The sequence below is a fragment of the bacterium genome, assembly GCA_020444325.1.
Lineage (GTDB): Bacteria > Bacteroidota > Ignavibacteria > SZUA-365 > SZUA-365 > BM516.
Window position 1 is genome coordinate 1 of sequence record JAHLLD010000007.1, and the last position, 225286, is coordinate 225286.

The following is a 225286-nucleotide window of genomic DNA, read 5'->3' on the forward strand; positions in this document are numbered from 1 at the left end:
TCTTCGTCTTCACGTCCGTCCCGCCGCAGAAGTTCACCAGCTGCAGCTCCACCGTGCGCATCCCGCCATCGGCGCAGTCGCGCTCGTAGGTGATCACGCACTCCTGGAAGCCCTGGAAGATAATCGTCGAAATCTCCTGGTAAATCGCCGCCAGCTGACCCGCGTTCGGCGTCTGGTAGTAGCGCCCGCCTGTCAGCAGCGCGATCATCTCGAGCTCGGTCGCGTTGATCGACGTTCCCAGGCCGATCGTAAACACGCGGATACGGTTGCGGTTGGCCAGCGAGATAATCTCCGCCGGTGTGCGTGTCGATGAGTTGTCCCCACCGTCGGTCATCACGATCACCGCACGGCACTGGTTGACGCCGTTGTTGATCAGCTCGATGATACCGGCATAACAGCCGTCCCAGACGGCCGTGCCGCCCCCGGCCGGAAGGCCGTCGACCGCCGAGTACAGCAACGGTTTGAGCGTGGTCATCTGCTGGGCGATGTTCACTGCCGTGTTGAACCAGATGATCGTCGCCTCATCGAGCACGCCGTCCATCAGATCCACAAACGCACGGCCCGCGGCTTTTGCACCCGCGTTCCCCGCCCCGCTCATCGAGCCCGAGGCATCGAATACCAGGGCGACCGAAATCGCGCAGCGCACCGTCGGATCGGGACACCACAGCGTGAAGTCCTTGACCTCAACGCCGTTTTCGAAAATCTTGAAATCCTGCTTTGCCATGTTGTAAGCAGGATTGCCGTTACAGCCGACCGAGAAATACAGCTCGATCGTCGGCCAGTTCACCGTGATGCGCTTGAAGTTCAGGTTCGGCTGCGCTTCTGCGGTCTGCGAGAGACCGAAGAAAGCGGCAAGCAGAATAATGAAGCTCCATGAACGCATGGTACGTACAGCAGTGACCATTGTATTCATTGCATACCTCGTGCTGGGAAAAATCTATTCTTAACTCTTCGTGTCGTTATTCAATGACTGTCAGCTCAACACGACGGTTGCGCTGGCGGCCCTGTGGTGTCTCATTATCGTCAATAGGCTGCGACTCACCATAGCCCTTGCTGATGATGATATCTTCCGGCACACCGTTTTCAACCAGATAGGTCTTGACGGCGGCTGCCCGGCGTTCGGAGAGATCCAGATTGTATTCTTCCGTGCCAAGTGCATCGGTGTGCGCAGAGATTTCAAAGCGACGTCCCGGGTTCTGCAGAATGAAGCGGATTGCGCGCTCGAGTTCGGGCTTGGATTCGGGACGCAGGGTCGCCTTGTCAAAGTCGAAGAGCACGGTCAGGTTCGTTTTCGGCGGAACCGTGATGATGGGCGGTATGGGTTCGAGTGCAATATTCTTTTCGAGTCGACGGTATGTGGTCAGTTCAGGAACTTCAAACACTTCCGATTTGAAGATGTAACCCTTCTGCTCCGCACTGATACGATACTCGCGACCGGCGGGAACGATGAACTGATACTGGCCGCTTTCGAGGCTCTGGAATTTGTTGATGATCTCGCCCGTGCCGTAATCCTCAATGGTGATCGGTGTGGATGCCAGCGGCTGACCGGTTTCAATGTCGGTCACCACACCGAAGATGTTCACGACGGCGTCAGGCGGGAAGGGCGGATCGAGAAGCAGATACAGATCGAATTCCCCGTAGCCACCCGGACGATTTGACGCGAAGTACAGGGTGTCACCGGAAAGGGTTGAGGAAATGAACACGTCATCGTTCACGGAATTGATCGGGTATCCGAGATTCATCGGACGGGACCAGCGGCTGCCCTGGTTGCGTGTGACGTACAGGTCCATACCACCGGCTGCCTTGGAATTCTCGCCGTCGGGGAAACCGTCGGAAGAGTAATAAAGGGTGCGGCCGTCGAAGGCGATAGAGGGTGTGCGCTCCTCGCCCTTGGTATTGACATCCGGCCCGAGATTTACCGGGCGTCCCCAGGTTCCGTCGAGCTGACGGCGGGACATCCAGAGATCCGTGCCACCGTAGCCGCCCGGACGATCCGAGGCGAAGTACAGCGTGCGTCCGTCCGGCGCGATGGAAGGCTGGGATTCCCAGTACGTCGTGTTGATCTGATCAAAGTTGTCCACGACAGGCTCCATGCGAAGGTCCTTGCCTTCGGGATTGTCGAGATTGCGGGCAGAGGACCACTCGGTGCCGCGGTCATTCCATTCCGCCATGTAGATGTCGCATTTGCCGAAGCCGTCAGGCTGGCGGCAAAGCGCAAGGAAAAGCGTACGCCCGTCGGGCGAGATGGAGATCGCACCCTGGGATTCCGGCGTGTTGATGACCTCGGAGAGGTACACGGGCTTTTCCCAGTCGCGTTCGATGTGGTTGACGCGATACACGTCATCCCAGTAATCCTGACGCTTGGGATTGGGACGACGGGAAGTGAAAAACAGTGTTCCGTTCGCAGTTACCGCCGGGGCGTAATCGTCCCACGCGGAATTAACATTTTCGCCGACGTTTTCCACAACACCGCCCGTAACCAATGCGATGTCGGCAGGCTCCGTACCGGAGCAGCCGCTCAGCAGAACCGCGACAAAAATGAGGCTAGTAATATAAGATGCGTACCGTTGCATGTAATCCAAACCCGCAATAGTGAGGGGGAATCGTGAATTGGAGATTAGAAGGCCTCGTACTTGAGCCCGATGGAGAACTGGACTGACATCACCTTCCAATCATCGAGGGCGATATCACGACCCCTGTCCGTTACGATGTCCGTGACTTTCGTCAGCGGATACCCGACACGGATTTCAGGGTTGATGTACCAGCGCGGTCGGACGATATAATCGTAGCCGAAACCGACCATCGCTTCGAGTCGAAGCGTTCCGTCGAATTCGCCAGTGGATACTTCACGACGCGTATCCAGCAGCTCACGATACGACAGCTCCGCATCAACGATTTCCTGATCATGACGAATGTTCGCGGCCATGGGAATACCGACGGCGGGACCCGCAAAAACGTACCAGCGGGCGAGACGCGGCTGCCAGCGGGCATAGAGTCCGACAGTCAGGTACGAGAGTGACACATCACCGATTTCCTCATACGTCACCGGATCGACCCGAACCTGAGACCCTGTGGAGATCGGCGTGTCGATGTCACGCTCATAGGATTCCATGGTGTGCTTGTTGTCATAAAAGATTTTTGCCATGACAGCCCAGGATGGTGACCAGGCGTACGTAATGTCCGCTCCGATCTGGGCGCCGATGTTCGCGAGGTTGAAACCGCCTTCGAAATTACAATCGCAATCGGTTCTGAACTCCCCCATGTTCGTGTTGTGATTCAACCCCAGAAAGCCGCTGACAAACACACGAGAGACGTCAGGGCTGTAGACGGTCTGTGCCATGCCAGCGCTTGACATGACCAGCAGGCTTGCGATCACAAAACAAGATCGCAGAAAGGGTAATCTCATAAGCACACCTGATATCAATGACCAATAAAAAAAAGACCTATTTACACGAAATATTGTATTAACAATACCGGACCGGAAAACAAAAGAGCGAACAGCTACGTAAATGAGCGAGCCGAATTCCCAGAAATCGTTGAAAACAGCCAACTTATGTGAAAAATATTCACACAAGAATATACGAATAATGATTTTAATGTCAATGACTTTCCCGACCCGTAACGGGGAAATATCAATGATGGGAATCCCATGTCTGTTGTGTTGAAGGGCATCAGACTCAGAGTAGCTTGTGCTGAGTGATCAGCTGTTGTTCCGCTTTGCGCCAGATCTTCTGGCAGGGAAAAGCGTTGGAATATAATGCTTCGTCCAGAATTATGGAATCGATTTTCCGGGGATAGAGGTTTTGCAGCAGTTTGAGATCCTTGTACTCCCGGACGGAGCCATTCAGCGTGACTGATAAGTTAGTCCTTTCAGCAAGCGAATGCAAGAAATCCGCGAAAGCTCCGGGCAGCGAAATCTGCATACTTGTTTCGGTAACGACGATACGCTGCAGACCCTGCTGTTTCCAGGCTGCGGCCATATCGGTAAACTGCTGCGCCGTGACGGAACCGCCGGAAATTATCTCCCTGCCGTCGAAGGAAAGATTCACGACGATCTTTCTCGGTCCGAATCGGGAGAGCAGGTTCTGCAGATCGAGTCCGTCACGGAGCTGCGCGACAGGAACGACCATGCGCGATGCGCCTGCTTCTTCGAGAACGGCGGCGATGTCGTCTTCCCCGCTGATTGCGGAGGAGAACTGAATGGGAATGTCCACGGCATCGACGACTGCCCGCAGTACGGAGATTTGCTTTGGGCGATCTTCTCCAGGCATGTCAAGACCGGCCACGTGCAGCGCCTTCGCATTTTCCCCACGCCAGAGTCGTGCGACATCCGCCGGATGCAGCGGATACTTTCCTTCTGTTCCGGCTTCGCCTTCGGCGGTGCGGGTACAACGTCCCTTGCGGATATGGAGTGCGGGAATAATGAGCATGCGTGCCGGTGCTCGTCAGTTGTCCAGTGTCGTGGGAGAATACGGTTCTATACGATCTTCAGTGTAGGCCTTCTGCGTCCACCAGAAGTTTTTTGCCTGCTCCGGAGCCAGTTCCTTGAGCTCGTCAGGGGGCTCGACATACATGCGCACATTGACATCCGTGCGAAGATTTCTGCGCTGCATGCGACCGTGCAACATATTGAACACCGTAATACCCCCTGCGGTTACATCGAAGGTGTCCATTGTTGCCATCCCCTGACCGGTATCGAAGGTTTTATCGCCTGTATAGCGTGAGCTGATATGCACTGCGATGTGCGCAACACGCCCTTTCGGCGAACTCACGATGTCCTTGACGGTATAGCGGGCGACATCTTCTTTCGCAAGATAGCCGAGCGTTTCGGGACGTACAATCTGCCAGGTCGAATCTTTTGCGACCGGGTGATCGGCAAGTTTCTGAAAGGCAAGCTGAAGGACCGCCTTCAGCTTGGCCACCGAAATCGCCTGCTTTATGCTTTCAATATCACTTTTTCTTGTCGTACCGTAATCATCGCGGAGATAATTTTTCACCACGCTGTCAAGCTTGCTGACGCTGCTGATCCGGCCATCCGGATCCACCGTGATCTCGAATGGTGCATCCACGGGAGCGTTGTGTTCGGCGAAGCGCTTTTCGACCTCGTAGCTGTTGTCCGCGTCCGAATCATAGTCGAGTTCGTTTTTGCCGTCCGGTGCCTCATAGCTTCCATGAAAGGTCACTCTGTCACAGGTAACACGCAGTCGCCCACCTCCGCCTTCCGCGGCCTCCAGTACCTCGAAGCGATACCAGTGGCGAATTTCCTGCCGGTTCTTTTCCGCGACGGAGTCCTTGTAGAGATTCACCTGCTGCAGCGAGGTGAACGCGTAACCGAACCTGTCTCCACGAGTGAAATGGTAGGTGAGCGAAACAGGCGCATCGAGAGCGATGGAAGCGCCTCTGTCATCTGCTGTCAGCATCTGTTCGCTTTCATCGCCGCCGCTGTCGGTGACGGATTTCACATCCATCTCGGCTTTTTTGTTTTCCTGCCCACAGCTGCAGAGAAGCATGGGAAACAGTACGAGAAGCAGCGCATTCCTCAACAGCATGGAAGTAAGCCTCGTGGATATGATTAGTGGTACAGGAGGTACGGCAGACTGACGCGGCGAAACGTTGCGATGTCTTCATCGATTGCCCCCCGCAGTGTCGCAGACAATGTTGTGCAAGGGCGAGCGATACCGGTCAATAGGGAAAGATACGACGTACAGCGCACTTTTCCATGATGCAGATGCCGTAGGACACGAAGAATTTCCACACCGCATCGCCATGCCGGAAAGCTGCGCGCATCCGTTATCTGCAGGCGAATGCCGCCGCAGCGTTCCCCTTCGTAACGGGGGTGGCGTGCTCCGGGACGAGACTCCGGTGTGAACGTTTCCTCCGAGAAACGTACGCCCGGCAGATGAAGTCCATTCAGCGCCGCGACTGCAGCGGCCCCGTCAACAAATGGGGCGCCGATGAGCAGGAACGGAATTGCGGTACCGCGACCCTCTGAAATGTTGCTGCCTTCAAACAGACAGGTGCCCACGTAGGCAAGCGCCGCCTCGGGCGAAATGATGTTGGGAGAGGGACGACGCCAGGGCAGACCTGTATCTTCGTAAACCATTTCCCGCTTCCATCCACGCATTGGGACGACGGTACAGAAAGGACGCACGCCACCACGCAGCCATCCCTCCCCAATGGCCATGCGCGCCAGTTCTCCTGCTGTCATCCCATGACGCACGGGAACGGGAAGATACGACACAAAGCTCTGCAGACTGTCGTCGCGGATGGGACCTTCCACCTGCACGCCACCAAGGGGATTGGGGCGGTCGAGTACAACAACCCTCGTACCCGTCTTCGCCGCTTCCTCGAGACAGAACATCATGGTCGTGATATAGGTATAGTATCGCGCGCCGACATCCTGCAAATCCATCAGCAGCACGTCGATACCGGAAAGCATTTCGTGTGTGGGACGCCGCGTATTCCCGTAAAGGGAGTATTGAGGAATGTCACCAATGCGGCCTGAAGAGACATGCAATCCCGCATCCGCACTTCCGGTGAAACCGTGCTCCGGTGTGAACACTGCTGCAAGTTCCACGGCATCGAGCTGGCGAAGGGTGTCGAATAACGCGACGCCGTTCGAAAGAAGCGACGTATGGTTGCACAGCAATCCCACCCTCTTGCCGTTGATCAAATGCAGTGAATCCGAAAGCAGCACTTCACATCCGAGCTTCACCGCAGGCGTAGGTCCCGCTGACATATCCCGTGGCAATGTGCCCCGCGCCATCCCGGTCCGGGGAAGCATCAGCATGCAGACGAGAAGCATGGTGAATGGAAGCGGGAAATACACCCTCCACCGGGAAACGGAATGCAGCATCACTTCTGCTCCCGCATACTGCGCAAGAGGCTCCATGTTGCAAGTGTCATGCCATCCCAGATGCGCCCGTCTTTCACCATCGCCGGAAATTCCTCGCTGCGCAAGGTGAGGATTTCAAATTCTTCGGTTTCATCAGGCGCTGCTGCACAGGCACGCAGTCCGCGGGCGAGATACACACTGCAGAGCTCGTCAGTCACGCCGTTGAAAGGATTGAATTGCCCGATCTCCTGCAGCTCGGCAGCCTCAAGCCCGGCTTCCTCCCGTAATTCCGCCCTTGCGGCCTGTTCCCTCCCCTGTCCCTCTTTGACACCCCCGGCCGGAAACTCCACACTCTCCCGATCGTTGAGGTAGCGATACTGCCGCACGAGCACGATGCGGCCATCCTCATGCTCGGGAATGACCATCACCGATCCGGGGGTGTGCACGAAATGATACTCCCCCCGGGATCCCGAGGGGAGTGTCACATCATCACGCCGGTATTCCCACCAGGGATTTCGCAGAAGGACTTCCCCGGCGCGCCGTGTCCAGCGTCCGAGAGACATCAGGCCTGATCGATCAGATCGCGTCCGGCAAAGAAATATCCGATCTCGATCGCGGCATTTTCATCGCTGTCGGATCCATGGACAATGTTCTCGCCCTTGCTGTCGGCATACAGCTTGCGCACGGTGCCATCTGCCGCCTCTGCGGGATCGGTGGCGCCGATGAGCGTGCGGAAGTCCGCAACGGCGTTGTCTTTCTCGAGAACGATGGGGACGCAGGGACCGGAAGACATGAAGGCAACGAGGTCGTTGAAGAAGGGGCGCTCGCGGTGCACTTCATAGAACCCGCCGGCGGTTTCAGCCGTCAGCCACACCATGCGCATGCCGCGTACGCGGAATCCGGCTTCGGTGATCTGCTTGATGACATCGCCGATCAGGTTTTTCCTGACGCAGTCGGGCTTGAGAATTGCAAGTGTTCGTTCCAAAGTATGTGTTCCTGTGTATGGTGAGTAAATGAAGTGATGTGTTCGTTTGTCGAAAAATAACGGGATCAGCGCGCTCTGCGCAAACGTGAGGGACGCCAGCCGCTGAGCACGGTGATGCCGGCGATGATTGCGGCCATGCCGAGGAAGGAGTAAATGGTCAGCGACTCGCCGAGCAGCAGCGAATACATGGTGGAAAGAAATATCACGAAGTAGTTCACGACCGTCGCCCGCGCAGCGCGCTCCAGCCGCAATCCCTTTGTCATCGAGACCTGCGCGATCTGTGTCGTCACACCAACACCGAGCAGAATCAACCACTCCATGCCGACGGGCATGCGCCAGCTCGTCGCAGCGAGCGGGGCGGCCAGGATAACAGCGATGAGAGGGAAATACATGACAATCGTCAACGGGTCCTCACCCTCCATACCGAGCTTACGCACAATGTTGTAGGCAAGTCCGCTGCACATGGCGCCTCCCAGACCGATCAGCGCCGGGAGCACGGCCGATACCGACGTTGGCTGTGCGATCAGCAGAACGCCGCCGAACGCGAGCAACCCCGCCAGCCATTCGCTCCCATGCGTTCGCTCCTTGAGAATGAAGGGCGCGAAGAGAGCCGTGAACAACGGATTGGTGTACTGTATTGTCACGGCCTCCGCGAGCGGCATCGCGTGAATGGTATAGAAGTAAGCCGAAAGACCGAGAAACCCGAAGAGACCGCGGAGGAAAAGCAGCCCCTTGTTTTTTCCCCAGAGCGATTTTCCCGCCCGGAGCAGAAGTGCGGCGGAGATGACGAGGCTTACCAGTGCACGAAACACGACCACTTCAAGGAACGGGATGTCGCGTACGAGACGGACAAACAACCCCATCATACTGAAGAACACCGCAGCGCTGATCATATAGCGCATGCCGGGCGTCAGAACGTTTCGTGCACGCAGGTCCATCCCTCAATATACGGAGTCCGGGAATATTCTCCAGACCGGGCTTTGCAGCAGCAGGGCCTCGTCAGGTCAGGCTGCGCAGAAGCAGAATATTCCAGTCGACCCAGTGCCTCTGAAATCGGAGATAGGATTCCTGCTCGTCGCGGGCCCATTCGGCGAATTCCTGCAACTGCGCATCATCGGGAGCCTCGCGCAGGCGGTCACTGATGGCTTTCCACTGCAGGCCCATGTACCGGTCCCATTCATCTGCGGTACTACGGAGGGTCATCAGCATTTCCATGCCACAGTCGTCGATCAGACGCATGAGGGTTTTTGAAGAAAATATCTCCCACCCGAATGCATCGAGATACTCCTGGTAGCGCCGTGGGAGGGGCGGTTCCGTGCTGGGCTCACCGATGATAATGTGGCCGGAATCCCGGAGTGCCGGATCAAGCTTCTGAAGCGCGGGCGCAAATCCACCGAAAACAGGTGCCGTCCCGAGACAGAGCACGAGGTCATACGTGTTCTCCTCGAGAAAAAAGGACGAGGCGTCGAGGCAATGAATTTCCGTCCTGTCCAGCAGACGCTCCTGCTCGAAGAGCTGTCGCGCCCGCGCCGTCCATTGTTCCGAAATATCCACCTGCGTACTGTGACAGCCGAACTCGCGGCACAGGAGCATGGAAGCCCACCCGTTGCCGCTGCCGATGTCGAGAATACGTGACTGTGCATCGAGACCGCATTGCCTGGCCAGGAAAAGAAGCCGGTCGTCCGCAAGCGGATTCATGATGCCATGCGCATCGTAGGCGATGTGATAATAATCGGCACTGTCGAGCTGGTCGCTCATTTCCTTGTTCCCGCGTTATTGCTGAAGTGCTGAAATTACAGCGCTCCGTGCCAAGGAACAATGTGAGCATCCGGCGCAGGGGTCAGGAAATATCGCGCGGCGCTTCCGCCACCGCTTCCTGGGGCATACTGTCGTGTGCAACAGCACTTTCATGTTTCCGTGGAACCATACGCATATTCTGCCCCCAGCGCATCTGCTCCTCCATTCGGCAGCTCCAGACAAGCTGATCATTCCAGACGGTGATGTCGGGACAGCCGTCGCACATGTTCACGGAACCGGAGTCGAGGACATCCGCGGGCTGGATGATCATGACGGACTGAAAGTGCAGACGTCTGAAAAACGCGGAAGGAGCGCGGAACAATGCCCTGAAGTAGTTTCGCATGATGCGCCGCAGTCCCCTGTCAAACGGGGCGAGGAGGAAATACAGCCGTCCCTTTCTCTGGAGACCGGGCGGTGCGTAGGCAAGATATTTCCCCGTCGTCAGATGTGTCCAGCTCTGCACGAGTTCCATGAAGCGTGGACCGACATACCCGAAGATTTTTTTCCTGTTTCCCATCCGTCCCGTAAGAAGCCATTTATACGTGTCAGGCTGCTCCGTCCCGTTGAGAAAGGCGCTCGGCATAAAGTCCGGATACATCTCACGGATGGTGTCCACAACTTCGGGCGAAGTGATATCCGTTCTGCGATCATCGTCATTTTTCGAGTACATCATGTCATCGAACTGCACCTGATGATCACCGACATAGAAATCAAAATCCTTGCCCAGTATGGCCATGCGATAATTGATAAAGACCATGACATGCACGCGGTCAATGTTCTGCTGTCCCCATTCGAGGATTGCAGGTACGTCGCGCAGGGTTTCGGGATACACCGTCGCATTGAACGAACAGGTCATACCCCCCACCTCATGCAGCATGTCAGCAAGCTGCTGCCTGAGCTGGTTGAGTTCGACTTCGGATTTATCCTGCCAGTGGGGGCGCTTCTGCCCACTGTCCACGTGAAAGGTAAATCCATCGCATCCCGCCCTCTTGAGCTCGCGCAGGAGCTCGCGCGAAAGCAGCGCCCCATTACTGTTGATGATGGCCTTCCACCCCTTGGCCTTTACCCTGCGCACGATCTCGACGATATCGGGATGCGTGAGCGGTTCCCCACCTGCGATCGAAACACCGTCACATTTCCGGAGACGTTCGAAAACGTCCAGCTCATGCTGCACCTCGTCGATCGGTTTGTGCGAGGAATTACGGTTTTCGCGATAACATCCGTCGCAGTAGAGATTGCATGTACTCGTTGGTTCAAGCCAGCTGATGGCGTTGTCCGCGAAGTTCCAGGGCAGCCTGTACAACGTCCGCGGAGAATAATCTGTGTTCATGATACGTGTTCCCCTGATCAGGCACACCGCCAGGTTCTTCGGTAATCTTGCGAGATACCGGTACCGGATGGCAGGCGGCGGCAGAACCTGCGGTGCCGTCGGCATCTTCGCATTTCATTGTCTTCAACACAGGATTTTACGAAAACTCCCGCCACCCGGCAAGTGAATTCAGCGTGCGGAATGCGTTCCCTCCCGAGAAGATTTCCGCGGGAAACAGGGACTGCGAGACTTCTGCAGCATTCAGGAGGGATTCAGTACGACGGGTGGAGGCGCTTCGACGGTTACCATTCCTTCTCCGGAAAGGGACGGGAAGCACAGTTTCCAGGAATGCAGATGATACCCGCAGTCACCCGGTACTGCCACGCTGCCATCCTCGCGGACAAGCGGCGTTCCCCCGATTCCGTAAAGAGGATCCCCCTGCAGAGGAAAACCCGCCGCCGCGCAGTGTATGCGAATCTGATGTGGCCGGCCGGTGGGGATACGAACCTCGAGTAGTGTGACATTTTGTGCGGCATCCCGGTGAAGGACCCGGCAATGACTGATCGAGGGTTTGCCGCCGGGCATCGCGGCGTACACGGCATGCAGTGTAGGATGGGGCACACGCCCGATGGCAATGTCGACTGTGAAACTGTCCTTCTCAGGGAGTCCGACAACCAGCGCGAGGTAGGTCTTTTCAATGCGACGCTCACGCATGGCAGCCGAAAGCATAGACGCGGCGGCATCGCTGTTCGTGAACAGCATGGCGCCGCTCGTGCCGCGGCCGAGCCGGTGCACAGGGGCAAGGTTCTCACCGAAACTTCGACGCAACAGACGCAGCATGGTGTTTTCGAGGAAACCGCCGCCGGGCAGTACGGGCAAGCCCGATGGCTTCGCGAACACCAGCCAGCCATCGCCCTCACTGAGCAGCGGGATCACCGTGGGGACATCCTCCTCATCCCATGCAGGTCGACTGTAACTGATGCGGTCTCCGGCCTGCAGCAGACTGACTTCAGAAAGTATTTCCTCTCCCCTGCGAATACGACCCTCATGGAAATGTGCACGCCACTCCTCCTCGCTCGAGTGATGATAATGGCGCAGATAATACTCCAACGCACTCAGTCCGGCGTCCGCCGTCGAAATATTATCTCTATATGTATACCCGCTGTTGTGCAGAACAATCGCCTTTTTCCAGTTGTCCGGGACTCCGTACAGCCACATTATGCAGAAACTGCATATCCACACGCAAACAAATATGCAGAAACTGCATATTTCAGGTGGAAACGAAGACTTGAAGACGCTACGAATCGAAGGGATCGCATGTAGAACCGCAATGGTGCAAAGGAGGGACAAAAGGATGGTTTGCACTATGGCGGAAAAGTTTTCTACTTTAATGGTCTTGCACTGAGAACTCTGAACCATTATTCATACTGGAGATCTAATTCTATGCGTTTCTTATCTATCCTCACCCTGGCCATGCTGCTCATGTCATGCCAGAATAACGCGCAGGAAAATGTTGACCTGAAAACGCGCAAAGACAGCGTCAGCTATGCAATCGGTTACAACATCGGCACAAACTTCAAGATGCAGAGCATCGATGTCGATCCGACCGTTGTCGCCGCAGCGATGCGTGATCTGATGAACGAGGGTGAGACCAAGATGACGGAAGAAGATGCCCAGCAAATCTGGATGTCATACCAGAAAGAGCTGATGGCCAAGCAGCAGGAAGAGCGTGCGGCCTCGGGCGCGAAGAACAAGGAAGAAGGCGACAAGTGGCTCGCCGAGAACAAGGAAAAGGAAGGCGTTGTCACCACCGAGAGTGGCCTGCAATACAAGGTTATCAAGATGGGTGACGGACCCAAGCCGCAGAAGACGGACAAGGTGCGCGTGAACTACCGCGGTACGCTGATTGACGGCACCGAATTCGACAGCAGTTACAAACGTGGTGAGCCGGCAGAGTTCGGTGTGGGGCAGGTGATTCCGGGATGGACCGAAGCACTGCAGCTGATGCCGGTGGGTTCGAAGTGGGAAGTGTATATCCCTGGCGAACTGGGCTACGGCGAGCGGGGTGCAGGACAGGATATCGGTCCGAATGCCACGCTCATCTTCGAAGTTGAATTGCTCGATATCGTGAAATAATTTTTTCACGGGTCGTTCCCAAACGATAAAACGTTACGGTCCCTCATCGCTCAGCGGTGAGGGACCGTCTGTTTATACCCAGATTGGCGGGACCGACGCTCAGGCGTCGGCGGTTTTGAGGACGCGGTCATGCAGGAACTGCAGAAGGTCCTGCGGTGCGACCGGTTTATCGAGGAAATGGTCTGCCTTAATCCACTGCTTTTCCTCATTGCTCTGGGTAGAGAAGCGGTATCCGGTGTCGTGTCCGGCCGATGTCAGGATTATCACCGGTGTGGTTTTCCCCGCAGGGAGTTCCTTGATGCGCTTGCACAGCGTGAACCCGCTGTCGAAATGTTCCATCGCGAGATCCACCACGGCAGCATCGGGCAGAAAGCTCTTGAACAATTCGAAGCCTGATGCACCATCGTGCGCGAAACGTACCTCATATCCCGCCTGTTCGAGCACGGCGCGGTACGTCTCGATGATGTCGACATCGTCGTCGACGAGCAGGATTTTCTGCATGGTTCTATCCTCAACTTGTGCTAAACGTATTGTAAACCTCCTGCAGCGACCAGAGGCCGGCTGCGCTTCCTCCCCGCGGAATTGCGGAGAGGAAGCGACAGACGCGGTGAGAGGAGGATGTCATATTCTCAGAATTCAATCTGCCTCACGCGCCACATAATGCGTGTGCAGAAGTTCGTGCGCGCGATGGCTTCCGGGCCTTTCAAGGAAATCCGCATACAGCTTCAGGACACTTTCATTGCGGTGACTGCAGCGGCGCGGCGATTCCCTGTCGAGCTGGTAGATGCTCTCGGTACGTAAACGCAGCTTTTCCGGTGTTGACGGAAGAGGCTGTCCTCCCCCGTTTACGCAGCCTCCGGGACAGGCCATCACTTCTATAAAATGGTAGGGTGATTTCCCGGCGCGGATTTCGTCAAGCAGCGGTTTGACATTCTTCAGTCCGCTGACAGCCGCAACGCGCAACGTAACGTCTCCGATACGCACTTCTGCCTGCTTGACACCATCGAGTCCCCGGATCGGCGCAAACGTCAGGGAACGCATATCCTCGCCCGTCAGCGCATGATGCGCGGTCCGGAGCGCAGCTTCCATCACCCCTCCGGCTGCACCGAAAATGGCACCGGCGCCTGTTGATTCACCCAACGGGTCATCAAAGCCTTCATTGGGCAGCTTGAAAAAATCGAGTCCGGCCACCCGTATCATGCGCGCCAGCTCACGGGTGGTGAGTACCGCATCGACATCCGGCGCATCCGCTCCCAGTTCGGGTCTCTGGGCCTCATATTTTTTCGCCGTGCAGGGCATGACCGATACGACAAAGAGCCTGGATGGATCCATACCGATGCTCGAGGCATAGTACGACTTCAGCAGTGCTCCGTGCATTTCATGCGGCGACTTGCAACTGCTCAGTCCATCGAGCAGGTCGGGATAGCAGTGTTCGATGAACTTGACCCAGCCGGGACTGCAGGACGTCATCATCGGCAGACGCCCGCCTTCCTGTATGCGTTGAAGCAGTTCGTGTGCTTCTTCAAGAATGGTGAGATCCGCGCTGAAGTTCGTGTCGAATACGCGGTCCGCTCCGAGTCTCCGCAGAGCAGCCACCGTTTTTCCCGTGACAACGGTACCCGGCTGCGCGCCGAATTCTTCACCGAGTGCGACGCGTACCGCAGGTGCAACCTGGAATACCACGAAACGATCGGGATCATTGATCGCTTCCCACACGGCTTTCTGATGGCTCTTCTCCGTGAGAGCGCCGACCGGACAATGCACGATGCATTGCCCGCATTCCACGCAGGTCACGGTGTTGAGACTGCGCTCGAGCGCAGGAGCGACGGCGCTGCGGAAGCCGCGGTGCACGAAATCGATGGCACCGACATGCTGCACTTCATGGCAGATGCGAACGCAGCGTCCACAGAGAATGCATTTCTCCGGGTCACGTTCCACTGCCGGACTCGCGATATCGATCCGTGCCTTTCGCCGTTCTCCGGCGTAGCGATGCGTGCGTACACCATATTCCTGTGTCAGCTTCTGCAGCTCGCAATTCCCGGAGCGCACGCAGTAAAGACAGTCCTGCGGATGATTCGCGATGAGCAGTTCAATAATGGTTTTCCGCGCACGACGCACGCGGGGACTGTTTGTCTGCACGTCCATACCTTCCTGCACGGGATATGCGCAGGCGGGCACGAGTGCACCGCTGCCGGCGACTTCCACGGTGCAGATACGGCAGGAGCCTGTCGGGGAAAATCCGCTCAGATGGCAGAGCGTAGGAATATTGATCCCTTCACGCCTGGCGACATCCAGGATGGTTTCACCAGGTTTTGCCCAGCAGGCACGTCCATTCAGTGTAATATGCATTGTCTCATTGCTCCCGGTCTCAGTTCACACAGATGGCATCGAAGTTGCAATTCACGCGGCACTGGTCGCAGCGAATGCACTTGTCGTCGATGATATAGTGGGCTTGCCTCTTGTTGCCTACGATGGCATCCTGAGGACATTTCCGCGCACAGACCCCGCAGCCGTTACAGATCTCTGTATCGATGGTGTACGTCAGAAGTTCGCGGCATGCGCCGGCCGCACAGTGGCGATCATAAAGATGTTCCTCGTATTCCTCCCTGAAATACTGCAGTGTACTCAAGACGGGATTGGCTGCCGTCTGTCCCAGTCCGCACAGCGAGGTATCCTTGATCACCGAAGCGAGTCGTTCGAGATACACCATTCCCTGGAAGCGCAGCAGCGCGTCTTCCTGCGAATGCTCGTCACGATGACTGCGGGAAAGCCGTTCAAGAATCTCCAGCAGCCGCTTCGTTCCTTCCCTGCAGGGAATGCACTTCCCGCAGGATTCGCTCTGGATGAAGGTCATGAAATACTTCGCGAGGTCGACCATGCAGGTGCTCTCGTCCATGACCACGAGTCCGCCTGACCCCATCATCGCACCGATTTCCTTCAGACTTTCATAGTCCACCGGCGTATCGATGACGGTTTCAGGCAGCGCTCCCCCTGACGGACCTCCGATCTGTACCGCCTTGAATTTCCGGCCGTTCGGAATGCCTCCGCCAATGTCGAACACGATTTCCCGCAGTGTGACGCCCATCGGCACTTCCACGAGTCCCACGTTGCAGACCTGACCCGACAGCGCAAAGATCTTCGTTCCCTTCGATGTTTCCGTTCCGATGCCCGCGTAGCTCTCGGCACCGTACTTGAACACCGTAGTCACATTGGCAAAGGTTTCGACATTGTTGATGACAGTCGGCTTTCCGAAGAGTCCGGCGGTTGCCGGGAATGGCGGACGCGGACGCGGCATGCCGCGCTGACCTTCAATTGATTGAATAAGCGCAGTCTCTTCGCCGCAGACAAAGGCCCCGGCTCCTTTCTTGATGCGCATTTCGAAATCGAATCCGCTTCCGAGGATGTTTTTCCCCAGCAGGCCGTAGGCACGGGCGGTTTCCAGGGTCTTTTCCAGACGACTGATGGCAAGTGGATACTCCGCTCTGCAGTAAATGTACCCGGCAGACGCGCCAATGGCATAGGCCGCCACGATCATTCCTTCAACCACGCGATGAGGATCGCCCTCAAGCAGTGCCCGATCCATGAACGCCCCGGGGTCCCCTTCGTCGGCATTGCAGATGAGATATTTTTTGTCTGCTTCCGTATCCCGGGCGAACTGCCACTTTTTCCCCGTCGGGAAGCCACCGCCACCACGGCCTCTGAGTCCCGCCATCAGCACATCGTCGATAACCTGCTGCGGGCTGCCTCGCTCAATGACATGAGCAAGCGCCCTGTACCCGCCACGAACGAGATACTGGTCGATATTTTCGGGGTCGGATATACCGCAATTTTCGAGATTGATTTTCATCTGTCGTGCGAAAAACGGCAGATCATGTAATTGCGTCAGTTGCTCCCAGCCCGGCTGCTCTCCCTGCCCGAACGCTCCGAGCAGCTTGTCCTCCAGCACCTCCCCCTCCAGGAGCGTACGTTCAACGATGCGCGGAATATCCGCGCCACGCACCTCACAGTAGCTGATGCGAGGATGTCCCGGCAGCTTGATATCCACGATGACTTCGCGTGCACAAAAGCCCACGCATCCCACGGGGATGATACGGGCCGGGATATCGCGCGCGTCACATTCCGCACGCAATGCTTCAAATACTTCCTGTGCGCCGTTGGCGAGTCCGCAGGTTCCCATACCGACGAACACGAAGGGGGAATCATGTTGTTCGAGACGCAGCTCACGGGTGTATTTCGCCAGGCGCTGCGCACTGACCTCTGCCCCTTCGCACTGCTGTCCCTCATGCACACAGCGTGCGAAATGCGGGCATGGATCGGTGGCGGTGTGATGGCATTGTTCAAAGATGTTCTGCGCGAATGTATTCATCGTTTTACCTCCGCCAATTCCTCCCCGCGGCGGTAATTCCGCAGAAGCTTCTGGAGGGATTTGGTCGTCAGTCCTCCATGAAAGGTGTCGTTGATCGCGATGACAGGAGCGATGCTGCAGGCTCCAATGCAGGCGACAGTTTCGATTGTGAATAGCAGATCTTTGGTGGTTTCTCCCGCACGTATCCCCAGTTCATGCTCGAGCGTCGTGAGTATTCCCTGCGAGCCCTGCACATGACACGCTGTTCCCCTGCAAACCTTGATCACGTATTTTCCCAGGGGCTGGAAGCGAAACTGATTGTAGAACGTCGCCACACCATACACGCGCGATACCGGAATATCAACGTGCCGGGCGACAAGCTGCATCTCCCGGTCCGGAAGATAGCCGCAGCACTCCTGTACATCCTGCAACAGGTCGATGAGACAGGCGGCGTCTTTTGCCGGATACCGCCCGAGAATTTCAATAATTTGCTGATCGGTTTGCGTCATTGCCTCTTTTCCAAGCCATTTTTCGAGAATTTTTTCTCGTTTAAAGCGGCCGCAATATATATTTCTGCGGCATTCAACGCAAATACAGCATGCATACCCGCAATTCACAATCGCCGCAACCCCTTATTAGATATATATTTCACGATTCAAAAAAATTACAAAAAAATCGATGCTGATACGCAGGGAGTATCAACATCGATATTTTCCGACATCAATCAGGGGCTGCAAGAGTCCCGACAGTGACTCCTGTCGTGGCGCAAACGGGGTTGCCAGCCGTGATCAGCCGAGCCAGGGGCTGCCAGCGAACTTCGCCAGCGGTTCCGCGAGTCCTGAATTGTGGATTACGCCTATAATTTCCGAGGCGTAGCTGATGAATGAAATGAGCCAACCTGCAAAAACGCAGGCAATCAGGATCATCACAGCGATGAAGACTTTGAAGAGGATAGCGAGCAATCGCTGTTTTTTCTCAATATCCTCGACGGTAAGCTGTTTTTCTTCCATGGTTGACATTCCGAAGCTCCTGCCGGACGCGGCAGCAGCCGGTGGTCACGTAGAACAAATGGACATCCTTTTCTCTATATACCTCTCGAATGGGTGGGGTGGACAAAATAAGTTGAAAAAAATGACGTTTTTTTTCTGTGATGTCACGGAAGCACGAGCAGCATCTGCTGTCGGTTTGTCTTCAGACCATCGATGTGCAGGATGTAATTGCCTGCGGGGATATTGGGAAGAAACAGCGGGATATGCTGCCTGCCGGAGGGACGCCACTGCTGCATGAGTGTGGCGACATTGCGGCCGAGCAGATCATAGAGTTCCACGCTCAGGTTACCGCTTTTCGCCATCTCGACGTCCAGCGTAATACTGCCGTGTGAAAGGGTTGTTGGCTGTGGTGAGACACTGTGCAGCGTCAGCTGCGATGGAACAGGTGCAACCGGGATGACGGCAGTAGCATTGTGAAGACGATTGATCGTATCCCACAGCGCACGTGCATTTGGCACGGAAGCCATGACATCGGAGGGTGAGTCCCCGGCAATGATGGCAAAGCCGACGACGATGCTGTCGCCGGGCTCGATATCCACGGGCCCCATGCCCAGCAGCTGCGAGACGTCGGTGACGCCGGCGATGGGCTGCACGATGCCGGACGATAGCGCTTTCCACTTCTCATCCTTGTCGAAACCGTTGTAGATCCCGATGCGCGTATCGTTGTCGTTGTCACGGTTGTTGATGCCCCAGTAGTTCGTGCCATATTCGGGTGACAGCAGCACGGTGCCGACAGTGACAGGGAACGGCGGGATACCGAGGGAGTCGTAGGTCAGACCCAGTTTCAGCGAATCGATGTATTTCGCCACATCCGCCTGGGAATTGGAGCTGACATCCCAGTCGAAAAAGAGTCCGGCATGGAAGTTCTCCTGCGTATTCGCGGAAATATTGCGGAAGGTATAGCGCAGGAATATCATGTTGCGTCCTTCGGGACGCGTAAACGCGTAGCTGTTGAGGGTAACCCGGGTCTGTATGCGACCGGAGAGCGGGGCGTTGGCATCCCAGAAATCGGCATAGCCTTGCTGCTCCGCAATTTTACCCGGGGTATCGATGTAGACCAGTCCCTCACCGGCAAAGTCTTTCTGCTGGGAATTCGCACCGGTGCGTGCGACGTCGACCACGACTGGCACCATGTTCACCTCAGCGCCGACAATGAGCGCACCCTCGAAAAGGACGTCCTCCTGTCCTTTATAGCGCAGGCCGGATCCGGTGACACCGGAAAGGTCATCATAACCGAGATTGCCGTCGTTGGTGAGTGTCAGACGAACGTCGTTGATATCGTGATCCCTGTACGTCGGCTGCTGGATGAAGAACACGCCGCCATAGTCCGTATACTCGTCATCCACCACCCGGTAAAAGAGGTTGACCTGATTGTTCGGTGAATAAACGTCATCGATGGTAAGGAGAAACGGTTGACTTTCATTGGTGACTTCACCGAAGGTCGGGATGGCTCCGGCGTTGAATACGGAGTCGTTGACCGTGACGTATTCATTCTCCGTTGACAGCGTGATCACCGCGTTCTGTGTCGCGTCGAGAAGGTTTTTCCAGCGCATGACAATTTCCAGCTTTTCTCCCTGCTCGGGGATGCCATCGCCATTGCCATAGGTTTCGTCGCTGAAGTACCAGTCGACCAGGCGCACCGCTGGGGAGGATTCGGTCAGCGCACGATATGCGTTGATGCGTCCTTTGCCGATTTTGTTCGTGTACCTGTTGTGCTGCAGGTGATCTATCGGATCGCTGGTCACACGAATCTGTTCGAATATCTGTTCCGGCGTGAGCGACGGCATATGGCTTTTGACCAGTCCCGCCAGTCCTGCGACATACGGCGAGGCCATCGACGTACCGCTGAATTCCTGATATGCCGCATCATTGTTGATCACGCAGCTCAGGATACTCGTGCCTGGAGCCGAAACGTCGACCCAGGAACCGTAGGTGGAGGAGGAAGCAATCCCGTCGGTTGAATTGGTGTTTGCGACGCTGAGCACATTCGGATAGGCTCCGGGTGTCGAGACGGTTTCCGTCCCGGTATTGCCGGCGGCTGCGACGACGATGGCGCCTTTCGAGATGGCGTAATCAATGCGCTCTTTCTGACTCTGCAGATAACCGCCACCTCCCCAGCTGCAGTTGATGACGTCGGCACCCATATCCGCAGCGTAAACGATACCGTCGTATCCACGGAGAATCGAGGGTGCGTAACGATCCGATCCGCATTTCACGGGAAGGATCTTGCAGTTGTATGCCAGTCCGGCGATACCCTTGCCGTTATCACCGCTGGCAGCGGCGATACCTGCCACATGCGTGCCGTGCGGATGCCCGAGACGCGTGGGATCAGGATTGTTGTCATAGTAGGCACCACCCATGACGAGTGAAGGGCCCACGAAATCGATGCCGATGATATCGTCGACATAGCCATTACCGTCATTGTCAATACTGTCGATGTCGGCTTCCGTATAGACGCCGTCACCATTGATATCCTCCCCGGGATTGACCCATATCTTATCCTTGAGATCCTCATGCGTGAGCAGCACACCGCTGTCTACGATGGCGATCACCACGTCTTCGGATCCTGTACTGATATCCCAGGCCTTTTCGGCTTCGACACGGCTGAGGGCATACTGGCTGCCGAGCCGCGGATCGTTCGGCCGGTACAGCAGGTGCTGCACCACCTCCGGTTCCGCGTACTCGACGTCCTCGAGCTTGGCAAATGCGGCGGCCACGAGGCGGGGATCGGCATCGTCGCTGTATTCGAGACGGTACATACGCTGCAGGGCAACTTCGGCGCCATCAGCGAGATAGACGGATTCGTGCCGCGGGTACATCTGCCGCATGTCATGCACGCCGTATCGTGCCAGCAGGGGAGAAATCGCAGCGATGTTCGCGGCCTCACGACGAAGTCGATGTTCTACGGAAGATCGAAACTTTACGATGATGCTGTGCGGAACGAGCTCTGCATCTTCGGGAATTTGATAACGCAATTTCTGCTTGAGAGGAAGAGTTTGGGAATGGAGAGGGGGTACAAAGCCGGTCAAGAATATGAGAGCGGCGATGAGAAGACACTTCATGGCAGTATGCTCCACATCAGGTAGGCAGGATTATTTTGAGCGGACGAGCTAACGTCAGTTCCTGTAACATACAAAAAAACCCCGGTGAATACCGGGGTTTCATGGATTCTTCTCGTTAATTATTGCCAGTCGGTCAGCATCTGCAAATCACCTTCGACAGGGATTTGTATGAGGCCGAGATTAAGTTCAGCGCTCTCCTGCATAAGCCGAATCTGTCCCGAGGGGTCATCGGAAAACCAGATATATACCGGGATGTCATTGTTCTGACCCAGAATGCTGATCCGGACGTTAATGCGCACTTTCCAGGTGCTGATGTCCTTCCCCTTGACGGGGAACGCCTCGCCCTGCTCGACGAAGGCACCTTCCATGGTAATGGTTGCGGAAATCAGTCCGAAGGAGATTTCAATTCCGTTCCCCTGCGTCACATTCCAGGTGCCACCCGGATCCAGCGGCGCACCACTCTCGTCATTGACTTTCGCCAGGTAGGTCCATTCCGGTGCCGGCAGCGTTGGCGGCTCAGGAAGCGTTCCTGAGTCAACCAGCTCACGCGTAAAGCGTTCCACCAGTGAATTGGCGAGCCCGTATACCTGGAGGTTGTTTGCCGCATCCGTGCGAGCAATGAGTGTATCCGACCGGCCACTCCGGCTGTCGGTGGAAATCATTCGATACCAGTCGGTTTCTCCGCCCATGGAGCTTCCGTCACCAGCCTCGAAATGCGAAGTGTACGTACTCTTTGTGGATTCAACAACCTCGTTGCTGGCATCGAGGCTCCAACGATCATATGTGAACTGTGCGCCATCAACGAACACAAAATTGAAGCCGCCGGGAGCCGTTATCTCGAATGACACGGTCGACCGATTTGATTCGTTTCCGGTGGAATCGAAGGCCTTGGCGGAAATTGCATACGCCCCGGGTTCAAGATCACTGATGTCGAGCGTGGTCGTCCACGGTTCGGCGGTCAGCGTGGAGACGGGGAACGGCGAATTACTGAGATACAGCTCCACCTTGACCACCCTGCGATTATCGTTCGCAATTATCTCAACCGCAAGCTGGTCGCCACTGACCTCCTGATCGGCCACAGGCTTGACGATCAGCACCGTTGGTTTTTCAGTGTCAGCTGTATTGTTGCCGTTCGGATCAACCGTCCCGTCATCATCGCTGCAGGCTGCAGCCACGACAAGCAGAGGCAGAACGAACAACAGAACACGCAAATACTTCATGGTATCTCCTTGAGTGTGATAGACGCTCATCAAATTCGGCGACGGTACAGTGGTACAGACTGCGATCACTGCGTGATCATCATACGCCGTGTGACCTGTGCTGTTCCCGAAGTGAGTGATACAAAATACGCACCGGACGGCAAACCTGCAGTATTAAAAACCGCCTGGTGGATACCCGCGTGCACGGTTCTGGCGGGATGCTGCCTGACCCGGTTCCCTGCGCTGTTGTAGAGCGCCAGCGTGACCGTGGCGCTGCGATCGGTGGCGTAACGCACGTGGACGCGTGGATCCGAAGCGGCGGCGGGATTCGGGAAAATACCGGTAATACGCAGATCTCCCGGTATGCCTTCAGGGAGATCAGACACATCAAGAAGCGGATTTGCTACAAGTTTCTGTACGATTCCACTCTTGCTGACGATCCAACCGGTGGCGGAATCCGCAAACACCGCGTCCTGCACGGGACCACAGGCGATGCTGACAGTTTTTGTCCAGTTGCTGCCCGCGTCGGGAGTCACCCACGCACCATCGTCGCTGATTATCCAGACGACCTGGCTCCCCTGCACGGCGCTGACGGCAGCGAGGCGCTCACCGCCCATGGGATAGAAGGCGGAACGCCAGTTCACGCCACCGTTGATGCTCCTTCGCACGAAGCCGGTCAGGTCATCAACGCAGAATCCGCGATCGCTGTCGAGGAAGGAAATTCCAGCGACATTCTGTGCCGAAACGCCGGTCGGCCTCCAGCTCGCCCCATTGTCGGAGCTGCGAAGAATGTCCGGCTCTTCCGGGGGAGATTTCGAAAGATTTGAAACCGCAAACCAGGCACGGGTATCACCGGCAAAAGTCAGTGTGTTGTCGATGGGAAAACGTGCAATGGTCTCCGCGGTTTCCGTCCAATGCTCCCCACCGTCACTCGTGACGTAGACATGTGCCAGATTATTGCGATCCGGATCATCCGTCACCGCCATGCCGTTCATTTCATCCCGGAAGGCAATATTGCCAATCCGCGCATTGACGTGACTGAACTGTATCGCCCAGCTGTTTCCGCCGTCCGTTGTTTTCAATATCTGTCCGCTTCGTGTCCCGACCACGGCCCGGTTCTCATCGAACGCGTGAATATCAATCACCTGCGCATTGGTTCCCGGCAGCGCCACCGTTTTCCAGGTCATCCCGCCATCGGGAGACAGCGTTACCAGCGCACTGTCGCGTCCCAGCCAGAGTGCATCATCTCCCCCAAGTGCCATAACGTTGACCGGAGTGGACAGTGGCTGCGATTGGACGATGCTCCAGTCCGCCTGGCTCTGCGGCAAACCGTTGACGATAAACTGCTGTGTTTGATTCCCTTCTGCGTTCTCCGCATAAAGGACGAAGGGTGTACTGTCATCGCGTACGATCCAGCGAACAATACCGAGAACGGAGTCAAACTCCACTCCCTGCGGAGCGGACTGCAGGGACATTGCCGGCAGCGGCCAGCCCTCGACCACGGGAGCATACACGAACAGCTGTCCATTCTCATACACGGCAGTATCGGGCGCGGAAACGAATTGCGGTGCCTTGGCCTCCGGCACCATCCACTGCAGGTCGTACATGCCACGTCCATGGGTGATGGCCCGGAGAATCCCCGTGCGTTCGTTGAAGACAAAACGCTGGACGGAAACCGAGGGCATACCATTCCCGAAGCGCTGCCAGTGCTGCCCAGCATCCTCGCTGATAAAGGCACCGACATCGGAAGCGACAATAATCTTCCCGTCCAGTTCGATAACATCGTTCAGCGGCACATCCGGCAAATCACCGTTGATGCTGCTCCAGTTGATGCCCATGTCGGTACTGCGCCAGATCTTGTCGATTCCGTACGTCGAATACGTCGCGAGTATGTTGCCCGGACTGAAGCTGCGGACCGAACTGCAGTACCCGGTTGGCAGGAGGGAATCCGCCACCGTATTCCATTCTTCACCGCCGTTGGTTGATATGGAAACCCCGCCACCCGTGCCGCCGCCGAACACGAGATTCCCGTCATACGGTGCCACGCTGACGGCACTGATATAGTAGCAGCCTCCGTTTGCCGGAATCAGGCAACTGTTTTTCAGTGACCAGCTCTCCCCACTGTTGGTGCTCTTGTAGAGCCGTGATGTCCCGAGATACAACACCTCGGGATCGTTCGGGTCCATGGCGAAATCGATATAGAACAGAGAGCGATCCAGTCCCAGGCCCTGCTGTTTCCTTGTCCACGTGGCTCCGAAATCCTCGGAACGATAAAACTTCAGCGTTTCCTTCGTGGTGAACATGACCTCGGGACGACGCGGATCGATGGCGCCGTTGCCGCCGTCCCCGTACAGGACGAGGTTGAAATCGGGCGCGTCGTCTGAGAGCAGTGTCCCGTTGTCCTGCGTGCCGCCGAACAGCACGGCATTACTGGCGGGGTGCATTGCGCCGCCAATGAACTGGGTGATGCTGAGTCCCCTGTCCCTCTTTTCCCACGCTGCCCCGTCACTGCTGCCAACGAAGAAACCGCCATCATTCCCGAGATAAACAATGGACGGATCGCTGCGGTTGAAATCTATGGCATGCTGGTCGACATGCACGATGCCACCGTACCCCTGATCCTTCACGCGCTCCCAGCTCTCGCCGCCGTCGCGTGTGAACACAATTTTCACGCCCCCGGCGTAAGCGATGTCTGGATTGGTGGGATGCACGCCCATAATGTTGTCGTACCACCCCTGCGATACCATGTAGTCGAAGGGGACATCGAGCCTGGTCCACTGCGCACCTGCATCCGTTGTCTTGAATACACCAATCAGATGCGTGCGATCGTCACCGGTCACTTCCGAAACCCCGATATAAAGCACATCCGGCTGCGCGTCACAGATACCGATACTCGTACGTCCCATCGTGGAATCCACTATCCCGACATCGAGCTGGAACCAGTTGTCCCCTCCGTCCGTGGTCTTCCACATCCCGTAGCGGTCAGCAGTGCCGCTGCCGAAAACCTTGCTTGAGGATGTATAGAGAATGTCAGGATTGATCGGGTTGATAACGATATCCGACATGCGTCCTGTCAGGACCAGTTCCCAGCTGTCGCCGGCATCCGTGCTGCGGTAAATACCGATCTGGCCGGCTTCGCGCGGACCATCAGGGATGGCCGCGTAAACAATGTCGGTGTTCATGGGATTGATCACCATATCACTCGCGCGCGAGTATGGTGGCAGCGTACCCACACCTATTTCTTCCCAGCTGTCTCCTCCATTGGTGGAACGAAACATGCCTCCACCATCAAAGGTGCGCTGCGCGTAACTGGCCTCCCCTGTCCCGGCATAAATCACTGCCGTGTCCTGCGGATTGATGACGAGCGCTCCCATCGCCTGCGTAGGCAACGATTCCGAAACGGGCTGCCAGTGCAGTCCTGCATCATAGCTTCTCCATATTCCCCCGCCGGCCGCACCTATATAGATGGTGGACGGGTTGAGGGGATTTGACGCGACGGTAATGATGCGCCCTCCGATGTTTGAAGGACCCACGTTGGTCCACGTCATCTCTGTCATCACCGTGCTTCCACCGCCGGGTGCGAACAGGGGAAGATTCTCCTGTGCCTTTTTCCATGCGCGGGCCCGCGCACCAACGGGGATGTGTCCCTCCGCGTTTGCGACACGATCGTGAAAATATGCGGCGCGTGCAGCGGGATTGGGAGGTTTGACGGCGGGAATTGCGCTGCCGTCATCGAACAGTGTCGCGGGCTGCGCGTAGGCGACAGTTCCGGAAATAAACAGCATGGCAGCAGCAAGAGCGAAACGAAAGCGGGGATTGCACATGGCAGGTACTCATGTGATGGTGACGGGGACTCAAACAGTAATATAAAGAAGGAAACGCCTCAGGGACAGTATCCCGGAGGCGTTTCAATAAATCGTTGTAAGCCGGATCCGCCTGCGATATGCCGGATCAGCGCGCGAGGACGAGGCGTCCGGTAAATGCCCTGTTGCCGGTCCGCATGGTCACGAAATAGACACCGTTACTGAATCCACGGGGGTCCCATACGCTCACGTGGTCCCCGGGCTGCATGCTGCGATCGAGCAGCGTTGCAACCTCCTGTCCTGCAGCGTTGCTGATTGTGATGCGCACGCTGCCCTCGGTGGACATGCGGAAGGGCAGCATCACGGCGTCCGTGACGGCCGTGACGGGATTGGGATAAGCACTGCCAAGAGCAGGATCCGCGGGCAGCGGTTGTCCGGCAACTGAAGTCACCAGCGGATTTCCGATCTGATGTTCGACGATACCGTTCTTCGTCACCGCCCAGCCCTGCAGGGAATCCGCAAACACGAGAGACTGCATGGCGCCTGCCGGGATGAGCGTCGTTTTCGTCCACGTTCCTCCCTCGTCGGCACTGACCCAAGCGTGCTGATCGCTCAGAATCCACACCACACGACTGACGGGATCAGCTGATACGCCGACGAGGCGTTCTCCGTTCATGGGGTAGAATGCGGAAACCCAGCGCTGTCCGCCCGCCACCGTGCGCTTGACACGCCGGGATATTTCATCAACGAACCATCCCTTCATGGGATCGAGGAAGGCGATATCCGAGACGTATCCGATTCCCGTACCCGCGCCCTTCAGTTCCCAGGTCCGCCCGCCGTCTGTAGTCCGCAGCACGTTTGCGTCGTCGTTTTCATACACGTTGGACGAGGCAAACCAGCCATTATCCCGGTCGGCGAAAGTCAGTGTGTTGTAAAGCGGGATGCGGGCGAGGGGACGCTCGGCCATGTGAGCCCAGCTGCCGCCGCCGTCGCTCGTGACAAAGACATCGGCACTGTCGCGCGCGCCCTGCGTCACGGCAATCCCTTCATTCGCATTCCAGAAATACAGGTTCCCGAAGCGTGAATCGATGCCGTAAAGCTGATCGGTCCAGCTCTGTCCTCCGTCCGTGGTTTTCCAGATATGGCCGCTGCCTGTATTGACAAGACTCTGCGGACCACCGGTCCCCACCCACGCGGTGTTCCGGTCGAGAGCGAATATACTGAGCACGGAAGCTTCTGTTTCAGGGAGCTCCATATGCGTCCACGTCTGTCCCGCATCTGTCGAAACGGAAATGCGCGAAGTATCGCGGGCCAGCCAGAGTGAGCGGTCTTCCGCGACGAACGCGTGATTGACCTGGGCGTCCAGTCTCTGCGGCTGGACGATTTCCCATTCCGTGGAAATGACATCCGCCGTCTGCAGCGAAAAGGTCTGCGTCGTGCTGCCTGCCACATTGGTGGCTTCGATGGTGAAGGTCGTGATCAGATCACTTGCCGTCCATCGCACGATACCGAGCACCGGATCGATGCTCGCACCCTGCGGTGCCTCGAGCAGTCGATAGGTAGGCTGAGGCCAGGCTTCCACGACCGGAGCGTAGACGAAGGGCTGAAACACCGCCAGCGTCGTGGTGTCGGGACGCGAACGGAACTCAGGAACTTTCTGCTCCGGTGTGACCCACTGCATGTCATACACCCCGCGTCCATGCGTAATGGCACGCACAATACCGGTTTCTTCCTGGAAGAGCAGGCGCTGCACCGAAACCGCGGGCATTCCATCGTTGAGGGGTGACCAGGTTGCGCCTTCGTCTTCACTGACAAAGACACCAAGATCGGAACCGATCAGCAGCGTGTTATCAATTTTCAGGACATCGTTCACGGGGACGTCCGGGAGGTTTCCGTTGATGCTCGTCCAGTTCGCGCCGCCGTCCGAGGACTTCCAGACTTTCTCAACTTCATAACGACTGAACGTTGCGTACATTTCGCCGGGATTGAATGTCCGGAACGCGCTGCAGGAGGCCACAGGCAACTGCCCGGAGTTCACGTTCCAGGTCAGTCCGCCATTCGTGGACACCGCGGTCTGTCCGGGTGCTGCGGCGAGAACCATGTTTGCATCGTAAGGTGCGATGTCGACAGCGGTGATATAATAGCAGCTCCCGCCTGCGTTGAAGAGACAGGTCTGCAGCTGCTGCCAGGTCTTCCCGCCATTCGAGGTCTTGTACATGCGGTAGGTCCCGAGATACAGCACGTCAGGGTTCGTCTTATCCATCGCATACGCGATGTAGAACAGGGACCCCTCGTTCGGAAGATCACCGATCGCCCAGGTCCATGTTCTGCCGAAATCTTCGGAGCGCCAGAGTTTGAGACGTTCCTGGGTGGTATACATGATGTTCGGCTGTGAAGGATTAATGTAGCCGTGTCCCCCGTCCCCGTAAAGAACCAGATCGAAATCCGGTGCGGGATCATCTGAGAGCAGCGTACCGTTATCCTGAGTTCCTCCCAGGACCAGGGCATCCGTGCCCGGATACATGTCGCCACCGATAAACTGTGTAATGGAAAGTCCGAGATCCCGCTTTTCCAGCGTTTTCCCCGCATCGGTCAGCAGGAACAGCCCGCCATCATTCCCGACGTACACGCGGTCCGGGTGCAGAGGATCGAACGTAATTTCATGCTGATCCACATGCAGAATACCACCTGCCAGCTGGTCGGCGATGCGCTCCCAGCTCTGACCGCCGTCGGAGGATCGGATCAGCTTGACACCGCCGGCATAAACAATGTCCGGGTTGCCGGGATGCACGCCGATGATATTGTCGAACCATCCCTGGGAAATCATATAGTCGAACGGCACGTCGAGCTTGTTCCAGCTGCCACCGGCATCCGTAGTTTTGAATACGCCGAGCAGCGGTGTTCTCCCGTCGCCGGTCACCTCCGAAACGCCAAGATACAGCACGTCAGGATTACTGTCACAGATACCGATGCCGGTCCTGCCGATCAATGAATCCGTGACACCGATATCCACCTGCATCCAGGTATCTCCGCCGTCGGTGGTTTTCTGCAATCCATAGCGGTCCGCTGTCAGCGAGCCGAATATTTTACTCGACACGGTATACAGCACGTCGGGGTTCTGGGGATTGATGACGATATCCGTCATGCGTCCCGTGAGTACGAGACTCCAGTCCATTCCCCCGTTCGTCGAACGCCAGATTCCCATCTGCGACGGATCACGAATACCATCCGGCACCGCAATGTACAGCATGTCGGGATTGAGGGGATTGATGGCCATATCGCTTGCCTTGGCATACTCAGGCAGACTTCCCTCCCCAACTTCGAACCAGCTGTCGCCACCATCGGTGCTCTTGAACACGCCGGCGCCGTCAAAAGAATGCGACCCGAAACTGGCATCACCTGTTGCAGCATAGATCACACTGGTATCGACAGGATTGATTACGATGGAACCCATCGACTGTGTCGGGAAGTCATCGGAAACGGATTCCCAGTGCAGACCGGCGTCGTATGACCGCCAGACGCCTCCGTCCGCAGCACCGACGAACATGGTTTCGGGACGCAGCGGATTGAGCGTGAGTGCGAAAATGCGTCCCCCGATGTTGTTCGGCCCGACATTCTCCCAGGTCAAATCTTCGGCGGAACGCTTGCGCAGCGAGGTGTTTGCCTCCGGTAAATACGCGGGCATGGACTGCATCTTCTCAAACGCTTTCGCGCGCGCGCCGACGGGGATGCTGCCATCCGGCCAGGTCAGCCTGTTATAGAAATACTCGAAGCGCGCCCGTGCGTTTTCCGTCTGTGCCTGCCGCTGCTCGTCACCTTCATGATGAATGAGCGAGCCCTGCGCAACGCCGACATACGATGGCAGAAGGAAAAGAGCCAGAAGCATGAATGAAAAAAGAATGGAACAACTGCGCATGGGTACCTCGCGGAGCTCTGTTAAAGTGCATGAACCGGGATGGAAAGGTATCGCGTGCCGGTAAAGTAGACAAAAACTACTGCAGGCCGGCAGGAATGTCAATGCAATGGGAAACGGTTTTCGTATTGGTGAAGGAGAATCTATTTTGAAGGGAGCAGCAGTTTTGCACAAAAAAAATATCGCACATGAACGAACACATCCCCTCCATTTTACGCACGGCGCGCACAATCGCCGTAGTCGGACTCTCTGACAAACCCCATCGAACAAGCTATGGCATCGCGGAAGGACTGCGGGCGCACGGGTATACGGTCATTCCCGTGAATCCGGCCATTGAGAGCTGGCAGGGTTTGCGATCGTACCCGGACCTCCACGCCGTGGAGGTTCCCATTGATATTGTCAATGTCTTCAGACGCTCTGAACATGTCAGCGATATCGTCGATGACGCTATCGCCGTCGGAGCAAAAGTATTGTGGACACAGCTCGGCGTGGTCGACTACGCTGCAGCGGAACGCGCAGAACGCGCCGGGATGCAGGTCGTTATGGACAGTTGCATCGCTGTTGAGCTTGCGCGCCTGCAACCGGCTGATACGGCTTCCGAATTATGAAATTCTTCAGCCCTCGGGTTCATTTTCGAGCGTGACCTTGCGGCTTTCGACATCGATACGAATATGGATGGTGTTGGGTCTGCAGCAGATCTGACAATCTTCGACATAGACCTGATCCTCCCCTGCAGACAGATCCACAAAGATCTCGTTGATCTCGAAGCACCAGGCACAACGGAAGGTCTTGCGCATGACGGCACTCCTTTGAATCAGGATAAAAGGTGTGCTTTCATAGTATCGAGGAAGTGCGGCAAAGTCAAGGGAGAATGGGCCCCGTCTCACTCTTTCAGGCTTTTTTCGTACTCCCTGGCGTAATTCTCAATGGCCGTGTAAAAAAGATTGGCCAGGTGCTGCTGCCCGTAACGCGTGGAAAGCAATTTTTCCTCGTTCGTATTCGAGAGGAAACCGGCTTCGATCAGCACGCTCGGCATGGATGCCCCGACGAGCACATAAAAACCCGCCTGTTTGACCCCTTTGCTGCGCAGCTGTTTGCTGTCCTGCACCTGCTCATGCAGCAGTTCGGCAAAGCGTTCGCTGAAGCGCGCGTACGCACTCTGCGCCATGTTTATCAGAATGAAACTTTCATTGGTAAGCTTCGCGTACCGCTCCTGATAATTCTTCTCGAGCTTGATCACGGAGTTTTCAAACTCTGCAATACGGATCGCTTCCTTGGTGCGACCGGGACGCAGAATGTATACCTCGAAACCTTTGGCCGACGAAGGGCGCTTTTCCGTTGAATTACAGTGAATGGAAATGAAGAGCTTTCCCTTGGCAGCGTTTGCAATCTGCCCGCGCTCGTCGAGGGGAATGAACGTATCGTCCTTTCGCGTGTATACCACTTTCACACCTGGCATCTTGCGTTCAATGAGTTTGCCGAGTTTGAGTGCGATCCCCAGGGTCACGTTCTTCTCCTTCAGGCCCGAGACACCGATGGCGCCCGGGTCTTTCCCTCCATGCCCCGCATCAATGACAATGCAGTCAAGTTTCCATTTGCTCCGTGAAGCATCCTGCTGTTTTTCTTCTTTCAGAATCTTGTTGACTTCCACCTTCTTGAAGAGAGCGATAAGCAGGTCCCCGGTTTTGACATCCCGGCTGATCTGGCTCGAAGTATAGGTGTCGTTGAGCGTGAAACTGATCCGGGCATTCCGCCCCAGCTGTTCGGCCTTCACTTCGGTGATTCCTTCTCCGTCGGTGGGTGTCTGCCGCAGCTCATTCGCATCGACGGAGGCGTTCTCCACCGTCACGGTCAGCGTATTGTCCTGGAGCTTCTCATCGTATTTCTTCAACGCCTTCTTTGTATGAAGACGAATAAGTGTGCCATTCTTCCTGGTGTCGACGCTGATACGTGAAATATCATACACGGAGGCTTTTTCCACAGCGATATCAGCCGGCGCCAGTTCGTCCGCTGTGTCAGTTTTTTCCGTCTGCGCAGTCCGGGCAACCGATTCCGATGGACTCGTCGTACCTGCGGTGGGTGTACCTGTGACGCGTGCAGTGGGACGTGAGGTCGTGGTGACCGTCAGCTGCGCACTGCTGCGATCGAGCAGCAGGCTTTTCCCCCAGACCCGGCTCAGCAGCGGGAGAATGGACGAAACCGGCATATAATACGCCACCTGCGTACGTACGACGTCCACAGGAAGCTGATACACTTCACTGATCACATTCTTGTTGTGATCTACGACGACAACGAAGGGATTGCCATCCGCCAGTTTGAGGCGGTACTCGCCGATGCGAACCTCCATCTTGTGCGTTTCGCTGTTGACATAGGTCTTCAGGGAAAACGTCGCAGCAAACTCGGTCAGCGAGGAATACAGGACGCCCTCATTGAGAAACGCGGGTATGGTTGCGCGTTTGCCGTCGTGTACGATGGTCATGGAGGTGACATCGGCGATCAGCGGACGCAGAAAAAGGGGAAGCAGCAGAAGCGGGAGGATATATCGCAGCATGATCAAATCAATAATTCGTGATGCATGAAAAATACGAGCTTGCAGAAGATTTTACCACAGACTTCGACGAACGAGGACGAACACCGCCAACAGGACGATACCTCCGGTCAGGAAGGGCCAGCTCGTACCGAAGGCATCGAATACGAAGGCCCCCCAGATCGGCCCGAGAACGCGGGCCAGTGCGCCCATGGCCTGGTTGATACCCAGGATGCCGCCCTGCTGTCGGGCGTCGGTATAACGGGAAATAAGGCTCAGACAGCTCGGGGTCATAATGCCGGTTCCCACCGAGAGTACCGCAAGTACGATCAGCAGCAGCGCGGTGCCATGGTAAAAAGGAATTGCCGCGAGTCCGATAGCGGCCAGAAGCGACCCGATGAGAAAGAGCCAGCGTTCCTCGAAACGGGCGGAGAGCTTGCGAATCAGGCCGCCCTGCGTCACTGCCCCGATTATTCCGATGAAGCCGAACAGGTAGCCAACGCCCTTGTCGCTATATCCGAATTCCCGCACGGAGATCAGCGGAAACGTGGCATAGATATTCGCATACCCGAACGTGATGAGAAAGAACAGCATCAGCAGCGCACCGACGCGTGGCTTGCGCAGCGCTGCGATGAGCATATCCCAACTGAACTCCGCCGAACGGTGTTCACCACGCGCCTCAGGCGACAGCGACTCCGGCAATGCGAAAATGGCTGTCACCAGCGCGGTAAGGGAAAGCAGCGCTGCCGCGAATCCCGGCACGTCATAGCCGTATTCAACCAGGACGCCGCCGAGAAACGGACCGAATACAAAGCCGAGTCCGAATGCCGCTCCGATCAATCCCATGCCTTTTGCACGCTCTTCGGGCCGGGTGACATCAGATATATACGCCTGTGCAGCGGAGATGTTCGCACCGCCAACGCCGCCGAGCAGGCGGGAGATGAACAGCGTGGCCAGTGAAGTTGCGAGACCGAAAAGGATATAGCTGATTACCGTGAGGGCGAGTCCCAGCAACAGAATGGGTCTGCGGCCGAATCTGTCCGACATCCTCCCCCACACGGGGGTAAAAAGCAGCTGCATGAAGGAGAATGCAGCCACGAGGAAGCCGATTGTCACGTCGCTGGCATCAAATGCACTGCCGGCATAGGATGGGATGATCGGTATGACAATCCCGAATCCCAGCAGGTCAATGAAGGTGATAATAAAGATGATCGCCAGGGGTGTCCGTTTCATCGGCACAAAGTATCCACCACTTGAGCGAATTCCAAAATGCCTCGTGTCCATCGCAAACCCGTATATTGCACGCGATACCTCTGTACCTGAATACCACCGTCCCACCCGAGTACCACCGTCGCATGCATAATTATCGCAGCCCCATCCTCATAATCGCACTCAGCGTCCTGCTCCTGCAATTCACCGCCTGTGATGATACCCCATCCTCTCCTCCCGACACGACGAACGATGCCGATACCGCCGTCGTGTACGATGCGGCAGATACACTCTGTGTCCTCTCCGATGAGCGCATCCTCGAACTCTCCGGGATTGCTGCATCCCGCCGTAGCGACGGAATCTACTGGCTGCACAATGACAGTGGTGACGAGGCGCGGCTATTTGCTGTCGACTCAGCTGGAAACACCCTCGCCGTCTGTCTCCTGTCCGGTGCCTCGCATGTGGACTGGGAAGACATCGCCAGCGTACAAAGAAACGATACAGCCTGGCTGTATGTCGGGGATATCGGCGATAATGCTGCGAACCGTTCGGACGTTCGCGTGATTCGTCTCGTCGAACCCGCGGTTGAACCGCAGTGGCGAAACCGCGAGATAAGCGCAGCATTCAGTGAGGCCGTATTCACGTATGAGGACGGTCCGCGTGACAGCGAGGCGCTGATGGTGGACAGCAGAGACGGCGCCGTGCTGCTTGTCGAAAAAACCACGGGGTTCGAAGCCGGGGTGTACCGTGCTGACTGGCCGGGCAGTGGGGGCAGCGGTCTGTGCCTGCGTCATGCCGTGGTCTCACTTCCATTCTCACTCGGTTTCCTGCGCCAGGTTACCGCGGCAGACTATCGTCCCGACCATGGCGCAATGCTGCTGCGCTGCTATGGTGGTGTCATCGAGCAGTACGGTCCCTCCGCCTCCACACTGCGTGAACTGCTCGCGGCCGACAGCAGCGTCACACTCACCTATCCTCCGCTCCCACAGTCCGAGGCTGTCTGTTACAGCAGGAACAGCCGTGCAGTACTTACCGGCAGTGAAGGGAACCACATGCCCCTGCTCATTCGCCGGCGCCGGTAGGGAGGGCATTTTTCCGGTACCTTCCTCCACAAGGGCCTGCCCCTGAAACTTGCGTTCCCTTCTCCCGTACCATCCAGCAGTACGTCATATTTCATTGACAGATTTTGTTGCCGGAGGTTTATCATGAAAGCCATCATCGCTTTGGCAGCGCTTTGCTTATTCTGCACGACACCGGTCCAGGCACAGTCCGGTCCCGCACCATTCTCTGAAAAGCAGCAGCAGCGCATTGCCGAAAACATTCTGCAGAATCTGCAGCATCGTATCCAGGATATCAGGGAAAACGCGCTGCAGCTCATCATCGATCTCAAGGAACTGCATCCGGAAATGGACCTGGGGTTTGCCCAGCTCCCGGTGATGCACATCCTGAAAAGTCACGACGACGAAGGGATGCGTATCCTTGCGGCCATGGCGCTCTATCATATCGGTGATCGCAGGGGACGCTTCGCGGTTGAGCGCCGCGTCATCTATGACGATTCCAAACGGGTCACACGAAACTGTGCACGCATCTCTGAATTCTGGGATGCAGATGAAGACACGCAGCCTCAAATCGCGCAGAATGACGAAACGGTTGTTTCAGACACTGCATCTGCGTTGTCACTCCCCGAATAGAATCCAAAAAATATTTTTTTTCGTATCACTGCAACTCTCGCCGCGGGACTGCGTACACATACCCGAGTCCAACATCAGACAACGTTTTGTGAAGGAGATGATAGAATGAAAGCAACACTTTCGGTGCTTACCCTTGTGCTCGTGCTCGCCACCACCTCGATGACCCAGGCCCAGGATGCCAAACCGCTCTCGGACCATCAGCAGGAAATGATCAAGAAAAATGTGCTCGCGAATCTCCACCACTCCTCACTGGATGTGCGCGCGGCGACAATGCAGCTGCTGATCGACATGAAGAAGACCTACCCCTCATACGACATGAGCTACGCTACCATCCCACTGATGGAAACGTTGAAGAATGACGAGAAACCGGAATTCCGCATCCTTGCCGCGCTGGCATTGTACCACCTCGATTCTGAACTGGGACGTTTCGCCGTAGAGCGCCGCGCCAAGTATGATTCGGATGAGCGTGTGGCCCGCCACTGCGCAACACTCGCGAAGAAGTGGGATTCGGACAGGCAGGATGACAGCTTCCTCGCCACGGTCCAGCGCGAACTCTGAGATCAGGTAAGTCCTCGCGCTCAGGTAATTCCTCGCGCTGCGCAACAAGAACTCAGCAACCAGTCAGACTTTACATAGATTTTCAGGAGTGGCCTCCCGCAGCTGTGGGAGGCTTTTCCTTTTCATACGCCCCCTTCGACATGCAGGCATCGCTCCTCATGCGATATGCACATATTGCATAATCCGGTGAAGTTGCGTACATAGGAAAAAAGGAGGCTCTGGTATGGCATTGACGTCTCGACGTGGTTTTCTCAGGAGTGTGGGCATTGGAAGCGCCGCGCTCGCACTGTCTTCCGCACCCCGCACGGCACGTGCTGCACTGATTGATGACGACACACCCGCAACAAACATCGAGGAAGCACTCAAGTACCCAAGGGTACCCGCTTCCATGCCCGGGAAATATCCCGGCAGCGTGGTCGAAGTGTTTGACCCAGCTGCGGTAAACGATACCGGGCATGATGCCGCACATTGCGACAGGATGCTGCGTGAAGCCATCTGCGCACTGACGGGTGAAAAGGACATCAACGCGGCATGGCGGCAGTTTGTCGCGCCGGGTGAGCGCATCGGACTCAAGGTCAATCCGGTAGCGGGAAAGCTGCTGTCAACCAGCACGGTTCTCGTGGCCGCATTGATTGCGCAACTCGAGTCTGCCGGCATGAAGCGCAGCGATATCATGATATGGGACCGCAGAGAGTTTCAGCTTGAGGATGCAGGCTTTACCGCTGACGCATTCCCGGGCATCAAGCTGCGCGGGACGGAATGCAAGGATGCAAACGGCAGTTTCCGCGATGCAGAGGGGAAGCTCTACAGTGAGCAGCGCATCGACAGAGAATGGTCGTACTGGGCCGATTGCGAGGATGCGTATGACGAGGAGACGTTGCCCTACATGGTCAATGAGGGACGCCATTCCTATTTCAGCAGCATCGTGACGAAAGAAGTGGATAAAATCATCAACCTCCCGGTGCTGAAAAACGCAGGAAGTTCGGTGACGCTGTGTCTCAAGAACCTTGCTTACGGGGCGGTGACCAATACCGGAAGGCTGCACAAACCGCTCTGGGCGGAGACCTGCGCGCAGGTCCCCTGTTTCCCGCCGCTGCGGGATAAGGTGGTGCTCAATATCGTCGACGGACTCACCGGCTGCTACCATGGTGGTCCGGGTGCGAATCCACAGTTCATCATACCCTATCATCGACTGCTGGCAGGGACTGACCCCGTTGCCGTCGACAGCATCGGACTCTCAATCGTCGAGGCCAAGCGGCTCGAAATGAAGGTGCAGGAATCCCCGTCAAAACGTGCCCGGCGCTTCCTCGAACTCGCCGAGGAATACGGCCTCGGCACTGCGACCACTGAACAGATCAATCACTCACGTATCGACCTCTCATGAGATTTTTTCTTCCCCTGATCTTTTTTCTTCATACTGTGACGCTCACTGCCGGGGGACCGCTGGTGATTGAACGGGATCTCCCGGGCTGGATCATAGGCGATCCCGACTTTTACAATGCCGGACAGCTCTATGGATACATCAATGGCGGTGCCGAGCTCTACCGTGAATTCGGTTTCCGGCAAGTCACAGCACAGCGCTGCAGCAAAGCCGATCATGAGATGCAGGTAGACGTCTACGAAATGCTGTCCCCACGCGCGGCATTCGGTATGTTTTCCGTTCTGCGTGGGACCTGTACGGGCACACTCGTCGCAAACGCACGCTGGAGCTGCGTCCGGCCCGAACAGATTCTCTTTGCTCGCGGCAAATACCTGATATCCGTCATCCCATACGATCGCAGCAAGGAAACCCGCCAGGCAGCACTCAAAGCGGCGAAAGCTCTTCTGAAGCGAGCGGGAGGAAAGGACTATCGCCCGAACGAACTGTTCCGTTCGGGACCGTTTTCCCCGGGACTCGAGAAGCTGCTGTACCTGCACGGTCCACTTGCGCTGCAGAGCGCACTGCCTGCATGGTCAGAATTTCTGGAGGGAATTGAGCGCTTCGACATGGAATACGCGCGGTTCGGAAAGACCGGAAGAGAAACAACCGCCGCGGTAATGACTTTCCGGTCGCACAGGGACATGGAGCAATTTCTTCGTCAGAGCGGACTGCAGGCCGCAACCGAAGCTTCGGAATGGTACGTCGATAGGAAGTCCGGCCGATCGGTCATTGTCAAGGGAGAGAAAACGCTGTACTATGTCTCCGGCCACGGGGCGGCCGGCATACGGAAACGCATCAAGTAACAGAACCACCGTGTATAGAAAAAAAGAGCTCCTTCATGGAGCTCTCTTCAATTCCGGCTGCTGGGACCGAAAAAAATCTGCAGATGTTCTCATCCGGCTGCTACTGCAATCCACACATCCCTCCGGCGCATGGACTCGAGGCAGCAGGGATGTCACAGGCACCGCTTTCACATGCGGATCCCGATGCACCGCTCCCGACGGAGGCGGAGAAAGAGGAAAACTGCTTCACCGCAGAACGCGATGCGCACGAGGGACATTGAATCCGCTCCGGATCCTCGGCCCCTTTGTGAAATACATCGAAACGGGTGGAACAATCCTGACAGGTATACTCGAAAACAGGCATGATAACGTCTTTCAGTTACGATTCATGTGAATTATTACTCTTACCCTCGAGGTTCTGATCCGCAGGGGCAGCATTTGAATCCGCTGACACAACATTCGAATCAGCTGACACAGCATTCGAATCCGCCGGGACAACCTTCTTTTTGCCGGGCAGCAGCCAGGAGGCCCCAACCAGTGTGCCGTAAAGCGTACTGGTATACCACTTCCCGGTAATGGGACAGCTGCCGTTGATGCAGCCGATAAAATACCAGTAAGCGAAGCCTGCGAGGGCGCCGAGTGCGAGAGGTAAAATTTTCTTTGCTATATGCATGGGCAATCTCTATCTGATCGTGTTGAGGTATGATGCAGAAGCTGTGCATTGGTTGCAGAGATTCCGGGGAACACATCACACGAGATAAATGCTGCGCTGCGGTTTCGAGAGGAATTTCGCTCCTTCAGCGGTGAGCCAAACGATTTCCTCAATTGTCGCTACGCCATACCCTTCAATAGGCAATCTCGGCTCAATTGTAAACACCTGACCAGTTTCCAGCTTTCCGAACGGCAGTTTTCCGTAGCGCTCCCATCGCGGAAGGAGTCCGACGCCCCCGTCATGCGCCGCGCGCCCCACCTGGTGTCCGAGGGCATGCGGATATTCGGGATATCCGTTCCCGGTGATGTGGTTTCTTGCGACGGCGTCAATTTTCCACGACACTGCGCCCGGATGCATCGCTTCAGCAGCGAGGCGAATGGAATCCTTGATGACGTTGAAGCCATGCAGGACTTCCGGCGGTGCCTGCTTCTCACCCTTTCGGCGGATATACCATGTACGCTGAAGATCTGAGCAATAGCCGTTGACCTTGACACCGAAATCAATATTGAGGACATGTCCCGCCCGGATCTTTCTTCGTGTCGGACCGTAATGCGCGCCGGCGTGATCGGGCCCCGTGAACACTGCAGGACAGTGGTCTCGATCCCACGCCAAATCGACCCCATGGTCCTTCACACGGCCGAGAATGAAATTTGCCACATCCTGCTCACTCTTGCCGGGAGCGAGAAAGCCGGTCACTTCATGGTAGATGTCCAGCGTCAGTCGAATCGCCTTGCGCATGTGGCGGATTTCCGCCTCCGTCTTCCTTCCCCGCAATGCCGATATGATTTCCTGCGCGGAGACAAGCCGTTTCGCGTAAGGCGTTCCCTCAAGCATCGATGTGAGCAGCAGGTACATGCCATGCGTCAATCCGTCAGACATCACGGAGTCCGTCGAATAATTGATCGCAATGCGGCGGGGTTTCTTCCGTCTGAGCACCGCGAGCAATTCATCCTTGATCCCCTGCACGTACGGAACCACGGTGCCATAGGCGGGATTGTCTTCTATTGATGCGATATCCAGGCTGCCCGCCACGGCAATGGTTTCACCGTCCCTGCAGATGATCCACGCTGTCTGCCACGTCGCATGCTGTCCGACAACCATATCAATGGCTGGATCGGGCATGCTGGAGCTTTCGCGAACGAAGGTGAGCCACATGTCGACCTTCTTTTCCTGCAGGATTTCTACCGCCTGCTGCACTTTGTTCTTGATCATCTGCATATTTACCTCAGACTTACATGGCACGTAAAGGCACAAGATACGGCATGCCGTGCTTGAATGCACTTACGGCGTTTTGGCGCACATGAGACGGTCGCATGTTCCTCTCATGGACCGTATATTACGGCTCGTTGCATCACGAGCCGGGTTTTCCCCTTCATGAAGATTATCATTATCGGAGCCGGCCTTGTCGGAAGCAGTCTCGCTGAGGCATTGCTGCGCCAGGGACACGACATCGCCGTCATCGAACAAAACGTTCAGCGTGGCGAGCAGATCGCAGACAAGCTCGATGTGCTGGTGGTCAATGGGTCCGGCAGCAATCCGCAGGATCTCGAGCATGCAGGCCTCCAGAACGCCGACATGATCATTGCCGCGACTCCCGTTGACGAGGTCAACCTCACCGCATGCATGATTGCGCGTCAGTATGAAGTGCCGCATCGAATCGCACGCATTCGCAACATGGATTTCATTGCCGGATCCGAGCGCCTCAAGCCGGAACAATTCGGGATCACAAAAGTGATCTATCCCGAGGAAAACACCCTGAGTGCGGTACTCAACTATATAGAAACCCCTTTTGCCATCGATGCGCAGGATTTCTCGCGCAGGTCGATCCTTCTGCGAAGCTACACGATCACCGAGACCATGCCCATTGCGAATCGCAGCTTGATAGAGCTTCGCAACGATCCCCGGGGCGGCTCTCTTCTGGTCGTTGCCATTATCCGTGACGACCAGGTAATTATTCCCCGTGGGGATACCATGGTCGCGCCCGGCGACAAGCCGCTGTTCATATTTCCACGCGAAGCCCGTACGGATTTTCTCACCCTGATGGGGGTCGATGCCGGAAGCAAGCAGAAGGCAATTGTGTTCGGGAACACGCTCACCTCCGTCAACATCGCTCTCGCATTGCAGAAAGAAATGGATCTGGTGACCTTCATCGATCCCGACCTTGAGCACGGAAATCTTGCAGCGGCGAAACTGCATGGCATCGACGTACTGCATGGTAATGGTGATGATGTCGACGTTCTCAAGGAAGCCAACGTGCGATTCGCGGATTTCTTCATCGCGGCGTCGGAGGGAAACGATGAGAACGTGCTCGCATGCCTGCTCGCAAAATCGGAAGGCGCACGCGAGGTCATCGCCATTGTCAACGACGACCAGCACACCGACCTCTTCCTCTCCATCGGCATCAATCACATTATCAATCCCCGTCAGCTGACCGCGAACGGAATTCTCAATGCGGTGCTCCCGGGATATGTCAGTTCCTCCCTGCATATACAGAAATCCGACATCGACGTACTCCGGCTCCGCGTGGAATCACATTCACAACTCGCGGGGAAACCGCTGAAAGAGAGCTGGCGCAAGGCTGTCGGGGTGTCCATTGTCGGTGCGGTGCTGCGCAACGATGTCATGATGATTCCGACGGGTGATACGGTACTCGAAGCCGGGGACCTGGTGATTGTCTTCACCCGCAGCGCGGGGATCCGCCGCGTCCGCAAGCTGTTTGGTACGAACGATACGGAACTGTAAGCGATGCACAAACGAACGGTACTGTACGGTGTCGCCCGCCTGCTGCAGGTCATGGGACTCGCGATGGTTCCACCGGCAATTATCGCCTGGTTCGACGTCAAGCACATGCCAGCCAGCGAACACTTCGTCGCGCCTGAGTTCGCCGGCTTCTGGATCGCCATCATTGCGGCCATTTTCTTCGGTACGCTGTTCGCCATTATCTACAAGAAGAACCGAAGTACGCAGACGGTGCGCGAGGGTTTCGCCATTGTCACGCTTGGATGGATCGTGCTGGCCATCTTCGGCAGTGTCCCATTCTTCATTCATTTCCTCTCACAGACCAGTGAATTCACTGCCTACAGCATTATGCACGCCTTTACCAACGGCGTGTTTGAAATCATGTCGGGCTTCACCACGACAGGCTCGACAATTCTCACCGACATTGAGGCGGTGCCCCGCGGATTGCTGTTCTGGCGCAGTCTCACCCACTGGCTGGGCGGCATGGGTATCGTCACGCTGGCCCTGGTCATCTTCCCCGCGCTCGGCGTATCCGGCTACCACATGTTCAAGGGCGAAGTACCGGGTCCCACCACCGAACGCCTGCAGCCGCGTCTGGCCGAAACCGCGAGCATACTCTGGGGTGTATACGCACTGCTTTCATTCGTGGAAACAGTGCTGCTGATGCTGGGCGGCATGGACTGGTTCGACGCACTCTGCCACACCTTCGGCACCATGGCCACAGGAGGATTCAGCACCAAGAATCTCTCCGTCGGCTATTACCAGAATGAATTCATCATCTGGGTGATCATCGTTTTCATGTTTCTCGCGGGTGTGAACTTCCTGCTGCACTACAACGTGCTGAGGGGAAATTACCGCGTGCTGAAAATCGACAGGGAGTTCCGCTTCTACGCCGTGGTCATCGTGGTCGGCATCATCCTCGCAACCGTGATGCTGTACGTGGAGGGACTGCCATCGGTGGATTATTCGCGGACACACTTCCGGCACGACCCGGTGCCCTATGAGGATTTCGCGGCGCACGTACATGGACAGGAAGAAAAAGTACAATCCCTCTACGGCAGTTTCCGGGAGTCCGCCTTCCAGGTCGTATCCATCACAACGACTACGGGGTTCGGAACGGCCGACTTCGACGTGTGGCCAACGACAGTGCGGCTTATGCTCGTGGTCCTGATGTTCTTCGGAGGGTGTGCCGGCAGTACTGGCGGGGGAATGAAAATGATACGCGTACTGATCAATCTGAAAGCCGCCTGGCGGGAGATCATTAAAATGGCGCGGCCCCGCATCATTCGTCCCGTCAAGGTCGGCGGCACCCCGATCGAGGAAGTGCGGGTTGGAAATATCGTCTCGTTCTTTATCCTGTTCCTCTCCCTTTCCATAGTCTCAGCACTGCTGATGACCTTCTTCGTCCCCGACCTTGTCACGGCATTCACCGCGGTCGTAGCCTGCCTGGCGAACATCGGTCCCGGACTCGCAGGTGTCGGTTCCATTGAAAACTTCAACTGGATTCCCATCCCCGGGAAATGGATACTCATCTTCAACATGCTGCTGGGACGGCTTGAGATTTTCACCGTCCTCGTTCTCCTCCGCTCCTCCATCTGGCGGTGACCCTCCCGCCGGCCAGACGTGCATCGGCAGCGTCATTCCCCGAAACGTTCTTCCAGCCAGTCGAATAGCATCTGGTTCAGCAGCGCAATGTTGCCGACGTGGTCATGTGCATCCGCCACATGAATCGATGGCACGCGAATGCTGTCTTTCACTTCCGACGTCACCCGTGATACAAACATGTCCGCCTGCTCCTCCAGCTCGGGATATGCCGCGTCACCATACAGGCAGAGCACCGGACAGTGAATGCGGTACAGCAAGTCCTCCACCGAATACTGACGTGTTGCCTGTATCAGCTCCTGAAGACGTGACACGCCGAAGCGGCGGCACATGTTGAGAACGAACAATTTCATCGTCGTAGGGAGAATACTGTCTGGAAGCTCATGGATATCGCTCAGCGAGACGTCTACTTTTGTCGCGCGCTGTCCGATCAGCGCGAGAAACACGCGATGAATATTGACGAAGGGTGGATTGACAATCAGGGCTTTGATACGTGAATCGAATGCAGCACAGCGCGACGCGAAGTACCCGCCCAGCCCGCTTCCCAGCATGACAAGCTGCTCGTTGTCCACGTCCGTCCTCGTTTCGAGATAATCGAGCGCATCCTTGAGCGGTACTTCAAAGTCATGCCGCAGGTGAGACTCCGCATTCATGCGCATCATGCCGTTCTGCCCGGGCCCCTGGAACACAAAGGCATTGAAACCTCTTCGCACTGCACTGATGGCTGCGTAGAAATACTGTTCTTCGCCGCTGCTTTCGATGCCGGGGACGAGAACAATAGTGGGACGCGCCTTACCACTGCTGTCAGGTGCAAAGAAGTAGCACGGGTAGCTATGCGTGTCGCCAGGGATCGATACGATTTCCGCATGATGCATGAGCAGCGGCATCGCCTTTTCAAAGCAATCCGCAGATTTCATACCTTCGCGCCGAAAATCCTCTCCTCCGATGAGAGCATAATATTCAGCGGCATGGTAATAGATGGTCGCACGAAGAAAAGACTCCTTCGCGCTGACCTCATGTCCCTTTGCAAGAGCCTCGTCGCCTGCCTTCTCAACAGTCTGGGCAAGTTCTTCCCACGACTGCACCCAGCCGGGAAGATTCCATTCCGTCATGGTAACGGCAACACTGTAGCACTCACCAAAGGTGGCACCACCATATGTGATCAACCCCAGCTGCCGCAGGAGCTTTGTTTCAAACGCAGAATTTTCAAGAATCGGAGGAGGGAACTGCTCGAAAGCACTATCATCTTGCATATTCGCTCTCTCAGGTGGAGTGAAATGCTGTAGCTCGCGACCATCTTATATCATGGGGCTAAAGACGGCGAACCTCGTGGATGCGAATACCCATGCAAAAACCAGGCCGATTCTGTCAGCACTGTAAACACTTGTTATGAGGGATTTTCCACACAAAAAACTGTGAAAATTCCGAACACAACGTGAATATTCTCCACGTCATTTCCGGCGTTTTCTCTTGAATTCGGAATGCATATGTACTGAAAATGTGATATAATGAAGGAAAGATCCTGTCTTTCAATCGGAGGTTTTCTATGCGCAAAGCTGCTACTCTGCTTGCTGTTGCCATTGCTGTACTCTTTACCACCTCACTGCAGGCCCAGATCGTCACCGCGGACAACGTGATCATGCGTATCCGTTCAGTGTGCAACCAGGGGCAGGGTGGTTCACTTGTGGCATCACTCGACATATACCCGCGATCGCACGCCTGGGCACCGCCCTACGGACGCATCGGCGGTTTTTCTTCTGTGTTCACGTTCACGAGTTCAAAGCTGGTGTTTCAGGGTGCATCACAGCGATACAATACCGGTTACTGGGGCGCTCCCTACCGCAGTCAGGCATTTGGCACATCGGCCTGGTTCAATCAGCACGCGCATACCGGCAACCCTGGGTCTGCTCTTCCTGTGACGGACCAGTACTTCACCGTGACGAAAGACTGTCAGGGAAATGACCTCAACGATGGGTTTTACGAGCTCATGCGCTATGAAATGACCATTCTCCCGACGGTGAATGGAACCGTGACCCTGGGTCTGTATGATGCGCGTCCCTACAAGACAATCAATTACCAGCAGAACGTGCAGATGTCCTGCATTTTCAATGCAGATCTGACGCTCAACGTCAACGACTCCGTCGAGATCGTGCAGGGGCTTGTCATCCCTGTGGATCTGAGTGCCTTCAACGTGACCGGCCGCGCCGACGGCAGCATGATGCTGAGCTGGCGCACGGAGACGGAGACCTCCAATCTCGGTTTCGAAATCGAACGAGGCGATGGAGTGAACTTTCAGCAGATCGGTTTCGTCCATGGGAATGGAACGACCACCGAAGCCAATACCTATACCTGGATTGATGAGAACCCGGTTGCAACCGGGAACAGTAATGTCGTGTACTACCGGCTGCGTCAGGTCGACACCGACGGCACGTCGATGTACAGCGAAATTCAGAGCGCCGAGATCCAGCCCAATATGGTAGCACTCGAGCAAACCTACCCCAGTCCGGTTCCCGTGGGCAAGGGCACAAACATTCCCTTCACCCTGGCAGTGCCGGGCACAGTTCATCTCGCGGTATATAATTCTCTCGGTCAGTGTGTCGCCACACTGCTCGACGGTGAATTACGTCAGGCAGGACGCCATGTCATAGAATGGAATACGCGTGGCAGCAACGGCGCAGCGCTGACGGCGGGCATGTACTTCGTGCGTTTCTCTACCAATATCGGCGGTGAGGAAATTAATGCGAGCCAGCAGCTGGCCGTGATTCGCTGATCTTTGTCAAATATCCTGATTCCCGGTGCGGCGGACTTCGGTCCGCCGCTTCTGTTTTCGGGATGCGCCAACATTTCGTATTTTGGTATTCCGGACACGAAGTTCCTTCACGATTGACGAGATATCCCATGTCGCATCTAGCATCCACTGATCCTCAGCTTCACGAAATCATTCAGCACGAAACCGAACGCCAGATCAACAAGCTGCAGCTCATCGCATCCGAGAACTACGCGAGTCCCTCGGTCATTGAGGCAACCGGCAGCGTACTGACCAACAAGTATGCCGAAGGGTACCCCGGCAAGCGGTATTACGGCGGCTGCGAGTACGTTGACCAGGCGGAAGACCTCGCCCGCGAACGCCTGTCAAAGCTGTTCGGTGCGGAATACACCAACGTGCAGCCGCATTCCGGCGCGTCGGCGAACCAGGCGATATACTTCACCTTCGTCAAGCCGGGCGACAAAGTACTTGGCATGGATCTGGCACACGGCGGACACCTGACGCACGGTTCTCCGGTGAACTTCTCCGGAAAACTCTACGACATCATTTCCTATGGCGTCGGCAAGGAAAGCGGCACCATCGATCTCAATGAGGTCGAAGACAAGGCGATGAAGGAGAAACCCAAGCTGATCATTGTCGGTGCGAGTTCCTATCCCCGCAACATCGACTACAAGGCTTTCCGTGAAATCGCCGATCGCGCGGGCGCCTATCTCTGGGCCGACATTGCACATCCTTCCGGATTGATTGCAGCCAGGCTGCTCAACGATCCGATGCCGCATTGCCATGTCGTCACATCGACAACGCACAAGACGCTGCGCGGTCCCCGTGGCGGTATCATCATGATGGGCAAGGATTGGGAAAACCCGTTCGGTATCGTCGCCCCGAAATCAGGTCGCACCAAGATGATGTCGGAAGTGCTCGACAGTGTTGTGATGCCGGGTATTCAGGGCGGACCGCTCATGCATGTGATTGCCGCCAAGGCCGTGGCATTCGGCGAGGCGCTGCAGCCTTCCTTCCTGACCTACCAGAAGCAGGTCAAGGCGAATGCCGCACGACTTGCGGAACTGATGGTCGGCAATGGTTTCAACCTGATCTCCGAGGGAACGGACAATCACCTCATGCTCATCGACCTCCACAACAAGGAAGTCACAGGCAAGGAAGCCGAAAACGCCGCTGAACGTGCCGGCATCACGCTCAACAAAAACATGGTACCGTTCGACGATCGCTCACCGTTCGTAACCAGTGGCATTCGCATCGGGACCGCAGCCATTACGACACGTGGCTTCCGTGAGAATGACATGGAATTCGTGGCCGACATGCTGAACACCGTCATCAGTAACATTAATGATGAAGCGGTACTCGACGGTGTGCGTGAGAAGGTGAAGGATTACTGCTCGAAGTTCCCCCTGTATACGGATCTGACGGACTGACGCATCCCGAACGCGTCCCGTCCCTTTCCATTTGTCGCCCTGTTCCGGCTTGCCCGGGACAGGGCGTTTTCTAATCCATGAGGTGAAGCGGTTTCCGCATCGCCATGCCGTATCCCCGCACATACCCGGTATTCGCATATCGTATCGACTGCAGTAGAGCGAGGAGAGCCAGTCCTGCCAGGGCCCAGGCGCGGCAGAGTCGGCGCCGCAATCCTTTCGCTTCCCGATAGCTGAGCTGGCGCATCGCGTAAACATACAGCGCCTGGGTGACCGTGCTGTTTTCACGGTTGCGCGGGTCGGGCACATGCGAATACCGGGCGGATGCAAGCAATCGCAGGCGTCCGCGCTGCGAGAGCTCGGAGGTAAACCATGCATCCTCACCGAAACAGCGTCCTGTCTCCAGATCGAGGGGACGCCCTGAAAACAGTGCGGGATCGAAGCGAATATCCCTCGCGGCTTCTGCGCGAAATGAGAGCACGGTTGAAGGCAGAATTCCGGCGTCGCCCGCGGCGGAAGCATGAATATTGAAGTCCGGAAATCCCGAACACAGGAAACGGTTTCGACCACGATCCGTCTGCAGCAGGAAAATCTTCCGGAACAGCAGTTCGAGCCCCTCCGACCGCGCTTCCATCTGTTGCACACCACCGATACCCACCACATCGACTTCGGCGGAAAATGCATCCAGGATCACCTCACAGTACTGCTTGTCGAGCACTGCGTCGTCGTCGAGAAATGTCAGAATGTCTCCGGTGGCGGATTCCAGCCCGAGGTTTCGCTGCACCGCCATCCCCGCGGTGCTCTGCAGTCGCTGTAACCGGAAGGGCCACGCTTCCCCTGTCTGCGGCTGGAAGCGATGTTCTCCTGCTTCGACAAGTATCACTTCGTCCGGCACCCTGTGTTGGCTGCGCAGCATCTCGAGAGCATGCCTGGCGGTCTGAGGTCGATTCATCGTGATGATAATAATGGAATGCGTCATCCCTGCCTGTCATCCTCGACGGCTTCTGCGAGCCAGCCGCCTGCGCGCACGTCATCCCAGAACGCGGGGTACGATTTGCTGACTGTCCACGGACGTGTAACGATAAGCGGCGTCTCGGCAGCGAGCGTAAGCAGCACCGCGGCCATGACCAGGCGATGATCCCCTTGTGTTTCAAACATTGACCCCGGCCGAATCGAATGGCCTGGATCAATCCGCAGCGCGGCCTCCTCAGCCACGGCATTGATGCCCACGGCGCGAAGCGACGCAGCAAGTCCGTCAAGCCTGTCCGATTCTTTGAAGCGAAGGTGAGCGACACCTGTAAAACGCACTGGATAGGCCACCGTCACGGCAGCGACAGCCAGAACGGGGAGCAGATCAGGAACCGCATGCAGATCAAGCTCCACAGGCTTCCTCCTCGCTTCGCGAAGCTGAGAAAGATATTGATCCACCTCGGAATCGGGCTGACGCGGGACGCGCGCCTTGCGCCCGGGCTCCGCGGGATGACCGAGAAAGTGTGCGACGCTCCACACCGCACGCGAACTCGCATCGCATTGAATATCCATCGTCAGTTTCTCTTCAAGCCGTGTTGTCGGATTCAATGCAATCAGGCTCTTCTTGCGAATGACATCTACACCGGCCTGCTCAAGCATCGCAAGGGTTAATTCGAAATATGCCGGCGAAACCGGCTCTCCCATCAACCGAAGCGTGAAAGGCCGTTCGGATCCGGCCGCCAGCAGCGCAATCGCGGAGGCATATTGGGAAGACTCCGCGACATCCACCGAGAAGGATGCAGGGAATTGCTCCCAACCCTGGACAACAAATCCCTGTCCCGACAGATCATCAAATCTCTCAATGGCGGCCCCGGCGCTGCGCAGGGAGTTGATGAGTGACTCATGGGGACGCCGCATCAGTGCCGGTGCGACAACGATTTTTGTCCTTGTCCTGCTCGTCGCGCAAAGTGCAAGCAGAAAGCGAAGCGTCGTACCGCCCTCACCGGCATGCACGGTACGCATATCGCTGGATGTCGCCTGGGATGAAGTACCCGCGGCACGGTCGGAGACAAAGCCTTTCTCCGACTCATCAAGCGGGTAGCCGAGCTGCTGCAGTGCGGCCGTCATACTGCGAACATCATCCGCTGCACTCTTGCCCACAACGGTGCTGCGTCCCTTCCGCTGCGCCGCGATGATGAGCGCACGGTTCAGTTCTGACTTGCTGGCGTCGAGCGTCTGTTCGAGATTGCGCGGACTGTTCAGCGACACACGAAGTGAAGAAGATTGAAATTGCCGCACTTCCTGCTCGAGTGCATCGATCCAGTCGTCAGCACTGATATCAGTATGGACATGCGGATCACCAGGTGCGTGAAGCAGTACGGATCGCAGTGTGCCGTGGCTGCGCTTCTTGTCCCGCAGCATTGCTGCATGGAGGACCTCCCGTGAAGGGAGCGTGCCAATTGGAACAAGCAGCGGCAGCAGCGTCGCGCGGCAATGCTGCATGTCTCGATCCGACATCCCGAAACGCTCGGAAAACCGGAGGGAGGCGGCCATGCCCCACGCCACGGAAGCACCATGACCGAGTCCCGTAACAAGCTCGAGCGCATGGCCCAGTGTGTGGCCGAGATTCAGCACCGTCCTCACCCCCTCTTCCTCGCGTGGATCTTCAGACACGATGCGATGTTTGATGGATACCGCCGTTTCGATCATGTTGCCGAGCTGCGCCGATATCGTGGACCAGGGTGCGAATACCACTTCCTGCATGATTTCCGTGTTCAGCGCGTGCACACTTCCGGCGTCGCCGAGCCATAGCGCCTTCAGTAGTTCGACCACCCCTTCGCGCCGCTGTCGTACCGGCAGGGACGACAGGAATTGCTCGACGATGAGAATGCGGCTTGCGGGATAGAAGGTACCGAGCTGGTTCTTGGCGGACCCGAGATTCACCGCCGTTTTCCCGCCATGGGCGGAATCTACCATCGCCAGCAGTGTGGTCGGTACCTGCCAGAGTGTTACACCACGCCAGAGTATGCTCGCCAGGAACCCGACGGCATCCCCGACGCTGCCTCCACCCACGGCGACAAGCGTCAGCGGCTTGCTGCTGCGCCTGCGCAGGACGGAGGTGGCCAGCTCCTCGATGCTGGCAAGAGATTTAAGCCGTTCTCCGGCTTCGACAAGGATTGGATCGGGAAACGCGCGCAGCACCGGTTCAGGCAACCTGCGATCCGCAACGACGACGGCATCGTGCGGAAAAGTGTCGGATTCAATCACTGCCATGCGCTGGATTTCAGGTGGCACGTATGCCGGAGATGACATTGTGGCCTCGCTGCGTCTGTTCGGTTGGTTGGGCAATATAAGAAAAAGGCGGTCCGCGGACCGCCTTTTTACCTGTTTTCAGCTGATATCAACGGAACATTTCTTCCACTGGAACGATGGAAATGTTCTCACGTGCGATGTCGAGCGGGTAGGCTTCGATGATCTTGTCCTCCTCGAGAACCTCCTCCGGTTTGGGGGTGTCATAGGTCACAGGACTCGGTGTATCAGCTGCCAGCTCATCCGCGAACTCCTGCGCTCCCATGGTCACCATGGCAATGCGGAGATTCTTGTATTGCAGGTGTTTGCGAATCGCGGCGTTGACCTCATCGAGCGTCAGTCCGGCGATGTGCCGGCGGAACATCTCGATATAGTCCCCGTCGATCCCGTAAAATTTGCTGTCGATGGCATACCCGAGACGGCCCATGGTTGTTGTCGCATAGTGCAATGCATATTTGTCGAGGAACTGCTGGGTAAGCGCAAACTCTTCCTGCGTCATGCCACTGTCTACCACATGCTGCAGTTCACGTATCGCCGCCCGCAGCGCGAAGTGTCGATGCTGATGCTGCACGGGACGCAGCCAGATTTCAAACAGCTGCTGCCTGCGGGCATGATTCGGTGCGGGCATGTGCCTGCTGCCGCCATTGGGAAAAATCTCGATATACGAGTAGTCTCCATAGTTCATGCCGCGCGCCTCGCGTATCACCTGGTAGAGATGCGAAGAAGAATTGCGGTGTTCGCCGAACCAGGAATTGAACAGCGCCAGCGCCCAGAAATCCTCGTCCCCGCGCAGCACATCGATCGGGAAACCGAAGCTGATGGCGGTGGCGTTGCATTCCTTTTCAACGAGAAGGACATGGCGTCCCTCGACAGGAATCGGCGCCGGTGCGCCCGGCTGCACGGTTTTCCCCTCGGGCAGCTGCATTTCGAAATCCCGTTCCAGGGTCGCGACCAGCGTATCTGCGTAGCCACCACCGAGCCCGATGACCACGTTGTCACGGGTAAACCAGGTGTTGTAAAAGGTGCGTACATCGTCGAGCGTGATGGCTTCGAGGCTGCTGACCGTGCCGAGATCAAGATGTCCATACGGCGTACCCTCGTAGACGAAGTTGTAGAACGCCGCCTTTCCGAGTTCCTCGTCGCTCGAATAGCGAAGAGACTTTTCGATACTGTTGATCATGTCGGTCTTGATGCGCGTAAAATCGTCTTCGGCAAACTTCGGGTGCAGCAGGGCATCGATGAAGTACGGATAGTAATCCTGGAGATTATCTTTGTGCACACGCCCGATAAATACCGTCATTTCCTTGTCAACAGTCACGTAATAGGATGCCGCCATCGGGTACAATGCCGAGAGAATGTCCTCATAGCTATGTTTCTCCGTTGCACCCTCGACCATCATGGATGCCGTGAGAGCGGCCAGTCCTTCCTTGCCGCCGGGATCGTTCTGGGATCCGGTCTTGAACCAGATTCGGAAAGAAATGGTCGGATCGTCCTTCACCGGGAGCAATACGGTGCTTTCGGAGGAGGGAACGCTGCAGGAAGTCATGAGCAGTCCGATAATGAAAATGGACAGAATTGAGATTGCTTGCAGTTGTTTCATGGTCATTTCCTCCCCTTCAACGTTGCGATGGTGCGCTTCTCGGGTGTCAGATACGTAGACACGGCCTGTCGAATATCGTCGGGCGTAATCTGGTCGTACGTCGCATACAGCGTATTGACCACATCGATGCCACCGGTGAGCGCAACGAACCGCGCGAGTCCGCCTGCCACCGCATCAGGCGTGTCCAGATCCATGAGGAAACTGTACTTGAGCCGCTTCTTGATATCGGTGAGCTGCTTCTCCGTCACCGGCGTGTCGCGAAATGCCGCGATAGTCTTGTCAATTTCCTGACGCACCATCTCGATATCCGACTCGTTCTTGATCATCGCATAGATGCTCCAGAGTTTGGGATCGCGGTTAAATCCGAAATCCGCCCCGATGAACTGGAGCTTCTGTTCCTTCAAAACCAGTTTTTTATAGATGTCGCTGCTTTCCCCGAAGAGCAGTTCACCGAGCATCGAGCCGGCGACCACGAGCCGGTTTCCGGCGTCGAGCGCGGGACTCTTGTAGGAAACCACCATGAGTGGCAGGGTCTTGCCGTCGTATCGGATATTGACGCTGCGCTCCCGTTTCTGCTCGGGTTCCGGGGTGATGTCCGGTTTCGCATACCCGGCTTTCCACTCTCCGTAATAACTGCGGATGAGCTTCATCGCATTCTCGCTGTTGAAGTCTCCCGCGAGCATGAGCACGACATTGTCCGGACGGTAATAGCGGGAAAAGAAATCCCTGCTGTACTGATACATGGTGGGCATTGCCTCGATATCGGCTTCGAAACCGATGGTTGTATGCCCGTACGTATGGCGGGTAAACGCCGTCTTCATCAGGTCTTCGAAGAGCACCGCCCAGGGATTGCTGCGGTTCTTCCGGTATTCACCATACACGGCACCGGCCTCTGTCTGAAATGCGGCTTCCTCATAATCGAGATGCTGGAAACGGTCGCTCTCGAGTTTGATGACGGTTTCCAGGTCTTCCGACGCAAACGACATATGGTAGCAGGTGTAATCATCCGTGGTATATGCGTTGGCATCCGCACCCATTTCAGTGACCATACGGTCGTAAACTTTCGCGGGATAGTTTTTCGTGCCGCGAAACATCATGTGTTCGAAAAAGTGCGCAAAACCCGTCTTTCCTTGTTCGTATTCATCCCGTGCACCTGTACGCACGACGCTGTAATACGACATGAGTCCGCCCGATTCCATGGGAATCATGATAACGGTCAGTCCGTTGTCCAGCGTTTCAACACGGTACTCGTACGGAAATGCGCCGTTTCCTCCCGCTTCAGCCATGAGCGGCGCCCCGCACAACAGCAGTACCGTCAATGAGAACAGTAGAAGTCTCACAGTGTGTCTCCATTGTTGGGAATAGTTTGTGACAGATCATAGATCATGTAATGTAACGATCCGCGGCCTGCTTCGGAAACATTCACATCATCAGCACGGCGGAGCTGAGCAGGCTGTTTCGGATCCCACCGGCTGTTTCGGAACCCGCGGGTTGCATTCTGGTGGGCATTTCTGTATACATGCATTTCCCGTCACCAGCAATAGAGACCACGCAGCAGGATCGCCATGCAACTGACGTCAGAACAGCGTGAAGCACTTCAGGAACTCCTTCGCAATCCCGCACTCGATGCCGAGCGGCAGCGCAACGCCCGCCTGCTTCTCATGTATGACGAGGGCAGGGTCACAAGGGAAATCGCCGCTGAGGTGGGATTATCCGAGAGCCGCACACGCTACTGGCGCAAGCAGTTCGAGCGCAGCGGCATGCACATGTTTGACGAAGACTACGTCCCGCCGCGTCGCGCGGGAACAGGTAAAGCGAAACAGACACACGAACCATTGCTGACATCCGAACAACAGGAGCATTTGCGCGCCCTTCGCGCCGGCGACATCGATGACGACATTGCGCGCCGCGTAGATATCCTGCTTTCATATGCAGACGGGAAGGAAACACGCAGCATCGCGGAAGAAGTCGGACTCTCTCCGAGCCGTACACGTTACTGGCGCAAGGCGTTTGAGCGCGATGGGATGTCAATAATCGCGGAGACTTCACCGTCGGTGCCGGAGAACGCACCCGAACGCGCGGGCTCGCAGAACGCAGCCGCCAGCGCGGGCTCGCAGAACGCAGCGACGGAGACAAAGAAGAAGAAAAAGCTACCGGGATTGCAGCGCTTCGACAGCTTTTCGGAGGCGGGACGCAAGGTGCTGCGCCTGCATTTCGAGGAGATGCTCGCACACGGGGGCAGCGAGGCACTGGGTGAAGATATTGAAATCGTCCACCGGATGCGTGTCGCAACACGGCGTATGCGCTCTGCCTTCGACGTATTCGACGGGGCATTCACCGAGAAGACCGTGCGCCGTTTCCGCAAGCCGCTCAAGCGGACCGGGAAAGTTCTCGGCAGTGTGCGCGATCTGGATGTGCTGCTCGAACATATGCGCACATACGCCGCCACGCTGAAAGAAAATGACGCTGCAGCCTTTCGTCCCCTGCTCCACGCCTGGGAAGAAGAGCGGCAGCGGCATCTCGCGACACTGCGTTCATACCTGGATTCAGACGCGTACCGCGATTTCTGCAGGGAGTTCGCCGCCTTCGCCGAAACCCCCGGCAAGGGCACTGTCGAACAGACTGAAATTGTCGCCGGGGTGCAGAAACGCATCGTGCATATTGCGCCTGTCCTCATCATGGAACGGCTGACCGACATCCTCGCTTTCGACCACGAGCTGGGAACCGCCAGTCTCGACCGGCTGCATGCTCTGCGCATACAGTGCAAGAAACTGCGCTACACGATGGAGTTCCTCCAGGAGCTGCTCGGAAATGATGTCAAAAAGCTTATCAAACATGTGACAGATATGCAGGACTATCTCGGACACCTGCAGGACGATCAGACAGCAGGACAGATGATCACCGCCTTTGTGCAGGACCTTGATCAGCGTCAGTCAGAGCTTCCCTTCGCAGAGCGGCTCAACGCTGCCCCTCTGCTCACCTACCTGGCGGACCGGCAGGCGCGCAAACATGACCTGTTGACAAATTTCCCTGCTGCATGGGAAGACTTCCTGGCCAGGGATTTTCGCAGCAAGCTTCTGAAGGCATTGCTGGCACTCTGAGCACCCCTGCAATGGCTGCTGGCATTCACGCGAAGGGAGCCATGGTCAGAGCAGCATCCAGGCAATGAGGACCAGGCCCGTCAGCAGCACCAGCCCGAATCCGGGAAGTGTGAATTTCCGCAGCGACGCCGCGCCCAGGGAGAACGCGATGGAAGCCTTCACTATGGTATTCACGACAACAGCGATGAGAATGGCCGTAGAAGCGGTCGCCTCCGAAACAGCGTCCTTCGCAAGATTGGCCATCGACAGCGTTATGGCGTCGACGTCCGTCAATCCCGCCAGTCCTGCCGCGAGAAACACTCCCCCACTTCCGAGATATTCCTGCGCCGCCTTTGAAACGAAAATGATCACTGCGAAAATCAAACCGAATTTTACGGCGGACATCAGTTCAAAAGGATTCTTAAGATCAACGTCGGAGCTGGCCTGTGACCGTTTCCGCATCAGGAGGAACAGGCTGGCCGCGACACCGCTTGCCGTGAGTATGGCAATCATGGGCCAGATAAAGGCGAGCAGTGACTGATTGACGACGGCGACCTCAACCAGGATGCGGGGGTACATGATTGTACAGGCGAGTATGATCGCTGACGCGAACGTATTGCCGAGTTCCGGCGCTTCTTTGCTTTTCTGGGAAAACGAGAGCGTCACGGCCGTGCTGGAAACGAGTCCCCCCATCATCCCCGTCAGAGACAATCCCTTCTTCGACCCGAACACTTTCACCAGTACATATCCCGCGAAGCTGATTCCCGCAATCAGCACGACCATATACCACACCTGGCGGGGATTGAGCACGTCGAGCGGTCCCATCGTCGTATCCGGCAGGATGGGGAGAACGATTGCCGTAATGATGGCGAACTTCAGCGCGGCGTAAATGTCCTCCTCCTGCACGCGTCCCACCAGTCGATGCAGCGGGTCCTTGAGCGAAAGAAAAAGGGTAAGGACAACACTGGAGGCAATCGCGACCGCGATCAGATCCAGGTGAATGAGCATGCCGAACACGAACACCAGCAGCGCCGCAACCTCGCTGGTCGCACCATGCGCACCCTGCTTCGCCTCGAGGTAATACGAAAGCGCGACGAGTACGATGAATCCGGCAGTCAGTACCGCCGTAAGCCAGGGTCCCATGACGGAGCCAAGCAGGGCTGCAAGAAAACCGAGCAGACCGATAAGCGGAAAAGTGCGAATACCCGCAAACAGGCGTTCGTCGTCGTTCCGTGCTCTCTCGCGTTCAACCCCGACCAGCAGTCCCACCAGCAGCGCAATGCCCGCTTTCTCGAAAATCATGGGCAGTGTCATGTCCGGGATCTGAGTCTGGAGCAGAAGGAGTGGCATCACGTTCATCTCATACCTTGCAGATGGATTTCTCTGAATATAGAAGGCTGACCGCGGAGAACAAACCCTGCCCGTATGCGAAGGGAACAATCCCGTCGCTGATGTGTCTCCTCCCTGTCACCAGCGAGAGGAGCCCCCCGTGAAAAAAATCCTGTATTGCATTCTTATTGGCATGCTTGCGCTGCCCTGCCATCTGGAGGCGGGACGCCTGTATGCGAGAGTCAGTGGAAAGGCCTCTCCGATCTACAACCTCGAGCAGACGGAGGTCCACACCGCCGTACGCATCGACGACAGGCTGGCCACCACGCATGTTGACGAACGCTTTTTCAACGATACCGGACTGGAGCTTGAAGGGTTCTATGTGTTTCAGCTTCCTGAAGGTGCACGGGTGGATGGACTCTGGATGTGGGTGGATGGCGAGCGATATGTATTCAAGGTCCGCCGTAAGGAAGAAGCCGAGGCCCTGTATGATTCGTTGAAAAATCAGGGCGTGGGTGATCCCGCCATACTCAGTTCCCTGGGAAGCAATCGATTCCAACTGCGCATTTTCCCACTTCGTCCCGGCGAAGTCCGGCGCATCGAACTCGAGTATTTCCAGCTGCTGCCCGTTGATGAGAGCGGCACGATTCGCTTTTTCTACCCGATGAACCAGAGCGGCTACCAGCACGCCCCTGTGGCGGTGCTCGACATGCACCTTGAGCTGACCATGCAGGCTCCAATCCTTGATCTGCAGAGCAATTTCGACGGAAATCCCACGATACAGACACGCACGGAATACAGTGACAGACATATCGCAGTTGATTTCGGGAGTGAAAATATTCTGATCGAGCAGGACTATGTTCTGACCTGGAAACTTGACGGTTGGGATAAAAAACTTTTCGTCCTTACCCATGGATCCGCCGCGGATCCAGACAGCAGCTTTTTCCTGGCGTGGTTTCCGGACCAACTTTCCGAGGAGGATATTATCCCGGTCGACTATATCCTTGCGCTTGACGCATCCGGCAGCATGTGCGGTCTGCGTGAGCAATTGCTGCGAGAGCTTCCCGCTCATATCATCCCGCGCATGCGTCCCATGGACCGGCTGCATATGATGCTGTTCAATCAGGAAGTCGCGCACTGGCCGTCGGATACGACACTGCAATTCCAGGATTCCATACTCCTCGCAAGCGTCAACCAGTTTCTCGGCCACCTGTATCGGCCGACGGGTATTACGGATTACGAACAGGTGCTGAGCAGCATTGCAACTCTGGCGCTGCGGGATGAAGCCATCACACGCTGCGTGTTCGTCAGTGATGGACTCGTGAATCGCGGGGCAAAGGGTTCACTGGACCTGCTGGCGGCACTGGCGGTGGAGAACCACAGTGTGATGTTTTCACCGGTGTGCATCTATACCGATCATATCGAAGCAATGTACGATCTCGCGCATCTTTCTTCCGGCGACATCTGCACTCTGGACCAGGGCATGGAGGTCGACGACATGTTCAAACGCTTCACGTATGCGTGGAGCACCGAGGCGGTGGTGGACCTGTCACTGCAGTTCCCGCAGGGGACGATGGACATCACACCCCGGCACCGGGATGTTGCCGTGCTGCAGGCCAGTGCTGCCACGGGCAGATTCACACACACGCTCTCGGGCGATGCCATTCTCCGCTACAGGCTGCAGGGCGACGACCAGCCTGTCGAAAAACGACGCTCCATGATCCTCTGGAGAGACACCACTTCCCAGGAACAGATTGCGAGGTACTGGGCGGCGGCGAGAATTGAGGAACTCTGTGACACTCTGCGCTATATGGAAGATTCAACATCGATACGGGAGGAGGTCATTCGGCTCAGTGAGAAATACAACGTCATCAGTCCCTTCACCGCATTCATCGTTTACAAGGATGTCGATCCAGGTGGTATGACGGCTCTGCACAGCGTCGCCGAACTGCATTCCCTGCGCCTCGATCAGAACTATCCGAATCCATTCAATCCCACAACAACCATATCCTTCTACCTGCCTGGCGCCGGACAACTCAGGCTGTGCGTCTATGACGCGTCAGGTCGCCTTGTTGACGTGCTCGCGGAAGGTTTTTTCCCGGCAGGTGATCATCGTGTCACATGGGACGGCAGAGACAGCCATGGCCGGATCCTTCCGTCAGGCAGTTACTACTGCGTGCTCTCGAGCGGCGGTGCACGGCGCGTGATCACCATGTCTTTTATCAAGTAGGGGTCTGAAATGCGCATACTCACCATACTCGCTTTTGCCGCTATGCTGTCGGGTCATGTACTCGCACAGACATCCTCCTGGGAAGCGATGAATCGCGGACTGCAGCATACGCTTGTCTACACTATTGCCATCGATCAGACCGATTCCCTGCTCATGTACTGTGGTACCGACTATGGCAGGCTGTACAAATCGACCGACGGCGGTTTCAACTGGGTGCTCAGTAACAACGGAATTCCGACGATTTTCAGCACCGCACGCCTCTCAGCGCTTACCATAGATCCGGGTAACCCGAACACCCTGTATGCCGGTTTCAGCTCCGGCGGAGAAGGCCAGCCGCTTTTCATCAGTACTGATGCCGCCGGCAGCTGGACACCGGTCGGGGATCCTTCTGCATGGCCCGGTGGAGGCATTCTGCACATCTATCGCTCCAATGGCACCGCTCCTGCACTCTATGCAGGTTCCGGGGACCGAAACGGAATATACCGGCGCAAGGACGGTTCTGATACCTGGGTAAGGGTTCTCGATGCGCTCGGTGTGCAATGCATCAGCGGACATCCGGCGAACCCATTCGTTCTCTTCGCCGGAGGAGCAACCAGTCCCGCACTCCTCCGCTCATCAGATGAAGGCAACCACTGGTCACCGGCAACGGAAGGACTCAGTGGACTGGAGGGGCAAACAGGGGTTAGGAGCCTCGCACACTCTCCGAGTGATCCGTCGGTCGTGTTCGCCGGTGTTACCGGTCCGGGACATGGCCTGTATAAATCCGTCGATGCCGGACTGCACTGGAAACGCATGAACGACGTTGACCAGATCTCGGAGATCAGTATTCATCCCCGCAATGAGAACATCATGTACATCTCCGCCATTCATACCGGCGTGCTGCGCTCACTCGATGGCGGAACGACATGGGAAGGAATCAATGACGGACTCCCGACTACCGACATCATGCGTGTCCGTATCGCACCCGGCTACCCGATTCGCGTTTTCGCAATGACACTTAAATACGGGATCTTCCGCATGGTCGATGAGGAACTCGGCGAGGAATGGCTGCAGTACTGATCAATCTCCCTCCACTTCGCTATTGACTGTGTCGACGCGAAGCAGTAACTTATTATCGAGAAAAAGGTCGATAATAGGTTATGGCAATTATCTTTTCAAAGGCATGTGAATACGGGATACAGGCGACGCTGTACATCGCCACCATCGGTGATCGTCGTGTCGGGATCAAGGAAATCGCTGCGGAGCTGAATATCCCCGTGCATTTCCTTGCGAAGATTCTCCAGTCGCTGAGCGAGAAAAACGTGCTGACCAGCTACAAGGGTGTGCAGGGCGGATATACGCTGCAGCGGCAGCCCGGGCAAATTCGCCTGATCGATGTGGTCGAGGCGATAGACGGACTCGGTTTTTTCGACAACTGCGTCCTGGGTTTCCCGGGCTGCGGCACCGGCAAACCCTGTCCGGTACATGACCGCTGGGGTGAAGTGCGTGACACAATACGCACGATGCTCTCGAGCGACAGTCTCGCGGACCTCATCCCCGTATCACGTGAAAAAATCAGCACCGTCCTTCAGGAGTACGGACGGGCGGACTGATATATTTTTTCACTTGAATGTAGACAAGAAAGTCGAGTTTTAAGCCATGAAGGCGATACAGCACATAGAGCGATGGAAGCCGCGCAGCGGACAGCAGCTGCGTTTCTGGATGCAGATGGCATTCATCCTGCTCTGCCTATGGATCGGAGTCGAATTCACGCTGTGGTTTACCTGGCATGATGGCAGCGGAAGTCTGTTCGTTTCGCGTCCCCCGGGAGTCGAAGGCTTCCTTCCCATCTCCGCGTTGATGAGTCTTTACTATCTCGTCCTTGGCGGTGGTGTACACCCCGTGCATCCGGCGGGACTCTTCATCCTTCTCGCATTCATCGTCATGTCCGTTCTGATGAAAAAGTCCTTCTGCAGCTGGCTCTGTCCCGTAGGCACACTCTCAGAGAATATCGGGGAATTCGGGAAAAAGCTCTTCGGCAGGAATTTCGGTGTGTGGCGATGGCTCGACTACCCCCTGCGGTCCATCAAGTATCTGCTCTTTGGTTTCCTTGTGTATGTGGTGTTTTTCCAGATGGACGTCCGTTCGCTCGGCATGTTCCTCGACAGTCCCTACAACAAGGTTGCCGACGTCAAGATGTTCCTGTTCTTCAAGGATATTTCCCGCTTTTCCCTGGTTGTCATCGGGGTGCTGATGGGGCTTTCGCTGTTCATCAGGAATTTCTGGTGCCGCTACCTCTGTCCATACGGCGCGCTGCTCGGTCTGGCGGGCCTCCTCAGTCCCTTCCGCATCACGCGCAACGCCGACTCGTGTATCGACTGCGCAAAGTGTGCGAAAGTCTGTCCCAACCGCATTGCAGTCGACAAACACCGTGTGGTCATGTCCGACGAATGCACAAGTTGCATGGCCTGCGTCGAAGCCTGTCCGGTAAAGGAAACCCTCCAGCTCAAGGCTGCCCCGAAAAGCCGTTTCACCTTGCGACCCACCTGGGTTGCCGCTGCCGTGGCGGGGATATTTCTCCTCGTCACCGGCCTGGCGATGCTGACGGGCAACTGGACAAGCAGCGTGCAGGAGACGGAATACTCGCGGCGCATCAGGGATATCAACAATCCGATATACAACCACAATCAGGGCAGCGCACCACAGGAACAGGCTTCTCGCTGATACGCATCGCTGCGGCGAAGCTGCGGCGCGGTGAACAAAAAAGCCCCTCTTCGGCGTGAAGAGGGGCTTTTATAATGGGGTGAGCGACGGGGGTCGAACCCGCGACCCTCAGAGCCACAATCTGATGCTCTACCAACTGAGCTACGCCCACCATTTCAGAGCATATAAATATACAGCGTTTTTCCTCCGAAGGCAATGGACACGGGGAGAAATCGTTTGCACCCTCCTGAATTTTTCCATAATTTGCATGACTTAGAGTGACCGGATATGAAATCGAAGCATAAACATATCCCCGTTCGCCTATCCGGTCTCACGGATGGCCAGCACCAGCTGCAGTACACGGTTGATCCCGGCAGCATCGAACTGCCCGCGGAATTCCGCACCCCGCTGAGTATCGACGTGACGCTGGACAAGGCAGAACACCAGATTGCACTGCGCATAAGCGTGCGCTCGGTCGCGCATTTGCCCTGCGATCGCTGTCTCGATGAAGTCGACGTTCCGGTCGAGACGGAATTTCTTCTGGTGTTCACGCATGATAATTCCGGCACTTCGTCGGAAGAAGATGATGTACGCGAGATTCCCGTGAACGATCCGACAGTGGATCTCGCAGAAGATGTTCGCGACGCAGCGATGCTCTGCATTCCCATGCGCGTCATCTGCGGTGAAGATGATAATGGAAAGTCGCTCTGCCGCAATCCTATACCGGATGCGCTGCGGGCGGAAAGACAGCAGCGGGAAGATCCCCGCTGGGATACGTTGAAATCATTGAAACTGGATCAATAAATACAATCACTGTTACTCCGGAGAGAGTCTCATGCCCAATCCTACTCATAAGCATTCAAAGGCCCGCACGGCAAAGCGCCGCACGCACTACAAGGCCAAGGCTTCTTCCACCGCAACCTGCGACAACTGCGGCGAGACCAAGCTGCAGCATCGCGTCTGCCCGAACTGCGGGTACTACAACGGCCGTTCGATCATCACCCCGAAACTCTGATCGCCGCCGCTGAGGCGGTCTGGATGAAAAGGCGCCTGGTGTGGTAACCATAGCAGTGGACGCAATGGGCGGGGATTTCGCCCCTGGCAATGTTGTCGAGGGAGCGCTTCTCTGTACCCGCGATCCTCGTTGCGATTTCCGCATTCTGCTTCTCGGCGACGAGGAAGCGATTCGGAAACACCTGCCAACCGACGCGCCAGATAATATCGCGGTACAGCATACCGATGAGGTTGTGGAAATGCACGACCCCATCGCTGTTGCGCTCAAGCAGAAAAAGCAGAGCTCGATGTACCGCGCACTTGAAATGCACCGGGAGGGGGAAGTCGACGGATTTATCAGTGCCGGCAACACGGCCGCGGTGATGGCGCTGTCGACATTGCTGCTCGGACGGCTTCCGGGCGTGGAGCGTCCCTCCATCGGCACCTTCCTCCCTTCGGAGCGGGGTCCGGTACTGCTGATCGACGCCGGCGCGAATGTCGACTCCAAGCCTTCCCATCTTATGCAGTTCGGCATCATGGGAAGTGTTTACACGGAACTGATCATGCGTCGCGAGCGTCCGCGGGTTGGATTGCTCAACGTCGGGGAGGAAGAAAAGAAAGGCAACGATGCGTGCATTGCAGCCTGGCCGCTGCTGAAGGACGCACCCATCAACTTCGTTGGAAATGTGGAGGGGCGGGATATTCTCAAAGGCACGGTCGACGTCGTCGTCTGCGACGGCTTCACCGGCAACATAATTTTAAAATTCGCTGAATCCTTCCCGGGACTGCTGAAAAGCAAGTTTTACGATTATGCTGAACGCGGCTTCTTTCACAAGATATGGGCCGGCTTGATGGGCAAAACCCTCAAGGGCATGATTCGGGACTGGGATTACCAGGAATACGGCGGCGTCCCTCTGCTGGGCGTCAAGGGCATCAGCATCATCGGCCATGGCAGTTCGACGCCACGAGCCATGATGAACATGATTCTCCGCGCCAAGGAGATGGTGGACCGCAGTGTCAATGACACCATCCGGGACGCGATGTCGCCTCGTAATTCATCATAAGTGCATGAGAGAAACAACCGTATGAAAACCGCAGAGATTACTGCTGTCGGGCATTATGCCCCGGACCATGTCGTCCCCAACAGCCATTTCGAATCGTATCTCGACACCACCGACGAGTGGATTGTTACGCGTACCGGCATTCGCGAACGGCGTTTTCTCGATGAGGGAGCGACCTCCGATCTCGCCGTCGAAGCCGCAAAGCGCGCCCTGGAGATGCGCGGCATCGGTGCTGAAGAAATCGATTGCATCATCGTCGCAACGGTCACCCCTGACATGTTTTTCCCGAGTACTGCCGCGCTCGTGCAGAACAAGCTCGGCGCCAAGAACGCCTGGGGCTTTGACCTGAGCGGCGCCTGCTCCGGCTTCATCTTCGCCCTCACGACGGGAGCGCAGTTCATCAAGGCCGGGACGCACAAGAAAGTTCTGGTAATCGGGGCGGACAAAATGACTTCCATCATGGATATGAACGACCGCAATACCGCCATTCTCTTCGGCGACGGTGGCGCGGCCGTGCTGCTTGAGCCCGGAGAAGATGCGGACTACGGCGTGATCGACGCCATCAACTTTGTTGACGGTTCCGGTATGGAAGCTCTGCATATGAAAGCCGGCGGCAGCGCACGTCCCGCGACGAAAGAAACCGTCGAACAGAAAATGCATTACATCACGCAGGACGGTAAAGCCGTATTCAAAGTTGCCGTTGTCGGCATGGCGGATGTTTCGCTCGATATCATGAAGCGCAACAACCTGACTGCGGAAGACGTCGCGTACCTCGTTCCCCATCAGGCGAACATGCGCATTATTCAGTCCACCGCCCAGCGCATGGGGCTGAGCATGGACCAGGTCATGGTCAACATCGACCGCTACGGCAACACCACAGCCGCAACCATTCCAAGCTGCCTGGCTGAGTATTACAAGGATGGCCGCCTCAAACGCGGTGACAACCTGGTGCTGGCCAGCTTCGGCGCCGGCTACACCTGGGGCGGCATTTTCGTCCGCTGGAGCATCTGAGGAGAACATGATGAAGACAGCATTATTGTTCCCCGGTCAGGCATCGCAGTACGTAGGTATGGGGAAGGACCTGTACGAGAGCGTGGCGCGCGCGAAGGAACTCTTCGACAGCGCCAATGAGATCATGGGAACGGATCTGAAAACGATCTGCTTCGATGGTCCCGCTGAAGAACTGAAGCAGACGAAATTCACGCAGCCCGCCATTTTCGTGCACAGCGTCATCGTTGCCGAACTGCTCGGTATCGAAGCCGCTGCCGCGGCGGGACACTCCCTCGGCGAATACAGCGCCCTCGTTGCCGCCGGCGCCCTGACCTTCGAAGACGGACTGCGTCTGGTGAAAAAGCGCGGTGAGCTCATGCAGGAAGCAGGGACGCGCTCTCCGGGCACCATGGCTGCCGTCATTGGTGCGGAAGCGGACGTCGTTGAAGCCGCATGTGCCGAAGCGGCCGACGCCGGTATCGCTCAGCCCGCGAATTTCAACTCTCCCGGACAGATTGTCATCTCCGGTAGTGTCGAAGGAATTGATCGGGCTATGGTGATACTGAAGGAGAAGGGCGTTCGCATTGTGAAGAAACTGCCGGTCAGTGGCGCATTCCATTCCCCGCTGATGCAGTATGCGCAGGATGAACTCGGCGCCGTGCTTGAGGCAACCCCGATTGCGGATGCCCGTTTCCCCGTGTACAGCAACGTTACAGCCCTGCCTGTCACTGCGGCAGCGGAAATTCGTGAGAATCTTCTGCGCCAGGTGACCAGTCCCGTTCTCTGGGAAAAGAGCATGCGCAACATGCGCGCTGACGGCATCGAAGCGTTCATCGAATCCGGTCCGGGCAACGTCCTTCAGGGACTGCTCAAGCGTATTGACGGCGACGCGGCCTGCCGCACTGTCGGAACTTTGGAAGATCTCGGCGCAGCCTGATCGCTGACGCCCACATTGTCTCATTCGATCACGGAAGAAGCATGAGTGAATTGAACGAAAAAACCGCCATTGTCACCGGTGGAGCCCGCGGAATCGGTCGCGCCATCGTCCAGCTGCTCGCGGAACATGGTGCATCCATCGCCGTGTTCGATGTCGCATTCCCGGAGGATTTCGACGCGTTTGCGGAGGGACTGCGTGAAAAGGGGACTCAGATTGAAGGTTATACGGTTGACATCACCAGCGGTGAAGCGGTTGAAGAGCATTGCGCGAAAGTGGCCTCCACATTCGGCAGCATCGATATCCTTGTCAACAACGCCGGGATCACCCGTGACAAGCTCATGCTGCGCATGGGTGACGACGACTGGGATCTCGTCATGGCTGTCAATCTGAAAGGCGCCTTCCTCATGACGCGCGCGGTTGCGAAAACCATGATGCGCCAGCGCAAGGGCAAAATCATCAATATCTCCTCCGTCGTCGGTGTCATGGGCAATGCGGGCCAGGCGAATTATGCCGCCTCGAAGGCAGGTATGATCGGACTGACGAAGTCCAGCGCCAAGGAATTCGCAAGTCGCAACATCAATGTCAACGCAATCGCGCCCGGCTATGTGGAAACGGAAATGACGCATGTGCTGTCGGACGAGCAGCGCGAGGCCTTCCTGTCGGTCATCCCGCTCAAGCGCGGCTGTTCACCCGAGGAAATCGCGCACACCGTCAGCTTCCTCGCTTCGGAAAAATCTGATTATATTACCGGTCAAGTCATCAATGTTGATGGCGGAATGATCATGTAAATCCTTTTGCTTTAAGCATTTTGTACAACATTACACTATCCATCACTGGAGGATCTCATGTCTGAAGACATCACCCAGAAAGTCAAGCAAATCATCGTCAACAAGCTCGGTGTGGAAGAAAGCCAGATCACCGAAGCCGCTTCCTTCACCAACGATCTCGGCGCCGATTCCCTCGACACCGTTGAGCTCGTCATGGAATTCGAAAAGGAATTCGATCTCACGATCGCCGATGAAGACGCTGAGAAGATCACGACTGTTGGCGATGCTGTTTCGTACATCACCGAGAACCTGAACAAGTAAGCGACCCTGCTTGCCTGCTTGATTGTTCAATATCCCGTCCTTTCGGGGACGGGAATCCTATTGGAGGTTTGACATGAAAAAACGACGAGTCGTCGTGACCGGCATGGGCACCGTGAACCCTATCGGGTTGACTGTGCAGGAATTCTGGAATAACGCGCTCGCCGGGGTCAGTGGCGCCGAAATGATCACTGCGTTTGACGCATCGGAATACCGCACCCATTTTGCCGCCGAGGTGCGCGGTTTCGACGCTGAAAAATACATGGACCGCAAAGCGGCCAAGCGCATGGACAAGTTCACGCACTACGCGGTAGCAGCCGCCAACATGGCCATCGAGCATGCCGGGCTCAATCCTGATTCCACCGATTACGAACGTGTCGGTGTCATCATCGGCTCCGGTATCGGCGGTATGTGGACGAACTGGGAACAACAGAACATCCTGATCGAGGAAAAATCCCCTCGCAGGATCAGTCCCTTTTTCGTTCCCATGCTGATTTCCGACATTGCTGCGGGCCATGTTTCCATCATGCATGGTTTGAAAGGCCCGAACTATGCCACGACCTCCGCCTGTGCCACCTCGGCGCATGCCCTCGGTGACGCATTGATGCTCATCGAACGCGGAGATGCCGATGTCATGGTTACCGGAGGTGCCGAATCGGCCGTGTGTCCCATGGGACTCGGTGGCTTCAATGCCGCGCGCGCACTGTCCACCCGCAACGACGATCCCAAGGCAGCCAGTCGTCCGTTTGATAAGGATCGCGACGGCTTTGTCATGGGTGACGGTGGTGCCATCGTCGTTCTTGAAGAACGGGAGCACGCCATCCGCCGTGGTGCAACGATTTATGCGGAATTCGCCGGCATGGGCTTCACCGCTGACGCCTATCACATCACCGAACCCGCCCCGGGTGGTGAGGGCATCGTACGCTCGATGCGCGCTGCCATGCGCGACGCAGGCGTCGAACCTGAAGAAATCGGGCTCATCAGCGCACACGGCACATCCACCCCTTACAACGACAAAAACGAGACCGCCGCAATCAAGACTGTTTTCGGCGATCACGCACAGAAGCTGAAGATCAACTCGCTCAAGTCGATGACCGGCCACCTGCTGGGCGCGGCCGGAGCGCTGGAAGCAATTGCCACGGTGATGATGCTGCATACCGGAAAACTGCATCCCACCATTAATTATACCACTCCTGATCCCGAGTGCGACCTCGATTACGTCCCCAATACCGCTATCGAGCACCCGGTTCAGGTCGCCCTGTCCAATTCCCTCGGCTTCGGCGGCCACAATGTCTCGCTGTTGTTCCGAAAGCCATAGGACGGGCATTGCTCAAGAAATCTGAGTATGCTTCGAATTTTTCGTTCGCTTCTCTCACGTAGCACCTCGAAATCCCGCGCTGCATTCCCTCCTCCTGATATTGATCAGGAGGAGGAGCGCCTTGCTCTCTCGGCGTTTGCAACATTTGACCGCGTGGAATTCACCCGCCGCACCGGATACCGCATCCGGGAAGAAGATTTTTTCCTCCAGGCAGTTATTCACCGCTCTTACCTGCAACTGTGTCCCCCGGGACAGCTGCAGTCGAACGAGCGTATGGAGTTTCTGGGGGATGCCGTATTGAACCTCGTCGTCGCGGAATACCTTTATCACAGCTTTCCCGAAGCCGAAGAGGGCGAACTCTCGAAGCTGCGATCCAGGCTCGTCAGCCGCGCAGCACTCGGGGAATGCGCCCGCAACCTCCAGCTCGTAGATTTTGTGCTGCTCAGTCCGAGCGCATTGCAGTCTATCGAAGACGGCAGCGACTCCATTCTTGTGGATGCCGTCGAAGCGTTCGTGGCTGCGATTTACCTCGATGGCGGCTACGATGCCGCACGGGCTTTCATTAACGAACATCTGCTCAAGACCCTGAGCAACAGCCGGATGGTACGCGATGAAAATTATAAGAGCCGGCTGCTCGAGTATGCCCAGGGACGGGGAATGGGCACGCCCCGATATGTGACCATTGACGAATCCGGGCCCGATCACAACCCTGTCTTCACTGTTGAAGTACAGGTCGGCGGCGTTCCCGCCGGCACGGGAAAGGGGGGAAATAAAAAGACCGCGGAACAGAACGCGGCTTCCCGTGCGTTGGCATTCCTACAGCAGAAAGGGAGCGGCTCAGACTCCTGAGAGCATTCCGTTCCGCGCAGCGGCACGAGAACAGCAGTGCTGTTATAAGCACCGCTGCACGATTCCAGAGTATACATTCACCTCTATTCAAATGTCTTCGCCTCATACCATGAAAAACAATCAACTGTACGAAACGCCATTTGAAACCCGGCACATCGGTCCGAGTATCGCAGAAGAGCAGGAGATGCTGCAGACCATGGGGCTCTCTTCTCTTGATGAACTGATTGACCAGACCGTGCCCGCGCACATCCGCATGAAAGACCCGCTTGATATGCCTCCGGGCATGGGTGAGCCTCGCTACCTGAGAACACTCGGTGCGATGGCATCCCGCAACCGTGTGTGGAAATCGTGGATCGGACTCGGGTACTACGGTACGCATACCCCGAGTGTCATTCGCCGCAATATTTTTGAAAACCCGGGCTGGTACACCTCGTACACCCCGTACCAGGCGGAAATTTCCCAGGGACGCCTCGAGGCCATCCTGAATTTCCAGACCATGATCGCGGACATGACGGGCATGGAAATGGCCAATGCCTCCCTACTCGACGAGGGGACGGCCGCCGCGGAAGCGATGACCATGGCGCAGGGCATTGTGCAGCGCAGTGCAGCACGCAAGCACAGCAACAAGTTCTTCGTCGCGGACACCGTGTTCGCCCATACACTCGACATTCTCAGTACACGGGCAGAACCGCTCGGACTCGAACTTGTCGTCGGTGACATCGCCGAGGCGCAGCTCGATGATTCCTACTTCGGTGTACTGCTGCAGTATCCGAACGCACGCGGCGCAGTGCAGGACTACACCGATGTCATCGCACGGGCGCACGAACTGGGCATTCTGGTGGTGTTCGCCGCAGACCTGCTGTCGCTTGCAGTGCTGAAATCACCGGGTGAGCTCGGCGCCGATATCGTCGTCGGGAATTCACAGCGCTTCGGCGTCCCGATGGGTTACGGCGGTCCCCACGCTGCGTACTTCGCCACACGTCAGCAGTACGTGCGCCAGCTCCCGGGCCGTATCATCGGCGTGTCTGTCGACCGCCATGGCAACCGCGCCTATCGCATGACGCTGCAGACACGCGAACAGCACATTCGCAGGGAAAAGGCCACATCCAACATCTGCACCGCCCAGGCACTGCTCGCCGTCATGGCCGGCATGTACGCCGTATACCACGGTCCGGAAGGCATCCGTCAGATCGCTACCCGTGTGCATACCCTGGCCGCAGCGACGGAGAAGGGACTCCGCACCCTCGGATTCAAGCAGCTGAACGATCTTTATTTCGACACACTGCTCGTGGAAGCCGATGCCGCTGTCGTGCGCACCGCAGCGGAAAGTGCGGAAATCAATTTCCATTACATCGATGCCAATCATGTCGGCATTGCACTCGATGAAACTACGACGGATGAAGACGTCGACGAGATTCTCCGTGTCTTTGCGGCAGTTGCCGGCAAAGACTTCGTCGCGCCATCCGATCTCTATGATGATCTTCCCGTGGCCTTTCCTGAGCAGCTGACGCGTACGAGCGATTATCTCACCCATCCGATCTTCAATATGAACCGGTCGGAAACCGAGATGATGCGCTATATCAAGTCGCTCGAAAACCGTGACATCTCCCTGGTCCACTCCATGATCCCGCTCGGTTCGTGTACGATGAAGCTCAACGCCGCCACGCAGCTGCTGCCGGTTTCGTGGCCCGAGTTCGCGGCGATCCATCCCTTCGTTCCCGCGGCACAGGCCGAGGGATATCGCATGATGATCACCGAACTCGAAGAGATGCTGACGAAAGTGACCGGACTTACCGCGACCTCACTGCAGCCGAATTCCGGCGCACAGGGTGAGTATACCGGGCTGATGGTGATCCGTGCATATCACATCGCCAACGGAGAAGGCGAGCGCAACGTCGTTCTTATCCCCTCCTCGGCGCATGGCACCAACCCCGCCAGTGCGGTTATGGCCGGCGCACGCGTCGTGATCGTCGCCTGCGACGAACGCGGCAACATAGACGTCGACGATCTGCGCGCAAAAGCGCAGGAGCACCGTGATACGCTTTCCGCGCTGATGGTCACCTATCCTTCAACACATGGCGTGTTCGAGGAATCCATCAAGGAGATGTGCGAAATCGTGCATGAGAACGGCGGACAGGTGTATATGGACGGAGCAAATCTCAATGCGCAGCTTGGGCTCACGAGTCCGGGCATCATCGGCGCTGACGTCTGTCACCTCAACCTTCACAAAACCTTCGCCATTCCGCATGGCGGTGGTGGTCCGGGCATGGGGCCAATTTCCGTGGCCTCGCATCTCGCACCTTTCCTCCCCGGTCATGTGGTTACATCCACAGGCGGCACGAAGCACATTTCCGCCGTGGCCGCCGCCGCATGGGGCAGCGCCAGCATCCTGCCGATTTCCTACGGGTACATCAAGATGCTCGGCGGCTCGGGTCTGACCGAATCAACCCGCTTCGCCATCCTCAATGCGAACTACCTGAAGAAACGGCTGGAGAACGAGTACCGCATTCTCTATACCGGCAAGAACGGGCATGTCGCGCATGAATTCATCCTCGACCTGCGTCCCTTCAAACAGTATCACATCGAAGCTGAGGACGTCGCGAAGCGTCTGATCGATTACGGTTTCCATGCCCCCACACTGGCCTTCCCCGTCGCCGGCACACTGATGATCGAGCCGACCGAAAGCGAATCGCGCGTGGAACTCGACCGTCTCGCCGATGCCCTGCTGGAGATCCGAAAGGAAATCCAGGAGATCATCGACGGTACGGCGGATGCCGAAGACAATGTGCTGCGCAACGCACCGCATACGGCACCGGAAGCTCTGGCGGATGAGTGGACGCACCCGTATTCCCGCAGCAAGGCCGTTTACCCACTGCCCTTTGTGAAGGAGAGGAAATTCTGGACCCCCGTGGCGCGCATTGACAACAGCTACGGTGACAGGAATATTATGTGCAGCTGTCCCCCGATCGAGAGCTACATGGATTAGAAATATGCAGTTTCTGCATATTTTCGAAAGAAAAATTATGCAGAATGTGCATAATCGTTTCAGCACCCGTATGCAGTTTCTGCATACGGGTGTTCTGTTTTTAGGCACACTGATGATAGGCAGATTGTTTTTCTGCACGCGTGTCCGTAACATAGTGCCTGCTGCCGTATGCGCACGAAAAAATCCCGCCCAGATTTGAGGAGTCACATGCGTATCCCTGCCATCCTCTTTCTCTCTCTCCTGTTCTTTTCCTGTTCGAGTACCCCGAACCGTCCCGCGTTTTCCGACTTCCTGGAGATCCGCGAAGTACAGGCCGACGACCCGCTCGCACTCCGTTATGAAACGCGCGACGGCGAAGAAATTCGCCTCGGCGATCCGGTCCTCTCGGGAAAGAACATTTCCCGCTTCCAGGTGAAGCCCGGGAAAACCGATCTCTTCGATTTGTACATCACGCTGACCGGAGCGGAAGAGGCCCGCTGGAGACGTTTTGCACGGTCCCGGGGACGTGAAGCCGCCCTCGTCATAGACGGCAAGGTGCGCTGCCTTTTCGAAGTACCGGATCCCGGTGACCCCCAGGCCGGTGCGGTCATCGTTGTGCCCATTCCTGAAGTCGCTGAGACGCAGGAGGAAGCGGATGAGCTCGAGCGTTTCCTCGAAGACAACAAACCTGTAAAATCGAAATCCACCTCACGGTAATGCAGACCAGCTCACGCCTGATACTGTTCAGTGCTCTCGCAGTTTTTCTCGCAGGTACCGTCTGGCTTTTCTGGCCCGACCCTGTGATGGAATGGGAGAAAGGCGTACTCTGTCCCGAACTCCCGATTCAGACCGCGCCAACGAGGAGCACCCCCTGGCTGAAAGATGACTTCATGATTACGGCACTGGCGGACTATGACATCCGGGCACGCGTACTGAGCCGGAAGAATTACGGCAGCGGTAAGGAGTCGGATCTCTCCCCTGTCGATTTTGCACTCGGCTGGGGACGCATGTCCGACAGTTTCGTCATCGATAAACTGGACATCTCACAGGGACACCGCTGGTACAAATGGCGTGTGGCCGACCTGATGCCCATCCCACGCAAGGAAATCGAAGAGAGCAGCGCAAACGTGCATATCCTGCCCGCCAACGATGAGGTGTGGGACATGGTTGATGAAGTCCACGAGGGCAGCGTCGTACACATGAAAGGATATCTTGTCAAGGTGACCAGTGACGGGGGGTGGCACTGGGTTTCATCTACCCGCAGGGATGATACGGGTGATGGCGCCTGCGAGGTGTTCTGGGTGGAATCCCTCACTGTCGAGAATCCCGAAGAATCCTGACACCAAAAGCCTCTGTGTATCAGTCAGCTCACATGAACATCAATTGCATGTGTTGCGGGGGACCGGTAATTTGCCTGCATGGAAAAACTGCCCCGCCACTCGATACTCCCACAGCTGCTCGGCAGCCTGAAACATCTCTCACTCGAAGAAGCCGTACGCCGCGCCCGGCGCATTCGCCTCGTGCTTTCCGACAACGACGGCGTGCTCACCGATACCGGTGTATACTACGGTCCCGAAGGCGAAGCGGTCAAGCGCTACAGTATACGCGACGGGATGGGGATGGAGCGCCTCGGACTGCTCGGCGTCCACAGTGGCATCATCACCGGCGAGAAATCCATGAATCTCAAGCGGCGTGCCGAAAAGCTGCGCCTGCCGCATCTCTATCTCGGTATCAAGGACAAGGTCGCCGCTCTCGATCGCATCCGCCACGACACCGGACTGACCACCGAAGAAATCGCCTATATCGGTGATGACGTAAACGACCTCGAAATTCTCGATGTCCTCGGTGAACGCGGACTGACAGCGGCCCCTGCCGATGCCATGCCACAGGTGCTCGACGTCGCCCAGTACGTGTGCGCCTGGCGGGGCGGCAACGGTGCGTTTCGTGATTTTGCCGAAGCCATCATCACCCTCCGCAGCATGCAGCACTATTAATTACTTCGCGACAGTCACTCGTATTCCAGCCGTGTGCGCAGTGAACTCGGGTGCATACATGCACTGAATGCTTGAGATGCCATTCGAGAACTCACCCGCGTGTGATACGCGCAGGGGATACTCGAATACGTGCACGCCCTTGTTCAGCCAGTGGAAGAAGAAGTTCACTGAGGCGTCACGCGGGGCTTCGTAATACCCGAGACCACCCTTCCAGTGATATCCCGAAAGCTGATTGATCAGCTCGAGTCCGGCACCACGCATATCCTTGAGATGGACATACTCCATGTCACGATCGACGCGCAGTACCACGCGGACCTTCACCACATCGCCAACCTTCAGCACATTGTCTTCCGTAATCGGTTCGAGCACAACACCTTTATCGGTGTTTCGCTGCAGGTAGAGTTCCTTTTCAATCTGCAGGGGAGTCTGCGCAGGGGTGATTTTATCCAGCTGTTCGAAATACTGCCAGTACACCGCGCCCCAGGCAATTCCCTTGTCTTCCTTTTTCACTGTGACATTTCCCATGGAGGGTTTGATTTCCCCGCCATGCCAGTCGATGCGATAGTGTCCACTGCCCGCTTCGACCTGCGCACCCATGGCGCGCGGATCGATACGCTCGCCGCCCATGGTGACTTCGACCAGTTTGTCCGACGCCAGCAGATCGCTGCCGCGCCGCAGCAGCGCATAGCATGCTTCCGCAGTGGAGACGGTTGAACCCCAGTCCTGCACCTGCTTCTGTTTGAGCAGCCAGATCTTCATCTCATCCACCGCTGCACCGTCATTCGCCACGACGTCAAATACTTCGATGAGCATGGCCTGCGCTTCAATCGGGGCCTGGTACCAGAACCAGCCGCGACCATATTTCCAGTACATGCCCATCTCGTCATTCTGCATGGCGCGTTCGCGAAGGGAGCGGACAATAGCCTGCGGCACATCCTTTTCCTTGAAGCGATGCAGCGCGAGGGCAATCATGCCCTGCGCCATATAGCCACGGCGCGCCCACCACTTGCGTGATTCCTTCTGCCAGAAGCTCACAGCCTCGTCATACTGTGACGGGATATCCTGCGCCATGAAATAGCTGCGCGCATAGAGATACTGGATTTCGAGCTGACTGAGATAATCTTTTTCCTCGTCGAAGCTGCGTTCCCGTCTTTTCAGCTCCATGTAATCGGCATTCATGCGGTCATCCATGAACTGCACGGCGCGGCGCAGCATGCGCTGCACACGCTCATCCTTCGGCGTGATGCCGAGCTCGGCAAGGTGTCCGAATCCTGCAATAATGTACTGCGTGATGTAACGGCTCTCGGGCATGCCCGGGAACCACGGCCATCCACCATTGCTCGCCTGCGCCTTTTCCAGTTTGAGCATGGCGTTGTCGAGCTGCTGGCTCATGTGGTTGAGATCGAAGAGCAACGCGATACGTTTCTTGCGTTCGCTTTCGTCCTTCCCCTGCAGCACCCAGGGGGTTTCCTCGAGCAGAAGCATTTTCAAATCCTGGTTCTTCTGCAGGTTGGAGAGCAGGGCGTCCGTGTTTTTCCATTGATCGAACACGCGCTTGATCTTCGGATTGCTGTTGACGATATGCGAGGCGATGCTGTTGGCGTAGTAGCGGCTGAACACCTGCTCCGAACACTCGTAGGGATACTCCATCAGGTACGGCAACGCCTGCACGGCGTACCACGCGGGATGCGAGGTCATTTCCAGCGTGAGCTGATGCTGCGTGAGCGTGGAAGAGGATGCGCTGTTGACCAGTTTCTCGAAGGTGAATGAGCGCGTCTGTCCCCCGCGAATGTTCATCGGCATGCTCTCGGTGACCAGCATGCGATTCGGCAGCACGGGTAGCGCCATTTCCTCGCCGTCGGAGAAATCCCCGGCCCGGGCGACCACGCGATAGACGATGGGACCGCTTCCCTCGGGAATACTGATCTCCCACTGTGCGGTGGTGGAGCGTCCCGCTTCGACCGAGAAATTTCTCCCGGCATTGCGCAGCGAAAACTTCTCGTCCACAGGCTGCATGCTCAACGCATCGAACAGCTTGAGTGTCACCGTTCCCTGCAGTGCAGAGTCGGAGAGATTGCTGATCTTTGTCATGAGCACGACACGGTCGCTTTCACGAAGGAAACGCGGCATGTTGGGCATGACCATCAGTTCTTTCTGTGTGACCGTCGTCTTCTCCAGGTAGCCGGTTTTCAAATCCGGGGTGTGGGCGAACAGCCGCAGCTTCCACCGCGTCAGGGCTTCCGGCACGGTAAAGCGAAGCACCACGTTGCCATCTTCATCCGTCATCAGGTCGGGATAGAAAAACGCGGTTTCGTTGAAATTCGTACGCGCCTTGACCATGTCGAGCGCGCCGTCCTGCGTGGCCCCCTGATCGCCCGCATCGTCCTTGTCACGCATTTCCTCGTCGAGCACCATTTCCTTTTTCTCGGCCCGGTTGCCCATCGCAAGACCATCGGCCTCCATCTCGGCGGCTGCAGGTGCAGCCCGCATCGCCATGGCATCTTCCTGCACTCCTGAACCAAAACCCATGCCCATTGCCTGCTGCGACTTGTACATGTGCCGCCCGTAATAGCGGCCCCCCTGTCCGAGCAGGAAGAGATTCAGTCTGTCGTAGGACTGTGAGTAGTACGAATAGCCGGTATTCCAGTCATCGATGTACAGCTGCGCGGAGACGCCGCCGAAGCTGTGCGCACCCATGTTGAGGTAGCGCGCGTACGAAGGCCAGCTGAAGCGTGGCCAGGAAGTCGTGTAGATTGCATCGAGTGAGGCATCATACATCGAGGCGAGGAGTTCCGCCGCAACGCGATCACGAGCGGGACCCTTGATTGTGATCTTCCATTCCTCCTTCTGTCCGGGACGCAGTTTGTCCCGGAACGTCGTGGTCTCAACGGAGAGCTGTTTGTTGCTCCAGGGCACGTGAATCGAGACACTGCGCTGATAAAGACGGTAGTCACGCACGAAGCTGACATTCGCAGAGAAGCCGCCGCGGTGTTTCTCCTCAACGGCGAGTTCATATGGCCTCGCACCGCTGCTGAGCGTTTGCCATTCCTCCCGCTGCGTCTCTCCGTGGAAGTCGACACGGTACAGCGCGTGCACGCGATCGAAACCGCTGCCAAAGAGGAAGCGTGCCGTCTCACCCGGCTCCGCCGTGGTTTTCTGCGCAACGAAGAACTCTGCCGTGGGAACGGGAAGTGCCGCACCTTCTTCAAACACGGTAAACGTGCGAAGCAGCGTAAGGTCTTCGCCGGACGGATCCTTGACGGAATACGTCAAACGGTAGCTGCCCGGATTGAGGTCCGCAAGACGAAGAGAGTCGACACCTTCCTCTCCCATGTGCAGATTGTGACCCATCACCTGCCGTTCGACGTCCCAGGTCGCGGGCACGTTCTCATTGCGGTAAATATCATGCGGGAAATCCCGGCGGAACTCCTGCTCAGAGAGCACCCAGGTATCCGGCTCCGGAAGGTAGCGACTGCGGAGAATGCGGTCAGGGGTTTCGAGTTTCTCCAGCACGACCGTGCCGTCCGCGGCAACCGGCTGTCCATCGAGATTGCGTGCGTGGAACATCAGCGTCTGCTCGTCGCTGCGTTCGATCACGGAAGGGACACTGAGCGAGAGTTCGATGGACGTATACCCTGCGCTCACGTTTGTGGATGCGCTGTGTGTTTCACCGTTGATATCGATGACGTCGGCGGTAATTTCATAGGTAAACACCGGAAGCGTCGAGCGATCGATGCTTTTGTCCGGGATGGCTTCAAACTCGAGTGTGAAGCGCCCATCACCATCGGTCTTCCCGCGGCCATGCGCGATCTCCCTGTCCTCGCCGCGTGGCATGGGACGCCACCACCAGTACCAGTAAGGATAGCGCGTTTTCCGTACAACACGCCACGACACATCGGCGCCGTCGATATTCGAGCCGGCGTAGGCCTTTGCGATGCCGCTGACTTTCACGATGTCGTTGAGGCCGTAGTTCCCTTTGACCGGTTCGAACTCCGCCTCGAACTTCGGCCGTTTGTACTCTTCGACACGCACACCGGCGGAGCCCCAGTTATTCTGGATGCGCATCATCCCTGTGAGAACGCCTGAGGGCACGGTGAAGGTAGTGTTGAATGAACCGTAGCTGTTTGTACGCAGCTCCATCTCATGAATTTTCTGGTGATTGACGTCGTAGAACACCACCGTGCTCGTCACATCCGGCACAACCTTGAAATCCGCCTTTGAAGGATTCCCTTCCAGCACGATTCCTTTGACATGCACCGTTTGTCCCGGCCGGTAAATGGCCCTGTCGGTAAAGAACAGCGTGCGTCGCTGCGTGTTGGACTGCCCGGATCGCCAGGCGTAAAAACTTTCGCCGATGGTCAGGGTGTCTTTCCCCGCCATTACGCGAAACATCACGCCGTCGCGGTGACGACCGGCATTGAGTACGAACTTGCCGTTGCCGTCGGTCGCCCTGCTGCCTTCGAGTACCAGTTCGTGACTGTTCTGCGACGAACGCCATTTACGCGTGTACATCTCCACGCGCGCATCCTTGATGGGATGTCCATCAACGGCGTCCATCACCCAGAAAAAGTGATCACCCCGTCCTTCCTGAAAGCTCTGCAGACTGAGTCGCGTGACCTGGAAATTTGCATAGGCGATGGCATTCTCATCCAGCGAGAACTTCCTGTCGGCACTCATGAGAATCATGTAATTCCCCAAGGGAAGCGCCGGTGCCCGCAGATCGCTTCGATGCAGTTTGTAATCACCTTTGTCCGGCAGCTGCTGCGTCCATGCATGGACCGCCTTGCGATTGATCAATTCAGAGAGCCATTCATCGCGGTCGCGATAATTCTGTCGTGGGGCAAGCCGATCAAGCGAAGGCAGCGCAACCACGCGGAAATACACCGTCTTCACATTGCGCCATCCGACGCTCAGGAGAATGGGAGCGTCAGGTTTCATGCTTTCTTCCACCGTCAGCTGCACTTCTTTCTGCAGAATGCCACTCTCGAGTGCGCGGCAGTTGATCGCACCGCGCGAGTCGGGGAAGCGCGCATCCTCGGTCCGGCAGCGCTCGAGGGCTGCCGGATAGTTTCCGAGCTCATGCTGGTAGCGAGCGAGATAGTATCCGGCCTGCGTGGAGATGGGTTCATTCCTGTAGGAGTCATGCAGAGCCAGGACAGCCTGGTAGTAGGTCGTGTCCTTGTCTTCATGCCAGGTAATGCGCTGCGCAAAATCGAGACGCAGGAGATCGAGATCCACCAGCGCCGTCGCATCGTTGCGTCCTGCATGAAAACGCAGGAGCTGCTGATACAGCCGCAGTGCCTGGTAGCGTGGATTGGCCGGGTTGGGGGAAGTGATTTCCGTGCGCATGAATACTGTGACCGGGGCAAGCATTTGCAGGTCTGTCACTTCGAAGTCCTGCTGCGGTGAGGGCAGATCCACTTCGTCATTCTCAAAAAATTCGAGCGCACGATGGGCGAGTACATCGTACATGGTAGGACGATACTTGCCGCTCAGATTTCCGCCATAGAGGATTTCCTGCCAGTCCTTCACCGGCAATTTCTGCAGTTCAGCCGCGCCTGCAAGCGAACGCCTGTACAGTGTGGCCGTGGTGTCGAAGAACACCGTGGCATCCCAGCTGCGGAAATCATCTTCCGGGGCGTCTTCCACCTGTGTGCGATCATTGATCCGCCAGCGGTTGGCCTGGTAGTAATTCCAGTACATGTCCGCGAGCATCGAGGTAAGGATGGATCTGGTCGACTCGCTGCTGGCTTCAAGCTCCTTCTCCAGGTCGCGCACCAGTACGACTTCCTCTTCCTCATTGATGACAGCACGCAGCGCGACGCGATACGTGATCGCCCGTACCAGTTGCGGTTGATTGTCTTCGGTTTTTGCGCGTGTGTAAATCGCCTCGACCAGTTCGAGGGCGGTTTTGGGGAGTCCTTCATCCAGTGCCTTATCGACCGCTTTCCACTGTTCGGAATAGTCTTCAGACATGAAATACCTCGCGTATGATGCCGTGTTGTTTCCGTCGACGAACTGGGAGGAGAGAAACATGACCGGCGCAGTGATCAGAAACAGGAAGACGAGCCGAATGCCGAGCAGCATGAGAATTCTCCAGACTTGTAGATTGGTAACGGGCGTACTGAGTTTTGCTACTCAGCCAAATCGGATTTGTTCCTCGCCGTATCCCGCATAAAGGGGATAAATGCGTACGGCCGGTACGAATGCACCGGCCGCAGCGTGACAATGTTTAACCGTCAGTTCGGGACGACAATGAAGCGCAGCGCATGCTGCTGCCGGTCACGCGTCGTAAGAAGCAACATGTAGCTGCCCGGACGAAGCTGCGCGGTCGGGAGAAGAAAGTTTCCTGACCGGAATGCATCCGTCACGGCTGCGCGGCGATACAGCTCACGTCCCAGCATATCGAACAGACGGATTTCCTCAACTGATGAGAAGCCATCGGTTCGCACGGCTGCCTGCGCGCCCTGTGTGACCGGCTGCGGATACAGCGTGGCGGTAAAGCCCTCGGGCACGACATTCGCGCCGTCGACATCCAGGACGATGATCGCGCTGCCGCCGGCATCGCGATACCGCGTGTACCATTCCTGCAGATATTGCTCGGCCAGCGAGCGGTCATGCAAAACGATGGTGTTTTCATTGTTCGAGAATTCAGCAGAGTTCGACCAGTTGTGCGAGCCCGTCACGATACCGGGATCATCACCGCCGTCCGCATCCACGAGCAGATACTTGTGATGCAGCAGGCCGGACAGCCCTTTTTTCAGGAACACGTCCACCCCACTGCTCTGCAGGTAGGAAAATTCGTTTCCCTGGTCGGAATTGTTGTCCATGATTCCGCGCACTGAAAGTCCGGCATCATGCTGATCGACCAGCGCGCGTGCCAGATCGTCGCGCGTGAATGTGAGTGTCGCGAAATACAGCGATTGTTTTGCGCGCTCGATTTCCCGGAGGATGATGCGCGTGGTCTGGTCACTGGGACTGAAATACAGATCCACAGGGATATCGTCGTCGCCGATGGAGAACACATGCGGCGTGTTGTCGAGCTTGCGTGCGCCGAAGCGTGAGAGCGTACTGTTGGGCGTCTCGGTATCAGATCCCCACATTTCCTCGAACTCGCGGGTGTAGGCCCCGGCAAGCGCCTGGTCCTGTATCGCCAGCACGTTCTGCGCGTCATTGTCCGTTCCGGGATCGGTCGGGTTCCACGAGCCCATCATCACCCAGTCATCGGTATCGCTGCTGCGATCCCGCCCGTCGATGACGACGAACTTGTTGTGCATCAGTCCGGCACCCGCATTGGCGCGGTCGAAATTATCGACGATGGCAGGCAGGTTGTTGCGGACGGTGCGAATCGCGTTGGTGTTCGCGTTGTCCGTCTCAAAAATGGCGCGGATGCTGACACCGCGATCCTTCGCTGCGAGCAGACGATCGGCGATATCATCGCCGACCATGCCACTGAGGGAGTAAAAGCACAGGTCGATGCTGTACTGCGCGGCATCGATGCGATCCATGAGGAGATTCTCCAGTTTCACGTCTCCTGCCGCAGGCTCCGCACCAGCTATATCGTTGTTGACGTCCTGGTTGAAATACGCATTGATGGTACCGGTGGAAGTCAAACTGCGCGTGCTGACGTACATCGGCTGCGCGAAACTGGTGTCGCTGCCGGCGACGGAAAAAGGCTGCACTTTATAGATGGTTGCGGGGTCGAGTCCTGTGATGCGCACCTCCTGCTCTGCGGCGGGAGTACCGCTGCCCGCGGCATAGCCGAGTTCGTAGGCATCAGTGAGACCATAGCGAAGATGTGCCGTGGCGTCAGGCGAGACCGTCCAGCTGATGGTCACGGCATCGGTTTCTGTGGGACGCTCATGCATGGGTGTGGTCAGCAGGCGCGGACCTGATGCAATAATATCGCTGCTGATACGCGGCATGAGCTGATAGCCGCCGACGTAGGGACTGTTGCGCTGATACTGGCTCAGCACACCCACGATATCGAAGCTGCCGCCCGGCGCCGGCTGTCCCGCAAACGGCACATCGTTGTCGATACGCACATCCAATTCCTTCGTGCCATCCGACAGCGTGTAATTCACGCCCGAGCCGCTCACCGTCCATGCCTGCGTATTCACCGTCACCCCGTTGATGCGGAGGAGGCGCGATTCATACTGCTCATTTCCGTTCTGTCCGTCACCGAGAATATCTGCGATGGAGACTTCCAGTGGAATGATGGCGTTGCCGGTGGAAGGTTTGGCATCGAGGGTGACGTTCTCCATCTCCGTCAGTCCATTATAGTGCGTGATGGTGCCGGTGATAGTTACCTCGTCACCGATACTGACGGCCTCGGTGAAATTGAAATCATACACCGCGATTCCGCCGGTGTGATCCTGTACGTAGGCAGGTGCGCCAAACTGATCCGCTACGGTAACGAGTCCATTGACCGTAACGATTTCACCCAGCTTGACAGGAACGCCGCTGGCGTTGTTTTCACGCGCTTCCGCAATGGGAATGGGTCCCCCGGCCACAAAAACCGTCGGCGGATTCTGAATGGGCAGATACTGTTCGCTGCCGAAGGTCAGGATGGTGAAGGGGTAATTCCCCGTCGTTGAAGCGGCCGTGATATTGCTGATGGTGATCTCCGCTTCCTCTTCAGCGAAGGACAGCCGTGTGAGATACACCGTATCCCCCGTGGCCGCGATTTCAGCCTGCAGCCGTGTATCGGTTTGCACATCGGCAGGATCTCCCGTCCACAGCATTCCAACAGGAATGACGATTTTCATGCCTGAGATGCTGTAGTCGGGTGAGGGACGGAAGGTAATCGTTGCGGTGAAATCCTCAGCCGCATCGGTCTCGGTGGGAGAAATTTCCGCACTGCCCGAACCGTCGGCCGAAGGTGGTTCCTGTGCGCTCGCGCTGTTTTGCGGGTTGCGTCCGTTGGACTGCACGATGAAGTCCTGCGCATTGTCGTCACTGTCCCACCCGTTTCCGGCGAATTCCTCACTGCCGCCGGCCGCGAGATCGGAGGCGGTGGATGTAGAAGAGGCCTTGCGCTCAACGCTGTTCCCGTTTGCGCTCTCGCCGTGATTCGGCGCTCCGGATCCTTCCGGGTCATTCCCGCTTCCGTAGCCGACACGGTCCACTTCCTTTCCGGCATCGTCAACGATACGGATATTGCCATTGTCGGCCATACCGGAAGAGGACCATTGTACGTCCGCAGCAGGACTCTCGGCCCAGCTGCTGCCGGTGATCAGGAAAAACGACTTCCCTCGCATGACGCTTCCTTCGGGAATGCTGACGAGGGCGAAATACGACGATCCGCTGGCGGAGCGGTACTGCAGTTCCCAGCCGGAGATGTCCACATCCCCGCTGCCGGGATTGTACAGTTCAACGAATTCGCCTGCCTGGTTGCCCGCGGCACCGCGGGTGGCGAACTCACTGATGACGACATGATCGGCCTGCTGGGCGGCAAGCGGCGCCAGCAGAAGGAAAAACAGCGGAACAATCAAAAACTTCTTCATCGTGCTCACATATATGATGACGGGTAATACGTTGCCTACAGGTATAGCAGAAATATACAAAACACACTCTACGGGTGGTTACCGGCCATGCATTTTCCTGCCTCGCCTGCGCTGGGCGAAAATGGCGTATCTGCCCTTCCTGCTTTGACTTCTGCTGAAATCTTCTGATATTTCGTAATCTTTTTACTTCCCGCGGGGAAGTGCATCGCCATTATGAAGCGCGCACTGATCATCATACCGACTTACAACGAGCTGGAGAACATCCAGAACATCGTGCCGGACATCCTTTCGCGGGATGACCGGCTTGAAGTATTGGTCGTCGATGATAATTCCCCTGACGGCACCGCCGGCAAGGTACGCGGGATGATGGAAGGCAATGACCGCATCCATCTGCTCGAGCGCGAAAAGAAAATGGGCCTGGGCACCGCCTACGTCGCCGGTTTCAAGTATGCCATCGCGCAGGGATATGATTACGTCTTTGAGATGGATGCCGATTTTTCGCACGATCCGAGTACCCTTCCGCGTTTTCTCGAAGCGATAGAGGAATTCGACCTCGTCCTCGGCTCCCGTTACATCGAAGGAGTGAATGTGGTGAACTGGCCGATGAAGCGCCTGCTGCTCAGCTATTTCGCCAACCAGTACACACGCATCGTCACCGGTCTCCCCGTGCGCGATGCGACCGGCGGCTTCAAATGCTTCCGCATCGAAGTGCTGAAAGCCATTGACCTCGACCAGGTGCGCAGCAACGGCTACAGCTTCCAGATCGAAATGAGCTTCAAAGCCTGGAAAAAAGGCTTCCGCATTCACGAAATCCCCATCATCTTCATGGATCGCCGCGTCGGTATCTCGAAGATGTCCAAAAAGATCGTTCGCGAAGCCGTCACGATGGTCTGGCGCCTGCGCTTCCAGAGCATGTTCGGTAAAATATCTTGACTTTCGACGCGAAAGCGTCGTATATTAGTAGACTTTGCGCCCATCGACTAGAGGCCTAGGTCGTCAGCCTTTCACGCTGAAAACACGGGTTCGAATCCCGTTGGGCGCACTGAGAACGCCTCTCCTTCCCCGCAGGAGAGGCGTCTGTTATTATTTGGATACCAATGCGCCTCGAGGCTGCCCCGGATCATCGCACGATGGTGATGGGACGCCAGTCGCACTGCGCGCCGCTGCGGAGGATGAGGAAATACTGTCCTGCCGGGAGGCTGGAGATGTCCAGCTGCCCGCTCTGCACACCGGAAGTGGAGGCGGCGCTGGAAGTGCTGCGACGGGGCCGCCCAAGAATATCGCAGAGGACAATGGTTGCCTCAGCCTGTGAGAACTGCTGGTATTGTACGGTAAGCATGTTTGCAGACGAGATTACCGGCACAGGGAAAACATCCGTGATGCGAAGCGTAACCGACTGAGGCAGGTTACCGGCGGCAAGGGGACGATCGAGAGTAAATGACCATACCGGGGACCATGGGCCGGGTACGGTATCGCGCAGGGCGCGCACGCGCCAGTAGTACCTGCCCCTCGTCCACATACTTCCAGCAATATTGATGTAGGTGGATGCGTTTCCTCTCTGTGCATCGATGATGATTTCGTTATTAAATGCAGTATCGCGTGATACCTGTAATTGCGAGAGGTTCACGCAATCAGGCCTGTACCATCGAATGGATGGAGCATCCGCATAGATGAGTGTTGCCTGGTCCGGGGGTTCACTCTGCAGTGGCGCGGCAACGAATTCATCCACCGTCCGAAACGATACCACAGGCGACCACGGTCCGGCCCCCGCAGCAGAGACAGAGCGCACACGAAGCCAGTACTTCCTTCCGTACTCCAGGGATACCGCGCTGAACGAGGTCTCACCCTCAACACGCTGCGTCACAACGGGCGACAGGAAAGATGTGTCCCGGGAAAGCTCAATTTCGGCATATTGCACGCAGGGCTCTGCGTCCCACGTGACTTCTACATCCGGAGTGAGGCAGGAATCGTTTTGCCGTGGAGTCCACACCCGGGTCTGAGGAAGCGGCGTGGTGGTGAAGCGGGCGGTCGTTGAGCTCCGCGTGCTGTTTTCTTCTTCAGCGTGGGAGACGGCCCAATAGTATGTTGTGAATGGGGACAGGGTTCCAACTCCGATCGCGGTGTCATACACGAGCGTATCCAGGACGAGGTACATGGGATGCAGCGATTCCACGGTTCCGCAACGGACGTGGAAAGGTCCGGGCAGTGAAGAGGCGGACCACTGCAGCGTCACCGTATCAGGCACACAGGTTGCATTGTCTTCCGGGAAAATCGGGTAAAGGAACGCCAGCATGGCATCGAGCCGCGTCTTCAGTATCCCGAGTCGCTGGGTTCCGATGTAGAGATCTCCGTCGTTGACCGCAATGGTACGAGGCTCCATATCCGGGAGATCGCGCAGGGTCCAGCTGTCTCCGCGATCAGAACTCAGCGCCAGTCCGCGGCTCATATCGAGTACGATTAGTGTGTCTTCCCCGATCATGAGAAGGTCATCCGCGGCACCGTATCCGTCACCAGGAAATTCCCAGCTGTCTCCTCGATTCGACGTGCGTGCGATGACATCGGATCTCTCCTTTCGGGCATACAACATGGGACCCCGCCCCGTAAACAGGCGGCCGATACCCCAGGGAGCTTCACGTGAAATCCACGACGAATCTTTCCCTGCTTTCCGCCAGAGATCATTTTGACGTACAAGCAGAACAGTACCCTCAACTTCCGCAATTGCTCCGGGAATCGGTACGAATCCCGGGATTTCGTCTACCTCCCAGTTCCTGCCGTTGTCTTTTGATAAGAACAGGGAATCCAGGGATCTACCCAGCCATCGACCGCTTTGTTCGCTGGTGTTCGCGTAGGTGATCAATCGTGATGGGTTCACCAGTGTCCAGTGGCGACCGCGATCCGTCGTGCGTCCCAGTGCATTCATGCCGTTGATCGTAGCGAAAACCGTATCGGGAGGAGCCAGGAAGACAGCCTTCATCTCGGGCACCTGGGTAAATGTCCACCGAATTGATGGTCCTTCGAACATCTCCCACTGCGCTTCCTGACCATCCCATTCATATAGCCTGGAAGATGTCTCATCGCCTGAAACTGCGAAGACGGTCCCATCATCAGCAATGGTGAGGGGATAGTCAACCGGGAGGGGTGTGAATCCCGTTCGCTCCGCATCTGAACTGAAACTTCGATAGCGGAGCATCCCGAACCCGGCACCAAAGCAGGTGAAATGTCCCCGGGCATTAAATGCTATCATGGATGTAATCGTCACATCGGAGGATGGGATTTCAGTCCATGACGAGCCACGATCTGATGTAAGAAGCAGGATCTGATCATTGTCCGGTGTCATGATGGCGTGGGCGATCACGCCGCTGTCCGACCGAATGAACCTGCTCTCTCTCACCGTGTACTGATAACCCCCGGGATAAATTTCCCGGGTATACAGAGTATCCCACTGCTGCCCTGCTGTTGTCGTCCGCAGAATGCAGAACGGAAAGGCAAGTCCAACCCGCGTCGTCCCGCTGATGAGTATGCTGTTGTTTCCACCATCAACCACACCTATCGGCTCCACTTCGCTGCAGAACACCTCCCAGGTACTCCCGTGATCCGTGCTGCGCAAGAGCGTATCGATCCCTGCGGAATTATCCCACCAGAGGTACAAGTCCTCATCAATGCAAGAGAGCTTTGCGACTGCGTTGAGTTCAGGGTGAAATGGTATCGTGCAGGATTGCCATGTGTCTCCACGGTCCGTCGTAAGAAGCAGGCCATGATATTCCGTTGCAACGTAAAGCCGTCCCGCACTGTCGGTTGCAATCTCGAACAGCGCTCCATCCGTGACTGCCGTACTGTCGATTCTATTCCATGTCGTCCCGCTGTCGGTTGTGCGAAACAGCGCGTAATCGCTCATGTAATACACGCAATTCGCGCCATCAATCGCCATACGGTAACGTTGTGTACTCACACCAGCCGGCCATTCCAGAGGCATCCAGCTGTCACCATCGTCCAGCGAATGAAATAGCTGAGGTCTGGTAAGGCCTTCCGGATCGCGGCTCTGGCCCTCGACAACCGCATAATGGGTCGTGCCCGAGCGAGCATGCGCGCGTACGAGCCCACCAGTTGGAGGCGGAATAGTGTCCCATGATTGCGCACGGACCGTCGAGGCGAACATGATCCCTATCATCCCCAGGGTGATAAACAAGAAACGCAAATGCATGCAATCCTCCACTCATGAGTATGCACGGGATGGTGGTGCGCATCCACCTGCCGGGTACCTGGTGCTCCAGACGCCTGCAAGAAGCAGTTCCCGTGCCGTTCGATACACTAAAGACACACAAGCTGGAAAATAATCCCCGCAGCCAGCAACTTCAATCAGAATCCTTCAGATGCTTCGCCCCGTGCTGGCCACATCGTGCTGCGAAGTATAAAACACCCGGTCCCCTGCTTGCAGGAGACCGGGCCATTCTTTCCCCGAACGCAACGGTTGCTACTCGTTGCTCTTCAGCGCTTCGCTGAGTCCTGGAATGTTAGCGGCGCCTTCGGGTACCTCGATGCTTGAATTCTCGAAGTCGCTGCCGATGGGTTCGGTGCGACCACCGAGATGCTGTGCGAGGAAGATCTCGGAGACGGCATAGAACGAGAGCCGGTTTTCCGGACGGGCGAAACCATGTCCCTCATCCGGATACAGCACATAGGTGACAGGGATATTCTTCTCCTGCATGGCCTTCACGATCTGATCCGCCTCGGCCTGCTTTACGCGTGGATCGTTGGCGCCCTGTCCGATAAGTAACGGTTTGCTGATCTGGTCGACATGGTTGAGCGGGGAGCGCTCTTCGAGCAGCGCTTTTCCTTCTTCCGTGCGGGGATCGCCGACGCGGGTGGAAAACAGATCGAGTGTCGGTTTCCAGTACGGCGGGATGCTCGCCAGCAGCGTGTTGAGGTTTGAAGGACCCACGATATCCACGCCACAGGCGAATTCATCGGGTGTGAAGGTGAGCCCGACCAGCGTGGCATAACCGCCGTAGCTGCCTCCCATGATGCCGACCTTTTCTCTGACGGCGACGCCTTCATCCACCGCCCAGTTCACGGCATCGAGAAGATCGTCGTGCATCGCACCCGCCCATTCAAGGTTGGCCGCATTGATGAATTTCTTCCCGAAGCCTGTCGAGCCACGGAAATTCACGCTGAGCACCGCATACCCCCGGTTGGCAAGCCACTGATGCATGGGATGGTAGCCCCAGCTGTCACGCGCCCAGGGTCCACCATGCACGAGCAGCACCATGGGCAGGGCTTCGTCGGGACGACCGTCCCTGTCTTCATCGGAGGCCACAGGCAGGGTGAGGTAGCTGACGAGATCGAGTCCGTCGCGTGCCGTTATGACCACCGGCGTCATGCTCGCCAGCGTGTACTGCTCGAGGGAACTGCGGTTGGTGAAGAGGAATTCCGCTTTCCCGGCCTTTCGGTCATAGAGATAGTAGCGTACGGGACCGTTGTCTTTCACATACGCCACCGTCCACTTGCTGTCGTCGAGCGTCCGCGCTGTGACGGACAGGTCACCGTCCACCACCGATTCGAGATACTCGATATCGTCCGCGATTGCTCCGTCAAGAATATCCCACGCGACGCGTTCGTAGTTCGTCGAAACCGCCTGCACGCGCCCCGTGGCCGGATCCGCCATGATGCCGGAAATATCCGCCTTGTCGTTTTCCTCCAGCACGGTTTGTTCTTCCGTCTGCATGTTGATCGCGACCAGCGCAGCGGTGTTGCGGTTTCTGCTGTCACGCATGTACAACGTGCTGCCGTCGCGGTCGAAGCCCATGATCGACGTGGTCATCAGATCTTCTGCGGAGATGGTCATGTACAGTTCCCAGCCGCCTCGGCCGTCGGGCGTGAAATACTGGCTGCCGCCCTCGGGCGTAACGCGTGTCGCAAAACGCACGGCATAAGTATCATCCGTCACGAAACCGGCGAACTGTTCGTTTTTCTGAATCATCTCCATTTCGCCGGTGAGTATATTGAGCCGGTAGATATCGAAGAACTGCGGATCGCGTTTGTTGAGTCCGACGAGTATCTCCTGCGGCGTGTCGGGACTGACCTGCTCGACCTGCACGCGGGGACGCATTTTCTTCCCGCTCGGGAGCATGATGGGATTGCCATCCGCATCCAGAATTTCCTCAAATGGCGTCAGGTTCTGGTCGCTGCCAGACTCCACATTGACGCTGTGAAGCATCCAGTTCTCATCCCCCCCTTCGTCCTGCAGATACAGCAGCTGGCCGGGTTCGTACGACCAGAAATACTGCCGGATGCCGCGGTTCTTGTCATTTGTCACCGATTTCGCATTGCCCGGCTCGGCCGCCGGGGCCACCCAGACATTGAGCACACCGTCGACCGGTGCGAGATAACTGATGAATTTTCCGTCAGGACTGATCTGCAGGGACGCCCGATCGGGATTACCAAAAAGATCTGCGCGTGGAATCAAAGGTTCCTCTTTCCTGGCACATGAAACAAGCAGTAACGACAGGAAAAGCACGATGCCCATCCTGTGCAGTAAACGATGCATACCGTACCTCCATATTCTGTGAGGGTAGATGAAAAATATCCACAAGACAGATGGGAATGTCAAATCCGGGCGCGCCGATCATATCCGGCGTCCCACCCTGAGGACGGAAAAGATGATTCTCCAGCCTACAGCCTACGGGAAAACCCCGCAACTGTTTCATTTCTGTCCACCCCCACAGCAGGAATTATGCAAAAACTGCATAATTCAATGACGCCCCGGTGATTATGCAGAAACTGCATATTTCTCCACGTCGAATCGGATTATGCAGAAACTGTATATTTCCCAAATTCTTCTGGAAACGATACAGTAGCTGCAAAGCAGATATTTCGCTAAAAATCTGATAACGAAGTTTGAGCAAGCGAGCAAAATTTTTTTATCTTGCGACCAGTCATTTGCGCCAATACGTATGATTTTTCGCGCTCACCATCACATGGAGGTCCTTGATGAGATCTGTATATACCATTGTTTTTCTCCTTGTTTTCGCCGCGACGTCGGCATACAGCCAGCAGGAAGGTTTTGCTGGCAGGCCCATCACAAATAACCTGAGCATGCCTACCGGAAACACATTGCATGCCGGTGAATTTTCCATAGGTATCGGTCCGGTTGAATATGGCATCAGCGAGAACGTGCAGCTCGGCACGAACCTGCTCCTGTTTCTTTTCCAGGTTTACAATGCCGATGTGAAAGTCTCCTTCGTCGATACCGAACGGGAGGCCTTTGCTGCCGGTCTCGGTGTTCAGTATTTCAACCTGAACCTGCTCTCGGGAGACAATGATGTCTCCCTGACGTCACTTTCACCCTATATCGTCTATACGATGCCTGTCGGACAGAAGACACGTCTGCACCTGGGTGCCAACTATTCGTATTTCGAAGCGGATGTCGGTGTCGATGAGGTGGAAGCCACTGCCAGCACAAGCGGTACATCAGTCTCTGCCGGAGTCGAACACAGTCTTTCGCAGAAGACCAAGTTCGTCGGTGAGGCAGGATACGACATCGATTTTGAGGGACTCCGTGTCGGAGGCGGCGTGATGTGGGGTTGGGAAGTCTTCCGGCTGAAGCTTGGCCTGCTGTATTTTTCACCCAAGGGTATTGGTGGGCTCGTTCTCCCGTATGTCGGACTCTGGTGGCGATTTGACGGCTGATCCGCAGCCTTGCATGAAAACACGAAAGCCCCTCCACACCGATTGATGTGGAGGGGCTTTTGTACAAATGCGGATCGCTCTACTTCATGAAGGTCATGCTGCGCTGCAACATTGCATGCGCGCCTTCAAGCATGTAGAAGTAGGTGCCGGTCGGCAGTCCCGCGGCATCGAAGACGACCTCATGTGTTCCCTGCTCGTAGCTTCCCTCTGCAAGGACAGTCACTTCCCGTCCGAACATATCATACACCGTCAGGCGTACATGCTGGGTCTGCTCGAGTGAGAAACGTACTGTGGTCGTGGGATTGAAGGGATTGGGATAATTCTGCGCCAGCAGCATGGAACCTGCCTGCACATCGTCTCCCGGGAATTTCGGAACCCAGGGATGCGCCAGTGCAAAGGGGCCGGTCAGACTTGTCAGTCCCTGCAGTTCAACCATGTTGGCGAGGGGATAGGAGGTACCGCCAAGGCTGGTCCAGACATTGTACGGACGATTGTACACCGTCAGGGCCGCGGGCTGGGAGACCATCGGCATTGCTTCCGTATTCGTGTAATACAGGCGAATGTCGACGTCGAGGCTGGAGGCACTGCTGGAGAGGGTGAAGCTGCGGCGTACGTAGCGAACGCGGCTGAGTCCGTACGGCAGCGAACAGGGCTGCACTGTTACAGTAAAGCTGGAAATCGGGCCGCTGTTGCTCTTGACTTCCGCGACTTTCTGACCGCTGCTGTTGAGGAAGGGTGTCCAGCTGCTGCCCACTGCCTGCGTCACGGTCACGTTGCCGCCCGGCTGATTGTCAATAACGACAGTCAGTGTGTACGGTGCGTTGCTGGCCGGTGTCATGGTCACGCTGTTGTAGGCGTTGATGGTAATCGTCCTCGTATGCGTACCATACGGCAGGCGCCGTCCGTCGATGGTGAACTGCAATGCATCACCTTCGCTGCCGCTGCTGGTAATCAATGTGATTTCGGCGGCAGTGGTCGTTGCTGTCCACATCATCACCCCGCTTCCGAAATTGCCGCCGCTGTTGTTGATATGCACCGCGCGTGTGACAAGCACCGGGTATTTGCAGGCGCTTGCTGCGACGACGGACTGTGATTCCGGATCGATTTCGACGCGGCGCACAACAGTGTAGCGCGAGGTGCAGGTGTTCTGATTACCCGCACCATCGGTCACAGCGAAGGTTATGGTATGGGCGCCCGCACCAAGTACGGTATTGGGAGCCGGCAGCTGCGCGATCTGAAGGGACGCGGAGCAGTTGTCGCTCGCCTGCACCTGCGCACGCAGATCGGGCAGAATCGCTTCGTCCTGTGCGTCGCCTTCCACCTCGACATCCGCAGCACAGAGAGCGATGACCGGCGGCTGCTGGTCCTGTATGGTCACCTTCTGCACGGCCGTGCTGCTGTTCCCTGCGCCGTCAGTCACCGTCCACGTCACGGTGGTGACGCCGACCGGGTAGCTTGCGGGGGCATTGTTGGTGACGACGAGGGTGTGGGGACAGTTGTCGTCGACCGTCGGCGTTCCAAGCATCACGCCTGCTCCGTCACGCGAGCACTGCCCGGGATCGGCGGAGAGGATGAGATCCGGTGGCGCCGTAATCGTCGGAGGAATGGTTTCGGTCAGACAGATGGAAATGCTGGCCTGCTTGACCGCATTGTATGCGTTGACACGTCCATAGCCGAGTTCGTTTGACCAGGTTCCGTTCGGCTGCCCGGTTACATTGCTGTTGTAGGTGTACCCACCGACTTTCTCCGTCGTTTGCTCGAGAATATCTCGCGCCTGCTGATGTGTAAGCGAGGAATTGACAGAGTAGATCAGTGCCATGACTGCGGCTGCGTTGGGACAGGCACTCGACGTTCCATTGAAGGTCGGGTAGTAGTCGCCGCTGCTGTATCCCGCGCTGCCGCTGATGTCTGTCGAATAAATTTTGACACCCGGTGCGGCAACGTCGACGTTCGTACCGTAGTCGCTGCCCCACCAGTATTCGCCGTCGCAGCTCGAAGGGGACTTCCGTTCATCACACATGCTCATTGCGGCCACCGCAATGGTCTGATTGTAGTTGGCCGGATACTTGACCGAGCCATTGCCATTGCCCGCCGAGAAGAGAACAGTCGATCCCTTGCCCGCGCGACCCATTGTTATCGCATTGTCGATGGCATTGTTGATCAGCAGAGACGGGGATCCGCCACCCCAGGAGTTGCTCAGCACATCCGCGCCGCCGTTACTCCACGCCCAGTTGATACCGTCAGCGAGGATGGCGTCGGAAGTCGCCCAGTAAGAACCGACACCGTAGGCAATGCGGACGGGAACGATGCGGCAGTCGTAGGCAACCCCGGCGATACCGATATTATTGTTCGCGACAGCGGCAACGATACCCGCACAGTTCGTCCCGTGCGCGTCGTCGTTCTGCGGTCCGCCATTGCTTCCGAGTCCCATGGCATCATACCCGGGATTCAGGTTTGCCACGAGATCGGGATGCGAGAGATCGACGCCTTCATCGATGATGGCGACTTTGACTGAAGAGGACCCGGTGGTCAGTCCCCATGCGGCGAGCACATCCATGTCCGCGCCCGGCGTACCGTTGTACTGAATTGACGATCCATCGTTATTGATCGCCCACTGATACGGCATGTAAGGGTCGTTGGTACTCATGCGTTCAAGCAGGCGCACGAAATCGGGCTCCGCCCATGCGAAATTTCCGCTCTTCTGAAATTGCACGGCCAGTTCGAATGCGTTGCCCGCGGCATGCTTGTCCGCACTGAGCACGAAGATATTCGGGTCATAGCGGTTCGCTTCGATGACCGTCACACCGTACTGTGCTGCATAGGCCTCAAGTGCGGCACGATTCATTCCACTGCGGAGGCGAACATGAAATCGATCCTGTATGCCAAGCTCGATGCCATCATCGAGGTAGCGAAGGAAAGGATTCACCACGCGCACTTCGGGCCGGGCACTGAGCCGCTGCAGCACATCGAGCAGCTCCTGCTCTGATGTGCCATCGGCTAGGACGGCGATCACGACCCGCGGCGACGCCAGGAACATGTTCTCATCGCTGCCCGGCACAGCCTCTTCCTGCAATACGTTGCGCTGCTGTTCTTCTGGAACGTCAGCATTGAACTGAACCAGGATATGACGGTGAGACAGCTCGAAGCGGCTGCTCCCCGCGGAATTGTTGAGAACCAGTTTTTCAGGCGAGAAACGTTCAAGCGTGAATTCGCCCTCTCCCGGGTTCTGGGCACCTGCACTGACGGCAAACACCAGCACCAGAATAAATGTGAGTACGGGACGGACCATGATTTCTCCTGCTCTATGAATACTTCGGGAAACGAGGTGTGCGCTGCGAAAACAGGCGCACGAGGCGGGGACGGGAAAATGAGGCGAATCGGATTGAAAAGGTGAACCCTGTTATCCTGAACTGCCGTCTGCACCGCCGCGGAAACGCTGTAGACCGAAGAATAGTACGTATTTGCCCTATTGGGATGAAATTAATATTTGTTAAACTTCGGCAAGTCCCTTAGGAGAGCCATGCAAAACAACATCGTCTCATCCCGACTCCTCATCCGTCCCCTGCGCCTGGCCGACAGTACCGCCATCGCGGCGTACCGCGGCGACCTCGAACACATGCGCTTCCAGTCGTGGAAACCGCAGTCGGAGATCGAGGTGCGTGATTTCATCCGTGGTATGCAGGGACTCACTCCCGGACTCCCCGGTATCTGGTATCAATTCGCTCTCATTCGTCAGGCCGACGACTGCCTGGTCGGCGACTGCGGTATTCACGTGCCCCTGCAGTTCGTCGACGCTGCGGAACTCGGCTTGACACTCGCACCGGAGCACACAGGGAAAGGGTATGCTACCGAGGCGCTGCAGGCCGTGATCGCGTTTTGTTTCAACACCCTGCACATGCGCGTCATCATCGCACGCATGGCTCTGGAAAATTATGCGTCGCTCCACCTGACGGAGCGCTGTGGATTTCAGATGGACGATCCGGGGGAATACGGACTCGAACGCGACCCGGAGGAGCGCTTCGCGACACTGAAAAGAAAGCAATGGGAAATGCAGGGGGAATAGCAGGAAGGGAAATTTGAAGAATGGGGAGGCCCACGCAGGGGAAGGAAAATACCGTCAGCGATTGCTGTCCGGCGAAGACATCCGGATTTGGTTTTTCTGCATAAAATATTTCTCCTCCCACACACTCCAGCTCTGACGCTCTCCGCGCTGCAGCGCCGACTCCCGCGACTCTCCCATTGTGCGCGTTACACCGCGCCCCTGCGGAAGCGCGAGGTAATCAAACTCGGTCAGCGATCCCCGCCTGGTCGATTCCCTTGCATACTGATAGGTGAGCTGCACGGCCTGCTCAAACAGCATCGCGCCAACCGCTTCGAGCAGGTCGGCGTCTCCTGAGAACCTCGCGAAAGGAAGACCCACATTCTGCGTCAGCAGTATCGATTCGCTCAGGCCGTTTGTCCCGTCATGGTTCAGCTTCGTAAGAAGTCTCTCGACGCGAAAGGCATTGTGCAAGGCGAGCTCTTCGGTTTTCATTTCCTGCAGTTCGAGGTACCTCCTCAAGGCGGGGAGTCGGATGGCCTCGCGCTGCTGAAGAAAAAACTCCTCATCAAGCGGCTGTGCTGCCGCAGACGGCGCAGCTGACGGCAGCTGCGTCTTCCCTTCCCTTTCCTGCGCCCGGGCGTTGAAGGAAACGAGAAGAAACATACAGATGATGAACAGTGAGCGCATGAGCCGAAGCTACGTAACTTCGCGGGAAATGTAAATACGAAAAACCGCGTGTCCTGCAGCGACGGGCGCCAGGACACGCGGTATTTTCCTTGTTCAGAACATCAGTGCACGATGCTGAATTTCATGCGGCGCAGGATACGCGCTCCGTCCACGATCGCGGCGACGTAGGATCCGGCACGCAGCGATGCGGTGGAAATGTCTTCACTGAAGCTGCCATGAACTTCACGCTCACTGCCGCGATACACGCACTCACCGAGCATGTTGTAGATCTCGACATGGAGAGCGGTTGCTTCCGGTGTGTCGAATGCGACATGCAGCTGTTCGCTGGCAGGATTCGGATACAGGGTAAAGCCATCTTTCGGGACTGGGACATCCTCGACGGCGACCAGATTGCTGTAGCGGAAGGGATAGCGGGTGTTCTTCCCGAAGTCCGGGTTCACACTGTCCCACAGTCCCCCGCCGACGAGACGGAACTGGAACGACCCGGTGCCGTCATTGTTGGCCCACCAGCTGATACCATCCTGCCCCGTATCGTGAAGGACGATTTCGTAACAGCCCGGCGCCAGGTCAAGTGTGTCGTAATACGTGGTTCCGGCGGAGAAACCACTGCGACTGTAGACAGCTGAACCGTCACTGTCGAGCACTTCCCAGCGGTTTTCGTTCGGCGCATTGTTGGTATTGAAACGCACCACCAGCTTGGAGTCGAAACGGGGAACCAGATCGAAGAAACTGTACTGGGCGTCGTTGTACGCATACTCGTCGCTGCCACCATTGACGGCCGTCAGCCTGACGTCAAACATATTTTCACCGGACCATTCACCCCAGTCGAAAGCGGGAAGAAGGACGGTTTCCTTTTCCATGAACTCCAGACTGCCTGTCCATTCGTACGTGTTACTGTTTCCACCCCGGGGACCGTAGGTGATGGACATGCTGGTGAGCGGCTGCTCTCCGCGGTTCTGAACCACGATGCGCGGCTGTCCGCAGGTGGGATTGAAACGCCTGTTGAGGTTTTCCCGGCTGGGCGCGATGATGGCGTCGACGGCCGCATCCACCTGGTGGTTGGGTGCACCGTAAGAAACCAGCTGGGATTCAAACACGTAGCGGCCGAATTCGTCGTACTGACTGTCGTAGTCGATTTCGACTTCATCGCCGTTGATATAGGGTGTGAGGTCGAATTCCTCCGTCGTCGCTTCCATCCCCGGACACCAACCGGCGCGGGAATAAATCCAGGTCCCACCCTGCGGGTACAACGGATTGGTGGAACATTCCTGGATGATCTGCCAGCTCCAGCGCTGCGTACCATTCACTTTGACGCTGTGGATTTTCGGGCAGAACTCCGCGCAGTTCGTCGCATTGTCAAAATCATGTCCCGTGGCCGTCGTACGCAGCTTGAACATCTCTGCCTCGGGATTGAGCTGTATGGTACGCGCGGGAACAGCTGTCTCGAAGGTTTTAAGACTGAAGGTCCCCTGCCATACGTTCTCGATACCGAGGACGTCGCGCGGGGGCGTTCCTTCGATAAAGATGAACTTCATGTCGAGCAGTTCCTGGAAATTGCCCGCCGTCAGATGCACGGAATCGCGCAGCAGCGGAGCAAAATCGGTGACATCATACACCCACGTCCAGCCTTCACCCAGGTCGAGTCCGATGCCGTACGGTGTGATATAGCGACCCAGTTCATACCGATCGATGATTTCGAACGGATCATAGTAAAAATAATCTTCCCGGTAGAGCCATGAATCGACAGAGACGAGCTGCGAATCGATGATACTTCCGTCCGGCGCAAAATTATAGGAGTAGTATGGCGGCCAGACAAACATGCTGTCGGTCGGCATCGTCGGGCGGGTGGTATCTGAAAACAGCACGAGCAGTTGGGGCATGTTCTCCACCGTATCGATGACAAGCGTTTCCTCGACGTGGGAAGTGAACGTCCCCTGCTCGATCATGATGTTCGGGCGGTTCGTCTGCGCGGTGAAACCCTTCACCCGCCATCCATTGAAATCATCTCGCAGCGCAGCAATAAGCTGTCCGTCATGGTTGCCGGTCATATCCGTGACGATGTCGCCGCTATCCTCGTTGAAGTTGTATGCGGCAAGCAGCTGATCGAACATCGGATCAGAGGCATTGAGCTGCGCGAACGCGTGCTCCCTGACCTCGGATTCCGACAGGGCTGCTCCCCAGATGCGCACTGCATCCATGCGTCCGGTCAGTGCCTGATCCTTTGGCGAAGATATTGTGAGATCGGCGTCATTGACCGACGTGAAGGCCGGGATGGTGCCGTTGAAGGAAAGATTCTGTTCCTCTCCGTTGAGATAGAGACGAAGACGGCTGTCCTGCGTGTTCTGCGTTCCGTCGTACACCATCGCGATATGCACCCAGTCGCCGTAGCTGATGGGACGGTTCTCCGTCCTTCCATACGAATTCGATCCATTCCCGACGAGGCAGTACACATCACTGCGTCCGCTTTCCGGAGCGTTGAACTGAATTCCAATCCGGTTGTCGTTGCCCGCTCCGCGGATGATGAGATTCGACCAGCTGCGCAGCATGTCCGGCTTGAGCCATGCTTCCAGTGTGAACGCCTGCGTATCGTTCAGTTCCGGAAAGTTGCCGCAGTTGACATGACTGTAGACATCGAACGACAGCAGTCCGTCAGTCTCCATCGATATGAAGCTGCGTTCTTCACCGGCGTCCGAAGCGAGCAGGGTCACGCCCTCACCTTCGACGTCATCAAAGCGAATTTCGACGAGCACATCACCCGACCAGTAGCTGAAGGGCTGGATGAACTGCACGGCGTTCCAGGCGTTCGGCTCCAGCATGTATGCGCCGTCGTAGACAGTGACCCAGCCAAGATCGCGCAGGGGAGTATTGTCCTGCCACACGCCAGCGGTATAGCGGCGCAGACGCACCGACAGACGGCAGCGGCTGCTTTCCCCTTCGCCTGCCTGGAAACGGAGTCCCGTGAGATTCTCAAACGCCACTCCGGCCGTGGTCATTTCCTCCTGCGTCCAGAGAAAGTACATGCTGCCGTCCGGACTGCCGTCGCGGAAGGCTTCCATGACTTCACTCCCGTCACCGATCTGATAGGCGGCAAAGTCCGTCGTGTCATCGTAGACAATGTTTTGCTCGAGACGCGGATAGAATCGCCAGGAAGGTGAATTCATATAGCCGACAGTATCCGGTGTCGCACCGTTGATCGTGAAATTGGGATGCGTCACCTCGTTGGAATCATACACACCCGTGTGGTCATACAAACGGGCATACGTGAGATAATCCCACTCCCCGCATGCCGGATTCTGCGACGGATCGCATTTCAGCTTGTAGTACATGAGAATTTTCTCGTACTGCACGTCGCCTGAAGGAAATTCGAACCATCCTTCCTTCGGCGAATTCCATCCGGAATTCACAGGCCATTCCCAGGTGAAGGTCTGTACGACAAGCGTATCACCGGGTCCTGCAACGGCCGTCTGAAAAAGGATGAAAAACAGTGGGAGGAAACGTAGGAGTGGAGATTTCATAAGAGGATCCGAGCGATGGGAAGGACAAAGGAATCTGTAACTCATCTGAGCAGGATTCAATATAATGAGAATCCGGCACTTGCGCACGGCTGCGTCTGCTGTCGACGCTCCCTGCACCATTTTTCCTCAACAGGCATCCTATCATATAGAAGGAAACGTGCCTCCCGTCCCGTAGCCCGGGTCGCTGCGTTTTCCCCGAACAACCGATTCATCAATCGTGAGGATATACAGCAATGAAACTGAACGTCGGATCATCTGACCGCATCATCCGTATTGCCGCAGGAATCATTCTCATCGCACTGTTCTTCATTCTGGATGGCGGATTGCGTTATATCGGTCTGCTGGGCATCGTGATACTGCTGACAGCCGCCTTCAACTACTGTCCGCTCTATACCGTCCTTGGTATGTCGACCCGCAAAGCCACATCCGACAACGACACGCGGAGCTGACGAGGAAAGCATCGATATCCGCCTCAGATCCAAACAGCACGTTCGGTTTCCGGACAGTACACGCCCCGATATGTTCGGTTTCCGAACAATAGTGTTAGCGTTTTATTAGTATTCAGGCCAAAATACAGTTTTTTACTAATTGGCTTGATTATTGCACATTTTAATCCTGAGTGGATGGTGCAGAGCCTTCTGCATCATCGGGAATGCAGCTTCCCAGCTGCATGAATAACTCCTTCCCACCTCCCTATACACTCATCACTATCAGGCGAACGGGCCCGGAATACCGGGCCTGTTTTTTTATATGCGAAAACCCCTGTAAAAACAGGGGTTTTCTCGTTAACAGTCTTTTGCGTCCTGGATACGCGGACTCAGGCGAGGTGGCCGGTGCCAGCTTCCGTGGAAGCTTTTAGACGATCAGATCCAGGACACCAGTTCCTGTGTCTGTCCGGGAATATTGATAGTGAGGTTGACGAGTGGAATCGTCGTGCTTGCACTTTCCTGGACATACTTGACCTGGGTTGCCGGATCGTTCGAGAACCAGAAGATGAGTTTTGTTTCGAGTTTCACTGAGCCGAGCAGGTCGAATGTCGCGGTAATACTCGTTTTCCAGGTTGTGATCTCCTTGCCATTGGCCGTGACTTTTTCTTCCCTGGCCTCAAGCTTTCCTTTCATAGAAGCATCAACCGACACCGTCTGTCCACTGATCGTGAAGTTCATGGGAATACCATTGGGATCGCCAACATCCCACTCCGCGCCCGGCTGGAGTGCGTCGCCGTTCTCATCGTAATACTTCGCGATTTGATCCCAGGTCTGCGCAGGAATGGTCGGCACACCGACGTTTCCGAATTTCATCACTTCCGCGATGAATTTCTGCAGGGTTTCGTACACGAAGCCATAGGCCATGATGGACCGGGTGTAGGCACTTCCGTCGCCGCGTGTGTAATCGTCAGTGCGCACATACAGCGTGTCGCGCTCATTGGTCTCGCGGTTCACGCCGATGCGTGAGAACCAATCATTGTAAATACCGATTTTACCGGAGCCGGTATTGAATTTAATCTCGTATTTGGCCTTGGTCGATTCGATTTTCTGATTGTTTTCGTCGAGATCCCACATGTCATAGGTAAACTGGTCACCGGCGTGCAGGCGAATATACACCTGCTCATATCCCTTGTTGGGATCAGCGGGGTTGTCATCGTCATCGCTGCAGCCCGCAACGAAAAGCAGCGACGGCAGCATGGCGACCATCAACAGCGGTAGCGTCCAACGTTTCATCATATCGTGAAATCTCCTGTGTGGTGGATTGGTTTGTGAACTGCCGTTCCAATGAGCAAAATATACGAAAAAAGGGATGTCATATCGACATCCCTTTCCATACGGTCTGGTAGAAAATCCTGTGCTTACGCCTCGGGCGGATACACGCTGACCTGCTTGCGATCACGGCCAACGCGCTCAAAGGTCACCGTTCCGTCGACGAGCGCGAAAAGGCTGTCGTCGCCGGCACGCTTGACATTGTTGCCGGGATGGAACTTGGTACCGCGCTGACGCACGATGATGGATCCCGCCGTTACATGCTCACCGCCGAAGGCCTTGACACCCAGGTACTGGGGATTGCTGTCGCGACCATTGCGGGAACTGCCGAGTCCTTTTTTATGGGCCATTTCTAACTCCTCGGGCTGTATTATTTTTCGATACTGTCGATTTCGATGCGGGTGAACTGCTGACGGTGACCGTTCAGCTTACGATACCCTTTGCGGCGCTTTTTCTTGAAGACGACCACTTTGTCATCCTTCATGTGCTCAAGCACAGTCGCAGTCACTTTCATGGCGTCGACCGACGGGGTACCGACAACGACACCGCTGTCATCGGAGAACAGCTTCACATCGTCGAATTCCACTTTGCCGCCGACTTCGGTTTCGAGCAGCGGGACGTACAGCTTCTGCGCGGTCGTGACCTTGAACTGTTTTCCGCTGATGTTGACAATCGCGTACATTTCTAATCCTTCTATTCAAAAGTGTTCTTCACTCTTCAAGAATATGAAATTTAGCGAAATCCGTTTTCACAGTCAATAGGGAAATTCAATTCGATGCGAAATCCCGATTATCCGGGGAAATGCCGGGAGAGCCGTGCACCGGTGGGACCCGTGCTCGGCTGCTGATCGTCCTGCAGCACTTGAATTATCAGCAGGGACAGCCGGCCAGCGGCCACTGCGGCGCTCCCTGCACTTACGGCGTCCCGGGCAGATGGCGTCCCGGGCAGATGGCGTCCGGGGCAGAGGGCGTCCGGGGCAGAGGGATTCACCTGCAGTGCAGCCGATAAATTTTCCCCCTTGTCCCGCCAGCGCCCCCGGTCGTATATTTCCTTTTGTGAATACGATACGGCAGCGAACCCGAACCTTCATATATCTCCTTTTTCTCCTGATAGTACTTTCCCCCGCGCTTTCCGCGCAGGTATTCAGCACGGACGATTCCGCATCTGAAGCTGAAGACGGGAAGGCATTGTCGGACGAAAAGCGCACGGACGTCGCGCTCAACGCCTTTGTTGTCGGCGCTCTCCACGAATACGCCGAAGAGTACGGGAAGGCGTTGACCGCATATTCCACCGCCCTGCGTTTCGACAACGATGCCGCGATACACGACGCCATCGTACGCTGCGCACTCGCGACGGAGGATCATGTCACCGCGCTTTCGCATCTTCGCAGTGCACTTGCGGTGGGCAGTGACAGCACGCGGCGTCTGAAATTACTTGGTGAAGCGTATATGGCCGCGGGACGCCCCGACTCCGCCCTCATGTATTTCGAGCAGGTACTCCTGCGTACCGAGGACGAGCAGGTGCTGCACGCTGCGGCGGGACTCCATATGAAACAGGGAGCGTACATGCGCGCCGCCGCTCTGTATGGCAAGCTCCGGGAACGTAACCCGCAGAAGTATGGCTACACACTCATGCTTGCCGAATCACTCATGAAAGCCGGCAACTGGGACTCCGCCTCCGATCTGCTCTATCCCCTTGCCGGAGACAGCGCCATCGGGCACGAAGACCGCCTCCAGATCGGCAAACTGTATTTTCAGAAATCCCTCGAAGAGCACAGGGATGTCACGCGCGCGATCGCAGTATTCGACACGCTGCATGCAAGCTTCCCGAAAGACTGGCGTCCCCTCTGGTTTCGCGGCGCCGTGCTTTTCAACGAGGGCGCAATCGACGACGCCATCGTTTCGTTCGAGGAAGTTCTGCGACTGGCACCGGACAACCGGGAGGCCGTCTCCGTCCTTGCGCGCGCCCTGATATCAAGAGAGCGCTACGAAAAAGCAATCTCACTGCTCAGCGGCGTCGTCGACCGTGGCGAGGCCAGCGCTGAAACATATACACTGCTCGGACACGTATACGGAGTGCTCGGAGATCACAATCGCGCGAAAAAGGCGCTCGAAGAAGCTCTGCGGTTGGATCCCTCGAATGAAGCACTGCGCGATACCGTCGAAAAAATGAACCATCAACCCTGAATAGTTTCCTGACGAACGCATGCCTGTTTCCCGTCTCTTCCCCGTTCTTCTCCTCACAATCCTCCTTGCCGGCTGCGCCGGTACGCCAGCCATCGATACCACCAAGCCCATCGATCCGGCCGAAGTCATGCGTCTCGTCGAAGCACGCAATGCCGAACTGCACGCACTCGAAGGCTATGGGAAAATCTCGGTGGATACTCCGGAGTTCGCCAACAGCGGCGCAATCAATCTGAGCATCCTGAAACCCGACAGCATGCAGATAGAAATCTCCGGTCCCTTCGGCATGACCTTCGTCCGGGCCATGGTTACGCAACGCTCGTTCCAGGTGTACAACGGGATTGAAAACACGCTGACCGAAGGACAGACCACGCTGCGGAATCTCAAGCGGGTGCTGCGCCTTTCGCTGAAGTTCAATGATTTTCTCGACATCCTCACCGGCACCGTCGGCTTCGACCTCGTTCCGCCCCGCGGCAAACCCGAGACCGCTCTTGACGGCAGCAGCTATACGATGCGCTGGGATACGGCGGAAGGGACACTCACCTACGTCATTGATCTCGATTACATCGCGGTACAGCGCTTCACCCGGCGCGACCACAGCGGCAGCATCCTCGAGGATATCACCTTCCGCGACTTCCGAAAAAAATCGGGCATGCATCTGCCGCAAATTGTCATGATTTCCCGCCCCGACCTCGATGAGAGCTTCTCCCTGGTCTACGATTCCCAGAATATCAATGACCTCCCCATCGAGTTCTCCTTCTCCTATCCGCCTTCGGCAAGGAAAATATCCTTCTAGACTTGCGGCGTCCTTTTCAACCACAGCCTGATAGAACGCCCATAACTCGCTGTATTTCAATTGGTTTTCCATTGCGAAATCCGTAAGTTTTTTGCAATCGGACGAACTCTGTACAGCGTATGACCGTGAATTCACGCCATGTTTTTCTTGCGCTCGCCGTCGCGCTGCTTTTTGCGGCGGGTACGGGCACGCTATTGACACAGAGCGTGAAGAAAAAACAGGCTGAACTTAAAAAACTCCGCAGTGAGATCGAGCGGTATGAAACGCGCATCAAGGAAAGCGAGAAACAGGAACGGGGGGCGCTGCAGCGGCTGGATGACTACGACAAGCAGACCTCGCTGATCCGCTCCCTGCTGTCGCGTCTTTCGGAAGAGATTCTTGAGAACCAGAAAGAGATTGCGATTGCACAGCTGAACCTGGCGACGGCGCAGAAGGAGCTCAAGCGACTCAAAAAGGAGTACACGCGCACCATTGTGAACATGTACAAACAGGGACGCACGCATGACACCGAGCTGCTGCTCTCGTCGCGTTCGATCAACGAGATGTTCATCCGTGCAAAATATCTCAAGGCCTACAGTGAGCGGCAGCGTGGCAACGCGCGGGAAATCCGCCGGCGGCAGGAAAAAATCGAGATGCAGAAACTGCTGCTGGAGGAGAAGCTGAAGGAGCAGAAGGCGGCGATTACCGAGAAGCGCGTCGAGGAGGGTGCGCTCAAGAACAAGGTACTCAAGCACAAGTCGCTGCTGCGGAAAGTGCGGCAGGACAGACAGTCGTATGAAAAGCGGCTCAAGCAGAAGCAGGCCGCCGCACGGAAGGTGGAGCGTGTCATTGCAGATCTGATCGACCGTGAACGTCGCCGCCTGGCGGAAGCGAACAGGAAGAAGAGCGGGAGCAAAGCGAGTACGGACATCGCCGCGCTGCCGAGTAAACCGATTTCGAACACGGCGTTCGGAAAGCTGCGGGGACGTCTGCCCTGGCCGGTCTCGAAAGGCGCGGTTGTGGGGTATTTCGGAAAACACACCAATCCCCGGTGGGGAACGGTTTCAGACAGTCCCGGCATCGACATCTCTGTCCCTCACGGCAGCCAGGTACGCTCCGTGGCCGACGGTGTCGTCACCATTGTACGCTTCCTTCCCGGCTACGGAAACCTCGTCATCGTCCGGCATGATGATGGATTCTTCACCGTGTACGCGCACCTGTCAGAGTTCATCGTGCGAGAGGACCAGAAAGTGAAAGCAGGACAGGTAATCGGAAAAAGCGGCGAAGGCATTTCCGGTCCTGTCCTGCATTTCGAGCTCTGGTACGAGAAGGTCAAGCAGGATCCCATCTCCTGGCTGACGAAGCGCTGACGCAGAATATTTCAGGGAACATCAACTGCGATCACACCTCAGCGCATATCATTTCCCGTGATATAATCTTTCAGGTAATGGATGGTGACATCCTTTTCGTCGTGTTCCGATTTGACGAGGTCACCGATGGATATCATTCCTGCGACATGATCGTCTTCCATCACCGGGAGGTGGCGGATTCGTTTTTCCGTCATGATGCTCATTACCTCCTCGACTTCATCATCAAGCTGCCCGATGATGAGGTTTGTTGTCATGGCATCACTGACGAGTACTTCAGCAAGGCGCTCGGCCTGCACGGCACAGACACGCAGGGAATCACGTTCCGTAAAAATCCCAACGGGACGAGCTCCGTCGACCACGAGCAGTGAACCGATGTTGTACTGTATGAGCATATGTATCGCATCCTTGACGGATTTCTCCGGATGTATGCTGAACACGGTTGATCCCTTGGCCTTCACAATATCTCTGAGTTTCATGGAAGGGTCTCCTCGAACGAGTATATATGCGGATTTGCCAATACAGAATAGGGATTGGAGGCTGAAAACGCAAGGTCCCCGAAAGGGGACCCTGCGAAAACAGAATACGAGTAAAGCGATCAGAGCAGGAAGGAGATGAGAATACCTGCGGCAACGGCCGATCCGATGACGCCCGCGACATTCGGTCCCATTGCATGCATCAGCAGGTAATTGCTCTTGTCATATTCGAGTCCGATGTTATGACAGACACGGGCGGAATCCGGTACCGCCGAAACGCCGGCCGCACCGATGAGGGGATTGATCTTGTTGCCTTCCTTCAGGAAGAGATTCATGAATTTCGCGAACAGCACACCGCAGGCCGTGGCGACGGCGAACGATCCGGCCCCCAGCGCGAAAATGAGAATGGACTGCGAGTTGAGGAAGGTCGTCGCCTGCGTGGAAGCGCCGACGGTGACACCGAGCAGAATGGTGACGATGTCAATCAGCGGATTGCGCGCGGTTTCCATCAGGCGCTTCGTGACGCCACTCTCCTTGAGCACGTTCCCGAAGAACAGCATACCGAGCAGAGGCAGCGCTCCGGGAGAAATGAACGTCGTGACGATAAAACCGATGATGGGAAACATGATCTTTTCCTTGCGCGAAACGGCGCGCGGCGGCTTCATGCGAATCACGCGTTCCTTTTTCGTCGTGAGCAGACGCATGATGGGAGGCTGGATGATCGGGACGAGTCCCATATACGAATACGCAGCAATGGCGATGGCACCGATCAGATGCGGCGCGAGCTTGGAGGCGATGAAAATTGCCGTCGGACCGTCAGCTCCTCCAATAATGCCGATGGCACCGGCTTCGAGCGGATCAAATCCGAGCGCAAGCGCCCCGAGCAGGGTGAGGAAAATACCGATCTGCGCGGCGGCACCCAGCAGTACGAGCTTCGGGTTGGAGAGCATGGCGGAAAAATCCGTCATCGCCCCGATACCGAGAAAAATGAGCGGAGGATAGATACCCTTGACGACACCATAGTAAAGGTAATTGAGCACGCTCCCCTCTTCGTAAATCCCGATCTGCAGACCGACATTTTCGAGAAAGGGAATGTTGCCGAGAATGATACCGAAACCGATTGGGACGAGCAGCAGGGGCTCATAGTCTTTTTTGATGGCGATGTAAATGAAAAAGAGTCCCACCGCCAGCATCACCACGTGACCGATGGTCAGATTGGCGAAGCCACTGTATGAGAGGAAATGAAAAAATCCATCCATTGCGGCTACCCTCCGATTTCGACCAGCGGGTCGCCTTCAAGCACGTTGTCGCCTTTCGCGACCTTGAGTGCAGACACGGTGCCGTCACCGGGCGCCGCGATATTGTTTTCCATCTTCATGGCTTCCATGACCATGAGGACGTCACCCGCTTTGACGGTGTCGCCTTCCTTGACCTTGATCTCGAGAATGACACCCGGCAGAGGCGCTTTGATGAGTGTGCCCTTGGCGGCATCGGGTGCGGACGTTTTGCGCGGACGCTCCGATTCGGTGTGGTACACTGGTTTGCGGACCAGTGTCGGCGTCTTGCTCACGCGACGCTCCGCCTCGTACTGCACTTCGTACACGGTGCCATTGACGTCAACGGACGCGACACCTTCATCGACTTTTTTTATCTCCACGGCGTAGTCATTGCCGTGAATCTTCATGGTGAATTTGCGATTGGAATCCATTATTCCTGCTACCTCGGTCAGCGTTTGGATTTCTGTGTGAAAGGGGAAGGTGTCATGCCGTACAGTTTCGAACTCCACGGAGAGTACGGGCGTGAGATCTTCTTTATCGTGATGATGGTGCGTTCTTCGTCATGCAGTTCAAAGAGGTGTTGCTCAAGTGCCGTAGCGATGGCGGCGACAACTTCGCCGGAAACGCCGTTCCGCACAGGCACCTCCTTCGATGCTTCAGGTGTGCGTTTTTTCCTTGATGCAATGACTTTGAGGAAGCGTATCAGGAGAGAGATGATGGTCAGGGAAATAAAGACCACGATCACACCGACGATGGCAATCATGATGCCATCCCCGGCGAGAATGCTGTCCATTCCCGTGCGGCCCCACGATGTCAGCGTATCACCGGCCTGGACCAGTGTATCACTGGCCTGGACAAGTGTATCGCTGACCTGTGGCGCCATCGCAGCGCTGAGTGCATTCTGTGCCGGCATCACTCCCCCTACATCGGAATATTGCTGTGTTTTTTCATCGGGAGCGAATCCCGCTTTGTACTCAGACTCTGCAGAGCGCGGATGATGCGGAAACGCGTATTGCGCGGCTCGATGACATCATCGATGTACCCGTACTTCGCGGCCACATACGGCGTCGCGAATTTCTTGCGGTACTCATCCTCCATCATGGAAATGAATTGTCCGCGCGCTTCGGAGTCTTTTTTCGACAGCTCCCTGCCGTACAGCACCTCGATGGCGCCCCGGGGACCCATGACGGCAATCTCCGCTGTTGGCCAGGCGTAGTTCAGATCACCGCGCAGATGCTTGGAGCCCATCACGTCGTAGGCACCACCGTAGGCTTTGCGCAGGATGATGGTGACTTTCGGCACCGTGGCTTCGCCGTACGCGAAAAGCAGCTTCGCACCGTTGGTGATGATGCCGCCGTATTCCTGCGCCGTGCCGGGGAGAAAACCGGGGACGTCGACGAGTGTGACGATAGGGATATTGAACGCGTCGCAGAAGCGAATGAAACGCGCACCCTTTTTTGAACAGTTGATATCGAGCACACCCGCAAGATAGCTGGGCTGATTGGCGACGATACCCACCGACTGACCGTCGAAACGGGCAAAGCCCACCATGAGATTCGGCGCATAATGCCGCTGCACTTCCAGAAATTCCCCGTTGTCCACCACCGCATGAATCACATCCTTGATGTCATATGGCTTGTTCGGGTTATCGGGAATAATATAGTTGAGTGCATCCTCCAGCCTGTCGATCGGGTCATTGCTCTCCAGCCGCGGCGTCTCTTCCATATTGTTCTGCGGAATGAAGCTGAAGAGTTTACGGATGAGCGAGATCTGTTCCTCGTCGTTTTCGCAGGCGAAGTGTGCCACACCGGATTTCGTGGTGTGTATGCTCGCACCGCCGAGCTGCTCGGTGGTGACTTCCTCGTTGGTCACGGATTTGACGACCTTCGGTCCCGTCACGAACATGTAGCTCGTTTCCCGCGTCATGAGGATGAAGTCCGTGATGGCCGGAGAATACACCGCACCGCCGGCACAGGGACCGAACACCCCGGAGATCTGCGGGATCACACCGGAGGAAAGAATGTTGCGCTCAAAAATGTCGGCGTAACCGCCGAGGCTCTTGACACCCTCCTGAATACGCGCCCCACCTGAATCGTTGAGTCCGATGACGGGGGCACCCGCCTTCATTGCCATGTCCATGATCTTGCAGATCTTCCGCGCATACATCTCGGAAAGCGATCCGCCGAATACCGTAAAATCCTGGGAAAATACATAGACGAGCCGGCCGTCAATCGTGCCGTATCCCGTCACCACGCCGTCAGAAAGATAGGCCTCGTTTTCGAGACCGAAATCAATGCAGCGATGGCTGACAAACATGTCGAATTCCTCGAAACTGCCGTCATCGAGCAGAAGCTCGAGCCGCTCGCGCGCGGTCAGCTTGCCCTTGGCGTGCTGCGACTCGATGCGCTTTTCTCCACCGCCCATACGGGCCTGCTCTCGCTTCTCGAGGAGTTCCTTGATCTTGTCTTCGATTGCCATGATAATAGCGTCCTTGCGACGATGTTTAATGCTCTATGCACAGGATCGGGGCAAACCCGCTTCCGTTTGTGCCAATATGTCGTTTCAAAACTCCCAATTGTTACAAAATTATCGATTTGCCGCTTCACTTCCAACCACAACTGCTGCGGATGTGCAATCAGATGCGAAGTTTTATGCAGTTTCTGCATAAAATCCCGGACCGGGGACTGATTTTTCAGGGATATGCGTGCAGACATTCACGAATCGCGGTAGCATGCGCAGACTGCGATCACGGAGAATTAATGCAGGGAGAAGCGCGAATTTGCGTATATTTCGCTGATGTTATCACTTCTCAACATACGGGAAGCATGAAGAGGCAGCGTCTCGTTTCCATCCTCAAAGTGACGATCACCTTTCTGATCGTCGCGTTCTCGATTTATTTCTCCATCTGGAAAGTGGATTTCGGGGAGCTGGCCCGCAGTTTTCGCACCGCGAATTACTGGTACGCCCTGCTCATCGTCATTCCCATTGTCCTGTCGCACCTGACCAGAGCCTGGCGCTGGAAAGTGATTCTGGAGTACATTCACCCGAAGGTGCGCATGGGGAATCTTTTCGGTGGCGTGATGATCGGGTACTTCATGAACAACCTCATCCCGCGCAGCGGCGAGTTCATGCGTCCCTGGTTCACGGATCAGGAAGAGGAAAGCACGACGTACAGTTCGCTGCTGGGCAGCATCATTGTCGAACGTTTCATTGATACTGTCGCGCTGCTGCTGCTGATCGCAAGCATCATGTTCTTTGACGACCACATGTTCGACGGCTTCGAGGAGATCGGCGTGCGCGCCGACGTCATTCGCCCCATCCTCTATATGGCCATCATGCTCGGTATCGTCTTCATTGTGATCGCACCGAGCCAGGCGGGACTCTGGATGGCTGAAACGTTCACATCGCCCCTGCGCTGGGCGGCCGATCGATTCGGGATTGCGAAACTGGGTTCACTGCGGGACGGCATTCTCGACCTGTTCCGCAAACTGCAGCTCGGTTTCGGCGCGATCAAATCGATACGCCAACTGCTTATCGTCATCGTTCAGACCGCGGTCATGTATTTCCTCTACATGATCCCGCTGTACATGATGTTTTTTGCATTCGACAGCGGGTCCAACCCGGAAGTCAGTCTCTTCGCCGCCCTCGAAATCTGGGCCATCACCGCACTCGGGTATGCCGTTGCTCCCACACCGGGCGCCTTCGGCGTCTTCCACGTCACCGCACGCATCGCACTGATGAAATTCGTGAATTTCACCGAGGCCGATGCCGTGGCCTACGCCACGCTCACACATTTTGTCAACTACCTCGTGCCGATTATCCTGGGCATTTATTATCTCACCACGCGGGGACTCTCCTTCTCCACGCTGGTACGCGCACGAAGCGAAAGTTAGTTCTGTCACAATCTCCAGCGAACTCCATGCAGTATCCCACACTGTTCGACCGGCTCAGTTTCCGGTCCGGTCTTGAAATCCGCAATCGTCTCATCATGGCGCCGATGACAACCTGGTCGTCGCATGACGATGGCATGATTCATGACGATGAGCTTGCGTACCTGCGTCTGCGTTCGGCGGGACCCGGCATGGTCATGACTGCCGCCTGCTATGTGCAGCGCATGGGCAAGGCGTTTGAAGGACAGTGGGGCTGCGATGACGACGACAAGCTGCCGTCGCTGCGTGCCGCCGCAGATACCATCCGCGAAGCGGGGGCGAGCCCCGTACTGCAGATTCATCACGGGGGACGCATGTGTCCCGCGTCGCTGCTTCCCGGACAGCCTGTCTCCGCTTCCGCCGAACCGGCGGAGCGTCCGGGCGCCGACCGCCCGCGTCCCATGACCGAGGAGGAAATCCTCGCGACCATCGCAGCCTTCGCCGATGCCACCCGCCGCGCGATCGCCGCCGGGTATGACGGCGTGGAAATCCACGGCGCCAATACTTACCTGCTGCAGCAGTTTTTCTCCCCGCATTCCAACAGACGCCATGACGGTTGGGGCGGTACGCTGGAAAAGCGCATGCGCTTTCCGCTCGCCGTCGCCGAGGCCGTGCTCATGGCAGCAGGTGAGGCGCAGCGTCCCTTCGCCGTAGGATATCGCATCTCGCCTGAGGAGATAGAGGAACCGGGCATCCGCCTTGAAGACACTCTCGAACTCGTCGACCGGCTGGCGGACCTGCCGATGGACTGGTTGCACGTTTCGGTGCGCAGCTATGTCGCGGGCTCGCTCTGTTCGAACGACACCCAACGTCCCACCCGCTGTATCATTGATCGCGTCAATGGTCGCATGCCGGTGATCGGCGTGGGACTCGTCTACCACCCGGACGACGCCGTATTTATGCTGAAGGACGGTTGCGCCGCTGTTGCGCTCGGACGCATTCTGCTCATGGATCCGCAGTGGGTTGAGAAAGTGGAGACCGGGCGGAGCGAGGAAATCCGCATGACACTGCCGCGCACGGGAGGTGCGGAGGCGCTCACACTCCCTGTACCGCTTTACCACAAGCTTCTCGCCCGCCAGGGCTGGCTGCCCGTCGAGGAAGAACAGGAGCAGCGGTCATGAAAAACGTCCTGGTGGTGACGTACTATTTCCCGCCTTCGGGGGGACCCGGTGTGCAGCGTGTTCTCAAGTTCTGCACCTACCTCCTGCAATACGGGTGGCGCCCGATCATCCTCACGGTGAAGGATGCCGATTACCCCGCACGCGACGAATCGCTGCTCAATGAAATTCCCGCAGAAGCGGTTGTATACCGCACGCCCATTTTCGAGCCGTATACATTCTACCGTGCATTCACGGGCAAAAAGAGCGGGACGCCGGTGGATGTCAACACCATCCCCAAACCGGGAGAGAAACGTTCACTCAAGGAGGGACTCGCGGAATTCGTCCGTGCCACCTTTTTCATCCCGGACGCCCGCATGGGATGGATTCGTCCCGGCGTGAAGCAGGGATTGGAAATCATCGAGAAGCACAATATCCAGGCCATCTACTCATCCTCTCCCCCGTACAGCTGTTCGATGATCGCTCGCAATCTGAAGCGAAAAACCGGATTGCCCTGGATCGCGGGCTTCCGTGATCCCTGGCGCGGCTTCCTTTCCGCCCCGAATCGCTGGTGGCTGCCCGACATGATTGACCGCGCCTACGAGCGATCCGTTTTCTCGGAATGTGATCGCATGGAAGTCGCCTGGGAAGGCATCGCGAAAGACTTTGCCGGGAAATACCCGGACATCAGCCTGGACAAAGTGTATCATCTGCCGAATGGTTTCGACAGTGCGGATTTCCCTTCGGTCGAGGTAGTGGAGAAAGATCGATTTGTCGTCACTTACACCGGGTCGATGTATGGCAAGCGTAATCCGGAAACGTTTTTCGCCGCGGTGGCGCGTCTGGTTGAAAGCGGAAAAGTGAAAACCGGGGACATTCGACTGCAGTTTATCGGGCGCTTCGGTGCCGAAGTACGCGCGATGTTCGAGCACCCGCAACTCGGCGACAGCATCCTTGTACATGACTACATGCCGCATGCCGACAGTGTGCGCCATCTCTTCCAGAGCGACGCCCTGCTCATGGTGGTTGACGATTTCAAGGGAAATGAGGAAATCGTCCCGGGCAAAGTCTACGAGTATATGGGATCAGGCAAGCCCATCATCACCCTCGCCCCGGTAGGCGCCGTCACGCGCGTCATCGAAGAGACGCGCTCGGGCCGCAGTGCGCGCTCGAATGACATCGATGCGATCGCCGCGATTTTCCTCGACTACTACACGCAGTGGAAAGAAGACCGGCTCGGTACGGAACAGGACCACGCCCGTATCAAAACCTTCGAACGCCGAGCGGTAACGCAGCGCCTCGCGGCGCTTCTCGATGAAGTCAGCACGCAGCCGGACACACGCGGCTGACCACCCTCCCCCGCCGACAATTACAGCAGCAGTCCAACACCGAACATCAACGCAATCGTATTGATGTTGTGGTCTACCGTCGTCAGGAAATAATCCAGCTCATACTGCTGATGCCTGTACAGCAGCTCGACACGGATGATGCCGGTGCGTCCGGTACGAATCTTGATCCCGGCTCCTGCCTGCAGTACGCTCACATCGAAGCCCTCGGTGTAGCGGATGTGGTCCACAAACGTCGGCAACGATATGCCGTTGGACAAACCGCCACCTGCCCGCGCGAACAGTGCGACGGGCGATGTCCTGAATGCATGCGTGTAGGAAAGGTTGCCAAGTACGCTCTGCGCAGGGGGACCGCCCTCGATGGCACGCAGACCGAGTTCGAGTTCCACCGAGACACCGCGAAACAGGTAGTACCCCGGGGTCAGTGCGATGTAGGCATAGCTATGGGAGTCGTCGGCATTGACCTCCGCCCCGCTCGGCGATGGATAGCTCGTTGACTCCGATACCGAACCCACGGTACCGTTGAGCATTATTTCAAACTGTCCGGGCAGAAACTGCGCCTGCGCGGTCGTGGCAAATGCCAAGAGAAAACAGACAAGTACTGTTCGCATGAATATCCTCCTTCTTGTGTTCCGCGACCCGGGGGCCGCCCCATGTGAATACTACTCAGACAAAAATTACGACGCGACATCCGGAAAGAGCTTGGCCAGCACCGAAGGATCGGGCTTCGGCGTAAGCAGGCTCACGATGATCAGCATGCCGATGGAGGCCAGCAATGCGGGATAGATGCTCGGGATACCCCAGGCATCTTCGCCGACCATGACCTGCGGTGCCACGTACGGAATGATGAAATCGAACAGGATGGCGACGAATGCGCCGGAGACAATGCTTGTGATACCGCCCTGCTTAGTCGCACGCTTCCATGAGAGCGCGGCGAACAGTGCCGGTGTGATGGCGACGCCGTACATCGTGTAGGCGAAATACGCATACTTGAGCACCGAGATTTCCCATTCCAACACTGTGGGAATGAAAATCATCATGAAGGCCACGACGCCGAGAATGACGATGAACACTTTCTGCAGCGCCACCATGTTCGATTCGGGCGCGTCGGGACGAATGAAGCGGCTGTAGATGTCGCGGATAATGTTGGTCGAAGGACTGAGCAGATAGTTCATTCCTGTGGAAATCACAACGACGACAGCGGCTGCCAGGAGAAGCACACCAACCGGTTCGGGCACCATCTCGCGGGCCGCATACAAGACGACGGCCGCCGGATCGATCGTGGTATTATCCCAGAAGTAACTCGCGGCATAGATGGCAATCACGATAACGACGGTCTCGACGACCATGGTACCGATGATCCACAGGATCACCGCTTTTTTCGCATCGGCCGGAGTCTTAGCACTGTAGAATTTCTGATACATGCTCTGAATACCGAGCAGCAGGAACATCGTCGCGAGGAAATAGCTGAAGGCTTTCAGGAAGGGGAATTCGCCGAACTCAGGCGAAATCAGCTGCATGTGTGCTGCGGGGAGTATCTGCGCCGGGGCGTCCCAGCCACCTGCAGTGGCAACCACGAAGGGTACCGAGACCAGACAGGCCAGCACGATGATGATGCCGTTGGGCAAATCCGTATGTGCCACAGCGACCATGCCGCCGATAGCGGTAAAGAGGATGACAAATCCTGCGGCGAGTGCCTGTCCCAGTTCTACGCTGACAGCGCCGTCGGTGATGACGTTGAGGATATATCCCCCGGCACGGAACTGGTAGGAAACGATGGTGGTGAATGCGATGATGAGAACAATGGCACCAAAGAGGCGTGCAAACTTGCCGTACCGTTCCTCGAGAATATCGCCGATGGTGTACTGTCCGAACGTGCGGATCTTTGCCGCGAGAAAATAAATAATCGCGATACCCACCCAGGCGCCTGCGGACATCCAGATGGCACTCCAGCCTGCGCGATAGGCGTACTCCGCTCCTGCGATAAAGGTCCCGGAGCCGATCCAGGTACAGACGAGCGTAAAGACCATTTTCGTGACACCGAGGCTGCGCCCGGCGACCATCATGTCGTCATGTGTCTTGACCTTGCGGGACTGGATAAAATTGTAAACGGTGAGCGCTATCAGGTAGGCGAGGATGACAATAATATACGTGTACATGAACTTCCTGCTCTGTGGTGGTGGGGAGGAAGAAAGGAACGGGGACCGCGTGCACGGTCCCCGCAAACGAACTTATACGAGCGTCATAATGGGAATGACCTTGTCCTGCATGGCGCCGGTGACTTCGACGGCCCCCTCGTCTGTCACGAACACATCGATCTCCGTGCGGAAACCGATCTTTTCATGTTCCATGTAGATTCCGGGTTCGATGCTGAAACAGGTCCCGCGGAGAATGAGGCGTTCGTCTTTCGTCTCCAGGTTGTCGATATGTCCCCCATTCCCATGCACCTCGAGGCCGATGTTGTGGCCCGTACGATGGACGAAATACTCGCCGTACCCTGCATCGACGATCACCTTGCGCACGGCATCATCCACTTCCCAGCCTGCGACCTGCTCGCCGGCGGCGTAACGGTCCTGTACCATTTTCAGTCCGGTGTTCCGTGCATCACGCGCAACGGCGAAGATGTTCTCAATGCGCTCGGGCACTTCCGTCCCGATAAAGCCCATCCATGTGATGTCATAGTAGATACCGCCCGGTTCGTCCTTCTTCGCCCAGAGGTCGAGCAGGAGCAGATCGCCTTCCTTCATACCGAAACTGTTTTCTTCGGTCGGTTCGAAATGCGGATCCGCGGCATGTTCGTTGATGGCGACGATGGGACCATCCTCCCAGGTCATGCCGTTTTCGCGCATGAGATTGTGCATGAAGTTCTGGATTTCCACTTCGCGCGGACTTTCCCCGGCCTTGATGCGGCGTGCGACTTCCTTGAAGGTCTCGTCCTTGACCATCTGCATGATTTCGCCGGCAATTTTGTGGCTTTCCCAGTCCTGCATCGACAGGTGCGCCTCGAACATCCCGACCAGGTCGCCGCTGGAGACAACCTCCACGCCGAAGCTGCGGATAAGTTCGATCGTGCCCGCGTCGACAATGGAGACGTAGGGAATATTGTTATTCGGGGAATACTGCATCGCGATGGTTTTCGCATCACCGAGCATCGTGCGAAGCATCTCCTGCAGCTGCGTCCACGGCAGGTACACGTTTTTCTCGCCCGGCAGATGGTCACAGCGCCAGGGCTCGATGCGATGCACGAGTTTCTGCGGTTCGCCGTTTGCCGGGATGAAATAGAACCAGCGGCGCGAGGCGAAGCGGCTGGTGTCCATGTTCAAAATGCGCGCGGCGATGGCGTCGCGGTTGTGAAAATCGTAAAACAGCCAGCCATCCACGCCGGCTTCTCGGAGTGCGGATTGAATCGCGTGCAGGTCCATAAGCCTTCTTTTCCTTGATACAACAATGTCTGATCGGCAAAAGATAGTGAATTAATCACCACCGCAACAGGGAAGCGTCTTTAGCCGCCGATGAAGAAGCGATGTGACGAAGGCTGACAGGACACGACGATACGGCGCGCCTGGGTGCTGATGACCTCGCCGTCCACATGCACCGGCAGCGGGTAGTCCAGAGAGATATCGGCATGCGTCATCTGCTCGTAGCTGATCTCAGGAGCCGATAGGTGTGTGCCGTTGAGGGCGCGCGGCAGCACCTGCAGTACACGCCTGGTACTCACAGCGCGCACATGACAGAGATCCAGCATCCCGTCATCGATGCGCGCTGACGGTGTCAGCCTGAATCCTCCACCAGAACTCCGTCCGTTCCCGATACAGGCCAGGAAAAGCGACGATGTCAGTTCGCGGTTCTGCAGCACCGTAACGGAAGGCACCGCCTGATAATGACGCAGCACGCGAAAAACGGAGAAGAGATAGGGCAGAATCCCCCTGCCGCCGCGGCCATTGGAGACATCCAGTGCGACTGCAGCATCAAACCCGATTCCCACGGCATTGATCATTTTCCGCGTCACCACCCCGCCATCTTCCTCCACCACATGAACTTCCGCAATGTCGACCGGCCCCTGGCGGTCCTCACGCAAAGCATGGAGCGTATCGCTCATAGTGCGAATACCCAGCATATGCGCGAAATCATTGCCCGTTCCGAAGGGCAGGACGCCTACGGGATGTGATCCCGGGTGCAACCCGTTCATGACTTCATTGAGCGTCCCATCACCTCCGGCGACACAGAGCGGCGCGCCGTCATCGGGCAGTGCCTTCGCCAGTTCAGCGGCATGCATCGGCCGTGCGGTCACGTGCTCGTGGACCTCGGCACCGTCATTATGCAGATTCTGCATAATTTTCCTGAGCTGCCTTCCCGCACGCCGCTGTCCCGCGGCGGGATTGAGAATCAGGTGAACGGTGCGATCATGAGTGAACATGCGCCGAAAATATGGTTATGGGACAGCAATTAAAAGCGCCGTCTCTCCCGCACCTCAACGAGGTGACGCTCTCCTGTCACAGACGGAAGAGCAGGTTCACGCCAAATATCGCATCCACACCCTTGCCCAGGTAATTATCGAGCGGGAAACGCAGCAGCAGTCCCGGCCAGAAATGGGCACCTACATCGGCGTTCACCGTGATACCGATCTGCGACGCGGCCTCGCCTTCGACGTCTTCCAGCTCATGCCGCATTGCGTACACACCGGAATAGCCAAGCTGTGCGAATACGCCTTCTTCATCATAGGTGAGGATGAGCCCGTACTTGAGAAAAACGTCCATGACCTCATCCCCGCGATCATTCATGAATACGAGAATGGAGGGTCCGGCATGCGCGCGTACGCCGAGGTCGGTACCGGGAATTCCGGTCTGCATGCGCAGCAGACCCATGGCCGGCACGGCTTCTGTGGCAAAAGCCTCGAGACGGTCAATATCCGTCGCCGCGCCAAAACTGGCCGCGACCCACTTGTCCTTGTCCGCAATCGGCAGACGGACACCGACGTCACCGGAGATGAGCGCATCTTCCTCACCGAACGCCAGTCCGACATACGGATTGCCGAGCAGATATTCATCCACCGCGTCCGTGGAGTAATTTGAGAAGGGAAGGTCAACAATAAGCGACAGCGCTTCCGATGTATGTGTACGATATCCGAGAAAGAAGATGGAGTTCAGGAATTTTACGCCATCGGAGTTCGATAGAAACGGCTTTTCCCATTCAAAGCTCAGGGCGCTCTCTTCATGCGCGGCCACCCAGACGGGCTGAGCATGCAGGGAAAGACCGGTACTTGAAAGAATAAGCAACAGGATAAATGCGGCTGATCTCATGATTTCCTCCGTAGTTCTGTGTCCCCCTGCAACGGCGGGACTCAGGATATGGATTACCTTGATGGATAGCGTTGTACGAACACAATACACATTTCCCGCTGTTTTCGCAATGCGCATGGGATGGGGCCATTTCACCTTTGTGCTTTTTCTTTCTATCTTTTTGGTCCGTTTCACCATGGAAAGTCGCATGAGCATCCCCACAGAGAAACTTCGTACCTGGGCCGATTATCTCCTCAATTATTCACTCGGCGGCGTGCAGGAAGATGACGTCATCATGATCAAGGGTGAGCACATCACCTGGCCGCTGATGTCGGTGCTGCAGGACATGATATTCGCAGCCGGCGGCATCGCGGATGTCAACATCGTGGCACCCGACAATGACCGCGGGAAGGTCTGGGGCGCATCCATCGCCCGGCATGGCAACGTCGCACAGATCGAACGGGTGCCAGCCTGGCATCGCACGCGTTACGAAGCCATGACGAAATACATCGAAATTCTCGGCGCGGAAAATCCCGCGCTCTCCGCCGGTCAGCCGGAGGAAACCGCGATGGCCGTCATGCGCGCAGACGAAGAATTCAAGGGCATCCGTCTGGCCAAACCCTGGGTACTGACCCTGTTCCCGACGCAGGGCTTCGCCGATCTGGAAGGAATGACGCTCGAGCAGTATACCGACGTCATTGTCTCCGCTTCGATGCAGGATCCGCGCGAACTCGACCGTGTGGAGCAGGATATTTACGAACTGATGGATTCCAGCAGCCGTATTCGCATTCAGACGCGGCATCCGGAAGATGGCCGCACGTTGGAACTGGGCATGAGTATCGCAGAACGAAATGTGATCAAATGCACAGGCAAAAGAAATTTCCCTGACGGAGAGGTATTCACGAGTCCCAACACCAGCACCGTGGAAGGCGAAATCTTCGTCGATCTCCCCGTCTATAACAGCGGTACAACAGTACAGGGGATTTATCTGAAGTTCGAAGGTGGACGCATCGTGCAGTACAGTGCAAAGCAGGGCCATGACACACTGGCGAAAATCATCGAAACCGATGAGGGATCGCATCGTCTCGGTGAGGTCGCGCTCGGCATGAACGCGGGCATCACCGAAGTGCTCAAGCACCCCCTGTTCGTTGAGAAAGTGGGCGGTACGCTGCATATCGCCATCGGCGCCAGCTATCCCGAATGCTATGTGCAGGATGAAAGTTCAGATGCGGGATCGGCAGCACTTGATCGTATGTTCGAGGAGGGGTTGCTGAACCGGTCGGCGCAGCACGTCGATATCGTAACGGATTTCCGTGAAGGCGGCTCCGGAATCGGTGTGTGGCTCGATGACACGGAAATCAAAGTACGGGACGGTATCTGGGTCCGACCCTGACGATATCACTGCATGCACGACAGCAGAGCACGGCGCCTTAACGAGAGTATCAGGAAACGTGGACGATGAAGAGGCAAAGACATGGAGTACAACGAATTAACTAATGAGGAGCTCATTCACGAGCTGGAAATCCTCCACAAGCGATTGCTTTCGACACGGGAAGCGAACAAGGAACTGTCTTCCCAGCTGCAGGCCAAGGATGCGGAAGTCATTCGGCTGCAGCGCACGCTGGAAGAACGCCTCGCGGAAGCAATCCACCGCGAAAGCGAATTCCGGAAATCCACCGAACAGTATCGTTCGCTGGTGGGGAATCTCCCCGGCGCGGTCTATCGCTGCGCCAATGATGCATACTGGACCATGGAGTTTATCAGCCACCAGGTAGAGGAACTCACCGGGTATCCCTGTACGGACTTCATCAATAACGAAGTACGGAGCTACAACAGCGTGATACTTCCGGAAGATGTCATCAAGGTGGTCGATGCGGTGAATGAAGGACTCAAACACCGCGAGCCCTATACTATCGAATATCGCCTCAGGCATAAAGATGGGAGCATCATCCCTGTCTACGAACGCGGGGCCGGCGCGTATGATGAAGACGGGGAGCTGCTCTGGCTCGATGGCGTCATTTTCAAGGTGGATCACAACCAGCGCGACACGGAATACGACGACTGAAATTCGGTGCAATCATGATATCGCTTCGGTCCTTCAGCAGATGTGAAGGACCATTTTTTATTCGTCAATGTCCGCTGGCTTCATGATATTCGCGCTGCAGCGCCGGGACATCCTCAAGCAGCACGGTTTTCCCCTTCAGCTTGATGCGCTGTTCCTCCTCCATTTTTCTCAGGGTTCGTGACAGTGTTTCCAGTGTCGTCCCGAGATGGGCAGCCAGCAGCGTTTTCGAGATCGGAAGCACAAGCAATGGCAGCACACGCTCCGCCTTATGCTGCCTCCCGTATTCCTCGAGCAGGTAGCGAATAAGGCGCGTGCGTACATCATGGGCGGTCAGATGCTCGAGCTGCGCTCCCAGCTCACGCAGACGTTTTGAGAGTCCCGCCAGCATGCGCAGCGCCAGATCGGGCGTTTCCCGCAGCAGCGCCAGAAATCCTTCCTTTTCCACAAACAGCAAACGGCTTGGCGCCAGACACTCGGCAAAGGCGGGGTAATCTTCTCCGGCGAACATGGGGATTTCCGCCAGCGTCTTCGGCGGGAACTGAATATGCAATACGGTTTCCTTCCCCTCCGGTGAAAGCTTGTATACCTTCACACCTCCTTCGAGCACGACGTAGAACCCGCGATACGCATCCCCTTCCCGGAAGAGGATTTCCCCCTTCTCACAACGCAGCACCGTGCACAGACGCGCAACATGAACGATATCCTCGTCCCGCAGCGCGGTAAACATTGGGAGCTCAGCCAGGGTATTGCGGATGTCTTTTTCTTCCATAGTGGAAAAATACGTCTTCCCATCAGTCCCGGCAACGCGAGATTCCCGATTTTCGCTGAAATCCGTACAAATCTGATCTGGATCAAGTTTTTTCCTCCGTCCGCGGTGTAGTTTGCCCGCAGTAGAGAACACGACTTCACATACAGGAGAAACATCATGCAGATAGATTGGAACACCCAGAGTGTCGGAGAAGTGGTCAGAAACAACATGCACGCCGCAGGCGTTTTCGAGCGCTATGGCATTGACTACTGCTGTGGGGGACGGCAGTCGCTTTCCGAGGCCTGCGAACGCAGCGATGCAGACAGCGAAGCGTTGCAGCATGAACTCGCGGATCTCCCGGAACACGGCGCCCCGAACGTGGCGCAGTGGGACACTTCTTTCCTGATCGATTACATCATCAACACACATCACAATTACGTGCGCAGCATGCTGCCGACGATACACGCACATGCGGCCAAAGTCGCGCAGGTACACGGCGACAACCATCCTGAGACCAGGGAAATCGCCTCGATTTTCATGGAAGTGAAGCAGGAGCTCGAGCAGCACCTGATGAAGGAAGAGCGCATTCTCTTTCCCTATATCAAGCAGATGCTGGCAGCCGCGCGCGGGGAGGCTCCGGTGCATGCCGGGGGCTTCGGCAGTGTGGCGCAGCCCATAGCGATGATGGAGCAGGAGCATGACAATGCGGGACTGGCGTTCGATCGCATGCGCTCACTCAGCGGAGATTTCACTCCTCCCGAGGATGCATGCACCACGTATCAGCTCCTGTACCGCGAACTCGACGAATTCGAACGGGATCTGCACATGCACATCCACCTCGAGAACAACGTCCTTCACCCCAGGGCAAAAGAGGTGGAACGTACTCTCGCCACGGCAGCCTGAAATCACAGGGAAACCTATAGCGTTCACGCACAATCAGAAATACACAGGATAGCATAATGAAAAACACAAGCACCTTCACCTCGGGCATCTGGAAGCACGTCCTGCTCCTCTGCATGCTGCTCGGCTTCACCGTGCTGCTGGTCGGTGGCTACTGGGTGTACCGCGACGCTGCACCTCGTCCTGCGCAGATCGTCGATGCGCGGGGGAACGAACTTACCACGTATGACGCCATACAGGGGGGACAGGCGGTGTACCAGAGTCATGGACTCATGCAGTACGGAAGTACGCTCGGACACGGCGCGTATCTCGGACCGGATTTCACCGCCGAGGCGCTGCATATCACGACCACCTCGATGCGCGATTACTACGCGCAGGAACGATTTGGCGCCACGTTCGCTTCGCTCAACGAAGAGCAGCAGGCCGGCATCGCGGCACGCGTGAAGAGGGAATTGAAAGAGAATCGCTACGATGCAGCCACGGACCGTATTGTCCTCACCGATGGACAGGCCGCAGCGCTGCGTGCAGTGCGTGCACATTATGAAAAGATGTTCTCGGAGAGCAACGACCGGTCCGGTCTGCAGCCGAACGCCATCATCCGCACGCGTAACGCGAGCGAAGGCTGGTATCTGAAGGGAGACCAGGCGGAGCATCTGGCGGACTTCTTCTACTGGACATCCTGGCTTTCAACCACCACCCGCCCGGAAACCGGCAGCAGTTACACCAACAACTGGCCATACGACCCTGACGCAGGGAATGTGCAATCGGCAGGTTCCTACCTCTGGAGCGGTGTGAGCGCGACGCTGCTCATCCTCATGACCGCACTCATCCTCTTCCTCTGGAAGCGCTATCGTCTCGAATCGCAGGACGCCTACGAGAAATTCCCGCGCATCAACACCGACCGTCTCATGCTCACCCCGAGTCAGAAGGCCACCGGAAAATACTTCGTCGTCGTTGCCCTGCTCTTTCTCGTACAGACTGTGCTCGGCGGCTACATGGCCCATACCTATATCGAAGGCAATCTCTTCTACGGCATCAACCTCGCCAGCATCCTGCCCTTCAACGTAGCACGCACCTGGCATTTGCAGCTCGCCGTGTTCTGGATCGCCACGGCATGGATCGCCATGGGCATCTTCATTGCACCGATGGTGGCGGGACGCGAAGTCCCGGGCCAGAAAAATCTCGTCAACCTCCTCTTCTGGGCGCTGGTGCTGCTCGTTGGCGGCAGCCTGACGGGCGAGTACCTGGGTGTACGCGGCGACTTCGGCAGCTCATGGTTCTGGTTCGGTCACCAGGGCTGGGAATATCTCGATCTCGGACGCTTCTGGCAGATCGTGCTGGCAGTGGGACTCGGTCTCTGGCTTGTCATCATGTATCGCGGACTCAAACCTGCGCTGCAAAAGGAGAACGACAAGGGTGGACTGACACACCTCCTGCTTTATGCCTCGATCGCCATTCCCGCCTTCTACGGATTCGCGTTTTTCATGACACCGGGATCGCATATCACCATGGCCGACTTCTGGCGCTGGTGGGTGATTCACCTCTGGGTGGAAGGCATGTTCGAGGTCTTCGCCGTCGTGGTGATTGGTTTCCTGATGGTCAACATGGGACTCGTCACGAAGAACTCCACCCTGCGCGCACTGTACTTCCAGCTCATCATTCTGCTGGGAAGCGGCATCATCGGCACGGGACATCATTATTACTGGATCGGCACCCCGGAGCTCTGGGTTGCACTCGGCTCGGTATTCTCCGCCATGGAGGTCATTCCCCTCACCCTTCTCGTCGTCGAGGCGTATGAGCAGTACCGCTACGTCCGCGAAGGTGGCGCGCACTTCCCTTACAAATGGGCATTCATGTTCCTTGTCGCGACCGCGTTCTGGAATCTCTTCGGTGCCGGCGTGCTGGGCTTCCTGATCAACCTGCCTTCGATCAACTTCTTCTCTCACGGCGGCTTCCTGACCGCGGCACACGGACACGGCGCACTCATGGGCGTGTACGGGATGCTCGGCATCGCGCTGATGCTCTTCAGCATGCGGACGATCTCAAACAAGCGCAACGACAAACTGCTGCGCCTCTCGTTCTGGGGATTGAATGCCGGTCTGATGGGCATGATACTCATCACCCTGCTGCCCGTAGGATTCACGCAATTCATGCAGGGTATCGAACATGGCTACTGGTATGTGCGTACGCTCGACTTCTACTATCAACCCTTCGTGCACACCGTGCTCTGGCTGCGCATGATTCCCGACACCGTGTTCATCGCCCTCGGCGTCATACCCCTTCTCGCGGCTGTGTACAACATGTGGCGCAATCCCCGCACGCCGCAGCAGATAAAAGGCAAAGAGGAAGTCGGCGGACTGACCTTCGAAGAAGTACTGCGTGAAGCAGCTGAACAGCCTGCGAACGGCGGCAGCGCGAGCAAGCCTCTCGCCACAACCGATGCCTGATCAACCGCGACCGACCGGGACGAAACTGCGGTACTGCCGCTATCGTCCCATCAACCATCGACAGAAAGGTAAACCTCCAAGACAGCACAGGCGCCTCTCACTCCGGGAGGCGTCTGCGCTTTCATACCCGGAGACAGCCGCGGAAACCACGTGCGGCATAATAGGATTCCGCTCCGTTGTGATAGAAAAAGACCGTATCATAACGCCGATCGCAGAACGTCGCTCCGCCTTTTTCCCGTATCCGATCCGGCGTCCGCACCCAGCTCGATGTCTTCAAATCGAACTCCCCGAGTTGCTGCAGCTCTCTGTACTGTTCCTCGGTCAGCATCTCGATTCCGATAGCCGTGGCCACATCCATTGCGCTGTCCTTCGGCTTGTGCTGCTTCCTTGCGTTCAACGCCTCCCTGTCATAGCAAAGGCTCCGGCGTCCCTTCGGACTTTCCTTCGAACAATCGTAGAACAGGATTTCGCCTGTCGATTTGTCCTTCCCGATGACATCCGGTTCACCTCCCGTCCGCTCCATTTCCGCAAGCACCGCGAGCTTATCCGGCTTCGAATCCAGCCGCTGCAGCACCGCACTCCACTTCAGCTTTTCGTGCCGGTGCATATGACTTTCAAAACGCTGCTTCAGTATATCGAGCAAACTCTGCTGCTCTTCTTTGCGCAGTTTCTTCTTTCCAGGCATTGCGGTTTCCTTTCGCGTTACGCGTTGTGATGATGTCCTTGTGGACTGTCTGTTCGTGAGGGACTCTCCAAGTTAGGGGACGCGACGGGATTCATGCAACCGCGTCCACCCCGGGGCGTAGCTTCTTGTCTTCCCGGGAACCATTCACTATTATGAGAGTACCATACCACTATATCGGCTATGCTCTTTCGCCAGGTGGCCAGTTCCCTGAACGCTCATTTCATTTACAATCATACGGAGGCGGGATTATGAAAAACGTTGGAACTGCAGTTCTTCTGATAATTCTGATTCTGGCAGCGGTGGATTGCACTGCCCAGCAGACAATCGACGTACTGCACCTGAAGAACGGATCGCGCATTCGCGGCCAGCTCATCGAAATGATACCGAATGACCACGCCACCATACGCACACAGGATGGAAGCGAGCATGTGTACAAGTTCGATGAGATCGCATCCATCCAGAAGGAACTCGCCGGGGAGCCCACCCCGATGTTCGACGGTGCGGGCGAGTTTGAGTGGGACAGGGAAAACATGGACATCATGGATATGCCCTACTCCGAACTCGGCATTAATATCGGGACCCCGGGGGGACTCAATCTGGCGTACGGCCACTGGTTTGGAGGCATTGGATTGCGACTCTCGGGAATGATATATGGTCCATCGCTGTCAGGACTGCAGCTGAACCTCGGATTTAAACTTTCCGACACGTACCGCATGAGCCATGTACTCGCCCTTGTGGGTGGAGTATCGCATTTCGAATTGGAGGAGGAAACCTACTATTCCTCATACTCACTGATCACTCACCGCACCCGTGTCTATGACTGGACATACCTCGGTGGTATCTGGGAAATGAACTGGTGGGGATTTTTCCTTCAGACCGGACTCGCAGTGGGATCAGGAGATTTTTCAAATCCCCAGCTCATGCTCCAGATCGGATATATGTACCGCTTCCTGGATTGAGGAGCTACCGCTGTCTTTCAGAAGGCTGCAACGCGGTCGCTGCGAGACGGATGTAACTTTCCCCGCAATCACGGGTTGGGAATGACGTCACGTTCCCATTCGTTCGGAGGGCTTCCTCAATGCTGATTATCAAGCAACGCAGTTTCGGGGGAAGAGTGCTGGGCATTGCCGTTTCGCTTTTGGTGTTGCCGCTCCTGCTTTTTTCACAGGCCGCAGCACAGGAAGGCCGGTATACCGTGACCATCACCAGCGACAATGCCTACCGGTTTGGTTTCGGTGATGCGCACGGAGTGATTCCGGCCAAGGTCTCCGATGCAGTATTCAGCGGATCTGCGTCTGACATCTACGGAAGCACGGTATGGGATGTGCGCGAGCATGGAGGGGCTCTCCCGCCCCGGTATTCGAGTCCGAGATATGGGCCGGAGCGCTATACGCTGGATGGGAGCTTCGACGGAAAGTACATTTATATCGCGGCCTGGAGCGACAATGGGGTCTGGCAGGGAACGATAGCCCTGCTCAAAGACAACAGGGCCAGCGTCAGCTATGCAACCGGGCCCTCCTCCGCCTGGGAGGTATACGCAACCGGGAGAAACAAGGACAGTTATCGCCGTGAGTGGCCAACCGTTTCAGAAATGAATACCGACATTGCGCTAGCCAATGCAAAGAGCGGAAGCGCACCTGGGAGCATTGGGTGGGTCAACACCAGTGGCTGCGTGGACGGTAATGGTGGATGTCGCGGCATATTGCTGCATTGCGAAGAATTCACCCAAGCGCGTTTTTCAGGCTCTCCAGGACTGCGAAAAACATTCGGTGATGCGCAGTTCATGTGGTATCGGAATCCGGATTACCCGGATGGCAGCTGCAGCGTTGCCACCATCCCCGATTCAACGTCCGGCGAATATCTCATTTTCAGGGTTGGTCCGCTCGATTCCCTTCTCCCACCACCCCCATGCGATTCGATTGAAACACGCATCGAATGGAGCCGGGAGATTCCCTGCTGTATCGATCTGTATCTCAGCAACACAACGCTGGATTACTGGGACGCGATCCGGCTGCGTATTCTTTCCGATGAAGTGCGTTTTGATGATGTCCTGTCCCTGCCGGGATGGGCCATCGAAAGAGCACCTTCAGCCAGGGAAGTACTGCTGCATCCTCCGGATGGCACGGTCCCGGTTTGCAGCAATGAAGCCTTGATCCAGGCCTGTCTTGCTGGAGCGGAAGAACATGAGGCCCTGATGGAAATCGCCTGGCTGGCGAAGGACTTTTCGATCTGCCGTGACACTGTCTTCCTGCGTTGCGAAACGACTTCGGCTGTCGGGAGCGGGAATGCGGACGGTACTCCACAATCGTTCCGCATTGCAGGATGCCTGCCCGACCCACTCTCGGAGAACGGCAGTGTCACCTTCTTCAATGACAGACCGCAGAATCTGCGTATGGATGTCCATGACCTGCTCGGGCGGCATCGCACAACACTCTACGAGGGACATTGCACGGCAGGCGTGCATCAGGTCGGCATCAATGCAGCGAGACTCTCCTCGGGCGTCTACATTTTGCGTCTGACCTCCTCTTCGCAATCCGCCTCCCGCCTGCTGCGTATAGCCCGTTAAAAAGCCTGCGAAACAAACTGCCTTAAACGGCAAACGCCCCGTTCCTTCCGAGAAGTGAACGGGGCGTTGCAGTATCAGTCCGGATGCGCGTCACAGCCGGGGCAAGGGGGCCTACCGTTTCGGGCGGTACATGTGCGTACTGTGACCGAAGTAGGCGTCGGCTGCTTCCATGATGGTTTCCGACAGTGTCGGATGCGGATGAATGGAAGCGGCGACATCCTTTACGCGTGCGGCCATCTCGATGGCCAGTACACCTTCGGCGATCAATTCGCCTGCTCCGGGACCGGCAATACCGACACCGAGAATGCGCTCGGTTTCGGGATCCACGATGAGCTTGGTGACGCCATCGGAGCGGTCAAGCGTCGTCGCGCGTCCCGATGCGGCCCAGGGAAAACGGGCGACTTCAACCTTGCGCTTCTGCTCCCGTGCTTCCGTCTCGGTGATGCCCGCCCAGGCGATTTCCGGATCGGTAAACACCACGGCCGGAATCGCATAGGGTTCGAATACGCTTTTCTTTCCGGCAATGACCTCCACGGCAACGCGCGCTTCGTGCGAAGCCTTGTGCGCCAGCATGGGATCTCCGGTGATATCACCGATCGCGAAGATGTTCTGCTCGGCCGTGCGTCGCTGGGGATCGACGGTGACGAAACCGCGGTCGTTGACATCAACGCGGGTGTTTTCGATTCCGAAGCCCTGGGTATTCGGCTTGCGTCCCACGGAAATCAGCACGCGGTCGAAAATCGCATTCTGTTCACCGTCGCTGTTTTCGAAGGTCACCTTGATTCCGTTTTTCTGCTCCTTCATGCCCGTGACTTTGGTGTTGAGCATGATGGATTCGAAGCTCGCATCCAGGCGCTTTTTCAGATGATTCACCATGTCGCGATCAGCGCCGGGGAGGAGTCCGCCGGTCATTTCCACCACCGTGACACGCGAGCCCAGCGCGGCGTACACCGTGCCGAGTTCGAGTCCAATATACCCGCCGCCGATGACCAGGAATTTCCCGGGGATATCCGGGAAGTTCAGTGCCCCGGTGCTGTCCATCACACGATCCGTTCCTTCAGGGACGCCGGGAATCATGGCGGGACGCGAACCGGTGGCGAGAATGGCGTTCTTGAATTTCAGCTCGCTCTCACCGCCGTCATGCTCGTCGATATGAAGCGTTGTGTTATCAACGAATGTCGCGAAACCGCGGATGAAGGTGATTTTGCGGGCTTTGGAAAGCTGTCCGAGTCCACCCGTCAGCTTGCCCACCACGTTGTCCTTGAACGACCGCAGTTTGTCGATATCAATTTTCGGTTCCCCGAAGCTGATACCCCATGCTTCCGCCTCTTTCGCCTCGTTGATAAGCTTGGCGACATGCAGCAGTGCTTTGGAGGGAATGCAGCCCCGGTAGAGGCAGACGCCGCCGGGGTTTTCTTCCGTATCGATGAGCGTGACCTCCATTCCCAGGTCGGCCGCGTAGAATGCCGCGGCATATCCACCGGGTCCTCCCCCGATGACCACAAGGTCCGTGTTTTTTGTATCAGACATGTATGTGCTCCGTGATTCTTTGCTTCAACATCAACCTTCCAGCGCCATGAGCAGCGGCTCTTCCATGGCTTCCGCAATCCAGCGGAGGAAGCGTGCCGCATCGGCGCCGTCGATGATGCGATGATCGTAGGTCAGGGAAAGGGGAAGCATCATGCGGGGTTTGAATTCACCATCCGTCCACACCGGCTCGATGCTGCCGCGGGACATCCCGAGGATGGCCACTTCCGGTGCATTGATAATCGGGGTGAAGGACGTGCCGCCGATGCCGCCGAGATTTGTGATGGTGAAGGACGCACCCTGCATTTCATCAGGCTTGATTTTCTTCTCGCGCGCCTTCGTCGCCAGCTCCTGCAGCTCACTGGAAATTTCGAGGATGTTCTTCTTGTCGACATCCCTGAGTACAGGCACCAGCAGTCCCCGCTCTGTATCCACCGCCACACCGAGATGATAGTACTTCTTGTAGATGATGCGGTTCTGTTCCATGTCGATGCTGGCGTTGAACTGCGGGAATTTCTTCAGCGCAGCCGCAGCTATTTTAAGTGCGATCGCAGTGACGGTGAGCTTCGTGCCCGCCTTTTCAGCGCGCTTCGACCAGCTCTTGCGCAATTCTTCGAGATGCGTCACATCGGCGCGATCGTGCTGCGTGACGACGGGAATGGACCAGCTGATTTCCATCTGTTCGGCCGTACGGCGGCGCACCTTGCTCATTTCCTCGACCTCGGTTTCACCGAAGGCGGAGAAGTCGGGCAGTGAGGGACGAGAGACGCTGGCGCTCTGCGAAGTGGAAGCACGCTGGATGATGGACTTCGTATGCTTCTTCACATCGTCGTCGGTGATGCGTCCACCGGGACCGCTGCCACGCACCTGCGTGATGTCCACTCCCAGCTCTCGCGCGAGCATGCGCACGGACGGAGCCGCAGGAACCGGTGTGCCATCTGAAGGACCCGGGGCCGGACTGATCGGAGCCGAGGAAGATGCATCGCCGCTTTCCTGCGCCGGAGCTGACTTCGAAGCAGGCGCAGACTTCGCGGCATCATCGGACTTGTCGGAAGGCGTGGCCTTTTCCTCAGCCTCTTCAGAGGTTTCCGAGGATGCACCACCGTCCTCATCCTTTCCATCTTTTCCCATCTTTCCATCTTTCTTATCCGCCTCAGCTTTCGCATCCTCCTGATCATCAGCGCCCTTTGAATCAGCGCCGCCGTTTCCGGATTCTTCGATGATCATGATGGTCTTGCCGACCTCGGCCTGTCCGCCCTCCTCCACCTTTATTTCTTTCACTGTGCCGGCCGCGGTAGAAGGTACGTCGAACGACGCCTTGTCCGTTTCCAGCTCCAGCAGCGGCTGATCCACCTCGACAGTATCGCCGACGGAGACCAGCACCTTGACAACATCTCCCGAGCTGATATTTTCACCGAGTTCGGGCAGTTTGACTTCAGTAGCCATGAAATTCCTCAGTTATGAAATCATCGTATTCAGTTCAGAAATCATCAGGTTCTGTTATGAAACCATCGGGTTCGCTTTTTCCGGATCGATGTCGAGGTCTTTCATCGCATTCGCGACGACCTTCCCATCGAGCATCTCCTTCTTCTGCAGGTGCGAAAGCGCCGCAAGCGTGATGAAGCGGGCATCGACCTCGAAAAAGTCGCGCAACTGCGAGCGTCCCTCCGAACGGCCGAAGCCATCGGTACCGAGGGAAATGAGTCCACCCGGCGTCCAGCGGCAGATCGTATCCGGCAGTGCCTTCACGTAATCTGTTGCGGCCACGATGGCGCCTTCGACACCCTCGAGCATCTGCGAGACATACGGCACGCGCGGCGTTTCCGTGGGATGCATGCGATTCCAGCGTTCGACCTCGAGTCCGTCATTATGCAGCTGCTTGTAGCTCGTGGCACTCCACACATTCGTGGCGACGCCGTAATCCTCTTCCAGAATCTTCTTCGCCTTGAGAGCCTCATTCATGATGGTGCCGTTGGCGAGGATGTCAGCCGTCAGCTTCGCATCCTTCATCTCGCTCTTGCTGAGCATGTACAGTCCCTTGAGAATGCCTTCCTTGATATGGTCACCTTCCGGCATCGGGAGCTGCACGTAATTCTCGTTTTCCACGGTGATGTAGTAGAAGACATTTTCCTGCTCCTCGTACATGCGGCGGAGTCCATCACGCAGAATCACGGCGATCTCGTAGGCGAAGCTCGGATCGTAGGTCACGAGGTTGGGCACGGGATATGCGAGCAGGTGGCTGTTGCCATCCTGGTGCTGCAGTCCTTCACCCGCGAGCGTCGTGCGTCCCGCCGTTCCCCCGATCATGAAGCCGCGGGCCTGCATGTCGCCGGCGGCCCAGACCAGGTCACCGATGCGCTGGAAACCGAACATGGAATAGAAAATGAAGAAGGGAATCATCGGGATGCCGTGTGTGGCGTAGGACGTTCCCGCCGCGATAAAGCTCGACATCGAGCCCGCTTCGGTGATGCCTTCCTCGAGAATCTGTCCGTTGACCGCTTCCTTGTAGTACAGCAGCGAGGCGGAATCCACCGGGTCATACAGCTGTCCCACATGCGAGTAAATACCCACCTGCCGGAACAGCGCTTCCATACCGAAGGTGCGCGCCTCATCGGGTACGATGGGCACGATGTACTTGCCGAGCTCCTTGTCCTTCAGCAGCTTGGTCAGCATGCGCACGAAGGCCATGGTGGTGGACACTTCGCGGTCGTCGGTGCCTTCGTAGAATTCCTGGAAGAGGGATTCGTCCGGCGTTTTCAGCTTCGGCACGTTGGTATTGCGCTGTGGCACGTAGCCGCCGAGGGCTTCACGCCGCTCGCGCAGATACTGCATTTCCTTGCTGTCTTCTTCAGGACGATAGAACGGCGCCTCGGAAACGTCCTCATCCGAAACCGGGATATTGAAGCGCGTGCGGAATTCCTTGAGTTCCTCTTCGTTGAGCTTCTTCTGCTGATGGGTGATGTTCTTTCCCTCACCGGCTTCACCGAGTCCGTATCCCTTGATGGTACGCGCAATAATGACGGTCGGAGCATCCTCGCTGTGTACGGCGGCCTTGAAGGCTGCATAGAGTTTCTCGGGATCATGTCCCCCGAGGCGCAGACGGCGCAGACGGTCGTCGCTGTACTGTTCGACGAGATCGAGAATCCGTTCATCTGTGCCAAAGAAATTCTTGCGGATATAGTCGCCGGATTCGATGGAGTATTTCTGGCGTTCGCCGTCGGTGACCTCGCCCATGCGGCGGACAAGCACACCGTCGGTATCCTTTTCGAGCAGGGGATCCCAGTCGCTGCCCCAGATGACCTTGATGACATTCCACCCGGCGCCGCGGAAATTGGTTTCCAGCTCCTGGATAATATTGCCATTGCCGCGCACGGGTCCGTCGAGTCGCTGCAGGTTGGCGTTGATGACGAAGATGAGATTGTTGAGCTTCGCCCGGGCGGCGAGGGAAATCGCACCCAGTGCTTCCGGCTCGTCGGTCTCACCGTCGCCCAGGAAGGCCCAGACCTTGTTGTTGTTGTCCGGCTTCAGTCCGCGATCCTCGAGATAGCGGTTGAAGCGCGCCTGGTAGATGGCCATGATGGGACCGAGTCCCATCGACACCGTGGGGAATTCCCAGAAGCCCGGCATCAGCCAGGGATGCGGGTACGAGGAGAGTCCCCCGCCCTCGGCCAGCTCACGGCGGAAATTCTGCAGTTGCTCTTCCGAGAGTCTCCCTTCGAGATACGCGCGGGCATACATGCCGGGCGCCGCGTGTCCCTGGAAATAGATCTGGTCCCCGCTGAAGCCATCTTCGCCGCGTCCCTTGAAAAAGTGGTTGAAAGCGACTTCATAAATCGTCGCCGCCGAAGCGTACGTGGAAATATGTCCACCGATCCCCGCCTCCTTGCGATTGGCGCGCACGACCATGGCCATGGCGTTCCACCGGATGAGGCTTTTAATGCGGCGCTCCAGCGTGCGGCTGCCGGGATACGGCGGCTGCTCGGAGGCGTGAATGGTATTGATGTATGGCGTATTGGCCGAAAACGGCATGCGCACGCCCTTTCTGAAGGCGTACAGTTGTAAATCTTTCAGCAGACGCTGGACACGCTCGGTGCCACCGGAGGCCAGCACGTATTCCAACGACGCGAGCCATTCCTCGGTTTCAATCGTTTCCAGCTCTTTGCGTTCCTGCTCAGTCATGATATTCCTTGCGATGTGCGTTTTTTACAAATAACCGCTATCACAGGGAAAACACGAAAAATGAGGAGGGAGTTCAATTCTGAATACCCCATATTGACATTGATACCCTATTCCATTATTATGGACTCAGTTATCCGAAACAGCCCGCATTGGATGAATCCCGGCAACACTCTTTGACCTTCTCGGTCGCAGAATCCGGGAACTCCACTTGAGCGGAAATGGAACGCTGCTTCGAGGGGAAATGGCACTGGGAACGCTGACTCCCGGAATGTACATGCTCATGGTGCGCACAGCCGATGGCGTGCGAACCGGAAAGGTGGTCGTAGCACGATGAAATCACTGCTGACAGACATGTTATCCGCACGCCCCACGTGACAGATGTCAATTCCAACCGGGCCGGGCTTATACCCGGCCCGATTTGTCCATTATGCGCAGGAGTTTACTATTTGGTCAGAATCATTGTCCGAGTAACTACCTGCCCACCCGCGTAAAGTTTCAGAAGATATGTTCCTGCAGGCAGGCTATTGGCATTGAATGCGAGTTCATGCTGTCCCGCCGAGAACTCTCCCTGCGTTACGACTGCGACCTCTTGTCCCATGACATTGTAGACCGCCAAGCGGATCTGTGTCATTTTCGGCAGATAGAAGGGAACCAGAGTCTGTCCGGTAAACGGATTGGGATGATTCTGGCCAAGCTCAATACCGACCGGCTGGGGGAAGTCCCGATCTACACCAGCCGATGCTTTCGGAATGTACTGTCCTTCAAGCCAGACCTTCGCTGTTGAGGTTGTTGCATTTCCCGGGAGCGATCCATCTATGCCCAGAGAAATATACACGGTCTCATTCGCGAATGCTGAGAGATTTCGGGACCAGTCATTCCAGATAGCTGTATCGACGGGGAAGCTGCGAAGTGGGAGTGCAAACTGCTGCAGGATTGCATCGTCTGATGCACGACGAAGTTCCACAGCTATCGCAACGCCATTGGGCATGGCATTCGGATTCGAGCTATAAAGCATGCTCTTATACTTGAATCGATCCCCATTGTTGATCGTGAACGTTTCCGTACGAAGTAATTCTGAGGCGCTCACATCGACTCCCAGCACAAGCGTGTCGGATTGCTCATACCATTCAATTACATCTTCTACACTGTTCCCGTGCAAGACACGGAGATTCGTGACACCAAGTATGGAGATATCGCCACCAATAGCTAATCGCAAGTCACGGACCATCCTCATATCCGGAACACATGTTTTGGTGAGCTGCGCGTTCGTCGCCCGCAATGCATGCATAAAGGGACCAGTCTGGAACGGCGCACTATACACCTCCCTCAGTTCTCCTCCTGGCGAATAACTGACGAGATTTGGGAATGATTCTCCATTCATAAGTTGATCATTTGCACTGTAACTACACTCAAAAGATCCTACTCTGATACCACCACCCCAGTCTTGATGATATGCCACCCGAAGACCAGCTCCTATATCACCTCCTCCGCAGACCACCGAACTTGAGTGCGCATCAACGGATGGAGATATTGGTCCATTATATCGTGTAAATTGATAATACGGGAGATGGTACACCGTTGTGTTCCAACTACCGGATGTATAATCGTACGTCCTAACATTTACCCAACGATCAGAGTATAATATTGATGGCACCTTGCATTCATATGCAATCACAGGTTTATGGTCCGCGTTATGTGTAATAGATGGAGCGTATATTGCTTTTTCATTAGCCATTGTCACATCAGGAAGATCAATCTGTCCTAAGTAAAAGGCAACAGGGTTGCAGCTGGGGATATTCAATTTCGCAGATTTTATTACATCCCCTTCTCGCCAAGCGGCAGTGTAATAGAGAAATGATGACCGGTTGTCAATCGATGGGTACTTTGGTGGATCAATAGCATTATATGCAATTGTCCCAGTATCTCGTGTATCAGTATTACCAAAGTAATCCCATATCAATTCATAGTTAATCCTACTTTGATTATCCCACAGAACCAACACCAAGTCACCCTCCGGTACGCCATATGGGTCTGAACACATCTTCCCGGCAGCTACAACCGGGGTAGTGCTTGCACAATTGCTTCTAAAGGGATGCATTAAACCGTAATGCCCCCAGTCCCCTTGATATTTTCTTGCCAGCGCTACTTCACCATCTTGCATATATGTTACATAAACACTGCTGTCTGTTACGAATATAGATGGATTCGATGCTCCATGCGAATAATTGCTAACCAACTCTTCCGGTTCCCAAATATTGCCATCTTCTGATCGTACATACCATATTTCGCCCGCGCTTTGGTAAACAGCATGATAAGTACTATCATCGTCGTAGGCTATTTTTCGTTGATTGGCATTTCTCGTCGGTTCTGCCTCCTCATCAGACAGCATGTGCGCCTTGAACACTGCGGTAAGGTCTGCCTGTGGGACGTTCCCCTTGTACTCAAGGTTGTAGTCACGTGAAGAAGATCCCCCTGTTGTCACATCAGTATATTCTATGCTCCCTGCTGGAGACACTTCCATTCCCCTCCGAGGCTGATCTGGTCCATGTGGATCAGATCCCCTTCATCAAGCGGTAGACCATCCTTGCGCGTGTACGTATCCGAACCCGCATCGTAGTCATAGTACTTCCAGTATCTTGTTGCATAGTAAGGTGCTTCATTACGGTTCACATCCTTGAACACACCCCACGACTGACTGTCGTTCCATGGCTCATACGGGGATGTTTGCTCGGTAAAACCATCCCGGATGTACTGGGCAATCGGTGGTTCGGTTGAGGCGAGATTCTGGTCAACACGCCAGGGATCCTTGAAGTCGAACGAAAGCCCGCTGTACGCAGATGTGATTTCCCGCTTGACAAGGTTTCCGGCCTTTGTGGCTGTATCGGCTTCGGCAGTGTAGTCATCTACCCTTCCATCCCAAATGCCAGTGAACTCCCTTACACGATATTTTGATTCGGTCTCGTTCCAATGTTTGAATTTGTGTCGACCGGTGAGACTCTGATGTTCGAATTTGGCGAAAAACGTCTCCGTGAGATGATCCTTCCATTGCCACCAAGACCTAGTAGCTGGGGGCGTTTCGAACGCTGGAAGTTGCGCGTAATCAGCTCTAAAGCCTGTGGTATCGTACGCATTCTCATCGCCGCGTACAATACTCTCAGGGAGCACATCCCAGTCCCTTATCCCGTCAACGACGTTTGTGATGGTCACACCGGCAATGAGTTCCGGATCCGGAGGAGTGTAATACACTTCCAGAAGCACGTCCATCGGCTTGATATACCACACTCGATCTGTGAAGGACTGGAAGGGGCCTAGTAGAAGTGTAAAGAATCCCTGATCTGCATCTACTGCGGCCTGAACTGCATCTCGAAGTGGAGCATTTGCGTAAGTTTCATCCTGAGATGCATAGAAATACTTGCCGTCTGTGTCACTGAGATCATTGTTTACGCGTTGGGATCCCGCCAGATGGACTTCTGGAATCTGTGGCTGTCGTTGCAGGGTTACATCATAGAATATGTCATCGCTGGCAGATGAAGGCAATTCATAGTCCGCGTGATAGAGAAGGACCGCCATCTCCTCATCCTGATAATTCCTATAGAGGATTGTAAGGCGAACACTATCAACATATGCTCCCGAATCGAGCGATGCAGGCAGGATCCACTGAATAGCCATTACATCGAGATAGCGATCACTCCCGGATTCCCAGTCCCCAACACGAAAGGATCCGTCCCATCGCGGTGTAGGGTCCGTTATCGGATTCCATGATGCTGGTGGCCCGACATTATACTTGCCGCGAATCGAACGGGTGTAATCAGAGCCCTGGATGAAGGTAAGTTGCTGCGCCAGCGTCGTCACGGGGATCAGGCATAGCAGTCCCGCAACGACCGCGAGAATCAGTCGCTTCATTGAAACCTCCTGTAAACAGGTTGTTGGGATAATTGAACTATCTCCAGTCCCCGGGCTCGGAAACCAGAGTGTAAATATCTATACGATCCTGCTCAACGCATACCTTTGACGATAACCACTTCTGTACCTTCCGTGAGTACTCCTACGACCCATGCCTCGTCCCCGTGCATTGTGCAGCCCTTGAAATAGGCGGTTTCAAGACCTGGCAGATTTTGGAATGATTTCCACGTTTCCTGATTGTAGTGCAGTATTGTTGAGGCAGCCCCGACAACAAGTATATCCCATCGGCTGTTCGCTGCCATGTCTCTTCCGTATCCGCTTTTATGTTCCAGTTCCCAATCCATAGTCTTCTGCCAACTCTTCCCATCGAAATGGAATGCGTGCGGTCCATCCGTGTAAATATCATCCAGATGGCTGAACCAGAGGGCCTGCACGCCGTGGGGCAGGCTGTCCTGCGAGAAGAACTCTACTTTTTCTCCGACAACCGTGTAAAATGCGGTCGGGCCAGCATCCCCGGGACCCGTCGCCGCCACCAGCACCGTATCGCCGTTTCCGTGCATCGCCGTGATATCCTGGTCGATGTCACTCTTCAACAAATTCCAGTAATTCCCGTTGTAGTGGATCATCTGGCCTTTCATCCCAGCTGCGTAGATGTTTCTGGGACCAGTACCCCAGCACGTACGCATTCCGCCTGCATCTCTCAGCACAGAGAGTAGTCTTGAATCTGTCTCATATTCATGTCCATCCCAGTGAATGAACACGGTGCCCTGCAGAAACCAAATATCATCTGGTGAAGTCCCAAATATGGTATGGAGTTCGTGCACGCTCGGTTCCGTTGCTGACCCCATAGGATCCTCCCACACCTTTTCCAGTTTCCACTCTTTGCCATCCCACCGGCAGGCGTTGTAGTTCTCTCCTTTGTGCTGTATCCAGCCCACCGCCCACACGCAGGTGTCGTTGATGTAGCACACGTCCCATAGATGGCCTTTTGTGTTTTCGGGATCGATGATCGTGTGTTCCCAGGTCCAGTCCTGCGAAGATGGGCCTTCAACTTTTGCCGGAGGCGGTTCGGTGGTGGAATCGGTGCAGGTGTTGCCGAGAAGTAATACAAGCAGAAGTGGCAAGAGGAATTTTGAGAACTTCATGAAAACTCCAACGCAATGGGCGAACAATTCTGAAACCATGTAGAAAGACGAGCTTGACCGACAGAGTGGAGAATTGAGGTCCCAATACTGAGGTATCCTCGACTCAGTGTCGGAGGGTTGAGCAGCACGTTGCAATCGCACTCGACTCGATCAGTTTCGATGAAAATCTCCAGCACGAAAGCGATCCAGGTCGCTCATGTACAGGTTTACACCGAAGCCATATCTCCTCATCTGACTTTCATACCCTATATACCTCCGGAATGCCTCTGGTGGACAAAAATAATCCAAGAAAATGAAACAATTTCATAAAGTAGTGTATTACAGTCCATGAGGATCCAATGCAAATACAACACTCCATGTCCGAAAAGTCAGTTGCTGCGCCAGCGTTGTCGCGGGGATCAGGCAGAGCAGTCCCACAACGACTGCGAGAATCAGTCGCTTCATTGAAACCTCCTGTAAACAGGTTATTTGGGATAAATGAACTATCCCCAGTCCCCGGGCCCGGAAATCAGGGTTTCTATATGCTTCCTATTTTGCTGACCGCGTACCTTTGACGATAACCACTTCCGTACCTTCCGTGAGTACTCCTACAACCCATGCTTCTTCCCAAGGTGAAGATCTTATTTTAAAGGTGACTTGTGATCCGTCTGATCTAATAGAAGTGTGACTGGCAAGGCTCAAAGCGCCAGCAGGTCTTCGTCCGGGTAGCGTTCGTAGGGGATGGGATCTTCGCTGTCGGCGCGGCGGAAGCCGCGGAGGCGAAGGACGCAGGATTCACAGACGCCGCAGGCGCGGTCTTCGTTCTTGTAACAGCTCCAACTCAGCTGCAAAGGTGCGCCGAGGGCGAGTCCCTCACGAATGATTTCATCCTTGGAAAGATGAATCAACGGGGTACGGATGCGCAGGGGACGCTCGTACTTCGTGCCTGTCTCGATCACGCGCTGATAGGCCTGGTAAAAACTCTCCCTGCAGTCGGGATAGCCCGAACTGTCCTCTTCCACCGCCCCGACGAACAGCGCTTCGGCTCCCAGCACCTCGGCCCAGCTCACGGCAATGCTCAGCATGTTGGCGTTGCGAAAGGGCACGTAGGTGTTCGGGATGCCGTGGGATTCCTTTTCCGCATCGCGCACTTCCATGCCGGTGTCGGTCAGACTCGAGCCGCCGATGCGCGCCAGGTGCTCGATGGAAATCACCAGGCGCCGCTCCTCCGGCACGCCGTAATGCTCGGCAATATCTTCGAACGCGCGCAGCTCACGAGCCTGCGTGCGCTGCCCGTAGTTCACGTGCAGCAGCGCCAGTTCGAATTCACGCGCCGCCATGGCCACGGTCACGCAGCTGTCCATTCCCCCCGAAGCCAGCACGATGGCGAGCGGTCTGTCAGGCTGTTCGCTCATCCCTCGCACCTCATTCCACGTTCCCGATCCAGCCCGGCTTGTAGTATTCGGTTTCCACCAGCGAACTGATGCCGCCGCGCGTGTTGAACTCGCCGGAGACCTTCATGTAGCGGGGCTTGCAAACTTCCACGAGGTCGTCGAGAATTTCATTGACGGAAGCCTCGAAGTAAATCCCCTTGTTGCGAAACTCGAGGTAATAGTACTTGAGCGACTTCAGCTCGATGCACAACTCGTCGGGAATGTAGTACAGCGTGATCGTCGCAAAATCCGGCAGTCCCGTCACGGGACACACCGAAGTAAACTCCGGATTCACATGCGTGATTTCATAGTCCCTGTTCGGGTACTTGTTCGGAAAGGTATCGATGTCAACCATAGGTCAGATGTCAGATGTCAGATGTCAGATTGCAGATTGCAGATTTCAGATTTCAGAATCTTGATGGAAAGATAGAAAAATGGAATGATGGAAACATCAGCCTGAAGTCCGGCTTGCCCCGGCGTAGTTCGAGCGCAGCGAGAACGAAGCCGGGTGTTCCCATTGATGGGACTCTATACACCCCGGGTGTCGGGATGCCAGATGTACTTGTGCAGCTGAAGCTGTAGGCGTGCGGGGAGGTGGTCTGCGAGCATCCATTCCACAAGCTTCTGATAGTCGACGTCCTCAAACGCGGGGGAGATGAGGATTTCCCCGCAGCGATCGGCAAGGGATTCGCGTGTGATGAAGTCGCGGGTCCATTCATAATCCTCGCGATCCTTCACGACGAATTTCACTTCGTCCGTCGGCTTGAGATAGTCCAGGTTTTCGCGCCGATTCTTTTTCATCATGCCGGAGCCGGGACATTTCACATCCATGATCACCGTCACGCGCGGGTCCACGCGGCTGATATCCACATGTCCCCCGGTTTCCACGGCTACGTCGAAGCCCTGCTCACAGAGTTCGGTCATGAAGGCGAAGCTGTCTTCCTGTTCCAACGGCTCTCCGCCGGTCAGTTCCACGAAGCCGCAGCGGAAGGAGGCGACGCGTGAGAGGATTGCGCCGGTATCCATCATTTCCCCGCCTTCGCGGTGGTCGAGGGCATAGGGTGTATCGCACCAGCTGCAGCGGAGTCCACATCCCTGCAGGCGTATAAAAACGCAGGGCAGCCCTGCTCGGCTGCCCTCGCCTTGAATGCTGTAAAAAATCTCGGAGACTTTCAGCTTCGGCATGCGCGAAAATTATTTCGTGAAACGGCGTCCCACTTCGGCATAGATGCCCGCGGCGGCCGCGATTTTGACTGCATCCCACACCTGCAGCGACACAAAACCTGCCGCAATGCTGGCATTCCAGTCATTGATGAGAACGTAATTGAGCTGCGTAATTCCCATGGCGAAAATCACCACCATACCCAGAATCATGGCGAACAGGGCGGCGATATACCGGGGCAGGCGGCTGAGAAGCTTCGTTTCGTGCAGCAGGGCGCCGGTAACGAAGGCTGCGAAAGGGAAGGCGATCAGGTAACCGCCGGTGGGACCCAGAAGATAGGGGAAACCTCCGGCAAAACCGGCGAACACCGGCATTCCGGTCGCGCCCATGGCCAGGTAGCTCATCTGCGCCGCTGCGCCCTTGCGGGGGCCCAGCATGGCGCCGGAAAGCAGCACGAAGAAGGTCTGCAACGTAAACGGCACCGGAATTGTCGGCAGCACGATCTGTGCGCCAAGCGCCGTCAGCAGGGCGAATCCGCCGATCCACACGGTTGTGGAAAGCGAGCGGCTCTCTGAAACACTGAAAATACGGTCTACTGTTGTCGTCGTGTACATGAAATCCATCCTATGAAAGGACTGCAGAAAATATGTCCCTGAAAATTAGCGTTTTTCCACTTTGAACGCAATGCGATCGGCGTATCTATCGCGGTATTGTTCCGAAGCAAACTTTTTTATCCCGGATAGTTCCTTTTCATCGTAAATCACGTATTTTGTGCGCAAATGTACTATTACACCCGTTCGATAGAGATCGGGGCCGATCTGGAAACAGTATTCGCGTTTCACAGCGACCCGGCAAACCTGCTGCGTATCACACCGCGATATCTGCGCATCAGCATAGACCGTCATGACACACCCGCAGAAGGAGCAGAGGTCTTTCTTCGTGTTCGCCCCTTCCTGCTCCTGCCTGCGCAACACTGGCAGATGCGTTTTGACATCTACGAGCCTCCCCGGCGTCTCGGTGATGTGATGGTGAAAGGACCTTTTTCCGCCTGGAAGCAGGTGCGGGAATTCATCCCCCTGAGCAATGGGAACTGCCTGCTGAATGATTCCGTCGAGTATGACCTCCCGTATGGTACACTCGGGCACCTTGTCAACAAACTCGTTGTCACCCGCCTTATCCGGGGCATGTTCGCCTCACGGCAGAAGCGCACGAAGCGTCTTCTGGAACACCCCTGATCCCCATCCTCAGCCTCCCCCTTCGTAAATGGGTACGGATAGCTGTCTTTCACAGCAGGATTCAATACGTTATATTGATTTGCTCTACGTATGTGTGAACATTGAGACTTATGGATAAAACCCGCAATTTCTGCATCATCGCGCACATTGATCATGGAAAGTCGACTCTGGCCGACAGACTGCTCGAACGTACAGGGACGATCACCCAGCGCGATCTCAAGAATAACCAGGTGCTCGACGACATGGATCTCGAGCAGGAGCGGGGCATTACGATCAAACTGCATGCAGTACGCATGAAGCACACGCACACCGATGGCAATGAATACACGCTGAACCTTATTGATACACCGGGACACGTGGATTTCTCCTACGAAGTGTCCCGCTCCCTCAATGCATGTGAAGGAGCCATTCTTGTTGTTGATGCCACGCAGGGTATCGAAGCACAGACCATCAGCAACCTGTACCTGGCCATCGAGGCGGGACTCGAAATCATTCCCGTCGTCAACAAGGTCGATCTCGCCAGCGCCATGGTCGACACGGTCACACAGGGTATCGTTGACCTGATCGGCTGCGATCCCTCGGAAGTCATCCCCACCAGTGCCAAGACAGGTGTTGGCATCGACGATATCCTCCAGGCCATTATTGAACGCGTTCCTCCTCCCGTTGGCGATGCTTCCGCACCGCTGCAGGCACTGATCTTTGATTCCGTCTTCGATCCTTACCGCGGCGCCGTGGTATACATGCGCGTAGTGCAGGGCACAATTCGCGAGAAGGAAGTGATCAAGTTCTTCGCCAATGACAAGGAATTCGAGGTCGAGGAAATCGGCATTCTGAAAAGGGGTCGAAACCGCACGGGCGAACTTTCCGCCGGAGACGTTGGCTACCTCATCGCTGGTGTCAAGACGGTTGCCGACACCAACGTGGGTGACACGATCACGCATGCAAAAAAAGGCGCACCTGAGCGTCTGCCCGGGTACAAGGAAGTGAAACCGATGGTCTTCAGCGGACTGTATCCAACGGTGTCCGATGATTTCGAAGATCTCCGCGAGGCACTGTCGAAACTGCGCCTCAACGACTCTTCCATCATCTACGAACCGGAAACCTCCGCGGCACTGGGCTTCGGCTTCCGTGCGGGATTCCTGGGATTGCTGCACATGGAGATCGCGCAGGAGCGTCTCGAGCGCGAGTTCGATCTCTCCATCATCACTACGGTGCCGAACGTACAATACTATGTGGTGCTGAAGGAAGAGGGAGAACGCATTCCGGTAGAAAATCCGTCCTCGATGCCCCCTCCCGGGGATATCGAGTATGTGGAAGAGCCGTTCATTCGCGCACAGATCATTACGCCCTCCGAGTACATGGGCAACATCATGAAGCTGTGCATGGACCGCCGCGGCGAGTACCACAACACGCAGTATATCGATCCGACGCGAGCGGACGTCCACTTCGAGCTTCCGCTTTCCGAGATCATTTTCGATTTCTACGACAAGCTGAAGTCCGTTTCCCGCGGCTACGCGTCCTTCGATTACGAGTTCAAGGATTATCGCAAATCCGATCTCGTCAAACTCGACATCCTGCTCAACGGGGAACCCGTGGATGCGCTCTCCAGCATCGTTCATCGTTCGAAGGCATACGACTGGGGACGCAGACTGTGCCGTAAACTCAAGGACCTTATTCCCCGCCAGATGTTTGAAGTCGTCATCCAGGCGGCTATCGGCAGCAAGGTCATTTCCCGTGACGTCGTCAAGCCGCTGCGCAAGAACGTGACTGCGAAGTGTTACGGCGGTGATATTTCCCGTAAACGCAAACTGCTCGAGAAACAGAAGGAAGGGAAGAAGCGCATGAAGCAGGTCGGCGCTGTGGAAGTACCGCAGGAAGCCTTCCTTGCCGTGCTCTCGATGGAGGATTAGGGTAAAAGTCCCGCCCTCCCGCAACCGGCACATGCTGTCGTCCGTATGCGTATCTCGTTCGCATCTCTATTGAGTATCAAGACATTTCACATCCCCGCAGGCGGAGTAACATGAAAAAGAGCATCAAGGAAACGCTGAAATCGCTGGGCTTCGCCCTGGTCGCCGTGATTTTCCTCAACAGCTTCGTCCTGGCCTCCTTCCAGGTTCCGACCGGATCCATGGAAAACACCGTGATGGCCGGCGACTTCCTGTTCGTCAACAAGTTCATCTACGGGGGCACCACGCCGCCGACCATTCCCCTGCTGGGCATTATTTTCGGAACGGAAATTGAACTTCCCTTCGTCCGCACCCCCGGTTTCAGCGAACCGGAGAAGGGCGATGTCATCGTTTTCATCTTTCCCGGAGAACGCGATCGCGTTGAGCCGCGGCAGGGCTTCCAGTACTATCTCAAGCGCTGCGTCGCCACGGCACACGACACCATTCGCGTCATCGACAAGGTGCTGTACATCAACGGGAAGAAATTCCCGCATCATGACGGCATCCACTTCATGTTTGAACCCATGAGCAAGGACGTGGCCGATCCCGGTATCTTCCCGCCGGGCAAGCCCTGGAATCGTGATCAGTACGGTCCCCTCGTCGTCCCGGGCGAAGGCGATGTCATCCCGCTCTCCCTTGAGAATATCCAGGAATGGGTAACCTTCATTCGTCGTGAAGGACACGAGGTGAGCATCGAAGGCGAACAGATCATGATCGATGGGAAGGCAGCTTCGAGCTATACCGTCGAACGCGACTACGTGTTCGGTATGGGCGACAATCGTGATGACTCACTCGACAGCCGCTGGTGGGGCTTTATCCCCGCAGAACATGTCGTGGGCACCCCGATGATGGTATACTGGTCGATGGATCCGACGATTCACAACTTCTTCAAGAAAATCCGCTTCAGCCGCATGTTCACCCTGATCAACTGAGATGGCCGAAATCAACTGAGATGACAGAGGAGACACCGCAACAGACAGAACAAAAGGGAGAACTTCCGCAGAACGCAAATGCGCCAACCAGCAATGCGCAAAACGCAGATGCGCAAAACGCAGATGCGCAAAACGGGGATGCGCAGAGTGCGAGTACTGGCGGACTCTTCCGCGAGTACTGGCGAGTCGTGCTGTATGCACTGTTCATCGCCATTTTCCTCAAAGTGTTTTTCATCGAAGCGTTTGGTATTCCGACGCCTTCAATGAACAACACGCTGCTGGTCGGGGATTTCCTTTTCGTCAACAAATTCTGCTACGGCGTCCGCACCCCACGAGCCGTGCCACTTACCGGCATCCGCCTTCCTCACGCCAAATTCCTCCCCGGCTACACTTCCCCCTCCCGCGGCGATGTGGTCGTGTTTGAATATCCCGGCGATCGCGAAACCGTGGAACAGCCGAATGTGCTCAATTACGTCAAACGTCTGATAGCCGTCGCCGGCGATACCGTTGAAATCGCCGGCAAGCGTGTGTTCGTGAACGGACGACGGCAGGCTGATCCCGAAAATGCCGTGTTTTCCTCGCGTGTTCTCGGGCGCGGGGATTTCGATGTGGATATCTATCCCAAGGGGTCGGGATACAACAGGGACTGGTGGGGTCCGATGGTCGTGCCATATGAAGGAATGGAAATCGAGCTTACGCTGGAGAACATTGATTCATGGCGGCTGTTCATCGAGCGGGAAGGACACAACGTGCGCTTTACCGCAACGGGCGAGGTGCAGGTGGACGGCAGTGAGAGCAACCTCTACACCGTTGAAAACGACTACTATTTCATGCTTGGCGATCATCGCGACAACAGCGAAGACAGCCGCTACTGGGGCTTCGTCCCTGAGCAGAACATCATCGGAAAGGCCATGCTGATCTACTGGTCGTGGGATTCCCGCATCGGACTGACGAGTCCCATCGACCTGTTCTCCTCGATTCGCTGGGGACGGTTTTTCAGCATCGTACATTAGTCCATGCCCGGACTCTACATTCATATCCCCTTCTGTGACAAGAAGTGCATTTACTGCGACTTCTACTCCATCGAATCCTTCCGCCAGTACGACGACTTCCTCTCCGCCCTGCACCGGGAAATCGCCATGCGCGCTGATGTCCTTCCCGAGGATATTGTCTTTCACAGCATCTTCTTCGGTGGCGGCACACCCTCCCTTCTCAGCGACATGCAACTCGGCGGCATCCTCGATGCGCTGCGTTCGCGTTTCCGTTTCGAGTCCGATGCCGAAGTCACCGTCGAATGCAATCCCGGCACGGTGGACGTCGACAAACTTCGTGGTTATCGCAGTGCGGGCGTCAACCGCCTGAGCTTCGGTGTGCAGAGCTTTCACGCCGACGATCTGCAATTCCTCAGCCGCATCCATGATGCCGGCGAGGCAGAGGCCGCCATCCATGCCGCACATGAAGCGGGAATGGAGAACGTCAATCTTGATCTCATGTTTTCGTTGCCGGGACAGACACCCGAGCGCTGGCTATACAATCTCGAACGCGCCCGCACGCTGGGCACGACGCACCTGAGCTGCTACTCTCTCACCGTGGAGCAGGGCACACCGCTCGCGCGTATGGTGCGCCTCGGAACCGTCGCCATGCCGCCCGAGGAGAGCGACGCCGCACTGTTCGATCTCACGATGGACACGCTCGCAGAGTGGGATTTCCAGCAATACGAAGTGTCCAATTACGCGCGTCCCGGTTACACCTGCCGGCACAACCTGACCTACTGGCGGCATGAAGACTACCTCGGCTTTGGTCCCTCCGCCCACAGCACCTGGCTCGGTCGCCGCTGGTGGAATCTCAGCAGCGTGCAGAGCTATGTCGAATCCCTCACTCGCGGTGCACTGCCCGAAGCCGGCGGCGAGACGCTCGACGCCGACACCCTCCGCCACGAGTACATCTACCTGCGCCTCCGCAGCGAAGGCATACACCTCCCCAGCTACACCCGCCTCTTCGGCGGCAACCTGCTCGAAGAACGCTCCGCCTACATCGGCACCTGCCTGAAGTCCGGGTTGCTTCAGCGCTCCGGCGACCGCCTTCACCTCTCCCGCAAGGGCATCCTCGTCTGCGACGAAATCTGCGCGGAATTGATGTAACGTCACACCGCGCACAGCTGCCATGCGGCAAAACGCATGCACATATGTAATATATATTTGACATTATGTCATATATATATTACATTCAGTGCAGCACAAACTCTGAGGAAAGTAGAAATGGAAACTTCGACGATATGGACAACAGTGACAACATTCATAACAGTGGCCTGCATAGCAGGAGCGCTGTATTTCGTATATGCGATGCGGCTGCGCGGCATGCGCCCCGGGGAAATCGACGAGAACGGAGAGCGCACGCGACTGCCACTCACGGTATTTCAGGTTCGTGCTGCATGGGGATTGGGTATCGGTACCGTAGCGCTGCTCGCGATACTGCGGATATTCCTGGACCGCGGAGCGGAGAATTATTATCTACAGGACGATATGCGCAACACGGTGTATCTGATCGCAATGTGCGCGGCTGCGGCGTATCTCACGGTGCATGTTGTGACGGCATTGAGGAACAGGGGACGGGTAAAGGACGAGCGCGATATCGCTGTGCTGCACTGGGCGCCGACAGTGCAGGTCCTCGGGATGACCCTCACACTGGCGTTCTGGGCGATAGGACTAACGGAGACCTACTGGGCGAGCGGTCAGGTCCCCATCGCATATCCGATTCTCATTTTTCTGTCGACGCTTATTGTCGGGGGACTATTTCAGGCCGCAGGCGTGCTGATCGGGTACTGGAGATTCTGACATGGCAGAAGAGCACATCGGCAACTGCATCCGGCGTCTGCGTTTCGAGCAGGGGGAAATGACACAGCAGCAACTGGCCGACGCTGCCGGCTGCACGCGGCAGACCATCATCCTTCTCGAGCAGCAGCGCTATGCGCCTTCCCTCACACTGGCATTTCGCATCGCGCGTGTTTTCGGGAAAGATGTTGAGGAGGTGTTCACTTTCGAGGGAACTGCCTGATCATCCGCAGCTTGGTGACGTACGGTCACTCGATCCCGAGTTTCTCGCGGATCTGATGCCAAGCCCATACGTAGCGGGTGAAGCGGTCCTTGTCGCGATCGCCGAAGGAGGAAATACGCGTGGTGTCCATGTTCTGCTCGAGGTCACGCAGTTTGACACGCATAGAAGGCTCATGCTCCATCACCCGGTGGATGTAGGCTTCCCACTCCTCCCCATCGCGCTTGGTCAGGTGATCGACGATGATGAGGACTTCTTCGGGAAAACCCTCCTTGCGGAGATCTTCAATCGTGCGCGGACTGTCTTCAATCACGTCGTGCAGAAAACCAGCCGTCATTTCGAAGTCATCATGCGACCCGAGTCCCACCTTCAATGGATGCAGAATGTACGGCGCGCCGTACTTGTCCTTCTGTCCCGCATGTGCCTTCACCGCCAGCGCAATCGCGGCTTCAATCATCTGTGTGTTGGTCATCGATCTATAGCTCCTTCCTTTTCCTGAATCACTTTGTCAGGGATTGCTTCCGTCGTGAGTAAAAAATCGCTCTGTCACAGGCTGCGGGAAGCAATCCCTGCTCCAAATGTACCTTCTGTCTGCAATCTGCAATTTGAAATCTGAAATCTGTCATCTGCAATCTACACCACCTGCGAGGCGCCGGAGGGTTCACGTATGAGTTCGACCAGGTGTCCCGCACCGGCAAAGCTTTCTTCGTGACTGATGATGAAGAGCTGGTCGAACCACGGATCGCTGTCGCCGGTGAGCTGTTCGAGATGCTGGATGACGTCAGCGAGATGACGGCGGGTTTCGCGGTCGAGATGCGTTGTCGGTTCATCGAGGAAGCCGACGCGGCATTGCGCGTACCATTTGATGAGTGCCAGCTTGACGGCGAGGGAGACGCCCATGAGTTGTCCACCCGAGAGTTCGCGTCCCCGCACCCGTCCCGCCTCCCCGCGCAGCTCGACGGCGTACGATTGCGCATCCCACACCAGCGTCATCCCCTGCTCGGGCGCGATGCGCTGGTACAGATCCGCGGCGAAGGCAGACAGTGCCGTCACGATGCTGGCGCCCACGTGACGTGCGAGTTCACGCACGACGGCATTATGCACATTCTGCATAAAATCCGCCTCAGTGCTGCTCCGGGATGCTGATTTCAGAAGCTTTTCATATTCCTTACGATCTTTGCCAAGTACTCTGACTGCTTCCTCCTGCGTGCTGACTCGCGTCTTCCATTCCGCCAGCAGTCCGGAAGCCTTTCTTTCCAGAGCCAGCGCAACCTCCCATTGCGCTTTCGTCTCCAGGTAATCCTTTTCCGTAAAGGCTTTCTCCTGCTTCGTCAGTTCTTTCTCAGCTGCGGTCAGCGTCGCGTCTGTCTCCTTCTCAGCCTCCTGTGCCGCCTCGCATTGCTTCGTCCGTTCCCCGACGGCACTCGCGAGATTCTGCAGCGAGAGAAATCGCGTATGCGCTTCCCGGTTGCTCTCCAGCTGCTTTTCAAGTGCTGCGATATCTTCATCCAACGTTGTAAAGCCCAGCAGCGACTCCTGCAGCTTCCCTGATTGCAAGTTCCAGTCCTCTTCAAGCGCTTTCAGCTCGCGGGCTACACTCAGGATTTCCTTTTCCAGTGCGGTGCGGGATTTCTGCAGCGCCTCAATCTCGGCTTTCCTGTCATCCAGTCTGCTACGGGCAGACTTCCCCTGCTCCCGCTTCGTGCCAAGCGCTTCGGTGGCGCGGCTTGCCTCTCGACGTGCGCTTTCCTCCTCCTGGTTCGCGCGCTTCCGCAATTCCGCAAACGGTGATCTGGCGCCTTCGCCCCCCTGCGTCTCAAGATACTTTCCGAAAAACTGCTCTGAGGTTGATTCCAGTTCGGCGAAGAAATTGAGCTTCACATCAGAATTCCGCTGATACTCCTGAAGCTGTGTGAAGGAATTATGCAGTTTCTGCATATTTTCACCGAGGTTTTCCAGCGTCTGCTGCGCGCCGTGCATTTCGTCGACGAAGGAACGGGCTTCCGCCGTCGCCGCGACGCGATCTTCGAGACGGACTTTCTCCTTCTCGATCGCCCTGTACTCTTCAAGCAGTGTCTCGATTTCCTTTTCGAGTGGGGCGCAATCCGCTTCTGTTTTTTCCAGCTTCTCGGCGGTTTCCTTCAACTGCGCCTCGGCATATTCGCGCCTCGACTGCAGGCGGATTTTTCCTTCATCGAATTTCTTCTGCAGTGCGTTGAGGGTATCTTGCGCGACATCGCGTCGCTTGGCGGACGCCCGCAATACGGATAGCTCACGATCTGCGGCGATGAACGCGTCATACCCGGGACGCACGGATTCAAGTTCTTCCGCAGCCTCGCGTGCCTCCTGCAGAAGCGCCTCGGCGTTTTTCAGCGCGCTGGACTGCGACTTGCGCCTGTCCTTGAGCAGCTGCACTTCGTGGCGCTGTTTCGCGAGTGCCTCGCGCTGCGCAGTGAGCTTCTCCAGTTTCTCCTGCAGCGCCTTTTCCTCCACTGCCGCAGCCTCGGCGTCGTTTTGCACGGATGCAAGTTGCTCTACGAATTCCCCAAGCAGCTTTTCAGCCTCCACCTGCTTTTCGACGACTCCAGCTCGTTCCTCGACACGTATCCCGAGCGTATCAGCCTCATCCCGCTGCGCACGTACCAGCGCCCAGAACTGTTTCTCGAAATGCTGGAAATCCTCAATGCCCAGAATCTTTTCGAAGAGCGTCCGACGCTCTTTCTCCTGCTGCGTGAAGGGATCGTCGAAGGCACCCTGTTCGGTACCGACGATATTGCGGAATAGCTCATCGTCGTCAATGCGTGATGCGCCGATGATGTGCTCACGCATATCCTCCTGGAAATCCTCCTTCCTCCCGGCACTGGAAGAAATCTCGGTCCCTTTTGCATCAAAAAGCCTGCGCTCATAAGAGAGCTTCTCCCGGCCGCCCTGGCGACGGCTTCCGATATTGCAGAGAACGCGGAAATCCCTCCCGCGTGCCTGTACATCCACTTCGATGCTGCCCTCTTTTTCCCCGTTACGCAGCAGACCTGCGTACGCCTTTCCGTCCATCAGCTTTTTCGGCCAGGCGCCGAAGAGTGCGAGTCCCACCGCCTCGATAATGGTGGATTTCCCTGTACCATTCGCCCCGGCAATGACGTTGATGCCACGGATGAATTGCAGCTCCGCGTCGATGTAGGATTTGATGTTCTGTAAACGAACAGCGGTGATAATCATTCCTTACTCCCTTCCGCTTCGTCCGTTTCTTCTCTCTCCCTTGAATCAGCCGTATCGCCGGTATCGTCGGCACCCGTGGTGGAAACCTCCTCCTCATATTCGACGAAAGGCAGCAGCTGGGACTGGAGGGATTTCAGCGCCTCGGGACGCGGCTTCGCGGGTCCCCCCTGCAGCTGCGTTTTCATGTCGATCAGCACGGCGGCGAGAGCATCCTCGCGTCCCACCGCGATACCCTGATCGCGGAGCAACGTGGACGCAACAGCGCGTGCGCGATCGGTCAGCAGTTCAAGATCCCCGGCATCCGCAAGCAATGTGCCCACATCACTGCTGCCGAGCAGGTCACGGTCCATCACCTCCACATGCATCGCAGAGAACTCCTCCGCCAACATTGCGGCGATGCCGCTGCGCGGGATACGCGAACGCGAAAGTGCCAGCGTGCCCTGCAGGCGGGCTATGAGAATGGGATGTTGCTCACGAAGGGAAGCATTAACTTCCTCTTCGGCAACGCGGCGCACGGCGTCGATAACTCTTGCGGGCGTGTCGCAGCCGCTGATGTCCACACGCAGCGTATGTGCGGGACGCTTCCGGGTCGGCACATGCCGCACCCTAAGGTGGTATCCCAACCTCTGCAGTCGGACTTCCGAGATGTCATCAGCCATTGCAGCGTCACTTTTGCCCGGGCCTTCCCCTGTGTCGGCAACTGTCACATCGTAAAAGCCGCGCAGTTCCGGCGGCAGACGATAATCGAGACTGTTCACGAATTCGAGCGAACCCGGGTTATACACCCAGCCATCCATTTCCCCATCGATGCCCGTGCGTGTGTGCCGGTGTCCCAGCGCGAGATAGCCGATGCGCTCCTGCAGTGCGGCGATGTCGTCGTAGGCAACGCAGCCATATTCCAGGGTTTCCTCGCCGGGCTGTACCATGACATGGGATAGCACGATGGGGAATGCGTCCTCAGGAAGCTGCTCCGCCGCCTGCCGGTGATACTCTTCCGCGTGGTGCCCGAGAAAACCGAGTCCTGCAATCACCACATCCTTCACCGGACGCAGCAGCGAGCCTCCCTTTTCCTCACTGTAGTCGCGAAGTGTCAGGGTCCCATTTTCAATGTCGGGACGCAGCAGGTGCAAGTAGGATTCCCCGGCGAGAATGTCCAGCGCACATGCGGGCTCCGTGCGCTTGCGCCTGTCGTGATTTCCTTCTATCGCGTAGACGGGAATACCCGTTTCGCGAAGGGGACGCAGAGCCGTCATTGCACGGCGAATGCTTTCAGCGGAAGGATCCTGCTCATCGAACAGGTCGCCGGCAATCAGCAGCGCCTGCACCTGCTCACCGATGGCGTATTCAACAACGCCTGCGAGCACGCGGAAATAATCCGCATAGCGTTCCTCGCTCTCGTGCTGATGCTTGCCGAGATGAACATCTGCGATATGGAGAAACCGAAACTGCATATCCCTTGAAGGCTGGTGAAAATGGTCGTGGGTATCTCTACATGGAATCGGCTATCGAACCATGAACGGCCTTGTGACGCTGCTGATGGCATCACGCAGCTCGAGGAAATAGCTTCCCGGAAGCAGCGTCGAAATATCGAGCGAAAGCTGTGTGCCGAACACGTCTGTGCGCTGAAGCATTGTGCGTCCCAGCACATCGCGGATGCGCAGGGTTCGCGGACCGGTGCTTCCCTCCATGCGCAGCGAGAGTGTGTTCAACGCCGGCTGCGGCCAGAGAGCAGAGATGCGCAATGCGGCGGCGGAACGCGTAGGGGAGACGCCTGTCGCATCCTTCCAGACGAAGTCTGCATAGCGCGGCAGATGATCCGATGCTGTTCTGGTATCGTCAGGACGCAGACCGAGCTGCTGCAGCTGCGTCGCTCCCATGTCGCCGGTACTGATGACCATGTCCGCGGTCACATGCATGGCACTGCCGGTGTAGAGCACGTAATCGAGAATGGACGGCGCGTAGCTGCTGCCGTCATCATCCCAGGTATGCGCCAGGCGGGAATGCGGCCTGCGGGAAATGCACTGCGTCCAGTTTCCACCGTCCCAATCCGGTTTCCAGTCCTCCCCGTAGCGCGCATTGTCTGCGATATCCCCGGTCAGCAGCGTCTCCAGCTGCCGACGGTCGCCGACGAGATTCAGATCGCCGACAAGCACAATGGGTGTGCCTTCGTCAAGAGCGACTTCTCCTCCGGGGGACATGGCATCCCGCAGGAAACGGATGACGCCATCGGCCTCCTGCTGCCGCTGCTCGTTCGCACTGCAGCAGCGGAAATGGCAATTGAGGAGCAGCAGCTTCTTCCCTTCGGGTGAAGCGAGCAGGTAGGCGGATTCGCGATAATTGTTCTGCAGAATCCAGCTGTCCTCGATATCATAGTGCGTGATGAGCACATTGCCCTGGTCAAGTTTCAACGTGCGCCAGCTGCGCATTGCCGGCGGATCGAGGACAGAGCGGACGGTGAGCAGCACCTGTCCCGCCGTGGCATCGAAGCATTCCTGGAAACACATGATATCCGGCTGCACCGCTTGAAGCACACGCGTGAACGCAGTTTTCCGCTGATCGTCGATGAGACCATCCTGCAGCGTATTCCATGTGAGCAGGCGCAGCGCGCCAGCCGCTTTTGTTCCGATCAGCAGTTCTTCAGGTGCGGGGAGCTTTTCGCTGTCAAAGCCGTATTCCACGCCACCCACATCCGGCAGCCGGTCACCCCCGGCTTCGACCACAGCCAGCGCAACGCGTATGCTGTCGGAGGGGAAAAGCATTGAGCCCGCGATGCGGGCATTCCGTCGCAGGGCAATTTCAAAGCGGGTGGATGAGTATGTGGGAGCAGGATAGAGTCCGATATCTTCATGCGCGATCGAACGCGTCTGTGAACCCAGCCGCACCGTACCCGAGCGTCCGGCAAAGTTCCAGCTAAGCTCCGCCCCGAGTCCCTGCACCTGTTGTCCCGTGGACGCATCATGATCGGTATCCATATACAGTCGCAGTGTATTGTCTTCCTGCAGAACAACTTCAGCCGTGGTCTCGAAACTGAGAAAGAGAAACTCGTCATCATGCGTAATCTGCAGCTGCCTGAAATCCACTCCCGACGTCCCGCCATCTCCGGTCGCATCCGTGTGAAGAACCGGGAAGGAAGCCCAGTCCTCAAACTGTCCATCAACCAGCAGGGTCTGCGCTGTGAGCAGTGATGGAACGAAAAGAAGGATGACAATGACAGCGTAGCGCATGATATTCCCGGTGTTGAGACAGATTTTAAAGTAGCAATTTTTGCACAAATGTCCGGGAAAGCAGTGGCATTGAAGGAGTCCGTTTCCTGCAGAAAAATTCACAATGCTGAACCGTGCCGGGATTTATCACATCTTATGTGAGACATGACAGGAATCAGGCACATAACGCGCATACTTGCTTTCCTCCTGCTGCTGGCCGGCACTGCCGCCGCGCAGACAAGCCACACCGCGGACCTTCCGGATGTGGATGCGGAAAGTGCGCGCGCCCCGGCACCTGCATTCGTCGTCGCCTCGCTTGATGACAGCACGTCATACCTGGCAAACGAGAGTTTTTCGGGACAAATCGTGCTGCTGGATTTCTGGGCCACCTGGTGTCCCCCCTGTGTCGAAGCCCTGCCCGCGCTTGAGAAGATTTACAAAGAATATCATGCGAAGGGTTTCGAAATACTCAGCCTGTCCTTCGATTCCAGTGACGAACGCATCCGCCGTTTCCGCACGAAGCACTTCGCCATGCCGTGGGAGCACGGACGACTTGCCGGCGGCTTCGGCGACGTCGTTTCCCTCAGCTTCGGTCTCCAGAACATCCCCCACTACGTCCTCATCGACCGTGACGGCAGCATCATCACCGAAGCGGACGAACTCCCGCCCGAAGAGCTGCGGGAGATACTCTCTGCTGCACTCGACTGAAACTTGGCGCAGATTCTGCGCCGAATGGAAGCGGAACGCAAATTCTCGCTGAGTATGCGCAGATTTTCGCAGGGAAGTTTTTATCATCGCACCGGCGATAATCTGCGAAATATCGGCGACACTCTGCGTTTCTCTTTCTTGCCTCCTACCTCTCCGCCTAATATCTTACACCAAGGTCTTTTTTCATCCTTCCGGGAGGAGGCAATGCATCAACTCCGTTCATTACTGATTCTGCTGCTTGCTGCTGCATTCACGATTCCGGTTCATGCGCAGGATGCGCAGCGGCCGAAGAAACTGCTTGTACAGGGTACCGTTGTGGGATATGACGGCAAGCCCGTGCCGGTGGCGCATGCACATTTTGAGCGCATCCCGGAGGCAGGCGTCAAGTTCCATCTTTACGAAGTGCGAACGACGGCGAAGGGAAGCTATATGATGAAGCTGCCGCCCGGGAAGTACAATGTCATGTTCACCGGGGTAAATCATCAGAGGACAACACCTCGTGAGGTGCTTGTACAAGATGGACAGCAGAATACGCTGCATGCGCGACTTCCCCTTTCCCCGTTTGTGCCTGTAGCAGATATGGACTCTGTCCATCTCTGCTACGACGATGATTGGAGCGGCAGGGACATCGATACCCTGATGGAAAAGACAGGAGAGGGACAATTCTCCATGCGCGTTCGCGTGCGAAACCTTATGGGCCATTTTTGCTACCATGTGGCAAACACCATGCCCGACCGGCGTGTAAATGGAACGCAGCAGGATTACTATGATTACGATGGCGATGGCGATTACATGAGCTGCATCGGCCTCGGCTCGTACGGCACCGAAACGGATACCACACTGACCATTCACTTCGATGCCAGGCTTCTTCCCTATCCGACACCGGAATTCCCGATGGCATACCAGGACAGCGTGTGGGGGCCCATGCTTGAAACACCACGCGCAAAACTGATTGCCGAGCTTGAAGCAATTGATGCGGAAAAACGCTCAAGGTCATTTTTTCCATTGCCGAAAAAGTCAATCACTGAACTCCCTGACAGCGCGATATACTCCCAGCATGATACTGTCATTCTGTTTCGGGGCGACTCGATACACCTTTCCGATACCACCTACGTGTGGGAAATTCGTGAGGGGATGCAGCGGCTGGCAGATCTCGAGCAATCCTTCAGTGATAAAATTGCCACCGCATCAAGCGTGGATAAACCCGGGATCTATCTCCGCTACCTCCATGCGCTACGCGCCTCGTCGATTCGCAGACTTTCTGAGACTGGACGCAAGCTCGCGGAGGAAGCTCTGGAAAGCATTCCTCCAGACTCGGACCTATGGGAGCTCAGTTCGTCCTACACCCTGAGCCGCTATATCCTTAAGGACTCTCTGCACTATTTGCTCCGCATGGCTCGAGAGCACCCCAGCGATGAAATCGCCTACAACGTATTCGAGAATTTGCTCAGCAACCTTCGCTCAGAAATTCGATGGAAAGAAAAGAATCAACAGTCACCCGGCGCCTTGCCAGCCCTTCGTGACTCTATAGAAACTGCGGCGTATGCGAGGATTCCTGATGACAGGTATCATGGGAGGCTCGTGTTCGCTGCACATGGGAACAGGGCAATGAACGCGTACATGATAGAACATTTGAAGGCAAACCTTGAGAAGGAAACAGCGTTTCTGAAGTACCTGCCTGAGGACGCACTCGCCGGTGAAACCATGCCGGCCTTTCAGTTTGAGTCCTTAACTGATGAAGAAATTCCTTTTTCAAGTGCAGTACTGGCTGGGAGTCCCTACATCCTCATCATGTGGAGCGTCGAGAGCTGCGGACTCACAAGCTTACTGTCGATATATGACGATCTCTTTCGTCGCTACCATGATCAGGGATTGGAAATCGTAAACATCATAAGCAGCAAGAGCAAAGCAAAGGCAGAGTTTTTCCTCGACGTACTGAATGAATACGAATACGCGCAGCAATGGTATAACTGCCATCACAGTACGGGCTCTGCATTCCCGATGGAGAAGTGGCTGGTACACCCCCTGACGCCTATGGTCCTCCTGGTGGATGAACTGGGTAGAATCGTCGCATCCGGAGAGCATATCAGCGGATCTGCCGCCCTCGTCACCGTCCCGAAATTCTTTGAAGATCGGTCGAAATAGACAAATTTCATTGACGGCCTGACCGCTGAAATCCACTCGGGACAATAGCCAAGGGTTGCCTTTCCCCCTCCCCTGAACTCCCGGGGCGCTTCCGCTGTTATCTCTGTATCACACAATTTTGAGGTTGATACATGGACAAACAGGATTTCGAGGTCACCGTACGGGAGACCTGGGAAGGAATAGAGAAGGCGATCGATCAGCTGGCGCTCGATGGCGTGGAGACGTATCCGGAGAACGGCGGGATGCAGCTGATGTTCGATGACGGCAGTTTCATCACCCTGCATCGCGATGATGAGCTGATGCAGATCAATCTGTTGCGCGGGGAATACCGTATGCCGTTTTATTGGGATACCGTGGAAGAGCACTGGTACGCGCGCGCCGACGAACGGCACCTGCTCACGGTACTCAATGAAGTGCTCACTGAAAAGCTCTCCCAAAACGTCGTCCTGCCTGATCTCGTATGAACACGCCCGCAGACGCATATCCCGGGTCGATGTTCTCTTTGACCAACCATGAAATCTGGGTGCTGACCGCACATGCAGAGGGACGCGATGCGGGACAGGTGGCCACGTGGATCATGCCGGCCACGCTTGTGCCGGACAAACCGCGCATAACTGCCGTCCTTTCCCCGCAGAATTACACGCATGGAATCATCACCGAGACCGGACGCTTCATGCTGCATCTTCTGGCCGAGGATCAGCACGCGCTGCTTCCGCACTTCGGGTTGAAAAGCGGACATGATACCGACAAGTTTGCGGACCTCGACTTCCGGCGCAGTGCAAGCGGTCTGCCCATTCTCAACGGCTGCTGCGGCTGGGCTGAATGCCGCGTTGCCACCTCGCTCGACATCGGTGATCGCATCATCTATGTTGCGGATATCCTCGAGCAGGAAGTGCGTCCGGGCATGACGCCCCTGCGCAAACAGCAGGCGTTCGCCGCACAGCCGGCGGATATCCGCCAACGGCTCGAGGAAAAGCATCGGCTCGATGGTGAGCGTGACAGAAAATTCCTCACGGTATTTGGCGGGTAAGTGATGCATGACAGTCAACGCGCATATCGCTGGCGCGGCGTCTTCATTGCCGCGATTATCCTGCTCAGCTGGTGCAGCGCAATTGTGTATGCCCTGTCAGCAGACCTCAGCAGCATGCTCTGGCTCGCCTTTCCTCTCGTGCCGCTCATTACGTTTCTGTATACCGGACTATTCATCACCGCCCATGATGCCATGCACGGCACGGTGGCTCCTGCACATCCGGCGCTCAATGCCGGGATCGGACGCCTGGCGACAGCGCTCTACGCACTCTTTTCCTTCTCAATGCTGAGGAGAAAACATGCCGAGCATCATGCCCATCCCGCAAGCGCGGACGATCCGGATTTCCATGACGGACGCCATCCTTCACTCCTTCGCTGGTATGTTCACTTTTTCTTCACCTATGTGACGTGGAAACAGCTGCTCGGTATGGCGCTGCTGTACAACGCCCTCAAGTATCTCGCTGGCGTCCCGGACCTCAATCTGCTGCTGTTCTGGGTCCTCCCAGCCCTTCTGAGCACATTCCAGCTGTTTTACTTCGGTACCTATCTCCCGCACCGGGAAGGCGACGAACCGTACCGCGAACCCCACCGCGCGCGCAGCAATGCCTATGGCGTCACACTTTCCTTCCTCACCTGCTACCATTTCGGGTATCACGAAGAACACCACATCCATCCCGGCATCCCCTGGTGGCGGCTTCCGGGATATCGCAGGCAATTAGTCCAGCCTAACTATTGAATTAGGCTTACTTAATACTGTATTCACCCCCTTTTTCCCCTTGTTCAGTCATTTTTTCGCCATTTCTCATTCATGGTACTCGTTTCTTCCCTCCTGATTTTTCATTCTTCCTGATAGAATCCCTACCTTAGTCATTATCCCATTCATTAATTCTGGAGTTTCATTTGGCTACTGCAAAGAGCGGCGACACTGTTCATGTTCATTACACCGGTTCCCTGAGTGACGGCACGGTATTTGATTCCTCCCGCGAGCGCGATCCCCTTTCCTTCACTATCGGTGCTGGACAGGTGATTCCCGGCTTCAACAATGCGGTTGAGGGAATGAATGTCGGCGATACCGCGAAAGTGGACATCCCTGCAGCAGATGCATATGGCGACTACCGCGACGACTTTGTGATCAACGTCAAGCCGACGGACATCCCGAAGGAGATCACCCCGGAAGTGGGTATGGATCTGCAGCTGCATCAGCAGGACGGCGGCGCAGTTCCCGTCAAGGTGACCGCGATCACCGAGGAAGCCATCACACTCGATGCAAATCATCCCCTCGCAGGTAAGGACCTGACTTTTGAGATCGAACTCATGGAAATCAGCGAGGGCGAGCAGGCCTGATCAAGGATGCTCATACGAAATTTCAAGAACAGGCGGTCACATGGCCGCCTGTTCGCGTTTATGCGCACGCATCATGCGAGAAAGCTGCGTATGGCTGCATGCGGTCATGGCCTTTCCCCTTGTCCTTCATCCTGACGGGGACCATTTTGCGTCCCTGAATCCCGGCCGGGGAGTGCCGGGACACAACACATCACAATAGGGAGAATTGCCATGAAGCATCATGCGCAGGCTGTACCCACACGCGGTACGCAATATTTACGTCTCGCACAGTCCATCACCATCCTTCTCGTCGCCGGCACACTGCTCTGCTCCTGTGGGGAAAGCAGCAATGAAGCGCCGACGCTGCCCTCATCCTATCTCGCGATGCGGAAAAGCGATCTCGTGCATGCGCCGTACCACCGCAGCAACCCGTTCGATTCGGTCGGCATCCAGCACAACATGCTGGTTCATCATTTCATATCGTCTACCGTACCCTGGGACACGCTCGAGATGTCGCATATGCTGGGACGCTGTCAGAGCAGCGCGGCAGAGTGGGGAAACAAAATGCTGGGCTATTCCCGTGAGCAGAGCCTGGGTCTCGTGCAGTCCGCCTTCGCCCTCGGCATCGACAGCACGGCACGCCTGCGTCTCGCGGCATACGACAGTCCCCTGGCCACCTCGCGTGAACGCCATTACCTCCGCCGCATAGGAGAAATCTTCTGCGAGCAGACGCGCTTCGAAGAAACACAGCGCCAGCTCGACAACCTCGAGCGCGAAATCCTCGCCGAGCAATGGCCTGAGGGAAATGAAACCGAGGTGCTGGCGCGCATGGCCATCAGCATTGCGCGGCACAGCTATGCGTACTGGAAGCGCATGATGGTTGAAGTGAGCGGACTGCCTTCAGACGAAGGCGCATTGCGCAAAACCGCGACGGACGTCATCATCAGGACAAACTCAAAAGTGCAGATCATCAGTGCGGCAGATGTCATTGCCGGCACCTCGGCAGCCGAGGCCGTATCGGGAGCAGGCCTTCTCACGCAGATCAAGGTGGGACTCATTTCCGCCGGCGCAGTCTCCGGCGCCGTGGCCGTGATTGTATACTTCGATGACATCGTAAGCTTTCTCAACGGCATCATGCCGTGGAACTGGTGAGTACCGAAATGCGACGCCTGCTCATGTACATCGCCATCCTCCTGCTCGCCATGCTCTCGGTCTTCCAACTCGCGTGGATGTAGTCCCCTCCGGGAGGTCTGGATAGCGAAAGCAGCCTGCTGCCTGGCTGACTATGGAAAAATGGAAGAATTGAAAGATGGAAATATGTCCTCAAGGATGTTTCCATCTTTCAATCATTCCATCATTCCATCCTGAATCGTCCCCACGCTCCTTGTCACGCCGTAGTCCTGAAGGGACGAAGGCGGATGCGTGGGGACGCAGATCTCTGAATGCTCCGCGTTCATTCCATTCTGCAATAGCAACCAGAGTTTATTCCATGACCATATCACGCTACCATTTTTTCAAACTTAATCAACCACATTTCCTGACATGTACTGTCTCCGAATGGCAACCGATTTTTGCGTATCCTGAATACAGGGATATCGTTCTCAACAGCCTTTCCTTTCTGACCAGCACGCGGGATCTTACCCTCCATGCCTACGTCATCATGGAGAATCACCTGCACATCATTGCCAGCGGACACGATATTGAGAAACAAATCTCACGATTTCGATCCTATACGGCGCGCAGTATACTTGATCTTCTTGAGGCTAGCCGCAGAAGCAAAATACTTGACCTTTGCAAAGGAAAGGGATTAGCACTGCGTCGTGACAGAACGCATGCACTCTGGGAAAGCGGCTCATATCCGGAACTGATTCGCAACATGACAATGATGGAACAGAAAATTAACTACATACACAATAATCCGCTTAGACGCGGTTACGTAGATGATCCCACACATTGGCGATATTCATCTGCCAGAAGCTACTCTGGATATGCAGGGGAATTGGATGTGGAAATTCTGGGCTTGTGATCGAATGAACGCAGAGCGTTCAAGGCTTACGTCCCCACGCAGAGCGTGGGGACGATGAGCGAATGCGTGGGGACGATGAGCTGCGCGACGCGCAAACACTTGCGCGAAGCGCAAAGAACGCCCCGAAGGGGCTCAAACTTCCCTTAGTGACTTCGAGTCTCCGTGCCTTGGTGCCCCCAAGATTCAAAGTCAGCTCAGATCCGCGAAGTCCGCTTCGATCAGTGCTGCCAGGTCCCCGGGTGCGATGAGGATCTGCGCCCCATGCGCGCCGGCGCTGACGTGGATGCTCTCGAAGAGCTGCGCGGTCTCGTCGATCCACGTGGCGAATTGCTTTTTCATTCCGATCGGGGAACAGCCACCGCGGATGTAGCCGGTGAGCGGCAGCAGCTCTTTCGCGCGTATCATTTCCACTTTCTTGTTGCCGCTGACGGAAGCGGCTTTCTTCAGGTCGAGTTCGAATGGACCCGGGATGCAGAACACCACGATGCCCGTCTTATCCCCCCGCGCCACCAGCGTCTTGAACACTTTCTCATGCTCCGCACCGATCTTGTCGGCGACGGAGATCGCATCGATTTCCCCGTCCGAACTGTCGTAGGTGATCTGTTCGTGAGGAATATTACGTGCTTCGAGTATGCGGGTGGCGTTGGTTTTGGTCGTGCTCACGTTTCCTCGGATGCTGATGGACTGCCGCGAGGGAATAACAGGGTACCGCTTCCGTCCCTTGCGGCGAGGACACAGATTACGTATTCTGCCTCCAATATAATAGGAGTTTTCGGTATGAAAAGCATACCCGGGTGGATTGGGACAGTCCTGTTAATGACTATGACAATGTCGGCACAGCAACCGGACGGTAAAACACAGCAACCGGTCGGTGAGGCACAGTCCCCAGAATACGCTGGACAGCTCCCGGTCCGGGCGGTGCTGCAGCAGTACGTCTCTCCGGCGCAGCCTGAGCAGGACAATCTGCGTGCACTGAAGTGGCAGCCGGGGGATATGCCCACGATTGCCACGCAGGTCGGACTCGGCGTTGCCGGTTTCGTGGTCGCCGAAGCTGTAACCGTGCCGTTCGCACTCATGGGTACACATTTCAACCTCGTGGATCACAACACCGAGAACAGGGTCATTGCGTTCGCCATGATCACAGGGATCAGCGGAGCTCTCGGTCTGACGCAGGGAGTCATCTGGGGCGGGGATATATTTGAAGGAAACGGCAATGGGTGGTGGACGCTGCTCGGCTCAGCCGCAGGAATCACACTCGGTATGATGACGGCCACGGGAATGGACTCGGACGAAGGCTGGGCAGTCGGAGCGGGGATGGCCCTGACCGGCCCCATCCTTGCCTACCATCTCAGCGCTGAGCCGGTGTATGTAGGAACTGCATATTCCCCGTCACCTCCCCTGCAGCAATCCGCCTGCGCCTTACAGCCAACGGGCATGCACGACAACATCCCCCTCCTGCAGCTCAGCATCCCCCTCGGGGAGTAACGAATGAACGCAGAGCGTTCTCCAGAGGCGTCCCCACGCAGAGCGTGGGGACGATGAAGATTCAGACATGAGACTGATTGCGATGTTTCGATTTTCCATTTTTCCATCTTTCCATGCTGCGAACACGGTATAAAAAACAGGCCCCGCCAGGGGCGGGGCCAAATACGATCCCCGCGAAGCGGGGAGCAACAACGATCCGTCGAAGACGGGTCAATAACTTCTACCTCCACCGCCATACACCGGGTTTGCGGGGACGCTTGACCGGTTCTTCGCGCTGGACGATGACGCGGGGTTCGGAAGCCGTAACCGGACCTCCAGAGGGCATGGGAGCAGATGCGGTCGGAGCAGCACTGCGCCGGGTGGTGTCGCCCATGGCGCGGAAGCTGCGCTCGGCAGCGGCGATGAGCTCGGGACGGAGTCCTTCTTTCGCGATTTCCTCGAGGAAGGCGCGGCGGCCGCGGATCAGATCCTTGATGTAATAGTCGATCTGTTCCTGGCTGTAGAGGTGATGGACGTCCCATTCCTCCATGCGCTTGCCGTCGGCTTCGACGATGCTCTCGGTACCGAGGATGCCCTTTTCCCATTTGTTGGTGCCGCGGAGATCACCACGCTGAATGGCGGCCATCAGATCGAGAGGCACACGCTCAGCCTTGCGAACCATCCGCTTACGCATCGTACCGTGATCATCGGTCTCCTCTATGATCTCGCCCATGCCGCCCGTGTTGTAGAGACGGAACTGCACCTGGCCGGGATATTTGTTGACCAGCTTCATGATGATATCGTAGAAGCGGTTCACCTTGCGTCCGCGGCTGCCGATGATAAAATCATCAGTACCCACGATGCGCACCGAGTCACCGGCCTTTTCCGGGTTGGCGGCAAAGCTCAGTGTGGATTCGCCGAACAAGTACGCCAGCACGCCCTGCTCGGGAGTGAGCTTCTGTGCAAAGGGCATGATGGTGTTGCGCCTTGTGATGAAGGCAAACCAGAGGTAATCATTCTCTTCCAGACTGGGGAGGTTGATCGAGGGCGCCGCGATGGAGATCAGCTTGTTCTCGCGCTCGATGAACAACTTGTCCATGCGCACCACGGCACGGCCGTTCCCGCAAAGACTCTCGTCGAGGAAATCGATATTCCCCTTCGAATCGACCATGATGTTTTCCAGCAGCGCGCTCTTGTGCGTCAGAGCGTAATGCATGGCTTCCTGGTCGGATTTCCGCACGTCGGTTTTCACATAGAAGTTGTGCTCCGACCCGTAGGCGGAACCGTCGTCCTTGAGGAAACAGATGTCATCCTGCGATGCGTATGTCATTTCCCCGCGCTTGGGATCCATCTCGAGCTGGTGACAGCTCCAGGTGGATTTTCCCGTTGCCGTCATACCGAAGAGGATGACGCCGTGACGCTTCAGGGTATTTTCCTTCGCGTCGCGTGCGACTACCACCTTACTGCCGGCGTGCAGTCCGAGCATGCCCTTCTCATCCGCCATCCACATGGCCTGGCGCAGGAAGCCCTTCTTGTCCTCGCCCAGGTAGTCACTGCCGAGGCAGATGTTGAGATTGAACTCGGGCATGGTGAGGATTTGCTGGCGACTCTGATGCTCCTCGGGGATGTGAATCATGGTGACGGCGGGACCCGGACGTCCGCTGGGCTCGTCGAGCAGGTTGCCCCACATGTAAGCGAGACGCGCATTGCGCCAGTCGCCAACACTCAGGTACAACGTACAGACAGGGTTGTAGTCAGGATTGTTTCCCATCTGCCGCGTAAGCTTGATAAACGGCAGCGTGGTCATCCAGTTGAGTACCTTCTCCAGCTCATCCGGCGCGTTTTTTACCACTTTTTCCTGGTAGGGAAGAAGTTTGGGAAGGCGCACGAGTTCGGAACCGAGGTACACGGTTTTTGCGGCGAGACGCGAACTCTGCACCGAACGCCAGACATGTGAGCCGTACTGGGTTTTCTGCGCGAACTCCTTGACGCGCGGCTCCAGCCACTTCAGGTTGACTTCCCGGATGTTCGGTCCGTCAAGCTTCGTGACGAGCTGCTCGTAGAACTTCTTGTATACGTCGTTGTTGTAAATGTCTTTCGCCATGGGATTACCTTCCGTTACCGCTGACATGAGTCAAAACGTGCTGCACCATATCGGTTACCGTTGATGCCCCGGCGTTGAGCTGGTAGACGTCGGCCGACTGGAAGAGCTTCTTGAAAAAGCGCTTCTGCAGTTCGATGCGTTCGTCAGTCTTGACCAGCAGATGGGGATTGTAGAACGGATGCTGTGTGCCGCCCGACGAAGTACCCGCGGGATAGCCCATCTCCACGGTGTGCAGGGCGTCGTCAATGTCCATGCGTTCGACGGCGGAGGATACCGGGTCGTTGCGCAGGATGAAGACGTGGCGGATATCGATGCGTTTGACGTGCCGCGCCATTCCGCCGAGCCAGTACGGATCGAGCATGGCGTGCGACTTCTTTGCGCAGTCGTAACTGTACGGGGCGCCGCTGTTGAGGGGACAGCTTTCGTTGAGGCGATGCTGCTCGTTGCGGCAGTCTTCCACCTTCGTGATGACGTTCTCGCATTTGCTCTTGTCGAACAGCTTTGCGAGGGATTCATGTGCCCGCACGGCATTAGTTGGGATGTACATCTTTCGCTCGGGGTTGTCGGCAGCGGCGTATCCACCACCATAGCGCAGGAAGATGTAATCGTAACTGTGCAGGGCCACGGCTTCGTCTTCCTGGAAGACGCGCCAGAACAGGTCGGTTTTCTTCGTGCCTGAAGGACCGATGAACATCACGCCTTCGCCGTTGATGTCCATGGTCAGGGCACGTACCGCGTGGATGTCGAAGACACGCTCGGCAACGTCGGTCACGAGTCCCAGCGCCAGCGAACGCAGCGAGCCGTAATGATCCGAATTGAACAGCACGCCGGTCTTGGTGTCGGAATTGTAGAATGCATGCGGCTCTCGACCGGGCGCACCGTCGACCGCGTAGATCACGCCATGTGGTTCGATGTCCGCTTCCAGCTGTGCGGGATACCAGTTCTCTACCCAGAAGTCGTAGAGGTGTCCGACATTGGTACGCAGCTGCACGATCATGCCGTTGATGTTGGCATTCCACTCGAAGTAGTTGCTGTAGCCAAGCTGCGCTTCCGCTTCGGCCACCATGGCATCGCGCATGCCGACCTTTACATCCCAGTCCACCGGCACGTAATGTTTGTGCACCGTCTCGGTGTTGGTCAGCTTGATGAGCTTGCGCTTCGGCGCCGGCTTGAGTTTGGCCAGCGCGCCTGCGAGACGCTCCATGCCTTCCTGCAGGTTGGCCATGGAAGTTGCGTAGCTGATGCGGATGAAATCGTCCGTCCCGAATGCGTCACCCGGCACGATGGCCACGTTCGCATGCTTCAGCAGGAAGTAGGCCATGCCGTAGCTGTTGCGAATGGGAACGCCGTCGTATTCCATCTTATAGTAAGCGGACATGTTCGGGAAGGCGTAGAATGCGCCGCGGGGCATGGGACAGCTGACGCGGGGCATGGACTGCAGCTTGTACACCACGAAGTTGCGTCGCTTCTCGAACTCGGCGGCCATCTTCGAGATTTCATACTGCGGTCCTTTATACGCCTCGAGCGCGGCTCGCTGCGAGATGGAACTCGGGTTGGATGTGGCGTGGCTCTGCACTTTGGCCATGGCCGAGATAATCTCGGGGGAAGCCGCGGCCCAGCCAATACGCCAGCCCGTCATCGAGTACGCCTTGGACACGCCATCGATGGTGATCGTCCGCTTGCGCACTTCCTCGTTCAGCGACGCGAAGCGGGTGAACTTCAGGCTGTCATATATCAGCTTGCCGTAAATCTCGTCGGCAATGCAGATGAGATCCTCTTCCACAATGACTTCGGCCAGCGCTTCGAGTTCTTCACGCGTGTAGCCGCTGCCGGTGGGATTGGAAGGATTGTTCAGGAACACCGCCTTGGTCGACGCATTGACCGTATCGCGCAGCTGCTCGGGTGTCAGGCGGAAGCCGTCTTCCTCGCGGGTCTGCACGATCACGGGACGACCGTTCGCCAGCTTCACCATTTCCGGGTACGACACCCAGTAGGGAGCGGGAATGATCACTTCGTCGCCATCGTTGACGATGGCCATCATCGCGTTGTAAATGGAATGCTTCGCGCCGTTGGAGACCATGATCTCCGTGGCCGGGTCATACGAGAGCTGATACTCTTCCTCGAGATGCCGCGCAATGGCCTTGCGCAGCGGGAGGATGCCCTCGTTGGCCGTGTACTTGGTAAAGTTCTCGTCGATCGCCTTTTTGCCGGCCTCCTTGATGTGCGCGGGTGTCCCGAAATCGGGCTCACCCACACTGAGGTCGATGACATCGACCCCCTGCTCCTTGAGCGCCTTGGCCTTGGCGGCGACTTTCAGCGTCGGCGAAGAACCTATAAGGTGAATTCTGTCTGCCGTCACGTTATTACCTCAATGATGGTCGTTTACTGATTGCATCCACACCGCGCGATACTGAATTGGCAGCGGTGAAGGACCGGGGAAACGGGCTGCGCATGAAGGGACCTTTAGTCCTCTTCCCCTGCCAGCTTATCCTTGAGGAATTTCGCGAGGTCAACGCCGGTGAGTGTCTTGACGACATCCGGGACCTGCGAAATGACATCGGCGATCTGTCCGGTAAGCTGCGTGGTGCCCAGCTTGCCGTCCGCTCCGCCGAGCAGCGTGATTTTGTCGATGCGCGAAAGCGGCTCGGCCACGTTCTTCGTGAGCTCGGGCAGCACGTCGAGAACCATCTGGTACATCGCGGCCTGGTTGTACTGTCCGTACGCCTTCGCCTTTTCGATCATCGCATCGGCCTCGGACTGTCCGAGCATCTTGATGCGTGCGGCTTCGACTTCGTTTTCCTTCGCGCGGGCCTGCATCTTGGCCTCGGATTCTTTCACCACACGAATGCCCTCGGCTTCCGCTTCGGAAATGATCTGCACCTTGCGGGCCTCGGCCGGCTTGATGATGTTCGCTTCGAGTTCCTTTTCCTTGCGCTTGATCTCTTCGGCCTGGACTTTCGCCTGCTCCTGCGTTTCGATCAGCTTGACCTTGTATTCCTCCTGCTTGACGTCCTGCTCGAGACGGTAACGCTCGAGTTCGTAAGAGGAGTCTGCCTGCGCGCGAACCTTGTTGACTTCGATCTGCGACTTGGCTTTGAGCTCTTCATTCTTCCAGTTGCGTCCGGCAACCTCGGCAGCGGCAGTAAGCTTGGCGACTTCCGCTTCCTTGTTTGCCTGTGCAGCGAAGATGGCGGCGTCACGATCATACTCGGCCTGCTTCACAACAGCGTCGCGCTTCGCGGCCGCAATGCGCGGTTTGGACAGTGCTTCGAGATAGCCCTGCGTGTCATTGATATCCTTGAGCGCGAAGGAAATCATGGACAGACCCATGCTTCCCAGATCACGCACGACAGCGTTGTAAACACGGTTCGCAAATTCGGCGCGGTCGGAATACAGTTCCGTCACCGTCATGCCGCCGATGGCTTCGCGCACTTTGCCTTCGAGTACAGTCTGCGCAACTTCGTGCACGGCACTGGTGCCGCCACCCATGAAGTTCTGCGTGGCGAGGAAAATGGCGTATTCATTTGAGTCAATTTTCACCTGTGCGGAGGACTCGCTCAGGATGGGAATACCGTCCTTCGACAGCACTTCCGGCGTCTTGATGGTAACGGTGACGACCTCAATGGGCAGGGTGTCGGCCTGTTCGGTGAAAGGATTGACAAAAGAACCGCCGCCGATACGGAATTTGTATCCGATCTCCTGCGTCGCGCCATCTGGCGTGGTGATCTGGCTCTTGCGGCCGCTGACCACGAGCACTTCATTGGGGCCGGCCTTGCGGTACTGCCGCGTCATCCAGAAGATGAAAGCAGCGATCAAGACAACGAGGACGGCAATGATGATCCAAGTAAGCATTTAAGCCTCCAAAACACTTGGGGAAAGTATCGATTCGATATTGTAAGAATCCGTGATGGACAGTGAACGTTCGGGCCCTTTCGCTTGCGTTAGGCAGGATGCACGCGAGCATCTCGACAATAAATACAAACTTACTTATCCTTTTTTTAAGGCACAAATGCTCCTTTCCCTGTCGTATATTGGGATCATGAACATTTACGCCGTCATTATTCTCGTTACCCTGCTGCTCACGACCGCGCTGGAAGTGTGGGCCGACCTTCTCAACCTTCGCGCACTCTCGCCCGAGCTGCCTGACGAGTTCAAGGACGTCTATGATGAAAAGGAGTATGCACGTTCGCAGGAATACACCCGCGTGCGGACGAGATTCGGATTTATCTCCGGCGGATTTGACCTGCTGATAATGCTGCTCTTCTGGTTTTCAGGGGGATTCAACTGGCTGGATGTGCAGCTCCGCACACTGGAACTGGGACCGATATGGACGGGACTTCTTTACATCGGGAGCCTGAGCGCGGGTATGGGAATCCTGACACTCCCGTTTTCCGTGTATTCCACCTTCGTTATCGAGGAGCGCTTCGGCTTCAACCGCACCAGCGTTAAAACCTTCATTCTCGACATGCTCAAAGGTGCTCTGCTGGGGGTGCTCATCGGGGGACCCGTGCTGGCGCTCGTGCTCTGGCTCTTCCTTACGGCCGGCACCATCGCGTGGCTGTACGCATGGCTCGCGGTCACTGCGTTCATGATTGTCATGCAGTACATCGCTCCCACCTGGATCATGCCGCTGTTCAACCGTTTTACCCCGCTTGAAGAGGGTCCGCTGCGCGATGAAATTCTCCGCTATGCCGACTCTGTCCAATTCCCTTTGAAAGGGATTTTCGTGATGGACGGTTCAAAACGCTCGTCCCGTTCGAACGCGTTCTTCACGGGATTCGGAAAGAACAAGCGCATCGTGCTCTTCGACACGCTGATAGAAAAGCATGATGTGGAAGAACTGACATCCGTACTCGCACATGAGATCGGGCACTACAGGAAAAAACATATCATCGTCGGACTGCTGCTCAGCGTGATCGAGACCGGGGTCATGTTTTTCCTGCTGTCGCTGTTCATATCGCAGGCCGCTCTCGCGCACGCGTTTTTCATGGCGCATGTATCGGTGTATGCGGGACTCGTGTTCTTCGGCATGCTCTACTCACCTGTGTCCTTCCTGCTGTCCATTGGGATGAATGCCCTTTCGCGTAAGCATGAGTTCGAAGCAGACCGCTATGCCGTGCTCACTTATCGGAAGCCTGACGCCATGGCATCAGCGCTCAAAACACTTTCCGTCACGAATCTCAGCAACGTCACACCGCACCCGGTGTACGTCTTCCTCCACTACTCCCATCCCCCCATGATCGAACGCCTCCGCCACATCGTACGCGTCGCTGCTGAGAAAATCCCCCACCGCTCCAAACTCCGCATCGGCGTGAAAGATCTGCTGTAGAGAAGCCAGATTTCAGATTACAGATTGCAGATTCCAAATTGAACTCATCGTCCCCACGCTCTGCGTGGGGACGGGACTTCCGAACGCTCCGCGTTCATTCTTCCCAACAAATCGCCGCAGAGCGGCGGTTGTATACGTCCCCACGCGGAGCGTGGGGACGATGAACAGGAAGCAATCCCTGATTAAATCTGCAATCTGCAATTTGAAATTTGAAATCTGTCCTCTGGATTCGCGCCTATTCGGCGCGATAAAATATGCCGCGTGGGGCGCGTTGCTGTTGGATGAGTCCGTCGGCGAGAAGGACGTCGAGGTATTTGCCTGCGTCGAGGGGATGGAGTCCAAGAGCGGAGGAAAGATCATCGAGCGTGCAGGGACGCACGCGGATGGTGTCAAGAATACGGTCGCGAATGTCTTCGCTGAAGGATGCGAGGTGACGGCGGAGAACGGGTTTCCCGATGACTTCCACGCCTTCGCCCAGCATGTGTGCGATGGCCTCGAGATTCTCGCGGGGCATGGGGTCGATCCAGTCCACCGCTCCCGGACGATCAAGTGCATTGAGCTGAACACGCGTGGTGCGCAGGCGGGGCAGCAGTTCGCTGAAGAGCGCGAGTTCCTCGGGCGTATCATTGAGTCCGGGAATCAGAAAAATTTCCAGCCAGACCTCTCCGTGGAATTCCCGGCAGAATATTTCCAGTCCCTCAATCAGCTGTCCACTCGTGAGCGATGATTGAGGACGATTGATTTTACGGAACACGTCATCAGATACCGCATCGAGCGACGGGACGACGCGGTCTACCGGCATCAGCTCCGCGCGCACCTCCGGCAGATGCAGCAGGGTGCTGTTCGTAAGCATGACCACGGGGTACTGCGGGAATTCCCTTTTCAGAAACGCGATGATATCTCCCACACCGCTGTGCAGCGTCGGCTCCCCGGAACCGGAGAAGGTGACGGCGTCGAGATCGGGTGCGGACGAAAGAAACGCGCGCAGCTGATCGATCACTTCCTGCGTGGGCACGTACTCTTTGCGTTCCACGGTCAGGGTATCTGTTTTCCCGCATTCACAGTACAGACAATTGAGCGTGCAGGCTTTCTGCGGGGTCAGGTCGATGCCGAGTGAGGTACCGAGACGACGGGAGGGGACGGGTCCGAAAAGATGGCGCATGCTGGGGACGTAGTGACGTTCGTGGCTGGTAATCATGTCGCTGGAAACTTATGCAGAATGTGCATAGAGCGCAATGAACAAGGGCGAGGTCATGCCCGGTCAGGAAGCGATGCGCTGAATATGCGTTGCGTATGCGACATCGGACGGAGCGGAGGAATTGAGATTATGCGGAAACTGCATAATGCGAAAGGCGGGTTCATCGGCGAGAACTTTCTCGAAGAACGGGAGTCCGGGAGTGTAACAGAAACGTCCCCCGGGACGCAGATTATGCAGAATCTGCATAAAATGTTGAGCGAAACGCGATTCCAGTCCTGTCTGATGACGGTGATGAAACAGGAAATGCAGGCTGAAGGATTGATGCGCGACTACGGTGCCCCACTGGGCGGCATCAAGCGGCGCCTGCATCCAGTCCAAGCGCAGAAATCCCTCCGCTCGCGGTGCAAGCCGGTCGACACCGAGTCCCGCCACACCCGCATTATGCAGAAAGTGCATAAGCCTTCCTTCACTACCACAGCCGAGGTCGAGCACGGGTTGCTGCAGCTGCTCCACCTCGAGCGCAAGCAACGTGAGCTGCAGTTCGGCCGAATACTCATCGCATGGTACGCTGCGGAGAAAACTCTCCGCGGGCTGTCCACCATCATCAGTGGGACACACCGCAGCAAAGAAACGCAGCAGCCGTTCGTGATGCGCGTCGATAACATGACGCATGGCCTTGCGCAGGGCATCCCTCGATGCAGCATCCCTCAACGCATGCGCACTGCGTGTAACCAGCGCATCGTAGAGCGACGCCAGCAATGTATCGCTCCCTCCCGGAAGCGCGAGATACTGATTACGTTCCCACGTATACACGCGGGTGGCGTCGGCCATTTCATCGATCAGCTGCCGGCGCTTGTCCTCGTCCGCGAGAAGGACCAGCATTTCATTCCGGTGCGTGAACACGAAGTCGACGAAGTCTTCATCCACACCACGGAACAGGTGGTTGTCGTACAGGAAATCGCCGAGGTCGAACTGCTCCCTGTCCGCATACCGTTCGGCGATAAAAAACTTCAGCTGTTCATGTACGCTTGGGGCCACCGGGTTTACCCTTCAAGATGGACTTCACCATTTTCCCGAACTCCTTGTCCCGCTTGCGTCGTTCGACATACGAGCGCTGATAGTGCGCAGCTTCACGCTGCATTTTCTGATAGTTTTCAAAGTGTCCTTCATCGAGCACACCCTCTTCGAGTGCGGCGAGCACGGCACAGCCCTTTTCGTGCTGATGCGTGCAATCCGAAAAACGGCACTGCTCGATCAACTCCTCGATATCGGCGAAGGTGGCGCTCATACCGGCATCGGCGCCGAAATTGCCCAGTTCACGCATGCCCGGTGTGTCGATGAGCAGGGCACCGTCGGGCATGGGAAGCAGCTGCCGGCGCGTGGTCGTATGCCGTCCGCGATGGTCCGCATCGCGCACTTCCTTGGTCGCAAAAACCTGCTCACCCAGCAGCGTGTTGAGCAGTGTGGTCTTCCCGACGCCGGACGAGCCCAGGAGACAGACAGTGCTTCCGGGAAGCAGCTCCGTGCGGATGACTTCGAGTCCTTCCCCCGTCACCGCACTATAGGCGATGCATGACACTTTCCCGGCTGTTTCGCGCATGCCCTCGAGCATCGCCGCGCGTTCATCCTCATCCACGAGATCAGCTTTGCCGAGAATGATGACAGGACGAATCCCGCCCTCCCGTATCATCACCAGGTAACGCTCGAGGCGATTGAGGTTGAAATCGCGATCAGCCGCCTGCAGCACGAAGGCAGTATCGATATTGGCCCCGAGCAACTGGAATTCCACATTGCGTCCCGGATCCTTGCGCCGCAACACCGTGCGGCGAGGGAGCAGGTGATGTATCAAGGCGAAGGTATCGTCATTGAGAAGCTGTGCGGCAACCCAGTCGCCCACGGTGGGGATTGCAAGGCTGTCTTCAGCCGTAAACAGCAATCGTCCCGTCGGTTCTGCGGTGACGGGTCCCTTTTCCGTCAACAGTTCGAAATTATTCCTGTTGACCACTGCGACGCGGGCCGGGACGAAACCGGACACACCGAGTTCGGCGAACGCCTCTGCAGCGTACGATTCGTATCCGATTTCCTTAAGTGTCATGCTATCTTCCCACTGAATACTGTCAGGTATATGTAAAAATAATAAAAGTACTGTCCTCCACGCAGGGAATTTTTTCCTGCCTTGCCGGAGAACCGCGCAGGACAACGAGATGCGGCCGGGAATTGCGAATTGGCACTGTTTTTCCCTACTTTACCCGCATTCAACAGCGCCGTACAACCTCGGACAATCCCCGCATGGCAGAGTCCAGCTCACGCTCCACCGGTTTCATTGCATTTGTGATCATTTTCCTTGCAGTGATGGTTACAACCATCAGTCTGCAGGAAGCGGTGGTCAAACGCTCGCTGGCAACGATGTTCCCGAATTACGAAGTTTTTGCGGATGTTCTGCCGGCGGAGTGGATTATCATGAGCCGGGATCTCTCATCGGGCGAGAGTTTCAACAGGCAGAAACAGCAGCTGCGCGAATTGTTCTATGCCATCCGGCACAACGAACTGTCGACGCAGGACCGCACGACGAATATCCTGATCGGAAAGAAAAAGCTGCATGATCACATCCTCAACACCGGGCAGACACTGTATTTCGTCAATCCCTACTACGCGTTCATGCCGCTGCATATTTTCTTTGCGCTGATTGTTGCCTTCCTGGTCTCCATGTTTCTGCCGAAAGGGAGCAGCCTGGCCTGGGTGCGCGCCAAGGTGGTTCGGGAATTCGAGCGTGTCGGCTCACTGCTTGAAAAACAGTTCGACGCACATGATGTGGACTTCGCCGCCATTCTCGGTGTGGACCGGGACAAGCGCGAACATATGCTTCGTTTCACCACGCTGCCGCAGGTGGTCATAAATGAAGTGGAAGACTATATGTCCATCAGCCGGTATATGAAGGGCGAGAGCAGCAACCCACTTATTCCAATAAAATTCTATTTCCGCTACCGAATTTCCGCCTCGTACGGCAACCTGATTCAGGGACTCGTATCCGGTGGTGCGGCCATCCTGATTTTCGTCATCGGTCTTCGGGGACTCAAACTCATTCCGCAGGAAGAACCCTCGCTCATTCTCATGGCACTGTCCATCGAGTTCATCCTGCTGATCGTACTCATGGTGACATTCGCGGGGTCAGCGCAGGAGGAGCGGCTCGACCGCGTGGTGAAGGAACTGGAAGCCGAGCAGCGCGATGCCATCAAGCATCAGACCGACACCCTGCACGAGGTGCTGGGCGGCAACCGTCACGGCGGCGGCGGCGGCGGAGGTGGCGGCACATCCGACAGCATTGCGGATTATGAAGAGCAGCGCCTGCTCGACGAGGTGCTCAGCCTCATGATCAAGGAAGCGCAGCGGAAGCGGGAATCATAAGTGGACAGTGAACAGGTATACATCGAGCGTCCCGACGTCGAACAGCGATTCGACGATATCCTCGCACGCAGCAGGGAAAACGGGTTGGAAGTCATCTGGCTGTTTGGAGAAACGGGACAGGGCAAAACGCGTTTTCTGCAGCACTATCTCAATCACGTGCGCGAGCACACGCTGGTTTCCTACGCGCAATGCAGCTCTCCGCTCGGGAGCCAATCGACCAATGTTCTCAAGCCGCATCAGCCGCTGAAGGATATCTTCGAAGACCTTCTCGCCAACCAGGCCAACACGCGGCGCAAGCTCAACCTGGTCAAGAACATTTCCCTCACCGTTCTCGCCATCATTCCCATCGTGGGAGAATTGGCCTACGGCGTGAAGGAAATCCGACGCGATCTTAACGAATTCAAGAACGGCACGCGGGAAGTGGATTTCTCCAATTTCGTGCGTGAGTATTTCAACGACCTGAAGGCGATCGCAGAAGAATCTCCCGTACTGCTGGTGATCGATGACGTGCAGTGGGTGGACGCCCCGACCATCGAAGCACTGAACCGTTTCTTTTCTGAAAAAGAGTACCGGGGCGCAAGGATCACGCTCGTGCTCAGTGCCCGCCGCGACGAACTGGAGTCGTCGCCCGAACTGCTATCCCTCTATACGAAATTCTCGCAGGCGGAGTATGTCTCCGAGGTCACCGTCCCGCCTTTCAGTCCCGAACAGATGCAGGATTTCTATCACGCGCATTTCCCGCGCTGTCCACGGCAGCCCGACCTCCTTCAGTGGCTGGAACAGAAAACCGGCGGCAACCCCTTTTTCCTGCAGTCCTACATCCAACACCTTCTCGTGGAGAACGTCCTCGACGACCGCGGGGTGGTGACGGGTGACCTGCAGTCGTATCGCGGACTCCCGGCCGAGATTCGCCTGGTCACCAACTGGCTGATGAAGTCGCTTAAGGAACACGATCTGAATCTCGTGCTGACGGCGTCGGTGCTGGGGTACCAGTTCTCGCTACATGAGCTCATGCACCTGACGCAGCGTCCTTCCCTTGAGCTGATCCGTGTGCTGCGCCGCGTGCGCACCCTGCATGGCATTGTCGAGCCCGTCGGTTTCCGCCTGGTGAACGGGAAGGAATCCACCGTGTATCGTTTCACACAGCATGCCATCCACACCGCACTGTACAACGAACTGACGGCGGAAGAGAAAGAGGCGCTGCATCGCATGACAGCACATTACCTCAACGATCTCCGGCTGTCGCGCGGGGACGACCCGGATGTGCAGAATTCCATCGCGTCGGCACTGATGCTGCATTCCCGACTGGGACGTGAGCCGGAGCTCGAGTATCAGTCCATTCTCATGAAGGCGCAGAACACCGCGGAAGATCTCGACGAGGAGGAAGTGCTCAACCAGCTGCGCTCGCTTTCACCGGCGATCGGCATTCCATTCGAAGAAATCATGCAGACCTATCGCCAGGCGATGCAGCTTGCACCTCTGCGGACGAAGTTCGCGCATCGCGAGCAGGTCTCGCTAGGGGGACTCGGGGAAGAGCGTGAGGGCGACGGACTCGGTGATTTCATGGTCCGCGTGCTGAGCATGATACAGCGCGGCAATACGGCCGAAGCCAACGTCGTTCTGGAAATGCAGCTCACCCGCGCCGAGAGGAAAGGGCAATCGGTGCATCCCCTCGTACACCTGCTGTACGCGCTTACCTCCCAGATGCTCGGACGAGGTGCCGATCTTTCGGTACGCGCCCTGCACACTGCGGCGATGAGCACAGCGCATCCCACCTACGCCGCATTTGCGCGTGTGGGACTCGCCATGTTCGAGGCGAAAGACGACATTTCCGTTCTGGAGGCATTAAAGGAAGCGTCCCAGTATGCGGGACGCCACAGCAGAATAATTCACACCATCGTCGCGTGGATCATCAACACACGCTTCAGTGGCCGCGAAGAATTCGCGGACATCCTCTCCCAGCGGAACCTTCCCTCCACCATGCCTGAATCCCTGCAGCAGCATTATCCCCGCACCGCTTCGGTCATACGCAGGGAAGGCTGATCAGGCCATCAGCTCTGTTCCGGTAAAAAAGTAATTCACTTCAAATGACGCCGTATCGACGGCATCGGATCCGTGGACGACATTGCGTTCGATGCTGGTCGCCATATCCCTGCGAATCGTACCGGGATCGGCCTTCTCCGGATTGGTCGCACCCATGAGCGAGCGCCAGCGCTTGATGGCATCCACTCCTTCCAGCGTCATCAGCACGACGGGACCCGAGGTCATGAATTCCATCAGGGAACCGAAAAACGGTTTGTCGCGATGGACGTAATAAAAGCCCTCCGCTTTCGTCTGCGTCATATGCTCCATACGCATTCCAACGATGCGCAGTCCTTCCTGCTCGATCCGTTTGACAACTTCTCCCACGAGTCCGGCTGCGACACCGTCGGGCTTCACAATTGCAAGCGTTCTCTGCATACGTTCCTCATCTGAAAATATGTAATGATGATAACCGTCCGTTATTTGCGTGCGCCATGGAGAAAGCCGCGGTACAGCATGGCGTTTTGAATGGAAATGAAGGCGTCGCTGTCTACGCCATCGACCAGCTTCTGAAATTCACGCAGGCGGCTGCGCTTGATCATCGATGTGATGATGGCCATACCGCCTGTTCCACCCTCACCGGGAATGATGGTGACACCGAAAAGATTCTGACGGAGCACATCGGCAATCTGGTCCGTCCTGTGTTTCGAGATCACGTATATCTGGTGGAAACCGATGGCGAGTTTCTGTTCGAGCAGAATGCCGAACAGCGTGCCCGTTGCGAATCCGCCGGCGTACCCGGCGATATTCCAGGGATTGTCGAGATGCGCGAACACTTCCTTGATCGCGATAACCCAGATCAGGGACTCGAACACCCCGATAATCGGCGCAAGGACCTTCTTCCCCTGCACGGTAAACAGGGTACGAAGTGTGCCGAGCGATACGTCACAAATGCGCAGTCCGAAAATGACGAGTGCGTTGATGAGCAGTTCCATGAGTGCCGTGCTTTACAGGTTGCACAAAACTACAGTCTGCAAATTACACAACGTCTCTCAGAGCACAAACACAGGGACAGACCTTCTCGCCGCCTTTTCGGTCGGAACGATTTTCCGTGGCTCTCCGTTTTTCCTGCATACGAAATGAAGCAATTGAACAACGAAATAGAGGAGGAATCCATGTCCGCCAATCGCAGAGATTTCATGAAAACCGGAGCTGCGGCGCTCGGCGCCACACTGCTCACCCCGTATGCCGGGTTCTCTTCACCCATTGAGCGCAACGGTGCCCCGCTCTTTTCGCTCGCCACGGATGCATCCGGCGACTACATCCTTCCGATGCTTCCATATGCCTACAACGCACTGGAGCCGTATATCGACGAGCAGACCATGCGCCTTCATCACGACATTCACCACAACGGCTACGTGAAGGGCCTGAACAGCACACTCCGCGCAATGAAGGCCGCACGTGAAAGCGGCGACTACGATCTGATTGATCGCCTCGCGCAGAAGGCGGCATTTCATGGTTCAGGACACATCCTGCATACGATTTTCTGGCTAAACATGATCAGCGCCGACAAAAGCGGTCAGCCCTCGGGGATGCTCAAAACACAGCTCGAAAAAGATTTCGGCGGCGTTGCCCCGTTCATCAAACAATTCACCACCACCGCGAAAAAAGTTGAGGGCTCAGGCTGGGGCATCCTGGCCTGGGAACCGCTCGGACGACGCCTGATTGTTCTGCAGGCCGAAAAGCATCAGAACCTCACGCAGTGGGGAGCCATCCCTCTGCTCGTCATCGATGTATGGGAGCACGCCTATTACCTCAAATACCAGAACAAGCGCGGCGACTACGTTGACAACTTCATGAAAATCGTCAACTGGGAAAACGTCGCCCAGCGCCTCGAACGCGCAATGGGTTGATGCTTCGCGTCGTTTTTTCCGCTGACGCGGAGTTCTTGCCCCATTGGGGCGTTCTTTGCGCTGACGCGCAGGTGTTTGCGCTGACGCGCAGGCGTTTGCGCTTACGCGCAGGCGTTTGCGCTGGCGCGTAGGTGTTTGCGCTTACGCGCAGGTGTTTGCGCTGGCGCGCAGGTGTTTGCGCTGACGCGCAGGTGTTTGCTGAATACGGCCCGCGCAGCGGGACAACTACTGCGCGAAGCGCAAAGAACGCTCCTCGACAGCGGAGTAAAAACTTCTCACCGGGGGGTGAAGACTTTTTCGGTACTGGAGACGATCATGGTGGCAGTGGCGTCGGAGGTGACGTTGGTGATGGTGCGGCACATATCGAGGATGCGATCGACACCGAGGATGAGGGCGATGCCGGTTTCCGGGATACCGACGGAGCGCAGCACGATGATGAGCATGATGATGCCGACGCCGGGCACCGGGGCGGTGCCGATGGAAGCCAGGGTAGCGGTAAGCACAACGGTAAGCTGCTGGGTGAGGGAAAGGTCCATGCCGAATACCTGGGCGATGAATACCGCGGCCACGCCCTGGTAAAGTGCCGTGCCGTCCATGTTGATGGTCGCGCCAAGAGGCAGAACGAAGCTGGTGACGGATTTGGGCGCGCCGACGTTTTCACAGCACTCCATGGTCACGGGCAGCGTCGCGGCCGAACTGCTGGTGGTGAACGCCACGAGCTGGGCGGGACGCAGTTCACGCAGGAAGCGTCCGAGCGGGACATCACGCGCAAGCAGCTTCAGCAGCAGCGGGTACACGATGAAGGTCTGCACCGCCAGTCCGCCGACCACCGCCACGATATACCAGAGCAGTGTCTGCAGGATGCCGAATCCGAATTCCGCGATAGTCGCCGCAATGAGCGCAAACACGGCATACGGGGCGATGAGCATGACGAAATCAACCATTTTAATCATGGCATCGCTGATGGCATCGAAGAAGCCGATGACACGCTCCGCCTTTTCCCTGTCGATAAAGAGCAGAGTAATGCCCAGCAGCAGGGCGAAAAAAATGATCTGAAGCATCTCCGCGCTGGCGAGTGCATGCACGACATTTTTAGGGACGAGTTTAACGATGTAGTCCAGCAGGTCTACCGAAATATTCTGTTCAATCTTGGTGACCGCGTCCTCCTGATAGGCAGCCATGAGGCGGTCACGGGCCATACTGTCCATTTGCGCCCCGGGACGAAGGACATTCCCGAACGCGAGTCCGATACTGATGGCGAGCGCCGTGGTGACCAGGTAGTACGCGATGGTCTTCCCGCCAATGCGCGCCATTTTTGTAACGTCATGCAGGCTGGAAACGCCCACGAGCAGTGAGGCGAATACGAGGGGGATGGCGATCATCATGAGCAGGCGAATGAAAATGTCTCCAAGCGGCTTGATGACCGTGGCGATGGTCTGCTCCTTGCGCATGGACAGCACCTTCTCGTATACACGGACACGCTCCCCTTTCCTTACGATGACATCGACATCACCTTTCTTCTTCATCTGGTGAAAAAGGTGCAGAATTTCCGCCTGGTCCCCTGCTGCAAGCCGGTGTTCGGTTCCCCCCTGCGAAAGCGTGCATTCATCCCAGTCCTGCATTTCCACTTCACGAGGTGCGCCATCCGACGTGAATTCGAGGATCAGAAGATGCTGGTTCACGGCAAATATCAGACCGAACACGGCCCCGAGAATCAGTCCCAGGAGAATCTGAATATGCAATGGGAGTTTGGGAATGCGCATGCGCCTCTGGAAACTGTGATCGCGTATCCAGAAGATAGAAGAAAGTGGTGGGAAGAGAAAGCGTGCTACAACGGTTTCCGCCGCGCGCCCCATGTGCCCGGAACGGCGTCGAAGCGACCCGCGCATCGCGTGCCGCAGCTGCTGCACTGTCCCTGTTGATCCAGACCCCAGTGCGTGAGCGCATAGCGGTCGCGTCCAATCAGCACTTCACCGCATGCCTGACAGTAGGTCTTTCCCCCTTCCGGATCATAGACATTGCCCGTGTACACATGCTGCAGTCCGTTGCGCTTCCCATGCGCACGTGCGCGGTGCAGGGTATCGACAGGGGTGGAAGCGACGTCGCGCATCTTCCAGTCCGGGTGAAAGGCGGTAAAATGCAGGGGCACGGCGGGACCGAGTTCCCGGGCGATCCACTGCGTCATGGCATCGAGCTCGGCATCGCTGTCGTTCTCCCCGGGGATGAGCAGCGTGGTGATTTCCAGCCAGACATCCGTCTCGAGTGCGATATAGCGCAGCGTGTCGAGTACGGGTTCGAGGCGCGCACTGCAAAGTGAATGGTAGAAAGAATCGGAAAAGCCCTTCAGATCCACATTCGCTGCATGCATATGCTGATAGAATTCCTGCCGCGGCACATCGCAGACATATCCCGCCGTCACCGCCACCGAATACACATCCCGCTCGGCACAGGCGATGGCGGTGTCAATGGCATACTCATGAAATATCACCGGATCGTTGTAGGTATAGGCGACGCTGCGGCAGCCTTCACGCTGTGCAGACGCAGCAATAGCCTCAGGCGTGGCCTGGTCGGCGAGACGCGACATCTGGCGGGATTTGCTGATATCCCAGTTCTGGCAGAAACGGCAGGTGAGGTTGCAGCCCGCCGTCCCGAACGAAAGGACCGCACTGCCCGGGTAGAAATGGTTCAGAGGCTTCTTCTCGATCGGATCGACGCAGAAACCGCTCGATCGTCCCCAGGTGGTGAGGACGATCGAAGCATTCTCGTTCATGCGCACGTAGCACAGACCGCGCTGTCCTTCACGCAGCACACAGGCGCGTGGACAAAGGTCGCATTGAATGCGACCATCGTCCGTCGCGTGCCAGTATTTCGTCGGTGTATTCGCTGTCAGTCCTCTTCGTAAGACATTACCATACTGGCATCGAGCAAACCGTCGGCGACGATATCCTGTCCGCCATGCGCCGACTCGCCGCCCATGTCACCCTTGAGGGTAAAATTCAGCGGCCATAGTGATTCGACGTATGTCAGGACGGTACCCTTGAGCTTCAGGTTCATATCCATCATGCCTGCGTTCGCGCTGATATCGACAACGATATCAAAGGTGGCGGTTTCCCCGAGGTCGGCCTCGCCAACTTCCCGCAACAGGAGATAGGCAGACCGAATCTCCGCACCCTTGCGGACAACATTGGTACCCAGAGCCTGAAGAAAACTGTCATCGAGATTGGCGGTGTCACCGACAGACATCGTTCTGCCGTCAAGCATGCGCACAAATCCGCTCGCCCGCTCCGGAAGCACTTCATCAAGGATGAACGAGCTTTCCTCATCCGTCACCTCGCTGCCATCCTTCAAACTCAGCAGCCAGGGATTGTCTTTGCCGTTCTCCATATCCGGATTCGCTTCCACGATGAACACCTTGTCCGCATCATCGAGCTTCACGTTTTTGGGTTTACGCCGCATCATGCTCTGTTCATAATCATATCCTTCCGTCAGGACGAGCTCCGCTTTGTTGAAACGGTGCGCACCTTCCTCCAGTATGGTGAACTGACTTTTCACCCTGGTCTCTTTTGACATGGTCATTCCCTCCGTGCTGCCGCCGACAGAGAAAATGATATCCGCTTTGAAATCCTTCTGTGTTGAGATTTTCATCCCTTCCGGGAAAGAGGCTCTGCTGAAACTCACCGTCTGTGCGGACAGCAGACCGCTGCTGAAAAGCAACATGAGGGCGAACATGGAAACACGATGCATGGGAACTCCGGGAAGATTGATGGAAAGTGAAAAGATAGGTATTGGACAGAACTGCTTCAATGAAGAAATGCGCAGCAGTCTGAATTGGACTCTCACGGAGCCACTTCCTATATTTTACAGATCACTCCCGCACAGGGTCAATCATTCGTCTGATGAGGAGTCCCATGAAGCAATACAATCTTCGGGTCAGCGCGCTGATCATCTTTTCCCTCGCATTTTCCGGCAGCGCCATGGCACAGTGGACGCAACTGGTTTCAGGGACGAGCAAGCCGCTGCATGGCGTCTTCTCTGTTTCCGCCTCCATGACTGTTGCATGTGGTGACGATGGACTGGTGCTCGGCACCACCAACGGAGGTATGAGCTTCAGCTCAGCCACAGCTTCCACGACGGAAAATCTCAACAAGATCTTCGTCAGCGGCGTTGCGCTGCCCACTATTACGGTAGTCGGTGACAACGGGGTGATTCGCTCCTCAACAAATCTGGGCGCGACCTGGAATTCGCATACTGCGGGCACCACGGAAAACCTCAACGATCTGTTCGTGCATGATCCGACGAACGGCACCACACTCACAATCGTCGGCGACAACGGGGTCATTCTGTTCAGCAACAACAGCGGAGCGAATTACGGTCTCAAACTGGCGCCAACCAATGATCCGCTCAACGGTGTCTTTTTCCGGGATCTCCTCAACGGCATTATCGTGGGCAACAGCGGTGTCATCCTGCGCACCACCAACGGGGGCGCGGCCTGGAGCACCATCACATCCGGCGTAAACACCAATCTCAATCATGTGTTCTTTACCACCATGAATGATGGCTGGATCGTCGGTGATGGCGGACTGATCATGAACACAACCGACGGTGGACTCAACTGGAGTTCAGTCACGAGTCCGGTAAACACGGACCTGGCACGACTTTCCTTCTCCGATATGAACAACGGCACAGCCGTTGGTGCGGGAGGCGTCATCATCCGTACGACGGATGGCGGTGTTACCTGGGCACAGCAGAACAGCGGGGTAACGACGGATCTTCATTCCGTGTTTTTCATCGATGCGAACAATGGGATGGCTGTCGGTGAAGGCGGACTCATCCTGCGGACAACCAATGGTGGCACCCCCGTAGAGCTGCAATCCTTTTCCGCGAGCCGGATTGCGCGGGGATCAGCACATCTGCAATGGACCACAGCCACTGAGACGGATAACTACGGATTTGAAGTGCAGCGCAACATTGGCGCCTCCTGGGAAGTACGCGGCTTCGTCAACGGAGCGGGGAGCAGTACACAGCGCCAGGATTACTCCTTTGTCGACACCGATCTCCCCTCTACCCGCATCGCATACAGACTGAAGCAGGTAGACATGGACGGCAGTGCTTCCTATTCACCGGTGATCGAGCTCAGCAGCGTCTCCTCTTCCGCACTGCAATTTTCACTCGATGCATGGCCTCAGCCCACGACCAACATCGGCACCCTGCAGCTGCGTCTCGGTGAAAGCGGACACGCGCGCGTTCGCATTTATGACACCAACGGGCGCATCGTCAACGAACTGCATGACGGCTACCTGTCCGCCGGAACCCATGTCCTGCGCTGGGACGCGACGCGTCTCCCTGCTGGAGCGTATCTCGCGGTTCTGGAATCGAACGGTCACCGCACACAGAAAACTCTCATTCTGCAGAAATAAACAGACGTACAATGGCCGGAGAAACGGGAAAACCACAATCACCCCTGTCCCTGCAGCGCAAGTATCTCATGCAGGCCGTCGTGGTAATCATCGTTACCGGATTGACCATCTATATCCTTTCACAGTTGCTGCCGTTCGCCATCGAAGGGAGATATTTCCACAGTTCTGAAATTTATTTCCTCGCAACGATCGCCAACCTGGTGTTCTTCCACACCCTTGCGTATCATATTATTGAAGAAACACCGCGCCGTGTGCTTCTCGGCACAGCACTCACAACGCTCATCACCTCTCTGATGATGTATGGCGTCTACTATGTTTACAGTCTCACTCTGTGACGCCCTGTGGCCTCCAGCGTGAGTCCCGTTTTTTTTAAACCAATCAACTGGGAGTTTACATGACGATTACAACCACACCCGGCATCGAGGGCAAGACCATTCAGGAATACAAGGGCATCGTCACCGGCGAAGCCATCCTCGGAGCCAATATTTTCAAGGACATCTTCGCAGGTATCCGTGATATCGTCGGTGGAAGGTCCGCGACCTATGAAAACGAGCTGCGCAATGCGAAGGATATCGCCCTGCGGGAAATGCAGGAACGCGCAGCATCTATGGGCGCAAATGCCATCGTCGGCGTCGATCTCGACTATGAAAATCTTGGCGCAAACGGCGGTATGCTCATGGTTACCGCCAGTGGCACTGCAGTGGTCGTAGGCTAATCGGGAAACGGATACAGAGAGTTCGCCCGGGATTCCGTATCTTGCGAATGAACTGCACTCGAATACCGCTGTTTTGCAATCCTTTCTAGAGAACATTTCCAACCGGATCCTCGACCTGCGCGTCGGGCTTGAGCGCTATTTCCATCGCTTCCGAGGCACCGAGCATACCTTCATGGTCATTGTCGCGGTGATCATCGGACTGCTGGGTGGACTCGGCGCCGTCGCCATACAATGGCTGATCAAACTCTGCCAGAAACTTTTCTGGGGTGAGTGGGCGCTTACGCTGGATTTCCTGAACACGGTCCCGATTTTCTGGAAAATTGCGATCCCTGTTATCGGAAGTGCGATCGTAGGTGCCGTGGTGTACTACTTCTCGAAGGAAGCAAAAGGACACGGAGTGCCGGAAGTGATGGAAGCCATTGCGCTCCAGGACGGCAAGATTCGTCCCCGCGTGGTCATCGCGAAACTCTTCGCTTCTTCCGTCTACATCGGGGCAGGGGGATCTGTCGGACGCGAGGGACCGGTGATTCAGATCGGGTCATCCATCGGTTCTGCACTCGGACAATTGCTGCGCGTCAATCCACGGAGGACCAAGACCTTTGTCGCCTGCGGAGCGGCATCCGGCATCGCTGCTGCGTTCAACGCACCGGTGGCCGGCGCACTGTTCAGCGTCGAAATCATTCTCGGAGATTTTGGTGTCGCACAGTTCAGTCCCATTGTGATCTCCTCCGTGATCGCAACCGTCGTCTCACGACATTTTCTCGGTGATTTCCCGGCATTTGAGGTACCCGCGTATCACCTGGTGAGTCCGTTCGAACTTCTCCCCTATGCCGTCCTCGGCATTCTGTCAGGTATCGTTGCTCTGCTCTTCACAAAAACGCTCTACCGACTCGAAGATTTCTTCGACGACCTCAAGCTGAATGGCATTTTGAAAACCATGATCGGTGGGTTGATCATCGGAGGTATGGGCGTCTTCGTGCCGCATATCTACGGTGTGGGATACGATACCATGAATGCTGCCCTGCTCGGACACCTTTCCTGGGTCACCATGCTGCTGCTGATTTTCGCGAAGATATTCGCCACCAGCGTCAGTCTGGGTTCGGGCGGATCAGGCGGTGTGTTTGCTCCATCGCTCTTCCTCGGGACCATGACGGGTGGATTTTTCGGGGCACTCGTCCATATGCTCATGCCCCAGTATTCCGCCTCCTCCGGGGCATACTCGCTCGTGGGAATGGGCGCTGTGGTCGCCGGCGCGACTCACGCACCCATCACCGCTATCCTGATCATTTTTGAAATGACTAATGATTACAAAATCATCCTGCCCCTGATGATCGCTTCGATCATCGCGACCGTCTTCACCACGAAGATGTCACGTGAGTCAATCTACACGCTTAAATTGCTGCGCAAGGGTATCGATCTTTTCGCGGGGCGAGATGTGAACCTTTTGCGTCATCACCGTGTGCGAGATGTGCTCCGCCGCGATGAGAACATTATCCTCAACAGCACTTCTCTTCCCGCACTGCTGCAGACCATGCTCGATGGGAAGCATGAAGAGTATTTCGTCGTAGATCAGAACGACAGTTTGCAGGGCGTGATCACCCTGCAACAGGCAAAGGAGTTCATAGCAGACAGGGATATCCCACCTGAACTCGTGATCGCATCGGATCTCATGCGCACGAACGTCGAGTGCCTGCAGCCTGATGACAACCTCGATCTCGTCATGCATCAATTCGGCCGCATCGACAGCCGGCAGCTTCCCGTCGTCGAAAATGAGAAGAATCGCAAGCTGCTTGGACGCGTGCGTGCCAAGGACGTGATCGACATGTACAACAAGGAAATCTTCAAGAAAGATCTGGCGGGGGGAATGCACTCCATCGTATCCGGTATGGAACGCGGCCGCACGATAGATGTCTTCGAGACACATCAGATCGTGGAAACGAAAGTCCCCGACCAGTTCATCGGCAAAACCATCAAGGAACTCGATGTGCGTAACCGATACGGGGTGCAGTTGATTCTCATCCGGAAAGAGGCCGAGACAGGTGCCATGGATTCAGTAGACCCTGCGGAACGTCAGGGCACCATTCCGGATGCCGACTACGTATTCGAGGAAGGAGATGACGTTCTGCTTCTCGGGGAAAAGGAAAGCATTGAAAGGTTCAGGCACGACAATCCACGTGACTGACCGCTCTGGCGAAGTACTCAATTCAGAGGGAGACTGATCACAAAACAGGCACCACCGAGTTCCGACGTTTCGTAGCGAAGCTTCCCTCCGTGTCCCTTCACAATGACCTCGTGACTCAGGGAGAGTCCCAGTCCCGTACCACTTCCTGCGGCTTTCGTCGTGAAAAACGGTTCAAAGATTTTCTGCTGCAGGTGTTCCGGCACACCGTTCCCGTTGTCCTCAACACGTACGACTGCGAAATTGTCTACCCGCCTCGAGGTGACATGAACCGTGGGTTCAAATGCATCTCCCGCACTACCCGCCTTCTCGTTCACAGCCTGGAATGCGTTGTTCAGCAGATTCACGAAGACGCGGGCGACATCCTGCTGCACGAGAGGAATCGTGGTGATGCTGTCATCGTAGTCGCGAATGATTTCAACGGTAAAGTCCTGCACCTGCGCACGCATGCCATGGAAGGCCAACGTCACATATTGGTCGAGGAACTCATTGAGTTTGACCGGCTCGGCTTCTCCGGCTTTTCCATGCGAATGCAGAAGCATGGAGCGGACGATGCGATCCACGCGTGCGCCATGCTCTGAAATCTTTTCGGCGCTCATCACCAGCTCGTCAATCAGCGGCGCGATGCGCTCGGCCAGCGGACCCTCATCCGAGTCTCCTTCCTCCAGTTCCTCACGCAATTCCTGTGCAATATCGATCGACGAGAAGGCGAAGTTATTTACAAAGTTGATCGGGTTCTTGATCTCATGTGCAATTCCCGCCGTCATCTGTCCGAGCGAAGCCAATTTGCTGGCATAGGTCAGCTTTGTCTGTGTACTTCGCAGTGCGTCAACGGCTTCCGCGAGCGCTTCGCGGCTCACGAGAAGTTCGTCCTCGCGCGAACGCAGTTCCGCCGTAAGCTGCATTTGCTGCTGCGCCTGCTCATTGAACCGCCTCCTGTTCGCCCTGCGCCTGGATCGCACAATCAGCACCACAACTGCGATCAGTAAAAGAACGACGAGAATCCTGAACCACGTGGTGGCATACCAGGGAGCGGGAATGATGAACGTGATCTGCGCTCCCGTATTATTCCATGCGCCATGATTGTTGCTTCCCCTCACTTTGAAGGTGTAGCGTCCGGGTGTGAGTCCGGGAAACATGGCCCTGCGCATATGTGTGCTGTCGGTCCATGTATCCTGCACACCTTCCATCATCCAGCTGTATTCATTGCGTTCGGGGTCAGTGAGATCAAGCGCTGCAAAGTCGATCGTCAGAAAAGACGTTCCCGCCGAAAGTTCATATTCCACCCCGGAAGTCTGCGGTAGAAGGACCAGTCCACCCCTGCGCCGCTGCTGAACGTTGACAGCTGTGATAGCCACGGGCGGAACAGCCCGGTTCCGCTTAATCTGTGAGGGGATGAAGCTGTTTATACCATTCCCGCCCCCGAAATACATGCGTCCGTCAGGACCTCTTGCGGCCGCTCCCTGGTTGAACTCCTCGGCCTGCAGTCCATCACTGACCCTGAAATTTATCACGCTGCGATCTCGCGGGTCATAGACTGAGATACCATGATTACTGCTCATCCAGAAGCGTCCCGCCTCATCCTGCAGCAGACCGTACACAGTATTATTCGCAAGTCCATCCTGCTCGGTCAGCCGTGTGATATGCATATCGAGAGAGTCGACGCGATGCAATCCCCCGCCGACACTTCCCATCCATACTGACCCATCATCCGCTTCCAGCATACAGGTAATACTACTGCTGCTGATGCCTCCCGGCTCCTGATCGTAATGCGTCCACTTTTTCTTTTCAGGATCGAACGTGTAGAAGCCCCTCACATTCGTTCCTATCCAGATCTTGCCATTGGAGCTTTCCAGCATGCACCATGGCTGCACGGCGGCTGCACCGGTTGCTTCCGATTTACCGAGATATTGACGCAATGCAGAACCATCCGCGGGGATGACGTATACGCCGTGATCGCTGCCTATCCACAGCGAGCCGTCTTTGCTTTCGAGCATGGTGAATATCTGATTGCCAGCCAGTTCCGTATACGGGACGGGAATTCTTTCGATGCGGTCCCCCTTCGGCTGATAGCAATCGAGTCCGTTCTCACCACCGGCCCACACCCGACCTTTACTATCGGTGAGCAGTGACCAGGTATGCCAGCTCCTGCTGGATACGACGGCACCGGCATGTTTGCCGATATAACGCCATTGCCCCTGCCCGGATGTGCGTATGTGGATTCCGTAATCTGTTGCGATCCACAGACTGCCGTCATTCGTCGTGGTCAGGGCCCAGACCATCCGGTCTTCGGGGCGGGACTCGCCTCCTCCGATATTGCGCAGATGAGAGAACTGCTCTGTAAGCAGATTGCAGCGATTCAGGCCGCCGTTGGACGTCCCCGTCCATACATTCCCCGATCGATCTTCAAAAATGGAGAGGACGTAATTGGTGCTCAGGCTGCCCGGTATCGTCTCGTCATGCCGGTAATGCCTCTCCAGTACACCGGGGGCGGACCAGTGCAGAACCCCGGCACCGAGGACCCCCATGCAGACACCACCTTCCCGGAGATTGATCAGCGCGGTAATCCGCTGATTATCCCCACCCTCGAAATGGAGCTGTTCGATGCGCCCATCTTTATGCAAAACAGTTGCGCCCGCTCCACTGCCGATCCAGAGACGTTGGTCTCTGTCGAACAGCAGACTCCGGATTTCAGTGGCAGGCAGGCCCTGCGATGTATCACGCACGGTATAGGGTTTGCCCGTTCCGGATGCCGGGTCATATGTGTGAAGACCGTCGTTCGCGGTACCGATCCAGAGGCGGCCACGGGCATCCCCGGCAAGACTCCAGATCGAGTCCCGTTTCGCCTGCGCAAGCCTACGGTATTTGACGCGTTCAAAGTTTCCCGCGACCGTCAGCCTGTTCAGGCCGTTACAGGTTGCGATCCAGAGAACACCATCGGCATCCTCATGGAATGCCGTCACTCTGTCATCACTCAGGCTCCTGGGATCGGTTGGGTCGTGCCTGTAGCGGGTCCATTGCTGTTCTTTCGGATCATAGCTGGTGAGCCCATGCCAGGTCCCGATCCACAGAAGGCCATGACGGTCTTCATGCAGTGCCGAAATGAAGTCGTCTGAGAGAACCGGTATATTCCCCTGCATTTCACGATACACCATGAAGCGGGAGCCATCGAATCGACACAGTCCTTCGCGGGTTCCCACCCAGAGAAATCCCCTGCTGTCCTGCATAATGCAGGTGACTGTCTGCTGCGGGAGTCCTTCACTGCTCCGGTAATGCGCAAAGTGCATCTGCTGTGCGTGTATTATTGACCCGCACAGGACAAGCAACACTGCAGTCACAACCCACTGGAGATGCCGGGGTCCTATCGCCATATATATCAAGCGTATCATCACTTCCCTTCTGTTCAGGCTGACAGCAGCATCAAATGTATTGCTCCATCAGCAGTTGCCCCACGGATTGATCAAGCAGCTCAGCGCGACGCAACTCCTCAAACCGGTTGATAAGTTCACTTGGTTGAGCGCGGTTTTTCTCGCTCCCGCTGATATCCATTGAGATGCGTCCCCTGTGCATCATCAGCAGGCGATCGCCAAAGTGCACAGCATGCTGCATCGAATGGGTAACCATCAGGACGGTCAGGTGCCCCGTACTGACGATATGTCCGGTAATTTTCAGCACCAGGTCAGCACTCTGGGGATCCAGTGCCGCGGTATGTTCATCGAGCAGCAGCAGCTTCGGTTCCTGCCATGTCGCCATGAGCATGGTGACGACCTGACGCTGTCCGCCAGAGAGCGTGGAAATCGGCTGCTTCATCCGCGTTTCGAGTCCGATCCCGAGTCCTGACAGACGATCATAAATCTCATCGCGCAATTCTCTGGTGAGGGCAAATCCGAGATCAAAGGGCTTTCCGCGGCGGGCCGCCAGTGCGAGATTCTCCTCCACCGTCATATCAGGGACGGTGCCACGGAACGGGTTTTGAAATACACGACCAATATCCCTCGCCCGCAGATGCTCTGGCTGCGCGGTGACGTCCTTCCCGTCAAGAATAATGCTTCCCGCATCTACGGATTCACTTCCTGAAATGAGATTCAGGAGCGTGGACTTTCCCGAGCCGTTCGATCCCACAATGACAATGAAATCCCCTTCCTGGAAACTGAGAGAGAGTGGCTCAAGTGCATGGATGCGTTCAGAGCCGTGTCCATCGAAAGACTTCGCGATATTGCGCAGTTCAAGCATCAGGCAGCACTCCGCTGTTCAATCCTTCGCTGACGCAGCGCGCGCACCCTGTCAGGCACGAGCAGCGCGAGGAGAACAATGATGGTCGAAATCAATTTGAAATAGTCACCCGTAAGACCGGTGTACATGAGCAGCGAACGGATGAGCTCATAGATGGTGGCACCGAGGATGGCGCTGAGCAGTCTTACGGCAAAGGTGCGGTTTTTCAGGAACGTCTCACCAATGAGCACGCAGGCCAGACCGATCACGATGTATCCCACGCCGTCAGTGAGAGCGACGGATCCATAATACTGCGTCCAGATCGCGCCTGTCAGTGCTGCAAGTGCATTGGACACTGCGAGTGTGGCGACGATATGAAGGGATACATTGGCACCGACGGCGCGTGTCGCCTGACCGTTGGAGCCCGCGGCCCGCATTGCCAGTCCGAAACGCGTGCGAAAGAACAGGACCATGGCTGTTGAGAGTACCAGCACCATGCCCCCGGAGAACAGCATGGAGACGAGTCGCGCAGGGGAGTACTGCACACCCAGCCCCTGGGTGACATAGCGTGTCCCAAACACGGCCTCCGCCAGGTCACGGGCATATTCATACAGAGTGATATGGCCTTCGTATGCGAAGGATCCCTGTGTGAGAATAATGAGGTTGATCCCGTAAAGCGCCATGGCCACGAGAATACCCGCGAGCATGCGTTCAATCTTGAAGCGGGTGATGAGCAGTCCGGTCATCATGCCGCTGCCAATCCCGCCAAGAGCGCCGAGAACGGTGGCGGAAATCGGGTCCATTCCCAGATCTATTAAACGTGCCGCAATCACCGCCCCGAGCACGAACGATCCATCAACAGTAACATCCGGGAAACGGAGGATGCGATAGGAAAGGAACACGCCCATCGCGAGAGGCGCGAACATGAAGCCCATTGCCAGGGCGCCGATCAGCACGATCATCATGGTTCTATCTCCTCCCCTGTGATAGCGGAAACTTCTTCCTGATGCGAGGTTGCCGGCATTTCCAGTGGATGGACGAACATTGAACCACGGACAAATTCACTCTCATTACTGCTGAGCGTGTTGCGGGCATCGTAGAGCAGGTGCAGCACCGTCTGTGTCTGCTCTTCGTCGAACAGTGAACGAATGAAGCGCACAGGATCCACCTGTCCTGCCGGCAGTGGACGGTATGAAAAGACCGCGGCATGCGCGTGCCCGAATACATTCCGATTCGGCGCGAGACGCCGGAGATACGGTAGTTCCTGGCGGGAAACCACCGCCGACAACACGACCATGCTTCTCGGATATGAGGGCTCCGTGGTGAACGCAAACTGCTCGCGGAGGCCGGGGAGCTCCCACTGAAATCCATCCGGTACAGGACTGCGCCGAAGGGAACAACCGATCAAAGAAGCCGCCTCGGCGAGAATCAGCAGTCCGGCATGGTCGCCGCACTGGTCAAGGGCAAGCTGCGCAAGCCGGGAAAACGACATTCCTCGTCGTTCCTCCGAAGCTTCAAAGCGAATTTCCTTCGCAAAGCGCGCCTCCACGACCATGCCCGAGTAAAGGGAAATGGAAGGGACAAACACGCCATCTTCAATCATGTAATCCGGATGATTTCTTTCATCCGTCGGAAGACACACGGTAATACCACCAGCGGAAAGGAATTCCCCGAACTGCTGTTCGACACCAGCATCCACGTCGCCGAACGAACCAATGCCAAAAGCGAAATGGGTGGATGGCAGTTTAAGGCTGGGATATTCTGACAGGCTGCCGGATGGCGCAGGATAATATGCTGCCTGGCCCGGTTCTTCTTCATGGATTGGATACAGGCAGAACGACCCACACCCGTCCTCAAGCTCCTCCATTGGATCATCCTGGCGGGCACTCTCGTCCCCCGAGGTCCGCAGCAGCAGTTCCGTCAATCCGGAGAGATCGAAAATATTGCGCACCTTGTCGGAAGGATTGTCAATCCGGAGAACGCCGTTGATTGCGCGCATCTGCTTGAGGTATAACAACAGCACACGCAACCCGGCGGAACTGATAAAGCTCACATCAGCGAGGTCGAGCACGATCTCCGTCGCTCCGCTGCGCACGCTGTTCTCAAGTTCCGTGCTCAGGGCATCAGACCAGTACGCATCGAGCTTCCCTTTTACCTGCAGGGTATGATGCTTCCCGGTAACCGAGCGTCCGATTTCCACAGTACCTCCTTGTTCCGCGCGGGGCGGAATACTAGTCGTCCAGGACCTTGTCGGCCCGGTCAATAATACTTTGCGGTACCGTCACTCCGAACTCCCTGGCGGCTTTCAGGTTGACGATGTGATCAAACTTCTGAATGCGTTCGAAGGGAATATCCGCGGGATCCTCCCCGCGCATAATCCGAGCCGCGAACTCAGCGGCCTTGCGCGCGCCCTGGATATAATCCGGAGCGACGACGATGACTGAACCCTGCTCTGCCTGCTCGTTGACAAACGAGAACACGGGGATGTTGTTTTCCTTGGCGACACGCACAATACTCGGGAACGTGGCACTTGTCATGTTATCCTCGATCTGGCAGATGGCATCGACACCGAGATCGATCAGCGACTGTGTTGCCTGCGGCACGGAAGACTTGTAGCTGACACCGTACGTCTCGAGCTGCAGGCCCGCATCCGACGCAGCGGTAATGAGGTTGCTCTTGTAGAAGGTCGCATTGAGTTCCGACTGCGTAAACAGTGTCCCGATACGGTTGATTTCAGGTTTCACCTGCTTGATGTAGTTCATCATTGCCGTGAAGGTCGTATTGGTGTACACCCCGGTCAGGTACGGCAGGTGGTCGTTGTCGTTCCTGCCCACGGTGGAAATGACGAATGGGTTGGCGACAACCATGAATACCAGCGGCAATCCCTCGCCGCGCTGCACGGCTGTATGCAATGTCGGCGTCTGCAGCGAAACGATCATATCGGTCCCGTCCGCAGCAGTGGCATCGATGAGGGAGAGCACAGCATCCGCATCCCCCTGGGCGTTGCGCATGACGATGGTGTAGTCCTCACCTTCCTTGAGGCCGGCCAGCTCGAGTCCCGAGCGAAATCCGGCTTCCGCATCACGCGTCTGCCGAAGCTCGTCATACTTGATCATGCTGAGTTTCCAGACTTTTTTACTGGTGTCGCCTTCCTCGTTTTTCTGACAGGACCAGAGCATTGTCATCGCCAGAGCTGCGACCGCAACGATTCCGAGCCTGCGTGCGACAGGAGCTAATCTCCGCATCATATGTCATTCCTCCGTATCTAAAACGTCAATGGTTACAGTATTAATCGGTTTTCGGTCCGAGATACTCCAGCGCAAGCACTGTCATATCGTCAGATTGTTCAGTATCACCGGCATGCCGGGATACATCCTCCATGATGTATTCAACCAGGTTTTCAACCGCCGCATCCGCATGCTTTTCGAGCAGCGCACAGAAGCGTTCATCGGAGTACTCTTCACGGTCTTCGCCGAAGGCTTCGACGATACCGTCGGTATAGATGATAAGCCGTTCGCGCGGTAAGAAACTCACGGTGTTCTCGAGGTACTGCATCCCCGCATCCACACCGAGCACGGTGCCACGTACGGGATCGAGCTGCGAAACGGAACCAGAATGAATCCGGTAGGGATGGTTGTGACCCGCGCTGCTGTAGGTAAACTGCCCCGAGCGGAAATCAAGAACACCATAAAACAGGGAAACGAACATCGAAGAAATGTTCTCCGCACAGAGCGATTTGTTGACATGCGTCAGGCAGGCTGCGGGTGACGTCCCATCAAGAGCCTCGGATTTGAGCAGACTCCGGCTCGCGGCCATGATAAGCGCGGCCGGCACACCCTTCCCTGACACGTCGGCAATCGCGATCCCCAGCTGCGAATCATTGATCTTGAAAAAATCGTAGAAATCACCGCCCACACTTGATGCGGGACGCATCGAGGCAAACAGGGAAAACTCGCTGTGCTCCGGAAATGGCGGAAACACCTTCGGGATAATTTCCTGCTGCACCCGGTTGGCGAGCTCGAGTTCGCGATTCAGACGCAGTAATTTTTCCTTTGCATGCCGGGCTTCACGCAGTGCGGAAACCTGTCCCATGGTTTTCTCTATGGTGAGTTCGAGATCCTCGAAATCAATCGGCTTGGTCACGAAATCGAACGCACCGCGGTTCATCGCCGTACGGATGTTCTGCATATCACCGTATGCCGAAACGATGACAGTTTTAAAGTCGGCCTCCTCAAGCTTGGCAGCGTTGGAAAGGAAGGTCAGACCGTCCATGACCGGCATATTGATATCGCAGAGCACCACATCGAGCTGCGGAGTCTTGCCAGCAAGATCAAGTGCATCCCTCCCGTTGGCGGCGAAATAGAAGTTATACTCGCCATCCCGGATCTTCCTGCGAAAGCGCTGGCGTATAAGCAGTTCAAGATCCGGTTCGTCATCGACAACCAGAATATGCGTCACGATAGCTTTCCCTCTCGTTCAGGGATGAATGATAGACTGCTGATTTTGGGAAATACAGTCACAAAATAGAATATTTATGGACATTTCCAATGCAACCGGGAGAATCGGAAGTGCGTGTCACACTTTGTGGGGATGCGTCGATTGGCGTCCGGCCAGAGCGAGAAGAATCAGCAGAAGCAGTATTCCGGTGGCAAGCGAAATCCAGGGCGAGAGGTTGAAAAAAGCAGGGAGGGTGCCGACGGCAAGGGAGACAATTCCAACAGCGCCGGCGTAGGGAAGCTGCGTTCGCACATGATCGATGTGATCACATGCAGACGCCATGGAACTGAGAATAGTAGTATCGGAGATGGGAGAACAGTGGTCACCGAACACGGAGCCCGAGAGGACCGAGGCGATACTGCCAAGCGTAATCGTATACGCCTGGTCCATGGGAAGCGATGCGTCCTGACCGAGGACGAAGGAAAGAGGAATGACAATCGGCATCATGATCCCCATGGTACCCCAGCTCGTTCCCGTCGAAAAACTGATCACCGCCGCCACCAGGAAGGTCAGGGTCGGGAGCCAGGCAGGTGGCAGATTTCCTTTGAGTAATTGAACGAGATAGGACGCCGTGTGGAGTTCCGTGGTGATTTCCCCAATGCTCCAGGCAAGCGTCAGAATGAGCATGGCGAGAAGCATCGACTTGAGTCCGTTGAACCAGGCGTTCATCGCCTCTTCGAGCTTGAGAATGCGCTGTCCCACCGCGAGCAGAATGGCGGTCACGCAACTGAGCAGGGATGCCCAGAGCAGGGCCTTGTAGGAATTCGCTTCACCGATGATGTTCCCGAGACTGTAATCGCCACTGCCTGATGCGGCGACGGACTGCCAGCCGGTATAATACAGGCCTGCTATGGCACCAAGTACGACGACCACAATGGGAATGGCGGCATTCCACCAACGGGGACGCACGTGTTCATCCGGCAGCACTGCGGAACTGTCCGTCAAATCGGTTGCGAGCTGTGCGCCGTCCCGGAACAGCTTTCCCTCCCGCCGGGCGCGTCGTTCTGCACGGGCCATCCCCCCGAAGTCTTTTCCCGATACACTGATCAACAATCCAAATACCAGCGTGAGCAACGGGTAAAAACTGTAGGGAAGCATGTCGAGGAAAACGGCATACGCGTTCGGGGCGACCAGATCCACACTTTTAAGTGCGGCATCGATGAGTCCGACCTCATACCCAATCCATGTACTGATGAACAGCACAGCCGTAACGGGAGCGGCGGTAGCGTCCACCAGAAAAGCGAGTTTCTCCCGCGATATGCGCAGGCGGTCGGTGATCGGACGCATGGTATTGCCGACGATAAGCGAGTTCGCGTAGTCGTCAAAGAAAATGACAAAACCGAGCAGCCAGGTTGCCAGCTGTCCCCTGCGCGGAGAACGTGCGATACGGGTCAGCTTTGTGGCAATTCCCATGGTCCCGCCGCTCTTGGAAATCACCCCGACCATGCCGCCGAAAAGCATTGAAAATGCAATGATGGATACATGGTCAGGATCCGCCAGCGCCTGCACGATGTAGTGGTCCAGGACACGCAGGAACCCACCGAAGGGATCATAATCGAAAACGAAAATCGCACCGAGCCAGACACCGGCGAAAAGGGACACCAGGACCTGTCGCAGCAGCAGGGCCAGGACGATGGCAAGGAGGGGTGGAAGGATACTCATGATACCGGGAATGACGCGGAGACGATGTGTCGCCCGGTGCGCACCATACGAGGCTTGCAGCCTGTGTTCGCCGCTGCCTTCGATGCTTGCCTCATCAGTGTAAAAGCGTCCCCTCTCCAACCGCACGGTACCTGAACCGCCGGCCTTCACCCCTCCCAACTGCAGCAGACCGTTCGCCGTGGTATCCACCTGACCTGCGGCATCCCGCAGTGTCACGTCGAGCGAAAAATCCACGCCGTCAAGCAGGAGTTTCGGAGCCCGTATCTCGAGCGTGCGCGCGTGCAGCGGAGCCGACACGAGAAGGAGCAGCAGCAGGGAAAGCGGAAAGGAATACCGGGTGAGGTGGTTCATGACAACAGACGCTGATGAAGCGGGAAAATGTGCAGGAGTTGCGATGCGATGCAAGTCCGCCGCGTTTCCATCGCTTCCCCCCGGTTATGCACTTGCATCGTGCAGCATGGCAGTCTAGTTTTACCTGCATGTTTCACCATAAAGGAAGTACATGGCGCTGACATATTCGAAAGGCATGGCCTTAGGTACGGAACTCCCGTTTTTCAATCTCCCCGGCGTCGACGGTGCGCAGTACACACCTGATGATTTCCGTGATGCCAATGTGCTGGTTGTGGTGTTCACCTGCAATCACTGTCCCTACGCCATTGCAAGTGAAGACCGTCTCATCACGCTGCAGCGGGATTTCCGTGATCGGGGCGTACGCTTCGTACTCATCAATCCGAATGACGCGGACCGCTATCCTGACGACTCGTTCGTGCGTATGGCCGACCGAGCGAAGGATAAACAGTTCCCGTTCCCCTACCTCTACGACGAGTCGCAGGAGGTTGCCCGCAGTTTCGATGCCGCCTGTACGCCCGATATCTTCGTGTTCGATCAGGCGCGGAAACTTCGCTACAACGGACGCATTGATGATAACTGGAAAGAGCCGGCAAGCGTGACGCAGGAGGATCTGCGTACCGTACTGGAGGATTTGCTCGCGGGAAGGGAAATCAGTATTGAAGCGGTACCCTCAATGGGCTGTTCCATCAAATGGAAACCCTGATCGCGTGTTCCACACACTGATCGCAATCTCACTTTAGTCGTCCATCTCATCGAAGTCATTGAGATTCTCCCAGATGTGGACATCTTCCCTGTGTTTCCGCAGTGTGGAGGGAATCACCCCTATTGCGGTGACCACACCCTGCTTCACGGTGATACGGGTATCCTGGTCCGCATCCGGCGCCGGAAGCTGCAGGGATGCTGTCACCCAGGTGGCCCAGATTTCCTCCTGTCCTGAAAGCCTGTAGCGTCCCTGCAGGCGCCGAAGGTAAAGCCTTCCATCCCGGATTTCCCACGTCCCTCGATACTGCCGCCAGCAAGCGGAGGATGCGATAACAGCCTCCTCCCCGTCTTCAGGCTGCCAGAGTGGTTCTTCCACAATACGTGCGTGCTGCTCGGGCAGCACCGGCACGGATGTCATTTCCCGCTTCTCCCCGTCCAGGAAAAGTACTTCAGGAAGCTGCGTCGTCATCGGCCGTCTCCTCTCATGCGCGGCGCGCAATGTGACATCAGAGAGAAAAACGAGGATACGAAACGACCCCGTGGATGTTTCAGTCCGTCAGTCCTTCCTGTCTCCGTGCAGGGTGTTTGTCCGCAGTTTTCTGGCGATCTCCAGCGAACGCCGGATACGCGTATCGCTGCGTTTGGCCGTTGAGATATACAGTGCAAGCGAGCGCTGCATGCCCGCGGTCATCCCGTCAAAACGACTGGCGGCCTCCTCGTCCTGCTCAAGAACCTCGATGAATTCCTCCGGCAGCTCCACGGCATCCGGGTCCGGATCGGGTTCAAGTATGACGGTGACCATGTCATCGAGGCGTGCACCGATTTCCTTCAGCAGCGGCTGCCCCACGATCAGTCGACTGCCGCCCGCGCCGTCGCCCGTGAGGGCCCTGCGATACGATTTGCCATTGAGGATAGCCACGACGCGACGCACGCCGGCTTCCTTAAAGGCGACGGCCACTTCATCCGGCACCGGCAGAAAATGATTGATCATGCCGCTTTCTGTTCGCAGCACGGGGGCGTCAAAATGAAATTTCATGCGCAACTCCTTTCATCCCGGCATTGCCTTCATCCCGGGATTGCCTTCATCCCGGCATTGCGTTGCAGCAAAAGCGCGGCTGTCCATCGTGCCAGGCTGTTACTGCTCTTCAGACGCGCTCTGCGTAAAGGTTACGCTTTCCACGCAGTCACGAATTGCTGCACCATCCTGCTTCCATTCCTGTGACGGTGTGAGACCTGTGATCAGATAGATATGTGTGCCTCTCAGCACGATCCTTGCATACGCGCGGATGCTCTGCCCGCTCATGCTCCCGCGGTATTCGATCAGATACTCATCCTCCCCTCTGGGGATTGCGTCGATTTCCGTCATCCCGAGCTGATCAAATCCGTCGCGTGAATATTCGATGTAGTCCTCCAGGTTTCCTTCCCATGTCTCAACACGAACATTGACGTTCGATGCAAAACCATTGCGGAGAGGCAGCGCGGTCAGGAATACCGTCGTCGCTTTATCGCCCGGTGCGGCATCGAGGGGCTCCATCTGAATCCCATGGGCGGGAAGTATCAGCAGCGGTTTTTCCTGCGCAGTTCCATCGCCGGACTGCTGCGCAAAAGCTGCGGCTCCATGCAACGTGAAAATTGTTAGAAATACAGCAAGGAATGGACGGAACGGTTTCATCAAAAACCTCGATGAGAATGGTAACAACAGGCACGTAAAGATAACGGATACCCCGGTTCCGGTCACAGGTGTGCCGCATTTTTCGTATCTTTGATATTCACAATTGAAGCTATCCCATGAACGCAAATACATCATTCCTCGATGCATTGCAGGGCCGCGTACTCGTTTTTGACGGTGCGACCGGTACGAATCTGCAGGCACAGCAACTGAGCGCCGATGACTTCGGCGGTCCCGCCCTTGAAGGCTGCAACGAACATCTCGTCATCTCCTGTCCCTCAGCGGTTGAGCGTGTCCATCGCGATTTCCTGGAGGCCGGGGCGGACATTATTGAAACCGACACGTTCGGTGCAACCAGCGTCGTGCTTGCGGAGTACGACATTGCCCATCTGAGCCGGGAGATCAATGAGCGTGCCGCGGCCATCGCCCGGCGCATGGCGGACGAGTACAGCACTGCCGACCAGCCCCGTTTCGTGGCGGGGTCCATCGGACCGACCACCAAGCTGCCGTCTCTCGGACATATCGGCTTCGACGCCCTGCGCGACTCGTATGCCGAACAGGTGGAGGGATTGCTGGATGGTGGTGTCGATCTGCTCTGCGTGGAAACCTGCCAGGATATGCTGCAGAGCAAGGCGGCGCTCGCGGCCATTCACCAGGTCTTCGACCAGCGCGGGCAACGCATCCCTGTCATTGTGTCCGTGACGATCGAGACCATGGGCACGATGCTCATGGGCACGGAAATCGCCGCCGCGGTCACCACCTTCGATCCCTATGACATCATCACCGTGTTCGGGATGAACTGTGCGACGGGACCGCAGGAGATGGAGGAGAATCTCCGTTACATCTGCCAGAACTCCTCACGCCCGGTTTTCGTGATGCCGAATGCTGGTATCCCGGAAAACGTGGGCGGACATACCTGCTACAAACTCACAGCGCAGCAGCTTCAGGCTTCGATGCGACGCTTCATCACCGAGTTTGGTGTCTCGGTCATCGGCGGGTGCTGCGGCACCACCGCGGAGCATATTGCGCTGCTTGCCGAACTGGTGCGCGAGGTTCAGCCCGCGGAACGCAAGGTCGAAAGCACGCCTTCCGTCTCCTCCCTGTACACCTCCGTCCCCCTGCATCTCGATCCGCCGCCGCTACTGATCGGTGAGCGCTGCAACGCCAACGGTTCGAAAAAATTCCGAGAACTGCTGCTCGAAGAACGTTTCGACGACATGGTTGCAATGGGGAAAGAACAGATGCGCGAAGGTGCGCATCTCCTTGATATCTGCACCGCCTACGTGGGCAGGGATGAAGTGCGCGACATGCGCGAAATCGTCAGCCGCTTCAACACGCAGATCAACCTTCCGCTCATGATTGACTCGACGGAACTGCCCGTGCTTGAGGAAGCACTCAAGCATTACGCGGGCAGGGCGATTGTCAACTCCGTGAATCTCGAGGACGGTGAGGAACGCGTCGCCCATGTCCTTGCGTTGTGCAAGATGTACGGTGCTGCCGTCGTGGCACTGACCATTGATGAAGACGGCATGGCGAAGACTGCGGAAAAGAAATTTGCTGTGGCCGCACGCCTTCGAGCACTGGCGACGGAGAAATACGGCATGCGGGATGAAGATCTGATCTTCGATCCCCTCACCTTCACGCTGGGCAGCGGCGATGAGGAGTTTCGACGTTCAGCGATTGAAACCGCGGAAGCCATCCGTATGATCAAGGATGCCTGGCCGCGCTGCTTTACCAGCCTGGGTGTCTCCAACGTGAGTTTCGGACTGAATGTCCGTGCCCGCCATGTCCTCAACTCGGTATTCCTGCATCATGCGTGTGAAGCCGGGCTCGACATGGCAATCGTGCACGCGAGCAAAATCATGCCGCTGTACAAAATCGACGAGGAAGGCGGCCGTATCGCCATGGATCTCATTCTTGACAGAAGAGAGTGGGAAACCATTTGATATACCAGAAGCAGAATCATCAGCAATTACATGAATAGAGGAGAATGCCAGGAATGAAACTCGTCACATTTGAATACGAGGGCCGGGAGCAGCTCGGTGTCCAGGTCGATGACAAAATCATGGACCTTCAGGCTGCCCACACCATGCAGCGTTTTACGCAGAAGGACGGCGACGACCTGTTGCCGAATGAAATGATCGCGTTTCTGCGCGGGGGTGATGCGATGATGGACATCGCAAGGAAAGTGGTGGACTGGTTCAAGGCCGAAGGTCAGCCAGCTACCGTTGAAGGTGAAACGATCGCTCACGGTGCTGGGGACGTCCGCCTGCTCGCACCGGTGCCGCATCCGACATCCGTGCGAGACGGATATGCCTTCCGTCAGCATGTCGAAACCGCCCGGCGCAACCGCGGGGTGGAAATGATTCCGGAATTCGACGAGATTCCCATTTTCTATTTCACCAATCACAACGCCATCACCGGTCCGGGTGAAGTCGAAGTAATGGAAATGCATCTCGATCGCATGGACTTCGAGCTTGAGTGCGCCATAGTCGTCGGCAAGGAAGGCAGAAACATCAAGGCTGCGGATGCCGACGAGTATATCGCCGGCTACATGGTGATGAACGATTGGAGTGCCCGTGCCCTGCAGATGCATGAAATGAAACTCAACCTTGGTCCCGCCAAGGGGAAGGATTTCGCGACCTCCATCGGTCCCTGGCTGGTAACGAAGGACGAGCTGTCGGACAAGCGCATCCCGGGCGAGAACGGCGAAACCTTCGACCTGGTCATGACCGCATCCGTCAACGGCGAGGAAGTCAGCCGCGGAAACCTGAAAGATATGAGCTGGACCTTCGCTCAGATCCTCGAGCGTGCTTCCTACGGCGTTACGCTGCACCCGGGCGACGTTATCGGTTCGGGGACGGTCGGAACAGGTTGTTTCCTCGAGCTGAACGGTTCGAAGATATACGATCCCGCCTGGTGGCTGAAAGACGGCGATACCGTGGTCTGCAGCATCGACCGGCTCGGATCCCTGGAAAATTCGCTCAAGAAAGTCGGATAGTCACATGAAAACCATCGATCCCCGCGAGCACCCGGTGCCGTTCGTGCACCGGACCCTGCTCAGTGGTGTCGCACCCCGTCCCATCGCACTTGTCGGCAGTATCGACAGTGAGGGACGGCACAATCTCGCACCTTTCAGTTTTTTCAATGCTTTCGGGGCCAATCCACCCGTCATCGTCGTTTCCCCTTCATACCGGGGAAAGGACGGTACCTCGAAACACACCTTCGAAAACATCCGCGAAAACGGGGAATTCACGGTCAGTACCGTCTCGTTCGACATGGTCCGACAGATCAACCTCGCCTCCGCGGATTTCCCGCAGGGTGTGGATGAATTCCAGAAGGCCGGATTCACCAAACTGCCATCCGACACCGTGCGTCCCCCCGGCGTCGCCGAATCCCCGTTCGTGATGGAATGCCGCCTGCTCGAACATTTCGACACAGGCGGAAAACCCGGAAGCGGAAATCTTCTGATCGCTGAAGTGCTTCGCTTTCACATCCGTGAATCCGCCTTCGAGGGAGAACGCATCGATCCACGACGCCTCGATCTTGTCGCCCGCATGGGCTACAACTGGTATTGCCGTGCGAATGGCGACGCGCTGTTCGAGCTGCCGAAGCCTTCACAGGTGGGTATGGGTATTGATGCATTACCGGAGCACATTCGGGTCAGCAGCATCTTTACGGGCAGCGATCTGGCCATGCTCGCCGGAGTGGCGTCCATACCGGATGCCGACGCCGTGCTGGCCCGCTGGCAGCGTATGTATGAGGAACTGCTGCCGGAAGGAAGTCAACCCGATCTCATGGAAGTCGAACTGCGTACCGGGACTCCGCAGCGTGCAGTCACCGCCCTGCTTCGAGCGTTCAAGTACGGCGCCCCGCCGATGGAGCGTGTTCTGACGGATCTTCAGCGCTGCGCACAGGCGGCATTGCATGCGGAAGACGTCGATTTTGCGTGGGAATGTGCTACAATGGCACAGACAGCACGGCTCTCAGCACTACCGCAATAGGAGCACCGGTCGCGGAACACCTGATTTGAAGTTTTTGTACCTTTCTTCCGTAACGGACAACACAACGCAAGAATCATGAGAATAACACAGAAATCATGAGCACCCCTCAGACCCCTTTGCAGGAAGTCCTCACCCGCTGGTACAGCATACGCCGCGGGTTCATCCGCGAACTGAACCAGATTCCGCCCGCACGTCTGACCTTCCGCGCAACGCTTGAAGTGCGCAGCATTCTCGATCTCGTGCAGCATGTGCTTGAGTTCTCAATTATTACCGTTGAAGAGCTCGTCAGGGAGGATACCAATCTGCATCGTGCGAGCATGGCGCAGCTGGCCAACGTCTACGCGCCCAATATCGGACGCGCGGACTCCAAGGAAAAGCTCATCAACCTCCTCGTCGAGCAGTACAGGGACGCTGAAGAGCGGCTGTCCACACTCGGCGAGTTGGAGATGCTGCAGCTCGTACCCCGGCTGGACGGCGGACAGCAGACTCGCATGTCGCTGCTGCAGGAGGCTATTCAACACGAAATGTATCATCGCGGACAGATGACGGTTTACATCCGCCTGCTCGGACTGGAACCCGCACTGACCCGCGACATGCACACTGCGATGCCCGGGAGTTTCAATCCCGGCACCGTCGATTGACCGATCATCCAATATCGTTTATTTCGGAGCATACAGTACATGGCAGAATCTTATGACGTCGTCGTCGTCGGGGGTGGCCCCGGCGGATACGTTGCAGCAATCCGTGCATCCCAGTTGGGATTGAAGACCGCCTGCGTCGAAGCAAAGCATCTCGGTGGTATTTGTCTCAACTGGGGCTGCATCCCCACGAAATCCCTCCTGCGAAACGCCGAAGTGTGGGAAACCGTACAGCACGCGGAAGAATTCGGACTGAAGTTCGACAATGTCTCCTTCGACTTTGAGAAAATCATCCAGCGAAGCCGGGGTATTGCCGACCGCATGTCCAAGGGCGTTGCGTTTCTCTTCAAGAAGTACAAAGTCGAACACATCGAAGCATTCGGGAAGCTTCTCGGACCCGGCAAAGTGGGCACGTTCAACAAGGATGGCGAGAAAACCGGTGAACTCGAGGCCAAGCATGTCATTCTTGCCACCGGCGCGCGTCCGCGCAGCATCCCCGGAATCGAAATCGATCGCAAGAAAATCATTTCCTACTTCGAGGCGATGTCCCTGAAAAAACTTCCCAAACGAATGATTGTGCTGGGCGCGGGCGCCATCGGTGTGGAATTCGCATACTTCTACAGCACGCTCGGAACGGAAGTGACCATCGTAGAGATGCTTGATCACATCCTCCCCATCGAAGACGAAGAAGTCTCGAAAGAGCTTGAGCGTAATTTCCGGAAAAAGAAAATCGGGCTTAAGACGGGACACAAGGTTGAATCCATCGACACCAGCGGCAAGGGGGTCAAGGTCAAGATCTCCTCGGCAAAAGGCGAGGAAACTCTCGAAGGCGACATCGCGCTCATGGCGGTTGGTGTGCAGGGCAATGTCGAGAATATCGGACTCGAGGAACAGAGTGTGGAACTCGATCGCGGGTATATCAAGGTAGACGAGTATTATCGCACGAATCTGGAGGGTGTCTATGCGATCGGTGACGTGGTCGGTCCCCCGTGGCTCGCGCATGTCGCTTCGGCTGAAGGCATCACCTGTGTCGAAGCCATCGCGGGCAAACACCCACAGCCAATCAACTATGAAAACATTCCCGGTTGTACGTACTGCCAGCCGCAGGTTGCCAGTGTCGGATTGACTGAGAAAAAGGCAAAGGAACTCGGGTACGAAGTGAAGACAGGGAAATTCCCCTTCACGGCATCCGGCAAGGCCGTTGCAGCCGGACATCCCGAAGGCTTTGTCAAAATGATCTTTGATGCAAAGTACGGGGAGCTGCTCGGTACGCATATCATCGGTTCCGAAGCGACGGAGCTGATCGCCGAGGCTGCCCTGGGCCGCACACTCGAAACCACCGAACATGAAGTGATCAAGACCGTGCATGCCCATCCAACACTTTCGGAAGCACTGATGGAAGCCGCAGCCCAGGCTTACGGTGAATCCGTCAATTTCTGACCGAAACGAGAACACTGAATTCCCAGACAACATCACGGAGGAGTACGCCATGAATACGCCCTTTTCCTCCATTCGTCTCGTCGGAATGGTTCATCTGCTCCCGCTGCCGGGTTCTCCCGGGTATGGAGGCTCCCGCGCCGATATACGGGACCGTGCGATCAGGGACGCCGTCACGTTGCAAAACGCGGGGTTTGACGCGGTTCTCATCGAAAACTACGGCGACGCACCGTTCGCCCGTGATGACGCAGGCAAACATGTCACAGCTGACATGACCGCCTTCACTACCGCGGTCATGCAGGAGATCGATCTGCCCGTCGGCGTGCAGGTGCTGCGCAACGATGCTGCAGCAGGACTCGCCATTGCAGCCGCGACCGGCGCACGTTTCCTGCGCGTCAATGTCCATGTCGGTGCCATGCACACAGACCAGGGCATCATTGAGGGACGCGCATACGACACCCTGCGCTTCCGTCGCGAAATCGATGCGATGTCGGTGCATGTTCTTGCTGATGTCTTCGTGAAGCATGCCGCACCTATCACACCGACATCCATTCGTGACGCCGTGCGTGATACCGTGGAACGCGGACTCGCGGATGGTATTATCGTGACGGGAAGCGGCACCGGAGAAGCGGCAGACCTCGAGGAAGTACAGAGAGCCACGGAATCCACCGCCGCTCCTGTGTTTGTCGGCAGCGGTGTTCGTCACGAAACGCTGGCCGAGACTCTGGCACTTGCACATGGTGTTATCGTTGGTACCGCCATCAAGGTAGGCCGCATTACGCGCGCGCCTGTGGATCCGGAAGGCAGCAGGCAATTTGTTGACGAGGCTCGCGCACTCATGCGTTGATCTGTTCCCAACATTCCTTTCCCCGCATCTCCGCACTGCCTTGCGTGCGGAGGTGCGAGCATGTCACATCCCCCGATTCCTGAGGATCACCTCCACCTTTCTCCCCAGCCGTGGATCATCCCCCGGTGCAGTCATGAGCTGCTCCTCATTGACATCTGCCACGCTGATCCGGTAGGCATTCATTTTCTGGCGCACAAGGTATTCGAGGACGCGGTTTGCACGGCGGCGAGCCAATTGCTGGTTGTAGGTATCATCTCCGATATCATTCGCATACCCGCGCACCTCGGCAAACTGCTCCGGATGCTGGTTGAGCTGGCGTGCCACGTTGTCGAGAATCATGCGTGACTCCTCTGTCAGCTGATCACCGTCTATGGGGAAATACACTTCCGAGACAACGACCTTGAGCTTTTCGGCCTTTTCAGCGGAACCGGCGATGCTCTGCAGTTTGAGTGCCTCTGTGAAGGATTGCTGCACGTGCTCGGCAAACAGTGCATCGCGACGAGGTCCGACAGTACCGATGGGCGCGAGCTTCAGCGGCTCGCGCATGCGATTCGGACGGGTGCTCCCGCTCTCCTTTTCCCGCTCTGCAGCCGACTGCCCGGCCTCGAAGAAATTCACGACCAGCTCCTCGTCACCTTCCGCGGCGACGTCAACTGCCGTGTTCACGATGGCAGTACGCGCATCGTCTGCCCTCGCACCAAAGATGGGACGCAGATCGATGTTGAGAAATTTGCCCTGCGCCAGGCTGCTCAGTTCGTGCGTCCATTCTACCGTGGAAACGCGAACGACATAGTTTCCACGCGGGAGCAGCGCATCGCCCTGATTGCGCTGCAACAACTCATTGAGATCCAGGAATTCATCCGCCGTAAATGCATCCTTCGGACCGTCAAGGTACAGATCTGCATTGCCCTGGTAGATGGCTCTCCCGTCGCGAAGCACTTCCACATAACACTTCAGCTGCATGTCCTCATCGCCCGTCTGCCAGACTTTGAGCGTAAAGAGCGAGGGCTTGTCTTCCAGATCACGCAGCCTTCGAAGCGGTGAGACATTAAGCTGTGTGTAAATCGCGAGCGGAAGATTGCTGGCCGGTGTAGCTGTGGCGACCTCGGGGGGAGGTTCGACGGGGTTCAGCGCCAGACCCTCACCACCTCTGCCCGGTTCCGGCGCACTGCCGCGTCCAAGCGGGCCTCGCTCGTTTGATTCGTCCGGTTGAATCTCTGCACGGTTTCCCTCTCTGCTGTCATGCCGTACCCCTTCGTCTTGCTGTTTCGCTCGATTCCTGTTCGGACGTGCCGTACTGGTCGTCGTATACGCACGTGCCCGAATCGGGGGCTCGTCTCCGGCATGCAACAGGAAATTCGCACCGACAGTGAACACGGCAAGTGCATCATTCTTGTTCCCCGAACTGAGGCCGTCGAGGTGATCGGTATTTGTGAGGATGAGATCGAAGGCCAGGCTCAGGGTCAGGTCATGCGTGGCTGGATACTCGAGGGCACCTCCGAAGCCATAGATCATCGCGCCCTTGCTCATACGGAAGTCGAATCCATTCGGACCTTCGACCCGTGTATGATGAAAGAGTCCACCGAGACGCACTTTCCCCACCGGCGTCAGCTGCCAGAACTGGGGCAGCGCCCAGTCCACCCCGACCGTGGCCCCATAATACTTGCTGTCATAGGATGAAATCTGCTGCTTTCCGTACTCGGGAAACAACGCTCTTCCACTGAACTCCGCCGAGAGCGTCCCGGCATACAGCGATCCGGCCAGCGCAAACCGATCTACGAGGAAATACTCCGCACTGAACATCCCGTAGGGATGCGCGGTGTAATTCGCGTACTTGATCGTCGCTTCCTCTCCACCGACGTTGACGCCGGCAATGAGACCGAGACGAACGGCATTTTTCGTATACAGGCGTGGATTCTGCGCCTGAAGCGTTGCGACGCTGAGAGCGAGCGTCAGGCAGGTCATCAACAGAAACTTCATGCGATATCAGGCAATCTGCGGTATCAGGCAATACTATAACGGACCCGCAAATGCGGGTCCGTTATAGTATTCAAAAATTTGCACATGCGAAAGCACTAGCGAACAACCACCATGCTCTTTGCCGTGGTACGGCCACTGGCATTCAGCACATAACGATAGCTGCCACTGGCGACCGGACGTCCACTATTGTCACGGCCATCCCAGCTGATCTGATGCTGACCGGCATCGTAGCGTCCCGCAACAAGCGTACGCACAAGCGCACCCTTGCTGTCATAGATACGCAGTTCCACTTCCTGCTGACCGCCGAGTTCGAAAGCGATGCTGGTAGTGGCGTGGTTGCCCAGCGAGAAGGGATTTGGATAGTTCTGATCGAGCTGCATGGCGACCGGTGCTGCGGGATTGCCACCCACGGAAACCGGCGGCTGCTCTTCAACCACGTGAATCATGTTGATATCCACGTCATTGAGCGTGAGCTTCTTGCCGTCAGGCCAGCGCACCATGACGGAATCGACAGACGTGGCTTCTCCGATACCCACGTGCTGCACGTACGGCTCCTGCGAGCCGGCGCCCTTTCCTGCCGTAACCCAGCGCGTGTAGGTCGTGCCACCAACGATGACATCGATCTTGGCGCCGATAGCATAGGAATTGGAGTTTATGCTGCGGAGGTCGAACGCGACCCAGTTGCCCGCTGCCGCCATATCGTTGCGGTAGAGGCGGAGGCCCGTTTCCGTTGCGATGGCAACATCGAGATCGCCGTCGTTGTCATAATCCGCCCATGCAACACCGAGGCTGTTAACGGCATCGATTCCGGCGGAGTAGCTGACATTGGTGAAACTCTGATCCGCATTCTGCTTGTACAGCGTGGCATTGAAGCAATTTTCACCTGAGGTGACCAGCACATCGAGAAGACCGTCATTGTCGAAATCGCCCCAGGCAACGTCGCCGTCATAGAGATGGAAATTGAGCTTGCTGGTCGTATTCGGAACCTGGGAGTACTGGGCGTTCGGGGGACCCGAATTCGTCCACACCGCAGTCATGTCTCCCGCAGCGAGGCGGAACTTCTCAAGCGCTTCGCCTATGAAGAGATCGGGATCGCCGTCATTGTCGTAATCTGCGAAATCGCAGCCTCGGCTGTTACCGAAAAAGCCGACCAGATTCGGGTCCGTTTTCACGACACCCTGCAGGCCGTGCAGTGAGGAGACTTCACGTAAGAAGCCTGTCCCCTGGTTTTCAAACAGGTAGTTCGGCTGCAGACGGTTGTTGCAGGCGTAGAGATCGAGATCCCCGTCACCATCGACATCAACCCAGTTTGCACCGGTGATGGGACGATATCCCGACACGGTCTCCTGCTGGTTGTAAGGATTGCGTCCATACTGTCCGGCACGATACCCACCGAGCACGCTGCTCTTCACATCACGGAATTTTCCGGTCTGCGTATTGCCGTAGAAAAAGGCTTCCCACGCGGCACCAGGCACCAGTGCGGAATCGCTGGGGTTCTGCGGATTCTGCTTGTATATGTATTCGCCGTTCGCGACGAAGAGATCAGGGTACGAGTCGAAGTCGTAATCCGCGAAACTCATGGCCGTCGTGTTGCGGCTGATTCCCATGCCGGTTTCCCCGCCGGTCACTTTACGGAAACTGCCATCCTCGTTGAAGTAGAGGATGTTTTCGGGCTGACAGACGATATCGAGATCACCGTCATTGTCAATATCGACAAACATGTTCACGTCGCTGCCGCCGTCGTAACCTGCACCGGCGCCGACATCCGTGAAGCTTCCGTTGCCATCGTTGCGGTACAGGTGGGAACCGTAGATCAAATCCTGGTTTCCATCGCTGTTATAGTCGCCCCAGCTGACGCGCATGCCTTCAGGCATGGCATTCACACCGGCAAGCAGTGTGGCGTTGCTGAACATGGTCTGCGGTAGATCGAGGTACTCGACCTTGGTGCCGATATACCAGTTATTCATCGCCATCCCACCGGAGAGAGCATAGCCGTAAGGAATGGTTGGCGGATTTGCAGGGATCCAGAATGAACTGGTGTACAACGTATCGCCTTCGCTCGTCGCGCAATCAGGAATCTGCGTGTAGCGGTCCATGCGCACTTTCATATTGTCTCCGAGCATCTGCACACCAACGAAGAAATTCGTGGGACGCACGAAGGTCAGCTTCGGCTCGGGCAGCGCAAAGCGCACAAGTGTATTGGTCTCAACCGGTATCCAGGCCTTGAAGGTCACGATGGGCTGAAGAAGCAGCGGAAACGCGCCGCCACCTTCGCTGCCGAAGAGGTACACGTTGACGGAGTCACCGGCAGTGGCACCCTGCGCCGGGGAGAACCACACGTTGATTTCATGCAGCTTTGCCGCACGCTCGAGCTGAAAACGTGCAACAGACATTGAGCCTGAAGGGAGGTTGAGTACGAAATAATTCTGTTCAGGCTGATAATGGAACAGGTCGATGATCTGCTGCGCGCGAGCACCACCTGTCATTACCGCGAACAGCAGGGCAATCAGGAACACTTTCTTCATGAGAACCTCGTTTGATGAGAACGAATGTACTGTAAAATGAAATGCTAGTCTGAAATCATCCTTCGAATGGGAGATGGATTTCCCGCAGGATGCGATCCGCCTGCTGCGCATCCGCATCCGCGAGTTCAAGCATGCGCTCGATGGGACGCAATGCGCGCGTCCTCAACTCCTCATCGATGTGAATTTCCGGGCTCCGCTGCTTCATGCAGCGATGCAGCTTCTCCAGTGTGTTGACTTTCATATAGTCGCAAACATTGCAGGCACAGCCATTATCGGGCGGCGCGGCAATAAACTCCTTTTCCGGAGCGGCTTTCTGCATTTGATGCAGTATACCGGATTCCGTGGCCACAATGAAACGGGTTGCTGCGCTCTCCTGCACATATTTCAACAGGGCGCCGGTGGAACCAATGAAATCCGCAAGCCGCAGCACCACCCCTTCACATTCCGGATGCGCGATCACCTCCGCGTCCGGCGCTTCCTCACGCAGGGCAGCGATGCGTTCCTCGCTGAACTGCTCATGCACCGTACACACGCCCTGCCAGAGAAGCATGTTGCGCCCGGTTTTCTCGCGCATATAGTTCCCGAGATTCTTGTCGGGGGAAAAGAGCACGGGAAGCTCGGGTGGAAGCTTTTCGAGAATGCGTTCCGCACTGCTGGAGGTGCAAATGACGTCGCTCAGCGCTTTCACCTCAGCCGTGCAGTTGATATATGTCACGGCGAGATATTCCGGATGCTGCTGGCGAAATCGCCGGAACAGGTGCGCCGGTGCACTTTCCGCCAGCGAACAGCCCGCGTTCATGTCTGGCAGCAATACAGTCTTATCGGGATTCAGAATCTTTGCGGTTTCCGCCATGAAATGCACACCGGCAAAGACGATAACATCTGCCTTCACCTCGCGCGCGCGGCGGGAGAGCTCGAAGCTGTCGCCACGGATATCTGCGATATCCTGTATGATGGAATCCTGGTAATAGTGCGCCAGGATCACCGCATTCATCTCCTCCTTCATGCGCAGGATATCCTGCACCATCTCCACCGTACTGTGTTTCTTTGCTTCCGTTGCGATCACGGTTTTCCTTCCGGTGCGCTTATTCGACGGTCACACTCTTGGCGAGATTGCGGGGCTGATCCACGTTGCAGCCGCGTTTGACGGCAATATAATACGCAAGGAGCTGCAGCGGGATACTCGTGAGCATGGGGGAAAGAAAATCCAGCGTCCGCGGGATACAGATCACATGGTCCGCCATACCGTCGATGACATCGTCTTCATGATTGACAATGGAAATCACCTGCCCCTTCCGGGCCTTCACTTCCTGGATATTGCTGATGACCTTTTCGTGGATACGGTCCTGCGGTGCGATAAAGACGACGGGCATATTCTCATCGATAAGCGCGATGGGACCATGCTTCATCTCCGCTGCGGGATAGCCTTCCGCATGGATGTAGGATATTTCCTTGAGCTTCAGTGCGCCTTCAAGAGCGGCGGGGAAATTATATCCACGACCGAGATACAATGCATTCGTCGACTCGTAGTAGCGTTCAGCCAGCTGCTTGATCGGCTCGGTGTCGCTGAGAATCTGTTCGACCTTGGAGGGAATATTCAGCAGTTCCTGGGCGAACTCCTTTCCTTCCTCAAAACTGATGAACCCCCGGTTGCGTCCGAGCATGAGCGTCAGCAGCGAGAGGGCGACAAGCTGCGCGGTAAAAGCCTTGGTGGAAGCAACACCGATCTCGGGACCGGCATGAATGTAAACCCCGGCATGCGTTTCACGCGCTATCGTACTCCCGACAACATTACAGATGCCGATGACCGTCGCACCGCGCAGTTTGGCCTCACGCAGCGCCGCAAGCGTATCAGCTGTTTCACCACTCTGACTGATCGCAATAACGACATCATTTTCGTTGATGATCGGGTCGCGGTAGCGGAATTCGGATGCGTATTCAACCTCGACCGGAATGCGCGCATAATGCTCAAGCATGTACTCACCGACGAGACCGGCATGCCATGACGTTCCGCAGGCGGTAATGATGATGCGCTGTGCGTTGTTGAGCACGGGCAGAACTTCGCGGAGGCCTCCGAGTTTTGCCGTTCCCTTTTCCAGGAGGAGACGTCCGCGCATGGAATCCATGATGGTCTGCGCCTGCTCATGAATCTCCTTGAGCATGAAATGCTCGAAACCGCCCTTTTCGATCTGCTCGATATCATAGGTGATTTCTTCGATCTCGTGCTCAACCACTTCGTCACCCAGCGTCTTGACCTCATAGCCCTCACGCGTAAGCGTGGCGACGTCGTCATCCTCGAGAAAAATGACCTGACGGGTATGTCCCACGATCGCCGACGCATCCGAGGCGATGAAGTATTCACCGTCGTTGATGCCGAGGACGAGGGGGCTTCCCCTGCGGGCTGCGATCAGCTTATCCGGTTCACGGCTGGAAATGACAACGATGCCGAACGTGCCGTCAATCTCATTGAGCGCGAGGCGTACGGCCTGCTCCAGATCGCTGGTGATATCGTAGAACGCCGATATCAGCTGCACAAGGGCTTCGGTATCCGTGTCCGTTTCGAATTCTACTCCGTCACGACGCAACCGCTGCCGAATAGCGGCGTGGTTTTCGATGATACCGTTGTGTACCAGTGCGATTTGTCCTGTATGATCGATATGCGGATGGGCGTTGATATCGTTCGGCACACCATGTGTCGCCCAGCGCGTATGTCCAATACCGATCGTGGAAGAAAGCGGGTGCAGTTCAACCAGGTTTTCGAGGTCTGTCACCTTGCCTGCGCGTTTAAGGATGTCGACTCGTCCGTTGCTCAAAACCGCGAGTCCGGCGGAATCATACCCGCGGTACTCCATGCGTTTGAGTCCGTCAACAACGATTGGCGCCACTTCCTGTGATCCGATATACCCGAGAATCCCACACATAGATTTTCTGTCTCTGCTGTTACGAAATGGCAGGCATGCAACGGGAAATGCCCAGCTGCAAATGCCATGATGCGAAGCACAAAACATAGTATTTGACCACCTGAATAACAAGGTAGTGCCTTTCCCCCGCCAAGGGCTGCAGCCCTGTGCAAACCTCCCTCCGCGTAAGCAATTCCGCCGAGCAACGGGGAAGCACGTATTCGAGAAGGCGCATTCCAAGAAGCGCGCCCTCCCGCATTTTTGTCTCTTCCCTCGCCAGTCACTCAGACCGGCAGTCCACTGTATCAAATATGCAGATTCTGCATAATTCTTCAGTGCTCTCTGGACCAATCGCCGCAGAACAGTCGAATGGATCCAATATGCAGATTCTGCATAATTCCTCCACTCCACAAAGTTGTTGCTTTTATTCTCATGTGAATAAAAAGCACTATTTTTTTCGACAGGCGTGGTGGGGGCATGGGGCAAACTCTTCTAAGTAATTAATAATAAACGAATAACGGGAATTAAAGCTTCGTGGGACAGACCTGATTTCCCCTTGACTTTGGACTTCGTAGTTCATATTCTATCTAAACAACAACCGGATCTGAACACTTTTTCCCCTACTCTGGATAAAGTGTGAATAAATAGCACAGCAATGTAGTATGCATAATTCTTCAGTTCTATCAACCAGCATGAGGCAACAACCATGACGCATCGCTTCACGATGTTTAATAGTGGGCGGCTGAACAGCCGGATCCCTCTTATCACAGCAGCTCTGCTGCTTGCGTTTTTGCTCTTTCCTCAGGGATCGCAGCAGGCGCTTGCACAGGGCAGCATGACACTGAGCACCAACCTTCACGGAACAAACGGTCAGGCCGGTATTTCCTTCGAGGTCACCGCTCTGAAGTCTGTCCGTCTTTATCGTCTCTGGACAACGCCGTATTCCGGCTCCAACACCTGCACCATTTATGGAAACCCTGCGGGACTCAAGGATGCCAGCGGCAATCCCAGGACAACGGGATGGACACAGCTCGGCCAGGCCACGGTTACCGGGCAGGGTTACGGCACCTACGTTGAAATTCCCGTTGACCTTGATCTGCTGCTCGGACCGAATGACAAGTACGGCTTCGTCATCATGTGCAGTGGAAACGTCAACTATAATACAGGGCAGTCTCCTTACATTTTTTCCGACAGCTATCTTTCGATTGACACGCAGTGCTGGGGCATGACCGGACCGACGAGCTTCGGTTTCTATCCCCGCCAGTTCAATGGGAAGATCACCTACGATGAAGGGATTACCGGACCGAATGATGCCGGTATCGCTTCTATCGATTCCCCGGTGAACTTCTGCGCCGGGAACAAGGACGTCAAGGTATCGCTGCACAACTTCGGCACCAACCAGCTCACTTCCGCGACCATCAACTGGGAGCTGAACGGCGTAGCGCAGAGCCCGTACAACTGGACGGGACTTCTTGATACGACGAATGCCACCACGCGCGAGACACAGATCACGCTCGCGAACATGAACTTCCAGTCGGGCGTCCCTTACACCATCACTGCATGGACTACCATGCCCAATGGTGTGCAGGACACGATCAACAATAATGACAGCAGCAGTGTCGTTACGCAGGCAGCAATCGCCGGCACCTTCACCATTGGCGGTGCGAGTCCGGATTACGCCGATTTCGCATCGGCAGTCGCCGACCTGAACCAGTTTGGCCTCTGCGGTCCTGTCGTTTTCAACGTGCGTCCCGGCACATACAACGAACAGATCGAACTCGACGCCATCAACGGCGCCTCGTCGGTGAACACCATCACCTTCCAGTCAGAAACCGGGAACAAGGCCGATGTGGATCTCACGTTCTCGGCAACAAGTAGCAGCAGCAACTGGGTCGTGAATATCGGTCTCGCAGAGTGGGTGACATTCAAGGACATGACCATCACAGCGACCGGCAGCTCGTATGCACGCGTCGTCTACTTCAGTGGTGGCGGCACGGACAACACCTTTGACAATTGTGAACTGGTCGGACGCAACTCGAATTCCACGTCCACTTACCTGGCAGTCGTGTACTCCGAAAGCGGCACCATGAATCACCGCACGACCTTCAAGGACTGCGGCATTCGTGAGGGTTCCTATGGAATGTACCTTTACGGTGGTGGTACCACCTCGACCGAAGACAACAACGTCTTCCTCCGCAACGAGTTTACCGGGCAGTATTACTCCCCGATCCGGACGTACTATCTCGGCAGCATGAGTTTTCTGGAAAACAAGATTTATCTGACGGACCCGGCATATTCATATCGCTATCCTGCGTCCTTCTATTATGGACAGGATAACAGTATTGAGCGAAACGTGTTCTTCTCCGATGGTGGCAGCTATGGATACGGTGTCTACCTCTATTACCAGAACTACTACCAATCCGGTTCAACTCGCTTTGTTAACAATATGGTTTCCATACTCAACACAGCGACGCGGACGTATTACGGCGTGTACCAGTACCGCTCGTATAACACGCTGGTAGCGCACAACACCGTCACCATAAACACGAACTACTCGAGCAGTTACGCGTACTATTCTTATTACCCGCAGGGTTGCGAGTTTTACAACAACATGTTCTACCACACCGGTGCAGGATATGCGTGGTATGTGAACGGCAACGGATACATCAACAACTCCGATTACAACCTGCTCTATACGAATGGAAACAACCTCGCATACTGGGCCGGTACGCGGAGCACGCTGAGTGCATTGCAGTCCTACTCAGGTATGGATGCGAACACCATCTCCAAATCCGTCACCTTTGCCGATCCGGCAACCGGCGATCTGCATCTGGCGAGTCCCTCCGACGACGACACGGATCTCTTCGGTACCCTGCTCGCTTCGGTGACGCAGGATATCGACGGCGAGTCTCGCGTCAACCCCTACCGCGGTGCCGACGAAGCCTGCTACGTTGCACCGGGTAGTCTGAATTACAGCTTTGTTGACGGACAGGGACTGCCCGCAGCCTATGCAGAGGCTCCTGGTTCTGTCGGTGTCGAGTATTCGGTGACCTTCCCCGAGTTCGCCTCCACGGTTACCTTCACCGTGCAGTTCTTCGACGTGACCACCAACACCCTTGCATGGCAGACCAGCTTCCAGGCCGCCAAGGCATACAACATGCCGCTGAGCGGCGTGCAGTATATCAACCTCCCGCAGTCACTGCAGGCGGGCACGTACAAGATCGAAGTCATTTTCAACACGAAGAACAGCTGCGACGTGTACCGCGATTACATGCCGTATCCTGTCGCTCTGCTCGTCGTGGGTGAAGGACAGAAGCCCTGCGTCGTGTGGCCGGGTGACGTCAACAATGACGGCATCGTCAACTACACTGACCGCCGCGAGCTCAATCTCTATATCTACAACGCCAACCTGCGTTCGACCTGGCTGAGCGGTCCCGCCCGTTACCAGGCCGATGCCGAGACCAATCCGTTCACCTACATCGAGTGGAAGCCGCAGGCAGCCGCCCCGTGGTACACCCCCGAAGGTTGCTACATGGATACCGACGGTAACGGCGTTGTCAACAACATGGACTACATCGCCATGAAGCTGAACTGGGCACAGACGACTCCGTACTACGGTGGCACGCCGAAGTCCGGCACGCCGGCCGCGGCCAGCTTCGCGATGGATCAGAACTACCCGAACCCCTTCAATCCGACCACGATGATCAAGTTCTCGGTTCCCGAACAGTCGCATGTGCGCCTGGTGGTGACCGACGCGCTTGGACGTCAGGTTGCGGAACTGGTCAACGGCAACGTCGACCAGGGTCTGCATGAAGTGCAGTTCGACGCTTCGCAGCTTTCGAGCGGGACGTACATCGCAACCGTGAGCATGACCGGTGCCGAATCGGGCATGAGCTTCACGAAGAATATCAAGATGGTGCTCAGCAAATAGCACATCCTGATAGCCTCATGGAAACAAAAGGCCCCTCCTTTCGGAGGGGTTTTTTGTTTATGTCAACATGGAAATACTGAAGAATGGAAGCATACACCGCGACGCCATATTTCGATTTTTCCATGCTTCCATGCTTCGATCAGCAACAGGACTGTAAGGTGTACTCGTGGAGATAACTGCGGGATAAATGTGACTTTTTTTCACTGATACTAATTCTCCCGCATTTTTTTGAAAAATTCCGTACTCGCCAGCGCAGGGGGAAGTCGCCGTCTAAGTTCTTTCAATACATTTGTTTGCGGAGTGCATTTTCGGAGTACCGCATTGCATTCCCCTTGCTTTTTAATCTTTGCCTCTCTAATTTTTAGGGTACAGTGTCCCCGAGGAAGTCAAATTTCCAATTCCGCGAGTCACTGTGAATAAAAGCAACGCACCCCGCTGCAATTATTCCAACCGATTCATCACCTGAAGGAAAGAGTAACATCCACCAATCATAAACCTGTTTTTCCCAAAATTTCCATGAGGTATTCGATGAGAAATTCGACACAGAGATCTCGTCAGGGCTTGACGTACAGCCTGGCGGGTGTTGTTCTCGCACTGCTTCTGCTTTCAGGAAGCACTCTTGAAGCACAGACCATGATCCCGCTGCCGAACTATGGCAACACGTATACGGCCTCCCAGGTCCGTGGGTTCTGGTTTACTGCTCCTACTGATTTCGTGATCGTTGGCGTCCGCGTTCCGACTGATGTCGGCACCACGCCGCAGAGTGTGCAGATCATCAAGTTTGCCAACACTCCTCCCGCATATCCGACCACAGCGACTGGCACGACGCTTGGTCTCTGGACCAATGTGACAGGTACGAACATTATCTCCTGTTATGTTGAGATCAACGCCGGAGATATTATCGCCGTTTTCGGCGCACGCAGTGGCGGTGGCACAACGAATTACAATTCCTATGCAACACCTTCCGGTCCCTTCTCCTCCTCGATTCTCGGACAGCCCTGCACGCTGACGCGTATGGTGTGGCAGTCCGGTAGCTGGCCCATCGGCGCCGTATCGCAGGAGACCGGCGGTCCGGTGGCCCGAACGGAAGTCTATTACATTCCTCCTATCACCGGTCCGAACGACGCAGGTATCTACTCAATTGATTCCCCGTCGAGTTTCTGCGCCGGCAACGAAGACGTCACCGTGACGCTTCGCAACTACGGCACCAACCCCCTGACTTCGGCCACGATCAACTGGACAATCAATGGTGTGCCGCAAACCCCTTATAGCTGGACCGGCAATCTTGACACGCTGAACATCACCACGCGTTCGACGCAGGTGACGCTCGCGAACATGAACTTCCAGAACGGTACCCCTTATACGATTGCCGCATGGCCGACAATGCCCAACGGCGTACAGGACACCGTCTCGCGGAATGACTCCGCCATCGTCACAGTGCAGGCTGCGATTTCAGGAACGTTCACGATCGGTGGCGCATCCCCCGACTATCCGGATTTTTCCACTGCCGTGAACGATTTGAATCAGTTCGGCGTGTGCGGACCGGTGACATTCAACGTGCGTCCCGGCACCTACAACGAACAGATCGAACTTGATCAGATCGACGGTGCATCCTCAACAAATACCATCACCTTCCAGTCCGAGACCGGAAACAAAAACGACGTCAACCTGACCTACCAGGCCTCCAGTACTTCTGACAACTGGGTTGTCAGCATTGGTCAGGCCGAGTGGGTCACGTTCAAGGACATGACCATGACGGCGACCAATACTTCCTACGGTCGCGTGGTATTCTTCAGCGGCTCAGGAACGGACAACAGCTTCATAAACTGCGAACTTATCGCCCCGGACGTCAACTCCACATCCACTTACGTGGCACCTGTGTATTCCAACACCGGTACGTTGAACCATCGCACCTCGTTCATCGATTGCGGTATCCGTGAGGGAGGATATGGAATGTACATGTATGGTAGCGGCAGCACTTCAACCGAAGATGATGTCCTGATCCAGGGCTGTGAGTTCACCGGCCAGTACTACCGTCCCTACTACGGGTATTACCTCGGCAAGATCAGGTTCCTCGACAACACCGTCATTCAGGAAGCAAACAACGTCTACACGTATCGCTATCCCGTTTCGTTCTACTACGGATATGATTCCCAGGTCGAGCGCAACAAGGTCTATTCCACCGGTGGATCGTATGCATACGGTGTGTATTTCTATTATGAGAACTACTACCAGTCCGGCAACTCCCGCTTTGTCAACAACATGATCACCATCCGCGATAACAACCAGGTGTACTACTGTACATACGCCTATCGCATGTACAACACCCTATTCGCACACAACACCTACTACAGCAACACCCCGTACAGTAGCAGTCGTCTGGTTTATGCTCCCTATGCACAGGGATCTGATATCATCAACAACATCCTGTATCAGGATGGAGCCGGCATGTGCTGGTATGAAGTCGGCAACGGATACGTCAATTCGATGGATTACAATCTGTTCCACACCAACGGCAACGTGCTGGCATACTGGGGCGGCAACCGTGCGGATCTCGCCGCACTGCAGGCCGCGACCGGCATGAACGCAAATTCCATCGACAAGGGCGTCTCCTTCAACGACGTTTTAACGGGCGACCTGCACCTTGCGAGTCCTTCTGACGACGACACCGATCTCTTCGGTACCCTGCTCGCTTCCGTGACGCAGGACATCGACGGTGAAACCCGCGTCAATCCCTACCGTGGCGCCGACGAAGCCTGCTATGTCGCACCCGGCAGCCTCAACTATCAGTTCGTCGATGGCAACGGCTTCCCCGCCGCCTACGCCGAAGCACCCGGCACCGTCGGTGTCGAATACTCGGTCACCTTCCCCGAGTTTGCTTCCACGGTCACCTTCACCGTGCAGTTCTTCGACGTGACCACCAACACCCTCGCATGGCAGACCAGCTTCCAGGCAGCCAAGGCATACAACATGCCGCTGAGCGGCGTGCAGTACATCACCCTCCCGCAGTCGCTGCAGGCAGGCACCTACAAGGTCGAAGTCATTTTCAACACGAAGAACAGCTGCGACGTGTACCGCGATTACATGCCGTATCCTGTCGCTCTGCTCGTCGTGGGTGAAGGACAGAAGCCCTGCGTCGTGTGGCCGGGTGACGTCAACAATGACGGCATCGTCAACTACACTGACCGCCGCGAGCTCAATCTCTATATCTACAACGCCAACCTGCGTTCGACCTGGCTGAGCGGTCCCGCCCGTTACCAGGCCGATGCCGAGACCAATCCGTTCACCTACATCGAGTGGAAGCCGCAGGCAGCCGCCCCGTGGTACACCCCCGAAGGTTGCTACATGGATACCGACGGTAACGGCGTTGTCAACAACATGGACTACATCGCCATGAAGCTGAACTGGGCACAGACGACTCCGTACTACGGTGGCACGCCGAAGTCCGGCACGCCGGCCGCGGCCAGCTTCGCGATGGATCAGAACTACCCGAACCCCTTCAATCCGACCACGATGATCAAGTTCTCGGTTCCCGAACAGTCGCATGTGCGCCTGGTGGTGACCGACGCGCTTGGACGTCAGGTTGCGGAACTGGTCAACGGCAACGTCGACCAGGGTCTGCATGAAGTGCAGTTCGACGCTTCGCAGCTTTCGAGCGGGACGTACATCGCAACCGTGAGCATGACCGGTGCCGAATCGGGCATGAGCTTCACGAAGACCATCAAGATGGCCCTGAGCAAATAAGCTCCCGCGCTGTCTCCTGACTTACCGTAAAGGCCCCGGGCATTCAATTGCCCGGGGCCTTTGCCGTTGATAAAAAGATGGAACGATGGAAAAATGGAATCATGCGCCCCGATGCCATATTTCCATTTTTCCATCATTCCATCTTTCCATACTCAGCCCATTCCGCCAGACTTTGACGATCAGGGATTGCTTCCGGGCATCCAGCAAGCATCCCGGGACACACAACGGGAAGCAATCCCCGCTCCTGCCCGGTTTGCCATCTGAAATCTGCAATTTGCGATTTGTAATCTGCGATCTGCTACCTGCTCTATCCGCTCATGTGAGGGATATTCACAGTTGTTGACTTTTCCAGCAATTTCCCCTATTATTGGTTGGATTCGAGGACTTCACAAACCATGAACTTCGAATTGCAGTCGTACCGAGTGCAATTTCACTGCCCCTTCTAGAGGCATGTGAATAAAATACACGTGTTGGGCCACAGGTCCGATGCACATACAAATGATTCCTTTTTTCCTTCAACTCATCCATGAGGTTACAGCATGAATCATTCCACCGTTTCCAGGCGGTTGCTCTGGGGTATCACCCTGTGCGCATTCGCCTTCCTTTTTGCCTTTGGCATGGGTAGTCCTGCAGCAATGGCGCAGGGCTCGATGTCACTGAGCACCAACCTGCACGGAACGAACGGCCAGGCAGGTATTTCCTTTGAAGTCACGGCGCTCAAGTCGGTGCGACTCTATCGCATCTGGACGACTCCGTATTCCGGCTCCAACACCTGCACCATTTATGGAAACGCAGGTGGACTTAAGGACGCCAGCGGTAATTACCGCACCACTGGCTGGGTCCAGATGGGGCAGGCAACCGTCACTGGACAGGGTGCTGCGACCTATGTGGAAATCCCTGTCGATCTCGATCTCCTTCTCAACCCAAACGACAAGTACGGTTTCATCGTGATGTGCAGCGGGAGTGTCAACTACAACACCGGTGTCACCCCGTATGTTTTCTCGGACAGCTACCTCTCCATCGACACCGAGTGCTGGGGCATGAGCTCCCTGACGAATTTCGGTTTCTTCCCGCGTCAGTTCAATGGAAAGATCACGTATGACGAGGGAATCGTCGGTCCGAACGACGCCGGTATCTCCGCGATTCTTTCCCCGATCAACTTCTGTGCCGGCAACGAGGACGTTACCGTTCAGTTGCACAATTTCGGTACCAATCAGCTGACCGCCGCCACGATCAACTGGGAATTGAACGGCGTGGCACAGACCCCGTATAGCTGGACTGGGCTTCTCGACACCACGACAAGCGCGGCGCGTGAAACGCAGATCACACTCACGAACATGAACTTTCAGGCTGGCATCCCCTACACCATCAAGGCCTGGACCACCATGCCCAATGGCGTGCAGGATACCATCAACAACAATGACACCAGCAGTGTCGTAACCCAGGCAGCAGTTGCCGGGACATTCACCATCGGTGGTGCATCTCCTGATTTCGCGACATTCAACGACGCAGCAAATGCCCTCACAGCATTTGGTCTCTGCGGTCCCGTGGTCTTCAACGTACGCCCCGGCACCTACAACGAACAGATCGAGCTTGATCAGATTCCCGGTGCCTCTTCGGTGAACACTGTGACCTTCCAGTCCGAGACCGGAAACAAGAACGATGTCAACCTGACCTACCAGGCCTCAAGCACCGCCGACAACTGGG

At 56.3% G+C, this 225286-nt stretch carries 175 protein-coding genes and 2 tRNA genes; 81 read left to right on the plus strand and 96 right to left on the minus strand.

Annotation, left to right across the window (positions count from 1 at the left end; all coding sequences use genetic code 11):
• The 12 genes from KQI65_10395 to KQI65_10450 all read right to left on the minus strand — a co-directional run.
• Positions 1-913: VWA domain-containing protein (locus KQI65_10395; GenBank protein ID MCB2205148.1), on the minus strand; the 913-nt coding region annotated here is incomplete at its 3' end.
• A 46-nt stretch (positions 914-959) separates the two neighbouring features.
• A complete protein-coding gene (locus KQI65_10400; GenBank protein MCB2205149.1) occupies positions 960-2573 on the minus strand; it encodes an OmpA family protein in 1614 nt (537 codons plus the stop codon).
• Positions 2574-2617: 44 nt separating this feature from the next.
• Positions 2618-3406: a PorT family protein gene (locus KQI65_10405; protein ID MCB2205150.1), complete on the minus strand. Its 789-nt coding sequence runs from the start codon at positions 3404-3406 to the stop codon at positions 2618-2620.
• 271 nt (positions 3407-3677) lie between these two features.
• Entirely contained in the window at positions 3678-4430 is a 753-nt protein-coding gene (locus KQI65_10410) for a hypothetical protein (protein MCB2205151.1), read from the minus strand.
• Positions 4431-4445: 15 nt separating this feature from the next.
• Complete coding sequence (locus KQI65_10415; protein MCB2205152.1) at positions 4446-5549, minus strand: hypothetical protein; 1104 nt, start codon at positions 5547-5549, stop codon at positions 4446-4448.
• 23 nt (positions 5550-5572) lie between these two features.
• Positions 5573-6856 carry a DUF1343 domain-containing protein gene (locus KQI65_10420; protein MCB2205153.1) on the minus strand — a complete coding sequence of 428 codons (1284 nt, stop codon included), beginning with the start codon at positions 6854-6856 and terminating at the stop codon, positions 5573-5575.
• Positions 6856-7398 (minus strand): NUDIX hydrolase, encoded by a 543-nt coding sequence (locus KQI65_10425; GenBank protein MCB2205154.1) that lies wholly within the window; start codon positions 7396-7398, stop codon positions 6856-6858. The genes KQI65_10420 and KQI65_10425 overlap by 1 nt, the downstream gene beginning before the upstream one ends.
• Complete coding sequence (gene ndk, locus KQI65_10430; protein ID MCB2205155.1) at positions 7398-7820, minus strand: nucleoside-diphosphate kinase; 423 nt, start codon at positions 7818-7820, stop codon at positions 7398-7400. The genes KQI65_10425 and ndk (KQI65_10430) overlap by 1 nt, the downstream gene beginning before the upstream one ends.
• Positions 7821-7885: 65 nt before the next feature.
• Complete coding sequence (locus tag KQI65_10435) at positions 7886-8722, minus strand: DMT family transporter (GenBank protein ID MCB2205156.1); 837 nt, start codon at positions 8720-8722, stop codon at positions 7886-7888.
• A 97-nt stretch (positions 8723-8819) separates the two neighbouring features.
• The gene (locus KQI65_10440; GenBank protein ID MCB2205157.1) at positions 8820-9578 is read right to left on the minus strand and encodes a class I SAM-dependent methyltransferase; all 759 of its coding nucleotides are present in this window, start codon (positions 9576-9578) and stop codon (positions 8820-8822) included.
• 82 nt (positions 9579-9660) lie between these two features.
• Positions 9661-10947 (minus strand): radical SAM protein, encoded by a 1287-nt coding sequence (locus KQI65_10445; GenBank protein MCB2205158.1) that lies wholly within the window; start codon positions 10945-10947, stop codon positions 9661-9663.
• A 240-nt stretch (positions 10948-11187) separates the two neighbouring features.
• The gene (locus tag KQI65_10450; protein ID MCB2205159.1) at positions 11188-12144 is read right to left on the minus strand and encodes an RNA pseudouridine synthase; all 957 of its coding nucleotides are present in this window, start codon (positions 12142-12144) and stop codon (positions 11188-11190) included.
• A gap of 225 nt (positions 12145-12369) precedes the next feature.
• Between KQI65_10450 and KQI65_10455 the strand changes: the two genes are divergently transcribed.
• Entirely contained in the window at positions 12370-13062 is a 693-nt protein-coding gene (locus KQI65_10455; protein MCB2205160.1) for an FKBP-type peptidyl-prolyl cis-trans isomerase, read from the plus strand.
• 99 nt (positions 13063-13161) lie between these two features.
• Here the strand turns inward: KQI65_10455 and KQI65_10460 are convergent, their stop codons facing one another.
• The 9 genes from KQI65_10460 to KQI65_10500 form a co-directional block, all read right to left on the minus strand.
• Positions 13162-13563, minus strand: coding sequence for a response regulator (locus KQI65_10460; protein ID MCB2205161.1), 402 nt, complete (start codon positions 13561-13563; stop codon positions 13162-13164).
• A gap of 135 nt (positions 13564-13698) precedes the next feature.
• The gene (locus tag KQI65_10465; protein ID MCB2205162.1) at positions 13699-15411 is read right to left on the minus strand and encodes a [FeFe] hydrogenase, group A; all 1713 of its coding nucleotides are present in this window, start codon (positions 15409-15411) and stop codon (positions 13699-13701) included.
• A 19-nt stretch (positions 15412-15430) separates the two neighbouring features.
• Positions 15431-17428: an NADH-quinone oxidoreductase subunit NuoF gene (locus KQI65_10470; GenBank protein MCB2205163.1), complete on the minus strand. Its 1998-nt coding sequence runs from the start codon at positions 17426-17428 to the stop codon at positions 15431-15433.
• Positions 17425-17916 (minus strand): NADH-quinone oxidoreductase subunit NuoE, encoded by a 492-nt coding sequence (nuoE, locus tag KQI65_10475; GenBank protein ID MCB2205164.1) that lies wholly within the window; start codon positions 17914-17916, stop codon positions 17425-17427. The genes KQI65_10470 and nuoE overlap by 4 nt, the downstream gene beginning before the upstream one ends.
• Before the next feature lie 279 nt (positions 17917-18195).
• A complete protein-coding gene (locus KQI65_10480) occupies positions 18196-18417 on the minus strand; it encodes a hypothetical protein (protein MCB2205165.1) in 222 nt (73 codons plus the stop codon).
• Positions 18418-18560: 143 nt separating this feature from the next.
• Complete coding sequence (locus KQI65_10485) at positions 18561-21431, minus strand: S8 family serine peptidase (GenBank protein ID MCB2205166.1); 2871 nt, start codon at positions 21429-21431, stop codon at positions 18561-18563.
• 206 nt (positions 21432-21637) lie between these two features.
• Complete coding sequence (locus KQI65_10490; GenBank protein MCB2205167.1) at positions 21638-22738, minus strand: hypothetical protein; 1101 nt, start codon at positions 22736-22738, stop codon at positions 21638-21640.
• 65 nt (positions 22739-22803) lie between these two features.
• On the minus strand, positions 22804-26541 hold the full coding sequence (locus KQI65_10495) for a T9SS type A sorting domain-containing protein (GenBank protein MCB2205168.1): 3738 nt from the start codon (positions 26539-26541) through the stop codon (positions 22804-22806).
• Between the two features lie 127 nt (positions 26542-26668).
• Entirely contained in the window at positions 26669-30406 is a 3738-nt protein-coding gene (locus KQI65_10500; GenBank protein ID MCB2205169.1) for a T9SS type A sorting domain-containing protein, read from the minus strand.
• A 215-nt stretch (positions 30407-30621) separates the two neighbouring features.
• Here KQI65_10500 and KQI65_10505 point away from each other — a divergent pair, with 215 nt between their 5' ends.
• Positions 30622-31041: a CoA-binding protein gene (locus KQI65_10505; protein ID MCB2205170.1), complete on the plus strand. Its 420-nt coding sequence runs from the start codon at positions 30622-30624 to the stop codon at positions 31039-31041.
• A 6-nt stretch (positions 31042-31047) separates the two neighbouring features.
• Here the strand turns inward: KQI65_10505 and KQI65_10510 are convergent, their stop codons facing one another.
• The 3 genes from KQI65_10510 to KQI65_10520 form a co-directional block, all read right to left on the minus strand.
• A complete protein-coding gene (locus KQI65_10510; GenBank protein MCB2205171.1) occupies positions 31048-31230 on the minus strand; it encodes a CPXCG motif-containing cysteine-rich protein in 183 nt (60 codons plus the stop codon).
• Between the two features lie 86 nt (positions 31231-31316).
• Entirely contained in the window at positions 31317-32984 is a 1668-nt protein-coding gene (locus KQI65_10515; GenBank protein ID MCB2205172.1) for an N-acetylmuramoyl-L-alanine amidase, read from the minus strand.
• Positions 32985-33035: 51 nt separating this feature from the next.
• A complete protein-coding gene (locus KQI65_10520) occupies positions 33036-34193 on the minus strand; it encodes an MFS transporter (protein MCB2205173.1) in 1158 nt (385 codons plus the stop codon).
• A gap of 122 nt (positions 34194-34315) precedes the next feature.
• Between KQI65_10520 and KQI65_10525 the strand changes: the two genes are divergently transcribed.
• The 5 genes from KQI65_10525 to KQI65_10545 all read left to right on the plus strand — a co-directional run bounded on the left by KQI65_10525 (position 34316) and on the right by KQI65_10545 (position 38641).
• Entirely contained in the window at positions 34316-35251 is a 936-nt protein-coding gene (locus tag KQI65_10525) for a hypothetical protein (GenBank protein ID MCB2205174.1), read from the plus strand.
• A 123-nt stretch (positions 35252-35374) separates the two neighbouring features.
• Complete coding sequence (locus KQI65_10530) at positions 35375-35860, plus strand: hypothetical protein (GenBank protein MCB2205175.1); 486 nt, start codon at positions 35375-35377, stop codon at positions 35858-35860.
• A 105-nt stretch (positions 35861-35965) separates the two neighbouring features.
• Positions 35966-36418 (plus strand): hypothetical protein, encoded by a 453-nt coding sequence (locus tag KQI65_10535; GenBank protein MCB2205176.1) that lies wholly within the window; start codon positions 35966-35968, stop codon positions 36416-36418.
• A 223-nt stretch (positions 36419-36641) separates the two neighbouring features.
• Complete coding sequence (locus tag KQI65_10540; protein MCB2205177.1) at positions 36642-37802, plus strand: DUF362 domain-containing protein; 1161 nt, start codon at positions 36642-36644, stop codon at positions 37800-37802.
• Complete coding sequence (locus tag KQI65_10545; protein MCB2205178.1) at positions 37799-38641, plus strand: hypothetical protein; 843 nt, start codon at positions 37799-37801, stop codon at positions 38639-38641. Before KQI65_10540 ends, KQI65_10545 begins: the two co-directional genes overlap by 4 nt.
• A gap of 100 nt (positions 38642-38741) precedes the next feature.
• Here the strand turns inward: KQI65_10545 and KQI65_10550 are convergent, their stop codons facing one another.
• From KQI65_10550 to KQI65_10560, 3 genes are all read right to left on the minus strand, one after another.
• Positions 38742-38984 (minus strand): zinc ribbon domain-containing protein, encoded by a 243-nt coding sequence (locus KQI65_10550; GenBank protein ID MCB2205179.1) that lies wholly within the window; start codon positions 38982-38984, stop codon positions 38742-38744.
• A 15-nt stretch (positions 38985-38999) separates the two neighbouring features.
• Complete coding sequence (locus tag KQI65_10555; protein MCB2205180.1) at positions 39000-39293, minus strand: hypothetical protein; 294 nt, start codon at positions 39291-39293, stop codon at positions 39000-39002.
• A gap of 75 nt (positions 39294-39368) precedes the next feature.
• A complete protein-coding gene (locus tag KQI65_10560) occupies positions 39369-40550 on the minus strand; it encodes a Xaa-Pro peptidase family protein (protein ID MCB2205181.1) in 1182 nt (393 codons plus the stop codon).
• Positions 40551-40706: 156 nt separating this feature from the next.
• Between KQI65_10560 and trkA the strand changes: the two genes are divergently transcribed.
• Together trkA and KQI65_10570 are read left to right on the plus strand one after the other, a co-directional pair.
• Positions 40707-42074 carry a Trk system potassium transporter TrkA gene (trkA, locus tag KQI65_10565; protein MCB2205182.1) on the plus strand — a complete coding sequence of 456 codons (1368 nt, stop codon included), beginning with the start codon at positions 40707-40709 and terminating at the stop codon, positions 42072-42074.
• A gap of 51 nt (positions 42075-42125) precedes the next feature.
• Positions 42126-43676 carry a TrkH family potassium uptake protein gene (locus KQI65_10570; protein ID MCB2205183.1) on the plus strand — a complete coding sequence of 517 codons (1551 nt, stop codon included), beginning with the start codon at positions 42126-42128 and terminating at the stop codon, positions 43674-43676.
• A gap of 32 nt (positions 43677-43708) precedes the next feature.
• On the opposite strand, the gene KQI65_10575 is transcribed toward KQI65_10570, so the two are convergent.
• On the minus strand, positions 43709-44926 hold the full coding sequence (locus KQI65_10575; protein MCB2205184.1) for a hypothetical protein: 1218 nt from the start codon (positions 44924-44926) through the stop codon (positions 43709-43711).
• A gap of 293 nt (positions 44927-45219) precedes the next feature.
• Here KQI65_10575 and KQI65_10580 point away from each other — a divergent pair, with 293 nt between their 5' ends.
• Together KQI65_10580 and KQI65_10585 are read left to right on the plus strand one after the other, a co-directional pair.
• Positions 45220-46443, plus strand: coding sequence for a hypothetical protein (locus tag KQI65_10580; GenBank protein MCB2205185.1), 1224 nt, complete (start codon positions 45220-45222; stop codon positions 46441-46443).
• 128 nt (positions 46444-46571) lie between these two features.
• Entirely contained in the window at positions 46572-47870 is a 1299-nt protein-coding gene (locus tag KQI65_10585) for a serine hydroxymethyltransferase (protein ID MCB2205186.1), read from the plus strand.
• A 70-nt stretch (positions 47871-47940) separates the two neighbouring features.
• Here the strand turns inward: KQI65_10585 and KQI65_10590 are convergent, their stop codons facing one another.
• The 4 genes from KQI65_10590 to KQI65_10605 all read right to left on the minus strand — a co-directional run bounded on the left by KQI65_10590 (position 47941) and on the right by KQI65_10605 (position 54086).
• A complete protein-coding gene (locus tag KQI65_10590) occupies positions 47941-48819 on the minus strand; it encodes a glycosyltransferase family 2 protein (protein MCB2205187.1) in 879 nt (292 codons plus the stop codon).
• Between the two features lie 23 nt (positions 48820-48842).
• Positions 48843-51149: a hypothetical protein gene (locus KQI65_10595; GenBank protein MCB2205188.1), complete on the minus strand. Its 2307-nt coding sequence runs from the start codon at positions 51147-51149 to the stop codon at positions 48843-48845.
• Between the two features lie 88 nt (positions 51150-51237).
• On the minus strand, positions 51238-52737 hold the full coding sequence (locus KQI65_10600; GenBank protein ID MCB2205189.1) for an insulinase family protein: 1500 nt from the start codon (positions 52735-52737) through the stop codon (positions 51238-51240).
• An 11-nt stretch (positions 52738-52748) separates the two neighbouring features.
• Entirely contained in the window at positions 52749-54086 is a 1338-nt protein-coding gene (locus KQI65_10605) for an insulinase family protein (protein MCB2205190.1), read from the minus strand.
• Positions 54087-54311: 225 nt separating this feature from the next.
• Between KQI65_10605 and KQI65_10610 the strand changes: the two genes are divergently transcribed.
• Positions 54312-55847 carry a CHAD domain-containing protein gene (locus tag KQI65_10610; GenBank protein ID MCB2205191.1) on the plus strand — a complete coding sequence of 512 codons (1536 nt, stop codon included), beginning with the start codon at positions 54312-54314 and terminating at the stop codon, positions 55845-55847.
• 45 nt (positions 55848-55892) lie between these two features.
• Here KQI65_10610 and KQI65_10615 read toward each other — a convergent pair whose 3' ends face one another.
• On the minus strand, positions 55893-57179 hold the full coding sequence (locus KQI65_10615; protein ID MCB2205192.1) for an MgtC/SapB family protein: 1287 nt from the start codon (positions 57177-57179) through the stop codon (positions 55893-55895).
• A gap of 136 nt (positions 57180-57315) precedes the next feature.
• Between KQI65_10615 and KQI65_10620 the strand changes: the two genes are divergently transcribed.
• The 4 genes from KQI65_10620 (at position 57316) to KQI65_10635 (ending at position 62088) form a co-directional block, all read left to right on the plus strand.
• The gene (locus KQI65_10620) at positions 57316-59385 is read left to right on the plus strand and encodes a hypothetical protein (protein ID MCB2205193.1); all 2070 of its coding nucleotides are present in this window, start codon (positions 57316-57318) and stop codon (positions 59383-59385) included.
• Positions 59386-59394: 9 nt separating this feature from the next.
• Complete coding sequence (locus KQI65_10625) at positions 59395-60444, plus strand: hypothetical protein (protein ID MCB2205194.1); 1050 nt, start codon at positions 59395-59397, stop codon at positions 60442-60444.
• A gap of 80 nt (positions 60445-60524) precedes the next feature.
• Complete coding sequence (locus KQI65_10630) at positions 60525-60977, plus strand: Rrf2 family transcriptional regulator (protein ID MCB2205195.1); 453 nt, start codon at positions 60525-60527, stop codon at positions 60975-60977.
• A gap of 46 nt (positions 60978-61023) precedes the next feature.
• On the plus strand, positions 61024-62088 hold the full coding sequence (locus KQI65_10635) for a 4Fe-4S binding protein (protein MCB2205196.1): 1065 nt from the start codon (positions 61024-61026) through the stop codon (positions 62086-62088).
• Positions 62089-62163: 75 nt separating this feature from the next.
• Here the strand turns inward: KQI65_10635 and KQI65_10640 are convergent.
• Positions 62164-62239, minus strand: a tRNA-His gene (locus KQI65_10640).
• A gap of 116 nt (positions 62240-62355) precedes the next feature.
• Here KQI65_10640 and KQI65_10645 point away from each other — a divergent pair.
• The 13 genes from KQI65_10645 (at position 62356) to KQI65_10705 (ending at position 74259) form a co-directional block, all read left to right on the plus strand.
• Positions 62356-62871: a DUF177 domain-containing protein gene (locus KQI65_10645; GenBank protein MCB2205197.1), complete on the plus strand. Its 516-nt coding sequence runs from the start codon at positions 62356-62358 to the stop codon at positions 62869-62871.
• A gap of 31 nt (positions 62872-62902) precedes the next feature.
• Positions 62903-63082 carry a 50S ribosomal protein L32 gene (gene rpmF / locus KQI65_10650; GenBank protein ID MCB2205198.1) on the plus strand — a complete coding sequence of 60 codons (180 nt, stop codon included), beginning with the start codon at positions 62903-62905 and terminating at the stop codon, positions 63080-63082.
• 40 nt (positions 63083-63122) lie between these two features.
• A complete protein-coding gene (gene plsX / locus KQI65_10655; GenBank protein ID MCB2205199.1) occupies positions 63123-64124 on the plus strand; it encodes a phosphate acyltransferase PlsX in 1002 nt (333 codons plus the stop codon).
• A gap of 21 nt (positions 64125-64145) precedes the next feature.
• Positions 64146-65132 (plus strand): ketoacyl-ACP synthase III, encoded by a 987-nt coding sequence (locus KQI65_10660; GenBank protein MCB2205200.1) that lies wholly within the window; start codon positions 64146-64148, stop codon positions 65130-65132.
• Between the two features lie 10 nt (positions 65133-65142).
• Entirely contained in the window at positions 65143-66048 is a 906-nt protein-coding gene (fabD, locus tag KQI65_10665) for an ACP S-malonyltransferase (GenBank protein ID MCB2205201.1), read from the plus strand.
• Between the two features lie 41 nt (positions 66049-66089).
• Positions 66090-66836, plus strand: coding sequence for a 3-oxoacyl-[acyl-carrier-protein] reductase (fabG, locus tag KQI65_10670; protein ID MCB2205202.1), 747 nt, complete (start codon positions 66090-66092; stop codon positions 66834-66836).
• Between the two features lie 57 nt (positions 66837-66893).
• A complete protein-coding gene (locus KQI65_10675) occupies positions 66894-67136 on the plus strand; it encodes an acyl carrier protein (protein MCB2205203.1) in 243 nt (80 codons plus the stop codon).
• A gap of 73 nt (positions 67137-67209) precedes the next feature.
• Positions 67210-68451: a beta-ketoacyl-ACP synthase II gene (fabF, locus tag KQI65_10680; protein ID MCB2205204.1), complete on the plus strand. Its 1242-nt coding sequence runs from the start codon at positions 67210-67212 to the stop codon at positions 68449-68451.
• Positions 68452-68478: 27 nt separating this feature from the next.
• A complete protein-coding gene (gene rnc, locus KQI65_10685; protein ID MCB2205205.1) occupies positions 68479-69300 on the plus strand; it encodes a ribonuclease III in 822 nt (273 codons plus the stop codon).
• Between the two features lie 109 nt (positions 69301-69409).
• A complete protein-coding gene (gene gcvP / locus KQI65_10690; GenBank protein MCB2205206.1) occupies positions 69410-72286 on the plus strand; it encodes an aminomethyl-transferring glycine dehydrogenase in 2877 nt (958 codons plus the stop codon).
• Between the two features lie 207 nt (positions 72287-72493).
• On the plus strand, positions 72494-72982 hold the full coding sequence (locus KQI65_10695) for a hypothetical protein (protein ID MCB2205207.1): 489 nt from the start codon (positions 72494-72496) through the stop codon (positions 72980-72982).
• Entirely contained in the window at positions 72982-73605 is a 624-nt protein-coding gene (locus KQI65_10700; protein MCB2205208.1) for a hypothetical protein, read from the plus strand. The genes KQI65_10695 and KQI65_10700 overlap by 1 nt, the downstream gene beginning before the upstream one ends.
• A gap of 126 nt (positions 73606-73731) precedes the next feature.
• Positions 73732-74259 (plus strand): HAD-IIIA family hydrolase, encoded by a 528-nt coding sequence (locus KQI65_10705; protein ID MCB2205209.1) that lies wholly within the window; start codon positions 73732-73734, stop codon positions 74257-74259.
• Here KQI65_10705 and KQI65_10710 read toward each other — a convergent pair whose 3' ends face one another.
• Together KQI65_10710 and KQI65_10715 are read right to left on the minus strand one after the other, a co-directional pair.
• Positions 74260-80346: a hypothetical protein gene (locus KQI65_10710; GenBank protein ID MCB2205210.1), complete on the minus strand. Its 6087-nt coding sequence runs from the start codon at positions 80344-80346 to the stop codon at positions 74260-74262.
• Between the two features lie 152 nt (positions 80347-80498).
• Positions 80499-83765 (minus strand): lamin tail domain-containing protein, encoded by a 3267-nt coding sequence (locus KQI65_10715; GenBank protein ID MCB2205211.1) that lies wholly within the window; start codon positions 83763-83765, stop codon positions 80499-80501.
• A gap of 213 nt (positions 83766-83978) precedes the next feature.
• Here KQI65_10715 and KQI65_10720 point away from each other — a divergent pair, with 213 nt between their 5' ends.
• Positions 83979-84698: a polyprenol monophosphomannose synthase gene (locus KQI65_10720; GenBank protein MCB2205212.1), complete on the plus strand. Its 720-nt coding sequence runs from the start codon at positions 83979-83981 to the stop codon at positions 84696-84698.
• A gap of 36 nt (positions 84699-84734) precedes the next feature.
• Positions 84735-84807, plus strand: a tRNA-Glu gene (locus KQI65_10725).
• 78 nt (positions 84808-84885) lie between these two features.
• On the opposite strand, the gene KQI65_10730 is transcribed toward KQI65_10725, so the two are convergent.
• Both KQI65_10730 and KQI65_10735 read right to left on the minus strand, forming a co-directional pair.
• Positions 84886-87966, minus strand: a complete 3081-nt coding sequence (locus KQI65_10730) for a hypothetical protein (protein ID MCB2205213.1) — start codon at positions 87964-87966, stop codon at positions 84886-84888.
• Positions 87967-88236: 270 nt separating this feature from the next.
• A complete protein-coding gene (locus tag KQI65_10735; protein ID MCB2205214.1) occupies positions 88237-90297 on the minus strand; it encodes a S9 family peptidase in 2061 nt (686 codons plus the stop codon).
• A 455-nt stretch (positions 90298-90752) separates the two neighbouring features.
• Between KQI65_10735 and KQI65_10740 the strand changes: the two genes are divergently transcribed.
• The gene (locus KQI65_10740; GenBank protein ID MCB2205215.1) at positions 90753-91451 is read left to right on the plus strand and encodes a porin family protein; all 699 of its coding nucleotides are present in this window, start codon (positions 90753-90755) and stop codon (positions 91449-91451) included.
• 79 nt (positions 91452-91530) lie between these two features.
• Here the strand turns inward: KQI65_10740 and KQI65_10745 are convergent, their stop codons facing one another.
• On the minus strand, positions 91531-94740 hold the full coding sequence (locus KQI65_10745) for a S8 family serine peptidase (protein MCB2205216.1): 3210 nt from the start codon (positions 94738-94740) through the stop codon (positions 91531-91533).
• Between the two features lie 231 nt (positions 94741-94971).
• Here KQI65_10745 and KQI65_10750 point away from each other — a divergent pair, with 231 nt between their 5' ends.
• Complete coding sequence (locus KQI65_10750) at positions 94972-95514, plus strand: GNAT family N-acetyltransferase (GenBank protein ID MCB2205217.1); 543 nt, start codon at positions 94972-94974, stop codon at positions 95512-95514.
• Positions 95515-95568: 54 nt separating this feature from the next.
• On the opposite strand, the gene KQI65_10755 is transcribed toward KQI65_10750, so the two are convergent.
• Positions 95569-96180: a hypothetical protein gene (locus tag KQI65_10755; protein ID MCB2205218.1), complete on the minus strand. Its 612-nt coding sequence runs from the start codon at positions 96178-96180 to the stop codon at positions 95569-95571.
• Between the two features lie 101 nt (positions 96181-96281).
• Positions 96282-99695 carry a T9SS type A sorting domain-containing protein gene (locus KQI65_10760; GenBank protein MCB2205219.1) on the minus strand — a complete coding sequence of 1138 codons (3414 nt, stop codon included), beginning with the start codon at positions 99693-99695 and terminating at the stop codon, positions 96282-96284.
• A 233-nt stretch (positions 99696-99928) separates the two neighbouring features.
• Between KQI65_10760 and KQI65_10765 the strand changes: the two genes are divergently transcribed.
• Positions 99929-100144 (plus strand): DUF2892 domain-containing protein, encoded by a 216-nt coding sequence (locus tag KQI65_10765; protein ID MCB2205220.1) that lies wholly within the window; start codon positions 99929-99931, stop codon positions 100142-100144.
• A gap of 414 nt (positions 100145-100558) precedes the next feature.
• On the opposite strand, the gene KQI65_10770 is transcribed toward KQI65_10765, so the two are convergent.
• From KQI65_10770 to rplU, 3 genes are all read right to left on the minus strand, one after another.
• Positions 100559-101419: a hypothetical protein gene (locus KQI65_10770; GenBank protein MCB2205221.1), complete on the minus strand. Its 861-nt coding sequence runs from the start codon at positions 101417-101419 to the stop codon at positions 100559-100561.
• A 122-nt stretch (positions 101420-101541) separates the two neighbouring features.
• Entirely contained in the window at positions 101542-101802 is a 261-nt protein-coding gene (gene rpmA / locus KQI65_10775; GenBank protein ID MCB2205222.1) for a 50S ribosomal protein L27, read from the minus strand.
• Positions 101803-101822: 20 nt separating this feature from the next.
• The gene (rplU, locus tag KQI65_10780) at positions 101823-102134 is read right to left on the minus strand and encodes a 50S ribosomal protein L21 (GenBank protein ID MCB2205223.1); all 312 of its coding nucleotides are present in this window, start codon (positions 102132-102134) and stop codon (positions 101823-101825) included.
• Between the two features lie 505 nt (positions 102135-102639).
• On the opposite strand from rplU, the gene KQI65_10785 reads away from it, so the two are divergent.
• From KQI65_10785 to KQI65_10795, 3 genes are all read left to right on the plus strand, one after another.
• Positions 102640-103638 (plus strand): tetratricopeptide repeat protein, encoded by a 999-nt coding sequence (locus KQI65_10785; protein MCB2205224.1) that lies wholly within the window; start codon positions 102640-102642, stop codon positions 103636-103638.
• A gap of 19 nt (positions 103639-103657) precedes the next feature.
• Positions 103658-104431, plus strand: coding sequence for a DUF4292 domain-containing protein (locus KQI65_10790; GenBank protein MCB2205225.1), 774 nt, complete (start codon positions 103658-103660; stop codon positions 104429-104431).
• A 119-nt stretch (positions 104432-104550) separates the two neighbouring features.
• Complete coding sequence (locus KQI65_10795) at positions 104551-105780, plus strand: peptidoglycan DD-metalloendopeptidase family protein (GenBank protein MCB2205226.1); 1230 nt, start codon at positions 104551-104553, stop codon at positions 105778-105780.
• Positions 105781-105818: 38 nt separating this feature from the next.
• On the opposite strand, the gene KQI65_10800 is transcribed toward KQI65_10795, so the two are convergent.
• The 5 genes from KQI65_10800 to KQI65_10820 form a co-directional block, all read right to left on the minus strand.
• Complete coding sequence (locus tag KQI65_10800; protein MCB2205227.1) at positions 105819-106256, minus strand: CBS domain-containing protein; 438 nt, start codon at positions 106254-106256, stop codon at positions 105819-105821.
• Between the two features lie 119 nt (positions 106257-106375).
• The gene (locus KQI65_10805) at positions 106376-107512 is read right to left on the minus strand and encodes a sodium ion-translocating decarboxylase subunit beta (GenBank protein ID MCB2205228.1); all 1137 of its coding nucleotides are present in this window, start codon (positions 107510-107512) and stop codon (positions 106376-106378) included.
• 5 nt (positions 107513-107517) lie between these two features.
• On the minus strand, positions 107518-107961 hold the full coding sequence (locus tag KQI65_10810) for a biotin/lipoyl-binding protein (protein MCB2205229.1): 444 nt from the start codon (positions 107959-107961) through the stop codon (positions 107518-107520).
• A 17-nt stretch (positions 107962-107978) separates the two neighbouring features.
• Positions 107979-108443 (minus strand): OadG family protein, encoded by a 465-nt coding sequence (locus KQI65_10815; GenBank protein ID MCB2205230.1) that lies wholly within the window; start codon positions 108441-108443, stop codon positions 107979-107981.
• An 8-nt stretch (positions 108444-108451) separates the two neighbouring features.
• Entirely contained in the window at positions 108452-110008 is a 1557-nt protein-coding gene (locus KQI65_10820) for an acyl-CoA carboxylase subunit beta (GenBank protein ID MCB2205231.1), read from the minus strand.
• Between the two features lie 347 nt (positions 110009-110355).
• Here KQI65_10820 and KQI65_10825 point away from each other — a divergent pair, with 347 nt between their 5' ends.
• Genes KQI65_10825 through KQI65_10835 form a run of 3 tightly spaced genes read left to right on the plus strand, consistent with a single transcriptional unit; the run spans position 110356 to position 113905 of the window.
• Complete coding sequence (locus KQI65_10825; GenBank protein MCB2205232.1) at positions 110356-111423, plus strand: flippase-like domain-containing protein; 1068 nt, start codon at positions 110356-110358, stop codon at positions 111421-111423.
• A gap of 26 nt (positions 111424-111449) precedes the next feature.
• Positions 111450-112580, plus strand: coding sequence for an NADH-dependent flavin oxidoreductase (locus KQI65_10830; protein ID MCB2205233.1), 1131 nt, complete (start codon positions 111450-111452; stop codon positions 112578-112580).
• Entirely contained in the window at positions 112577-113905 is a 1329-nt protein-coding gene (locus KQI65_10835; GenBank protein MCB2205234.1) for a glycosyltransferase, read from the plus strand. The genes KQI65_10830 and KQI65_10835 overlap by 4 nt, the downstream gene beginning before the upstream one ends.
• Before the next feature lie 20 nt (positions 113906-113925).
• On the opposite strand, the gene KQI65_10840 is transcribed toward KQI65_10835, so the two are convergent.
• From KQI65_10840 to KQI65_10860, 5 genes are all read right to left on the minus strand, one after another.
• Complete coding sequence (locus KQI65_10840) at positions 113926-114513, minus strand: hypothetical protein (GenBank protein MCB2205235.1); 588 nt, start codon at positions 114511-114513, stop codon at positions 113926-113928.
• A gap of 66 nt (positions 114514-114579) precedes the next feature.
• Positions 114580-116061 carry a sodium:solute symporter family protein gene (locus KQI65_10845; protein MCB2205236.1) on the minus strand — a complete coding sequence of 494 codons (1482 nt, stop codon included), beginning with the start codon at positions 116059-116061 and terminating at the stop codon, positions 114580-114582.
• A 72-nt stretch (positions 116062-116133) separates the two neighbouring features.
• Positions 116134-117324 (minus strand): M24 family metallopeptidase, encoded by a 1191-nt coding sequence (locus KQI65_10850; GenBank protein MCB2205237.1) that lies wholly within the window; start codon positions 117322-117324, stop codon positions 116134-116136.
• Between the two features lie 80 nt (positions 117325-117404).
• A complete protein-coding gene (locus tag KQI65_10855; GenBank protein MCB2205238.1) occupies positions 117405-118319 on the minus strand; it encodes a diacylglycerol kinase family lipid kinase in 915 nt (304 codons plus the stop codon).
• Between the two features lie 76 nt (positions 118320-118395).
• The gene (locus tag KQI65_10860) at positions 118396-119202 is read right to left on the minus strand and encodes a hypothetical protein (protein MCB2205239.1); all 807 of its coding nucleotides are present in this window, start codon (positions 119200-119202) and stop codon (positions 118396-118398) included.
• A 187-nt stretch (positions 119203-119389) separates the two neighbouring features.
• Here KQI65_10860 and KQI65_10865 point away from each other — a divergent pair, with 187 nt between their 5' ends.
• Together KQI65_10865 and KQI65_10870 are read left to right on the plus strand one after the other, a co-directional pair.
• Positions 119390-120574, plus strand: a complete 1185-nt coding sequence (locus KQI65_10865; GenBank protein MCB2205240.1) for an aminopeptidase — start codon at positions 119390-119392, stop codon at positions 120572-120574.
• A gap of 81 nt (positions 120575-120655) precedes the next feature.
• Positions 120656-121246 carry a PAS domain-containing protein gene (locus tag KQI65_10870; GenBank protein MCB2205241.1) on the plus strand — a complete coding sequence of 197 codons (591 nt, stop codon included), beginning with the start codon at positions 120656-120658 and terminating at the stop codon, positions 121244-121246.
• Positions 121247-121310: 64 nt separating this feature from the next.
• Here the strand turns inward: KQI65_10870 and KQI65_10875 are convergent, their stop codons facing one another.
• Positions 121311-122015: a Crp/Fnr family transcriptional regulator gene (locus tag KQI65_10875; protein MCB2205242.1), complete on the minus strand. Its 705-nt coding sequence runs from the start codon at positions 122013-122015 to the stop codon at positions 121311-121313.
• A gap of 156 nt (positions 122016-122171) precedes the next feature.
• Between KQI65_10875 and ric the strand changes: the two genes are divergently transcribed.
• Positions 122172-122897 (plus strand): iron-sulfur cluster repair di-iron protein, encoded by a 726-nt coding sequence (ric, locus tag KQI65_10880; protein ID MCB2205243.1) that lies wholly within the window; start codon positions 122172-122174, stop codon positions 122895-122897.
• 56 nt (positions 122898-122953) lie between these two features.
• Positions 122954-125341 carry a nitric-oxide reductase large subunit gene (locus KQI65_10885; protein MCB2205244.1) on the plus strand — a complete coding sequence of 796 codons (2388 nt, stop codon included), beginning with the start codon at positions 122954-122956 and terminating at the stop codon, positions 125339-125341.
• Positions 125342-125462: 121 nt separating this feature from the next.
• Here the strand turns inward: KQI65_10885 and KQI65_10890 are convergent, their stop codons facing one another.
• A complete protein-coding gene (locus KQI65_10890; GenBank protein MCB2205245.1) occupies positions 125463-126026 on the minus strand; it encodes a DUF4256 domain-containing protein in 564 nt (187 codons plus the stop codon).
• A 248-nt stretch (positions 126027-126274) separates the two neighbouring features.
• Between KQI65_10890 and KQI65_10895 the strand changes: the two genes are divergently transcribed.
• Entirely contained in the window at positions 126275-126985 is a 711-nt protein-coding gene (locus KQI65_10895; protein ID MCB2205246.1) for a hypothetical protein, read from the plus strand.
• 119 nt (positions 126986-127104) lie between these two features.
• Positions 127105-128592: a T9SS type A sorting domain-containing protein gene (locus KQI65_10900; GenBank protein MCB2205247.1), complete on the plus strand. Its 1488-nt coding sequence runs from the start codon at positions 127105-127107 to the stop codon at positions 128590-128592.
• Positions 128593-128703: 111 nt separating this feature from the next.
• On the opposite strand, the gene lpdA (KQI65_10905) is transcribed toward KQI65_10900, so the two are convergent.
• Genes lpdA (KQI65_10905) through aceE form a run of 3 tightly spaced genes read right to left on the minus strand, consistent with a single transcriptional unit; the run spans position 128704 to position 134298 of the window.
• Entirely contained in the window at positions 128704-130122 is a 1419-nt protein-coding gene (lpdA, locus tag KQI65_10905; GenBank protein MCB2205248.1) for a dihydrolipoyl dehydrogenase, read from the minus strand.
• A gap of 30 nt (positions 130123-130152) precedes the next feature.
• A complete protein-coding gene (locus KQI65_10910; GenBank protein ID MCB2205249.1) occupies positions 130153-131565 on the minus strand; it encodes a 2-oxo acid dehydrogenase subunit E2 in 1413 nt (470 codons plus the stop codon).
• A gap of 54 nt (positions 131566-131619) precedes the next feature.
• Positions 131620-134298, minus strand: coding sequence for a pyruvate dehydrogenase (acetyl-transferring), homodimeric type (gene aceE, locus KQI65_10915; GenBank protein ID MCB2205250.1), 2679 nt, complete (start codon positions 134296-134298; stop codon positions 131620-131622).
• 157 nt (positions 134299-134455) lie between these two features.
• On the opposite strand from aceE, the gene KQI65_10920 reads away from it, so the two are divergent.
• Positions 134456-134632, plus strand: a complete 177-nt coding sequence (locus KQI65_10920) for a T9SS type A sorting domain-containing protein (GenBank protein MCB2205251.1) — start codon at positions 134456-134458, stop codon at positions 134630-134632.
• Between the two features lie 108 nt (positions 134633-134740).
• On the opposite strand, the gene KQI65_10925 is transcribed toward KQI65_10920, so the two are convergent.
• The 7 genes from KQI65_10925 to KQI65_10955 all read right to left on the minus strand — a co-directional run bounded on the left by KQI65_10925 (position 134741) and on the right by KQI65_10955 (position 142534).
• Positions 134741-136819 (minus strand): T9SS type A sorting domain-containing protein, encoded by a 2079-nt coding sequence (locus KQI65_10925; GenBank protein MCB2205252.1) that lies wholly within the window; start codon positions 136817-136819, stop codon positions 134741-134743.
• On the minus strand, positions 136792-138201 hold the full coding sequence (locus KQI65_10930; GenBank protein MCB2205253.1) for a hypothetical protein: 1410 nt from the start codon (positions 138199-138201) through the stop codon (positions 136792-136794). The genes KQI65_10925 and KQI65_10930 overlap by 28 nt, the downstream gene beginning before the upstream one ends.
• A 92-nt stretch (positions 138202-138293) precedes the next feature.
• Positions 138294-139346, minus strand: coding sequence for a hypothetical protein (locus KQI65_10935; GenBank protein MCB2205254.1), 1053 nt, complete (start codon positions 139344-139346; stop codon positions 138294-138296).
• 677 nt (positions 139347-140023) lie between these two features.
• Entirely contained in the window at positions 140024-140740 is a 717-nt protein-coding gene (queC, locus tag KQI65_10940) for a 7-cyano-7-deazaguanine synthase QueC (GenBank protein MCB2205255.1), read from the minus strand.
• Positions 140741-140750: 10 nt separating this feature from the next.
• A complete protein-coding gene (queF, locus tag KQI65_10945; protein MCB2205256.1) occupies positions 140751-141113 on the minus strand; it encodes a preQ(1) synthase in 363 nt (120 codons plus the stop codon).
• 173 nt (positions 141114-141286) lie between these two features.
• Positions 141287-141943 carry a 7-carboxy-7-deazaguanine synthase QueE gene (locus KQI65_10950; protein MCB2205257.1) on the minus strand — a complete coding sequence of 219 codons (657 nt, stop codon included), beginning with the start codon at positions 141941-141943 and terminating at the stop codon, positions 141287-141289.
• A 9-nt stretch (positions 141944-141952) separates the two neighbouring features.
• The gene (locus KQI65_10955; GenBank protein MCB2205258.1) at positions 141953-142534 is read right to left on the minus strand and encodes a biotin transporter BioY; all 582 of its coding nucleotides are present in this window, start codon (positions 142532-142534) and stop codon (positions 141953-141955) included.
• A 165-nt stretch (positions 142535-142699) separates the two neighbouring features.
• On the opposite strand from KQI65_10955, the gene KQI65_10960 reads away from it, so the two are divergent.
• The 7 genes from KQI65_10960 (at position 142700) to KQI65_10990 (ending at position 149087) form a co-directional block, all read left to right on the plus strand.
• A complete protein-coding gene (locus KQI65_10960; protein ID MCB2205259.1) occupies positions 142700-143155 on the plus strand; it encodes an SRPBCC family protein in 456 nt (151 codons plus the stop codon).
• A gap of 110 nt (positions 143156-143265) precedes the next feature.
• The gene (gene lepA, locus KQI65_10965; protein ID MCB2205260.1) at positions 143266-145065 is read left to right on the plus strand and encodes a translation elongation factor 4; all 1800 of its coding nucleotides are present in this window, start codon (positions 143266-143268) and stop codon (positions 145063-145065) included.
• 110 nt (positions 145066-145175) lie between these two features.
• Positions 145176-146033, plus strand: a complete 858-nt coding sequence (lepB, locus tag KQI65_10970) for a signal peptidase I (GenBank protein ID MCB2205261.1) — start codon at positions 145176-145178, stop codon at positions 146031-146033.
• 20 nt (positions 146034-146053) lie between these two features.
• Positions 146054-147046 carry a signal peptidase I gene (lepB, locus tag KQI65_10975; protein MCB2205262.1) on the plus strand — a complete coding sequence of 331 codons (993 nt, stop codon included), beginning with the start codon at positions 146054-146056 and terminating at the stop codon, positions 147044-147046.
• 3 nt (positions 147047-147049) lie between these two features.
• Positions 147050-148174 carry a radical SAM family heme chaperone HemW gene (gene hemW / locus KQI65_10980; GenBank protein MCB2205263.1) on the plus strand — a complete coding sequence of 375 codons (1125 nt, stop codon included), beginning with the start codon at positions 147050-147052 and terminating at the stop codon, positions 148172-148174.
• Positions 148175-148291: 117 nt separating this feature from the next.
• Positions 148292-148867 (plus strand): hypothetical protein, encoded by a 576-nt coding sequence (locus KQI65_10985; protein MCB2205264.1) that lies wholly within the window; start codon positions 148292-148294, stop codon positions 148865-148867.
• A gap of 1 nt (position 148868) precedes the next feature.
• The gene (locus KQI65_10990; protein ID MCB2205265.1) at positions 148869-149087 is read left to right on the plus strand and encodes a helix-turn-helix transcriptional regulator; all 219 of its coding nucleotides are present in this window, start codon (positions 148869-148871) and stop codon (positions 149085-149087) included.
• A gap of 25 nt (positions 149088-149112) precedes the next feature.
• Here the strand turns inward: KQI65_10990 and KQI65_10995 are convergent, their stop codons facing one another.
• The 4 genes from KQI65_10995 to KQI65_11010 form a co-directional block, all read right to left on the minus strand.
• Positions 149113-149541 (minus strand): HD domain-containing protein, encoded by a 429-nt coding sequence (locus tag KQI65_10995; protein MCB2205266.1) that lies wholly within the window; start codon positions 149539-149541, stop codon positions 149113-149115.
• Between the two features lie 176 nt (positions 149542-149717).
• On the minus strand, positions 149718-152300 hold the full coding sequence (locus KQI65_11000; protein MCB2205267.1) for an SMC family ATPase: 2583 nt from the start codon (positions 152298-152300) through the stop codon (positions 149718-149720).
• The gene (locus KQI65_11005) at positions 152297-153751 is read right to left on the minus strand and encodes a DNA repair exonuclease (protein MCB2205268.1); all 1455 of its coding nucleotides are present in this window, start codon (positions 153749-153751) and stop codon (positions 152297-152299) included. The genes KQI65_11000 and KQI65_11005 overlap by 4 nt, the downstream gene beginning before the upstream one ends.
• A 51-nt stretch (positions 153752-153802) precedes the next feature.
• The gene (locus KQI65_11010) at positions 153803-155524 is read right to left on the minus strand and encodes an endonuclease/exonuclease/phosphatase family protein (GenBank protein MCB2205269.1); all 1722 of its coding nucleotides are present in this window, start codon (positions 155522-155524) and stop codon (positions 153803-153805) included.
• Positions 155525-155668: 144 nt separating this feature from the next.
• Between KQI65_11010 and KQI65_11015 the strand changes: the two genes are divergently transcribed.
• The 8 genes from KQI65_11015 to KQI65_11050 all read left to right on the plus strand — a co-directional run bounded on the left by KQI65_11015 (position 155669) and on the right by KQI65_11050 (position 162734).
• Positions 155669-156211, plus strand: coding sequence for a TlpA family protein disulfide reductase (locus KQI65_11015; protein ID MCB2205270.1), 543 nt, complete (start codon positions 155669-155671; stop codon positions 156209-156211).
• 204 nt (positions 156212-156415) lie between these two features.
• Positions 156416-158356, plus strand: a complete 1941-nt coding sequence (locus tag KQI65_11020) for a carboxypeptidase-like regulatory domain-containing protein (GenBank protein MCB2205271.1) — start codon at positions 156416-156418, stop codon at positions 158354-158356.
• A gap of 131 nt (positions 158357-158487) precedes the next feature.
• A complete protein-coding gene (locus KQI65_11025) occupies positions 158488-158820 on the plus strand; it encodes a hypothetical protein (protein MCB2205272.1) in 333 nt (110 codons plus the stop codon).
• Positions 158817-159386: a flavin reductase family protein gene (locus KQI65_11030; protein MCB2205273.1), complete on the plus strand. Its 570-nt coding sequence runs from the start codon at positions 158817-158819 to the stop codon at positions 159384-159386. Before KQI65_11025 ends, KQI65_11030 begins: the two co-directional genes overlap by 4 nt.
• 3 nt (positions 159387-159389) lie before the next feature.
• Positions 159390-160121: a fatty acid desaturase gene (locus tag KQI65_11035; protein MCB2205274.1), complete on the plus strand. Its 732-nt coding sequence runs from the start codon at positions 159390-159392 to the stop codon at positions 160119-160121.
• A gap of 164 nt (positions 160122-160285) precedes the next feature.
• Positions 160286-160729, plus strand: a complete 444-nt coding sequence (locus KQI65_11040) for a peptidylprolyl isomerase (GenBank protein ID MCB2205275.1) — start codon at positions 160286-160288, stop codon at positions 160727-160729.
• 210 nt (positions 160730-160939) lie between these two features.
• On the plus strand, positions 160940-161860 hold the full coding sequence (locus KQI65_11045; GenBank protein MCB2205276.1) for a hypothetical protein: 921 nt from the start codon (positions 160940-160942) through the stop codon (positions 161858-161860).
• 337 nt (positions 161861-162197) lie between these two features.
• Positions 162198-162734: a transposase gene (locus KQI65_11050; GenBank protein MCB2205277.1), complete on the plus strand. Its 537-nt coding sequence runs from the start codon at positions 162198-162200 to the stop codon at positions 162732-162734.
• A gap of 189 nt (positions 162735-162923) precedes the next feature.
• On the opposite strand, the gene ybaK is transcribed toward KQI65_11050, so the two are convergent.
• On the minus strand, positions 162924-163397 hold the full coding sequence (ybaK, locus tag KQI65_11055; protein MCB2205278.1) for a Cys-tRNA(Pro) deacylase: 474 nt from the start codon (positions 163395-163397) through the stop codon (positions 162924-162926).
• 165 nt (positions 163398-163562) lie between these two features.
• On the opposite strand from ybaK, the gene KQI65_11060 reads away from it, so the two are divergent.
• Positions 163563-164219: a hypothetical protein gene (locus KQI65_11060; protein MCB2205279.1), complete on the plus strand. Its 657-nt coding sequence runs from the start codon at positions 163563-163565 to the stop codon at positions 164217-164219.
• 220 nt (positions 164220-164439) lie between these two features.
• Here KQI65_11060 and KQI65_11065 read toward each other — a convergent pair whose 3' ends face one another.
• The 3 genes from KQI65_11065 to KQI65_11075 all read right to left on the minus strand — a co-directional run bounded on the left by KQI65_11065 (position 164440) and on the right by KQI65_11075 (position 170154).
• Complete coding sequence (locus tag KQI65_11065) at positions 164440-166302, minus strand: phosphoenolpyruvate carboxykinase (ATP) (GenBank protein ID MCB2205280.1); 1863 nt, start codon at positions 166300-166302, stop codon at positions 164440-164442.
• 4 nt (positions 166303-166306) lie between these two features.
• Positions 166307-168661, minus strand: coding sequence for an aminotransferase class I/II-fold pyridoxal phosphate-dependent enzyme (locus KQI65_11070; GenBank protein MCB2205281.1), 2355 nt, complete (start codon positions 168659-168661; stop codon positions 166307-166309).
• Positions 168662-168765: 104 nt separating this feature from the next.
• A complete protein-coding gene (locus KQI65_11075; GenBank protein MCB2205282.1) occupies positions 168766-170154 on the minus strand; it encodes a flotillin in 1389 nt (462 codons plus the stop codon).
• A gap of 187 nt (positions 170155-170341) precedes the next feature.
• Between KQI65_11075 and KQI65_11080 the strand changes: the two genes are divergently transcribed.
• Positions 170342-171631, plus strand: coding sequence for a M48 family metallopeptidase (locus tag KQI65_11080; GenBank protein ID MCB2205283.1), 1290 nt, complete (start codon positions 170342-170344; stop codon positions 171629-171631).
• Between the two features lie 235 nt (positions 171632-171866).
• Here KQI65_11080 and KQI65_11085 read toward each other — a convergent pair whose 3' ends face one another.
• The 3 genes from KQI65_11085 to rsgA all read right to left on the minus strand — a co-directional run bounded on the left by KQI65_11085 (position 171867) and on the right by rsgA (position 174924).
• On the minus strand, positions 171867-172829 hold the full coding sequence (locus tag KQI65_11085) for a radical SAM protein (protein ID MCB2205284.1): 963 nt from the start codon (positions 172827-172829) through the stop codon (positions 171867-171869).
• Positions 172830-172892: 63 nt separating this feature from the next.
• A complete protein-coding gene (locus KQI65_11090) occupies positions 172893-173867 on the minus strand; it encodes a class I SAM-dependent methyltransferase (protein MCB2205285.1) in 975 nt (324 codons plus the stop codon).
• Positions 173848-174924, minus strand: coding sequence for a ribosome small subunit-dependent GTPase A (rsgA, locus tag KQI65_11095; GenBank protein MCB2205286.1), 1077 nt, complete (start codon positions 174922-174924; stop codon positions 173848-173850). Before rsgA ends, KQI65_11090 begins: the two co-directional genes overlap by 20 nt.
• Positions 174925-175118: 194 nt before the next feature.
• On the opposite strand from rsgA, the gene KQI65_11100 reads away from it, so the two are divergent.
• A complete protein-coding gene (locus KQI65_11100; GenBank protein MCB2205287.1) occupies positions 175119-176234 on the plus strand; it encodes a hypothetical protein in 1116 nt (371 codons plus the stop codon).
• Complete coding sequence (locus tag KQI65_11105) at positions 176235-178277, plus strand: AAA family ATPase (protein MCB2205288.1); 2043 nt, start codon at positions 176235-176237, stop codon at positions 178275-178277.
• Here the strand turns inward: KQI65_11105 and ndk (KQI65_11110) are convergent, their stop codons facing one another.
• Entirely contained in the window at positions 178278-178694 is a 417-nt protein-coding gene (ndk, locus tag KQI65_11110) for a nucleoside-diphosphate kinase (protein ID MCB2205289.1), read from the minus strand.
• Positions 178695-178735: 41 nt separating this feature from the next.
• Complete coding sequence (locus KQI65_11115) at positions 178736-179251, minus strand: DUF2179 domain-containing protein (protein MCB2205290.1); 516 nt, start codon at positions 179249-179251, stop codon at positions 178736-178738.
• Between the two features lie 204 nt (positions 179252-179455).
• Between KQI65_11115 and KQI65_11120 the strand changes: the two genes are divergently transcribed.
• Complete coding sequence (locus KQI65_11120) at positions 179456-180169, plus strand: superoxide dismutase (protein ID MCB2205291.1); 714 nt, start codon at positions 179456-179458, stop codon at positions 180167-180169.
• A 275-nt stretch (positions 180170-180444) separates the two neighbouring features.
• On the opposite strand, the gene KQI65_11125 is transcribed toward KQI65_11120, so the two are convergent.
• The 3 genes from KQI65_11125 to KQI65_11135 form a co-directional block, all read right to left on the minus strand.
• A complete protein-coding gene (locus tag KQI65_11125; GenBank protein MCB2205292.1) occupies positions 180445-181932 on the minus strand; it encodes a dicarboxylate/amino acid:cation symporter in 1488 nt (495 codons plus the stop codon).
• A gap of 65 nt (positions 181933-181997) precedes the next feature.
• Positions 181998-183059 carry an AmmeMemoRadiSam system radical SAM enzyme gene (gene amrS / locus KQI65_11130; GenBank protein MCB2205293.1) on the minus strand — a complete coding sequence of 354 codons (1062 nt, stop codon included), beginning with the start codon at positions 183057-183059 and terminating at the stop codon, positions 181998-182000.
• Positions 183056-183913, minus strand: coding sequence for a hypothetical protein (locus KQI65_11135; protein MCB2205294.1), 858 nt, complete (start codon positions 183911-183913; stop codon positions 183056-183058). The genes amrS and KQI65_11135 overlap by 4 nt, the downstream gene beginning before the upstream one ends.
• A 164-nt stretch (positions 183914-184077) precedes the next feature.
• Between KQI65_11135 and KQI65_11140 the strand changes: the two genes are divergently transcribed.
• The 4 genes from KQI65_11140 (at position 184078) to KQI65_11155 (ending at position 188483) form a co-directional block, all read left to right on the plus strand.
• The gene (locus KQI65_11140) at positions 184078-185586 is read left to right on the plus strand and encodes a T9SS type A sorting domain-containing protein (protein ID MCB2205295.1); all 1509 of its coding nucleotides are present in this window, start codon (positions 184078-184080) and stop codon (positions 185584-185586) included.
• An 11-nt stretch (positions 185587-185597) separates the two neighbouring features.
• Entirely contained in the window at positions 185598-185921 is a 324-nt protein-coding gene (locus KQI65_11145; protein MCB2205296.1) for a hypothetical protein, read from the plus strand.
• A gap of 59 nt (positions 185922-185980) precedes the next feature.
• Positions 185981-186301 carry a heavy metal-binding domain-containing protein gene (locus KQI65_11150; protein MCB2205297.1) on the plus strand — a complete coding sequence of 107 codons (321 nt, stop codon included), beginning with the start codon at positions 185981-185983 and terminating at the stop codon, positions 186299-186301.
• A gap of 73 nt (positions 186302-186374) precedes the next feature.
• Positions 186375-188483, plus strand: coding sequence for a chloride channel protein (locus KQI65_11155; protein ID MCB2205298.1), 2109 nt, complete (start codon positions 186375-186377; stop codon positions 188481-188483).
• 17 nt (positions 188484-188500) lie between these two features.
• Here KQI65_11155 and KQI65_11160 read toward each other — a convergent pair whose 3' ends face one another.
• The 7 genes from KQI65_11160 to KQI65_11190 all read right to left on the minus strand — a co-directional run bounded on the left by KQI65_11160 (position 188501) and on the right by KQI65_11190 (position 199202).
• Complete coding sequence (locus tag KQI65_11160; protein ID MCB2205299.1) at positions 188501-191767, minus strand: GHKL domain-containing protein; 3267 nt, start codon at positions 191765-191767, stop codon at positions 188501-188503.
• 133 nt (positions 191768-191900) lie between these two features.
• The gene (locus tag KQI65_11165; protein ID MCB2205300.1) at positions 191901-192713 is read right to left on the minus strand and encodes an ATP-binding cassette domain-containing protein; all 813 of its coding nucleotides are present in this window, start codon (positions 192711-192713) and stop codon (positions 191901-191903) included.
• Positions 192713-193657: an ABC transporter permease gene (locus tag KQI65_11170; protein ID MCB2205301.1), complete on the minus strand. Its 945-nt coding sequence runs from the start codon at positions 193655-193657 to the stop codon at positions 192713-192715. The genes KQI65_11165 and KQI65_11170 overlap by 1 nt, the downstream gene beginning before the upstream one ends.
• Positions 193654-194892, minus strand: coding sequence for an STAS domain-containing protein (locus tag KQI65_11175; GenBank protein MCB2205302.1), 1239 nt, complete (start codon positions 194890-194892; stop codon positions 193654-193656). Before KQI65_11175 ends, KQI65_11170 begins: the two co-directional genes overlap by 4 nt.
• Before the next feature lie 31 nt (positions 194893-194923).
• The gene (locus KQI65_11180; protein MCB2205303.1) at positions 194924-195940 is read right to left on the minus strand and encodes an ABC transporter substrate-binding protein; all 1017 of its coding nucleotides are present in this window, start codon (positions 195938-195940) and stop codon (positions 194924-194926) included.
• Between the two features lie 40 nt (positions 195941-195980).
• Entirely contained in the window at positions 195981-197153 is a 1173-nt protein-coding gene (locus KQI65_11185) for a SpoIIE family protein phosphatase (GenBank protein MCB2205304.1), read from the minus strand.
• A 114-nt stretch (positions 197154-197267) separates the two neighbouring features.
• Positions 197268-199202 (minus strand): Na+/H+ antiporter NhaC family protein, encoded by a 1935-nt coding sequence (locus tag KQI65_11190; protein MCB2205305.1) that lies wholly within the window; start codon positions 199200-199202, stop codon positions 197268-197270.
• 151 nt (positions 199203-199353) lie between these two features.
• Between KQI65_11190 and KQI65_11195 the strand changes: the two genes are divergently transcribed.
• On the plus strand, positions 199354-199905 hold the full coding sequence (locus KQI65_11195; GenBank protein ID MCB2205306.1) for a thioredoxin family protein: 552 nt from the start codon (positions 199354-199356) through the stop codon (positions 199903-199905).
• Positions 199906-199938: 33 nt separating this feature from the next.
• On the opposite strand, the gene KQI65_11200 is transcribed toward KQI65_11195, so the two are convergent.
• From KQI65_11200 to KQI65_11210, 3 genes are all read right to left on the minus strand, one after another.
• Positions 199939-200373 carry a hypothetical protein gene (locus KQI65_11200; GenBank protein MCB2205307.1) on the minus strand — a complete coding sequence of 145 codons (435 nt, stop codon included), beginning with the start codon at positions 200371-200373 and terminating at the stop codon, positions 199939-199941.
• An 87-nt stretch (positions 200374-200460) separates the two neighbouring features.
• Positions 200461-200940 (minus strand): YdeI/OmpD-associated family protein, encoded by a 480-nt coding sequence (locus tag KQI65_11205; protein MCB2205308.1) that lies wholly within the window; start codon positions 200938-200940, stop codon positions 200461-200463.
• A gap of 99 nt (positions 200941-201039) precedes the next feature.
• A complete protein-coding gene (locus tag KQI65_11210) occupies positions 201040-201576 on the minus strand; it encodes a hypothetical protein (GenBank protein MCB2205309.1) in 537 nt (178 codons plus the stop codon).
• 116 nt (positions 201577-201692) lie between these two features.
• Between KQI65_11210 and KQI65_11215 the strand changes: the two genes are divergently transcribed.
• The 6 genes from KQI65_11215 to KQI65_11240 all read left to right on the plus strand — a co-directional run bounded on the left by KQI65_11215 (position 201693) and on the right by KQI65_11240 (position 208499).
• Positions 201693-203519 (plus strand): homocysteine S-methyltransferase family protein, encoded by a 1827-nt coding sequence (locus KQI65_11215; GenBank protein ID MCB2205310.1) that lies wholly within the window; start codon positions 201693-201695, stop codon positions 203517-203519.
• A gap of 53 nt (positions 203520-203572) precedes the next feature.
• The gene (locus KQI65_11220) at positions 203573-204574 is read left to right on the plus strand and encodes a fumarylacetoacetate hydrolase family protein (protein ID MCB2205311.1); all 1002 of its coding nucleotides are present in this window, start codon (positions 203573-203575) and stop codon (positions 204572-204574) included.
• A 4-nt stretch (positions 204575-204578) separates the two neighbouring features.
• Complete coding sequence (locus tag KQI65_11225) at positions 204579-205577, plus strand: flavin reductase family protein (protein ID MCB2205312.1); 999 nt, start codon at positions 204579-204581, stop codon at positions 205575-205577.
• A gap of 95 nt (positions 205578-205672) precedes the next feature.
• Positions 205673-206218 (plus strand): DinB family protein, encoded by a 546-nt coding sequence (locus tag KQI65_11230; protein MCB2205313.1) that lies wholly within the window; start codon positions 205673-205675, stop codon positions 206216-206218.
• Between the two features lie 39 nt (positions 206219-206257).
• Complete coding sequence (gene lpdA / locus KQI65_11235) at positions 206258-207655, plus strand: dihydrolipoyl dehydrogenase (protein ID MCB2205314.1); 1398 nt, start codon at positions 206258-206260, stop codon at positions 207653-207655.
• Between the two features lie 49 nt (positions 207656-207704).
• Positions 207705-208499, plus strand: a complete 795-nt coding sequence (locus KQI65_11240) for a BtpA/SgcQ family protein (protein MCB2205315.1) — start codon at positions 207705-207707, stop codon at positions 208497-208499.
• Between the two features lie 63 nt (positions 208500-208562).
• Here the strand turns inward: KQI65_11240 and KQI65_11245 are convergent, their stop codons facing one another.
• The 4 genes from KQI65_11245 to glmS form a co-directional block, all read right to left on the minus strand.
• Complete coding sequence (locus KQI65_11245; protein ID MCB2205316.1) at positions 208563-210479, minus strand: OmpA family protein; 1917 nt, start codon at positions 210477-210479, stop codon at positions 208563-208565.
• A 95-nt stretch (positions 210480-210574) separates the two neighbouring features.
• Positions 210575-213004 (minus strand): VCBS repeat-containing protein, encoded by a 2430-nt coding sequence (locus tag KQI65_11250; GenBank protein ID MCB2205317.1) that lies wholly within the window; start codon positions 213002-213004, stop codon positions 210575-210577.
• Positions 213005-213059: 55 nt separating this feature from the next.
• Positions 213060-214031, minus strand: a complete 972-nt coding sequence (nadA, locus tag KQI65_11255) for a quinolinate synthase NadA (GenBank protein MCB2205318.1) — start codon at positions 214029-214031, stop codon at positions 213060-213062.
• Positions 214032-214089: 58 nt separating this feature from the next.
• A complete protein-coding gene (glmS, locus tag KQI65_11260; protein ID MCB2205319.1) occupies positions 214090-215925 on the minus strand; it encodes a glutamine--fructose-6-phosphate transaminase (isomerizing) in 1836 nt (611 codons plus the stop codon).
• A 685-nt stretch (positions 215926-216610) separates the two neighbouring features.
• Here glmS and KQI65_11265 point away from each other — a divergent pair.
• The 3 genes from KQI65_11265 to KQI65_11275 all read left to right on the plus strand — a co-directional run.
• A complete protein-coding gene (locus tag KQI65_11265; protein MCB2205320.1) occupies positions 216611-219835 on the plus strand; it encodes a T9SS type A sorting domain-containing protein in 3225 nt (1074 codons plus the stop codon).
• Positions 219836-220363: 528 nt separating this feature from the next.
• Positions 220364-223579, plus strand: coding sequence for a T9SS type A sorting domain-containing protein (locus KQI65_11270; GenBank protein ID MCB2205321.1), 3216 nt, complete (start codon positions 220364-220366; stop codon positions 223577-223579).
• A gap of 539 nt (positions 223580-224118) precedes the next feature.
• Positions 224119-225286, plus strand: a 1168-nt coding sequence (locus tag KQI65_11275; protein ID MCB2205322.1) for a hypothetical protein, incomplete at its 3' end; no start/stop codon positions are given.

What these genes read in the sequence shown, in the direction of transcription:
- KQI65_10400 (MCB2205149.1), bottom strand. Translation starts at nt 2,573, where the DNA reads ATGCAACGGTACGCATCTTATATTACTAGCCTCATTTTTGTCGCGGTT.
- KQI65_10405 (MCB2205150.1), bottom strand. Translation starts at nt 3,406, where the DNA reads ATGAGATTACCCTTTCTGCGATCTTGTTTTGTGATCGCAAGCCTGCTG.
- KQI65_10410 (MCB2205151.1), bottom strand. Translation starts at nt 4,430, where the DNA reads ATGCTCATTATTCCCGCACTCCATATCCGCAAGGGACGTTGTACCCGC.
- KQI65_10415 (MCB2205152.1), bottom strand. Translation starts at nt 5,549, where the DNA reads ATGCTGTTGAGGAATGCGCTGCTTCTCGTACTGTTTCCCATGCTTCTC.
- KQI65_10420 (MCB2205153.1), bottom strand. Translation starts at nt 6,856, where the DNA reads ATGCTGCATTCCGTTTCCCGGTGGAGGGTGTATTTCCCGCTTCCATTC.
- KQI65_10425 (MCB2205154.1), bottom strand. Translation starts at nt 7,398, where the DNA reads ATGTCTCTCGGACGCTGGACACGGCGCGCCGGGGAAGTCCTTCTGCGA.
- KQI65_10435 (MCB2205156.1), bottom strand. Translation starts at nt 8,722, where the DNA reads ATGCGCTATATGATCAGCGCTGCGGTGTTCTTCAGTATGATGGGGTTG.
- KQI65_10440 (MCB2205157.1), bottom strand. Translation starts at nt 9,578, where the DNA reads ATGAGCGACCAGCTCGACAGTGCCGATTATTATCACATCGCCTACGAT.
- KQI65_10445 (MCB2205158.1), bottom strand. Translation starts at nt 10,947, where the DNA reads ATGAACACAGATTATTCTCCGCGGACGTTGTACAGGCTGCCCTGGAAC.
- KQI65_10450 (MCB2205159.1), bottom strand. Translation starts at nt 12,144, where the DNA reads ATGTGGCTGTACGGAGTCCCGGACAACTGGAAAAAGGCGATTGTTCTG.
- KQI65_10455 (MCB2205160.1), top strand. Translation starts at nt 12,370, where the DNA reads ATGCGTTTCTTATCTATCCTCACCCTGGCCATGCTGCTCATGTCATGC.
- KQI65_10460 (MCB2205161.1), bottom strand. Translation starts at nt 13,563, where the DNA reads ATGCAGAAAATCCTGCTCGTCGACGACGATGTCGACATCATCGAGACG.
- KQI65_10465 (MCB2205162.1), bottom strand. Translation starts at nt 15,411, where the DNA reads ATGCATATTACACTGAATGGACGTGCCTGCTGGGCAAAACCTGGTGAA.
- KQI65_10470 (MCB2205163.1), bottom strand. Translation starts at nt 17,428, where the DNA reads ATGAATACATTCGCGCAGAACATCTTTGAACAATGCCATCACACCGCC.
- nuoE (MCB2205164.1), bottom strand. Translation starts at nt 17,916, where the DNA reads ATGACGCAAACCGATCAGCAAATTATTGAAATTCTCGGGCGGTATCCG.
- KQI65_10480 (MCB2205165.1), bottom strand. Translation starts at nt 18,417, where the DNA reads ATGGAAGAAAAACAGCTTACCGTCGAGGATATTGAGAAAAAACAGCGA.
- KQI65_10490 (MCB2205167.1), bottom strand. Translation starts at nt 22,738, where the DNA reads ATGAAGTATTTGCGTGTTCTGTTGTTCGTTCTGCCTCTGCTTGTCGTG.
- KQI65_10495 (MCB2205168.1), bottom strand. Translation starts at nt 26,541, where the DNA reads ATGTGCAATCCCCGCTTTCGTTTCGCTCTTGCTGCTGCCATGCTGTTT.
- KQI65_10500 (MCB2205169.1), bottom strand. Translation starts at nt 30,406, where the DNA reads ATGCTTCTGGCTCTTTTCCTTCTGCCATCGTATGTCGGCGTTGCGCAG.
- KQI65_10505 (MCB2205170.1), top strand. Translation starts at nt 30,622, where the DNA reads ATGAACGAACACATCCCCTCCATTTTACGCACGGCGCGCACAATCGCC.
- KQI65_10510 (MCB2205171.1), bottom strand. Translation starts at nt 31,230, where the DNA reads ATGCGCAAGACCTTCCGTTGTGCCTGGTGCTTCGAGATCAACGAGATC.
- KQI65_10515 (MCB2205172.1), bottom strand. Translation starts at nt 32,984, where the DNA reads ATGCTGCGATATATCCTCCCGCTTCTGCTGCTTCCCCTTTTTCTGCGT.
- KQI65_10520 (MCB2205173.1), bottom strand. Translation starts at nt 34,193, where the DNA reads ATGAAACGGACACCCCTGGCGATCATCTTTATTATCACCTTCATTGAC.
- KQI65_10525 (MCB2205174.1), top strand. Translation starts at nt 34,316, where the DNA reads ATGCATAATTATCGCAGCCCCATCCTCATAATCGCACTCAGCGTCCTG.
- KQI65_10530 (MCB2205175.1), top strand. Translation starts at nt 35,375, where the DNA reads ATGAAAGCCATCATCGCTTTGGCAGCGCTTTGCTTATTCTGCACGACA.
- KQI65_10535 (MCB2205176.1), top strand. Translation starts at nt 35,966, where the DNA reads ATGAAAGCAACACTTTCGGTGCTTACCCTTGTGCTCGTGCTCGCCACC.
- KQI65_10540 (MCB2205177.1), top strand. Translation starts at nt 36,642, where the DNA reads ATGGCATTGACGTCTCGACGTGGTTTTCTCAGGAGTGTGGGCATTGGA.
- KQI65_10545 (MCB2205178.1), top strand. Translation starts at nt 37,799, where the DNA reads ATGAGATTTTTTCTTCCCCTGATCTTTTTTCTTCATACTGTGACGCTC.
- KQI65_10550 (MCB2205179.1), bottom strand. Translation starts at nt 38,984, where the DNA reads ATGCCTGTTTTCGAGTATACCTGTCAGGATTGTTCCACCCGTTTCGAT.
- KQI65_10555 (MCB2205180.1), bottom strand. Translation starts at nt 39,293, where the DNA reads ATGCATATAGCAAAGAAAATTTTACCTCTCGCACTCGGCGCCCTCGCA.
- KQI65_10560 (MCB2205181.1), bottom strand. Translation starts at nt 40,550, where the DNA reads ATGCAGATGATCAAGAACAAAGTGCAGCAGGCGGTAGAAATCCTGCAG.
- trkA (MCB2205182.1), top strand. Translation starts at nt 40,707, where the DNA reads ATGAAGATTATCATTATCGGAGCCGGCCTTGTCGGAAGCAGTCTCGCT.
- KQI65_10570 (MCB2205183.1), top strand. Translation starts at nt 42,126, where the DNA reads ATGGGACTCGCGATGGTTCCACCGGCAATTATCGCCTGGTTCGACGTC.
- KQI65_10575 (MCB2205184.1), bottom strand. Translation starts at nt 44,926, where the DNA reads ATGCAAGATGATAGTGCTTTCGAGCAGTTCCCTCCTCCGATTCTTGAA.
- KQI65_10580 (MCB2205185.1), top strand. Translation starts at nt 45,220, where the DNA reads ATGCGCAAAGCTGCTACTCTGCTTGCTGTTGCCATTGCTGTACTCTTT.
- KQI65_10585 (MCB2205186.1), top strand. Translation starts at nt 46,572, where the DNA reads ATGTCGCATCTAGCATCCACTGATCCTCAGCTTCACGAAATCATTCAG.
- KQI65_10590 (MCB2205187.1), bottom strand. Translation starts at nt 48,819, where the DNA reads ATGAATCGACCTCAGACCGCCAGGCATGCTCTCGAGATGCTGCGCAGC.
- KQI65_10595 (MCB2205188.1), bottom strand. Translation starts at nt 51,149, where the DNA reads ATGTCATCTCCGGCATACGTGCCACCTGAAATCCAGCGCATGGCAGTG.
- KQI65_10610 (MCB2205191.1), top strand. Translation starts at nt 54,312, where the DNA reads ATGCAACTGACGTCAGAACAGCGTGAAGCACTTCAGGAACTCCTTCGC.
- KQI65_10625 (MCB2205194.1), top strand. Translation starts at nt 59,395, where the DNA reads ATGCGCATACTCACCATACTCGCTTTTGCCGCTATGCTGTCGGGTCAT.
- KQI65_10630 (MCB2205195.1), top strand. Translation starts at nt 60,525, where the DNA reads ATGGCAATTATCTTTTCAAAGGCATGTGAATACGGGATACAGGCGACG.
- KQI65_10635 (MCB2205196.1), top strand. Translation starts at nt 61,024, where the DNA reads ATGAAGGCGATACAGCACATAGAGCGATGGAAGCCGCGCAGCGGACAG.
- KQI65_10645 (MCB2205197.1), top strand. Translation starts at nt 62,356, where the DNA reads ATGAAATCGAAGCATAAACATATCCCCGTTCGCCTATCCGGTCTCACG.
- rpmF (MCB2205198.1), top strand. Translation starts at nt 62,903, where the DNA reads ATGCCCAATCCTACTCATAAGCATTCAAAGGCCCGCACGGCAAAGCGC.
- KQI65_10660 (MCB2205200.1), top strand. Translation starts at nt 64,146, where the DNA reads ATGAAAACCGCAGAGATTACTGCTGTCGGGCATTATGCCCCGGACCAT.
- fabD (MCB2205201.1), top strand. Translation starts at nt 65,143, where the DNA reads ATGAAGACAGCATTATTGTTCCCCGGTCAGGCATCGCAGTACGTAGGT.
- fabG (MCB2205202.1), top strand. Translation starts at nt 66,090, where the DNA reads ATGAGTGAATTGAACGAAAAAACCGCCATTGTCACCGGTGGAGCCCGC.
- KQI65_10675 (MCB2205203.1), top strand. Translation starts at nt 66,894, where the DNA reads ATGTCTGAAGACATCACCCAGAAAGTCAAGCAAATCATCGTCAACAAG.
- fabF (MCB2205204.1), top strand. Translation starts at nt 67,210, where the DNA reads ATGAAAAAACGACGAGTCGTCGTGACCGGCATGGGCACCGTGAACCCT.
- rnc (MCB2205205.1), top strand. Translation starts at nt 68,479, where the DNA reads ATGCTTCGAATTTTTCGTTCGCTTCTCTCACGTAGCACCTCGAAATCC.
- gcvP (MCB2205206.1), top strand. Translation starts at nt 69,410, where the DNA reads ATGAAAAACAATCAACTGTACGAAACGCCATTTGAAACCCGGCACATC.
- KQI65_10695 (MCB2205207.1), top strand. Translation starts at nt 72,494, where the DNA reads ATGCGTATCCCTGCCATCCTCTTTCTCTCTCTCCTGTTCTTTTCCTGT.
- KQI65_10700 (MCB2205208.1), top strand. Translation starts at nt 72,982, where the DNA reads ATGCAGACCAGCTCACGCCTGATACTGTTCAGTGCTCTCGCAGTTTTT.
- KQI65_10710 (MCB2205210.1), bottom strand. Translation starts at nt 80,346, where the DNA reads ATGCTGCTCGGCATTCGGCTCGTCTTCCTGTTTCTGATCACTGCGCCG.
- KQI65_10715 (MCB2205211.1), bottom strand. Translation starts at nt 83,765, where the DNA reads ATGAAGAAGTTTTTGATTGTTCCGCTGTTTTTCCTTCTGCTGGCGCCG.
- KQI65_10720 (MCB2205212.1), top strand. Translation starts at nt 83,979, where the DNA reads ATGAAGCGCGCACTGATCATCATACCGACTTACAACGAGCTGGAGAAC.
- KQI65_10730 (MCB2205213.1), bottom strand. Translation starts at nt 87,966, where the DNA reads ATGCATTTGCGTTTCTTGTTTATCACCCTGGGGATGATAGGGATCATG.
- KQI65_10740 (MCB2205215.1), top strand. Translation starts at nt 90,753, where the DNA reads ATGAGATCTGTATATACCATTGTTTTTCTCCTTGTTTTCGCCGCGACG.
- KQI65_10745 (MCB2205216.1), bottom strand. Translation starts at nt 94,740, where the DNA reads ATGGTCCGTCCCGTACTCACATTTATTCTGGTGCTGGTGTTTGCCGTC.
- KQI65_10750 (MCB2205217.1), top strand. Translation starts at nt 94,972, where the DNA reads ATGCAAAACAACATCGTCTCATCCCGACTCCTCATCCGTCCCCTGCGC.
- KQI65_10755 (MCB2205218.1), bottom strand. Translation starts at nt 96,180, where the DNA reads ATGCGCTCACTGTTCATCATCTGTATGTTTCTTCTCGTTTCCTTCAAC.
- KQI65_10760 (MCB2205219.1), bottom strand. Translation starts at nt 99,695, where the DNA reads ATGAAATCTCCACTCCTACGTTTCCTCCCACTGTTTTTCATCCTTTTT.
- KQI65_10765 (MCB2205220.1), top strand. Translation starts at nt 99,929, where the DNA reads ATGAAACTGAACGTCGGATCATCTGACCGCATCATCCGTATTGCCGCA.
- KQI65_10770 (MCB2205221.1), bottom strand. Translation starts at nt 101,419, where the DNA reads ATGATGAAACGTTGGACGCTACCGCTGTTGATGGTCGCCATGCTGCCG.
- rpmA (MCB2205222.1), bottom strand. Translation starts at nt 101,802, where the DNA reads ATGGCCCATAAAAAAGGACTCGGCAGTTCCCGCAATGGTCGCGACAGC.
- rplU (MCB2205223.1), bottom strand. Translation starts at nt 102,134, where the DNA reads ATGTACGCGATTGTCAACATCAGCGGAAAACAGTTCAAGGTCACGACC.
- KQI65_10790 (MCB2205225.1), top strand. Translation starts at nt 103,658, where the DNA reads ATGCCTGTTTCCCGTCTCTTCCCCGTTCTTCTCCTCACAATCCTCCTT.
- KQI65_10795 (MCB2205226.1), top strand. Translation starts at nt 104,551, where the DNA reads ATGACCGTGAATTCACGCCATGTTTTTCTTGCGCTCGCCGTCGCGCTG.
- KQI65_10800 (MCB2205227.1), bottom strand. Translation starts at nt 106,256, where the DNA reads ATGAAACTCAGAGATATTGTGAAGGCCAAGGGATCAACCGTGTTCAGC.
- KQI65_10805 (MCB2205228.1), bottom strand. Translation starts at nt 107,512, where the DNA reads ATGGATGGATTTTTTCATTTCCTCTCATACAGTGGCTTCGCCAATCTG.
- KQI65_10810 (MCB2205229.1), bottom strand. Translation starts at nt 107,961, where the DNA reads ATGGATTCCAATCGCAAATTCACCATGAAGATTCACGGCAATGACTAC.
- KQI65_10815 (MCB2205230.1), bottom strand. Translation starts at nt 108,443, where the DNA reads ATGCCGGCACAGAATGCACTCAGCGCTGCGATGGCGCCACAGGTCAGC.
- KQI65_10820 (MCB2205231.1), bottom strand. Translation starts at nt 110,008, where the DNA reads ATGGCAATCGAAGACAAGATCAAGGAACTCCTCGAGAAGCGAGAGCAG.
- KQI65_10825 (MCB2205232.1), top strand. Translation starts at nt 110,356, where the DNA reads ATGAAGAGGCAGCGTCTCGTTTCCATCCTCAAAGTGACGATCACCTTT.
- KQI65_10830 (MCB2205233.1), top strand. Translation starts at nt 111,450, where the DNA reads ATGCAGTATCCCACACTGTTCGACCGGCTCAGTTTCCGGTCCGGTCTT.
- KQI65_10835 (MCB2205234.1), top strand. Translation starts at nt 112,577, where the DNA reads ATGAAAAACGTCCTGGTGGTGACGTACTATTTCCCGCCTTCGGGGGGA.
- KQI65_10840 (MCB2205235.1), bottom strand. Translation starts at nt 114,513, where the DNA reads ATGCGAACAGTACTTGTCTGTTTTCTCTTGGCATTTGCCACGACCGCG.
- KQI65_10845 (MCB2205236.1), bottom strand. Translation starts at nt 116,061, where the DNA reads ATGTACACGTATATTATTGTCATCCTCGCCTACCTGATAGCGCTCACC.
- KQI65_10850 (MCB2205237.1), bottom strand. Translation starts at nt 117,324, where the DNA reads ATGGACCTGCACGCGATTCAATCCGCACTCCGAGAAGCCGGCGTGGAT.
- KQI65_10855 (MCB2205238.1), bottom strand. Translation starts at nt 118,319, where the DNA reads ATGTTCACTCATGATCGCACCGTTCACCTGATTCTCAATCCCGCCGCG.
- KQI65_10860 (MCB2205239.1), bottom strand. Translation starts at nt 119,202, where the DNA reads ATGAGATCAGCCGCATTTATCCTGTTGCTTATTCTTTCAAGTACCGGT.
- KQI65_10865 (MCB2205240.1), top strand. Translation starts at nt 119,390, where the DNA reads ATGAGCATCCCCACAGAGAAACTTCGTACCTGGGCCGATTATCTCCTC.
- KQI65_10870 (MCB2205241.1), top strand. Translation starts at nt 120,656, where the DNA reads ATGGAGTACAACGAATTAACTAATGAGGAGCTCATTCACGAGCTGGAA.
- KQI65_10875 (MCB2205242.1), bottom strand. Translation starts at nt 122,015, where the DNA reads ATGGAAGAAAAAGACATCCGCAATACCCTGGCTGAGCTCCCAATGTTT.
- ric (MCB2205243.1), top strand. Translation starts at nt 122,172, where the DNA reads ATGCAGATAGATTGGAACACCCAGAGTGTCGGAGAAGTGGTCAGAAAC.
- KQI65_10885 (MCB2205244.1), top strand. Translation starts at nt 122,954, where the DNA reads ATGAAAAACACAAGCACCTTCACCTCGGGCATCTGGAAGCACGTCCTG.
- KQI65_10890 (MCB2205245.1), bottom strand. Translation starts at nt 126,026, where the DNA reads ATGCCTGGAAAGAAGAAACTGCGCAAAGAAGAGCAGCAGAGTTTGCTC.
- KQI65_10895 (MCB2205246.1), top strand. Translation starts at nt 126,275, where the DNA reads ATGAAAAACGTTGGAACTGCAGTTCTTCTGATAATTCTGATTCTGGCA.
- KQI65_10900 (MCB2205247.1), top strand. Translation starts at nt 127,105, where the DNA reads ATGCTGATTATCAAGCAACGCAGTTTCGGGGGAAGAGTGCTGGGCATT.
- lpdA (MCB2205248.1), bottom strand. Translation starts at nt 130,122, where the DNA reads ATGTCTGATACAAAAAACACGGACCTTGTGGTCATCGGGGGAGGACCC.
- KQI65_10910 (MCB2205249.1), bottom strand. Translation starts at nt 131,565, where the DNA reads ATGGCTACTGAAGTCAAACTGCCCGAACTCGGTGAAAATATCAGCTCG.
- aceE (MCB2205250.1), bottom strand. Translation starts at nt 134,298, where the DNA reads ATGACTGAGCAGGAACGCAAAGAGCTGGAAACGATTGAAACCGAGGAA.
- KQI65_10925 (MCB2205252.1), bottom strand. Translation starts at nt 136,819, where the DNA reads ATGGAAGTGTCTCCAGCAGGGAGCATAGAATATACTGATGTGACAACA.
- KQI65_10930 (MCB2205253.1), bottom strand. Translation starts at nt 138,201, where the DNA reads ATGAAGCGACTGATTCTCGCGGTCGTTGCGGGACTGCTATGCCTGATC.
- KQI65_10935 (MCB2205254.1), bottom strand. Translation starts at nt 139,346, where the DNA reads ATGAAGTTCTCAAAATTCCTCTTGCCACTTCTGCTTGTATTACTTCTC.
- queC (MCB2205255.1), bottom strand. Translation starts at nt 140,740, where the DNA reads ATGAGCGAACAGCCTGACAGACCGCTCGCCATCGTGCTGGCTTCGGGG.
- queF (MCB2205256.1), bottom strand. Translation starts at nt 141,113, where the DNA reads ATGGTTGACATCGATACCTTTCCGAACAAGTACCCGAACAGGGACTAT.
- KQI65_10950 (MCB2205257.1), bottom strand. Translation starts at nt 141,943, where the DNA reads ATGCCGAAGCTGAAAGTCTCCGAGATTTTTTACAGCATTCAAGGCGAG.
- KQI65_10955 (MCB2205258.1), bottom strand. Translation starts at nt 142,534, where the DNA reads ATGTACACGACGACAACAGTAGACCGTATTTTCAGTGTTTCAGAGAGC.
- KQI65_10960 (MCB2205259.1), top strand. Translation starts at nt 142,700, where the DNA reads ATGTACTATTACACCCGTTCGATAGAGATCGGGGCCGATCTGGAAACA.
- lepA (MCB2205260.1), top strand. Translation starts at nt 143,266, where the DNA reads ATGGATAAAACCCGCAATTTCTGCATCATCGCGCACATTGATCATGGA.
- lepB (MCB2205261.1), top strand. Translation starts at nt 145,176, where the DNA reads ATGAAAAAGAGCATCAAGGAAACGCTGAAATCGCTGGGCTTCGCCCTG.
- lepB (MCB2205262.1), top strand. Translation starts at nt 146,054, where the DNA reads ATGACAGAGGAGACACCGCAACAGACAGAACAAAAGGGAGAACTTCCG.
- hemW (MCB2205263.1), top strand. Translation starts at nt 147,050, where the DNA reads ATGCCCGGACTCTACATTCATATCCCCTTCTGTGACAAGAAGTGCATT.
- KQI65_10985 (MCB2205264.1), top strand. Translation starts at nt 148,292, where the DNA reads ATGGAAACTTCGACGATATGGACAACAGTGACAACATTCATAACAGTG.
- KQI65_10990 (MCB2205265.1), top strand. Translation starts at nt 148,869, where the DNA reads ATGGCAGAAGAGCACATCGGCAACTGCATCCGGCGTCTGCGTTTCGAG.
- KQI65_10995 (MCB2205266.1), bottom strand. Translation starts at nt 149,541, where the DNA reads ATGATTGAAGCCGCGATTGCGCTGGCGGTGAAGGCACATGCGGGACAG.
- KQI65_11000 (MCB2205267.1), bottom strand. Translation starts at nt 152,300, where the DNA reads ATGATTATCACCGCTGTTCGTTTACAGAACATCAAATCCTACATCGAC.
- KQI65_11005 (MCB2205268.1), bottom strand. Translation starts at nt 153,751, where the DNA reads ATGCAGTTTCGGTTTCTCCATATCGCAGATGTTCATCTCGGCAAGCAT.
- KQI65_11010 (MCB2205269.1), bottom strand. Translation starts at nt 155,524, where the DNA reads ATGCGCTACGCTGTCATTGTCATCCTTCTTTTCGTTCCATCACTGCTC.
- KQI65_11015 (MCB2205270.1), top strand. Translation starts at nt 155,669, where the DNA reads ATGACAGGAATCAGGCACATAACGCGCATACTTGCTTTCCTCCTGCTG.
- KQI65_11020 (MCB2205271.1), top strand. Translation starts at nt 156,416, where the DNA reads ATGCATCAACTCCGTTCATTACTGATTCTGCTGCTTGCTGCTGCATTC.
- KQI65_11025 (MCB2205272.1), top strand. Translation starts at nt 158,488, where the DNA reads ATGGACAAACAGGATTTCGAGGTCACCGTACGGGAGACCTGGGAAGGA.
- KQI65_11030 (MCB2205273.1), top strand. Translation starts at nt 158,817, where the DNA reads ATGAACACGCCCGCAGACGCATATCCCGGGTCGATGTTCTCTTTGACC.
- KQI65_11035 (MCB2205274.1), top strand. Translation starts at nt 159,390, where the DNA reads ATGCATGACAGTCAACGCGCATATCGCTGGCGCGGCGTCTTCATTGCC.
- KQI65_11045 (MCB2205276.1), top strand. Translation starts at nt 160,940, where the DNA reads ATGAAGCATCATGCGCAGGCTGTACCCACACGCGGTACGCAATATTTA.
- KQI65_11050 (MCB2205277.1), top strand. Translation starts at nt 162,198, where the DNA reads ATGACCATATCACGCTACCATTTTTTCAAACTTAATCAACCACATTTC.
- KQI65_11060 (MCB2205279.1), top strand. Translation starts at nt 163,563, where the DNA reads ATGTCGGCACAGCAACCGGACGGTAAAACACAGCAACCGGTCGGTGAG.
- KQI65_11065 (MCB2205280.1), bottom strand. Translation starts at nt 166,302, where the DNA reads ATGGCGAAAGACATTTACAACAACGACGTATACAAGAAGTTCTACGAG.
- KQI65_11075 (MCB2205282.1), bottom strand. Translation starts at nt 170,154, where the DNA reads ATGCTTACTTGGATCATCATTGCCGTCCTCGTTGTCTTGATCGCTGCT.
- KQI65_11080 (MCB2205283.1), top strand. Translation starts at nt 170,342, where the DNA reads ATGAACATTTACGCCGTCATTATTCTCGTTACCCTGCTGCTCACGACC.
- KQI65_11085 (MCB2205284.1), bottom strand. Translation starts at nt 172,829, where the DNA reads ATGATTACCAGCCACGAACGTCACTACGTCCCCAGCATGCGCCATCTT.
- rsgA (MCB2205286.1), bottom strand. Translation starts at nt 174,924, where the DNA reads ATGACACTTAAGGAAATCGGATACGAATCGTACGCTGCAGAGGCGTTC.
- KQI65_11100 (MCB2205287.1), top strand. Translation starts at nt 175,119, where the DNA reads ATGGCAGAGTCCAGCTCACGCTCCACCGGTTTCATTGCATTTGTGATC.
- ndk (MCB2205289.1), bottom strand. Translation starts at nt 178,694, where the DNA reads ATGCAGAGAACGCTTGCAATTGTGAAGCCCGACGGTGTCGCAGCCGGA.
- KQI65_11115 (MCB2205290.1), bottom strand. Translation starts at nt 179,251, where the DNA reads ATGGAACTGCTCATCAACGCACTCGTCATTTTCGGACTGCGCATTTGT.
- KQI65_11120 (MCB2205291.1), top strand. Translation starts at nt 179,456, where the DNA reads ATGAAAACCGGAGCTGCGGCGCTCGGCGCCACACTGCTCACCCCGTAT.
- KQI65_11125 (MCB2205292.1), bottom strand. Translation starts at nt 181,932, where the DNA reads ATGCGCATTCCCAAACTCCCATTGCATATTCAGATTCTCCTGGGACTG.
- KQI65_11135 (MCB2205294.1), bottom strand. Translation starts at nt 183,913, where the DNA reads ATGCATCGTGTTTCCATGTTCGCCCTCATGTTGCTTTTCAGCAGCGGT.
- KQI65_11140 (MCB2205295.1), top strand. Translation starts at nt 184,078, where the DNA reads ATGAAGCAATACAATCTTCGGGTCAGCGCGCTGATCATCTTTTCCCTC.
- KQI65_11145 (MCB2205296.1), top strand. Translation starts at nt 185,598, where the DNA reads ATGGCCGGAGAAACGGGAAAACCACAATCACCCCTGTCCCTGCAGCGC.
- KQI65_11150 (MCB2205297.1), top strand. Translation starts at nt 185,981, where the DNA reads ATGACGATTACAACCACACCCGGCATCGAGGGCAAGACCATTCAGGAA.
- KQI65_11160 (MCB2205299.1), bottom strand. Translation starts at nt 191,767, where the DNA reads ATGCACTTTGCGCATTACCGGAGCAGTGAAGGACTCCCGCAGCAGACA.
- KQI65_11165 (MCB2205300.1), bottom strand. Translation starts at nt 192,713, where the DNA reads ATGCTTGAACTGCGCAATATCGCGAAGTCTTTCGATGGACACGGCTCT.
- KQI65_11170 (MCB2205301.1), bottom strand. Translation starts at nt 193,657, where the DNA reads ATGATGATCGTGCTGATCGGCGCCCTGGCAATGGGCTTCATGTTCGCG.
- KQI65_11180 (MCB2205303.1), bottom strand. Translation starts at nt 195,940, where the DNA reads ATGATGCGGAGATTAGCTCCTGTCGCACGCAGGCTCGGAATCGTTGCG.
- KQI65_11190 (MCB2205305.1), bottom strand. Translation starts at nt 199,202, where the DNA reads ATGAACCACCTCACCCGGTATTCCTTTCCGCTTTCCCTGCTGCTGCTC.
- KQI65_11195 (MCB2205306.1), top strand. Translation starts at nt 199,354, where the DNA reads ATGGCGCTGACATATTCGAAAGGCATGGCCTTAGGTACGGAACTCCCG.
- KQI65_11200 (MCB2205307.1), bottom strand. Translation starts at nt 200,373, where the DNA reads ATGACGACGCAGCTTCCTGAAGTACTTTTCCTGGACGGGGAGAAGCGG.
- KQI65_11205 (MCB2205308.1), bottom strand. Translation starts at nt 200,940, where the DNA reads ATGAAATTTCATTTTGACGCCCCCGTGCTGCGAACAGAAAGCGGCATG.
- KQI65_11210 (MCB2205309.1), bottom strand. Translation starts at nt 201,576, where the DNA reads ATGAAACCGTTCCGTCCATTCCTTGCTGTATTTCTAACAATTTTCACG.
- KQI65_11215 (MCB2205310.1), top strand. Translation starts at nt 201,693, where the DNA reads ATGAACGCAAATACATCATTCCTCGATGCATTGCAGGGCCGCGTACTC.
- KQI65_11220 (MCB2205311.1), top strand. Translation starts at nt 203,573, where the DNA reads ATGAAACTCGTCACATTTGAATACGAGGGCCGGGAGCAGCTCGGTGTC.
- KQI65_11225 (MCB2205312.1), top strand. Translation starts at nt 204,579, where the DNA reads ATGAAAACCATCGATCCCCGCGAGCACCCGGTGCCGTTCGTGCACCGG.
- KQI65_11230 (MCB2205313.1), top strand. Translation starts at nt 205,673, where the DNA reads ATGAGCACCCCTCAGACCCCTTTGCAGGAAGTCCTCACCCGCTGGTAC.
- lpdA (MCB2205314.1), top strand. Translation starts at nt 206,258, where the DNA reads ATGGCAGAATCTTATGACGTCGTCGTCGTCGGGGGTGGCCCCGGCGGA.
- KQI65_11240 (MCB2205315.1), top strand. Translation starts at nt 207,705, where the DNA reads ATGAATACGCCCTTTTCCTCCATTCGTCTCGTCGGAATGGTTCATCTG.
- KQI65_11245 (MCB2205316.1), bottom strand. Translation starts at nt 210,479, where the DNA reads ATGAAGTTTCTGTTGATGACCTGCCTGACGCTCGCTCTCAGCGTCGCA.
- KQI65_11250 (MCB2205317.1), bottom strand. Translation starts at nt 213,004, where the DNA reads ATGAAGAAAGTGTTCCTGATTGCCCTGCTGTTCGCGGTAATGACAGGT.
- nadA (MCB2205318.1), bottom strand. Translation starts at nt 214,031, where the DNA reads ATGGTGCAGGATATCCTGCGCATGAAGGAGGAGATGAATGCGGTGATC.
- glmS (MCB2205319.1), bottom strand. Translation starts at nt 215,925, where the DNA reads ATGTGTGGGATTCTCGGGTATATCGGATCACAGGAAGTGGCGCCAATC.
- KQI65_11265 (MCB2205320.1), top strand. Translation starts at nt 216,611, where the DNA reads ATGACGCATCGCTTCACGATGTTTAATAGTGGGCGGCTGAACAGCCGG.
- KQI65_11270 (MCB2205321.1), top strand. Translation starts at nt 220,364, where the DNA reads ATGAGAAATTCGACACAGAGATCTCGTCAGGGCTTGACGTACAGCCTG.